Below are 226195 nucleotides of genomic sequence, written 5' to 3'. Positions count from 1 at the left end.
GGTCGCGAGCAACCCGATCGCCCCGATCACGGCGCTGGTCGGCAACCTGCAGACGGCGCTGCCGGTTTCGACCGTGACGGGCGCGGTCTCGACGGTCGCGAACACGGTGACGGGCACGCTGTCGAGCGCGGCGCACACGGGCCTGGCGGCCACCACGGCGCTCGGCACGGTCGGCGCGACGCTCGCCTCGACCACCGGCGCCACGCTCGGCAACGTGGCGAGCACCGGCGCGGCGACGCTCGGCACGGTCGCCAACACCGGCGTGAGCACGGTGGCGGCGGTCGGCAACGTGGCGACGCAGACCATCGGCGCGGTCGGCGCGGCCTTGCCGGGCATCGCGATCACGCCGTCGTCGGGCGGCGCGTCGGGCTCGGGATCGGGTACCGGCACGGGCGGCGCGGCGGGCGTCGGCACGCTGCTCTCGCCGGTGACCTCGCTGGTCACGACGCTGGCCGGCGTGGTGCCGCACAAGTAAGCGGGCGGCCTGCCGCCAGGGCGGGCCGGCGCGTCGAGGCAGGCGCGCATGGCTCGACCGTCGCGGCGGATATCGGCAACAGGGACGGCACGACTTCGGTCGTGCCGTTTTTTTTGCGCCCGCGTGCCATCGCTGCTGCCTGTCATCAGGGGAACTCGCCGCCGGCGCAGCTTACGAACCGGCGTAAGCCGACGTTTGTACGGCACCGCGCCGCGTGCGAACGTCCTATAGTGACGCACGCCCGCGCGAGCGCGGCCCGTGGCGCACCCGAGCCCGGGCGCCGCGCAGCCCGCATGCGCTCCCCGCGCCGACCCTGGAGACGAACGGGAGCGAGACTCCCGGAGGACCTGCCGAATGAAGAAGCTGATCAACGATGTCGAACACGTGGTGCCCGACCTGCTGAACGGGCTGGTCGCGCTCAACCCGCATCTCGCCCTGCTCGCCGGCCGCACCATCGTGGTCCGCGCCGACGCGGCCGAGGCCGCCTCGCGCGGCGAGGTCGCGCTGATATCGGGCGGCGGCGCCGGTCACGAGCCGGCCCATGCCGGCTACGTGGGCGCTGGCATGCTGAGTGCGGCAGTGGCGGGCGAGGTGTTCACCTCGCCCTCGGTCGACGCGGTGCTCGACGCGATCCGCGCGGTGGCCGGGCCGGCCGGGGTGCTGCTGATCGTCAAGAACTACACGGGCGACCGGCTCAATTTCGGGCTCGCGGCGGAGATCGCGCGTGCCGAGGGGATCGACGTCGAGACCGTGATCGTGGCCGACGACGTGGCGCTGGCCGCGCGCGGCGAACATGCCGGGCGGCGTGGCCTGGCCGGCACGGTGCTGGTGCATCGCATCGCCGGCGCGGCCGCGGCGGCCGGGCTGCCGCTGGCCGAGGTGGCGCGGCAGGCGCGCGAGGCCGCCGCCGCGCTCGGCACCATGGGCGTGGCGCTGTCGCCCTGCACGGTGCCGGCCGCCGGCACGCCCGGTTTCACGCTCGGCGAGCGCGAGATCGAATGGGGGCTCGGCATCCATGGCGAGGCCGGCGTGGAGCGCGCCGAACTCGAATCGGCCGAGGCGGTGGCCGCGCGGCTGATCGCGCGCATCGCCGAGGACCTGGCCCTCGAGCGCGGCGCGCGCGTGGCGCTGCTGGTCAACAATCTCGGCGGTACCCCGCCGGGCGAGCTCGATATCGTCGCCGACGCGGCGCTGCGGGCGCTGGCCGCGCGCGGCGCGGTGGTGGAGCGCGCCTGGGCCGGCACCTTCCTGAGCGCGCTCGAGATGGCCGGCATCTCGCTGAGCTTGCTGCGTGTCGACGAGGCGCGTCTTGCCGCGCTCGACTCGCCGACCGAGGCGCCGGCCTGGCCGGCGCGGGCCGGCCGCGTGGCGCCGCAGGAGAGCCGGCCGGTGCCGGCCGCGCCGGAGGCGGCGCGGCGCACGCAGGGTGAGGGCGCGCGGCTCGCGCGCGACGCGGTGCTGCGGCGCGTGATCGACGCGGTCTGCCTGAAGCTGCGCGAATCCGAGGCGCTGCTCACCGAGATGGACCAGCGGGTCGGCGACGGCGATCTCGGCATCAGCCTGTCGCGTGCGGCGCAGGCGATCGAGGCCGAGGCCGGCGGCTGGCCCGACGCGGCGCGCCCGGGCGCGGTGCTGCGCGCCATGTCGGCGACGCTGCGGCGCGTGGTGGGCGGCACCTCGGGCCCGCTTTACGCGGCGATGCTGATGCGCGCGGCGGCCAGCCTCGACGCGGCCGCCCGGCCCGATGCCTCGGCCTGGGCCGATGCCTTCGTGGCGGCGGTCGAGGGCGTCAGCGAGATCGGCGGCGCGCGGCCCGGCGATCGCACCATGGTCGACGCGCTCGACCCGGCCGCGCGCGCGATGCGCGCCGCGCTCGACGCGAATGGCGGCAACCTGCGGCAGGCGCTCGACGCGGCCGCCGCGGCCGCGATCGAGGGCGCGGCCGGCACCGCCACGCTGCTGCCCCGGCGCGGCCGCTCCAGCTATCTCGGCGAACGCGCGCTCGGCCATCCCGATCCCGGTGCGCATGCGGTCGGCCTGTGGCTCGCGGCGATCCGCGACGCGCTGCGCGACTGAGTTCGAACCCGATCCCGGCCCGCCCGTGCATGGTCAGGCCGGCCCTGGCGAGATCGCGCCCGGGCCGGCCCGCCGGCAGCCGCGCGACCGAGCCGCGCAGGGCGCGTCGGGCGCGCATGCGATAATCCGCGGCTGTCTGCTGCCCTTCGCGCCGCGCGCGCCTGTCCGCCGTGAATCCCTTCCTTGTTCCGCTGTCCCGCGTCGACGAGTTCGACGAAATCATCGACGTGCGCACGCCGCTCGAGTACGCGGAGGACCATATTCCCGGCGCGCTGAACGCCCCCGTGCTGAGCAACGACGAGCGCGTGATCATCGGCACCATGTACAAGCAGGTCTCGCCCTACGAGGCGACGCGGGTCGGCGCGGCCTGGGTGGCGCGCAACATCGCCGCGCACCTGGAAACCACCTTCGCCGACCGGCCGATCAACTGGCGCCCGCTGATCTACTGCTGGCGCGGCGGCAAGCGCTCGGGCTCGATGACGTCCTGGTTCAACCTGATCGGCTGGCGCGCGCGGCAGCTCGACGGCGGCTACAAGGCCTATCGCCGCTGGGTGGTGGATGAGCTCGACGAACTGCCGGCGCGGCTGCGCTACATCGTGCTGACGGGGCGCACCGGCAGCGGCAAGACGCATCTGCTCGGTGCGCTGGCCAGGGCCGGCGCGCAGGTGCTCGATCTCGAGGGCCTGGCCGTGCATCGCGGCTCGCTGCTGGGCGCCTTGCCGGGCGCCGAGCAGCCCACCCAGAAGGGTTTCGATACCTCGCTGGTGCTGGCGCTGCGCGGCTTCGATCCGGCCCGGCCGGTGTTCGTCGAGGCCGAGAGCCGCCGCATCGGGCGCATCACCTTGCCGGATCCGGTGCTGGCCGGCATGCACGCGGCGCGCTGCGTCGCCGTCGAGACCGCGCGCGAGGATCGCGTGGCCCTGCTGCTGCGCGACTACGGCCATCTGTTCGACGATCCCCTGGCGTTCCGGCAGCAGCTCGCGCGCCTGACCGAACTGCACGGCCACGCGCGGATCCGCGACTGGCAGGCGCTGGCCGAGGCCGGCGCACGCGGCGAGCTGTTCGAGTCGCTGATCGACCAGCATTACGATCCCGCCTACACGCGCAGCAGCCACGCTGCGTTCCGCCAGATCGCGAGCGCCACCGCCTTTGCGTTCCGGCCGATGGCGGCCGAGGACGAACTCGCCGCGCAGGCGCGCGCGCTGCTCGAACTGCTGGACTGATTCCAGCCATGTGGTGAGCCTGGTCGACGGTTCGCCGACGGCGTGTCACGGGCGATGGACCCGTCCAGTCGCGAGCGAATGACGTTTCGGTTTCCCTACCGATCGAGCATCTCGATCAGGCATGGCGACGTGCTCAGCCCGCGCGACGCGGCAGCGTGCCCGCCAGCTCCATCAGCGCGCGGGCGCCGTGCTCGCCGAGTTGAGCCTTGGCGCGTGCCTGCGCCGCTTGCCAGGCCGAGGCGGCCTCGCGCAGCAGCGCGTTGCCGCGCTCGGTCAGCGACAGCAGGCGGATGCGGCGGTCGCCCGCCTCGCGCGTTTCCTCCACCCAGCCCTGCGCGATCAGCGGCTGCAGGTTGCGGGTCAGCGTCGAGCGGTCGTGCTGGTTGCTGCGACCCAGATCGGAGCGCGTGAGCGGGCCGAGATCGACGATCAGCACCAGCAGCGAGAACTGCGGCGCGTTGATGCCGAACGGCCGGAACGCGTCGTCGTAGATCGCGGTCAGGAAGCGGGAGAGTTGCCGCGTGCGCGTAAACAGGCAGTCGCGGGCGATCTCGCTGCTGATTGGGCCGGCGGGGAAGGCCGGGGAGAGCTTGGGTTCCGTCATGATCGAGTCCGTAGGGCGAGCGACGGCGCATGCCGCGCGATCGATGACGGTATTGGAGCGCGCCGACGTATCCGGCTTGTGCCGGCGAGGCGCGTTTTCTGTATGGCCGTGTGTCTGGCGCCCGCGCCGGATACGTTGTGATACAAAAGCCGGGCGGTTCGCGGCCGGCGGGAGGGCGCGGGGCGCGGCCGGGCTATCCGAAGGTAGGTATTGCCATGGCCGTTCGTATGGGCGCGGGGCACCGAAGGTTCGATGGAGCGGGGACGGGCGGCGCCCTATGCTGTCTACCAGCGCGAATCGGCCTCAATGGGCCCTACGCGCGACGTACCACGCCATTACAACCCACCGCAGGTCCATTCACAGGTGATTGCCATGACCCTCAGCAAACCGATCCTCGCCGGCGCCGTCGCCGTACTGATGATCTCCTCGACCGCCTTCGCCCAGTCCGGCGACGCCACGACGCCGACGCGCCAGCAGATCCGCGCCGAGATGAAGGCCGAGAAGGCCGCCAATCACGCGCTGGCGAAGAAGGTGCGCCAGGCCTTCGACAAGTCGAGCGACCTGAACGACACCGAGATCGTGGTGTTCTCGAAGGCGCGTACCGGCAAGGTGATCCTCGCCGGCATGATCATGGATCCGTCGCAGGACCAGATCGCGCAGGACATCGCCGCCAAGGTGCCGGGCGTGCAGTCGGTGGACAGCAAGCTGAGCGTGTACGAAGCGCACTGAACACGCGGCCGGCCAGTCGGCTCGACTCGAAACCGACGGGCTTCTGGCCGGCCCGCCAACTTCGTTTCCTCGAACGGACGCGATTTCCCTGCCGGCGGGTGCCGGCGATAGCCGTGCCGCGCAGCACCACGCAGCGCCGGAACCGGCGCCCGTCATGCCTCCTCTCAATGGGGCGCGATCGATGCGGGAAAAATATTCTCCACATCGTTAAATGTTTGCATAAAAAAACCTCGCTCCCCCGTTCTTGAATTTGTCAAACCTCGTCCATATAATTAGCACTCGCTGCACGAGAGTGCTAACAATTCGCCGGCGGGCGGCAGCCCGCCGGCATCCTTGTGTACTTCAGTCCCATTCAAGAAAGAGAGGAGTGAACATGAATCTTCGTCCTTTGCACGATCGCGTGATCGTCAAGCGCCTGGATCAGGAAACCAAGACGGCATCGGGCATCGTGATTCCGGACGCCGCCGCTGAAAAGCCGGATCAAGGTGAAGTGCTGGCGATCGGCCCGGGCAAGCGCGACGACAAGGGTGCCCCGATCGCGCTCGACGTGAAGGTCGGCGATCGCGTCCTGTTCGGCAAGTACGCTGGCCAGACCGTCAAGGTCGACGGCCAGGAACTGCTCGTGATGCGCGAAGAAGACATCATGGCCGTGGTCAACGCGGCGTAAGCCCGCGTAACGCTTCCCAGCGAATCCATTCCAGAATCCAAGGAGTTAGAAGATGGCAGCTAAAGACGTCGTGTTCGGCGATTCCGCCCGCTCGAAGATGGTTGAAGGCGTGAACATTCTCGCCAATGCAGTGAAGGTCACGCTGGGTCCGAAGGGCCGCAACGTGGTCCTCGAGCGCTCGTTCGGTGGCCCGACGGTGACCAAGGACGGCGTGTCGGTCGCCAAGGAAATCGAGCTGAAGGACAAGCTCCAGAACATGGGCGCGCAGATGGTCAAGGAAGTCGCTTCCAAGACCAGCGACAACGCCGGCGACGGCACGACGACGGCAACCGTCCTCGCGCAATCGATCGTTCGCGAAGGCATGAAGTACGTCGCATCGGGCATGAACCCGATGGACCTGAAGCGCGGCATCGACAAGGCCGTCGCCGCCGCGGTGGAAGAGCTGAAGAAGATCAGCAAGCCCTGCACCACCAACAAGGAAATCGCGCAAGTCGGCTCGATCTCGGCGAACAGCGATTCGTCGATCGGCGATCGCATCGCTGAAGCGATGGACAAGGTCGGCAAGGAAGGCGTGATCACGGTCGAAGACGGCAAGTCGCTGGCCGACGAGCTCGACGTCGTCGAAGGCATGCAATTCGACCGCGGCTACCTGTCGCCGTACTTCATCAACAACCCGGACAAGCAAGTCGCCGTCCTCGACAACCCGTTCGTGCTGCTGCACGACAAGAAGGTGTCGAACATCCGTGACCTGCTGCCGGTCCTGGAACAAGTCGCGAAGGCCGGCCGTCCGCTGCTGATCATCGCCGAGGACGTCGAAGGCGAAGCGCTGGCCACCCTGGTGGTCAACAACATCCGCGGCATCCTGAAGACCGTCGCCGTCAAGGCTCCGGGCTTCGGCGACCGTCGCAAGGCGATGCTGGAAGACATCGCGATCCTGACCGGCGGTCAAGTGGTTGCGGAAGAAACCGGCCTGACGCTCGAGAAGGCCACGCTGGCCGAGCTGGGCCAGGCCAAGCGCATCGAAGTGGGCAAGGAAAACACCACGATCATCGATGGCGCCGGCGAAGCCGTGAACATCGAGGCACGCGTCAAGCAAGTGCGCGCCCAGATCGAGGAAGCCACCTCGGACTACGATCGCGAGAAGCTTCAAGAGCGCGTTGCCAAGCTGGCAGGCGGCGTGGCCGTGATCAAGGTCGGTGCCGCGACCGAAGTCGAAATGAAGGAAAAGAAGGCACGTGTCGAAGACGCACTGCACGCCACGCGCGCAGCTGTGGAAGAAGGCATCGTGGCCGGTGGCGGCGTCGCGCTGATCCGCGCTCGCACCGCCATCGCCGCTCTGACCGGCGCCAACGCCGACCAGAACGCCGGCATCAAGATCGTGCTGCGCGCCATGGAAGAGCCGCTGCGCCAGATCGTCACGAACGGCGGCGAAGAAGCCAGCGTCGTGGTCGCCGCGGTTGCCGCCGGTTCGGGCAACTATGGCTACAACGCCGCAACGGGCGAGTACGTCGACATGGTCGAGGCTGGCGTGGTCGATCCGACCAAGGTCACGCGCACCGCGCTGCAGAACGCCGCTTCGGTGGCCGGCCTGCTGCTGACGACGGACGCAGCGGTTGCCGAGCTGCCGAAGGAAGATGCTCCGATGCCCGGCGGCATGCCCGGCGGCATGGGCGGCATGGGCATGGACATGTAATCGACTTCGGTCGATCGCATCGACGGGCGCGCAGCGATGCGCGCCCGGTCCTGCAAAACAAAAAACCCGCAGCGATGCGGGTTTTTTGTCGTTGACGGCCGGGGTCGGCGGCTTGCGGTGCCCGGGCGGGGCCGGCCCGCCCTCGGCCTCAGTGCCGCGAGGCGCCGAACGGCGGCGCGGCCGGCGCGGCGGGCTGGGCCTGCGCGGCCTCCTCGTTGCTGCGTGCCCAGAAGAAGCGGTCGGGCACCCAGGCACCCATGCCGGGCCGGAACGCATCGCGCGCGGCCTGGTAGAGATATTCCTGCGCCTCGCGCACCGCCTCGGGCGGCTCCTGCCCGTTCGCGAGCAGCGCCGCGATCGCCGTGCCGAGCGTGTCGGTCACGCCCATCAGCCGGTGCGGCGTGCGTTCCCAGAGATCCTGGCGGATTTGCCCTTCCTCGCCGTACAGCGTATTGACCAGCCGGTGCGTGCCGGTCTCGGTGGCGAGGATGTATTCGCAACCTTGCGAGAGCAGGTGGGCGATCGCCGTGTCGAGATTCGGCGCCTCGGCGTCGCCGTCGGGCTGGGCCAGCGCGATCAGGGTGGCGTGGTCGGCCACCAGCAGCGTGGTCTGCGGCGCGAGCAGGTCGGCGATCGATTCGCGCAGGTCGTCGGCGGCCAGCACGTGCTCGTCGTCGAGCGTGAAGTCGGGGGCCAGCACCAGCGGCACGCCGTCGTAGTCGGCGACCACCTCGGCGATCGCGCTGACCACCTCGGCGCGCGCAGTGGCGCCGATCTTGAAGGCGGCCACCGGCATGTCCTCGAGCAGCATCCGCGCTTGCGCGACCACCGTGTCCGGGTCGAGACCGGTCACTTCATCGCAGGACGCCGAATCGCGAACCGTGTAGCCGGTCAGGACCGTGGCGCCGTGGCAACCCATGCTCGCCAGCGTCAGCAGGTCCGCCTGCAGGCCGGAGCCGCCGGTGGGATCGGACAGGCCGAAGGTGAGAACGATCGGAGGGGCGTTGCTGGACATGAAAAATCGGGGAAAGAGAAGAACGATCGGGCGGCGCACCAGGTGGGGGCGCCTTGCCGGTCATTATGCGGTGGAAACCTGTGCGTGAAGTGGTTTTTTTAACGCAATGCAATGTGTGGCGGGCGTTTGCGGCGGATCGAGACGCTTGCGCGCGCATCCGTGCAAGGATCGCGGCGATCGTGCCGCGCGGCAGTTCAATCGGGTGCGGATCGGGGATCTCCACAGCGGTGGCGGGAAGGGCGCTGTGAGCGGTGATGGCGTGCCTGGCCATGGCGATGCTCCGGCGATCGATCCCGAGCGAGCGCCCGGACAAGAAACCGGACAACCCGCTGGACAGAACGTCGCGGTCCCGGCTAGAGCCGCGGTGCTAGGCAGGGCGGCCGTCCGCACGTTACCATCACGTCTCCCCAAACAATGGTTTTTTCCCCTGCGCGGCAAACGATGGAATACAAAAGCTGGATGTGCCTGATCTGCGGCTGGATCTACGACGAAGAGGCGGGCTTGCCCGACGAGGGCATCGCCCCCGGTACGCGCTGGGAAGATGTGCCGATCAACTGGACTTGTCCGGAATGCGGCGCTCGCAAGGAAGACTTCGAGATGGTGCAGATCTGAGCGGGATCTGAGCGGGATCTGAGCGGTTTCCGCGGCACGTCCCGAGGCCGCCAGCCGGCGCGTCCGACGCGGCGCCGGCGCGCCGGTCCGTCACGCGGTCCGGCCGCGCGGCGTTCGAGCTCTCCGCGTCGACGGTTGCGTGCCCATGACGACGTCCCCGACCGTAATACCGATCCCCGACGCCCTGCCGAATCCGCGTGGCGGTGCCGTGCTGCTGGCGGAGGCGACGCTCGCCGAGGCCAGCACGGCTTCGGGCGAGGCGCTGCCGCGGGCCCTGCGCACCGTCGCGGCGGCCTTGCGCGACGCGGGCTGGCTGGCCGGGCTGCGTTACGCCGAGGCGCTGGCCGCGGTGGCGGGCGAGGGCGCGGCGGGACAGCTTGCGATCACCGCCGAGTTTCGCCAGGCCCTGCGCGACTTCCGCGGGGCGGTCGCCCGTCGCAACCTGCGCGAGCTGGCCTGCTCGCCGGTGCTGCATGCGCATTACGACGCGCTGCGCCGGCTGGCCGGCGCGCCCGCCGCCGAGGCCGCGCCGTTCGAGGTGCTGGCACTGGCCGGGCGGCCGGTGCCGCCGGCCACGCTCGCCGCGCTGCCGGCCGAGCGGCTCGCGCATCTGCGCGCGGCCTACGAGGCGGCCTTGCTGGCCGTGCTGCGCGAGCCCGAGGCGCCGCCCGCGGCGGCGCTCGAGGCGCTCGACAATTGCCTGACCGCGCTGGCCGGCCCCGATCCCTATGACTACTGGCGGCTCGCCCGCGCCTGCCTGCGGGCGTTGCAGGGCGCGCCCGGCACGTCGCCGCGACGCTGGCTCGCGCGCGGCAACCTGGTGCTGCGCGAGCAGATGGGCGGGACGCGAGTCGTCGCCCCGGCGCTGGTGCGCGAGACGCTGGCGCTCGTCTGGCGTGATTTCGCGCTGTACGGCGCGGCCGCCGAGGATGCCGCCGAGGTCGAGCTGCTCAACGATTACGGCTTGACGGTCGACTGGCACGTGGCCGGCTCGCAGGCATCCGAGATGCTCTGGGAAGTCGACGCCGCGCGTGCCGAGGCCGATGCGCTGCGCGACGCGGCGGCCACGCGCCAGCTCGGCGTGGTGACCGTCAACGGCCATGCCTACGAGGACTTCCTGCAGACCGCCGACGCCTCGATGGCCGAGCTCACCGGCGAGCCGGGCGCCGTCGATGCCGGCCAGGCCTGGCGCGCCGCGGCGGCGGCCTATCGCGTCGGCTCGGCCGCCGCCGCGCTCGGGCTCGGCCAGACGGCCCTGATGGCCGACGCGGTGGCGCTGGGCTGGCGCCGCATCACCCACGGCCTGCCGCCCGACGACGGCGGCGCCGCGCTGGCGGCCGGCTCCGATGCGCTGCGCGCGGCGCTCTACAAGATCGCGGCCGGCGTGGCGCCGCCGGACCTGGCGGCCGCGCGCGCGGCCCTGGGCGCCTCGCTCGAGGCGGCGCGGCCCTGAGGTGCCCGCCGAGCCAAACCGGCCCGGCACGCTGTGGCTCGATCGCGTCGGACCCCATCGGCTCGCCCGGTCCGCCGTTCGCATCGGGTTGCGGCCATCTGGCCGGGTTTCACAACCGATTCGAACACATCGCGGACAATGGCCATTTTGTGACTGCGCCCGTGCCCGGCGCGTCGTCCCGGCCTCGCACCCAGCCTGCCGACCGGCCCCGCTCGCGTGATAGAGTGCGACGTGATCCGTCTTATCGACCCTCGCGGGCTGCGTCCCGCCGCGAGGTCTTTGCTAAAATTCACACCATGTCAAAGAGTTCCGATCGCATCAATCTCACCAACCAGTTCCTGATCGCGATGCCGAGCATGTCGGATCCGACCTTCTCGGGAACGGTGGTCTACCTTTGCGATCACAGCGAACGCGGTGCCTTGGGCCTCGTCATCAATCGTCCCACCGACATCGACCTCGAATCGCTGTTCAATCGCATCGACCTCAAGCTCGAGATCGAGCCTCTCCTGCATATCCCCGTCTACTTCGGCGGTCCGGTTCAGACCGAGCGCGGCTTCGTGCTGCACGAGCCGGTGGAGGGCAGCAGCTACAGCTCCTCGATGACGGTGGAGGGCGGCCTGGAGATGACCACCTCCAAGGACGTGCTGGAGGCGGTCGCCTCGGGCAGCGGGCCCAAGCGCTTCCTGCTCACGCTCGGCCACGCCGGCTGGGGCGCGGGCCAGCTCGAGGACGAGATCTCCAAGAACGGCTGGCTGACGGTGGCCGCCGATCCGCGCGTGGTGTTCGACACGCCGGCCGAGGAGCGCTTCGAGGCCGCGCTCGGCCTGCTCGGCGTGTCCTCGACGATGCTCTCGGGCGAGGCGGGCCACGCATGAGCGGTGTCCCCGCGCGCGAGGCCACCCTGCTCGCGTTCGACTATGGCGAGAAGCGCATCGGCGTGGCCGTCGGCAATACGCTGACGCGCACGGCGCGCGCGCTCGTCATCGTATCCAACCTGAATCGCGAATATCGTTTCGAGGCCGTCGGCGCGCTGATCGCCGAATGGCGGCCGGACGCGCTGGTGGTCGGCCTGCCGATGCACCCGGACGGCACGCCGCACGAGATGACGCAGCAGGCCAAGCGCTTCGGCAATCAACTGAACGGCCGCTTCAACCTTCCCGTGAGCTGGATCGACGAGCGCTATTCGTCGGTCGAGGCGCGCGCCGGCTTGCGCGCGCGCGGCGCGAAGGCCGATGCGGCCATCGACGCCGAGGCCGCCCGCGTGATCCTTCAACACTATCTCGACCAGTTGCCTGACCATCATGAGTTCCATTGACGCCGAAGCGCTCTACCGCGAGCTGCTTGACCAGATCCGCGGCGCCTACGGCGACGCCGCCTTCGCGGCCAGCGACGGCCCGGCGATCGCCGGCATCCACAGCGGCGGCGCCTGGCTGGCCGAGCGGCTGGCGCGCGACCTGAAGGCGCCGGGCTTCGGCGTGGTCAACGTGGCCTTGCATCGCGACGACTACGCCAAGAAGGGCCTGCACAGCCAGGCGAGCCCGACCTCGCTGCCGTTCGCGGTGGAAGGCCGCCGCATCCTGCTGGTCGACGACGTGCTGTACACCGGCCGCACCGTGCGCGCGGCCCTCAACGAGCTGTACGACTACGGCCGGCCCGCCGCGGTCGAGCTCGCGGCGCTGGCCGATCGCGGCGGGCGCGAGCTGCCGGTGGCGGCGCGCTTCCTGGGCGGCACGCTCGAGGTGCCGGCCGAGGCGACCCTGGTGCTGGCCCGCGACGCCGACCTCCATTTCACCTTCGAACTCGAGGCGCGCGAGCACTGAGCGCGCCTCGACCGGCGCCCGCCGCGCGTGTTCGCGCGCGGGCGCTGCCCCGGCAACACCTTGGATTCACGTACACCATGACCACCGACACCTCCGGCCGCAGCGGCGCCCAAGCCGCGGCCGCGCCCGCCCAACGCTTCCGCCCCGGCTTCCTGAAGGGCAACCCGCAGCTCACGAAGAACGGCGAGCTCAAGCATCTGCTGTCGATCGAGGGCCTGCCCAAGTCGATCGTCACGCATATCCTCGATACCGCGGAGCAGTTCGTCAGCGTGACGGACCGCGAGGTGAAGAAGGTGCCGCTGCTGCGCGGCAAGTCGGTGTTCAACCTGTTCTTCGAGAATTCGACGCGCACCCGCACCACCTTCGAGATCGCCGCCACGCGCCTGTCGGCCGACGTGCTGAACCTCAACATCAACGCCTCCTCGACCAGCAAGGGCGAGTCGCTGCTCGACACCATCAACAACCTCTCGGCGATGCACGCCGACCTGTTCGTGGTGCGCCATGCCTCGAGCGGCGCGCCCTACCTGATCGCCGAGCACTGCGCGCCGCACGTGCACGTGATCAATGCCGGCGACGGGCGCCATGCGCACCCGACCCAGGGCCTGCTCGACATGTACACGATCCGCCACTACAAGCGCGACTTCACGCAGCTGCGCGTGGCGATCGTCGGCGACATCCTGCACTCGCGCGTGGCGCGCTCCGACATCCACGCGCTGACCACGCTGGGCGTGCCCGAGATCCGCGCGATCGGCCCGCGCACGCTGCTGCCGGGCGGGCTCGAGCAGATGGGCGTGAAGGTCTATCACAACCTGGACGAAGGCCTGAAGGGCGTCGACGTGATCATCATGCTGCGCCTGCAGAACGAACGCATGAGCGGCGCGCTGCTGCCCTCGGCGCAGGAGTACTTCAAGAGCTGGGGCCTGACGCCCGAGCGTCTCGCGCTGGCCGCGCCCGACGCGATCGTGATGCACCCGGGCCCGATGAACCGCGGCGTCGAGATCGACTCGCAGGTGGCCGACGGCCCGCAGTCGGTGATCCTCAACCAGGTCACCTTCGGCATCGCGGTCCGCATGGCCGTGATGGGCATCGTCGCGGGCAACAGCGACTGACCGGCCCGGCCCGGCGCCACGCCGGCCGGCCATCGAATTCAACGCATCCAACGCATTCGCAGGCAGCACATGAAGATTCATATCAAGGGCGGCACGCTGGTCGATCCGGTCGCCGGCACCGAACAACAGTCCGACGTGTTCATCGCCGCCGGCAAGGTGGTCGCGATCGGCGCGGCGCCGGCCGATTTCCAGGCGGCCAGGACCATCGACGCGAGCGGCCTGATCGTCGCGCCTGGCCTGGTCGACCTCTCGGCGCGGCTGCGCGAGCCCGGCTACGAGCACAAGGCCACGCTCGAATCGGAGATGGCCGCGGCGGTGGCCGGCGGCGTCACCAGCCTGGTCTGCCAGCCCGATACCGACCCGGTGCTCGACGAGCCGGGCCTGGTCGAGATGCTGAAGTTCCGCGCCAGCAAGCTGCACCAGGCGCACGTCTATCCGCTCGGCGCGCTGACGGTCGGCCTGAAGGGCGAGGTGATCACCGAGATGGTCGAGCTGACCGAATCGGGCTGCATCGGCTTCACCCAGGCCAACGTGCCGATCCGCGACACCCAGGTGCTGCTGCGCGCGCTGCAGTACGCGAGCACCTACGGCTACACGGTCTGGCTGCGCCCGGTGGACGCCTTCCTCGCCAAGGGCGGGGTCGCCGCCAGCGGGCCGCTCGCCTCGCGGCTGGGCTTGTCGGGCGTGCCGGTCTCGGCCGAGACGATCGCCCTGCACACGCTCTGCGAGCTGGTGCGCGTGACCGGCGCGCGCGTGCACATCGCGCGCCTGTCCTCGGCGGCCGGCATCGAGCTGGTGCGCCAGGCCAAGGCCGAGGGCCTGCCGATCACCTGCGACGTCAGCGCCAACCACCTGCACCTGATCGACCTCGACATCGGCTACTTCGACTCGCAGTTCCGCCTCGATCCGCCGCTGCGCGCCGAGCGCGACCGCGCCGCGATCCGCGCGGCCGTCGAGGACGGCACGATCGACGCGATCTGCTCCGATCACACCCCCGTCGACGACGACGAGAAGCTGCTGCCCTTCGCCGAAGCCACGCCCGGCGCGACCGGCCTGGAGCTGCTGCTGTCGCTGACCGTCAAGTGGGCCCAGGAGGCCGGGCTGCCGCTGGCGCGCGCGCTGAACCGCATCACCGCCGGCGCGGCCGACGTGCTGAAGCTGCCGGCCGGGCGCCTCGAGCCGGGCGGCGTGGCCGACCTGGTGGTGTTCGATCCGGCCGCGCACTGGCAGGTCGAGCCGCGTGCCCTGAAGAGCCAGGGCCATAACACGCCCTTCCTCGGCTACGAGCTGCCGGCCCGGGTGTGCGCGACGCTCGTCGCCGGCCAGGTCGCCTTCGAGCGTCGTTGAGCGGGGCGGGCATCATGAGAGCCTTGCGCAAGCTGCGCCTGATCGTGCATCTGCTGCACGGCATGGCGACCATCGCCCTGCGGTTCGGCGGGGCGAGCCCGGCGCGCCGGCAGGAACTCACGCGTCGCTGGACCCTGAAGATGCTGGCGCTCTGCGGCATGCGCCTGGTCGTGCATCACGACGAGGCGCGGCTCGACGCGGGGGCGCTGGTGATCGGCAACCACGTGTCCTGGCTGGACATCTACGTGATCAATGCCTGGCGGCCGACGCCCTTCGTCTCGAAGGCCGAGGTGCGGCAATGGCCGGTGGTGGGCTGGCTGGCCGAGAAGCTCGGCACCATCTTCCTGCAGCGCGAGAAGCGCAGCGAGGCCAAGCGCATCATGCACGAGCTGGCCGAGCGGCTGCGCGGCGGCGAGCTGATGTGCGTGTTCCCCGAGGGCACCACCTCGAACGGACTCGAGCTGCTGCCTTTCCATGCCAACCTGTTCCAGGCGGCCGTCGAGGCCGGCAGCCCGGTGCAGCCGGTCTGCATCATGTACGAGGACGGGCAGGGCAGGCAGTCGCTGGCGCCGGCCTATACCGGCAAGATGTCGCTGGGCAAGTCGCTCGATCGCGTGCTGCGCGATCGGCCGCTGGTCGCGCATCTCTACGTGGGCGCGCCGATCGAGGCGGGTGAGGATCGTCGCGGGTTGTCGGCGCGGGCTCGCGCGGCGGTGGCCGATGCGCTGGCCGAGATGCAGGCCGGGTGCGCGCGGCCGAGCGCCGAGGCGCTCGCGCAACTGGCGATCGACGAAGTGCCGGCGGGTGGTGAGGCAGTCGCCGCGCCGACCGCCTCGACCGAGACCGCCGAGGCTGCCGTGGCGTCCACGGTGGCGGCGAATGCCGCGGGCGAGACCGAGCCGGTCGCGCGTCGCGACGCCTGAAGCCCGATCGGGCAGCGCGAGGCCGGGGCGGCATCGATGCGCCTCGCCTCGCGCGATCCAATCACGCGCGAGGCGCCGTGCCCGGCGCCCCCCTTCCTCAGTCCTTGCCTGAGCCGCAGCGCTCGCAGGCCACCTGCGTGACGCGTCGCGCGGCCGGATCGTTGCTCAGTTCGACGGCCGACAGGCGATTGCCCCACACGCAGCCCGAATCGAGCGCGACCAGGTTGTCGCGCAGCATCAGCCCGAGCGCGGCCCAGTGGCCGAACACCACGGTCACGTCGGCGCTGCGCCGCCCGGGAACGTCGAACCATGGCAGATGACCTTCCGGCGCCGAATCGGGGCCGCCGTTGCCGCGAAACTCCATGGTGCCGTCCGGCGTGCAGAAGCGGATCCGCGTGAAAGCGTTGAAGGCCACGCGCAGCCGCTCTGGCTTCGACAATCCCGCCTTCCACTGATTCGGCTCGTTGCCGTACAGGCCGCGCAGCGTCTCGCGCCAGTCGGGCGCGCGCAGCGCGCGCTGCAGTTCGTCGGCGAGTTCGAGCGCGAGCGTGACATCCCATTGCGGCAGCAGCCCCGCATGCACCATCAGCTTGCCGTGCTCGAAATGCGCGAAGGGCCGCTGGCGGACCCATTCGAGCAGGGCTTCTGCGTCGGGCGCCTCCAGGATCTCGGCAAGCGTGTCGCCCGCCTTCAACTGGCGGATGCCGGCCGCGGCGGCCAGCAGGTGCAGGTCGTGGTTGCCGAGCACGGCCACGCGCCGCTCGCCCAGCGCGATCACCTCGCGCAGCGTGGCCAGCGAGGCCGGGCCGCGGTTGACGAGATCGCCGGCGAACCAGAGCGGGGTGTCGTCCGAGGGTGCCAGGCGGGACAGCAACTCGACGAGCGGGGCGTGGCAACCCTGGAGGTCGCCGATGGCGATCGGCACGGGGCCGGGGGCAGAGGTCATTGCGGGTTGGATGTGGTGCGATTTAACGATGTTTCGCAAGCTTCCGACGCACGGTACCACAAGTCGCTCAGGGCTTCGGTTCCCGCAGCATGCGAAGGGAATATCCTGCGAATTGGAATTTTCTTAGAATGAAATTCGCATAAAACTCCGATTTATCGACATTTGTCAAGCTGTTGCAAGATGTTAGAGGCATGTTTTTTAGGCCGGCACAGGCCTTATAATTGCGTCCCTATGGGTTGATGGCGGGGCCGCTCGCCAGATGGCCGAACAACAATAGATATACGCGATTCACGGCGCACATTCCGAGGGGGGCGGCGGCAAATTCCGCTCATCGGCTCGATCAGACTCCGTTTTTCGACAAGGGAATCCCATGATATTGGTGACGGGCGGTGCCGGCTTCATTGGCGCCAATTTCGTGCTGGACTGGCTCGCGCAATCCGACGAGCCGGTGCTGAATGTCGACAAGCTCACGTACGCGGGCAACCTCGGCACGCTGAAGTCGCTGCAGGACAATCCGAATCACGTGTTCGCGCGTGTCGACATCTGCGATCGCGCGGCGATCGACGCGCTGCTGGTCGAACATCGTCCGCGCGCGATCCTGCATTTTGCTGCCGAAAGTCATGTGGATCGCTCGATCCACGGTCCAGCCGATTTCGTGCAGACCAACGTGGTCGGCACCTTCACGATGCTCGAGGCGACACGCCAGTATTGGAACACGCTCGATGCCGACGCGAAGACCTCGTTCCGCTTCCTGCACGTCTCCACCGACGAAGTGTTCGGTTCGCTGTCGGCCACCGATCCGCAGTTCTCGGAAACCACGCCGTACGCGCCGAACAGCCCTTATTCGGCAACCAAGGCCGGCTCCGACCATCTGGTGCGTGCCTATTTCCATACCTACGGGCTGCCGGTGCTGACCACCAATTGCTCGAACAACTACGGCCCGTATCAGTTCCCCGAGAAGCTGATCCCGCTGATGATCGCCAATGCGCTGGCCGGCAAGCCGCTGCCGGTCTATGGCGATGGCCAGAACGTGCGCGACTGGCTGTATGTTGGCGATCACTGCTCGGCGATCCGCGAAGTGCTCGCGCGCGGCGTGCCCGGTGAAACCTACAACGTCGGCGGCTGGAACGAGAAGAAGAATCTCGACGTGGTGCACGTGCTGTGTGACCTGCTGGATGAGCTGAAGCCGAAGGCGGGCGCCTCGTATCGCGAGCAGATCGCCTTCGTCACCGACCGCCCGGGGCATGACCGCCGCTACGCGATCGATGCACGCAAGCTCGAGCGCGAGCTGGGCTGGAAGCCGGCCGAAACCTTCGAGACCGGCATGGCGAAGACGGTGCGCTGGTATCTCGACAACCAGGTCTGGGCCGAGGAAGTCGCTTCCGGCGAGTACCGCAAGTGGGTCGAGATGAACTACGCGCAGCGCGCGTGACGAGGAGCAAAACCATGGCACGCAAGGGCATCATCCTCGCCGGCGGCTCCGGCACGCGTCTGTACCCGATCACGCACGCGGTGTCGAAGCAGCTGCTGCCGGTGTACGACAAGCCGATGATCTACTATCCGCTGTCGACGCTGATGATCGCGGGGATTCGCGATGTGCTGATCATCTCCACCCCGCAGGACACGCCGCGCTTCGAGGCGATGCTCGGCGACGGCTCGCAGTGGGGCATGAATATCCGCTACGCGGTGCAGCCGTCGCCGGATGGTCTGGCGCAGGCGTTTCTGATCGGCCGTGAATTCATCGGCAGTGATCCGTCGGCACTGATCCTCGGCGACAACATTTTCTATGGCCACGATCTCGTCAAGCAGCTCCATCGTGCCGATGAGCGCATCGAAGGCGCGACCGTATTCGCCTATCACGTGCATGACCCCGAGCGTTACGGCGTGGTGGAATTCGATGCGGATTTCCGTGCGCTGTCGATCGAGGAAAAGCCGGCCAAGCCCCGTTCAAACTATGCGGTTACCGGGCTCTACTTCTACGATAAGCAGGTGTGCGACATCGCTGCCGAAATCAAGCCTTCGCCGCGCGGTGAGCTCGAGATCACGGATGTGAATTCGCGCTACCTGCAGGCCGGCAGGCTAGATGTCGAGATCATGGGGCGCGGTTATGCCTGGCTCGATACCGGCACGCACGACTCCCTGATCGAGGCGGCGACCTTCATCGCGACACTGCAGAAGCGCCAGGGGTTGGTGGTCGCGTGCCCCGAGGAAATCGCCTACCGGCATCGCTGGATCGATGGTGAGCAGGTTCTCAAGCTTGCCCAGCCGCTCGCGAAGAACGCGTATGGGCAGTATCTGAAGAATCTTTTGACGGAACAGGTGGCATGGCAATCCAGGTAAGCGAAACGGCGCTGTCGGAAGTCAAGATCATCGAGCCGAAGGTGTTCGGCGATGCGCGCGGCTTCTTTTACGAGAGCTTCAACGGCCGCGAGTTTGCAGAAAAGGTCGACCCGCAGGCGGTGTTCGTTCAGGACAATCATTCACGCTCGGCGCGTGGCGTACTGCGTGGGCTGCATTATCAGATCGAGCATGCACAGGGCAAGCTCGTGCGCGTTATTGCAGGTGAGGTGCTGGACGTTGCCGTCGATATCCGCAAGTCCTCCCCGAATTTCGGTAAGTGGGTTGGCGTGCGCCTGAGCGCAGAGAATGCCCGCCAGCTATGGGTTCCGCCAGGCTTCGCGCACGGTTTCGTGACCCTGAGCGAATCAGCCGAATTTCTCTATAAGACGACCGACTACTGGTACCCTGAATTCGAACGCAGCATCGTCTGGAACGATCCGGCGCTCGGGATCGACTGGCAGATCGATTTCGAGCCGCAACTCGCGGCAAAGGATGCGGCCGGCTCGCGGCTGGCCCAGGCCGACGTTTACGCCTGAGTTCGACCATGACAAAACCGCAACGTACGATCCTGCTGACCGGCATCAATGGCCAGGTCGGCTACGAACTGGCCCGCAGCCTGCAAGGGCTGGGGCGCGTGATCGCGCTGGACCGGCAGGCGCTCGATTTATCCGAGCCGGAGTCGATTCGCCGCGTGGTGCGCGAGATCGAGCCGCAACTGATCGTCAACCCGGCGGCCTATACCGCCGTGGATCAGGCGGAGACGGACGTGGCAGCCGCCACGCGCCTGAATGTCGAGGTACCGGCGGTGTTTGCCGAGGAGGCAAAGCGCCTCGATGCCGCGCTGGTGCATTACTCGACCGACTACGTTTATGCCGGCGAAGGCGAGCGGCGCTATGTCGAGACCGATCCCGTCGGGCCACGGAATGTCTATGGGCGGACCAAGCTCGATGGCGAGCGGGCCATCGTGGCATCCGGTTGCCGTCACCTGATCCTGCGTACCAGCTGGGTGTACGGCATGCGTGGGCGCAACTTCCTGAAAACCATGCTGCGCCTGGGTGCCGAGCGCGACGAATTGAACGTTGTGGCCGATCAGATCGGCGCGCCGACTTGGTCGCGGACCATCGCCGACCTGACGGCGGCGATTCTTGCGCAATCGGTCGCGACGGGCTGCACGTCCGACGATTGGTGGACAAACCACTCCGGTATCTATCACCTAGCCGCGGCAGGGGAGACCTCCTGGCATGGTTTCGCCGAGGCGATCTTCGCGGAGTCGGGCGGCGAACGTCGACCGCTTGTTCGACCGATTCCCGCTTCCGCCTATCCGACCCCGGCAACGCGCCCCTCGAACTCGCGGCTGTCGATGGACAAGCTCGAACGCAGTTTCGGCTTGACCGTGCCGGATTGGCGAGAGGCGTTGCGCTTGTGTATGAGGACGGATTGAGCGGCTCGGTGCCGATGCCGCCGCGTGTCGGTGCGGTGGTGGTGTTTTATCGTCCCGATGCCGCCTGTGTTGCACGCGCTAATCGTCTCGCGGCCGACCTTCATTGCGTGGTCGTCGACAATTCGGAAACGGTGGCTGATGCCGTCGCGCTCGGTCTGGACCCCGCCATCGAATATCTGCCGAACGGTGAAAACCTGGGTATCGCGCTCGCCCTGAATCAGGGAGTCGAGAGGTTGATCGAGCAGGGCTTCACGATGGCGATGCTGTTCGATCAGGATAGCGAGCCGACCTCGAAGCTCCTGAGCGAACTGCCCGCCGCAGTGGCCGCGGCCGATACGACGCAGCGTCCGGTTGCGCTCGGCGGCCCTGCCTACGAGGACGCTCGCCTGCGCGGCGTGGCCCCGTTCGTACGCTTCGGCTGGGGACGTTTCCGTCGGATCGCGCCGATGGGCGAGGTGCCGATCGACGTTGATTTCCTGATTACCTCCGGTTCCTGCGTGAACCTGCGTTATTGGCGTGAGATTGGTCCGATGGATGCCGCGCTGTTCATCGATTTTGTCGATCTTGAATGGTGCGTGCGGGCCAAGCGGGCCGGTTATCGCGTGATCGGCGTGCCCTGGCTGCGTCTGAGTCATGAACTCGGCGGCGAGCCGGTGCGCGTGCTTGGACGTAACTATCCCATGCACGGGCCGATCCGCCATTACTACCAGTTTCGCAATATCGTTGCGCTTGCCATGCGCGGATCGATGCCACTGTCCTGGAAGACGGCCGAGCTGGTCAAGTTGCCGGTGCGTATCGCCATCTACTGCCTGTTCCCCGATCGCCGTCGCGAGCATGTGCGAATGGCCTGGCAGGGTTTCGTCGACGGCTTGCGGGGCAGGCTCGGGGCCTATCGGCCGCGCTGAGCGGGCAGCGGCGGTACTCGTGTCGGTGGCTCAGTCGAGCATGCCGATGCGCGGTGGCTCGGCGAACGAGAATGGCGGCATATCGCCCGCGAGCGAGAGATTCGGGTTATAGGCAGGCTCGTGCGGTAGAGCGTCGCCCCAGCGTTGTTTCATCCACCGGGCCTCCTCCGCGAAGCGGGCCTGCTTGTCGGGCGACATGTCCGACCCGCGGCTCGCCGATTCATGATGTCTGAGTTCGGCGAACGGCGTCCATGCATTGCGATAGCCGATCGCGCGCAGCTTCAGGCAAAAATCGACGTCGTTGAATGCGACGCGCAAGGATTCCTCAAAACCTCCCACCTCCTCGTAAAGTGCCTTGCGTACCAGCAGACAGGCCGCCGTGACGGCCGAGACGTTCTGGACCGACACGGCACGATTCACGTAACCGAACTGGCCGCGGTGCAACAAGTGGTGCAGATGGCCGGCAATACCGTTCAGGCCGAGCAGCACGCCGCCATGCTGGAGCCTGTTATCGGGATACCAGAGTGCGGCACCGACCGCGCCTGTCCCGGGCAGGGCAGCGACACCGACCATCTCGTCGAGCCAGTGCTCGTTCATGACCTCGGTGTCGTTATTGAGCAGGCACAGGTAGCTACCGCGTGCGATCGCGGCGGCGCGATTGTTCAGCATGGAGAAGTTGAACGGAGACTCGTCGCGGAGGACGCGAACCGACGCTTGCTGCGTGAGCGACTCGAGATAGGCGAGAGTCGCCGGCTCGGTGCTGCCGTTGTCGACTACGATGATTTCCAGGTTTGGGTAGCGTGTGCGATGCAGCAGGCCGTCGATGCATTTGCGCAGGAAGACGACGCCGTCGCGTGTCGGGACGATGATCGAGACCAGCGGCGCGGGCTTCGGTACCGGATAACGCACGCGGATGATGCCGACCTCGGGATGGACCTCCTCGACCGTCGCATCGGACAGGCCCACGCGTTGCAGGTGCTCGAGCAGGGCACGGCGAGCAGCAATCTCTGCATAGGGCTTGGCGGAACGACCGCCAGCCGTGCTGCCGGGCACGATTCGCCAGTGATAGAGCACGTGCGGGATATGGACCACGCAGTGGTCGCCTGCCAGATCGATGCAGCGCAGCGCCAGGTCATAGTCCTGGCTACCCTCGAAACCCTTGCGAAAACCGCCCGCCTCGCGGACCAAGGTGGTCTCGAACACGCCGAGGTGGGAGAACATGTTCTGCGAGCGAAACAGCAGCGGATTCCAGTCCGACTTGAAGTAGGGTGCGGTACGTTCGCCCCGCTCGTCGAGCTTGTCTTCGTCGCTGTAGAACAGCCGTGCCTGGGGGAAGCGGTTGATGTATCGCGCCACCATGAACAGTGCATGCGGCGGCAGGATGTCGTCGTGGTCGACCAGCACCACGAAATCGCCTGTCGCCAGCGACAAGGCGCTGTTGCTTGCTTCCGAGATATGACCATTGGTCTCGCGATAGAGTACGCGGATGCGCGCGTCGCGCGCCTGGTGAGCGTCGAGCGCCTGGCGTACGGCCGGCGAAGGCGAGGCGTCGTCGGCGATGCACAGCTCCCAGTGTGGATACACCTGCGCCTGGATCGACGCGATCATCGCGTCCAGCAACGCGATATCGCTGTTGTAGGTCGGCACGACGATCGAAAAGCGCGGCAAGGTCGGCATGGTCGAGATGGCGGCGAGCGCCGCTTCCCTCTCGGCATGACCGAAGCTGTCGTAGCGAGCGACCCAGTCGCGATAGCGCGCGCTGACCGGCAGGCGACTCAGGCGGCTGGCGAAGCCGGCGACACCTTCTCGACGCAGGGTGCGTATGCAGTAAGCGAGGGCTCGGCCGTAGCCGCCGTGGGTTCTGGCCTGGCGGCGCGCGGTTCCGAGCGCGAGCGGCAGGATCGCGGCGAGCCGCTGCAGTTTGCCAGGCGCATGCTCGGCGGGAGGATCAAACGGATCGGGCGGTGTGACGTCGGTCATGATGCGATCGGGACAGGCGTGTGTCGGCCTCAGGCTGGCTCGGTCGGCTCGTCGATGCCGAGCGTGATGGCGGTCATCGGCGTGCCGGCGATCCCGGTTGCCAGGTGGGCGGATTCGGATTTGACGATGCAGGCGTCGTGCAGGCAGTCGACCACGCGCGCAGTGCCGTCGACCTTGGCCAGCACGTACGCGCTGATCGCATAGTCGCCCGGCGGCAGCAGCGGCATCGCAAAGCGAAATTCGGCCAGCCAGCGATCGCCCGCGGCAGCCTCGCTTGCCGGTGAGAACGCGGTATCGTCGCTAAAGATCGCCTGGCCTAGCCGGTCCTTCACGATGAATCCGACACAGGGCGGTGTGTCGACCTCGGGAGCGCACAACACGATGCGCAGCGTTACCGCGTCGCCGCCGGTGATCCAGGAGATCGGCTTGCCCGACTCGCCTAGCAATGAGACTTCGTCGATCAACTCGTGCTCGCGGTGGGCCGGCAAGGCTTGGGGATCGAGGTCGCTACCACCAAGCGAGGGGGCGGGTATCGCGGGCCGCGTCGTGACTTTCTCGCGCTGGTCGGTGGCGGGCAGGCGTCGCCGCGCGCCGTGTGTTCGTTTGATGTGTCCTGCCTGCTTGTCCCAGGCAAGCCCTTCGCCCTGCTGCTGCCGGTAGAAGGCCTCGAAATAATGGGTGCAGACGGACTTCGAACTACCGTTTTCCCGCAGTACCCCGCGATCGAGCCAGATCGCGCGATCGCAGAGACTACGCACGGCGCCCGAATCGTGACTCACGAACAGCACGGTGCCGTGTTGCTGGAAGCGGCGCAGGAAGCGCATGCACTTCTGCGTGAAGAAGGCGTCGCCGACCGCGAGTGCCTCGTCGATCACCAGGATGTCGGCATCGACATGCGCGATCACCGCGAATGCCAGGCGCACGAACATCCCGCTCGAATAGGTCTTGACCGGCTGGTCGATGAATTTGCCGATATCGGCGAATGCGATGATGTCGTCGACGCGGGCCCCGATTTCATCACGTGTGAGACCGTGCAACTGACCGTTGATGTAGATGTTCTCGCGCCCGCTGTACTCGGCATCGAATCCCGAGCCGAGTTCTAGCAGTGCAGCGATGCGCCCGTGTGTCTCGACCGTGCCTCGGGTTGGCGCGAGCGTGCCGCAGACGATTTGCAGCAAGGTGCTTTTGCCTGAGCCGTTGCGGCCGATGATTCCGATCGTCTCTCCGCGCGCGATTTCGAAATCGACCTCGCGCAGCGCCCAGAACATCCGCACGCAATTATCCGCCCTGGTTTGCCAGGCACGCCGCAGCGCGGGCAGCGGCGTGACGGCCGCCAGTAGCGAATAAAGGCTGCGTTTGAGGCGGTCGGCAGGCATGCGATACGACTCGAAGCCCTTGGCGACGCCGGAGATGCGAACCGCGATCTCAGATGACATCGGCGAAACCCCGGCGGGTTTTCTGGAACCACGCGAAGCCGATCCAGGCGACGACCACCGCCATCAGACAATACGGTCCCCAGCGGCTCCAGTCGATGGGATTGCCCCACACCAGCACGTCGCGGCTCTGTTCGATCGGATAGGTCATCGGATTCAGGTAGACCAATTCCTGGAATCGAGCCGGTAGTGAAGACACCGGGAAAAACACGGGCGAGAGAAACATCAGCGCCGTGATCGCGATGCCGACAGTCTGGCCGATGTCGCGCAGGTAGACGCCGGTGGCTGCCAGCAGCCAGCTCAGGCCCATGATGAACACGCAAAGAGGAGCGAGTACCAGCGGGAACAGCAGCGCGGTGATCGGCACATGGCCGCGGATCAGCCATTCGGCGACCAGCAGGATCAATGCGCTGACGCAGAGGTGAAACAACCCGGAAAGCAGTGTCACGCAGGGCAGGATTTCGAGCGGGAATACGATCTTCTTCACGAAATTCGTATTCGAAAGAATCTGCGAGGGTGCGCGGTTCGCGCATTCCGAGAAGAGATTGAACATGATCATGCCGGCGAACAGCACCACGGCGAACTCGCCCTTCGAGGCAGACGGCGAGGCGCCACCCCAGCGTGATTTGAAGACTTCGCTGAACACGAAGGTATAGACGCTCAACATCAGGAGCGGGGTCAGCAGAGACCAGAAGATGCCGAGGACCGAACCCTTGTAGCGGCCGACCGCGTCGCGGCGCGCCAGGTCCAGCAGCAGACGGCGATTCCGTATCAGCGACGCGGCAAGGGCGCGCGGCGAGGTGCTGAAGCTTTGCATAGTATCGAGTGAAGAATATGGCCGGAGGCGGCAGGTGCCGCGGCCGCGAACGCAAGTGTCGCCGCGTGGGCGCGATCGGGCTGGCGGGTACCTCGGAAGCGCCGGGCGATCTTGGAATGGAGGCGGCGCGTTCGCAGCGTGCTGAATTATGTCATACGACGCCAGCGGTTCGTTCCTTGCCGTTGTTTTCACAGCGTCGTGCAAGTGTGTCCAAGTGTAAATACTGCAATTGGGTAGATTGACAGGGCGCGATGTCGAAGCGGGGGCGGGCGGCGAGCGGAGCGGATTTTGAGCGAGCGCGCATGGCTGAAAACTGTATCATCTCGCATCGTGAAAAAAGTAAAACGAGGTAGAATCCCGTAACTTTTACAACGAGCTAGTCCGCTTAGCCGCACCTCACTCCGCGCCGTCGGTGTCGTCGTGTAATTCCGAGGTCGAGGGCGGGCACATAACAACCGGTATGTCTGAAGTCAGCGCAATCGAAGCAGTCGGTATCACCAAGGGTTTTGCCGCGTACGAACGGCCGTCGGAGCGGCTCAAGCGCGGCATGCTCAGGGTGGCGTCCCGCTTCGTGGGCGCGGCGCCGGCCACCGCGCCGGCGGCTACTTTCTGGGCGCTGAACGGCGTGTCCCTGTCGGTGCGTCGCGGCGAGACGGTGGGGATCGTCGGCCGCAACGGCTCGGGCAAGAGTACCTTGCTGCAAATCGTCTGCGGCACGCTCGCGCCTACGGCCGGGAGTTTGAACGTCAACGGCAAGGTCGCGGCCCTGCTTGAGTTGGGCTCCGGCTTCGACGTCGAATACAGCGGACGAGAGAACATTTATCTGAACGCACAACTTTACGGCCTTACGCGCGCACAGATCGATGCTCGCTACGAATCGATCGCAGCCTTTGCCGATATTGGTGAATTTATCGACCAGCCGGTCAAGACCTATTCGAGCGGGATGTTCGTGCGCCTGGCATTCGCGGTGATCGCGCATGTCGATGCCGACATCCTGGTGATCGACGAGGCGCTCGCGGTCGGAGACGCCTTCTTCAATCAGAAGTGTTATCGCTTTCTCGAGGGGTTCAAGCAGCACGGCACCATCCTGTTCGTTAGCCACGATACCTCGACAATCCGCAAGCTGTGCACCAGCGCGGTGTGGATCGAGGCGGGACGGGTGATCGCGCAAGGCGCACCTGCCGAGGTCTGTGCCGCTTATCTTGAGGCGCGTTACAACGCTGGCGCGTTGGCGCCGGCGCCAACGCCCGAAGGCAGCCGGTCCATGGGCGCAACTACTCAGCGGCTCGATGTGCGTCGCGACACGATCAATGCGTCCCCGCTGCGCAACGATATCCGCGTGTTGCCTTTCAATCTCGAATCGCAGGCATTCGGTGCCGGCGGCGCCAGGATCGTCGACGCGGCGCTGGTGAACGCCGAGCGTCACCCGCTCTCATGGGTCGTAGGTGGCGAGCCGGTCACGCTGCGGGTGACGATCGAAGTCGACGACGAACTGTTTTCTCCTATCGTGGGTTTTTATATCAAGAACGAGCGGGGTCAGGAACTCGTCGGCGCGAACACCTATGCGGCTTACCTTGGGGATCCCGTCATGTGCGGCGCAGGCGATACGCTGAGTGCGGAATTCTTGTTCGTGATGCCCACCCTGCCTATCGGGCAGTTCTTCATCAACGTCGCGGTGGCCGAAGGCACGCAGTACGATCACGTGCAGCTTCACTGGATTCATGACGCGCTGCCGCTCGAAATCAGCAGTTCGAGGGTGCGCCATGCGCTGGTCGGAGTGCCGCTGACGGATGTCAGGCTATCGCCGCTTTCGCATTGACGATCTCGCCGGCCCGATGACGGCTGCCGACGACAGGGGGCGCAACGCCCTCACGCCATCAGTATCAGCAGGATCTTTAGACATGACAAAAACAGTTCGGACATTTCGTTTCAAGGGTGCGGAAAACGGCCACGAATTCACCGGAGAGCGGTATCTGCCGGGGGTTGGTGGTCCGATCCAGTACGAGCATTATCATCGCTACCTGTTTTCGACGGAGCTCGTCGCCGGTAAGGATGTGCTCGACATCGCGTCCGGGGAAGGCTACGGATCGGCACTGCTGGCACAGGCGGCGCAGTCCGTGGTCGGCGTCGACATCGATGCCGCGGCGGTCGAGAAGGCGCGCGTGCGCTATGCCGAGCATACCAACCTGCGATACGAGCATGGCAGTGCGACCAGCATTCCGCTGCCCGATGCCTCGGTCGACGTGCTGAACTCGTTCGAGACGCTCGAACACTTTCACGAGCACGAGGCCTTCATGCGTGAGGCCAAGCGCGTGCTGCGCCCGAACGGGCTGATGATCATCTCCACGCCGAATCGGCCGATCTATTCGCCGCCCGGTTCGCCGCCGAACGAATACCACGTGCGCGAACTCGATCGCGACGAATTCACGGCCTGGCTGTCCAGCGGCTTCCGCAACTTCGTGCTCTACGAGCAGAAACCGTTGGCGGGCTCGTTGCTGCAGCGCGAGGGTCGCGAGGGCCAGCGCGAGATCAACTGCTGGGCCGAGCGCACGGTGGGGGAATATCAGTCGACTTCGGGTATGGTCGATCCGGTCTATTTCATCGCGATCGCTTCGGACGGGGAATTGCCGACTCCCGACGACGACATGCTCGATGGAGGCGTCTCGTTCGCGCGCTACGACCATGATCGCAATACCAAGCTGGGCGAACAATTGGTGGAGATCGTGCGCCTGACGACCGAGACGATGGGGCGTGGCGAGGAAATCGGTCGATTGACGGCCGAGACGGTGCGGCTCACCGAGGAGACGCTCAAGCGAGATGTCGAGATCAGTCGCCTGGCTGCGGAATCGAAGCGCCTGAGCGGATTCGTCGCCGAGCGCAACGCCGAGGTCGCCCGCCTGCGAAGCGACGTGGCACGCCTGGAGAGCGAGTCGAAGAAGCATTCGCGCGACGGTCGTCAACGTGACGAGCGCTCGGGTTCGGTGGCGGACGTGCTGACACGTCTTGGCGAGCAGAAGCAGATTTCCTCCAATCTGGTACGTCGCATCGACGACCTGGCCGCGCGCGTGCGCGTGGCGTTCAGCGAAGGGCGCGCAACGTCGCGTGCGCCCGTTGCGGGGCCGTCGCAGGCTGCCGTGGACGAACTGCTGCGAGAGAATCATCAACTGCGTGAGCAACTTGACCTGATCAAGCGCTCTTTGTCGTGGCGCGTGACGCGGCCGCTGCGCGCCGCTGCGCGCCGCGTACGCAAGCTTCGCCGCGCCACCGTGGCGCCTGCGCAAGTCTCGGCTGGCTACACGACGAGGCTCGCCAACGCCGGCGATACGCCGATGCCGCTCGCGCAGAGCGATGCGCCGCGCGCCTCCATCATCGTGTTCCCGCGTAGTGCGGCGGCGACCGCACAATCGCTCGCCGGCCTTGCCGCATATACCTCTGACGTGCCGTATCGCGCGGCTCTGCTCGGCGATGCGCATCCCGATCTGGTGGCCAGGACGGGGATCGACGTGATCCCGCGTGTCGAATCTTCGCTGCATTGTCTCGAAATGCCCGATCTCGCGGGTGATTTCGTGGTGCTGATGTCGGCCGACCTGGTGCCGCAACCGGGCTGGATCCAAGCCTTCGACGAAGCGTTTCGCCGCTTCGGCGCGAGTGCCGTCACGGCCCTCGTGCTGGCAAGCGACGGCTCGGTGCAGGCGGCGGGCGCGCGTATCGACGCCACCGCGCAATTGATGCCGGACCAGACGGGGGGGGATCCCGCTGACGAGCGCCTTGGCGCCGTCGAGCGAGTGAAGGCACCGAGCCCGGGAATCGTCGCGATCCGACGGGATCTGTGGAGCCAGGTGCGCAACGAGGTCGGGACCTTGGCGGGCGACGGGCTCGACCTGACAGCCGCCGCGCTGGAACTGACTTCACGCTCGCAAGGGGTGCTGCTTCAGCCGTTTGCCCGCTTCGTCCAGGCACCGGCCGCCGAACAGGCGCCGGTCGAGGACGAATGGGAGATGGCGCATGCGCGCTGGGCGGTGCGCCAGCGCTACGAGCGCCTGTTCCGCAGTGATCGGCCGTTCCTCGATGTGCTGGAGTTGCCCGCGCGTCCGAAGATCGTGGTCGCCGATGCATTCGTGCCGAAGCCCGATCAGGATTCCGGATCGAACGACGTGTACTGGTATCTGCGGATTCTGCGCGAATTCGGTTTCGATGTCAGTTTCCTGGCGGCCTATGAGCCGGCGGTGGCGGTTGACGACCCCTATGCCAACGCGTTGCGCCGATGGGGCATCCGTGTGCGCATCGCCAAGGACCCGAAGTCCTTCCACGATCTGTTGATCGAGGAAGCGAGCGATGCCCGCGTGGTGATCGCGCAGCGCATCATGGTGGCACGACACGCGCTTGAGGCGCTGCATGCCGCGGCCTTGCCGGCCAAGCTGGTGTTCGGCACGGTCGACCTGCATTACCTGCGCGAGGAGCGCGCGGCGCTGCTCGATCGGTCGCCCGAGGCCCTCGATGCCGCGATGATGCTCAAGCGCGCGGAGCTACAGGCGGTCGCCAATGCCGACGCGACGATCGTCGTCAGCCGCATCGAGGCCGATATCCTGCGCGACCTGGTGCCGGCAGCGAATATTCACCGGATTCCGATCCCGCGCATGCCGAACCGTTCCGCGCGTACCTTCGCGGAGCGTTCCGGCGTGCTGTTCGTGGGTGGTTTCGCGCATCGCCCGAACGTCGACGCGGTGCTGTTCCTGGTCAAGGATATCTGGCCGATCGTCCGGCGTTCGCTGCCCGATGTCGAGTTGCGCATCGTGGGCAGCGGTGTGACCCCCGAGGTCTCGGCGCTTGCCGATCCGGCGCAAGGCGTCGTGATCGTCGGCTTCGTCGAGAATCTCGACACCGAAACCTCGTTGGCGCGCCTGTCGGTGGCGCCGTTGCGGTTCGGCGCCGGTATCAAGGGCAAGGTGGTGTCGAGTCTTCTCGCCGGGCTGCCGTCGGTACTCAGCGGGGTGGCCAGCGAGGGTATGGGCCTGGTAGCTGGCGAGCAGATGCTCAGCGGCGATACCGCCGACGAGATTGCCGCGGCGATCGTGTCTCTCTATCAGGACCCGGCGCTGTGGCAGCGCATCGCCGACGCCGGCTTCACGGCTGCTGCGACCGAATACTCGGTCACTTCGGTGGCGGCCCGTCTCGCGACCCTGCTCGATTCGATCGGCGTGAACGAGGGTACGCGCGAGTTGCGCGACGGCGTGTTCGACATCCAGTGACCTATTGCCCCGAATTCCGGATCCATCATGCTGCAATCTCTGTTTTCCCTGTTCCGTAAGGCGCCGCCCGAGCGCCGTCGTCGCACCGACGGCAAGCTCGGAGTGGTGATCGAGTTGGCGTCGTTCGACAAGGGCGGTCTCGAGAAGGTGGTACTCGACTCGGCGATTGCCTTCGACCGTTCCCGTTTCGATGTGACGATTGTCACGCCCGGCAAGGTCGGGCATCTGGGCACCGTAGCGCGCGATGCAGGCCTGCGCGTGGTCGGTTTGCCGGCCGGCAACGCGCGGCCTGCCTACGAGCGTGTGCTGGCCGAGGACGGCATTGACATAGCGATGTCGCATTTCTCGGACACCGGCTATCCGCTGTTCGAGAAGTTCGGGATTCCGAACGTCACCTATATCCATAACGTCTATGCCTTCTTCTCAGAGGCGCAGGCGCGCGCGTTTGCGGACAACGATCGCTACGTGGAACGCTACGTGTCCGTGTCGCGCAATGCGACACGCTTCGCGGTCCACAATCTTGGCGTGCCCGAAGCGAAGGTCGAGACCATCCCCAACGGCCTGATCCTTGCGGAGCACGAGGCACGCGAAAAGCTGACGCAAACGCTGACACGCGCGCAACTCGGGCTTTCCGATACCGACTACGTGTTCGCCAACGTGGCGTCCTACAACCTGCACAAGGGCCATTATCTGATGGCCGACGCGATGCGCCACCTGCTGGCGCGTCGACGCGACGTGAAGATCCTTTGCGTCGGCAATGTCGTTTATCCGCCGCACGTCGATGCACTGCGCGCCTATCTCGACGAGCAAGGCCTGTCCGGTCATATCCTGATGCCCGGCTACGTCGCCGATGTCGCCGCGGTCCACCGGATCGCCGACGCGTTCCTGTTGCCTTCGTTCATCGAAGGCTGGAGCATCGCGATGAACGAGGCAATGTTCTATCGCAAGCCGATGGTGCTCAGCGATACGGGTGCCTCGGCCGAAGTGATCGAGCAGGACGACATCGGCATCCTGGTGCCGAACGAATACGGTGACACTATCGAGCTGAATTCGAAGCGGCTCGACGAGCTCGCCTACGCGCCGCATCAGTACCGGACCGCGCCAGTCCTGGCCGACGCGCTGGAGCGCATGGCGTCGAATCGCGACGAGTGGCGCGAACGAGGCGCGCGAGGCCGCGACAAGATCTGCGCACACTACGACTTCACCGAGATCGTAGCCCGCTACGAGGCTTTGATCGAGGACGTGGTCCGGGCTTCGGCGCGGTGAGGGAACTGTCATGCTATCTAGGCTGAAATCGATATATCGTTTCGTCCGCTGGCGCTTCAAACCGGCGGTATGCTTCTACCTCGGCAATCACCTGTTCATGAACTACATGCCGTACCGGGTGCGGCATGCGTTCCTGCGGCGTTTCTGCCAGGTGCGGATCGGCCATGATTCGAGCATCGCGATGGGTTGCTTCGTCACGGGGTACCATATCTCGATCGGCGACAACACGGTAGTGAATCGTTACACCTATCTTGACGGCCGTGTGCCGCTGACGATTGGCAACAATGTCAACATCTCGCACTACACGCTGATCCAAACGCTCACGCACGATCCGCAGAATCCCGACTTCGTCTGCCTGTGCAAGCCGGTGGTGATCGAGGATCACGTCTGGATCGGTGCGCGCGCCATCATTTGCCCGGGGGTGCGCATCGGCGAAGGTGCCGTGATCGGCGCCGGCTCTGTGGTGACGCGCGACGTGGCGCCCTACACGATCGTCGGCGGCAATCCGGCGCGCTTCATCAAGGAGCGTTCCCGCGATCTGCGTTACCGGTCGCGCTACTTCCCGTTTTTCGACACGGATATCCAGTGACGGGCACTCGAATCCGTCGGTTCGTCTCATGTCTTCACGGTTGACTCATCATGTCCCTATTCCCGTTTCGTCGTCGCTCCTTCCAGGCCGCCGGCTCACATCCCACGGGCGTCGACGCGGCGCCGGCAGGCCTGAGCGTGCCCGACACGGGTGAACTTTCAGGCGCGACCCTGTCGGTCGTGATCCCGCTCTATAACCACGCGCGCTATATCGAGGGCGCCTTGCAGAGCGTGTTGTCGCAAAGCTCGGCCGCCGACGAAATCATCCTGATCGACGATGGTTCGTCGGATGACGGATTCTCCATTGCACAGCGCATGCTCGCTTCGATGCCCAATGTCAAGGTGTTCCGTCAGGAAAACGCCGGTGCGCACAACACCATCAATCGCGCGATCGGTATCAGCCGCGGTGAATATCTCGCAGTGCTGAATTCCGACGACATGTTCGCGCCGGGTAAGCTCGAACGTTGCCGGCGCGTGCTCGCCGCCGCGCCCGAGATCGAACTGATCGCGGGCGAGATCGGCATCATGGACGATCATGGCACGCGTCTTGACAGCGGCGTGACGATCGACTGGTTGGCGCGCGCACGCGCGTACCTCGACGAGACACGCCTGCCGCAGCTCGCGCTACTCAACGAAAATTTCGTCGGTACCACCTCGAACATGGTGTTCAGCCGTCGCCTGTGGGAGGCGGCTGGCGGCTTCCAGCCGCTGCGCTATTGCCACGATCTGGATTTTTTGATGTTTGCCTATGCGCATGCGGTGGTGCATGTCGATCGTGGTCACGAACACATCGTCTACCGCGTCCACGAGCGCAATACGATCAAGGAGGATCTCGGCAAGGTGCGCATCGAGATCGCGGCCGTGATTGCTCAGGCGCTCGAGATGAGCGGCCCAACGCTGTTCTCGGCAGGCCTTGGCACTGAAGATGTCGTCGCGTTTCGTCGTTTCCTCGCCAACAAGAACCTGTCGGAGCTGGTGCTGTTCCTCCAGACCGTGGCACGTGCGTTTCCGACGCGCGCCGCCTTCTATGACTACGCGAATGAGCCGCGCCATGCCGAAGCGTTTCGGGCCGCACTCGGCTGAGGCGGGCATCGACCATGCCATTTCCGGATCGAGCTTCCCAAGAGGTCAGGGCGATGGAGCCGCTTGAGCGTGCAGCGCCTGCAGCGGCGCACCTGAGGGTATCGATCGTGGTTTACCGGCCCGACATACCGGTGTTGGTGCGCACCATCGAGCGGCTAGTCGCAGCGATCGTGCAGGCGCGCGCGAGCCGTGGTGCGCTGTCGGCGACCGTCGTGCTGGTGGACAACGGCGGTCTGGGCGAAGCTGCAGCCGGGTTGCTTCGGCAGATCGACGGGGCTGGCATCGAGACGCGCGTGATTGCCGGACATGGCAATGTTGGTTACGGCTGCGGACACAATCTTGCGATCGTTCCCGACGCAACCGGGTTCCACTTGATCCTCAATCCCGATATCGATCTCGCGCTGGATGCATTGGCGCAGGCCTTCGCGTTCCTCGATGCGCACGCCGACGTCGGATTACTGTCGCCCTATGTGGCAGGGCCGAGCGGAGCCATGGAGTATCTCTGCCGGCGCCCGCCCACGGTGCTCAGCCTGTTTGTACGCGGTTTCCTGCCGGCGCGCCTGCGCGCACTGTTCGCGGCCCGCCTGGCAGACTACGAGATGCGCGATCTGATCGACGGCGAGCATGTGTTGTTCGATCCGCCCATCGTCAGCGGCTGCTTCATGCTGTTCCGAGCCGAGATCCTGGCCGCGTTGGGCGGTTTCGATTCGCGCTACTTCCTCTATTTCGAGGATTACGATCTGAGCCTGCGCGCGCATGCGCTGACACGCATTGCCTACGTGCCGTCGGTGCGCACCGCGCATTACGGTGGACAGGCAGCACGCAAGGGCTGGCTGCACATCCGCCTGTTTGCTGCTTCGTCGTTCCGCTTCTTCAACCGCTTCGGCTGGCGGTGGTGGTGATGCGCATCGTCGTGACCGGGGCGAATGGTTTCGTCGGGCGCTCGCTGGTGGGCACGCTTGCCGCGCAGAGCGTCGAGGTGCTGGCCCTGCTGCGTCGGCCCCAAGGCAACCTCGGCAAGATACAGGAGTGGCTGCATCCCGCTGCGGATTTTGCCGGATTGGGTGAGGCGTCGACGCCCTTCCCCGAGGGCGTCGACGTGGTGATCCACGCGGCCGCGCGGGTGCATGTGATGCGCGAATCGGAACCGGGGCTGGCCGAGCAGGCGTTCGAGGCCAGCAATGTGGACGGAGCGCTGCGTGTGGCGCGTGCCGCGCGAGAGCGAGGGGTACGCCGTCTGGTGTTCGTGAGCAGCATCAAGGCGCTGGCAGAACGGGACGCCGGGCAGCCCCTTGACGAGCAGATGCCGCCCCATCCCGAGGATGCGTACGGACGCTCGAAATTGCTGGCCGAACGGCGCTTGCGTGAGTACGGCGAGAGCAGTGGCCTGGAGATCGTCATCGTGCGGCCGCCGCTGGTATACGGGCCCGGGGTGCGGGCGAATTTCGAGAGCATGCTGCGCGCCGTGGCACGCGGCATACCGTTGCCGCTGGGCGCCATCGAGGCGCGGCGCAGCCTGGTCCATGTCGACAACCTAGCCGACGCGCTGGCGCGCTGCGCGCTCGATGCGCGTGCGGCCGGACGGTGTTTCCACGTCGCGGACGACGATCCGATGACGATTGCCGAATTGTTGCGTGCTATCGGCCGGCACCTGGACCGGCCCGCGCGCCTGCTGCCGGTTCCGGTGCCGGTGTTGCGCATGATCGGGCGCCTGATCGGGCGCGGCGCCCAGATTGACCGTCTGACGCAGAGCCTGCGCGTCAGCACTGCGTCGCTTGCCGGCACGCTCGATTGGCGACCTCGCCTGAGCACTGACGAGGGCCTTGCGACCACTGCCAAATGGTATCGATCCACCACCATGAGTCACGAGTAGAATCCCCATGTTCCCGCTTACCTATCTGGACTGGTGCGGCGCCCTGGCGTTTGCTCTGATCGCGGGTGCCTGCAGCACGCTGATCCTGCGAGTGCTGTTACGCACGGGCCTTGCCTGGCGCCTCGCGACCGACGTCCCCAATGAACGTTCGCTGCATGAGCGGCCGACACCGCGGGTGGGCGGCTGGGGCCTGGTGCCGGTGGCAGTCGCCTTGATCGCGCTGGCCACGCCGCCGCTCGCGCTGGTTGGCTGGCTGGCGCTCGGCCTGGCGGCCATGTCGCAGATCGACGATCGGCGAGGGTTGCCGGCGCGGGTGAGGTTCGGCGGGCACGTCGTGGCGGTGACGGCGCTGCTGGCCGTCTATCCGGCACCGGTGCCGGCGTGGATGTTGCCCGCCATCGCGATCGCTCTGCTGTGGGTGATAAACCTCTACAACTTCATGGATGGAGCCGATGGGCTCGCGGGCGGGATGGCGGTATTCGGCTTCGGTGCGTATACGATCGCGGCACTCGGGACGTCGGCGGCACCGACGCTGGGCGCGGCATCGGCGGTCGTGGCGGGTGCGGCGGCCGGCTTCCTGCTGCTTAATTTTCATCCCGCCAGACTGTTCCTGGGCGATGCCGGTTCGATACCACTCGGTTTCCTGGCCGGTGCGCTCGGTTATTGGGGATGGTGCACCGGGACATGGAGCGCCGCATTTCCGTTTATTGTATTCGGCCCCTTTATTTTCGATGCCTCTGTGACATTGTCGAAACGTTTGTTACGCGGTGAGAAATTCTGGCAGCCACATCGCGAGCATTATTATCAGCGTGTCGTCAGAATGGGAGCAGGACATGTTCGCATGGCTTGCGGCGCCTATCTGATAATGGCGGCCGGCGCCGTTGTCGGGGCGAGTTCGCTGTCGCGCTCCGCGCTCACGTCCTGGCTGATCGCTTTGGTGTGGTACGCGATGCTCGGCGCGCTGGCGCTGACTATCGATGTTCGCTGGCGGCGTCATGTTTTGGCGCAATCCCAATTCCAATAAGGTTCGCTCTCCATGGTTCGACTCAAATCGTCGTGGCTCTCGCTGAGCGCGTTCCTGTTTGATCTGCTGGCTGTTGCGGGCGTCTGGCTGGTTGCCTACGTGATCCGCTTCAACGGCATGATTCCGCACGACTTCCTCGATGGTGGCGTGTTCGCGCTCGCCTGGGTGTTGCCGGTCTACGGCCTGATGTTCTGGACCTTCGGCCTTTATCGCGGCCTCTGGGTATTCGCCAGCCTGCCGGACCTGCTGCGCATCTCGAAGGCCGTGGTCGGCGGCGGCGGCATCGTTATGGCCTGCGCGGTGATGTTCCAGCCGATGCCGATCATCCCGCGTTCCGTCCTGCTGCTCTCCCCCATGCTGCTGTTCCTGATCATGGGCGGCGCGCGCGCGCTCTACCGCGCCACCAAGGAGTTCTACCGCTACGGCGGCCTGGTCGGCCAGGGCAAGCCGGTGCTGGTGCTGGGCGCCGGCGGCGCGGGCGCGAGCCTGGCCCGCGAGCTGTCGCGTTCCGGCGAATGGCGCCTGGTCGGCCTGCTCGACGACGAGCCGGCCAAGCGCGGCCGCGAGGTCTATGGCTACAAGGTGCTCGGTCCGATCACCGAACTCGCCCACTGGGCCGAGCTCACCAAGGCCGAGCACGTGATCATCGCGATGCCGTCCGCCTCGGTCGAGGTGCAGCGCCGCGTGGCCACGCTGTGCGTGCGCGCCGGCGTCAACGCGATGGTGCTGCCTTCGCTGACCACCATGCCGCAAGGCCAGGGCATGCTCTCGCAGGTACGCCAGATCGACCTGGAGGACCTGCTGGGCCGCGACGAGGTGAGCATCGACACGCCGCACGTCGATGCCTTGCTGCATGACCGCGTGGTGATGGTGACCGGCGCCGGCGGCTCGATCGGCTCCGAGCTGTGCCGCCAGATCCTGAAATTCTCCCCGGCGCAACTGATTGCATTCGACCTGTCCGAATATGCGATCTACCGCCTGACCGAGGACCTGCGCGAACGCTTCCCCGACAGCCACGTGGTGCCGATCATCGGCGATGCCAAGGATTCGCTGCTGCTCGATCACGTGATGGCCAGCCACACGCCGCACATCGTGTTCCATGCGGCCGCCTACAAGCACGTGCCGCTGATGGAGGAGCTGAACGCCTGGCAGGCGCTGCGCAACAACGTGCTCGGCACCTATCGCGTGGCGCGCGCGGCGATCCGGCATGGCGTGCGCCACTTCGTGCTCATCTCGACCGACAAGGCCGTCAACCCGACCAACGTGATGGGCGCCAGCAAGCGCCTGGCCGAGATGGCCTGCCAGGCGCTGCAGCAGACCAGCCCGAACACGCAGTTCGAGACCGTGCGCTTCGGCAACGTGCTGGGCAGCGCCGGCAGCGTGATCCCGAAGTTCCAGCAGCAGATCGCCAAGGGCGGCCCGGTGACGGTCACCCATCCCGAGATCACGCGCTTCTTCATGACCATCCCGGAAGCCTCGCAACTGGTGCTGCAGGCCTCGAGCATGGGGCAGGGCGGCGAGATCTTCATCCTCGACATGGGCAAGCCGGTGCGCATCGTCGACCTGGCGCGCGACCTGATCCGTCTCTACGGCTTCGACGAGGATCAGATCCGCATCCAGTTCACCGGCCTGCGTCCGGGCGAGAAGCTCTACGAGGAACTGCTCGCCGACGACGAGACCACCACCCGCACGCCGCATCCGAAGCTGCGCACGGCGAAGGCGCGCGAGGTGCCCGACAACCTGCTCGACGAGTTGCTGCCCTGGCTGATGCAGCACCGCGTGCTCGGCGACGACGAGGTGCGCCGCGACCTGCGCCGCTGGGTGCCGGAGTATCAGCCGGCCGTCAAGCCGACCTTGCAGAGCGTGCCGGGGCGCGCCAAGGCCTGAAGCCCTGAAGCTCCGAAGCCCGTGGCGAACATGCCGGCGATGCGCAAAAGCGAAAGGCGTCCAGTGGACGCCTTTTTCATGGCCGCGCGCGGCGCCTCAATGGCGATGCTGCTGCCGCGCGCGCGTCTTGCGCACCACCATCCAGCGCGGCGCGCGAAAGCGCACGATGCTGACGTAGAGCCACACGTAGGTGAAGGCGAACACCAGCACGAAGGCGAACAGGTGCACCGTGTGCCGCCAGAACAGCGTGGCCGGGATCACCGCGATCAGGCACAGCAGCCACAGATAGGGCGAGGTCAGCGAATTGCGGCGCGTCAGCTCGTGCGCGACCTGGGTGCCGACGGCCCAGCGCATCAGGCGCTTGTAGACCAGCATGTGCAGGTGCACGCCGTCGGGGATGCCGGGCGAGATGCCGCGGATGAACTTCTTCCGGTAGATCGAGAAACAGGTCTCGAAGATCGGGTACATGAACAGCAGCACCGGGTACCAGGCCGATACCTCGCGATGCCGCATCACCAGCAGGATCGCCAGCTCGCCGAGCATGAAGCCGATGAAGTAGGCGCCGCCGTCGCCGAGGAAGATCAGGCCGGCCGGGAAGTTCCAGATGAAGAAGCCCATGATCGCGCCCATCATCAGCAGCGAGGCCGACAGCACCACCGGCTCGCCCACCTGGAAGGCCACGTAGGCCAGCGAGGCCAGCATCATGAAGGCGACCATCGAGGCCAGGCCGTTGAAGCCGTCGATGATGTTGACGGCATTGGCGAGCGCGGCCACCGCCAGCACCGTCACCACCGCCGAGACCGCCGTGTAGCCGAGCAGGAAATCGAGCGGCGGCACGCTGATGCGCGTGATCGCCACGCCCACCACGCCGAACGCGATGGCGGCGGCGGCCATGGTGCACAGCAGGCGCGCGCGCGGCGAGACCTTCTTGGTCAGGTCCTCGATCAGTCCCGAGGCGAAGGCCGGGATGCCGCAGGCGGCCAGCCCGGCGATGCTGCCGGCCACGGTCGGGTAGCGCAGCGCGAGCGGGATGCAGCCGATCAGCAGGCCCGCGACGATGCCGAGGCCGCCGACGCGCGGCACCGGATGGGCGTGGAATTTCTGCACGCCGGCGAGATCGCTGTCGATCGAGAATTTCTCGTGCAGGTGCGCATAACGGATGATGAGCAGCGTGACGAGCAGGGAGGCGACGAACGCAACGGCGAAGCTGAGCATGGACGGGCCGGAAAACGGGACAGCGGATTATACCGGAGCCGGGTTCGTCCCAGAAGGCGGGCGAGGCGGGTATTTCCCTTGCCGGACAAGGACTTGCGAGAGGCCTTGCGGCGCCGCGGCAAGGCTTTCGAAGCGGCTGCGGCGGCGAGCCGCGCCGGGCGGCGGCAGGTGCGTCGCGCGTGCCGCCGAGGCTTGCCGGCCGGGAAAGCGGCAAGGCCCCGCCGGGGCGGGGCCTTGCCGGATCGATCCGCCGCCGGGCCTCAGGCGAAGCCGCGCGGATTGCGCTCCTGCCAGCGCCAGTGGTCGGCGCACATGCGCTCGATGTCGTACTCGGCCTGCCAGCCGATCAGCTCGGCGGCGCGCGCCGGGTTGGCATAGCACTCGGCCACGTCGCCGGGGCGGCGCGCCACCAGCTCGTAGGGCACCGGCCGGCCGCTGGCCGTCTCGAAGGCCTTGACGATGTCGAGCACGCTGTAGCCGCGCCCGGTGCCGAGGTTGACCACGAAGCTGGCGTCGCGCCGGCGCAGCGCGTCGAGCGCCTTCAGGTGGCCGCGCGCCAGGTCGACCACGTGGATGTAGTCGCGCACGCCGGTGCCGTCGTGGGTCGGGTAGTCGTTGCCGAACACGCGCAGCTTCTCGAGCTTGCCGACGGCGACCTGGGCCACGTAGGGCATCAGGTTGTTCGGCAGGCCGGCCGGGTCCTCGCCGATCAGCCCGCTCTCGTGCGCGCCGACCGGATTGAAGTAGCGCAGCGTGGCGATGCGCCACGACGGATCGGAGATCTCGAGGTCGCGCAGGATCTGCTCGGCCATCAGCTTGGTCTGGCCATAGGGATTGGTGGCCGACAGCGGGAACGACTCGTCGATCGGCGAGCGCTCCGGCACGCCGTAGACGGTGGCCGAGGAGCTGAACACGACGTGCTTGACCTGGCGCTCGCGCATCACCTTGAGCAGGGCCAGCAGGCTGTCGAGGTTGTTGCGGTAGTACTCGATGGGCTTGGCGACCGATTCGCCGACCGCCTTGAGCGCGGCGAAGTGGATCGCGGCGGTGATCGGATGCGCGTCGAACACGCGGGCCAGCGCGGCTTCGTCGCAGGCGTCGACCTGGTGGAAGGCCGGCGCGCGGCCCGCGATCCTGGCGATCCGGTCGACGGCCTCGCGCTTGCTGTTGACCAGGTTGTCGACGATCACCACGTCGTAGCCGGCGCCGAGCAGTTCGACGGCCGTATGCGAGCCGATGAAGCCCGCGCCGCCCGTCACCAGAATCGTGCCCTTGTCGCTCATAGCGCTCATTGTCATGCCCTCCTCAGAGTGCCGTGCCTGTCAGCGCACGGATGGTTTGTCGATAGCGCTCGACGACGTTCGCCTCGTCGAATTCGCGCAGTACCTTCTGGCGGCCGCGCTCGCCCATCGCGCGGCGCGCCTCGGCCGGCATGTCGAGCATGGCGGCCATCTTGCCGGCCAGGCTCGCGCTGTCGCGCGCGGTGCAGAGCAGGCCGGTCTCGCCGTCGTCCACCACGTCGCGGCAGCCCGGCACGTCGGTGGCGACGATCGGCCGGCACATCGCCGAGGCTTCCATCAGCGTGCGCGGCACGCCCTCGCGATAGGAGGGCAGCACCACGCAGTCGGCCGCCGCGATATGGGGGCGCACGTCGTGCGCCTCGCCGAGATAGTCGATCACGCCCTCGCGCACCCATTCGTCCAGGTAGGTCTTCGATACCGCGCTGGGGTTGTCGACGCCGACCGGGCCGAGCAGGGCGAAGCGCGCTTGCGGATAACGCGCCTTGAGCGCACGCGCGGCGTCGACGTACTCGCGCACGCCCTTGTCCCACAGCAGCCGGCCGATCAGCAGGAACTGGAAGCTGTCGCGCTCGGGCAGCGGGGCGGGCGCGAACTGCTCGATATCGACGCCCTCGCCGTGCAGCAGCCGCGCGCGATCGGGATGCGCGAGCAGGCGGCCGGCCTCGAAGGTGGCGAGGTCGTCGCGGTTCAGGAACCAGACCTCGCGCGGGAAGCGGAACGCGAAACGGTAGAGCCGCTTGGCGATGCTGGCGGCGCGGCTCTCGCGGATGAACACGTAGCCCAGGCCCGTGGTGACGGCCACCGAGGGCACGCGCGCGAGCCAGGCCGCGATCGAGCCGTAGATGTTCGGCTTGATCGTGTAGTGGAACACCAGGTGCGGGCGCAGCTCGCGATAGTGGCGGCGCATCGCGGCGAGCATGCGCAGGTCCTCGAGCGGATCGGTGCCCTTGGAGGCGACGCGCAGCTCGAGATAGCGGCAGCCCATCGCCTCGAGCGGCTCGACCGTGCGATCGCGCGGGGCCAGCACGATGACCTCGGCGCCGCTGGCGACCAGCATGCGGATCAGGCCTTGACGATAGGTGTAAATCGCCCAGGCGGTGTTGCAGACCAGGACGATGCGCAGCGCGGAAACAGGACTCATGTCGAAGCAGTGGACGGGAAGCGGGACGAAGCGCGTCAGGCCGGCGGGCGCTGCGCGAACGAACGGCGTTTCAGCTTGTGCAGCAGCGAATACGGCGTCACGAGATGAAGCAGGTACTTGGCGAGGCCGCCCCAGTCATACGGGTTGCGCGCATCGAAGTAACGGAGCACCAGCGCGAGCGTCGAGCGGATCTGCCGGCGCCGACGGGTGGCGCTGATGCCGCCTTCGTTCAGCTCGTAATATAGGCCGAGTTCGGGCAGGTTCGCGCAATCGTAGCGTTCCATTAAGCGCAAAAAAATGTCCAGGTCCTCGGCGGCCGGATATTTGATCCGATAGTTGCCGACCTCCAGTACCCGCTGGATATCGAGCATCACCGAGGGGTGGACCAGCGGCGAACGCAGGAAGCGGGTGCGGCGCAGCCGGGCCGGATCGGCCGGCGGCGTCAGCATGAACAGCGGGCGGCCGTCGCGCGACACCACCTGGGTCCAGGTGCCGACACAGGCCACGCGCGGATGGGCGGCCAGGAACGCGCGTTGCTTGGCCAGGCGCCCCGGCACCGCCAGGTCGCCCGCGTCGAGCCGGGCCGCGTAGCGGAAACCGCGCGCGGCCAGCGCCTCGATGCCGGCCGCCAGCGCGCGCTCGATGCCGCCGTTGCGCGGCATGCGCAGCACCTCGATGTCGAGCCCCGCGCGCGGCGCCGGCGCGATCGGCGGCGTGCTGCCGTCGTCGACCACCAGCACGTGCACGGGCGCGGTTTCGGCCAGCGAGGCGAGGCTGCGCGCCAGGTCGTGGTGGCCGTTGTAGGCCGGGATCAGCACCGCGACCTCGTCGAGGGCGCCGGCGGGGGCGAGGGAGGAGCTCATGTGCGCAGCTTCAGGCGGATGTAGGTGAAATTGACCGCGGCGGCGGCCAGGTAGCCGGCGGCCAGGCCGACCAGGGCGCCGTACAGGCCGAGCGCGGGGATCGCGATGGCGTTGGCGATGGCCGCCACGGCCAGCGCCAGCAGCCACTTGGCCAGCAGCACGAACCTGGCCTGGAACTTCAGCACCACCAGGTTGCCGATCGCCTCGACGCCGGCCGGCACCGAGAGCCAGACCGCCCAGCGGAAGATCGAGACCGATTGCTCGTAGCCGGGGCCGAACACGCGGCCGATGATCAGCGGCGCGAGCAGGTCGAGCACGGCGGCGCCGCCGATCATCAGCGCGCTGGTCATGGCGATCAGGCGCCAGACGTTGCGGCGCAGCCGCGGCAGCTCCGAGACGCGGTAGACGAAGGCCGGCGCGATGGTCTGGGCGAGCAGCAGGGCCAGCGTGATCCAGTTCTCGTTCAACTGCTGGGCGGCGGCGTAGCGGCCCAGCTCGGCGAACGAGACGTGCCGCTCCAGCATCAGGCGGTCGAGCTTGAGGAACAGGTACATGCAGACCAGACCGATCCAGAACACCGTGCCGGCCGAGGCGAAATGCCGGAACAGCGGCGCTTCCACGCGCCAGCCGAGCCGGCCGCCGTGGCGGCGCCGGTAATAGAGCATCAGCGCCAGCGCGATCGCGCCGGCCTCGAGTGCCCACAGCCAGCCGTAGCTGGCCGGCGCGGCGGCCGCGCGCACCAGCAGCCACACCAGCAGCGCCTTGCCGAGCGCGGCGAAGATGCTCGCGATCAACTGCGGCTTGCTGTAGGTCATGCTCTGCAGCCAGGCGTTGATCACGCCGACGAAGGGCTCGCGCAGCACCAGGGTCACCGCCAGCCCCGCCAGCATCGCGCCGACCAGCGGATCGACCAGGCCCGCCGCGATGCCGGCCCAGGTCAGCGCGAGCGCGACGATCGACACGGAAAAGCGCAGCGCGAAGGCGCTGCCGAGCACCGCGCCGAGTTCGGCCGGGGCGCGCTGCACGATGGTCGGCACCAGGATCTCGGCGCCGCAGACCCAGGTCAGCGGCGCCAGCACCAGCAGCAGCGTGTTCGCGTACTGCCACTTGCCGAAGGCGTCGGGGCCCAGCGCGCGGGCCAGCAGGCCGCTGATCACGATCGCGACGCCGATCTGCGTGAGGCGCTCCAGGCCGAGCCAGACCAGGTTGGCGGCGGCCCGGGCGACATCGGGGTTGGCGATGCGCGTAAGCTTCAGCATGAAAAAATTCGAAAAAAAAGGGCTCGGCGCCGATCCGGCCGCCGCGCCGATTTTCTAATTTGCGGCGCTGCAACCTGCACGCATTAGAATGGGCGGCTCGTGGGCGATGCCTGCCGCACCGACCGGGCGGGTCGAAACCAGCGATTATAAGTTGTCCGGGTCCGAACCCGACATTCGCGCAGGACGCGCCACCCGGCCGGCGTGCGAGGCCGCGGCACCCTTTTCCATGTACGACAGAGAGTGAATCGATGATTTCCCAATCCATCTTCAAGGCGTACGACATTCGTGGCGTGATCGGCAAGACGCTCGATGCCTCGGTCGCCCGCTCGATCGGGCAGGCCTTCGGCAGCGAGGTGCGCGCCCAGGGCGGCGACGCGGTGGTGGTCGCGCGCGACGGCCGGCTGTCCGGCCCGGATCTGATCGCGGCGCTGGCCGACGGGCTGCGCGCGGCGGGCGTGGACGTGGTCGACGTCGGCATGGTGCCGACCCCGGTCGGCTATTTCGCGGCCAGCGTGCCGCTGCCGCTGGCCAGCGGCGAGCGCCGCGTGGATTCCTGCATCGTGGTGACCGGCAGCCACAATCCGCCCGACTACAACGGCTTCAAGATGGTGCTGCGCGGCGCGGCGATCTACGGCGAGCAGATCCAGGCGCTGTACCGCCGCATCGTCGCCCAGGATTACGCCGAGGGCAGCGGCAGCTACCAGCAGCACGACGTGGCCGATGCCTACCTGCAGCGCATCGTCGGCGACATCAAGCTGGCGCGCCCGCTGAAGATCGTGGTCGACACCGGCAACGGCGTGGCCGGCGAGCTGGCGCCGCGCCTGTTCAAGGCGCTCGGCTGCGAGCTGGTCGAGCTGTTCACCGAGATCGACGGCAACTTCCCGAACCACCACCCGGACCCGGCGCATCCCGAGAACCTGCAGGACGTGATCCGCGCGCTGAAGGAAACCGACGCCGAGATCGGCTTCGCCTTCGACGGCGACGGCGACCGCCTCGGCGTGGTCACCAAGGACGGCCAGATCATCTACCCGGATCGCCAGATGATGCTGTTCGCCGAGGAAGTGCTGTCGCGCAACCCGGGCGCGCAGATCATCTACGACGTCAAGTGCACCCGCAACCTGGCGCCGTGGATCCGCGAGAAGGGCGGCGAGCCGCTGATGTGGAAGACCGGCCATTCGCTGGTGAAGGCCAAGCTGCGCGAGACCGGCGCGCCGCTGGCCGGCGAGATGAGCGGCCACGTGTTCTTCAAGGATCGCTGGTACGGCTTCGACGATGGTCTCTACACCGGCGCGCGCCTGCTCGAGATCCTCGCGCGGGTGGCCGATCCGAGCGCGCTGCTCAACGGCCTGCCGAACGCCGAGTCGACCCCGGAGCTGCAGCTCAAGCTCGAGGAAGGCGAGAACGTCGCGCTGATCGAGAAGCTGCGCCAGGACGCCAAGTTCGAGGGCGCCGACGAGGTCATCACGATCGACGGCCTGCGCGTCGAGTATCCCGACGGCTTCGGCCTGGCGCGTTCCTCGAACACCACGCCGGTGGTGGTGCTGCGTTTCGAGGCGAATTCGGCCGAGGCGCTGGAGCGCATCAAGGGCGAATTCCGCCGCGCGCTGACGGCCGCCAAGCCCGACGCGAAGCTGCCGTTCTGAGGCCGCGAGGCCTGGCGGGCCATGAACGGCCGGCCGGGCCGAGGGCCTGGCCTTGCACGACGACGCGCCGGCAGGTCCGGCGCGTTGTTCCGTCGGGCTTGCCGGCGCCGCGCGCGACCCCGGGCCGCCCGCCCGCCATGTCCGCCGGCGCCGCGCTCGACGGCACCGGCCGCCGCATGTCACCTCCCGCCGCTCCCGTTTACGGGATAAGCCCGCCGACGCGATAAAATCGCGTCTTTTGGTCCGTACCGGCCTTTCGTCGGTTTTTCTCAGCGTGCAAAAAATTCTGATCGTGCGCGTCTCGTCGCTCGGCGACGTCGTGCACAACATGCCGGTGATCGCCGACATCCACCGGCGCCACCCGGATGCCCAGATCGACTGGCTCGTCGAGGAGGGCTTCGTCGAGCTGGTGAAGCTGGTGCACGGCGTGCGCAAGGTGCTGCCGTTCTCGCTGCGGCGCTGGCGCAAGTCGCTCGGCAGCGCGCGGACCTGGCGCGAGATCCGCGCGTTTCGCCGGCAGATCGCCGACGAGCATTACGACCTGGTGATCGACTGCCAGGGGCTGATCAAGAGCGCCTGGGTGGCGAGCTGGGCGCGCGGCCCGCTGACCGGCCTGGCCAACCGCACCGACGGCGCCGGCTACGAGTGGCCGGTGCGCTTCTTCTACCGCCGGCGCGTGCCGATCGCGCCGCGCACCCACGTGGTCGAGCGCACGCGCCAACTGGTGGCCGCGGCGCTGGGCGACCCGGCGCCGTCGCCCGACGACGCGCTCGATTTCGGTCTTGACACGCATCAGGCGGCACGCGCGCTGGCGGCTGCCGACCTGAATCTTCCGGTACCGTACGTGGTCTTCGTCCACGCGACGTCGCGCGCCGACAAGCAATGGCCCGACGCCGCCTGGATCGAGCTCGGCCAGTCGCTGGTGCGGCGTGGCGCGTCGCTGGTGCTGCCCTGGGGCAGCGAGGCCGAACGCGCCACCAGCGAGCGGCTGGCCAGGGAGTTCGGCGCGGCCGCGATCGTGCCGCCCAGGCTGTCGCTGCCGGCCGTGGTGGGGCTGGTCGACGGCGCGGCGGCCACGGTCGGTGTCGACACCGGCCTCGTGCACATCGCGGCGGCGCTCAAGCGCCCGACGGTCGAACTGTACAATTTCGCCACCGCATGGCGCACGGGCGGTTACTGGTCGCCGAACGTCGTCAATCTCGGCACGGCCGGCGCGCCGCCCTCGCTGTCCCAGGTGAAGGGCGCGCTCGCGTCGTTCGGCCTCCTGTAACGGTGCGATCATGAGCGAATCCCAGATCCTCGAAGTCCTCTCGGCCGACTGGCACGGGCAGCAACTGTCGATGCCGCGCGAGCAGTTGCTCGCCGCCGTCGAGACCGGCAAGGTGCTGTATTTCCCGAACCTGCGCTTCGCCATCGAGGGCGGCGAGGAAGCCCTGCTCGATCCGGCGCTGGCCGATCCCAAGCGCAAGAACATCAGCCTCGCGCCGAACGGTGGCGCGGTGGCGGGCGTGCTCGGCGACGCGGTCACGCAGTCGGCCGTGCGCGCGCTGGTGGCGCGCTACCAGCAGCAGGCGGCCTCGCTGGTCGACGGGCTGTTCCCCGAGTATCGCGGCCGCATGCGCGTGGCGCCCACCAGCCTGCGGCTGCGCCAGGTCGAGACGCGCGAGAGCTCCTGGCGCAAGGACGACAGCCGCCTGCACGTCGATGCCTTTCCCTCGCGACCGAACTACGGCGAGCGGATCCTGCGCGTGTTCAGCAACGTCAACCCGGCGGGCGTGCCGCGCGTGTGGCGCGTCGGCGAGCCGTTCGAGGAGGTCGCCCGGCGCTTCCTGCCTGGGATTCGCCCGCAGTTGCCGGGCGCGGCCTGGCTGCTGGAGCTGCTGCACGTCACCAAGTCCAGGCGCAGCGCCTACGATCACCTGATGCTGCACCTGCACGACGCGATGAAGGCCGACCTGGCCTACCAGCGGGACTGCCCGCAGCAGACCATGCCGTTCCCGCCCGGCAGCGTCTGGATCTGCTTCTCGGACCAGACGTCCCATGCCGTCATGTCGGGCCAGTTCATGATGGAACAGACCTTTTTCCTGCCGGTCGAGGCGATGGCGCGGCCGGATCGCGCGCCGCTCGGCATCCTCGAGCGGCTGCAGCAGCGCGCGCTCGTCTGAGCAGGGCGCGCAGGCACGGAGCAAACCACGGTGGTGTCATGTTGAGAGCGGTGTATCGCGCGCTTTGGTGGATTGTCGCGCCCGCCGCGGTAGTGCGGCTGTTCTGGCGTTCGCGCAAGGAGCACGGCTATCGCGAGCATATCGGCGAGCGCTTCGGCCAGCTCGCGCTGGCCATGCGCGCGCGACGCGGGCCCGACGACGCGGCGCCGCTGATCTGGGTGCATGCGGTCTCGGTCGGCGAGACGCGCGCCGCGCAGCCGCTGATCGAGGCGCTGCTGGCCGCGCGGCCCGACGCGAAGCTGCTGCTCACCCACATGACGCCGAGCGGCCGCGCCACCGGCGAGCAGTTGTTCGGCGCGCGCGTGCTGCGCTGCTATCTCCCCTACGACATGCCGCACCTGGTGCGCCGCTTCCTGCGCGCCTGGCGGCCGACGCTCGGGCTGGTGATGGAGACCGAGGTCTGGCCCACGCTGATCGACGAGTGTCGTCGCGCCTCGGTGCCGCTGGTGCTGACCAATGCGCGCATGTCGGCGCGTTCGTTCCGCCGCGCCTCGCGTTTCGGCCCGGCGGTGCGCGAGGTGTTCGGCGGTTTCTCGCGGGTGCTGGCGCAAAGCCCGTCCGATGCCGAGCGGCTCGGCGCGCTCGGCGCGCGCAACCTGGCCGTGCTCGGCAACCTGAAGTTCGACATGAGCACGCCGCCGGAGCTGGCCGCGCGCGGCCGGGCCTGGCGCGAGGCGATCGGCTCGCGGCCGGTGTGGGTGGCGGCCAGCACGCGCGAGGGCGAGGAGGCGCTGGTGCTGCGCGCCTTCGCGGCGCTGAACACGCCGCATGCGCTGCTGATCCTGGTGCCGCGTCATCCGCAGCGTTTCGACGAGGTGGCCGCGCTGGCCGCGCGCGAGGGGCAGGCGGTGGTACGCCGCTCGGCGCTGTGGGCGGCAGGCGCCGCGGCGGCGGGGCAGGCCCATGCGGCGCTGGCGGCCGACAGCACGGTGCTGCTGGGCGATTCGATGGGCGAGCTCGGCGCCTATTACGCGGCGGCCGACGTGGCCTTCATCGGCGGCAGCCTGCTGCCGCTGGGTGGGCAGAACCTGATCGAGGCCTGCGCGGTGGGCGTGCCGGTGCTGATCGGCCCGCACGTGTTCAACTTCACGCAGGCCACGGCCGATGCGGTGGCGGCCGGCGCGGCCGCCCAGGTCCAGGATCCGGAAGAGCTGGCGACGACGCTCGATGCGCTGTTCGCCGATCCGGCGCGGCGCACCGCGATGGGCGCGGCCGGCGCCGCGTTCGCCGCGCGCCATCGCGGCGCGACGGCGCGTACCGTCGACGTGCTGACGGCGCTGTTGCCGCCGCCTGGTGCCGCCGCGCGCGACGAGGCCGAGCCGGCCTGAGCGCGCGCCATCGGAGGGCGCATCGCCCCGAGCGAAGACGGCCGGCATTGCCGGCCGTTCGCACGTCTACGCGCTCAGCAAACCCTTCTTCTCGATGAAGGCGATCACCTCGGCCACGCCTTCCAGCGCCTTCAGGTTGGTCATCACGTAGGGACGCTCGCCGCGCATCTTGCGCGTGTCGGAGGCCATGATCTCGAGGTTCGCGCCCACCAGCGGCGCGAGGTCGGTCTTGTTGATCACCAGCAGGTCCGACTTGGTGATGCCGGGGCCGCCCTTGCGCGGGATCTTCTCGCCGCCGGCCACGTCGATCACGTAGATCGTCAGGTCCGACAGCTCGGGGCTGAAGGTGGCCGCGAGATTGTCGCCGCCCGACTCGATGAACACGATGTCGGCATCGGGGAAGCGGCCCAGCATGCGATCGACGGCCTCGAGGTTGATCGAGGCGTCCTCGCGGATCGCCGTGTGCGGGCAGCCGCCGGTCTCGACGCCCATGATGCGTTCCTCGGGCAGGGCGCCCGCCACGGTCAGCAGGCGCTGGTCTTCCTTGGTGTAGATGTCGTTGGTGATCGCCACCAGGTCATAGCGCTCGCGCATCGCCTTGCAGAGCATCTCGAGCAGGGTGGTCTTGCCGGAGCCGACGGGGCCGCCGATGCCCACGCGCAGCGGCGGCAGTTTCTTGGTACGGCGGGAGGAAGCGGAAGGCGTGTTCATGGTCGTGCGTTCAGGAGCGGAACAGTCGGGAGTACTGGGTTTCGTGCCGCGCCGACAGGATGCCGAGCAGCGGCGCGAAGGTGTTGATCGCCTCGGGCGGCGTGGCCAGCGCGCGGCGCACTGCGGCCGCGATGGTGCCGCGCAGCGAGACCAGGATCTTCTGGCCGGCGAGCTGGCCGAGCGGCACCGCCTTGAGCGCGGCGGCGGCCTGGTTCTCGACCCAGCCGAAGGCATAGGCGGTCAGCGTCGCGTCGGGCGCCGCATCGTGCGCGGCGGCCGCGAAGGCATAGGCGGTGGGCAGCGCGATGGGGCGCATCGCGGCCAGCGTGGCGCGCTGCGCGGCGTCGCCCCATTCGAGCGAGCCGCACAGCTGGGCGAGCGACCAGCCCATCTGCTCGGTCTCGCGGCGCAGTTCGGCCGATTCGCGGCTGGCGATGAATTCCGCATTGGCGTCGAGCAGCGCCTCGGTGTCGTGCCGGCACCAGCGTTCGAGCTGGTGCGCGACCAGCGGCAGCTCGCCGAGCGCGAGCACGTCGGCCAGGCCGCTGGCGATCCAGTCGCGCGCGCTGTCGGCGTCGCGGATCAGCTCGGCGTCGAGCGCGGCCTCGAAACCCTGCGAATAGCTGAAGGCGCCGATCGGCAGGGCCGGCGAGGCCAGGTGCAGCAGCGCGACGAGTTCAGTCGTGTCCATGGTCGTGGCAATGCTTGCAGTCGTCGCCGTGCCGGTGCTCGTGATCGTGCCGATGTTCGTGCGAATGCGCGTGCGAGGCCGCGCCGTGGGCATGTTCGTGATCGTGCGAATGCGAATGGGCGTGGCCATGGCCATGCTGATGCGTGTGCGCGCCGTGCGCATGCGCATGATCGTGCCCGTGCGCATGTCCGTGATGCTCGCCATACACCTGCTGCGCGAGCGCGTAGTCTTCCGCGAAGCTCGCGTCGTGGCCGTGCCGATGACCGCCGCCATACGCGCCCGCCTCGGGCTGGAACGGCGCCTCGACGCGTTCGACGCGCGCGCCGAGCCGCGTCAGCATGTCGGCCAGCACCGGATCGTATTCGAGCTTGAGCGTGTCCAGGCCGATCTCGACCGGCGTGTGGCGATTGCCGAGGTGGTAGGCCGCGCGCGTGAAGGTCAGCGCATCGGGCGCGCGTACCCGCATCACCGCCTCGGCGGCGGCCACCACGCGCACCAGCGCGCCGTCGTCGGCCACCAGCACGTCGCCGTCGGCCAGCACGGTGCCGCGCGGCAGCACCACGGCCAGCTCCTCGCCGCTGTCGAGCGTGGCCGCGAAGCGGCTGCGGCAGCGCGCGTCATAGGCCAGTGTGAGGGTTGGCGCGCGGGCCACCAGCGAGGCGGCCAGCTTCACGTTCGGGGCAATGCGTTTGTCGAGAGTGCGCATGATACGTAATCGGAATCCGGTCAGAACAGGAAGTAGCGCTGCGCCATCGGCAGCACCGTGGCCGGCTCGCAGGTCAGCAACTGGCCGTTGGCCACCACGTCGTAGGTTTCGGGGTCGACCGTGATGCTCGGCCGCCAGGCGTTGTGGATCATGTCGGCCTTGGTCACCGTGCGGCAGCCGCGCACCGCCACCACCTGCTTGGCCAGCCCGTAGCGCGCGGCCACGCCGCGATCGGCCGCCAGTTGCGAGACGAAGGTCAGCGAGGTGCGCCCGAGCGCGCCGCCGCGGGTGGCGAACATCTCGCGGAAATGCACCGGCTGCGGCGTCGGGATCGAGGCGTTCGGGTCGCCCATCTGGGCCACCGCAATCATGCCGCCCTTGAGGATCATGGCCGGCTTCACGCCGAAGAAGGCCGGCTCCCACAGCACCAGGTCGGCCCACTTGCCCGGCTCGATCGAGCCGACCTCGTGCGCGATGCCGTGCGTGAGCGCCGGATTGATGGTGTACTTCGCGACGTAGCGCTTGGCGCGGAAATTGTCGTTGCGCGCGCCGTCCTCGGGCAGCCGGCCGCGCTGCACCTTCATCTTGTGCGCGGTCTGCCAGGCGCGGATGATCACCTCGCCCACCCGGCCCATCGCCTGCGAATCCGAGGACATCATCGACAGCGCGCCGAGGTCGTGCAGGATGTCCTCGGCGGCGATGGTCTCGCGGCGGATCCGCGATTCGGCGAAGGCCAGGTCCTCGGCGATCGACGGATCGAGGTGATGGCAGACCATCAGCATGTCGAGGTGCTCGTCGAGCGTGTTGATCGTGTAGGGCCGCGTCGGGTTGGTCGACGAGGGCAGTACGTTCAGCTCCGAGCAGACCTTCAGGATGTCGGGCGCGTGGCCGCCGCCGGCACCCTCGGTGTGATAGGTGTGGATCGTGCGGCCCTTGAAGGCGGCCACCGTCGATTCGACGAAGCCGCCCTCGTTGAGCGTGTCGGTGTGGATCGCCACCTGCGTGTCGGTTGCGTCCGCAACCGTCAGGCAGTTGTCGATGGCCGCGGGCGTGGAGCCCCAGTCCTCGTGCAGCTTGAGGCCGATCGCGCCGGCGGCGATCTGCTCCTCGGCCGGCTGCGGCAGGCTCACGTTGCCCTTGCCGAGGAAGCCGATGTTGATCGGCCAGCCGTCGGCGGCCTGCAGCATGCGCTCGATATGCCAGGGCCCCGGCGTGCAGGTGGTGGCATTGGTGCCGGCCGCGGGGCCGGTGCCGCCGCCGATCATGGTGGTCACGCCCGAGGCCAGCGCCTCGTCGATCTGCTGCGGGCTGATGAAGTGGATGTGGGTGTCGATGCCGCCGGCCGTGACGATCATGCCCTCGCCGGCGATCACCTCGGTGCCCGCGCCGATCGCGATGGTCACGCCGGGCTGGATGTCGGGGTTGCCGGCCTTGCCGATCGACTGGATGCGGCCGTCCTTGATGGCGATGTCGGCCTTGACGATGCCCCAGTGATCGAGGATCACCGCATTGGTCACCACCGTGTCGGCCACTTCCGCCGCGACGCGCTGCGACTGGCCCATGCCGTCGCGGATCACCTTGCCGCCGCCGAACTTCACTTCCTCGCCGTAGATCGTGCAGTCGCGCTCGACCTCGATCAGCAGTTCGGTGTCGGCGAGGCGGATGCGGTCGCCGGTGGTCGGGCCGAACATTTCCGCGTACGCGCGGCGGCTCAAGCGTAGTGTCATGGTGTCGAATCCTTGGGGCGCCCGGCCGGGGCCGGGCTGCGAACGATGGGAGGGCGCGGGGGCCGGCCTGGCGGGCTCAGAGCTTGCCCATCACCTTGCCCTGGAAGCCGTAGACGATGCGATCCCCCGCCAGCTCGACCAGCTCGACGGTACGCGTCTGGCCGGGCTCGAAGCGCACGGCGGTGCCGGCGGCGATATTGAGCCGATAGCCGCGCGCGGCGGCGCGATCGAAGGACAGCGCGTCGTTGACTTCGTGGAAGTGGTAGTGCGAGCCGACCTGCACCGGCCGGTCGCCGGTATTGGCGACCGCCAGCGTGAGCGTGGCGCGGCCGACGTTGAGCTCGTGCTCGCCGTCGTCGGTGAGGATTTCGCCGGGGATCATGGTGGGCCTCAGGGAATCGGGTGATGGACGGTGACCAGCTTGGTGCCGTCGGGAAACGTCGCCTCGACCTGGATGTCGGGAATCATCTCGGCCACGCCGTCCATCACGTCCTCGCGCGTGAGCAGGGTGGTGCCGTAGTGCATCACCTCGGCCACGGTCTTGCCGTCGCGGGCGGCTTCCATCAGCGCCGCGGTGATGAACGCGACCGTCTCCGGATAGTTGAGCTTCAGCCCGCGGGCGCGGCGGCGCTCGGCCAGCAGCGCGGCGGTGAAGATCAACAGCTTGTCCTTCTCTCGTGGGGTCAGCTTCATGAAAGCCTAATGTTTAGCTAGACGTAATGATTCGAGCGTGTGTTGCAGACATGGCAAGCGATCCTAGCATCGCGACCGGTGGCCCGCATGAGGTTCTGTCTGAATGCAAGCCGTGTGCCATGCGGTAGTGCGTTGCGCGGCCCGTTTGCGTGCGTGCGCTCACCGCGCCGGTGCGCGGGGCCGGTGCGGTGCATCGAGATGGTGCGGGGAAGAGGGGGGAGGGGGAGGAGAGCCTCAGGTCTGCCAGAGCCGCAGCGGTTTCGCCTCGACGCCGTGCACCACCGGGCGCAGCCGCGTCCACTGCTCGACGAACAACTGCTGCAGCGCCTCGACCGAGCCGGCCAGCGCGCGCACCAGCATCACGCGCGGCGCGACGCAGGTGGCGCCGGCGCGCAGCGTGTCGGTGAAAGGCAGCGTCGGCGCCAGCGATTCCGCCAGCGCGTCGGTGCAGGCGTCACCGATCGCCCACAGCGTGCCATACACGGGGAAGCCGGCCAGCCCTTGCGGTGTCTCGCGCAGCGGCTCGGTCGCGCCCAGGTGCGCGCGCTCGACCCAGAGCGGCTGTCCGTCGGCGCCGACGATGCGCGCATACGAGGCGATGCGCCCGACCGACCAGGTTTCGCCGGCGGCCTGCCTGCCCAACTGCGAGACGTCCCAGCCGATCACGCTGGCGCGTTCGCCGAGCGTCAGCGAAAACTCCAGCGAGGCCTGCGCCGCGTCGAAGAACAGGTTGTTCTGCGGCAGCCAGTCCAGGCGTGCGTCGTCGCCCACTTCGATGGCGATGCGCTGCCGCGCGTCCAGGCCGTTGGACTTGTACCACTTGGTGGCGCCCGGCGTGGTGATCACCGCGTGCGAGCCGGCGCCGACGCGCACCGCGATGTCGAGCCGGTCGCCGCCGGCCACGCCGCCGGGCGGATGCACGATCACCGCGTGGCAGATCGCGTCGCCTTCGGGATAGAGCGGGCGCTGGATCCGCAGCGGCCCGTCGTGGCGGCGGTGTACCAGCGCCGTGCGCTGCGCGGATTGCCGCTCGAAGCCGAGCTCGAGCGTGGCGCGCCAGGATTTCTTCGCGGCGGCGCCGGTGGTGGCGCTATCGGGTGAGGCGGGGGCGTGCGGATCGTGAGCGGACATCGAACGAACGGAAAGGCATCGGGCAAGGGACCGGGCGGGTGAGCCGCGCGATCCGGACAATCCGGAACCGGCGGCCTGGCTGCTGCGCTTCGACTGCGTTCCGGCGCGGCTCCTGCCGCGCGCCGACATGCTACCTCAGGCGACCATGCCGGCGCGCGCGGATCAATATTGCGGCCCCGGCTCAGCCGCGTGCCGGCGACGCGCTCCAGCGATCGCCGAGCAGCGCGCGGTAGCTCGCGTACATGCCCAGCACGACCAGCGCGGCCAGCAGCGGCGTGACCACCAGGGCGCGCAGGGCCACCGGCAGCCACGCCGCGGCCAGCGCGTCGGCGCCCAGCGCGAAGGCATAGACCAGCGCGATCGGCAGGTTGCGCAGCACGGCGCGCGCGCTCGCCAGCATCGCCTCGCCGGCCGATGCGCGGCGCAGCACCACCAGGGCCGGCGCGAACCAGAACAGGGCGAGCGCCAGCGCGTAGCAGGGCAGCGCCACCAGCAGCGCCAGCGCTTCGGCCTCGAGCGGGTCGGCGGGCATCAGGTGCGACTGGCGCAGGCCATGCGCTGCCGCATAGCCGGCACCGGCGATCGCGGCCGTCGCGCAGCCGATCGTGAACAGTGTGCTGCGATGCTCGGCCACTGCCAGCCAGGCCTCGCCGAACGACCAGGCTCGCGCATGGGTGGCGCGTTCCTGCATCAGCACCAGCACGGCGGCCGCCAGCGGCGCGGCCATCGGCGCGAGCAGCGCGAGGCGCGGCGCGAGTTCGAACAGGGTGGCCGCGTCGGCGCAGGCGAGCAGCGCGAACAGCCACCAGACGGGCCGCTGGCGCGCGATCGCCAGCCCGTGCGCGAGCCAGCCGGGCAATTGGCGAATCGATACGCCGCGCGGCGTGCCGCGGCGACGCGGATCGTAGGGGCGCGCGACGGCTGCCGCGCTGGAAGCGATGTGCCGGTTCATGACCGTTTCCTCTCGATGAAAAAACACTGCATGAGTCAGGGGGATGGCGCGCCGTGTCAGGCCGCGCCGGTGTCGAGTCGTTCGGTGATGCGTTCGGTCTGGCGGCGCACGTAGCGCACCAGGCCGCGCCAGGTGGCGCGTGTCAGCAGCAGGCAGAGCCAGAGGCCGAGCAGGCCGCTGACCAGCATCGCGAAGCCGTAGAGCAGGGTGCCGATGCGCTCGCCGTGCGAGCCGACGATCACCAGGCGATCCTTTCCGCTGCCGAGCGCGACGTGGTTGCGGTCGATCTCGATCGAGTCCTCGCCGCTCTTCAGGCTCAGGTGCGGGGTGTCGCCCGCGACGAAGGACATGCTGCCGTCGCGGTCCCGGATGTCCCAGGCCATCGACTCGGGCTTGCTGCCCACGCGCGCGGCCGAGACCTTGTCGCCCTGCTTGTTGCGCAGCTCCAGCGCCACCACGTCGACGCGCCGGATCGACCAGCTTTCGCCCTCGACGGTGAACAGCGCGCGCGAGCCGCCGACCGCCTCGACGCGCAGCTTGCCGTCGCGATTGTTCAGCTCGAGGGGCCCCGCCGTGGTGACGATCGATACATGCGTGCCGGCTTGCGGGCGCAGCACGAAGCGCTCGCCGTCCACCCGCAGGTCGGGCACGTTCAGGTGCGCCAGCAGCGCTTCGGTGCTCGCCGCGGCGGTGCCGGCCTGGCTCGCCGTCGGTGCCCCGGGGGCGGGCGGAGCCTGCGGCGCGCTCGCGGCGGCGGATTTCTCGTCGTCATCGTCGTCGTCTTCATCCACGTCGCGACCGGCGGCCGCCTTCGCGCCGGTCTTGCCGTCGTCGGAGCCGGCCTCGATGCTGAACGGGATGAAGTCGGCCGAGGGCCAGCCGAACAGGTGATGGCTGCCGAGCATCAGCACGATCGCCAGGCCCGCGGCGAACAACCCCGCCGACAGCGTATAGGCGGCGGTGAGCAGCAGCAGGTAGAACATGAAGGGCACCAGCAGCAGCAATTGCAGCAGGCCCAGCCCGGCGATCGAGGCGAACACGCGCATCAGGTTGCCGAACGAGCGGCGCGTCTCCCACTGGCGGAAGTTGGCCTGCGCGCGCAGCTCGCGGGCGAGCTTGGCGGGCTCGCCCAGCGCGGCCACCACCTCGGCCTCGCTTCGGCCGGCGGCCAACGCGTCGCCGATGTACTCGCGGTAGTCGGCGACGATCTCGTCGACCACGTGCTTCGGCAAACTCCGCAGTTCATGCCGCAATTGCTCGATGAATGCGTCCTGCGTCATTGCTGCTCCCCTGTCGCGGTTGGCACGTCGGGCAAGCCGAGCACGCCGTTGACTTCATTGACGAAACTGCGCCATTCCTGTTCCATGCCCGCCAGGCTGTTGCGCCCCGCGGCCGTCAGCGAGTAGTACTTGCGCGGCGGCCCCGAGCTCGACTCGACGAAGTAGGTCGACACCCAGGCCTCGGCCTGCAGGCGTCGCATCAGCGGGTAGATGGTGCCCTCGCTGATTTCCATGGTTTCCGACAGCGTCGAGACGAGTTCGTAGGCGTAGCTGTCCCCGCGTGCCAGCACGGCCAGCACGCACATGTCGAGCGTTCCCTTTTTCAACTGGGTCTTCATGCGAATCCGTCTGCTTTAGTGTGCATTGCAGGGTACCTTGCAATGCACGATTGTTGGCGGGACTTGTTCCGTCGAGCCATGGGCTGCAATGTAGCAGCCGGTATTGTTTTATGCAAGGTACTGTTTCATGCACGACAGCGGAGGCGGGAAAAACCGCGCCCGGCAAGCGGGACGGCCTTGCCGGGCGGGCGAGGGAAGAATACGGGGGCGCGATGGCGGGCATCGGGCGCCGCCCGCCATCGGGGTGACCTGCACGGCGCCGGCGGCCGGGAGCCGGCCGGCCCCGTGCCGATCGGAGCCGATCAACTGCCGGACAGGCTGAAGGTCGGCGAGCGGTAGCCGATCCCGGCGCGCCCCAGCTTCGGCAGTTCGCGCTGCTTGAGCACGGTGGCGAAGCCGGCCCAGTCCTGGTTCAGCGCGTCCTTGTCGACCAGGTGCGTGTCGCCGAGCTTGTAGCGCACGCCGGCCGCGTACGGGCGCTCCCAGTCGGCGCGATGCCAGGCGCGTTCGGCCAGTGCCAGCAGGCGCGGATACACCATGTACTCGAACTCGCTGTCGTTGCGCATCACCTCGCCCCAGGCCTGGCCCTGCACGCCTTCCAGGCGCGGCGCGGCGCCGGTGCCGGTCACCTCGAACGGATTGCCGTCGCGGTCGCCGATCACCTCGGCGTTCTGCGGCAGGTTCTCCGGCGCGAACGAGAACACCTTGTACTCGTCGGTCGCGTGCGAGCCCCAGTAGTAGCCGCGCTCACGCGGGTTGGTGGTGTAGGGGAAGTCGAAGTAGAGGTAGTCGGGCAGCGCCAGCACGGTGCGATAGCCCTTCGCGCTCCAGTCCCGCGCGCTGTCGGCGGCGCCCCAGAACAGCGTGTCCCACAGCGTCACCATGGTGTTGCGGGTGCTGAAGTCCTGCGGGCCGTCGGCGTGCTTGAGACCGTCCTGCCAGGCCGCCATGGTGCCGATGCCGTTGGCCGCGACCTGCGCGCTGACCTGCTGCGCGAAGCGCGTCGGCAACTCCTCGGTCGACTTGATCTCGCCGCGCTGCAGCAGGGCGGTGCACATCGGCGAGCGGGCCCAGGGCAGGTCCTGCGCGGCCTGGTCGACGCGGCCCTTGTTCGGGTCGGTGCCGTTGAGCGGCTGGAAGCCGGCGCCGAGCAGGATGTTCTTGGCCTCGTCGCCGCCGAAGTGCCAGATCGGCAGCGGCGCCTGCGCATCGGCGTACATCGCGGCGATCTCGCGGATCACCTTGGTGGCGAACTTCAGCGAGCCGGGCGCGCAGGGGTTGAGGTAGCTGCGGCGGTCGTAGAACTGCACCGACAGCGTGTTCGAGGTGTCCTGCGGATCGATCAGCCGGTATTCGCTGGCCTCGCGCTCGCGGCCGAGCGCGTGGAACAGCCGGTAGCGCACCTCCATCGACTGCACCGCGGCGCGCGCGTGGGCCGGCATGTCGATCTCGGGGATCACGTCGACGAAGCGCTCGGCCGCGTAGCGCAGCAACGAGACGTATTCGTCGCGGCGCAGGTAGCCGCCGCCCGAGCGGTTGTCCGGCCCCGAGCCGAGCTGCGGCAGCAGGCACAGCGTCTCGCTCGGATCGTGGCAGCGCCGCGAGCCCACCGCCGTCAGCTCGGGCAGGCCGGGGATCTCGATGCGCCAGCCCTCGTCGTCGGACAGGTGCAGGTGCAGGCGGTTGAGCTTGTAGGCGCTCATCTGGTCGATCAGCTTGCGCAGCGTGTCGGCGTGTTTGAAGTTGCGCGCCAGGTCGGCGTGCATGCCGCGATGCGGGAAGCGCGGCGCGTCCTCCACCTGCATGGCCGGGATCCGGCCGCCGCCGGCCGGCGTCAGCGAGAACAGCGTCTGCACGCCGTAGTAGAGGCCGGTCTGGTCGTAGGCCTCGATGTTCGCGCCCTGGCGCGTGATCGAGAGCCGGTAGCCGCCGGGGATCGCGATATCGGCGGGCAGTTGTTGCGGCACGATGCTGCCGCGCACCGGCAGGCCCGAGCCGCCCAGGCCCAGCTCGCCGGCGCGCTCGCGCAGGGCCGCCACGTGGTTGGCCGCGAGGCCGGTGAGTGCCAGCTGCACGCCGCGCAGCTCCACCGTGTCGTTGCCGAGGCGCTCGCGCTTGACGCTCGGCAGGGCGCGCGACGCCACCGGCTGGACCGTGGCAGGCGGCGCGTTGCCGGTCGAGCTGCTCTGCGCGTCGGCCGGCAGCGAATCGACGTAGCGCGTCTCGTCGTCGGTGTCGTTGTGGCGCAGCACGGTCGGCAGCGCGCCCGAGACGATCACGTAGGGGCGCGGCAGCAGATCGCTGTAGCGCAGGAACCAGTATTCGGCCACGAAGGGCACGGTCAGGCGCGCGCCGGGCGCGAGCGTGACCGCGCCGGGCTTGGGCGTCAGCTCGTAGAGGTCGCCCGTCAGGTGGCGCAGCGTGAAGCCGGGATGGTCGATGCGCAGCAGGCGCCGGATGCTGTGCAGGTAGAGCTTCCAGCCGTCGCCGCTGATGCGCGCCTGGCCGCGATTCTCGAGGATCAGCCGGCCGGTGGCGCAGCTCGCCGAATCGGCGCCGAGATCGGCGCAGGGCACGCCGGCCGTGTTCGCGTTGTTGTTGTCGATCGCGTAATGCAGCATCAGGTCGCGGCCGAGCTGGGCCGACAGCAGGAACGGGCTGAGGATGCCGCCGGGCGGCCGGGCCTGCGCGCCGGGCGTGGCAGGTGCGCCCGGCATCGGCGCGTTGAAGGTCTGGGCGGATTGCGCGCCGGCGGCGGCCGGTAGCACGGCGGCCGCGATCAGGGCGGCCGTCAGGAGCAGCGTTCGGTTCATCGGATTTCCCCAAGAGGATGCGGCGAATCAAGGCCCGGGAGCCCGGGATCGTGACGGCCGGTGTGTCCAGGAAACGGGCGCGCGACGGCACGCGCGATGGCCGATGGGCATCGCGGATCGGTGGCGCGGCAATCGTCAAACGGGTGCGGCGGATGCAGCAGGTGCTGAGGCGGGCTGGACGCCGGGGCGCGCTCGCGCGCGTGCCGGCGGCAGCGGAACTACGGGAATGGCGTGGGGCAGGGTCGGCCGCCGGCATGTCGGCAAGCCTGGGGCGCAACGCGGCGCGCCGAAGCGGAATTCTTCATGTCTCCCCCTCTCAGTGGGACGCGGCCTGTCGTCAGCCTTGCGCGAAATATTACGAAATCTCCAATTGGTGTTCAAGTGGTATTGATTTGGAATTGAACTGGCATTAACCCGAATGCCTGGGAAGGAATCGGGGCGGGGAGGCGACGGGCAAGGGGGAAGCGGGCGGGGCCGCGGCCGGCGAGGCGCTCGCGATCGGCGGGCTTGTCGTGGAAATCCGGGGCGCGGGGGGGCGCCCCGGGAGCGGGGGAAGGCGGGAAGGCGGGGCAGGCTCAGACGGCAATCAGCTCGCGCACGCCCTTGGCGTCCATCTCGTCGGCGGCGCCGCCGGCGACGATCTCGCCGCGGCTCATCACCCAGTAATGATCGGCGATCGACTTCGCGAAGTCGTAATACTGCTCGACCAGCAGCACGGTCATCCCGGTTTCGTCGACCAGTTGCCGCAGCGTGCGGCCGATGTCCTGGATGATCGAAGGCTGGATGCCCTCGGTCGGCTCGTCGAGGATCAGCAGTTGCGGCTCGCTCATCAGCGCGCGGCCGATCGCGAGCTGCTGCTGCTGGCCGCCGGAGAGATCGCCGCCGCGCCGCGTGCGCATCTCGCGCAGCACCGGGAACAATTCGTAGATGCGATCGGGCACCTTCGAGGGCGCCTTGCGGCTGGCCGCGCCCACCAGCAGATTCTCCTCCACGGTCAGGCGCGGGAAGATATCGCGGCCTTGCGGCACGTAGGCGAGCCCGGCGGCGACGCGCGCATGCGGCGCCAGCGCGTCGAGCGGCTTGCCGCGCCAGGCGATCTGCCCGTTCTTCGCGGCCACCACGCCCATCAGGCAGCGCAGCAGGGTGGTCTTGCCCACGCCGTTGCGGCCGAGCAAAACGGTCAGCTTGCCTTCCTCGGCGCTCAGGTTGACGTTGCGCAGGATATGGCTGCCGCCGTAGAACTGGTTGAGGGAATCGATCTTCAGCATGAACAGGTTGTCCTTCAGATTCGTCAACGGCCGAGGTAGGACTCGATCACGGCCTCGTCGCGCTTGACCTGCTCGAGCGTGCCCTGCGCGAGCACCGCGCCTTCGGCCATCACGGTCACGCAGCCGGTCTCGCCGGCCAGCGCCGCGACGAATTCCATGTCGTGCTCGACCACCATCATCGAGCAACTGCCGCGCAGCGCGTTCAGCAACTGCGCCAGCTCCATGGTCTCGTGATCGGTCATGCCGGCCGCGGGTTCGTCGAGCAGCAGCAGGGCCGGCTGCTGCATCAGCAGCATGCCGATCTCAAGCCGCTGCTTCTGGCCGTGCGAGAGCTCGCCGGCCAGGCGGTAGGCGCTGTCCTCGAGCTTGATCAGCGCGAGCGTCTCCTCGATGCGGCGCTGCGCCGAGCGGTCGAGCCGCGCGCGCAGCGAGGCCAGCCAGCCCTTGTCGGTCTTCATCGCCAGCTCGAGGTTCTCCCAGACCGGGTGCGCCTCGAACACGGTCGGCTTCTGGAACTTGCGGCCGATGCCGGTGCGCGCGATCTCGGGCTCGCTCATGCGCGACAGGTCGAGGGTCTGGCCGAGGAACACCTTGCCCGCGTCGGGCCGCGTCTTGCCGGTGATCACGTCCATCATGGTGGTCTTGCCGGCGCCGTTCGGGCCGATCACGCAGCGCAGCTCGCCCGCGTCGATCGACAGCGACAGCTTCCTCAACGCGCGAAAGCCGTCGAAGCTGACCTCGATGTCCTCCAGGTAGAGGATGGTGCCGTGCGAGGTGTCGATCGCGCCGGGCTCGACCACGCGCGCCATCGAGGCCACGCCGCTGAGGGTGAGCGCCTCGGCGCCGCCGTCGGGCTGGGCCAGGTCGGGCATCATGCCGTTCTCGTTCATCGACGCGCTCCGCGTTTGATCAGGGAATCGACCAGGCCGACGATGCCGCGCGGCATCAGCAGCGGCACCAGCACGAAGATCAGGCCGAGGAAGAACAGCCAGTATTCGGCGAAGTAGGCGGTGAAGAAGCTCTTCGCGCCGTTCACCGCGAAGGCCCCGACGATCGGCCCGATCAGCGTGCCGCGCCCGCCCACCGCCACCCAGATCGCCATCTCGATCGAGTTGCCCGGCGACATCTCGCTGGGATTGATGATGCCGACCTGCGGCACGTACAAGGCGCCGGCGATGCCGCACAGCACGGCCGAGACGGTCCAGATGAACAGCTTGTAGGCGAGCGGGCTGTAGCCGAGGAACATCAGGCGCGTCTCGCCGTCGCGCACGGCGGTGACCACCCGGCCGAGCTTCGAGGTGACGATCGCGCGCGCGGCGAGGAAGGCCAGCACCAGGGTGGCGAAGCTCGCGAGCAGCAGCACCGTGCGCATGCCGGGCGAGGTGATGCCGTAGCCGGCGAGGCGCTTGAAGTCGGTGAAGCCGTTGTTGCCGCCGAAGCCGGTCTCGTTGCGATAGAACAGCAGCATCGCCGCGAAGGTCATGGCCTGGGTGATGATCGACAGGTAGACGCCCTTCACGCGCGAGCGGAAGGTGAAGAAGCCGAACACCCAGGCGACCACGGCCGGCACCAGCACCACCAGCGCGAGCGCCACCGCGAGGTGGTCCGAGCCGCTCCAGTACCAGGGCAGCGACTTCCAGTTCAGGAACACCATGAAGTCGGGCAGGCTGCTGCCGTAGACGCCGTCGTGGCCGATCTCGCGCATCAGGTACATGCCGATCGCATAACCGCCGAGCGCGAAGAACAGGCCGTGGCCGAGGCTCAGGATCCCGCAGTAGCCCCACACCAGGTCGAGCGCGAGCGCGCCGATCGCGTAGCACATGAACTTGCCGGCGATCGTCATCGCATAGGCGGATAGATGGAAGGCGCTCGATTCGGGCACCACCAGCGCGGCCAGCGGCACGCCGATGCCGATCGCGATGCACAGCGCGATCAGCGCGAGCCAGGCGCGGCGCGACAGCAGCGCCGCGCGCGGCGGCAGGCCCAGCGCGAAGCCGGGCGCACCGTCCGCGACGGGCGTGGGCACCGTGGCCGGCGCCAGCGAGGAAGAGGAGGTGATCGAGGTCATGGTTCAGGCCTCCGCGCTGCGGCCCTTCAGGGCGAACATGCCTTGCGGGCGTTTCTGGATGAACAGCACGATCATCACCAGCACCGCGATCTTGGCGAGCACGGCGCCCCAGAACGGCTCGATCGCCTTGCTGACCAGGCCCAGGCCGAAGCCGCCCACCACGGTGCCGGCGATCTGGCCGACGCCGCCCAGCACCACCGCCATGAAGGAGTCGATGATGTAGTTCTGGCCGAGGTCGGGGCCGACGTTGCCGATCTGCGAGAGCGCGCAGCCGCCCAGGCCCGCGATGCCGGCGCCGAAGGCGAAGGCATAGGAATCGACGCGCGCGGTCTTCACGCCCACGCAGGCCGCCATCCGGCGGTTCTGCGTGACGGCGCGCACGAACAGGCCGAGCCGGGTCCTGGTCAGCACGCCCCAGGCGATCGCCACCACCATCAGCGAGAACACCAGGATCGCGATCCGGTTGTACGGCAGGATCAGGTTCTGCATCAGGGTCACGCCGCCGCTCATCCAGGACGGGTTCGAGACCTGCACGTTCTGCGCGCCGAAGATCATGCGGGTGGCCTGGATCAGGATCAGGCTCACGCCAAAGGTGGCCAGGAGCGTTTCCAGCGGGCGGCCGTAGAGATGCTTGAGCACGGTGCGCTCCAGCACGATGCCCACCAGCGCCGCCGCCACGAAGGAGGCCGGCACGGCCACCAGCGGGTACCAGTCGAAGGCGCCCGGCGCGTAGCGCTGGAACAGCGTCTGCACCACGTAGGTGGCGTAGGCGCCGATCATCAGGAATTCGCCGTGCGCCATGTTGATCACGCCGATCAGGCCGTAGGTGATGGCCAGGCCCAGCGCGGCCAGCAACAGCACGCTGCCGAGCGAGAGGCCGGCGAACAGGGTGCTGGCGATCTCGCCGCGCTCCTGCAGCGAGTGCAGCGCGTCGAGCCCTTGCTGGGCGGCGGCGCGCACCCGCGCATCGGGCTCGGCGTAGCTGCCGTCGGCCTGCCTGGCCACCAGCGGGCGCAACTGCTCGATCATGTCGAGGTCGTGGCGCGCGGCCACCAGCTCGACCGCCTCCAGCCGCTTGGCGGGGTCGGCGTCGTGCAGCGCGGCGATCGCCCACAGCGCGTCGAGCCGGCGCTTGAGCGTGGCGTCGCTCTCCCTGGCGCGGGCCTTGTCGATCAGCGGCTTGAGCGAGGCATCGGGATTCTTCAGCAGCGCATCGACGGCGGCCGTGCGCGTGGCGAGATCGGGCGAGGCCAGGTCGAGGCCCGACAGCGCATTGGCGACCTTGCTGCGCAGCAGGTTGTTGAGCGTCACCGGCTGGGCATCGCCGGGCTGCACGGCGGCGCCCGACAGCGCGTCCTTGGTGCTGCCGTCGTCGGCCTGCAGCAGCAGCTTGCCATCGTCGCTGGCGAGCGCGGTGCCGTCGGCCAGCGCGTGCAGCAGGCCGACCGAGGCGGCGTCGCCGGCCGCGGCCAGATGATCGATCGCAGCCAGTTTCGCATCGAAGTCGTCGCCGGCCAGCGCGGCCGTGTCGGCGGCGTCGAGGGCGAAGGCGGCGGGGCTGCCGAGCGCGAATGCCGCGCAAACCAGCAGCATCCGCAGGAAGGGGCGCAGTGTCATGGGAGGGATCCGTCGAGCGAGGACATCGCGGGGCATGAGCGGCACGAGCCGAGCCTCATGCCCCGGTACGGCGAATTACGCCAGCGCGGCGGCGCGGCGGCGGCGCAGGAAGTCGCCGATCGAGCTGACCACGTCGGGCTTGCCCGCGTTGCCCGGGATATACGGGCTCCACGGCTGGGCGCGCACCGTGGTCTTGGTGCGCCAGACCACGTTGAACTGCCCGTCGGCGCGGATCTCGCCGATCATCACCGGCTTGTGCAGGTGGTGGTTGCCGTCCATCTCCAGCACGAAGCCCGAGGGCGCGTTGAACTTCTGGCCGACCATCGCCGTGCGCACCTTGTCGACGTCCGTGCTCTTGGCCTTCTCGACCGCCTGCTTCCACATGTGGATGCCGACATAGGTCGCCTCCATCGGGTCGTTGGTCACGCGCTTGGCGCCGCCGGGCAGGTTGTTCTTCTTGACCCAGTCCGCGAACATCGCCTTGAACTTGGCGTTCTCCGGATTGCGCAGCGACATGAAGTAGTTCCAGGCGGCCAGGTTGCCGACCAGCGGCTTGGTGTCGATGCCGCGCAGTTCCTCCTCGCCCACCGAGAAGGCCACCACCGGCACGTCGGTGGCCTTGAGGCCCTGGTTGCCGAGCTCCTTGTAGAAGGGCACGTTCGAGTCGCCGTTGATGGTCGAGATCACGCAGGTCTTGCCGCCCTGCGAGAAGGTGCGGATGTTCGAGACGATGGTCTGGTAGTCGCTATGGCCGAAGGGCGTGTAGACCTCCTGAATATCCGCGTCCTGCACGCCCTTCGACTTCAGGAAGGCGCGCAGGATCTTGTTGGTGGTGCGCGGGTACACGTAGTCGGTGCCGAGCAGGAAGAAGCGCTTGGCGCCGCCGCCCTCGGCGCTCATCAGGTATTCGGTGGCGGGAATCGCCTGCTGGTTCGGCGCGGCGCCCGTGTAGAACACGTTGCGCGACATCTCCTCGCCTTCGTACTGCACCGGGTAGAACAGCAGGCCGTTGAGTTCCTCGAACACCGGCAGCACCGACTTGCGCGACACCGAGGTCCAGCAGCCGAACACCACCGCCACCTTGTCCTGGGTCAGCAGGCCGCGCGCCTTCTCGGCGAACAGCGGCCAGTTCGAGGCCGGGTCGACCACCACCGGCTGCAGCTGGCGGCCCATCACGCCGCCGGCCTTGTTGATCTCCGCGATGGTCATCAGCGCGGTGTCCTTCAGCGAGGTCTCGGAGATTGCCATCGTGCCGGACAGCGAATGCAGCACGCCAACCTTGATCGGCCCCTTGTCCTCGGCGTTGGCCAGCGGCAGGCGCCCCGCCAGCGTGAGTGCACCGGCCATCGATCCGATCTTCAACAGACTGCGACGCTTCATCGAGTTCCCCTTGACGTGTTGGCATGGTTGCGCCGGGCCGGCGCTTCGAGGAGCGATAACGCAAGGCATGTGCCAGCGTGCCCGGAATCCCCAGGCGACGGGGCTCGGCAGGGCTTTTTGTTCGCCGGGCGAGCCGTCGCGGTGCAGGCGCGCGGCACGCCGATGAGCCGCGGCGGTGCAAGGGTGCGGCCGATCGTGGTGCATCGGCGGGCGATGCACAGCCGACGATCATGCGTGTGCGCGATGCGTGCGGCGTCCGCACGTTCGGGACGCATCGCACGCACCGCGATGTATCGGGAAGGGGGAGAGGCGGGGCGGCGCCCCGCGCGCGGGCATCGGCGGCGCACAAAAACGAACGCCGCTGCCTGGGGCAGCGGCGTTGGGGAGCGAGGCGCTCGGGACGGCTTGCCTGAAGCCCGCGAGGGGGGCCTGCGCTCGCCTGGCGGATCAGTAGCGCGGCACGGCCGGATCGACGTCGCGCGACCAGGCGTCGATGCCGCCCTGGAGGTTGTAGAGCTTCGTGAAGCCGCGCGATTCGAGGAACATCGCGACCTGCGCGCTGCGCATGCCGTGATGGCAGACGCAGACGATCTCGGCTTCGTCGTCGAGCTCCTCGCTGCGCGCGGGGATCTGCTGCATCGGGATCGACACGCTGCCCGCGATGCTCGCGGTGGCGATCTCCCACGGTTCGCGCACGTCGAGCACGAGCGGCGCGGGGCGGGACGAATCGGCCAGCCAGGCGGCCAGGGCGGGGGCGGTCAGGATCTGCATCGGCATGAGGATATCGGGGTGGCGTGGCTCAGAACTTGAAGCGCGACGGCTCCATGGCGTTGACGAGGTGGTCGACGTAGGTTTCGAACACGTCGGCGACGCGGAACTGCTTGTCGTCGATGCGCGTGATGATCTGCGCCTTCATGACCGGGCGCGAGCCGACGAAGGCGGCCAGCCGGCCGCCCACCTTCAGCTGCTCGAGCAGCTCCTGCGGCACCACCGGCAGGCCGCCCGAGACGCAGATCACGTCGTAGGGGCCCTTCTCGGGCAGGCCGCGCGCCGCGTCGGCCAGTACCACCTCGGCATTGCTCACGCCGTTGTCGCGGAGGTTGTCGGTGGCGAACTGCACCAGGGCCGGGTCGATGTCGACCGTCACCACGTGCTGGCCGCGATGGGCCAGCAGGGCGGCCATGTAGCCCGAGCCGGCGCCGATCTCGAGGATGCTCTCGTGCTTCTTGACCGCCAGCTCCTGCAGCATGCGCGCCTCGACGCGCGGGGCCAGCATCTTCTGGCCGCCCGGCAGCGGCAGTTCCAGATCGGCGAAGGCCAGATCACGGTAGACGCTCGGCACGTACAGCTCGCGCTTGACGACCGACAGCAGGCTCAGCACCTCAGGGTCCAGCACTTCCCACGGCCGGATCTGCTGTTCGATCATGTTGAAACGCGCATTGTCGATGTTCATGGTGGTCTTGCCGCAGGGCGGCCGTCAGCGGGGAAATTGAGTGACCGATTGTACCAAACGCCTCGCCATCGCTGCGCCCGGACGCGGCGGTGGGATGCCGTCGCGCAAGGCCGCGCGGCGCCCGGGACGGCGGGGAGCGAGGAAGACGGGCGGCGCTGCCGTGGCCCGCCACGGCGGGCCGGCATCGCGCCGCGCCATGGATCGGCAGGGCGCCGGCGGCGGCCGTCTCAGCCCTTGGCCTTGCGGATCTTGTCCTCGAAGGCCTCGTCGAGCTTGCTGGCCTTGCGCGGCGCAGGCGGCGACAGACTGTTGACGAAGGCCACGAACTCGTCGGGCGGCAGCGGCGCGCAGAGCTTCTCGAGGCGGCCGCTGGCGCGGTCGGTCAGGTAGAACAGGTCGCCCGGCACGCTGACGGCGGCATAACGCGGATTGCCGGTGCGTGTCTTCAGGCGTTCGACCGCGTGGGTCGCTTTGGTCGTGCGCATGGTGGGACGGCGAAAAGCGGGAAACCGCCACTGTAGCGCAGATGGCGGGCGGCCCGCCGGGCCCGGTTCAGAGCGTGCGCGAGCAGCGGCCGGCCATCGCGTCCGACAGGTAGGCATCGAAGCACATCGCGATATTGCGCACGAACGGCCGCCCGGCGGGGCGGATCGTCAGGCAACCGGGTTCGATCGCGACCAGGCCGTCGCGCTCGAATTCGCGCAGCGCGGCCAGTTCGCGGGCGAAGCGATCGGCGAAGCGGATCCCGTAGGTGACCTCGATCTCGGCGAAGGGCAGGGTGGCGTGGCACATCAGGCGCATGATCACGTCGCGGCGCAGCCGGTCCTCGGCGCTCAGCCGCCGGCCGCGCGCGATCGGCAGCCGGCCCGCGTCGATCGCCGCGCCCCAGGCGGCGAGATCCTTGGCGTTCTGCGCGTAGACGTCGCCGACCTTGCCGATCGAGGACATGCCCACGCCGATCAGGTCGGTGTCGGCGCGCGTGCTGTAGCCCTGGAAGTTGCGCTGCAGCGTGCCCTTGCGCTGGGCGGCGACCAGCTCGTCGGACGGCCGCGCGAAATGGTCCATGCCGATGTAGATGTAGCCGGCATGCGTGAGCGTCTCGATCGCCAGGCCCAGCAGGGCCACGCGCGCGGCCGGCGGCGGCAGGCCGGCCGCGTCGATGCGGCGCTGCATCTTGAACAACTGCGGCAGGTGCGCGTAGCCGAACACGGAGATCCGGTCCGGCGCCAGCTCGATCACGGCGGCGAGCGTGCGCGCGAAGGTCTCGACGGTCTGCTTCGGCAGGCCGTAGATCAGGTCGACGCTGACCGAGCGGTAGCCCACCAGGCGCGCGGCCGAGATCAGGCTGGCGGTAAGTTCGATCGGCTGCTCGCGGTTGACGGCGCGCTGCACCTCGGGATCGACGTCCTGCACGCCGAGGCTGAGCCGGTTGAAGCCCTGCATGCGCAGGTGGGCGAGGGTGGCCGGCGTGGCGGTGCGCGGGTCGACCTCGATCGAGATCTCGGCCTCGCTATCCGCGGCGATCGGGAAATGGGCGCGGGTGGCGGCCATCAGCTCGGCCATCTGCGCGTCCGACAGGAAGGTGGGCGTGCCCCCGCCCCAGTGCAGCTGCGTGATCACGCGATCCGGATCGAAGCAGCGCGCCTGCAGCGCGAGCTCGCGCTTGAGGCGGTCCAGGTAGGGGCGCGCGTGGGCGCGGTTGCGGGTGGCGATGCGGTTGCAGCCGCAATAGAAGCAGGCCGTCGCGCAGAACGGGATGTGCACGTACAGCGACAGCTCGCTGGAGGCCGCGCCCGGGTCGGCCGCCGCACGCTCGTAGTCGGCGATCCCGAAGGCCTCGTCGAATTGCAGCGCGCTCGGGTAGGAGGTGTAGCGCGGGCCGTTCGCCGTGTATTTCGTCAGCAAATCGGGACGGAACAGGGGGGAGGATGAGCAGGACGTCATGTAGGAATCGACAGGCGACGAGCGACGCGGTTCAGTCTAGTGGCTTCCCTTCTTAACGAGATAAGCCGATCTGGGCGAAGTTTGCGATGGCACAATGCGGGTTCGCGCGGCGGAGCCAGTCTTGGGGCCGGCCCTCGCCGCCTGGTTGAATCAGTGCGGGTTTTTCGACGTGAACGTAGCAGTCAAGCAAGGGGCGGATGCCGCGCATGCGTGCCGCGAGGGATGCGGCGCCTGTTGCATCGCGCCCTCGATTTCGAGCCCGATCCCGGGCATGCCCGACGGCAAGCCAGCCGGCGTGCCCTGCGTGCAATTGGGCGAGGACCTGCGCTGTGCGATCTTCGGCCGGCCCGAGCGGCCCGCGTGCTGCTCCGGGCTGCAGCCGCAGGCCGAGATGTGCGGCGCCTCGCGCGGCGAGGCGCTGGCCTGGCTGACCCGGCTCGAGACCGCGACGCGCCCCGCCTCATGAGCAGGAGATCTGGCATGACCCCATCCCGTGCGAACGGCCGTCGTCGTTTCGTGACGGCCGCGCTCGCGGCCATGGCCGTATCGGCGTCGCTGGCCGCCTGCGGCGCGACGCCCACCTTTCCGTTCATCCCGAACCACTACACGTTCTCGAAGAACGACGTGCAGCGCGCGGTGGCGCGCAAGTTCCCTTACCAGCGCACCGTCTCGCAGGTGTTCGACGTGGCGCTCGCGAACCCGGCGGTGGGGCTGCTGCCCGAGCAGAACCGCATCGCCGTGCAGCTCGACGCGCGTTTCGCCAGCCCGTTCCTGCGCGAGCCGGTGAACGGGACGTTTACGGTATCCGCGCAACTGGCTTACGATCCGGCCAGCCTGTCGGTGGTGCTGCGCGCGCCGGCCGTGGACAGCGTGAACCTGCAGGGCGACGCGCAGGCCTATGCGCCGCAGGTCGGGCAGGCCGCCGGGCTGCTCGCCACGCAGGTGCTGACCAACTATCCGATCTACACCTTCAAGCCCGAACAATTGCAATTCGCCGGGGTGAACTACGAACCCGGTACAATTACGATCCTTACAAACGGCATACGCGTCGAGATCGTCGAGAAATGACGGCATCGAGCGCGCGGCCGGCCGGGTCGCGTGCTGGATCGACGGGGGGCGACCCGTTTCTGCAACTCTGACGAACGGGCGAAGGATGGACTGGATACTGATCTGCAAGGCGCTGATACTCGGCGTCGTCGAAGGGCTGACGGAGTTTCTCCCGGTGTCGAGCACCGGCCATCTGATCGTCGCCGGCAGCTTCCTCGACTTCAACGCCGAGCAGGAAAAGACCTTCGACGTGGTGATCCAGTTCGGCGCGATCCTCGCCGTGTGCTGGGAATACCGGCGCCGGATCGGCACCGTGGTGGCGGGGCTGCCGACGCGGCCCGAGGCGCGCCGTTTCGCGCTGAACGTGGTGATCGCGACGCTGCCGGCGATCGTGCTGGCCCTGATGTTCGAGAAGGCGATCAAGCGCCTGCTGTTCTCGCCGGTGCCGGTGGCCTTCGCGCTGGTGGCCGGTGGCCTGGTGATCCTGTGGGCGGAGGCGCGCCAGCGCGATCGTAGCGAACCGGCCCGCGTGATGTCGATCGACGCGCTGAGCCCGCTCGACGCGCTGAAGGTCGGCATCGCCCAGTGCTGCGCGCTGATCCCCGGTGTCTCGCGCTCGGGCTCGACCATCATCGGCGGCATGCTGGCCGGCCTCGACCGGCGCGTGGCGACCGAATTCTCGTTCTTCCTCGCGATCCCGATCATCTTCGGCGCGACCTTCTATGAAACCGTGAAGGACTGGCACGCGTTCTCGGTCGATTCGGTCGGGCTGTTCGCGGTGGGGATGGTGGCGGCCTTCGTGAGTGCCTTCGCCTGCGTGCGCTGGCTGCTGCGCTACGTGGCCTCGCATGATTTCACGGCGTTCGCGTGGTACCGGATCGTGTTCGGGCTGCTGGTCCTGCTGGTCGGCTACAGCGGCTGGCTCGACTGGAGTTGAGCCGGCTCTTCGGTTGCCGCGCATGAAAAAGCGGTCATGCATCCTGTCGATGCATGACCGCTTTTTTCGTTCGGGCTCCTCGCGATTCGAGGGGCGGGCGCCGGGATGAAGCTCAGCCGGCGCGCTTGCGGAACACCAGGTCCCAGACGCCGTGGCCGAGCTTCAGGCCGCGTCGTTCGAACTTGGTGACCGGGCGATAGTCAGGGCGCGGCGCGTAGCCCTCGGCGGTGTTCTCGAGCTGGGGCTCGGCGCCGAGCACTTCGAGCATCTGCTCCGCGTAGTTCTGCCAGTCGGTGGCGCAGTGCAGGTAGCCGCCCGGCTTCAGGCGCGCCACCAACTGCGCGACGAAGGGCGGCTGGATCAGGCGGCGCTTGTGATGGCGCGCCTTGTGCCACGGATCGGGGAAGAAGATGTGGACGCCGTCGAGGCTGTCCGGCGCGAGCATGTTCTCGAGCACTTCCACCGCGTCGTGCTGGATGATGCGGATATTGCTCAGATCCTGTTCGCCGATCAGCTTCAGTAGCGCGCCGACGCCGGGCTCGTGTACCTCGACGCCGAGGAAATCGTCGTCGCGACGATGCGCGGCGATCTCGGCCGTCGAGCCGCCCATGCCGAAACCGATCTCGAGAATGCGCGGCGCCTGGCGGCCGAACACGGCGTTCCAGTCGGGCTGCTCGGGCTGGTAGGGCAGGACATAGCGCGGGCCGAACTCGTCGAGCGCGCGGCGCTGGCCCGTCGACACGCGGCCGGCGCGCGTCACGAAGCTGCGGATGCGGCGCAGGTGCAGCGGGTTGACGTCGTCGGACGGCGTGGCGGAAGCGGCATGGCTGCCGTCATCGTCGGGCGTGCCGTCTTGCGGCAGGCCGGTGTCGTTGGGATCGTGGATCATCGTGTTCGGAATGGACGAGTCGCGCGCTGGCTGCCGATGCGAGGCGCAGCGCGGCGGTGTGCCTGGTTCGTCGCGTGGTTCGTATCGCCGATCGCCGGCTTGGGCCGAGGCTCGGGAGCGCCGGCCCGGTACGAAAAAGCCGCCTTCATGAGGCGGCTTCGCGCGCGCTTCGGGCTATTTTATCTGTTGCCTGGTGCCTGACAGAGAGCCGCGAAGCGGTACGTAATCTGGAGCGGGCGATGGGAATCGAACCCACGTCATCAGCTTGGGAAGCTGAGGTAATGGCCATTATACGACGCCCGCAGAGCGGGGGATTGTACAGGGAGGTGGGTGGGGAGGGCAAGGGGGATCAGGCGGGGGCAAGGGCGGGGAGTTTTGCGGTTCGTGAGGTTCTTGTGGCTGGGGGGTGTGGGGAGGGCGGCATGATCGAAGCGCGCGATATTCTTATGGAGATGTCGTAATTGCATGAATGGATTTCTTGGCATTGTCACCTAGCTGATCGAGTTGTTCCTGATCTTCGTTATCGTGAAAATAAGAATCCAGGCTGCCGTAGTTGGGCTGGCCCCATGAAAAACCGATTTCGATACTTGTCAGACGCTCAGCAGGGGCAGTAGATGGATGCCTTGGCCAACCATGACCTCGCAATTCCGACAGGGACGTATGAATGTCATGTTTTGTCAGAATGGATTCTGAATGTTCCCCTGCGCTGCTAACGCGCAATCAAATTCTCTTCGCTTGCAATATGATGGCGGCAGGTATCAGTGGCCGGTTTGCTGCTTTGATCGCTGGCAGTGGATTATTAAAAAAGCCTTTCGATACTCAGAGGGTGGCTGCGACGGCCCTAGCGGCCGCCCTCGCCATTGCAGAGCAAGGGGTGTGGGCATCCCTATGAGAGAAAGAGCCTCGTCGGGCTTGCCGTCAACAAGAACCGGGTAGCACATGAACCTGACCGATTTGATTCAGTCACTGCAGGGTGGGCTGATCCAACAAGATCGTCTCTTGAAGACGGACATTCCGTCGTTGCCGGATAACGCGCTCGTGCCTCGTCGCGCCGTGAGCTATTCCGAGCTCGGCCGTGATTTTCGCGTCACTCTGGATATGGTGTCGACGGCCAGCGACATCGAGCTGAAAACGCTGATCGCGCAGCCGATGACGCTTTGGATATTGCAGGCAGACAAGTCCTATTTGCCAATCAACGGCTACATCCATACGGCTCGCCGACTCGGTGCTGAAGGCAGCCAGGCAAGCTATCAGCTGACGTTCGCTTCCTGGATGCACTTCCTCAAATACCGTCGTGACATGCGGTATTGGCAAGATCGAAGCGTCGACGCGATCATCGCCGATGTGTTCAACGCCCATCCGCAGGCGAGCGGGCAGTTCCAGTTTGCACTGTCGAAGCCGCTGCCATCGCGTTCGTATTGTCGTCAAAGCGAATCCGACTGGAATTTTGTCCATCGGTTGATGGAAGAGGAAGGTCTGTTCGGTTTCTGGCGGCAGAACAAGGATGGTAAATCGCATACCTTGATCGTGACCGACGACGTTCATTCGCTCGATCAGATACAAAGCAATCCTGTCGAGTTTTACAGAGCCGGCGCTGGCAGTGAAGTGGATGCGTTCACGCAGTGGGCGGGTTCGCGGACTTTGCAGAGTTCGGTGCATACAACCCGCACGTTTGACTACAAGGCGCCGTCAGTGGGTGCCAATCCCAAGGGCACGACACTGCCGACCATGGCTGGGCAGGGCAATCTGCCCGAGCAGACCGAGGTCTACGAGTACACGGGGGCCTACACCTACGATCGACAGGATCGAGGCGAGCATCTTTCCAAAGTGCATCTGGAAGAATGGGAATCACGCGCCAAGCGTTTCACCGGAGCGGGTGGCGTGCGCGGCATCGATGCGGGTTTGCGATTCGAATTGAGCGGTCATCCGGAGCATGATCGCGATCCTGCCAGCCAGCGAGAGTTTGCCGTGATCAAGGCATGGCGCTACATCGAGAACAACCTGCCACTGTCGGATCAGGAGGCCGGTTTCCCGCACAGCTTGCAGGATGAGTTGGCTCGGGCAAAAGCGGAATTCTCAGGAGTCGTCGTCAATCACGATGACGGTTCGGCGGGCTTCTATCTGGTCGAAGTCGAGGCGCAACGTACCACGGTTCCATACCGTAGCCCGTTCGAACACAAGAAGCCGGAGATGCACCTGGAGACGGCAATCGTCGTCGGCCCGCAGGGTGAGGAGGTGTACACGGACGAACTCAACCGCGTGAAGGTGATGTTCATCTGGGACCGACAGAATCAGGGTGACGCGGGTGCTTCGTGCTGGGTTCGAGTGGCCCAGTCGGATACGGGCGGTGGCTACGGTGGTGTCCATATTCCCCGCGTCGGTGAAGAGGTACTGGTCGGTTATCTAGGGGGTGATTGCGATAGACCGATCGTCCTGCATCGCGTCTACAACGGAAAAGTTAGCCCGCAGTGGCACAGCAACGGCATTCTGTCCGGGAACCGCTCCAAGGAATACGGCGGCAGCGGCTACAACCAGATGGTGATGGACGATGCGACCGGTCAGAACCGGGTCCAACTGATGAGCAGCAGCGCGAACAGCATGCTGCATTTGGGCTACCTGATCGATCAGAGCGGCAATACACGTGGTGGTTATCTCGGCAGCGGGTTTGACTTGCGGACCGACGATTACGGTGCGGTGCGAGCTAGCCAGGGCCTTTACCTCACGACGCATGCCAAGCAGCCGAGCAGCCAGCCGCTTGATGTGCGCGAGGCTCAGCAGCAACTTGTCAATGCGGAAAGCGTGATCGAGGCGATGTCGCAGGCAAGTCAGACGCATCAGGCGGAAAGCTTGGATGACGGGCATACGGCACTCAAGGCTTTCACTGATGCAACTCAGAATAGCGCGCAAGGCGCCTCGTCGGGGGGGAGGACCGCGGGTGGCGGTACGGGGAGCGCAAATGCGTTCAAGTCGTCGATCATGCTGATCGCAGCCCCTTCCGGTATCGCATTGTCCGCGCAGCAATCAGTGCATCTATCCAGCGACCAGCAGACCAATCTCGTCAGTGGCCAGAGTATGTTCATTGCCAGCGGGAAGTCGTTGGTCGCGACTGTCGCGGAGAAGATCAGCCTGTTCGTGCAAAACTCCGGGATGAAGCTGTTTGCCGCGAAGGGGAAGGTGGAGGTCCAGGCGCATGCGGACAACATCGAAGTCACCGCGCAAAAGACGGTCAAGGTATTGTCGGCGACCGAAAATATCGAGATCGCCGCGAAGCAGGAGATCCTGCTTACCTCGGGTGGGGCCTATATCCGGCTCAAGGATGGCAATATCGAGATTCACGCGCCTGGAAAGATAGACATCAAGGGAGCGCAGCATTCGTTTGCCGGCCCCGCAAGCTTGCCCTACCCGCTTCCTGGCTTGCCGCAATCCATTTGTGTCGAGTGTCTGCTGAAGCGTGCTGCGTCTCGGGCCGCGCTGATTACAAAGGGAGTTTGAGATGCCTTTGGTAACCGCTGCACCGGACGGGGGCTTCGTTTCGAGTGTGCAGGCCCACGCGATTGCGGTTCCGGCGCAGGAGAAAGCGCGGGGGCGGCAACCAGCGCCACAATCGGCATGCGCAGAATGCTTGCGGCGGCGAGCAGCCACCCGAGCAGCGTTTGTGGACAAGAAAGGATCATGACTAGATGGAAGCCATAACCCTATTCGCGGCGGCGCAATCGCAACGCGCGCATGTCTATGCCTTGGTGGACCCGGCGCAAGACAGAGCCTTGCCGGCTGCGCTGCAGTTCGCTTCAGCCCGCGCCGTATGTCTGCTTGACGGTGCGGCAGACGTGCTTGCAGTCGCTCCACATCTGATTTCGATCGACGAGGCAAATTATCAGCGTGCGGGAGAGTGGTTGGAGCAGCGTGCGTCGCGCGTTCCGTGCGCGACGCTGCTGATCTCCACCATGTCGTTGGAAGCCCTGGCGAGACACTTGAGTTCGTTTATCGATGTCGTTCTTCCGGACAGGACGATCATGGCGCTCGCGTTCTGGGATCCCAGCATACTCGCGGTACTGAACGGCGCTGCGGGGGACAGCAGCCAGCACGTTCGGCCCTGTGCTGACGCTCGGGCAGAAGCAAGCTTTTCTGGCTCCGATTCTTGAGTGGTGGTATTGGGATCGGATGGGGTGTCTCCAGGCCATCGACTGGAGTGGAGAGGCTGCCGTGAATGCGGTGGTAGCAATACAGCCGCCCCTGCACCTCGACCAAAGTCAGGTGGATGAACTGGTTGAGGCCAGCGTGCCGGACAGTATCTTGTATTACATCCGGCTCAACATGCCAGGTCTGCTGCTTCGCATACCTGAATCGGAACAGTATGCATTTGTGCGCTCGCAGATGCTAAATGCACGAAAGTATGGGCTGGAAGGTACTGGCGATCTCGTCAATTATTGTTGCCTCGCACTTGCGTATGGAGATTTATTCGATACGGTGCCAGAAGTTGCCGGTCTTCTGAAGCACGTAAAAGTGCGGGCCTTGACCTTCGATGATTTTATGGCGCGGTTTCCACAAGATGTCGCTCCAATTGAAGCGGCACATTACTGATTTCTTGATTTTCTGTGTGAGGCGGGTGAGGTAATTGGCCCGGATGGCTGTGGTTGTCTGAAATGAAGTTATTATATGCGGTCGCGTTTTTTTGAATGGATGAAAAATGAAATCAAAGTCTCGGGTTGAGGTGGGCTCGCTGATATGTTTCATGTGTTTTATTTTGATGTCCACTTTTTCACTCGCTGCCTGCTCGGAGAAATCAATGGATGTTGCGATCTATAATTACTGGCCTCGCCCCATCATGGATGTATCTGTCAATGGACAATATGCGGGGGGCTCGTTTGGTGGGTATCATCCAGGCGGGGCAGGCGGGAAAATCGTGTGTTGCGTAAATATTAAACCCGGAGCTATTTCCGTGGTGTGGACCCTGGATGGGCCGCCAAATGCCCTGGGTAATGGTACTAAAATTCAGGCAACCACCGTGCTCGATCATATTTCGAGCGATGCAAAAGTTTTGACAATTCATATCTACCCTGACAAGACTGTTTTTGCAGAGACGTCGGCAGAGTATGTTGACGAGCGCCCGCAGTCGAACAAAGGCGAAAAATGAGCGCGCTCCCACAAATCATAGCAGCAGCGACACGTGATGTCCCGAAAACACCTCCTAGTGCAAAGCAGGATTGTTCGGATGTACTTCACCTTGCATTCTTTTTTGATGGAACTGGAAATAACCGAGATGCAGATGCCGCAGAGCAGAGATGGAGTAATGTTGCGAGATTATTTGACGCGTCGGTAAACGATCCTTCTCAAGGGATGTACAGCTACTATATCAGCGGGGTTGGCACTCCCTTCAATGGAGAGGTGTCATGGGTGGACAAGCCGGATGTTTGGATCGAAGAGCATATGCTTGGCGGCGCGTTTGGCGGCGGTGGCGATCGTAGGCTGCTTGATGGTGAAGATCGCATGAATCAGGCACTACGCCAAGCAGTTGTCAACAACGCCAAGAAAATGGGTGGGGAAATCAAACAGTATGTCGAGAAGAACAAGAATGCAAGCCTTAACGATCTGAATAAGGCTATTGGGGCGCATCGTCTCATTAAAGTTATCAACATTTCGGTAATGGGTTTTTCTCGTGGCGCCGCTCTTTCTAGGGCATTCGTGAACATGCTTGTGGGGAAATGCAAAAGACAGGAAGGTAACTCCCTTACATTGGATGGCTTCCCGGTTCGCTTCATTTTTTTGGGCATATTTGACACGGTTGCCTCATTCGGAATGCCAGCGCACAATATTACGCTTCCTTTGGAGCAGCGAGATCTGCGTATTCCTGCTTGTGTGGAAAGGTGCGTCCACTTCGTTGCCGCTAACGAACTTCGTTACTCTTTCCCGGTAGATTTGATTCGTGAGGGCGGTGCGTACAAATCTGGTTGGACTGAAAAAGTCTATCCGGGAGTACATTCCGATGTTGGGGGAGGGTACGGGCCGACTGATCAGGGGCTTGATGGAAATTACTCTCGAATTCCGATGGCAGATATGCACGAAGAGGCTTTGAAGGCGGGCATGAAACTTTTGACTTTGGATCACCTGAAGGCCGAGCGTGCTGGTATTGCTGCTCGACTGGTTGTCAAACCAGAAACGCAAAAGAACTATCTGGCCTATATGACTGCTGCTAGGCCTCCAGGGACCTCTGTTGAGGCTGATATGAAATGCCATATGAAGTCATACTATGAAAGCAACGGAACACTTTCGCGTAAGAAACAGCCCCTTGCTGGTCAAGTTTCGTTCAATAGTAGTTCGATCAAGCATGCTATGTGGGGGACAATTGATATTGAGGCGCCTGCTTATGCCGAGGCATTGAAGACGCATCGAGATGTCGTCGTGACCAATCGTGGTACATCTGAAGAGCGTGTTTTCTTCTACACGTTCAAACCTGAACAGTGGAGATTGGATGCCTGGATGACGAATGCGCCTGATAGCATCGTTCATTTTTTTCACACTACGTTCATAATTCGAAGGTTGATTTCATTGCGAACGTGGAGCCGTTTAGTTACTTTCGGCCGCGCGGGGTCTTCGAGCAAAATTCGTCATAACCAGGTAATTACTGTAGGCGCGTGAAAACTTGAACCCGAATGGTTGTGTGGCGAGCGATTATGGGCTTGTTTTGAATGTCCCTGGCGATGGTCTATCTGCGTCAGCTGAATTTACGGTTTTTGAATTGTATTTTCATGGTGAAACTTGTTCTCGGTAATAAGGGGTGGATGTTGGGTGACTCGAGAAGAGAAGGCGTGATCGCACGTCCTCTTAAATGGATCTGTCCGACGAAGCTTCCCTGCCGTGGGACGGAATGAGGTTGTGGAAGGGCGCGATTGCTGAGCGATTGGACAACGAAACAGAAGTAGCCGCCACGCGCTTGCTAATCAGGTGCGATTTTCAGTATTTCGTGAATTTCACGCATCCGTTCAACGCACCCGTGAAGGAGCGGATAGAAAGGCAACTGGCGGACGGCCAGCTCAAAGCGCTCAAAACAAAGTGGCATGACGTGACGCTGCCCGGCGAAGCTACGGCCGAGCGTTGATGCCGGAGGAGCGAGAGCGTTCGGCCAAAATCAGGCAGGAGGGCTACGCCCGTCGTGCAGCTGCCGACGTTGGCAAACAATCGACGGATAGACACGCACCATGATGCTGAATACATTGGCCATGACTGATGCACAAGAGCACGATGCGCGCGACAAGGCGTTCTATCTACTCAAGAAATGGACAAGCCTTACTTTTCTGGAACAGGCGGTTCGCCTGTATCGGGATTTTCTCGGCGCGTACGCCCAGCAGTTGAATTCGCCGAGTCCTAATCAGGAGGAGCTCGAGGAAGCGTATACGCATGATTTCCTCGGCGCATTGGTGCAAATGGATCAGGGCATCGATGTGTTGCGCCAGGGCCTGGATAAACGATCTGCCTACGATGTCCTGATTATTGGAAGTGAACGAGGCGGCGATCTCTTGTTTGGGCGGAGTGCAGCCGAAATCGGCAGAAAATATGATCCGTTTTTCCATGCACTGGGCTTGAAGAACAACAATTTCAGGGATCCGGACTATGCCACTGGGTTTGTAGAGGGTGTATGGATCGAGCGGTTGATGTGCTACGCGCTGAATTGCTCGATTGGATTCGGTTTTGAAGGGCTGTTGGCCTATGGAACGCGCACGGACGGGGGAACCCGAGTGTTCGAGCATTGGACCTATGAATCCTTGTTTCAAGATGCGCCGCTGCCCGCATGGCGATATTGGCCGCCGGGACGAAACTATCCGGTGGATCTTCCCTCCTGCCCGTCCAAGAACAAATCCAGGGACGGCGAGATCGAGAGCGGACAGGAAATTCCTGTGGAGGGCATCTGGGAGCCATGGTTTCCGGCTGGCAAGGTCGGTTGTCCGAATTACTTTCTCAAGGGCAGCATTGCCCATAAGTACATGCTGGAAGGTACGAATGATGAGCATGTCGTTCAGTGGCGACTACTGTGGGAAGACAGGCGCTATCAGGACGGTAGCATTCCGGAGGAAGAGGCGACCTACTTTCCCCAAGCTGTCATGCAGCAGAATCTGCGAGCCTTGCCTGGAGAAACATGTCAGCGTACTGGGCACTGGCAAAAGCCCGGCCATGAAGGATTCGGTGTACGTCGAAGCTGGAGAGCCGATGCCCGGCCCTCGACACACCTCATGGGGTATGGTCATCTGGCATTATGCCGATCCCCAACCGGGAGTCTGAGTCGATTTGCGCAAGATTGGGGTAACAGGCTCGAGGGCGACCATGAAGCGACACCAGCGCTGGTGACGATTTTCATGACAATCCACCATTCGAATTGGTGAAATGAAAGCGAAACGGGCAATCGAAATCGATGCAATGATCTATCGCTCGCTGGTCGGCTTGACGATCCTATTGTCGTTTTCGGCCTGCTCGAAGCGCAGCATGAATCTTGATGTCGCAATCTATAACTATTGGCCACGCGCAATCTATGATGTTGCTGTCGATGGTCAGTATGCCGGCGGAGCATTCATGGCGTATGAACCGGGCAACGTGGGAGGGAAAATTGTCTGCTGCGTGAGAGTCAAGCCGGGGCCCATTTCAATTGAATATTCACTAGGTGGCCCGGAAGGCGCCACGCGGTTGGGAGAGAGAATTCGTGCAACCGCCGTCCTGCAAGAGTTGCCCGGGAATTCCAAGTTTCTCACCATGCATGTGTACCCGAGCGGGACTGCGTATGCTGAAGTATCTAGGCAGTATGTCGACGAGCGGCCGGAGCTTGGGGATAAGAGATGAGTAGTTGATTTTTCGATATGGTTGGGCCGAAACCGGGATGACCTGATTGGCCGCTTGGACGTAGCTATCCCTCAGAACTTCCTTCCTGTCCGCGTCGGAGCGAAACTGCGAGCGGGGAGTTCATAGTGGCCAGTGAGGATATATAGGAGTCGTGGTTTCCAGAAGAGCAAGTTGGTTGTCCAAATCCACGCGCTCACGGAAAACCACAGTGACGACAGGTTCGACAGCAAGCACCATAGGCCTGTAATGACGAATACGATCAAGCAGTACGACATGACTGATGATGCGACGCGTCGCAAGGTTTTCTGGCTGCTTCAGCGCGTGACCAGTTTTTCGCTTTGGAAGCGCAAGCGCGATGCGTTCGAGATCTTCGCGAGTGCATATGAAAGTGCCCTGAAGACGTGGCCCGAGGATGACCCGGAGTATTTGCCCGCTGACAATCTGCCTACTGTCTTTGAAATACTGGCTTCCTACGATCACGGCTTGCCTGAACTGTCACGCGGGAACCGTTTCGTCTGGAAGCGAGGTGGACCGCTGCAATACGCGGTTGATCGATATCGACACGTCAACGCGTACTTCTTCCCTCATCCTGGTTACTGGGATCGTGGTGCGCAGAATGCTGCTTATCCACCGAAGATCGACGCATTTGCTCAGCTGCTGCATGCATCGGAATATCAGATCGAGTACGCTCCGTTTGAGTCATCGGAGTTGACCCATCGTGGGGCGCAACTGCAATCAGTAGGATCGCTGCTGAATCCAGATGCCTACGAACACAACTTCTACACGCTGCCATATCCGGTTTTCCCGAAGGAGTTGCAGCAAGTGCCTGAACCCGTTGGCCCTGTGATCAAGTCCGGCGACAAGGTGCCCTGCGACGGTATTTGGGAGCCCATTGCCGTCGAGCGATCAAAGTTGCTGGGCATCGTACCAGTCGGCAACCGGAGCTTGCGTGGCAGCGGGTGCTTCAATTACCTCATTCGAGATATCAGGGCGCCGGGCCTGAGGAGTCATGAATCGAGAACAGTCGTCCAGACGCACTGGCGGCTTTTGTGGGAGGACAAGCGATACTCGGATGGCATCATTCCTGACGAATCGCAGTACTTTCTAGGGCAGTTGAGTGTGTCGCAGCCGGACGTTGCAGCCGTCACACCGGCCCAAACCGGCGATCGTTAACCTGTCCCCGACGAATGACATTTCGATGGTCGGCGCGGTTTATTGACGATCTACCTACGGAATTTGCGATATGGAAACGAGGCCAAGGATCACAATCAATGCAGTGGCTTGTCGCTTGCTCGCTGTCCTGATGTCTTTCCTGCTGCTCGCCGCCTGTTCCGAAAGATCCATGAACCTCGATGTCGCGATCTATAACTATTGGCCTCGCGCTATCTACGATGTCGCGCTGAATAGCCAGTACGCCGGCGGTGCTTATATGGCCTACCACCCGGGAGGGGCGGGGGGCTCGGTTGTCTGCTGTATCAAAGTCAAGCCGGGGCCGATAAGGATCGAATATTCGCTAGGAGGCTCGGAAGGCATGCCAAGGCTTGGCGAGAGAATTCATGCGACGGCCGTTTTGACGGAGTTACCTGGCAACGCCAAGGTTCTCACCGTGCATGTGTATCCTGATGGAACTGCTTTTGCCGAAGCATCCAGGGAGTACGTCGACGAGCGCCCTGAGTCGAAGGGTAAAAGGCAATGAACTCGCTTCGCCAGCTTTCTTGAGCCATGCGAGCCAAGCGATGATTTGTCAGTGCGGTTTCAAGGTGCATGACAGGCGGCTGTTTGATTGGACTCACCAGTAAAGTGGCCGCCGCGACCTCAATCGAGCAACTTTAAGCGTCGGCTTGTGCGTCGCCCTCTGGGCGGGATTGCCATATCCTGCCGCGAGCGCCTAAATTGGCGAGAGCCGCTGCTTCACCCATGTTCACTGCCACGTCCCAGGAGCCCCCTTGTTCCTCTCCCTCGTCGCGATCTTCATCGGCGCCGGCCTGGGCGCCTTGCTTCGCTGGGCCTTGAGCCTGGGCATGAACCTCATCCTCCCCGAGCTCCCGCTCGGCACCCTCGCTTCGAACCTGATCGGCGGCTACCTGATCGGCGTCGCGATCGTCGTATTCGGCGCGAAAACCGGCCTGGCTCCCGAATGGCGCCTGTTCGTGATCACCGGTTTCATGGGCGGCCTGACCACCTTCTCTACCTATTCCGCCGAGGTCATGACGCACGTCGTGGAGGGCCGCCTGGGCTGGGCCGCCGTGGTCGCTTTCGTGCACCTGCTCGGCTCCTTCCTGCTCACCTTCCTGGGCATCTGGACCGCGCGCACCTTCCTGGTCCCAGCCTGAACCCGCTCGGCGCACACCAAGCACTTGCACCCGCAACAAACAAAAAGCGCCGCATGAAGCGGCGCTTTCCAGATCATCAAAATCTAAACCAGCTCAAGTAGCCATCACATCGTCAGCAAGGTCATCGAAATCGCCACGCGCGTGACCACCATCAGCAGCACCTGCACGATCACGAACAACAGGATCGGCGACAGATCCAGCCCACCGATATTCGGCAGCACGCGGCGCAGCGGATTGAGCAGCGGGGCGGTCAGCGGGAACAGGATCGCCATGGCCGGCGAGCGCGGGTTCAGCCACGACAGCAGCGCCATCAGGATCGTCATCCACAGCACCAGGTTGAGCGCCCATTTGGCGATGGTCAGCAGGGCGACGATCACGATGGTCGGCAGGATCGACAACACGTCCATGCCGGCCAGCGACATCATCAGCACCACGTAGACGAAGGCGGTCAGCAGCGCCGCCACCACGCTGGCCCAATCGATGCCGCGCGTACCGGTGATGACGCGGCGCAGCGGCAGCACGATCCAGTTGGTCGCCTGCAGCACGGCCTGCGTGACGGGGTTGTACGGCGGCACGCGTACCGCCTGCATCCAGGCGCGCAGCAGCAGGGCTGCGCCGAACAGCGTGAATACGGTATTGAGCAGAAAGCGGGCGATCTCGCCGAGCATCGTTGGAATCCTTGTCTGACAGTCGGGTAGCGTGCGGCCGCCGTATCGTGGCGGCATGCATCGGGCGTCACCTTATCACGGCTCGCGGCGCCCGGGGGCAGCCTGCGCGAGCCGCCGATCGAGCAGGGCGTCCACGCCCCGTTCCACCGCGTCGAGCCCGGCCGGGGGCGTCGCGCGGCGCCTGGCCAGCTCGACGGCGCGGCGCGTCATCAGCGCGTAGAGCGTGGCGTGATCGCCGCCCATCTGGTCGAGCAGGTCGAGCTGGCGCTCGACGATGCCGGCGTCACCGCGCGAGACAGGGCCGGCCAGCGCATTGGAGAGGCCTTTCTCGCGCGCGGTCTCGATGGTGCCGGACAGCATCGGCAGCAGGGCGCGCAAGGCCTCCTCCTCATCCATGCCAAGCGTGCGCCACAGCTCGACCGCTTCGGCCAGACCGCACAGCACGAAGCTCGCCGCGTAGTTGGCGGCCGCGTGGTAGCGCATCCGGCCACCGGCCGGAATCGCCAGCGGATGGCAGCCGAGCGCGCCGCTCAGCGCCTCCAGCACCGGGCGCAGGCTGCCGCCGGCCTCGATCGTCACGGAGCAGCCCTCGATCCGGGCCAGGTCGGCGTCGCCGCCGCCAAATAGATAGAGCGGATGGAAACCGCCGGTCTGCACGCCCTGTTCGGCGGCCGGCGCCAGCAGGTCGACGCTCGAGGCACCGCTGCAATGCACGAGCGCCTGGGTCGCCGCGCGCGCGGGATCGAAGCGCAGCGAGGCGGCCACCGGCCCGATGCCGTCGTCGGACACGGCCACGAACACCAGGTCGGCCGCGTCAACCACCGCCTGTGCGTTCTCGACGGCCATGCAGCCGTCGATCTGCGCGGCCAGCGCCCGCGCCGGGGCAGGCGAGCGGCTCGCCACCGCCACCACGGGATAAGCGGCCTGCGCGAAGCGTCGTGCCAGGCAGCGACCGAGGCGGCCGGCACCGATGAAACCGAGACGGGGAACGGGCGGAAGTGACATGGGCGAAGCGGCGAAGATCGGCAAGCCGTCAGTATCCCGTATTTGTGCCGCCTGCCGGGGATTCCGCCCGAACCCTCGGCCACGCCGGCGCCGGCCGTGCGATTGGTGCCGAATCGGGCGGTAATTTGTAATCAATCATTACCCTGGGTGAGGATCGTTCGACTCCGCCTATCGGAAATCCTGACCGATTTGTCAGGTCGATCGAGGGTTCGAAGTCCGGCCGGCGCGCCCCGCGGGCCGAGCCGCATCGCGAAAAGCCCCGCCGGGCGTGGCGCGAGGGCGCGGCGCAATTGCAATTTGCAACAAATGCGCTTGGTCCGCAGGAGGCGATTTCGCTACATTGGAGCCCATACAACAGCGCATTCCTTGCTGTTCATGTGGCCGGCCAACTTGACGTGCCGCCAGGAGAATCGAAGTGAAAAAGCTCATTCCTTTCGTTGCAGCCGCCGCTCTCGGCCTCGGGGTCGCGAGCGCCGCACAGGCTCACGTTTCGATCGGCGTCGGTATCGGCCTGCCGATCGCCCCGGCCTACCCGGTCTATGCCGCGCCGCCCCCGGTCGTCTACGCGCCGCCTCCGCCGCCTGTCGTCTATGCCCCGGCGCCGGCCTATTACGCACCGCCGCCGGTGGTCGTCGGCGGTTACTACGGCCGGCCTTACTGGCACCACTATCACGGCTACTACGGCCACGGCTATTACGGCCGCCGCTGGTAAGCCCTCGCGCGCTCGATGCGCGTGAACACGGCGCGACACGGGAGACCGTGCCGCGCCGTTTGCTTTTGGGGGCGCGGGAATCAGGCGCCGGCGTGCACGATCAGGTCGCGATAACCGCCGACGATCACGCTATAGGAGAAATAGGCGAACAGCAGGGCCGACACCACGTGGCAGGCGCGCATCAGTCCCGCGCCGGCGCGCTTGCGGCCCTGGCTGGCCAGCCCGCAGAGAAACAGCGTCCAGGCCAGGCCGCCGAGGAAGAAGCCGCCCAGGAACACCGAGGCGGTGACGGGCGTGGTGGCGCCGGCCTTGGCGATCAGCGCGCCGCCGACGACGGCGAACCACAGGATCGCCGAGGGGGAGGACATCGCCAGCAACATCCCGCGCAGGAAACTGCGCGGCGAGCTGGCCTGGGGCGCGGCGTCGGCGTCATCGCCGCCTGCCGTGGCCGCGGGCGGCGGGAACAGCGCCTCGCGCGCCATCTTCCAGGTCAGGTAGAGCAGCACGGCGCCGCCGCCGAGCCAGACCACCCAGCGCACCGCCTCGAACTGCAGCAGCACGGCCATCCCCGCCAGCGCGAGCGCGGCATAGACGAGGTCGCCGAAGCAGGAGCCGAGGCCGAGCCAGAAGCCGGGCTTGAAGCCATGCGAGAGCGTGAGCGAGAGGATCGCGACGTTGACCAGGCCGATGTCGAGACACAGGGACAGCGACAGGAAAAAGCCGTCGGACAGCATGGAAGCGGAGGGAGGCACCATCGTCATTCGGGAAACACGTGTGGATGATCGAGGCCGCGAGCGGTACCAGGGCCGCTCGCGGCTCGGCAAGCGCGCTCGAGCCGCGGCTTGCTTGTTATCAGGCACTCGCCGCGAGGATCGGGCGATGAAGCGAGCCGGCGCCAGGCAGAGGACGAGCCGGCCCCGTCGAGGCGAGACAGATCAGGACAGCCCGAGCTCGCTCCAGAGCGTATCGACGCGCGCCTTCACGGCGGCGTCCATCTCGATCGGGCGACCCCATTCGCGCTGCGTCTCGCCGGGCCACTTGTTGGTGGCGTCCAGCCCCATCTTCGAGCCGAGGCCGGCCACCGGCGAGGCGAAATCGAGATAGTCGATCGGCGTGTTGTCGACCAGCACGGTATCGCGCACCGGATCGACGCGCGTGGTGATCGCCCAGATCACTTCCTTCCAGTCGCGGATATCGACGTCCTCGTCCACCACCACGATGAACTTCGTATACATGAACTGGCGCAGGAAGCTCCAGACGCCGAACATCACGCGCTTGGCGTGGCCGGCGTAGCTCTTCTTCATCTGCACGATCGCCATCCGGTAGCTGCATCCTTCCGGCGGCAGGTAGAAGTCGGTGATCTCGGCGAACTGCTTCTGCAGCAGCGGCACGAACACCTCGTTGAGCGCCACGCCGAGCACGGCCGGCTCGTCGGGCGGCTTGCCGGTGTAGGTCGAGTGGAAGAGCGCGTCGCGGCGCATCGTGATGCGCTCGACGGTGAACACCGGAAACCACTCCTGCTCGTTGTAGTAGCCGGTGTGATCGCCGTAGGGGCCTTCCAGCGCATGTTCATAGGCGGCCGCGCCGCGCGTGCCGCTCGGGCGCGGCGGCGCGCCGGCCGGCGCCGGCTCGGGCGTGCCGTCCTGCGGGTGGATGAAGCCCTCGAGCACGATCTCGGCGCGCGCCGGCACCTGCAGGCCGTCGACGCCGGGCGTCAGGCACTTGGCCAGCTCGGTGCGTGCGCCGCGCAGCAGGCCGGCGAACTGGTATTCGGAGAGCGTATCGGGCACCGGCGTCACCGCGCCGAGCGTGGTGGCGGGATCGGCGCCGAGCACCACCGCCACCGGATAGGGCTTGCCGGGATTGGCCAGCGCGAACTCGCGGAAGTCGAGCGCGCCGCCGCGATGGGCGAGCCAGCGCATGATCAGTTTGTTGCGTCCGATCAGCTGCTGGCGATAGATGCCGAGATTCTGCCGCGTCTTGTTCGGGCCGCGCGTGACGGTCAGCCCCCAGGTCAGCAGCGGGCCGGCGTCGCCGGGCCAGCAGGTCTGGATCGGCAGCTTGTTCAGGTCGACGTCCTGGCCTTCCCAGACGATCTCCTGGCACGGCGGCGAGGACACCGTCTTCGGCGCCATGTCCCACACGGCCTTGGCCATCGACAGCAGCTTGCCGGCATCGGCCAGGCGCTTGGGCGGGTCCGGCTCCTTCAGGGCCGACAGCAGATGGCCGACCTCGCGCAGCGAGGTGAGGGCGCTGGCGTCGTCGGCGTGCTCGGCGTCGACACCCATGCCGAGCGCGACGCGGCGCGGCGTGCCGAACAGGTTGCCGAGCACCGGAAACCGGTAGCCGGTGGGCGGGTCGAACAGCAGCGCCGGGCCGCCGGCGCGCAATACCCGGTCGCACAGCTCGGTCATTTCGAGCACGGGTGACACCGGCTGGGTGACGCGGCGCAGTTCGCCGATGCCTTCGAGGCGCTGGGTGAAATCGCGTAAGTCTTTGTATTTCATGGAAATGTTCGCTGGATCCGGCGGCGCCGGCGGTGCGGGAGGCGGCGCCAGGCGCCACGGATCGAGCACCGATTCTACCCGCCGAAGCGTTTGGACGAATGTGTCCCGAAAATTTGTGAAGCGTCCGTGAAAGCCAGACGGCACGCGGCTTTTCGATCCGGTGCGTAATAAATGATTACTTTTTGTTATGATTTCGGGACTTTATAGTGTTGACGATCTATAAAACCGTCCCTAGAATCCGCTCACATTGATCGCCGGGCCCTGGCAGCCAGCCAGTCCGCTCCGGTTCCTCAGACGCTCCGCGTCGCCGTCCGCCGCGACCTGCACGGCACTCGACGGTTGTAGTCGTCCTAGCCAGCGCCTTCGCGACGCTGGTTTTTTGCGTGGGAGCCACCGCGCGTCAGCCTGCCCGCCGGGCGCTGAAGCAATCCGCCGTGGCCCCCGAACGGTACACATACCGTTTCTCCGATGTCGCCGCCCCGTCCGGGCGAGCGGTGTCCTGATTCCGCGGCCACGCGTCCTTCTCGCTTCGAGTCGAGCGAGCCGCACGAGTCATGTTCATGGGAGATCTGAATGAACGCTTGGTTATCGTGGCGTCCCAACGAACGGCATGCGCAGCTGCTGCGCGAAGTGCTGCGTCGCGGGACGCGTGTCAGCCACCATCTATTCAGCGTGGTCGGCGGCCTGGCCGTCGTCACCGCGTTCGCGCTCTGGATGATGCCGAACGCCCGCGGCACGCTCGCCGCGAAGCTGATGCCCGTGCTGTCGGCCGCCGTCAAGGCCGGCCCGGCGCGGCTGCTGTCCGGGCACCCGCTGCCCGCCTTCGGTCCCGGCAATGCCGACGAGGACCTCGACGCCGACGGCCGCACCTCGCCGGTCTCGTACAAGCCCACGGACGAGGCCGGCGGCAACGCGGTTGACGCCGCTGCCGACGCGGCCGCCGCCGATGCGGCCCACAACAGCCAGTCGCCGGTCACCCTGGCCAAGCTGATCCCGCTGCAGCGCGTCGCCCTCGACGCCCGCAGCGACCGCGTCTTCACCAGCCGCGAGCAGTCGCTGGTGGCCAACTACCTGGCGCGCCGTTACCACGTCGCGCAGGAGCCCGTCGGCCGCCTGGTCACGGCCGCCTTCCAGACCGGCCACGATATCGGCCTGGACCCGCTGCTGCTGCTGTCGGTGATGGCGATCGAGTCGGGCTTCAATCCCTACGCGGAAAGCGGCGTCGGCGCGCAAGGGCTGATGCAGGTGATGTCGAAGATCCATTCCGACAAGTTCGAATACGCGGGCGGCACCGATGCGGCGCTGCGCCCGGTGGTGAATATCCAGGTCGGCGCGCTGGTGCTGAAGGACTGCATCGCGCGCGGCGGCTCGCTGGCCGGCGGCCTGCGCCTCTACAACGGCGTGACGGGCACCGACGACGGCGGCTACAGCGCCAAGGTGATGGCCGAGCGCGGTCGGCTGCGCGACGTCTCGCGCGGCCGCAACGTGTCGATCTACGCGCCGCTGCTGCCCACGCCGGTGACCACCACCGCCTCGACCGCCTCCTCGGGCGGCAAGCGCGTGCAGGCGACGCTGGACGGGGCCCACCCGATCACCATCAAGACCAGCGCGCCGGCCGACTCCAAGCCGGCCGCCACGCCGCAGGCCGACGCGAGCAACGAGACGGGCGCGAAGCACGACGGCTCGTCGGAAGTCGGGACCTGATCGAGCCGGGCGGGCCGACTGGTCCGCCTCGCGAAGCGCGGTCGACGAATACGAAAAAACAGGGCGCCCTCGGGCGCCCTGTTTGTTTTCCGGAGCCGGTCGCGCCAGACGCTTCCCGTCCCCGAATTTGCAACTTTCTGTTTCCGGCCGCGGGCCTGCGCTTAGCCGCCGAACAGCTTGCGCAGCCGCGCGACGGCTTCCTCGAGACGCTCGTAGGCGGTCGCATACGACAGCCGGATGTAATCGCGCGGCGCATGCACGCCGAAATCCATCCCCGGCACCAGCACCACGCCGGCATCCCCCAGCATCGCATCGACCAGTTCGGCACTGTCGCCGGCCGCCGGATGGGCGACGCCGCCGCAGCGCGCGTATACATAGAAGGCGCCGTCGGGCCTCACCGGCACCTCGAAGCCGAGCGAAGCCAGCGCCGGCACGATGTAGTCGCGGCGGCGCATGAATTCCAGCCGCCGCGCCTCGTAGATCGCCAGCGTGTCGGGCTCGAAGCAGGCCAGCGCGGCATGCTGGGCGAGTGCCGAGGCGCAGATGAACAGGTTCTGCGCGAGCTTCTCGAAGGTGCCGACCAGCGCCGGCGGCACCACCAGCCAGCCGAGCCGCCAGCCCGTCATGTTGAAGTACTTGGAGAAGCTGTTGACGGTGATCACCTCGTCGCTGAAGGACAGCGCCGAGACGGGCGGGCCGTCGTAGCTGAGGCCCTGGTAGATCTCGTCGATGATCGCGAAGCCGCCGCGCTCGCGCACCGCCTGCAGGATCCGGCCGAGTTCGTCGGGCGCGAGCGAGGTGCCGGTCGGATTCGACGGCGAGGCCAGCAGCACGCCGCGCGTGCGCTCGCCCCAGCGCTCGCGCACGTCCTTCGCGCTCAACTGGAAGCGCGCCTCGGGACCGCTCGGCACCAGCACCGGCCGGCCTTCTGCGGCGGCCACGAAGTGCCGGTTGCAGGGGTAGGACGGATCCGGCATCAGCACTTCGTCGTCGCGGCCGACCAGGGCCAGGCAGGCCAGCAGCAGCGCGGCCGAGGCACCGGCCGTGACGATCACGCGCTCGGGCGCGATCTCGAGCCCGTAGGCGCGCGCGTAATGCGCGGCGATCGCTTCGCGCAGCGGCGCGATGCCGAGCGCGCTGGTGTACTGCGTCACGCCGCGCCGCATCGCCGCCGCGGCGGCCTCGACCACCGGCTCGGGCGCCGTGAAGTCCGGCTCGCCGATGCTCATGTGGATCACGTCGCGCCCGGCCTGTTCGAGCCGCGCGGCCTGCTTGACGACTTCCATCACATAGAACGGCTGGATCGCGTCGACGCGCGAAGCCAGCCGGATCAGCGATTCGGCAGCGGTATTCATGTCGGGCAGCGGGGAGGGGGTAAAGAAAAGCGGGCGCCGGGGCGCCCGCCGCAGATCACATCAGGAGCGGCGCGCGGCGGCTTCTTCCGGGCGCAGCTTGAGGGCCAGCTTGTCGAGCACGCCATTGACGTACTTGTGGCCGTCCGAGCCGCCGAAGGTCTTGGTCAGCTCGATGGCTTCGTTGATCACCACGCGGTAGGGCGTCTCGATCTGGTGCTTGAGCTCGAAGGTGGCCATCAGCAGCACCGCGCGCTCGACCGGCGAGAGCTGCTCGATCGGGCGATCGAGGTTGGGCGCCAGGATCGCGGCCAGGTCCGCATGCTCGCGGACCACGCCGTAAACGATGGTTTCCAGCAGCTCGCGATCCGCCTTCTCGTAACCCTGCGCGCCGCGCAACTGCGCGTCGATCTCGCCGGTGGACGCGTTCGACAGCAGCCACTGATACAGGCCTTGCGTCGCCAGTTCGCGCGATTGTCGGCGTGCGCTCTTCTTCATTCGTTTTCCTCTTCGTCTTCTTCTTCCTCGTCCTCGTCTTCCTCATCGTCGCTCAGTTGGTCGAGCGTCATCGTGAGGTTGGCCATCTCGACGGCCGTGCGGGCCGCGTCGCGACCCTTCTCGGTCATGCGCGCGATGGCCTGCTCGTCGTTCTCGGTGGTCAGCACCGCGTTGGCGATCGGCGTGTTGAAGTCCAGCGCGATGCGCGAGATGCCGGCGCCGCTTTCGTTCGAGACGAGTTCGAAATGGTAGGTCTCGCCGCGGATTACCGCGCCGAGCGCGATCAGCGCGTCGAACTGGTTGCTTTCCGCGAGCTTCTGCAGCGCCAGCGGGATTTCCAGCGCGCCGGGCACCGTGACCAGCAGCACGTCCTCGCCGGTGACGCCCAGGCGTTCGAGTTCCTCGACGCAGGCATCGGCCAGGCCGTTGCAGACGGGCTCGTTGAAGCGCGACTGCACGATGCCGATGCGCAGGCCTTCACCCTCGAGATTCGGTTGGTATTGTCCGATTTCCATGTTCTTTCCGTGGTTGGATTCAGCGTGATTGGGAGCGGCGCTCAGCAGCTTTCGTCGACATCAGAGCTCGGACGCCGCGCCGCCCGGCATCGGCACGAAGCCCGTCACCTCGAGACCCCAGCCCGACATGCTGCCGAGCTTGCGCGGGTTCGCGAGGACCTGCATCTTGCCGACGCCGACGTCGCGCAGGATCTGCGCGCCGATGCCGAACGTCTTGAAATCGACCGGCCGGCGCTTGAGCGCGGCCGCCTTCTCCTCTTCGTCGAACGCGAGAAACACGTCGACCAGATGTTCCTTGGTATCGCCGCAATTGAGCAGCACCACCGCGCCGAGATCGCGCGCGGCGATTTCCTTCATGGCCGCGTCGAGCGTCCAGGAGTGGGTCGAGGCGCCGGTCTCGAGCAGGTCGAGCACCGACAGCGGCTCGTGCACGCGCACCGGCGTGTCGACCTCGGGCGAGGGCGTGCCGCGCACCAGGGCGATGTGCGGCGAGCCGGTCGGCTTGTCGCGATAGAGCACCGCCTGGAACGCGCCGTGGGCGGTCTGCATGGTGCGCTCGGAGACGCGCTCGACGATCGATTCGGTGCGGCTGCGGTAGTGGATCAGGTCGGCGATGGTGCCGATCTTGATGCCGTGTTCCTTGCTGAACTCGATCAGGTCGGGCAGGCGCGCCATCGAGCCGTCGTCCTTGATCACCTCGCAGATCACGGCGGCCGGCGTGAGCCCGGCCAGGGCCGTCAGGTCGCAACCGGCCTCGGTGTGGCCGGCGCGCACCAGCACGCCGCCCGGCTGGGCCATGATCGGGAACACGTGGCCCGGCTGCACGATCTGGTCGGCGCGGGTGTCGCGCGCGACGGCCGTGGCGATGGTATGGGCGCGGTCGGCGGCGGAAATGCCGGTGGTCACGCCCTCGGCCGCCTCGATGCTGACCGTGAACGCCGTGCCGTATTGCGTGCCGTTGCGGTAGGTCATCAGCGGCAGGTTGAGCTGCTTGCAGCGCTCCTGGGTGAGCGTCAGGCAGATCAGGCCGCGACCGTAGCGGGCCATGAAGTTGATCGCTTCCGGCGTGACGAATTCGGCGGCGACGACCAGGTCGCCCTCGTTTTCGCGGTCTTCCTCGTCGACGAGGATCACCATGCGGCCGGCTTTCAGCTCGGCGATGATGTCGGGCGTGGAGGCGAGCGTCATATCAGAAAAAGGGTGTCCGCTGGGGAAAAGCGCTATTTTACGTCAGGCCGGCCCGGCTGCCTTGGAAATCGGGCGGCGTGGCATGATCGGCGCCGGCGCCGTCCGGCGCGCATGCCGTCGCCGGGCCGGCCGCGCCGCGATTGCCGCGTCGCGTCTGCCATTCTCGCCGTCCTGTTTCGAATCGCCTGCCTGGAGCCTCGAATGTCCGTTCACACCTGGTTGCTGTTTGCCTTCGCCTACCTGCTGACCACGCTCACGCCGGGGCCGAACGTGCTGCTGGTGGTGCGCAACACGGTGCGCCACGGCGCGCGCGGCACGGTGGTCTCGATCCTCGGCAACCTGCTGGTGCAACTGGTGGTGGTGACGCTGGTGGCCCTCGGCGTGGGCGCCTTGCTGGCGGCCATGCCGCCGCTGTTCGTGGCCCTGAAGCTGGCCGGCGCCGCCTACCTGATCCTGATCGGCATCCGCCAGTGGCGCGAGGGCGGGCGGCCCGCCGCCGGGGCGAACGCGGCGGCCCCGGGCGAGGCCGTGCCCGCGGTGGTGCCGGTCAGCCGCCTCAGGCTGTTTCGCGAGTCGATCCTGGTGGCCGGCAGCAATCCCAAGACGATGATCTTCCTGTCGGCCTTCATGCCCCAGTTCATCGACCACCAGCGCTCGCTGCCGCTGCAGTTCGCGCAGATGTACCTGACCATCGCGCTGCTGGTGCTGGTGGTGCACACGATCTATTCGAGCGGCGTGCGCCATCTGCATGGGCGCCTGCGCGCGGGCCGGGCGGTGGCGGCGATGCGGCGCATGACGGGGCTGGTGTTCGTCGGTTTTGGCGTCGAGCTGCTGACGGCGAAGCAGCCTTGAGCGCCTGTTCATGCTCATGGCTGTCAAGGCGGGAAAAGGGAAATTTTGAAAGTGGATGCTCACATTTGAAGTGCGAGGCTGGCGGCGGCACGAGCTTGCCGGGCCGCCGCCAAGCGTTGCGTGCCAGCGCTTATTTCCCGCCCAGCTTCTCCAGCACCACCTTCGCCGCCTGCTCCGACGAGGCCGGGTTCTGCCCCGTGATCAGCAGGCCGTCGGTCACCACGTAGGACTGCCAGTCGGCGCCCTTCGAATAGTCGCCGCCCTTGCGCTTCAACTCGTCCTCGACGAGGAAGGGCACGACCTCGGTCAACTGCACCGCTTCCTCCTCCGAATTCGTGAAGCCGGTCACCTTCCGACCATTTACCAGCGGCTTGCCGTCCTCGCCCTGGGCGTGGCGCAGCACGCCGGGCGCGTGGCAAACCAGCGCGAGCGGCTTGCGCGCGGCGAAGGTGGACTCGATCAGCGCGATCGAATCGCGATCCTCGGCCAGGTCCCAGAGCGGACCGTGGCCGCCCGGGTAGAACACCGCGTCGAATGCGTCGTGCGTCACCGAGCCGAGCCGCACCGTGGCGGCCAGCGCGGCCTTCGCCTCGGCGTCGGCCTCGAAGCGGTGCGTCGCCTCGGTCTGGAAATCGGGTTCGTTGCTCTTCGGGTCGAGCGGCGGCTGGCCACCTTGCGGCGAGGCCAGCACGATTTCGGCGCCGGCATCCTTGAACACGTAATAAGGGGCGGCCAGTTCCTCGAGCCAGAAACCCGTCTTGCGACCGGTATCGCCGAGTTGGTCGTGCGAGGTCAGCACCATCAGGATCTTCATGACATTTCTCCAGGGGACATCCAGGGTTGCGGCAACAGGGGCCGCGTACCGCGATGAAGCCACGCAGGCATGGCGGGGCGCGCGAGGTGATTGTCGCGCAGTGCCGTGACGGAGTTGCGGCGTGGCTGGCGCGCCCTATGCGGCCACGCCGGCGCCGGGGAGGCTCGGCGCGGCGGCACGGCCCCAAGCGCCCGATAGTTAGTAATTTGTCAGCAATTTCGACGCCCGCGCCGGCTTCGGCTAATCGACATGGCCGATCGGGCTTCCATCATGCATGTGCTCGCGGTGGACCGCGTTGTAGGGCCCGGACGGGTCGAACGCCTGCTCGGGGAGGCCGGGTTGGCATTTCGATGGGGCGTCCATCGCTACCCGGCAGCAAAGGAGGGGTTGTCGGCCAGCGGCCGTGGCAGGTCTATTTCCAGCAATTCGCGGCCCTGCGGCACGGTACGCCGGGCACCAATGCACGTGATGGCCGGCGTCGAGGCCGCGCTCGCGAATGCATCGCGACGAGCAATCGCCGCGGATCGCGGTATGCAACGCGTGGCGAGCGGCTCGGCCCGCCTGGACACGGCGCCGCGATGTCCATCGCGGCCGCCTTGCGCTGCGTTCAGTGCCGCGTGACCGACGGGTCCGCGCGGGCATCCACCTCCATGCCCTGCGTCGCCGGTGCCGACGACGATGCCACAGCCACCGCGGACGGCACCGCCTCGCTGTCCGCGATCCCCTCCTTGAAGCCCTTGATGGCGCCTCCCAGGTCCGTGCCGAGGCTGCGGATCTTCTTGGTACCGAAGATCAGCGAGACGATCGCCAGCACGATCAGCCAATGCGTGATGCTCAGACTTCCCATGGTCACTCTCCTTGTATCGGGTTCGATCGGTTCCAGGCGCCGATATCTCCGTCAGCGCGTGCGCCGATCCTAAGCGCGATCGGTCCGGCGATGTATCAAAGCTCCTGATGATCTGGCCAAGAAATCCTGATTGGTCATCGGCCTGATGCGTTCCTACTATTGGCGGCACGGAGCGGCTGGCGAGCATCCGATGCCGCGGTGAGCCGTTCATGCCGATGCATCGAACGACGGTTCACCGAGGCACGGCGCCATGCCGCTTCCGATCACAACCCGCGTCACCCGGGAGGTCCCCCGGCACCGGGAAACCATCAAGACGAGATCATCAGGAGAGCAAAACATGACCGATTTGAAACGTCGCAGTGTACTGGTCGGCGCGGCCGCCGGCGCGGTGGCACTCGGTGCGGCGGCAGCCGCCAAGGCGGCCGAATTCGGCAACCCCGACACGCCGGCGCAAGGTGCGATCAACTCCACGCCGATCGCGATCGCCGAGCCGGGTCCGCAGAACCCGCAACTGCGCGACGTGCTGCCCTCGTTCAACAACCCGCCGCCCACCGACGTCGGCGGCATGCCGATCCCGTGGGCCTCGTTCAACATGGCGCACAAGCGCATCCAGGCCGGCGGCTGGGCGCGCGAGGTGACCACCAAGGCCTTCCCGGTGTCGAAGGACATCGCCGGCGTGAACATGCGCCTCGGGCCGGGCGGCGTGCGTGAGCTGCATTGGCACCAGCAGGCCGAGTGGGCGATCATGGTCAGCGGCGAGGTGCGCATCACCACCATCGACACGCGCGGCCGCGCCGAGGTGGCCGACGTGGCGGCCGGCGACATCTGGTACTTCCCGCCCGGCCTGCCGCATTCGCTGCAGGGGCTCGGCGACAACGGCGGCGAGTTCGTGCTGGCCTTCGATAATGGCGCGGCCGGCGAATTCAACACGCTGATGGTGTCCGACTGGCTCGCGCACACGCCGCCCGACATCCTCGCGCAGAACTTCGGCGTGCCGGCCGAGAAGTTCAAGGAAATCCCGCTCGAGCAGCTGTGGATCTACCAGGGCGCGAAGGCGGGCCCGCTGGCCGCCGACCAGGCCTATGCCGCCTCGCCCGAAGGCCGTCCCGACCATCCCTTCATCTTCCGCATGGGCGCGATGGCGCCGACCATCTCGACCGCCGGCGGCGAGGTGCGCATCGTCGACAGCCACAACTTCCCGGTCTCGAAGACGGTGGCGGCGGCCCTGGTGACGGTCAAGCCGGGCGGCCTGCGCGAGCTGCACTGGCACCCGGACAACGACGAGTGGCAGTACTTCATCAAGGGCACCGGCCGCATGACGGTGTTCAACACCGGGCCGGCCGCGCAGACCGTCGACTTCAATCCGGGCGACGTGGGTTATGTCGAGAAGAACCTCGGGCACTACATCAAGAACACCGGCAAGGAGGATCTGGTGTTCCTCGAGATCTTCAAGTCGGATCACTTCTCCGAGGTGACGCTCTCGCAGTGGCTCGCCAGCGTGCCGCGCCAGTTGCTCAGGGAGCACCTGCGCGTCGACGACGAGACGCTCGACGCGATCCACAAGCTCAAGCAGCGTCGCGACGTGATCGCCTGAGCGCGCGTCAAGCCACGCGCGCGCCGCGTGCGCGCAGGTCGCCGACCTGCCGCACGGCGCGCGCCGGTTTTCCTCACCCGTATCGAATCGACACCCGTACCTGCAAGAGGCGTTCATCATGCTGATGGCAATCAAACGTACCGCCAGCTACGCGCTGTCCGGCACGGCAAGCACCGCAACCGTGACGGCCATGCGCGATGCACTCGACAACGAGCGTCGCGGGATCCGCGCGCTGTTGCCGTTCGCGGGGCCGGCCGTGATCGCCTCGGTCGGCTACATGGATCCGGGCAACTTCGCCACCAATATCCAGGCCGGCTCGACCTACGGCTACGAGCTGCTGTGGGTGGTACTGCTGGCCTCGCTGGTGGCGATGCTGTTCCAGGCGATGTCGGCCAAGCTGGGCATCGTCACCGGTCGCAGCCTGGCCGAGCTGTGCCGCGACAGCTTCCCCAGGCCGCTGGTGATCGCGATGTGGATCGGCTCGGAGATCGCCGCGATGGCGACCGATCTCGCCGAATTCATGGGCGCCGCGATGGGCATCTCGCTGCTGTTCCACCTGGCGCTCGGCTGGGGGCTGCTGATCACGGGCGTGGTCACGGTCGGCATCCTGTCGCTGGACAAGAAGGGCTTCCGCCCGCTCGAGATCGTGATCGCCGCCTTCATCACGGTGATCGGCCTGAGCTACCTGGGCGAGCTCATCATCGCGCCGCCCGACTGGCACGCCGCGATCTTCCACACGGTGGTGCCGCACCTGCGCGACGGCGATGCGCTGATGCTGGCGGTCGGCATCGTCGGCGCCACCATCATGCCGCACACCATCTACCTGCATTCCGGCCTCACGCAGAATCGCGCGCCGGCCCGCAACGATTACCAGCGCCGCAAGCTGGTGCGCTTCTCGAATCGCGAGGTGATGGTCGCGCTCGGCTTCGCGGGTTTCGTCAACCTGGCGATGGTGGCGATGTCGGCGTCGGTGTTCGGCAAGAACGCGCCCGGCATCTCCGACATCGCGGCCGCCTATCACACGCTCACGCCGGTGCTCGGTACCGGTGCCGCGGTGCTGTTCCTGGTTTCGCTGCTGGCCTCGGGCATCTCGAGCTCGGTGGTCGGCACCATGGCCGGCCAGAGCATCATGCAGGGCTTCGTCGGCTTCCGCACGCCGGTGATGGTGCGGCGCCTGATCACCATGGTGCCGGCCGTGATCGTCTGCCTGTTCTGCAACCCGATGACGGCGATGATCGACAGCCAGATCGTGCTGAGCATCGTCCTGCCGGTGCCGCTGATCGCGCTGGTGGTGCTGTCCTCGCGCCGTTCAGTGATGGGTGGATTTACCGCCAGCCGGAAGCTGATCGCCACGGCAGCCGTCGCCACCGCCGTGATCCTGGCGCTCAACGTAACGCTGATCTGGCAGGCCCTCGTCGCGTAACAGCGCGCGCGTGCGCAGCGCCACCTCGAGGCTCGCGCCGCCGGCGGCGAGCGCGCGCGTTTCCGGAGCGGCGGGCTCGGCCCGCCGGAGATCCATGCCCGTGTGCACCTTGTCGATACCCGTGAAGTGCTCGAGCCGCGCGCCGCCCTCTGCGAGAAGGAATTCGCGGAAATGGACGGCGGCGGGCGGCAGGTGGCGATCCGCGCGATGGATCACGCACCAGCTTCGCTTGCGCGGGAAACCCTGCACGTCGAGCACCACCAGCAGGCCGGCGCGCAGTTCGGACTGAACCGTCTGCGCCGGCAGGAAGCTGATCCCCATGCCGGCCATCACCGACTGCTTGATCGCCTCGGCGCAGCCGATCTCCATGAAGCGCGGCGCCGAGGGCAGGGTGCCGAAGGTCTCGTCGGCGACGCCGCGCGTATCGGTGCCGCGTTCCCTGACGATCAGGCATTCGTCGGCGATGCGCGCATAGGGAATGTCGCGCGCGCCGGCCAGCGGATGATCGGGCGCGGCCACCAGCACGAAAGGGTTGGGCGCGAAGGCTTCGGCGACGATCGCCGCGTCGTCGGGCGGCTGCACCATGATCGCGAGATCGATCCGGTCGGCGCGCAGCAGGGCGATCAACTGGTCGCGGCTGCGCACCGTCATCTCGGGATCGATGCCGGGCTGCGCGTGCAGGAAGGCACCGATCAGGTGCGGGAAGAAATAGCTGCCCGAGGTGATCAGGCCGACGCGCAGGCATTGCGCGGCGCCGGTCTTCAGGACCGCGAAGGACTGCTCGGCGGCCTTCAGGTCGGCGAGGATCGCCATGCTGTGGCGCAGCATCAGCTTGCCTGCCTCGGTCAGCACGATGCGCTTGCCGACGTGGTTGAACAAGGGCACGCCGGCATGGTCCTCGATCTGCTTGATCTGCATCGAGACGGCCGGCTGCGTCAGATGCAGATCCTCGGCCGCACGAGAAAAGCTCAAATTACGCGCAACACTTTCGAAAGTCTTGAGTTGGCGAATTGTTATGTTTTTCATATGAAGCCATGTCTCCTATTGGGGAACATTTTTAATGCCTCCTGGTCCGACGCTCGGCGGCTTCCTCGAAGTTTAGACCTACTATCGTAATTCGGCTTGCAAGGGATCACCCTTGCTTGCGGGCTGGGAGAAGCCGTGCAGGTCGCGATGTTTTTAAAAATGGAAAGCGAAATGAAATTATCCGTGCTCGTCATGCACGAATGAATATTGCGAGGCGAAGGGAAATCCGGTTTTCAGAAATGCTTACGAAATTCCATTGCTATAAGAAATGAAAATGCCTAAAGCGAGATAATCCGGAGCGTGCCTGGGCGATCCCGGTCCGCCGCATGAGGCGGACCGGGTTTCAACGCGCGATGGGGCGCTTATTTGGTGAGGTAGAACAGCGCGTCGGTGCCGGTGTTGCGCGGCGACGGTGTTTGGGTGGTGGGCTTGTCGGTGGCGGTGGCCACCGGTGCCTGCGCGGCGGGCGGCGGATCGTTGCGCGTGCCCGTGTCGGCGACCGGCAGCGTCTGGCTGGCCGGGGCCTTGTCCTTGTTGTCGCGCGAGGAGGGTGTGGAGAGATACCAGAGCGCGTCGGTCGACGCGGTGGCGGCTTTGCGCGCGGCGGCGGCGCTCGCGACGGCTGCCGTGGCGGGCACGGCGTTGCCGCCCGGTACGGCGGGAGCGCGCGTCGGCGCCGCGCCGGCCTGGGTCGAGGTCGAACCAGCGGATTTCGGCGTGATCGCGGCCGGCGCCCGCTGCGCGATGGCCTCGGCCTGGCCGATCTGGAACACCAGCTTCGGCTCGAGCGTGGCGATCACCGCATAAGGCGGCTGCGGATCCCAGCGCAGGATCACGCGGCCGCGCGGCGTGTCGCCGAAGATCGCCGGCACCCGCTTCATGTCGCTGAACTGCACGTAGATGCGGGCGCCGTCGTCGAACACCTGCACCGGCTTGGCGTCGTCGGCGCCCGTCACGGTCCAGCCGAAGTTGTAGGTGCCGGGTGCCGCGTCGGGTGCCGGGGCGGGCGCCGGGCGGCGCGGGGTGCTGCCGCTCGCGCCGTTGGCGGGCGCCATCTTCACCTGCGAGACGCCGAGGCTGGCAAACGGATTGTAGGTTTGCGGCGGCGTGAACGACGGCGGAATGATAGGCATGGACACATCCTGCGTGCTGATGATCGATTGCGCGGTGTCGTAGACCTTCTGCGCGTAGGCGAGGCGCTTGTCGGGCGAGCTCGCGTTGTAGGCGCCGATGGCGTTCCAGGTCGGACCGAACTGCTGGATGTTCTGCGACAGGATCCAGGCCGCCACGTAGGCATTGGTGCAGGGATCGAGCAGGCTCTGCTGGGTGATGCCCTCGCGCGCGAGCCGCGGCAGCCAGGAGCTGTTGATCTGCATCAGGCCGATGTCGTAGGTCCCGTTGCTGTTGGGGCTGATGACATTGGTGCGCGTGCCCGATTCCACCTGGGCGATCGCGCGCATCAGGCCGACGTTGACGTGCTGGAAGCTGGCCGCGTCGTCGATGCAGTCGGCCCGCGCGAGGCCCGGCATCGCCACCAGCAGGCTGGCGGCGGCCAGCGCGCCTCGGCGCGCGCGCCTGCCGGTCGAGCCCCGTTTTTGGTGCTGCGAGATTCCCATCATGAAACCCGTGCTGATGCCTGTATGTTTTATCGGCCGGGCGCCGCGGCGCCTGCCGGACGGCGGCGCGCGGGCGATTCGGCCGTGCTATGGGCAGCATCGATACCGCGCGATCCGGGGATTGCGGCTCGGCGGGCGTCGGCCCGGACGCCGCCGAGGTCGGTATTTTAGTTTCAGTTGCCGGGCGGATCGAGTGCTTTTCGAAGACGGGGACGGATGATGCCCGGAATCGGGGCGGCCGGGCCGGTGGCGACGGGTTGCTTGGCGGTGGCGGCGATTCAGGGCGCGGGCGGCGGCATCTCGACCACGGCGGGGTGCCTGGGCGTCGCGTCCTCGTGGAACAGGTCGTCGAGGTACTGGAGCAGTTCGTCGGCCTCGACGAAGTCGGGGATCTGGAAATCGGCCGGGCGGCGCTTGCCTTCCGCGCCGAAGTCGTAGGCTTGCCAGCGGCCCTGCTGATGCACGATCGAGACCATGCGGCCGAACAGGTTGAAGTAGCGCGCGTGGGTGTTCATGGGGCTCCGGAGCGGGTTCAGATGCCGGCTTGCCTCGCGAGGCGGGCGCCGAGGTGCTTGCCGTACAGGCCGACGGCCAGCCCCAGCACGATCAGGGCGGTCGCGAGCAGCTTCAGCGTGCCGATCGGTTCGCCGAAGATCAGGGCCGAGCCCAGCATACCGAAGATCGGCACCAGCAGCGACAAGGGCGCGACGGTGGACACCGGGTACTTCCTGAGCAGCAGGTTCCAGACTCCATAACCGAACAGCGTGGTCGGGTAGACCTGGAACAGGATCGAGAACACGGCCTTGCCGTCGACGTGCGCGAAGGTGGCCGCGTAGACGGCCGCGCCGTGCTGCAGCCAGGCGATCGCGAACAACGGAAGCGGCGAGAACAGGCTGGACCAGACCAGGAAGGCCAGCACCTCTCGCGTGCCGGACAGCTTGATCACCAGGTTCGCGCCGCTCCAGGCCAGCGCGCCGACGATCACCAGCGCGATGCCGGCCGGCGTGGCGCTGCCGTCGGTGATGGCGATCACGCAGGCCAGGCCGAGCAGGGCGATCGCGATGCCGGCGAACTGGTAGCGCGAGACGGCCTCGCGGAACATGGCGGCGCCGAGCAGGATCGTCAGGAAGGCGCTGAACTGCAGCACCAGCGAGGCGATCCCGGCCGACAGGCCGGCCTGGATGCCGAGGTTGACGATGCCCCACAGGCCGACGCCGAACAGCAGCCCGTAGGCGGCGAGGTAAGACAGCGGCACCGCCGGGCGACGGATGAACAGCACCGCCGGCAGCGCGCTGAGCGTGAAGCGGATGCCGGCGAGCACGAACGGATCGGTCGATTGCAGCCCGAGCTTGATGACCGAGAAGTTGAGCCCCCAGATGGCCGTGACGAGGATGGCGAGCAGCGTATCGCGAAGCTTCATGACGAGAACGATGAGGAGTGGATGGAGACGCGGCGCTTGCGATGCATGGTCCCCGATCGGGTTGCGAATCACAACCGGAAAGACTTCATATGCTTATCTCGGCGCGTGGCGACGGGCGGGGCCCGAGCTGAAGAACCAGAACGCCAGGGCCAGCAGGCTGACGCACGCGCCGAGCGCACAGACCCCGGTCCATCCCGCCTGTGCATAGGTCGCCGTCGACGCGATCGAACCGAGGCCGCTGCCCGCCGCGTAGAACAGCATGTAGCAGCCGACCAGGCGCGCATGCGCTTCGGGATGGGTGCGGAAGATCAGGCTCTGGTTGACGACGTGCACGGCCTGGCCGCCGATGTCGAGCAGCACGATGCCGAGCACCAGCGCCGCGATCGAATGCGGTGTGAAGGCGATCGGCAGCCACGACAGGCAGAGCAGCAGCAAGGCGATGCCGGTGACGGCCTGGCCCAGGCCGCGATCGGCGAAGCGGCCCGCGCGCGCGGCGGCCAGCGCGCCGAGCGCGCCCACCAGCCCGAAGGCGCCGATCGCCGTGTGCGACATCGAATAGGGCGGGGCGCTGAGCGGCAGCACCAGCGCGCTCCAGAAGATGCTGAAGGCCGCGAACATCAGCAGGCCGATCGTGCCGCGTAGCTGGAGTACACGCTCGCGCAGCAGCAGGTCGAGCATCGATCGCAGCAACTGCGGGTAGCCGAGCCGCGGCCTTGGCGCGGTCGGCCGCGGCAGGCGGGCCGAGAGCACGGCCAGCATCACCAGCGCGATGCCGCCCGAGCCCAGGTAGACCGCGCGCCAGCCCGCGATATCGGTGAGCAGGCCCGCCACCGAGCGGGCCAGCAGCAGGCCGATCACGACGCCGCCTTGCGCCGCGCCCACCACCTGCCCGCGCTCGCCTTCACTGGCGAGGGCCGCCGCGCAGGCGATCAGGCCCTGCGTCATGGCCGTGCCCAGCAGGCCGACGCCGACCATGCCGGCGAGCAGCATGAGCGGGCCGCGCGAGGCGGCAACCAGCACGCAGGCCAGCGCCAGCAACACGAGCTGGACGGCGATCAGGCGCTTGCGATCGAGCAGGTCGCCCAGCGGCACCACGAACATCAGCGCCAGCGCGCAGCCGAGCTGGGTCGCCGTGATCACACCACCTACATCGGAGTGCGAAATATGAAAATCACGCGCAATCGAATCGAGCAAGGGTTGGGCGTAATAGACATTGGCGACGCTGGCCGCGCAGCACACCGACAGCAGCATGACGATCGAGCGGGGCACGGATTGCGGCGGCCGAGGATCGAGCGCGGCTTCCGAAGGCAGGATGGCATTCATGCCGGCAGTTCCTCTCATCTGGTTGCAAAATAAAACTTTTCGGAAGTGTAGGGAAGCTTGTTTTAAAATGCAACTTCTTATCCGGCAGGACCGCCGGACGTGGCTTGTCGTGACGCATCGAGGAGGGCGGGATGGCCAGGCAAAGGAGTTTCGCGGATTCGCCATGCCCGGTGGGCCGGGCGGCCGACATCGTCGGCGATCGCTGGATGCTGCTGATCGTGCGCGACGCGTTCGACGGCATGCGCCGCTTCGGCGAGTTTCTCGCCAGCCTCGGCGTGGCGCGCAACATCCTGTCCGACCGGCTCAAGCAACTGGTGGAGGCGGGCGTGTTCGAGATCGTGCCCGCATCGGACGGTTCCGCCTACCAGGAATACGTGCTGACCCGCAAGGGCGAGGGCCTGTTCCCGGTGATCGTGATGCTGCGCCAGTGGGGCGAGGCCAACCTGTTCGCGCCCGGCGAGCCGCATTCGGTGATGGTCGATCGCAAGAGCGGCCGCAAGATCCGCAAGCAGACCCTGCAGCACGAGGACGGCCGGCCGCTGAACGCCGCCAACAGCGCGATCCGCAAGCTCGACGAGCGCTGAGGCGCGGCGGTTCTTTCGTAATAGAATCGGCGGCGTCGCGCTGGCTGCCACGCGATCCGGCTTGTCGGGACGATGTCACGGGGCATCGTCCAGGCCCATGCGAACCATCGCCATCATTATTCACAGACCGCCATGAACGTAACCACCTCGGACGACTGCACCGGGATCCTGTCCAACCATCCTCTCGCGAAGCACTTCGTCGTGTTCGGGTATCGCGACGGCGCGTATTCGTCGATCCCCAACAACTTCTTTCGCAACTGGCTCGACGAGGAAGCGACCGAAGGCAGTTTCTATATCGGCCGGGGCTCGGGCCTCGGGGTGGGTTCGATCGCCAAGTACGACGGCGGCCTGCAGAAGCTGAGCCTCGGCAAGTTCGTGGCCGGCGGCCTGCGCCTGCGTTTCCTGCTCAATGGCCAGCACGACATGCGGACCATCTCGACTGCCATGTTCAGCGTCTTCGGCGACGGCCTGCGCAATGCGCCGCCGCCGCAGTATGCCGATACCGTGATCCACAACGACGTCTGGATCGGCGACGAGGCCCTGTTCCTGGGCGGCTCGGTGGTGGAGAGCGGCTGCGTGATCGGCGCGCGCGCGGTGATCCCGCCGAATTTCCGCGCCGAGCCTTACGGGATCTACGTGGGCTCGCCGGCCAGGCTGGTGCGATTCCGCTTCCCGGAGCGGGTGCGCGAGAGCCTGCTCGAACTGGCCTGGTGGGACATGCCGCTGTCGTGGATCAAGCAGCACAACGAAGCCTTCCTCGCGGACCTGACGAGCGACGAGGGCAAGGCGCTGGAGATCCTCGCCGAGCTCAAGCGGGCGAAGCTCAGCGCGCTGAGCCAGGGCTGAGCCGCCGGCGGGCGGACGAGGGCATGCCGACCTTCGCGCTGGCCACGTCCGCGCGTTTGCCGGCCGCTGCCCTGGCTGGCGGTGGCCGGATGCGCGCGGCCGCTCCTCAGCCGGCGGCCGACGTGGCGGGCTCCTCGGCGTAGCGCGCCGAGATGAAATCGATGAAGGCCCGCAGCTTCAGCGGCACATGGCGGGAGCGCGGGTAGAGCGCGTAATAGCGGCGCTGCGCGAGGCGGTTGGCGTGGTCCGTGCGCCGGCTACTGCCGCGCCGGCTGTCGGCAGCATGGAGGCGGCCGAGGCGAGGAGCAGGTGGCGAAGGGAAAAGATGGTCATGGCGCTCTCCTGGGATATCGATGGGCGATGGATGGCCCGCACGATAGCGGGAGCGCCCGGCGCGCGGCAGCGCGTGGGACAAACAGGTTGCTGTGCGCGGCTTGCGAGCCGGGCATCGGTCATTTGACCGATACCTGCCCGGGTCGAGCGTCTGCATGATTATGAAAGGCGGGTGACCTATCCTGCCCGATTTCAGGCATCTCAAACCCAGGAGCACAGATGAAACGCATTCATGTCGCCATTCTTGCCGTCATGCTGAGCGGCTCGGCACTTGCCGCCTCGCCGGCTCCCACCCGCATCCGCGGCACGATCGCCGCGGTCAGCGCCAGCGAGATCACGGTCCACACGACGGCCGGCGCCGACGTGCAGGTCGCGCTGGGCGCCAACACCAAGTACCTGCAGGTGGTGAAGGCCGACCTCGCCAATATCGAGCCGGGCAGCTATATCGGCACCGCCACCAAGAGCACGGGCGCGAACCAGATCGCGCTGGAAGTGGTGGTGTTCCCGCCCGCGATGAAGGGCGTGGGCGAGGGCCATTACGCCTGGGACACGATTCCCGACACCACGCTGTCGGGCGCGGGCACCACCTCCAGCTCGATGACCAATGGCAGCGTGACGGCCGTCGCCGCGCCGTCGAGCACCACCGTCAAGAGCGCGATGACCAACGGCAGCGTCAGCGCGGCCACCGACCAGGGCGGCGTGAAGCGGCTGACCGTCAGCTACAAGGGCGGCGAGCAGGTCGTGCTGGTGCCGCCCACCGCGCCGATCGTCACCTTCCATCCCGCCACCACGGCCGACCTGACCAAGGGCGCGGCGGTGTTCATCAATGCCGCGACGGACCAGAACAAGACCACGGCCGGCGTGGTCGCGATCGGCAAGGATGGCCTCAAGCCGCCGATGTAAGGCGGCTGGTCGTCATCCGAGCTTACCCGCGCCACCCGATCAACCGCCAAGGAGCCTGTTCATGCGCCCTAGTTCCCGGTCGCCACGACCCGCGCACCCCGCCCCGATCCGGATCATGCACTGGATTGGTGTGTATGCCATGGGATGCATGATCTTCAGCGGCTGGGCGATCTACAACGCCTCGCCGGACCTGCCCTTCGTGTTTCCGCGATGGACCGGGCTCGGCGGTTGGCTCGGCGGCGCGCTGGCCTGGCATCTGAGCGCCATGTGGCTGCTGGTGATCGACGGGCTGGCCTATCTCGTCTACGGGATCGCGTCGGGGCATTTCCGGCGCGATCTTCGCCTGCCTTCGCCGATGGCGGTGATTCGCGATCTGCGCGCCGCGCTGGCGTTCCGGCTCGCGCATCGGCAGGGGCACTACAACGCGGTGCAGCGCGCGATGTATGTCGGCGTGGTGACGGCCGCGATCGTCCAGATCGTCACGGGGCTGGCGATCTGGAAACCCGTGCAGTTTCAATGGCTGGTGGAGTTGTTCGGGCAGTATGCGATCGCCCGCAACATCCATCTCGCCCTGATGTTCGGCATCGTCGCCTTCGTCGTCGTGCATGTGACGCTGGTGGCGATTCATCCGCGCACGCTGGTGGCGATGATCGCCCCGGTGCCGGCGGAATCCGAGGAGCAGCACTGATGGCCGAGCGTAAAACCGTCGCCGTCCGGCAAGAGGACATCAAGGCGGAACTGAGCCGCGCGAGCCGGCGCGGCTTCCTGAAACGGACCTTGTCGCTCGGCGGCCTGGCCATGCTGAGCGGCTGCGACCTGTCCACGCATTCGGGCGTCGACGCCGCGCTCGAAGCCATGCTGCGCTTCGACGATCGCGTGCAGGCGGCGCTGTTCGGTTCGCAGCGGCTGGCGAGAACCTATAGCGCGGCCGATATCACGCGCCCGTTCCGCTTCAATGCCTTTTATCCCGATTGGCAGGTGCGGGGCGTGCCCGACAACTGGGCGCTCGGCGTCGCCGGGCGGGTGGCGCGCAAGCAGCCGTGGACCCTGCCCGAGCTGATGACGCTGCCGCAGGCGAGCCAGATCACCCGCCATATCTGCATCGAGGGCTGGAGCCAGATCGGGCAGTGGAGCGGCATCCCGTTGCGCGTGTTCCTGGAGCGAGTCGGCGCCGATCTGAACTCGCGCTACGTCGCCTTCAAGTGCTTCGACGGCTACTCGACCAGCATCGACATGGCCAGCGCCCTGCATCCCCAGACGATCCTCGCGCTCGATTTCGATTCGAAGCCGCTCGAGCCGCAATGGGGTGCGCCGCTGAGGTTGCGGATCCCGACCAAGCTGGGGTTCAAGAGCGCGAAGAACCTGGAGGCGATCGAGGTCACCAACGTGTTCCCGGGCGGGTATTGGGAGCAGCAGGGGTATGACTGGTTCGCGGGGGTTTGAGGGGGGCGGCTCGCCATGTCGGATGAGCGGTGGCAGGAGCGAGGCGAACCATGCGCAAATGCTGCGCGCGCTCGATGCCTTCAAGAATGGGGAGCTTGATCGGGGCCGGCAGCCGGCCTGGGTGTTTCGCGTCGTGTCGCGAGGCGGCGGTTGCGCGGGAGTGTCCATTGGTACCGCTCCACCAGCCGCTCGGCGGCGTATCGTGCCCGCTCGCTCCAGGTTGCCTCGGTCGCGCGGATCTGGACGTCCTCGCGTTCCAGGGCTTCAGGTGCCCAGTATTTCCGGACTTCGCCGACGGGCAGGAAACGTGTTTCCGTGTCAATCGCCCGAAACACCTGGAACTCCGGATCGCCGCCGACCTTGGCCCAGTAGGCCAGCCGCAACAGCTCCCGCGCTGTCTCGACGAGGCTCAGGCGATCCGCGAGAAAATCCTCCGCCCGGGCGCGGATCCTTCGACAATGCGTGCGCCACTGATCCACATTCCCGATTCCCGGCGGGACTTCGAATTCCATCGACATGGGCGTTCTCGATTCCATTGAGGGGAAGCGGGGATTGTCGGGGCGCGATCGGCGGGTGTCGAACGCGCCGATGTCGCGGGCTGTTGCCGCCTGCACGACAAGGGGCCGAATCTTCCTCGATGCTTGATCACCGCCGTGCGTAACCGAACGGCACCGGCGAACGAACTACCGTGATCAGCCACCCCGGATCCTCCCATGTTCGCCCGTTTCCTTTCCGTCATCTGCGCGAGCGCCGCCAGCTTGCTGGCATTCCCCGCGTTTGCCGACGCGCCTCGCCCGGTCGTCATCGAACTATTCACCTCGCAGGGCTGCTCGTCCTGCCCGCCGGCCGACAGCTACCTGAACGAGCTGAGCGACGCGCGCAAGGACGTGTTGCCGCTGGCCTTTCACGTGACCTACTGGAATCAGCTCGGGTGGAAGGATCCGTTCTCGCTTTCGATTTCCGACGCGCGCCAGGATCGGTATGTGCAGCGTTTCCACGGCTTCGCCTATACCCCCGAACTGGTGGTGGACGGGAAATCCGCCGTGGTGGGTTCGAATCGCGCGGCGGTGGATGCCGCGATCGATCGTGCGCGGTCGTCGGCGACGACGTCCGCGAACGTCAGCGCAATGGCCAACGGCAAGGGCGTGACCGTGTCGATCGGTTCGGGAAGCGGACAGGCCCAGGTCCTGCTGGTGGGTTACGACACGCGTCATGTGACGCCGGTCGGACGCGGGGAGAACAGCGGCAACACGCTCACCGAATCGAATATCGTGCGAGCGCTGGCGAGCATCGGAAGCTGGTCCGGCACGGCGCTCACGTTGCAGGCGAGTCCCCCGGCCGGGGAGAAGCTGGCGGTCTTGCTCGAGGCGCCCGATGGGACGATCGTCGGCGCTGCCCGCGTGGCGGACGCACGCGTCGAGCCTTCGAGTTGATCGTTATGGAGAGCTGACGGCAGACGAGCCGCGGAACACGGCCGTCTACCTTCGCAAGCAACGGTAGATGATCCGGCAAAACGCCGGCAGGCGATGGCAGGCGATGGCAGGCGGTGCTCGCAAGCGTTCAGAGAGTTGCCAGCATCTGAAGTGTTTCCGGGTGCTTGGCGACCAGTCGGATCAGTGTAGCCGCCTGTGCGTTGGGCTTGGCCTTGCCTTGTTCCCAATTCTGATACGTGCGCACGTTGATGCGCAGGCTTCGAGCCATGACGGCTTGCGACGCGTGAGAAGCTTCGCGCACGGCCTTGATTTCTGCCGGCGAGATTTCGAGCGCATCGGGCACAGCGGCTGTGATCTTGCGCAGCGTGATTTTCCCTTCGTGCTCGGCGGCAAGGGCATCGAGGCCCTCGGTCAATTCAGCAAACAGATTTCGCTTCTTCATTGCTGGCTCCGTATCGTGACTTCTCTTTCCAATAGCTTCGCGAAGGCTTTGCGCTCGTCACTGGAGAGGTCTGTCATTTCATCTTTGTCGTACAGCGTGAACAACCAGAATGGATAAACGCTGACCCAGTAGTAATAGATCACTCGTAGGCCACCGCGCTTGCCTTTCTGGCGGCGTTTGTCGGCGAACCTCAATTTCCGCAGACCGCCGGCTCCCTTGATCAGGTCACCAGCCTCGGGATTAGCCAGCAGCGCTTTCTGCAGGACGGCGTACTCGTCATCTGCCAGGTAGTTTTCGCGTTCACGAGAAAACGGTGGCAGTTCAATGAAGGTCGCTTGCACGGCTGAATTGTACGTCATTTGCGTATATTTCAAGGGAATGCGTCGGTGCGCGGGTGGGGCGAACCCTGCTTGGGCTGGCTGCTCATGGTGAGGAGCGAGCGATTCAGACCAGGCATGCCGCAATCGGCACCTCCCGATACATGCCAGGTGCCTAGTGCTTAGACAGCTCGGACAGCGACATCAGTTGCCAAGGCGCCAAGTTGCGTCCCAATGGCATACGCGACGAAGTGGCCCTCTTGGGGAGTCAGCGTTGGCATGATCGTCAAAGTCGCGACACAGATGCAGTCGCGGGCGCACCGGCCGCCCACTTGTCCTCCTGGAGTAGCTGCTCTCTTTCGGACATGCGGGCAATCTGCTACGCTCCGAGCACGGTTTCTGACTACCTCCCTGCTGCGTGGGAAAAGTCAGCGGGCACATGACGAATCACATCACCCAATGTCGCCAATCGAGCAAGCAGCATGCTTACCTCTGCCAGGGTTCTATTTCTGGCGGCGACGATTTAATTGGAGAGTGTGATGTTCCAATATTTGGACGTTGTGAATGGCCTGAAAACCCTCTGTACCGCACTTGATACGCCGACCGGCCTTTCCCATTGTCAACGTCTGGACTTCCAGGCTCGGTCGCTCGGTTTTCAAAGCTATCATCACTTCCGGCGCACCATGAGCCAGCTTCCGACTGATTCGTTCGCGGCGGTTTCGCTCGGCCTCATGCGACGCATTTGCGAAAAGCGATTGCCGTTGGAACCGAACTGCCGCTATTACGAATTTGTTCCGTTGCCGCACGGAATGGGCTACTACAGCCGCTGGATCGGTTGGGACAAGAATGGCGACGAAGTGCGGGAGCCCCGCCCGCTTAGTGGGCGTGACTCTGTGCAACGGCTACGTGGCGTGGTGGATTTTCCAGTGTATGTGGTCGAGTCGGAGAGGGAGCTGACAGCTTGGCGGCAAGTCTGGCGCTCGACAGCTTATCTTCCTGAGGAGCTTGCCAGACAGCACTTCGCCGCGTATTTCGACAAGCAGCGATTGGTGGCTGAAAAGCCGCCGATGGACCTTGTAGAACGGAAAGCTCGTAGCGGGCGTTACGACAGCAATGTCATGGTCGACAACGCCTAGCGCGGAATCGCGATATTTACGCCTAGCGTGGGGCGCGGCAGCTCAAGGCGGCTGCCGCGTATATGTCTATGAATTGCCGTGAATCATGGCTTCGCCAACGGTATTAAACGAACCGGTTTCAACGCAAGATTAAGGCTGGGGTGCCAAGGCTTCTTTCACAGGCACCTACGAGGCCTATGCAGGCGAAGCCGTCGACAACATCCTTTCCACATACCGCGCAATCATATCGATCTCGAGATTCACCTTCGAGCCCGCCTTCAGGTGCCGCAGCGTGGTGACCTGCACCGTATGCGGGATCAGGTTGATCGAGAACTCGCAGCCGTCAGCCAGATCCTTCACCGCATTGACCGTCAGGCTCACACCGTTGACCGTGATCGAGCCCTTGTAGGCCAGGTACTTGCCCAGCGCCTTCGGCGCCAGCACGCGCAGCTCGTGCGACTCGCCCACCGGCGCGAAATGCGTGACCGTCCCGAGCCCGTCCACATGGCCCGACACGATATGCCCGCCCAGCCGGTCATGCGCGCGCAGCGCCTTCTCGAGATTGACCTCGCCCGGCTCGCTCAGGCCGACCGTCTTGTTCAGGCTCTCGCGCGATACATCGACGGTGAAGGTTTCGGCGGTGGTCTCGATCGCCGTCATGCAGGCGCCCTGGATCGCGATGCTGTCGCCGAGCGCGACATCGCCCAGGTCGAGCCCGCCGGCGCGGACCACCAGCCGAACGCCGGCATCGGCCTCGGTGCCGAGCGGTGCGATCGATTCAATGCGGCCGACCGCCGCGACGATTCCGGTAAACATCGTGAGATTCCCGTAAGCAGATTCAGTTGGCCGACGCGGCGGCGAAGCGCGCGAGGATGCGCAGGTCCTCGCCGATCCGGTCGATGGTATGGAATTGCAGGCGCGTGCGCTGTTCCAGCGTGGCCGGGGCGGCGAGATTGAACATGCCGGCCGCGTTGTCGCCGAGCAGGGTCGGCGCGATGTAGATCAGCAGCTCGTCGACGCAGCCTTCGCGCAGCAGCGAGCCGTTCAGCTTGTGCCCGGCCTCGACATGCAGCTCGTTGATGCCGCGCTTGCCGAGCGCCTGCAGCAGGGCCGGCAGGTCGACCTTGCCGTTCGGGCCGGCCAGCGGCACCACCTCGGCGCCGCGGTCGCGCAGGGCGGCGGCGCGGCCTTCGCCGGCCGCGTCGAGCTCGCCGCAGAAGATCAGGATCGGCGCGCCGCTCAGCAGCTTCGCCTCCAGCGAAACCTCGAGCCGGCTGTCCACCAGCACGCGCAGCGGCTGGCGCGGCGTGTCGATGCCGCGCACCGTCAGTTGCGGATCGTCCTCGCGCACCGTGCCGATGCCGGTCAGGATCGCGCAGGCGCGTGCGCGCCAGGCGTGCCCATCCGCGCGCGCGGCCTCGCCGGTGATCCACTGGCTCTGGCCGTCGGGCAGCGCGGTGCGGCCGTCCAGCGAGATGGCCGACTTCATGCGCACCCAGGGCTGGCCGCGCGTCATGCGCGACACGAAGCCGATGTTCATCTCGCACGCTTCCTGCGCGAGCAGCCCGCAGCGCACGTCGATGCCGGCGTCGCGCAGCATCCCGAGGCCCTTGCCCGAGACCAGCGGGTTCGGGTCCTCCATCGCCGCCACCACCTTGGCCACGCGCGCGTCGATCAGGCCCAGCGCGCAAGGCGGCGTGCGCCCGAAGTGGCTGCAGGGCTCCAGCGTCACGTAGACGGTCGCGCCGCGCAGGTCGTGGCCGCGCGAGCGCGCGTCCTTCATGGCCTGCACCTCGGCGTGGTCCTGGCCGGCCGGCTGGGTGTAGCCCTCGCCGATCACCACCTCGTCCTTGACGATCACGCAACCCACGCGCGGGTTCGGCGAGGTGGTGTACATCCCGCGCGACGACAGGTCGAGCGCGCGCTGCATATGCGCGAAATCCGATTCCGAGAACATGCGCGTCTCCCTATCCGGTGGTCAGGCGGCAGCCAGGGCGCCGAAGGCGCGGCGCGCGGCGGCGAGCGTTGCATCGATCACGGCGTCGTCGTGCACGCTGGAGACGAAGCCGGCCTCGTAGGCCGAGGGCGCGAAATACACGCCCTCGTCGAGCATCAGGTGGAAGAAGCGGTTGAAGCTGGCGATGTCGCTCTTGGTCACCTCGGCGAAGCTGGTCGGCACCGCCTCGGTGAAGTAGAGGCCGAACATCGCGCCGATCGCGTCGGTCGCGAACGGCACGCCGGCGGCACGCGCCTCGGCGACGAGGCCGTCGGCCAGGCGCTGGGTCTGCGCGGTGAGCGCTGCGTAGAAGCCGGGCGCCTGGATCAGTTGCAGGGTCTTGAGGCCGGCGGCCACCGCGATCGGGTTGCCCGACAGCGTGCCGGCCTGGTAGACGCCGCCCAGCGGCGCGAGCTGGGCCATGATGTCGCGACGCCCGCCGAACGCGGCCGCCGGCATGCCGCCGCCGATCACCTTGCCCAGGCAGGTCAGATCGGCCTGGATGCCGTAATGCTGCTGCGCGCCGCCGAGCGCGACGCGGAAGCCGCACATCACCTCGTCGAAGATCAGCACGGCGCCGTGCTTGCTGCACAGCGCGCGCAGCGCCTGCAGGAATTCGGGGGTGCCGCGCACCAGGTTCATGTTGCCGGCCACCGGCTCGACGATCACGGCGGCGATCTCGTCGCCGAACGCGCCGAAGGCTTCCTCCAGCGCCGCCACGTTGTTGTACTCCAGCACCGTGGTGTGCTTGGCGATGTCGGCCGGCACGCCGGCCGAGGTCGGGTTGCCGAAGGTCAGCAGGCCCGAGCCGGCCTTCACCAGCAGGCTGTCGGCGTGGCCGTGGTAGCAGCCCTCGAACTTGACGATGCGGCTGCGGTTGGTGAAGCCGCGCGCCAGGCGCAACGCGCTCATGGTCGCCTCGGTGCCGCTCGACACCATCCGCACCTGCTCGATGCTGGGCACCAGCTTGCAGATCTCCTCGGCGATCTCGATCTCGGCCTCGGTCGGCGCGCCGAACGAGAAGCCGTCGGCCAGCACGCGCTGCACCGCCGCGAGCACCTCGGGATGGACGTGGCCGACGATCATCGGGCCCCACGAGCCGATGTAGTCGATATAGCGTTTGTCGTCGGCGTCCCAGAAGTAGGGCCCCTGGGCCCGGGACACGAAGCGCGGCGTGCCGCCGACCGAGCGGAAGGCGCGCACGGGCGAGTTGACGCCGCCCGGGATGGTGCGCTGGGCGCGTTCGAAGAGCGTTTGATTGTTCGACATGGATAGGTCCTGCTAGACGGAGGCGGCAGCCGGGCAGGCGCGGCGGGGGCCGCATCTTCCGCGCCGGATGCGGACGAAACGATCGTCAGATTGTACCGAAGAGTCGCCGGGGCGGTTCTGGCGCGGCCCGCCCGGCCCTCGCGCGGGGCGGGCCTGCCGGGCCGCGGACGAGGGCGGGGACGGGTGCCTCAGAGCCTGGGCGGCTTGCGCTTGCCGGTCAGTTCGGCCCAGCGTTTCTCCAGCGCGCCCTCGGCGACGGGCTTGATCGAGGTGCCGGAGGTCTGGGCGTCCCAGGTCTGCACCGAGAACGGGTGGACGCGCAGCGCGTCGCGCGCGATCACCACCTCGCCGTGGCCGTCGACCAGCCAGTCGTAGACGAAATCGATGCAGAGCCGGTAGCCGCGCTTCGTGTTCGGGTCCGCCACTTCGTAGGGCGCGCGCGTCACGTAGCCGGAGCCGAACACGCCCTTCGGCTCCTGGGCGACGCGATGCAGGAACACGCGGTCGCCGGGCAGGATGCTGCGCGAGAAACCGCAGCCCCAGACGTCACGCACGGCCTCGCCGGCGCGCACGCGCGCGGCCACCTCGGGCAGCTCGGGCCAGGGCCATTTCTTGGGGCTCCAGATCAGCAGGAAGGCAGTCATGTCGGGGCAACGGGAGAACGGAAAGAAGACCGGAAGCGGGCACGGCGGCGCGCGCGGACGCAAGGCGCGAGCTTACCCGATCGCCCGCGCGCGAGTGGCCGACCGGCACGCCAAGGCCCGGCGCGCGGCGCGGGCTTGGACTCGCGAAGCCGGGCTCGCGCGTACAATCGTGGCTTCGCGGCGGCCGCCCGGCCGTCGTTCAAACCGAGTCGGGCCGCGTGGCGCCTAGCCGTGCGAGGTCCCGGCCGCACGCGAGAATTCCCATGTCGAACGCGATACGGCGCCGGCCCGACGCCCGGTTGATCATGCTGCTCGGTGCGCTGGCCGCGTGCGGGCCGATCGGCACCGACATGTACCTGCCGAGCATGCCCTCGGTGGCCGAGAGCCTGGGCACCAGCGCAGCGGCGGTGCAGTGGACGCTGACCAGCTTCCTGTCGGGCTTCTCGCTGGGCATGCTGCTGTATGGGCCGCTGTCGGATTCGCTGGGGCGCCGCCCGGTGCTGCTGGGCGGGATCGTGCTGTTCACCGTGGCCGGGGCGGGCTGCTTCGTGGCGCCGTCGATCGGCAGCCTGATCGTGCTGCGCTTCCTGCAGGCGCTCGGCGCGGGTGCCGCCTCGGTGCTGTCGCGGGCGATCGCGCGCGACGCGCACGAGCCGGCCGACGCGGCCAAGGTGCTGTCGATGGTGGCGATCGTCACCTCGGTCGGCCCGCTGCTCGCGCCGCTGCTGGGCGGCCAGATCCTGCGCTTCGCCGGCTGGCGCATGGTGTTCGTGGTGCTCACGCTGTTCGGCATCGGCTGCACCATCGCGGCCTTCCTGAAGGTGCCCGAAACCTGGCCCAAGGCGCGCCGCAAGTCCTCGGCGATCCTGCAGTCCTTCATGGCCTACGGGCGCATCCTGCGCGATCCGGTGGCCTGGGGGCACATGCTCTGCGGCGGCATGGCCTTCGCGTCGATGCTTACGTACATCACCGCCACGCCCTTCGTCTACATCGAGTATTTCCACGTCTCGCCGCAGCATTACGGCCTGCTGTTCGGCCTGAACATCGCCGGCATCATGATCGGCAACTTCATCAACACCCGCGCGGTCGGTCGCTTCGGCTCGCTGCGCCTGATCTCGGCGGCCTCGCTGATCAGCTGCATCGCCTCGTTCTGCGTGGCCTTCTTCTCGTTGACGGGCATCGGCGGGCTCTGGTCGATCGTCGCCGGCCTGTTCTTCGTGGTCGGCGTGATCGGCCTGTTGTCGGCGAACTGCTCGACCGACCTGATGCATCGTTATCCGCACAACGCGGGCGCGGCCGCGGCCGTGTTCGGCGCGATGCAGCTCGGCCTGGGCGCGGTCGCCAGCGCCGTGGTGGGGCTGCTCGCCGACGGCACGCCGTTCGGCATGGGCGTGACGATCGCGATCACCGGCGCGCTCTGCTTCCTGGGGCGCCGGCTGGTGATCCGCTGGCACGGCCGGCCGGTGCGTGGCGACTGAGTTCGCGCGGCGCTCGCGTTCGCGGCCGCGCCTCGACAGCAGCCCAAACCAAAGGGCCGGCGCCCGAAAGCGCCGGCCCTTCGTGTTTCCAGCCGTTCATCGCGGCTACCGCCGCCGGCCGCGTTCAGTCGCGCGTGGCCGGGGCCGCGCCGTGGCTGAGCCAGTCGAGCACGTCGGCCGATTCGTCCTCGCCGGCGCGCGCCTTGGCCTGCGCGACCGCCTCGGTGATCTCGGCGTTCGGCGCGGCGCGCCGGATCGCCACGCCCACCGCGAGGATGTCGATCATCACCAGGTGCAGGATCCGCGAGATCATCGACAGCTGCGATTCGCGCATCTCGATGTGATCGGTCTCGAGCGCCACGGTGGCGCGCTTGGCCAGCGGCGTGTTGCTGGAGGTGATCGCGATCACCTTGGCGCCGGCCTGCATCGCCACGTCGAGCACGCGCAGCAGCTCGGGCGCGCGGCCCGACTTCGACACCGCCACGATCACGTCGCCCTTGCCGAGCAGGGCGGCCGAGGCGGCCTGCATGTACAGGTCGCCGTAGGCGATGGTCGGGATGCCGAAGCGGAAGAACTTGTAGTGCGCGTCCTGGGCCACGATGTTCGAGTTGCCCAGGCCGTAGAACTCGATGCGCCGCGCATTGTTGAGGATGTCGATGGCATGCTCGACGTGCTCGAAGTTCAGGTGCTCGCGCAACTGCAGGATCGCCGACACGGTGTTGTCGAGCACCTTCGCGCCGAAGTCGGTGGCGGTGTCGCCCAGGTGCACCTGGCTGTGGCTCATCGGGATCGTGCCGGTCAGGCCGGTGGCCAGCTTCAGCTTGAAGTCCGACAGGCCCTGGCAGCCCAGCGAACGGCAGAAGCGGATCACGGTCGGCTGGCTGACGTCGGCCTTGCGCGCGATGTCGACGATCGGGTCGTTGATGATCGAGCGCGGGTGATTGAGCGCGAGGTCGGCCACGCGTCGCTCGGCCGGCGTCAGTGCATCGCGCATCTGGCGGATCCGCTCGAACACCGCCGAGGAGGCGCCGCCCGAGCGGTTCGACAGTTGCTCGGCGAGGATCGCCGAGACGCCGAGGAAGGCCGGGTAGTCGGCCGTGATCAGGTAGGTCGGCACGTTCGCGCAGTAGTCGGAGAAGCGACCCTTCGACTCGAAGCGCTCGCGAAAGCGCGACTTCAGGAACAGCTCGCCGAGCTTGAGCACCACGCCGCCGCCGATGTACACGCCGCCGAGCGCGCCGAGCGTGACCGCCAGATTGCCGGCGAAGGTGCCGAGGATCGCGCAGAACACGTCGACCGCCTCGAGCGCGAGCGCGTCGCCTTCGTGCGCGCGGTCGACGATCTCGGGCGTGCCGAAGTTGGCGGGCACGCGCTTCTTGTCGCGCCCGGCCAGCGCGCGATAGACGATCTCGATGCCGGGCCCGGCGCACACGCGCTCGAACGAGACATGCGGCCATTTCTTGCGCGCGTACTGCATGACCAGGTCCTCGCGCTCGTCCATCGGCGCGAAGCTGGCATGGCCGCCCTCGCTGCCCAGCGCGATCCAGCGGTCGTCGGCGGGGATCAGCCCCGACACGCCCAGGCCGGTGCCCGGGCCCATCAGGCCGATCACGCTGTTCTGGCGGCGCGTGCCGCCGCCGATCTGCTGGCGCTGCGCGTCGGTCAGGCCCGGCAGGGCCATCGCCAGCGCTGTGAAGTCGTTGACCACCAGCAGCGTGTCGAAGCCCAGCGCGCGGCGCGTGGCCTCGATCGAGAAGCTCCAGTCGTGGTTGGTCATCCGCACCTGGTCGCCGTCGACCGGGTTGGCGATCGCGATCGCCGCGTGGTTGACGCGGCCGATCTTGACGTCCTTCAGATACTTGCGGATCGCGTCGGTCAGCGTCGGGTAGTCGGCGCCGGGATAGACGCGGATCTGCGTGATCTCGCCGGGGCCGGTCTCCAGCGCGAAGCGCGCGTTCGTGCCGCCGACGTCGGCGAGCAGGCGCGGGCCGTCGGCGTGCTGGCCGGCAGCCGGTTTAGTTTGCGCACCAGTAGACATCGAGCTGGGTCCCCTTGTCGTTGGCCAGTTGGGAAATTGCGTTGCGCTGCGGCGCCGCGGCGGCGGCCTCCAGCACTTCGCGCTTGCGGGCGCCCGCGATCAGCAGGAACAGCCGGTCGACGCGGCGCAGCGCGTCGAGCGAGAGGCTCACGCGCGGATGCAGCGCGGCGCCGGGATGCACGGCGACGTAGCGCTCGGTGGTCGAGATCGCCAGCTCCCATTCGGGCGCGTCGGCGAAGATCGAGGCGGTATGGCCGTCCTCGCCCATGCCGAGCACGGCGACGTTCGGCAGCCGGTAGGCCGGGCTCGCGTTGAGCGCGGCGACCTGCGCCTCGAGCGTGGTCGAGGTGTCGACCAGCGGCAGGAAGCGCGCGCCGGCGGCGGCGTTCTGGAGCAGCGTGTCGTGCACCAGTTGCGCGTTGCTGGCGCCGTCGGTGTCGGCCACCCAGCGGTCGTCGACCAGGCTCACGTCCACGCGGGCCCAGTCGAGCTCGGCGGTGGACAGGGTTTGCAGGAACGGACGCGGGCTGGTGCCGCCCGACACGGCGAGCGTCGCGCGCGCGTGCTCGGCGAGCGGCGCGGCCAGCGCCGCGCGCACCGCCTGCGCGAGCGCCTCGCACTGCGCTTGCGGGCTTTCGAATGCGTGAAGCTCGATCACTTCTCCTCCAGGCTGCTTTTATTGAATTCGGTGGTCATGCGGGGGACTCCGGCGAGTCGCGGCCGGTGCGGGCCGCCTCAGGCATGTTGCAAACGCGTGTTTCAGTTTTCTTCCTCGAGCCAGCAGGTGCCGTGCTGCGCGAGCATCGCGCTGGCCGCCGCGGGGCCCCAGGTGCCGGCCGCGTAGGGCTTGGGCGGCTTGAGCGACTTCTGCCACTCGTTCTGGATCGGCTCGACCCAGCGCCAGGCCGCTTCCTGCTCGTCGCGCCGCACGAACAGCGCCAGACGCCCGTTGATCACGTCGAGCAGCAGGCGCTGGTAGGCCTCCATCTGGCCTTCCTTGAAGAACTGGTCGAAGGCCAGGTCGAGATGCACGCTGGCCAGGTTCATGCCCTCGCCGGGCTGCTTGGCCAGGCAATACAGGCGGATCGTCTCGTTGGGCTGCAGGCGGATCACCAGCCGGTTGGTGCCGGCGCGCAACGCATTGGGGCCGAGCGCGGAATGCGGCACCGCGCGGAAATTGACCACGATCTCGGCGACGCGATCGGCCAGCCGCTTGCCGGTGCGCAGGAAGAAGGGCACGCCGGCCCAGCGCCAGTTCTCGATCTCGACCTTCAGCGCCACGTAGGTTTCGGTGTTGCTGTCGGGCTTCACGCCGGGTTCGGTCGCATAGCCGGGCACCGGGTTGCCCTTGATGGTGCCGGCGTGATACTGGCCGCGCACCGCCACCTTGCTGATGTCGCGCGGATCGATCGGCTTGAGCGCGCGCAGCACGCGCAGCTTCTCGTCGCGCACCGAATCCGAATCCATCGAATGCGGCGGCTCCATCGCGATGATCGAGAGCAACTGCAGCAGGTGGTTCTGCACCATGTCGCGCAGCGCGCCGGTGTTGTCGTAGAAGTCGCCGCGCGCCTCCACGCCCAGTTCCTCGGCGATCGTGATCTGGATGCTCTCCACCCATTCGCGGCGCCACAGCGGCTCGAACAGCGCATTGCCGAAGCGCAGCGCGAGCAGGTTCTGCACCGGCTCCTTGCCGAGGTAGTGGTCGATCCGGTAGATCTGGTCTTCCGCGAAGATCTCGCCGACCGCGTCGTTGATCTCGTTGGAGGAGGCGAGGTCGTAGCCGAGCGGCTTCTCCAGCACGATGCGCGCGCCTTCGCTCAGGCCGACGCCGGCCAGTGCCTTGCAGATCGGTTCGAACAGGGAAGGGCCGGTGGCCAGGTAGAACACGCGCGTGCCAGGCAGCTCGCCGATCGCCTCGCGCAGGACCTGGTAATCCTCGGGGCGACCGAGATCGACGTTGAGATAGTCGATGCGTTCCAGGAACCGCTTCCAGGCGGCTTCGTCGAAGGCGCTGCCGGAAGCCTTCCTCGCATGCGGCTTGACGTGCTCCTCGACCCAGCCGTGATAGCCGGCGCGATCCGCATCGTGGCGCGCGACCGCGACGATGCGGCCGGACTCGGCGAGCATGTTGGCGCGATGGGCCTCGAACAGCGCCGGCAGGATCTTGCGCATCGACAGGTCGCCGGTACCGCCGAACAATACGAAGGTGAAACTGCTGGAATCGTTTTGCATTGTCTCCGCCCGGTTATGAAACGCGCGTACCACGGCATGGAGGGAAGCCGCCTGGCCGGGCCGTTCCGACGGGCGCGGACGGTGGCAAGCGGAGCCGTAGTGCGATAAAAATATTTTTGACACTGAATTGTAGTTTAACTACAATCCGCCGCAAGGGGTAGACCCGGAAGAAGAAAAAGAAGCGCACACGATGGATGTCGGGGAAGCGCGCTCTTCGGACGGGACGGCCGGTGCGGCAGCGCGCCGAGACCGCATGTTAAAGGACATTGGCGAAACGCATCACGAGCCGGTCCGCGACGGCCCCGAGGTTCGGCGCCGCGCGGCGGCGGGACCGGAACCAACAGATCAGAGGAGACACTCTTTGAATCTCGATCCACTCAGTCCCTGAGCGCCCGCGGCCGGCCACGGCCCGACCGTTTTCCGGTCGTTCGCGGCGCGATATCCCGGTTGTTTCGTTTCGCAAGTTCCTGAGCAAGCCGGCTCTCGCACGCACGAGAGCCTCACGAGTCGGTTAATCCAAACTGGAGGAGATGAGTAATGAAAGTTCGCGCGATGATGGGCGCGCTGTGCGCCGCAGGCCTGATGATCGGCGCCGCCGCGGCACAGGCTGCCGAGAACGTCACGGTGCTGCACTGGTGGACCTCGGGCGGTGAATCCAAGGCGGTCGGCGTGCTGAAGGACGACCTGCAGAAGCAAGGTTACGTGTGGAAGGACTTCGCGGTGGCGGGCGGCGCGGGCGCGGCAGCCATGACGGCGCTCAAGACCAAGGTGATCAGCGGCGACGCCCCGTCGGCCGCGCAGATCAAGGGCCCGCTGATCCAGGATTGGGCGGATCAGGGCGTGCTCGTCAACATCGACTCGGCCGCCGGCGACTGGGGCAAGAACCTGCCGCCGGAAATCGACAAGATCATCAAGTACAAGGGCCACTACGTGGCGGCGCCGTTCTCGGTGCACCGCGTGAACTGGCTGTACCTGAACAAGGCCGCGCTCGACAAGGTCGGCGCCAAGGTGCCGACCACCTGGCCGGAATTCTTCGCCCTGGCCGACAAGCTCAAGGCCGCCGGCATTCAGCCGATCGCGATGGGCGGCCAGCCTTGGCAGGACCTGACGCTGTGGGAAGACGTGGTGCTGTCCGAAGGCGCCGACTTCTACAAGAAGGCGCTCGTCAACCTCGACCCGGCCACGCTGGGCTCGCCGAAGATGCTCGACGTGTTCAACACGGTGCGCAAGATCCAGGGTTACTTCGATTCCGGCCGTAACGGCCGCGACTGGAACCTGGCCACGGCGATGGTGATCAACGGCAAGGCCGGCATGCAGTTCATGGGCGACTGGGCCAAGGGCGAGTTCGAGAACGCCGGCAAGAAGTCGGGCAAGGACTACATCTGCGCGCCGGTGCCGGGCACCTCGAACGCCTACACGTTCAACGTCGACTCCTTCGTGTTCTTCCAGCAGAAGGGTTCGGAGAACGCCACGCCGGGTCAGCTCGCGCTGGCCAAGACCATCATGACGCCGGACTTCCAGGAGCAGTTCAGCCTGCTGAAGGGCTCGATCCCGGTGCGCCTGGGCGTGAAGATGGACAAGTTCGACGACTGCGCGAAGAAATCCTACGCGGATGAGCAGACCGCGCTGAAGGCCGGTGGCTACGTGCCCTCGCTGGCCCACGGCATGGCGCAGGGCGATGCCACCGCCGGCGCGATCAGCGACGTCGTGACCAAGTTCATGAATTCGCAGCAGGATCCGAAGGAAGCCGTCGCCGCGCTGGTGAAGGCTGCGAAGGTGAAGTAAAGGCAGCACGGGCGAGGCCTGGCCTCGCCCGTACCGTCGCAAACGGGCCGGCCGCATGCGGCCCGCGCCGTACCCGATGCCGCGCGCCTCGCCCCCAAGGCGGCGGCACCCTCGTTCCAGGAGTCGAATCAAGTGGCTGCCCCTCTCAGCGGAAACGAACCCGGCCGCGCTGACGTCGCCCGCCGCACGTCGCCGCTCTCGGCATTGGCCGATCGCTGGATACCGAAGCTGGTGCTCGCACCCAGCATCGCGATCGCCGTGGTGTTCATCTATGGCTTCATCGTCATCACCGGCTACCTGTCGCTGACCAAGTCGCGACTGCTGCCCAACTACACCTTCGACGGTTTCGGCCGCTACACGGACCTGTTCCAGAACGACGTGTGGTGGACCTCGGCCGCCAACCTCGGCTGGTTCGGGATTCCCTTCATCGTGCTGTGCGTGGTGCTCGGCCTGTTCCTGGCGATCCTGCTGGACCAGCAGATCCGCAACGAAGGCGCGCTGCGCGCGGTGTTCCTGTACCCGATGGCGCTGTCCTTCATCGTCACCGGCACGGCCTGGCAGTGGATCCTGAATCCGGGCCTGGGCCTGGAGAAGGTGCTGCACGACTGGGGCTGGACCAGCTTCTCGTTCAACTGGCTGGACGATCCGGACAAGGCGATCTTCTGCGTGGTGATCGCGGCGGTCTGGCAATCCACCGGCTTCGTGATGGCCCTGTTCCTGGCCGGCCTGCGCGGCGTGGACGGCGAGATCTTCAAGGCGGCCCAGGTGGACGGCGCGACCCTGCCGACCATCTACCGCAAGATCGTGATCCCGAGCATGCGCCCGGTGTTCTTCTCAGTGCTGCTGATCCTCTGCCACATCACGATCAAGACCTTCGACCTGGTGGTCGCGCTGACCGCCGGCGGCCCCGGCACCTCGTCCTCGCTGCCCGCCATGTTCATGTATACCTATTCGTTCAATCGCGGACAGCTCGGCGTCGGCGCGGCCTCGTCGGTGATGATGCTCGCGACCGTGGTCGCGGTGCTGGTGCCGCTGATGTATATGGAATCGAGGAGCACCCGCAATGCAGCCTAAGATGACGATCAGCCGCGCCGTCATTTACGCGGTGCTGATCCTGTTCGCGATTTACTTCCTGTTCCCGCTGTACGTGATGCTGTCGACCTCCTTCAAGGATCTCGACCAGTTGCGTACCGGCAACCTGCTGACGCCGCCCACCAGCTGGACCATCGAGCCCTGGCTCAAGGCCTGGGGCTCGGCCTGTACCGGCGTGCGCTGCGACGGCATGAAGCCGTTCTTCTTCAACTCGCTGAAGATGGTGATCCCGGCCGTGCTGATCTCCTCGCTGATCGGCGCGTTCAACGGCTACGTGCTCACGCACTGGCGCTTTCGCGGCGCCGACGCGCTGTTCACGCTGCTGCTGGTGGGCTGCTTCATCCCGTTCCAGGTGATCCTGCTGCCGATGGCGCGCGTCGAGGGCTACTTCGGCCTGGCCAACACCACCGCCGGCCTGGTGCTGGTGCACGTGGTCTACGGCATCGCCTTCACCACCATGTTCTTCCGCAACTTCTACGTGAGCGTGCCGGCGGAACTGGTGAAGGCCGCGCGGATCGACGGCGCCGGCTTCTTCACGATCTTCACGCGGATCCTGATGCCGGTCTCGCTGCCGATCTTCATGGTCTGCCTGATCTGGCAGTTCACCCAGATCTGGAACGACTTCCTGTTCGGCATCGTGTTCTCGGGCGTCGATTCGATGCCGATCACGGTGGCCCTGAACAACCTCGTGAACACGTCGACGGGCGTGAAGGAATACAACGTCGACATGGCGGGCGCGATCATCGCCGCGCTGCCCACGCTGCTGGTCTACGTGGTCGCCGGCCGCTACTTCGTGCGCGGCCTCACGGCGGGCGCGGTGAAGGGCTGATCCGCGGCCAGTATTCCTGAACGAACCGGCCGCGCGGGCACATCGTCCCGCGCGGCGAGCAGAACCGACGCGGCGCGAGACGCCGCACCTGAGACAGAGGATTCACAGCATGGCAAGCCTTTCCATCCGTGACGTGTACAAGACCTATCCGAACGGGGTGCCGGTCCTGAAGGGCGTCGACATCGACATCGAGGACGGCCAGTTCCTGATCCTGGTCGGCGGTTCGGGCTGCGGGAAGTCGACGCTGCTCAACATGATCGCCGGCCTGGAGACCGTCACCAAGGGCGAGATCCGCATCGGCGGCAAGGTCGTCAACGATCTCTCGCCGAAGGATCGCGACATCGCGATGGTGTTCCAGTCGTACGCGCTCTACCCGTCGATGACGGTCAAGGAGAACATCTCCTTCGGCCTGAACATCCGCAAGGTGCCCAAGAACGAGCAGAAGCAGATCGTCGATCGCGTCGCCGCGATGCTGCAGATCGAGCACCTGCTCGACCGCAAGCCGGGCCAGCTCTCGGGCGGCCAGCGCCAGCGCGTGGCGATGGGCCGGGCGCTCGCGCGCGATCCCTCGCTGTTCCTGTTCGACGAGCCGCTCTCGAACCTCGACGCCAAGCTGCGTATCGAGATGCGCGCCGAGATCAAGCTGCTGCACCAGCGCCTGGGCACCACCATCGTCTACGTGACGCACGACCAGATCGAGGCGATGACGCTGGGCGACCGCATCGCGGTGATGAAGGACGGCGTGGTCCAGCAGTTTGGCGCGCCGCAGGACATCTACGATTCGCCCTCGAACCTGTTCGTGGCGGGCTTCATCGGCGCGCCGCCGATGAACTTCATCAATGGCCGGGTCGTGGAGCAGGGCAGCGGCGTGGGCCTGGAGATCGATACCGGCGCTTCGCGCGGCGTGCTGAACCTGCCTTTCGAGCGCTCGAAGATGAACGGCCACGTGGGCCGCGAGGTGATCCTGGGCCTGCGCCCGGAGCGCATCACCGACGCGCGCAATGCCCATGACGGCCAGGCTTCCTCGCTGCAGCCGATCGACGTGGTGGTGGACGTCACCGAGCCCACCGGCCCGGATACGCACGTGTTCGCCCAGGTCAACGGCAAGCGCATCGTGAGCCGCGTGCACCCGGCTGCGAATCCGCAGCCGAAGCAGCAGCTCAAGCTGCTGTTCGACGTCTCGAAGGCGGTGGTGTTCGATCCGTCGACGGAAGCGCGGATCGCCTGAGCCTGACGCGGCGAAGGCCGTAGCGACAAAAAAAACGGGCCGCCCTTGGGCGGCCCGTTTCGCATGGGCGGCGCGGCGCGGTGCTCGACGCCGCCGCCGCGCCATCGATTCTCGACGCGGCGTCAGCGCGCCTCGCGCGGCGTGCCGCGATCGCTCTCGTTGAGCAGGCCCAGCATCGAGGTCGGCTGCAGCAGCACCAGCACCGCGCCGGCGCCGCCGTCGTTGCCGCGCGCCTCGCAGAAGGCGATCACTTCCTCCTTCTGCACCAGCCAGGCCCGCACCTTGCCCTTGAGCACCGGCTCCTTGCCGACCGAGCCGAGCCCCTTGCCGTGGATCACGCGCAGGCAGCGCAACCCCTTCTTGCCGGCCTCGCGGATGAACACGGCGAGCGCCTCGCGCGCCTCGTCGCGGCGCATGCCGTGCAGGTCCAGCTGGGCCTGCACGATCCAGGCGCCGCTGCGCAGCTTGCGCACCACCTCGCGGCTGATGCCGGGGCGGTGGTAATAGAGGCTTTCGTCGGAGTCGAGCAGCGTCTCGGGATCGAATTCGTCGGACAGCGTCTCGCTGAGCACCGCTTCCTCGTCGAGCCGGGTCTGCTTGGGCACCGGCTGCGGCGGCTCGCGGCGGGCAGGCACGCGCGGCGGCGCGGCCAGCGGCGTGATCGCGCCGATCTCGTTGCGGAACAGGTTGGCGTTGAGTTCGGCCTCGCGCGTCTCGCGCGCGACCTGCACCTGCTGCCTGGCGCGCCGCTCGGCCTCGCCCTTGAGCGAATCGCGCAGCGCGCCGAGGCCGGCCAGGCCGCCCTGGAGGGCGCCGGGCTCGGGCTTCGGCACGATCGGCTCGGCCGGTTTGGCCGCGGGGGCGGCGGCGCGGCGCTTGGCCGGGTCGCTCGGATGGGGCTGGTTCTTCGCCATGATGGTCTACGGATCGAAGGTGGGGCGGGAATGAAAAAGGCCGCTGCGCCAGCAGCGGCCTTCGGAAGGCGGGGCAGGCTGCGGCGGCGCGTGGCGACGCTATTGTAACGTCGCCGCGCGCGGCCCGGCCGGCCGACGTCTCACTTCGCGTCGTGCAGGCTTTCCAGGTAGCGCTGCGCGTCGAGCGCGGCCATGCAGCCCGTGCCGGCGCTGGTGATCGCCTGGCGGTAGATGTGGTCCTGCACGTCGCCGGCCGCGAACACGCCCGGGATGTTGGTGGCCGTGGCATTGCCGGCCAGGCCGCTCTTGGTGACGATGTAGCCGTCCTTCATCTCGAGCTGGCCCTGGAACAGGTCCGTGTTCGGCTTGTGGCCGATCGCCACGAACACGCCCTGCAGCGTGAGCTGCTCGGTCTCGCCGGTGCCGGTGTGCTTGATCTTCACGCCGGTGACGCCCGAGTCGTCGCCGGTCACTTCGTCGAGCACGTGGTTCCACTTGATCTCGACCTTGCCTTCCTTTTCCTTCTCCAGCAGGCGGTCGATCAGGATCGGCTCGGCGCGGAACTTGTCGCGGCGGTGGATCACGGTCACTTTCTTGGCGATGCCGGTCAGGTAGAGCGCTTCCTCGACCGCGGTGTTGCCGCCGCCGACCACCGCCACTTCCTGGTTGCGGTAGAAGAAGCCGTCGCAGGTCGCGCAGGCCGACACGCCCTTGCCCATGAAGGCTTCTTCCGAGGCCAGGCCGAGATACTGGGCCGAGGCGCCGGTCGAGATGATCAGCGAGTCGCAGGTGTATTCGCCCGAATCGCCGATCAGGCGGATTGGCTTTTCCTCCAGCTTGGCCGTGTGGATGTGATCGAACACGATTTCCGTGTTGAAGCGCTCGGCGTGCTCCAGGAAGCGCTGCATCAGTTCCGGGCCCTGCACGCCGTTCGGGTCCGCCGGCCAGTTCTCGACGTCGGTCGTGGTCATCAGCTGGCCGCCCTGTGCCAGGCCGGTGATCAGCAGGGGCGACAGGTTGGCGCGGGCGGCATAGACGGCCGCGGTATAACCGGCGGGGCCGGAACCGAGAATCAGGACTTTCGCGTGTTTGGACGTGGACATGTGCAGGATCCGTTAAAAGCGGCCGGGCGCCCGGACGACGTGGCGCTCGGCAAGGCGGCATGCCGGCCCGGCCGCGCCTTGCGCGCCGGGGACGATGCCATAGATGGGTACCAGACGCGCATTATAAAGGGGCGTTTGCTGCACTGCCGAACCGGCGTTTTTATCGCGCCGATAGCATGCCTCGATCGGCGGGTTACCGTCATTTACACTTGCCCGGTCGCGGCTGCGTTTACAATAATCGCGATCGAACGATCGGCGGCCGGCCCGGCGTGGCCGCCTCTTCTACACGGATTCATGGCAAAAGCTCCCTTTACGGCTCAGGCGCAGGCGCTACCGCATCGTATGTCGCGGCTGTTCGTCGAGATTCGCTGGATTGTGCAGGTCGCGGTGTTCGCGTTCCTGCTGATGGCGCTGCTGAGCTACAGCCGTCGCGACCCGAGCTGGACGCATGCGGTCCAGATCGACCACATCTCGAACTGGGCCGGGCGCGTCGGCGCCTGGACGGCCGACATCCTGCTGCTGCTGTTCGGCATTTCCGCCTATTGGCTGGTGGTGCTGCTGGCGCGCCGGGTGGCCGCCAACTACCGCCGCATCACGCGCCACGAGGCGCTCGACGAGGAACCGCCGGCCCGCCCGATCGGCTGGCTGGCCGAGGGCTTTGCCTTCGTGCTGGTGATGCTCGCCAGCGACGGCATCGAGGCGCTGCGCATGTGGTCGCTGAAGGTGCCGCTGCCGCGCGCGCCGGGCGGCGTGGTCGGCGAGATGGTCGCGCGCGGCGTCTCGCACGCGCTCGGCTTCACGGGCGGCACCCTGTTCCTGCTGATCGCGCTCGCGATCGGCCTTTCCCTGTATTTCCGCTTCTCCTGGCTGTCGGTCTGCGAGCGCGTGGGCGACGCGATCATCAACGCCTTCACGCTGGCCAAGCTGCGCCGCGAGGCCGAGCGCGACCGCAAGCTCGGCGAGGCCGCCGCGGTGCGTCGCGAGGGCAAGGTCGAGGAGGAGCGGGTGCGCATCGAGGAGCACGAGCCGGTCACCATCGTGCCGCCGATCGTCACGCCGGCCAAGTCCGAGCGCGTCGAGCGCGAGCGCCAGGTGCCGCTGTTCACCGACCTGCCGGGCGACTCCACCCTGCCGGCGATCTCCCTGCTCGATGCCGCCACCCAGTCCCAGGAGGCGATCCCCGCCGACACGCTGGAATTCACCTCGCGCCTGATCGAGAAGAAGCTCAAGGACTTCGGCGTCGAGGTCGGCGTGGTGGCCGCCTATCCGGGCCCGGTGGTGACGCGCTACGAGATCGAGCCGGCCACCGGCGTGAAGGGCAGCCAGATCGTCGGGCTCGCCAAGGACCTGGCACGCTCGCTGTCGCTGGTGTCGATCCGCGTGGTCGAGACGATTCCCGGCAAGAACTACATGGCGCTGGAGCTGCCGAACCCGCGCCGCCAGACCGTGCGCCTGTCCGAGATCCTCGGCTCCGAGGTCTATGCCGCCGCGTCCTCGGCGCTCACCATGGGCCTGGGCAAGGACATCGGCGGCAAGCCGGTATGCGCCGACCTCGCCAAGATGCCCCACCTGCTGGTGGCCGGCACCACCGGCTCGGGCAAGTCGGTGGGGATCAACGCGATGATCCTCTCGCTGCTCTACAAGGCCACCGCCGATCAGGTCCGGCTGATCCTGATCGACCCGAAGATGCTGGAAATGAGCGTCTACGAAGGCATTCCGCACCTGCTCTGCCCGGTCGTCACCGACATGCGCCAGGCCGGCAACGCGCTGAACTGGACCGTCGCCGAGATGGAGCGCCGCTACAAGCTGATGAGCAAGCTCGGCGTGCGCAACCTGGGCGGCTACAACAACAAGATCGACGAGGCGACCAAGCGCGAGGAGAAGATCCCGAACCCGTTCAGCCTGACGCCCGAGGATCCCGAGCCGCTTGGCCGCCTGCCCAATATCGTGGTGGTGATCGACGAGCTGGCCGACCTGATGATGGTGGTCGGCAAGAAGGTCGAGGAACTGATCGCGCGCATCGCGCAGAAGGCGCGCGCGGCCGGCATCCACCTGATCCTCGCCACCCAGCGCCCCTCGGTGGACGTGATCACCGGCCTGATCAAGGCCAACGTGCCGACCCGCATGGCCTTCCAGGTTTCCTCGAAGATCGATTCGCGCACGATTCTCGACCAGATGGGCGCCGAATCGCTGCTCGGCATGGGCGACATGCTCTACCTGCCGCCCGGCAGCGGCCTGCCGGTGCGCGTGCACGGCGCCTTCGTGTCCGACGACGAGGTGCACCGCGTGGTCGAGAAGCTCAAGGAGCACGGCGAGCCGAACTACATCGAGGGCCTGCTCGAGGGTGGCGTGGCCGACGGCGAGGAAGGTTCGGCCGGCGCGGGAACCGGCGAGGGCGGCGGCGAGTCCGATCCCCTTTACGACCAGGCCGTCGAGGTCGTCGTCAAGAACCGCCGCGCCTCGATCTCGCTGGTGCAGCGCCATCTGCGCATCGGCTACAACCGCGCGGCGCGATTGCTCGAACAGATGGAGCAATCGGGGCTCGTGTCGGCCATGTCGTCCAACGGCAATCGCGAAATCCTGGTGCCGGCCCGCGACGCGGAATGACGCCGCGTCGGCGCCGGCCCGCCAATCAGGGAGAAACCCACCTCATGCAAGCATTCTCGTTCGTGCAGTTCCCCGCGGTTCGCCGCTTCGTCGCGGCGCTGGCCGGCGCCTCGCTGATGGCGGTCGCCTCGCAGGCCTTCGCGGGCGGCACCGACCAGCTCAAGGCCTTCATCGCCCAGGTCAAGACCGCCAAGGGCGGCTTCACCCAGCAGATCGTCAAGGCCCCTTCCAAGGGGGCGAGCGGCGCGATGCCGACCGTCAAGCCGACCGACAATTCCAGCGGCACCTTCGTGTTCTCGCGCCCCGGCCGGTTCGTCTGGTCCTACGAGAAGCCCTACCAGCAACTGCTGCAGGCCGACGGCGACACGCTCTACGTCTACGACAAGGACCTGAACCAGGTCACCGAGCGCAAGCTCTCGGGCGCGCTCGGCGCGAGCCCGGCCGCGATCCTGTTCGGCAGCAACGACATCGAGAAGAACTACACGCTGCACGATGCCGGCGAGAAGGGCGGCATCGACTGGGTCGAGATGCAGCCGAAGTCGCAGGACACGCAGTTCCAGCGCATCGGCATCGGCTTCAAGGGCGGCACGCTGGCGGCGATGGAACTGCACGACGTGTTCGGCAACGTCACCCTGCTGACCTTCACCAATATGCAGACGAATCCCGCGCTGCCGGCCGATACCTTCCGTTTCGCGGTGCCCAAGGGCGCCGACGTGATCAAGGGCTGAGCGCCGCGCGCGGTGCCGGGACGGGCCTGCCAGCGATGGCAGGCCCGTTTCGTTTCGAGGCACCCGGCGGCGCGGCGCGAGGCGCCGGGCGCGCCGATGTCGCGGCGAGTCGCCATCCTGTCCGATCGGCCGGGGGCGGGCGGCGCGCCCGGCTGTCATAATGTCCGGCTCGCGCGGCGATGGACGCCGCGCCGGTCATTGCAGGAGTCGAGGTCCATGTCCGACCTGTTTGAAATCGAACCGCGCCGCCCGCTCGCGGAGGCGCTGCGCCCGAAGACGCTCGACGAGGTGATCGGCCAGACGCACCTGCTCGGCGAGGGCAAGCCGCTGCGGCTCGCGTTCGAGTCGGGCCGGCCGCATTCGATGATCCTCTGGGGTCCGCCGGGCGTCGGCAAGACCACGCTCGCGCGGCTCACCGCGAATGCCTTCGATTGCGAGTTCATCGCGCTGTCGGCCGTGCTCGGCGGCGTGAAGGACATCCGCGAGGCGATGGAGCAGGCCAAGGACACGCTGCATCGCAACGGCCGGCACACGATCCTGTTCGTCGACGAGATCCATCGCTTCAACAAGGGCCAGCAGGATGCGCTGCTGCCCTTCGTCGAATCGGGGCTGGTCACCTTCATCGGCGCGACCACCGAGAACCCGAGTTTCGAGGTCAACTCGGCGCTGCTGTCGCGGGCCCAGGTCTATGTGCTGAAGTCGCTCGACGACGCGGAGATGCGCCAGTTGCTGGCGCGCGCGCAGCAGATCGCGCTCGACGGGCTCACGTTCGAGGACAAGGCCGTCGATACGCTGATCGGCTACGCCGACGGCGACGCGCGGCGCTTCCTGAACCTGCTGGAGCAGGCGCAGACGGCGGCGTTGTCGGCGCGCACCAACCGGATCGACGCCGATTTCGTCTCGAACGCGATGACGCTGAACGCGCGCCGCTTCGACAAGGGCGGCGACAACTTCTACGACCAGATCTCGGCGCTGCACAAGTCGGTGCGCGGCTCGAATCCGGACGCGGCGCTGTACTGGTTCTGCCGCATGCTCGACGGCGGCGCCGATCCCAAGTACCTGTCGCGGCGCATCGTGCGAATGGCCTGGGAGGACATCGGCCTGGCCGATCCGCGCGCGATGCAGATGGCCAACGACGCGGCCGCCACCTTCGAGCGGCTGGGCTCGCCCGAGGGCGAGCTGGCGCTCGGCCAGGCCGTGATCTACCTGGCCTGCGCGGCCAAGAGCAATGCCGGCTACAACGCCTTCAACGCCGCCATGGCCTTCGTGCGGCAGGACAAGTCGCGCGAGGTGCCGGTCCATCTGCGCAACGCGCCGACCAAGCTGATGAAGGAGCTCGGCTACGGCCACGAGTATCGCTACGCGCACGACGAGCCGAACGCCTACGCGGCCGGCGAGAGCTACCTGCCCGATGGCATGCGCGAGCCGCGCTGGTACCAGCCGGTGCCGCGCGGGCTCGAAACCAGGATCGCCGAGAAGCTGAACTGGCTGCGCGAGCTCGATCGCGAGGCCGGCAAGCCCGAATAAGTCGCGTGATGCGCGGCGGGGCCGCCGGGCTGCCACCGCCGTGCGTTAGAATCCGCGTTTCACACAACGATTTTTCCAAGTCCTCCCATGCTCGACATCCAGTTGCTGCGCAAAGACCTCGACGGCGTCGCCAAGCGCCTCGCCGATCGCGGCTACACCCTCGACGTCGCCAGGTTCTCCTCGCTCGAGGCGGATCGCCGCGCGATCCAGACCCGCACCGAAGAACTGCAGGCGCGCCGCAACAGCCTGTCGAAGCAGATCGGCGCGATGAAGGGGCGGGGCGAGGACACCTCGGCCGTGATGGCCGAGGTCGGCGGGATCGGCGACGAGATGAAGAGTTCGGCCGCCAGGCTCGACGAGATCCAGGGCGCGATGCAGGCGCTGCTGCTCGAGATGCCGAACCTGGCGCACGAGAGCGTGCCGGTCGGCAAGGACGAGGCCGGCAATGTCGAGGCGCGTCGCTGGGGCACGCCGCGCAGCTTCGATTTCGAGGTGCGCGACCACGTCGACGTCGGCACGCCGCTCGGCCTCGATTTCGAGACCGGGGCGAAGCTTTCGGGTGCGCGCTTCACCATGCTGCGCGGCCCGATCGCGCGCCTGCACCGGGCGCTGGCGCAATTCATGATCGACACGCACACGCTGCAGCACGGTTATACGGAAACCTATTCGCCGTACATCGTGAACCCGGAAATCCTCTACGGCACCGGGCAGTTGCCGAAGTTCGCCGACGACATGTTCCGCGTCGAGAAGGGCGGCGAGGAAAACACCGTCACGCAATACCTGATCTCGACCTCCGAGATCACGCTGACCAACACGGTGCGCGATTCGATCGTCGACGCCGCGGCGCTGCCGATCAAGCTGACCGCGCATTCGCCGTGCTTCCGTTCCGAAGCGGGCTCGTATGGGCGCGACACGCGCGGCATGATCCGCCAGCACCAGTTCGACAAGGTCGAGATGGTGCAGATCGCGGCGCCGGACGCATCCTACGCGGCGCTCGACGAGATGGTCGGGCACGCCGAGGCGATCCTGCAGAAGCTCGAACTGCCCTACCGCGTGATCACGCTGTGCACCGGCGACATGGGCTTCTCGGCCGCCAAGACCTTCGACCTGGAAGTCTGGCTGCCGGCGCAGAACACCTATCGCGAGATCTCGAGCTGCTCGAACACCGAGTCGTTCCAGGCGCGCCGCATGCAGGCGCGTTTCCGCAACGCGCAAGGCAAGCCCGAACTCGTGCACACGCTGAACGGCTCGGGCCTCGCGGTCGGACGCACGCTGGTGGCCGTGCTCGAGAACTACCAGAACGCCGATGGTTCGGTGACGGTGCCCGTCGTGCTCCGTCCGTACCTGGGTGGCCTGGAGAAGATCGAGCTGCCGGGCTCGGCGGCCTGAGGTCGCGAATCGGATGCCGCTGCGTGAGGAAATCGCGCGCGGCATCCTCGTCAGTCCGGTCGAGAATTTTTTTGCGAAAAGGGCTTGGAAAGACAGAAAGAGTTGTTCTATAATCTTTGCTTCGCCGGGACGAGACCTACAGAACGGCGGGGCAGTAGAAGGAAAGGTGGCAGAGAGGTCGAATGCGCCGGACTCGAAATCCGGTGTACGGTTATACCGTACCGTGGGTTCGAATCCCACCCTTTCCGCCAGAATGCAAACCCCTCGAAGCTGAAAAGCTCGAGGGGTTTTTTATTTGCCGCGCGGGTTTCTCCGGCCGGCGCGCGAGTCGCGATTCGTTCCCTCCGCGGAAATCGAAAAACTAAAGAAGCCCGGGGAGATGACGCCGGATGTTTGAGATCTAGGCCTTGGGCCCCTTGTCGCGTGATTTTGGTTCGACACCGAGCTCGCGCAACTTTTTTCTCAACCGCATGTTTTCCGCGAACAACGCGGCCAACGCAATCAGCGTCAGCACTGGAAACACCCATTCTCCGCCGACGCGAAAAACGGCCCACGCGGCGACCAGCAACGCGAGGGCGGCGACGAGCAGCGCAATGCGATCGAACAACCAGTTCATGCCGTCCTCGCCTTGCGCTGGCGCATACGAAAGCTGTAGGCATGTCGCGCAGGTCCGTCGATCAGTACTTCAGGATTGCTCCGCATGAAAGCAAGGATAGATGCAGGTACTGCAACGCGTGTGTTGCTCGACCAACTCCGGACCACCGCTGGTACCGCCGTACTGTTCCTGCAAGACAATGACGCGTCGGCGGCAATGATCAGGCTTCCGATCACCGCGCCGACATAGCCGGCTGCCAAGATAGAGCCAGCGACCATCAGTGCCTCGAGTCCCGTCGTCGCGCCAACCAGTTCGGCGACAGTTGCGTCGGCACCGATCGTCTTGATGGCGCCCAGCATGGTAGATGCCGTGCCAATCGCCGTCTGGAGTGTCACGAAAAGGCCATTCGGCACAGGCATGTTCAATGCAACCATGTTTTACTCAAACGCCTTTGAGAATGTCGTGCAGGCCAATCAAGTCACCCTGTTGAAGGGGCGTCGCAATGCTAGCAACTTCGATCACGTCGACCTGTTAGGGGCCATGTGATGGGCGATGCCGGTATGTCGTCGGTGTCGTGAGCCTGTTTGTCCCTTTGTGCAACGACGCGCTCAACGTCGGGCGTCCGTCGTCCAACTGGATCGGCTCATCGATTGCAACAGGTCGGATTGAGGTTTTTGTCGAGGCTGCAGTTTGCATTCTCCGCAGCCTCTTTTCAGGTGACCGGTTGACGCGTCATCGACCATTGGCATGACGCCGGAAATCGGATGGAGATGTGCGAAGGCAGACACTGGCCAGTCGACATCCGCCCGATCACGCTGCTGAACTAACGAGGCATGGCTCGTCGACAACAGGTGACTTTCCAGTCTCGATTGTTGCGTTGCGGTATTTCGCGTGGTGAATCCTTTTGAACCCCCATCGTGACTACCGATTCACACTCGGAAATCCCTGATCGAAAAGCCATTCTCCATCCCTGTAACGTGCTGAAATCCAGTGTGCGCCGCAGCATGTTTTTTCATCGCCCGTATCTCGATTTCAGGCTTTTCCGATTCGCTCCAGCGTTTGAAAATAACGATTTGACTCATACCCCGCTTTCGGTTGAAGCTAATAGCTTGCTGTCCGAAGGATGTCCCCGCATGAGTTCGACTTTGACCGTCCGCCGTATCGCCGCCGACCAGGGCAGCGTGTATCGAGAGCTGCGCGCTGCGTCGCTGCGCGAGCCCTATGCGCCCGGCGAAGCGCCCGAGGCGGAGCTGTCCGTCGACGCCGACGCGGCCGATGCGATTGCCGCGCAGCGCGCGAGTTCCGATCAGTCCACCACCTTCCTGCTCTATACCGAAGGCCATCCCGCCGGCATGATCGGCGCCTATCTCGACAACACGCCCGAGCGGCGCGCCTTCGTCAGCGAGCTGTGGGTCGCGCACGCGGTGCGGCACCTGCGCGGCGGCGTGCTGCTGGTCAACACCGCGCGCGACTGGCTGGCCGGGCAGGGCGCCACCGAGATCTACGCATGGATCGCCGAGCAGAACCGCAACGCGATCCGCTTCTACGAGCACATGGGCTTCACCAATCTCGGCGAGCATGCGCCGATCGCCCGCGTGCCGGGCGCGATGAAGTCGCTATTCGTCTGGCGTTTCGGTGCCTGAGCCCGCCGCCGCGCACCGATTCCCGCCTCGCTTTTCCGATTGCCGCCCCGGTCTTTCCCAAAACGCCCATCGCGCCTGCCCGGGCGCCGTGAAAATGATGGCCGCCCGCCCGGACGCCTGTAAAATACGCAAAAATTTTTTGCAGGACGTCCATGTCGCTTAAAAAATCGCCATTCTTCGAGCTTCGCAGCGGCTCGGTCGATTCCTTGCTGTTCGTTGTCAAGACGGCCGATCTCGATGTCCTGCGGGCCGAGCTGGTCAAGCGTTTCGAGGCGACGCCGGAATTCTTCGCCGACGACGTGGTGGCGATCGACGTGCGGCGCCTGGCCGAGGACGAGCGTGTCTCGCTCGACGAACTCCGAGCCATGCTGAACGATGTGCGGATGCGTCCGATCGGTGTGGTCGCGCAGCCGGAGCAGCAGGGCTGGGCCGCCGCGGGCGGGCTGCCGCTGCTGGAGGCGCGCGATCGCCGGGCACCGACCGCCAAGCCGGCGCAGGACGAAGCGCCGGCGGCCGAGGCCTCGGCGGCACCGGCCGCCGGCGTGGCCGAGTTGGCGGCCGTCGCGGCGGAGCAGGCTGGCGCGGCTTCAGGGGCGGTGGGCGCTTCGGCCGCGGCCTCGGGCAGCGCGCCGCAGACGCTGGTGATCGACCGGCCGCTGCGCTCGGGCCAGCAGATCTACGCGAAGGGCGACCTGGTGGTGCTCGCGCCGGTCAGCAACGGCGCCGAGGTGATCGCCGAGGGCAACATCCACGTCTATGCGCCGCTGCGCGGCCGCGCGCTGGCCGGCGTGCTCGGCAATCACGATGCGCGCATCTTCTGTACGTGCCTGGAGCCGGAACTCATTTCGATTGCCGGTATCTATCGAACCACGGAGAACCCGTTGCCGGCCGAGGTGGTCGGCAAATCGGTGCAGATCCGGCTCGAGGACGAAAAACTGATGATCGAGCCGTTGCGGCTGACCTGAGCGCGAGCGCGCGACGCGGCAACGGATCGATCGGACCTCATTGACGAACACAGGGTAGGGTAATGGCAAAAATCATCGTGGTGACTTCGGGCAAGGGCGGTGTCGGCAAGACGACGACGAGCGCGAGCTTCGCCTCCGGGCTCGCGCTGCGCGGCCACAAGACGGCCGTGATCGACTTCGACGTCGGCCTGCGCAATCTCGATCTCATCATGGGCTGCGAGCGCCGCGTGGTGTACGACCTGGTCAACGTGATCCAGGGCGAGGCGAACCTGAACCAAGCGCTGATCAAGGACAAGAAGTGCGAGAACCTGTTCATCCTGCCGGCCTCGCAGACGCGCGACAAGGATGCGCTCACGCGTGAGGGCGTCGAGAAGGTCATCAACGACCTGATCGCGATGGACTTCGCCTACATCGTCTGCGATTCGCCGGCCGGCATCGAGTCGGGCGCGCTGCACGCGATGTACTTCGCCGACGAGGCGGTGGTGGTGACCAACCCGGAAGTGTCCTCGGTGCGCGATTCGGACCGCATCCTCGGCATCCTCGCCTCGAAGACCAAGCGCGCGGCCGACGGCGGCGACCCGATCAAGGAGCACCTGCTGATCACGCGCTACAACCCGAAGCGCGTCAGCGAGGGCGAGATGCTCTCGCTGGAGGACATCGGCGAGATCCTGCGCATCAAGCTGATCGGCGTGATCCCGGAATCGGAGGCGGTGCTGCATGCCTCCAACCAGGGCCTGCCGGCGGTGCATCTCGACGGCACCGACGTCGCCGAGGCCTACAAGGACGTGGTGTCGCGCTTCCTCGGCGAGGAAAAGACGATGCGTTTCGTCGACTACTCGAAGCCGGGCCTGCTGCAACGCCTGTTCGGCAGCAAGTAAGGGGGGCGCATCATGTCGATCCTGTCTTTCCTCCTCGGGGAGAAGAAGAAGTCCGCCGCCGTCGCGAAAGAGCGCCTGCAACTGATCATCGCGCACGAGCGCATCGGCGGCCGCCCGCCGGCGGACTACCTGCCGGCGCTGCAGAAAGAACTGCTCGACGTCATCTCGAAGTACGTCAAGATCTCGAACGACGATATCCGCGTCAGTCTCGAGCGTCAGGACGACCTCGAGGTGCTCGAGGTCAAGATCGAGATCCCGCAGGCCTGAGCGCGATCCGGGCGCGCCGCGCGATGCGGCGCGCCGCCCGCCGCCCGCCGCCGTTCCCGGCTCCTCCCGCCGTTTCCCCAAGTCCTTCCAGCGCTCCATCGGACGCGTCGCGCCGAGGGTGGCTTTCATTCGGATTGCCGCTCTTACCAGCTGTTGCACTTTGACCCCCGCCGTAATACGGCCGCTGTAGGCGGCCGACCAGGCTCGCGCATTGAACCGGTACGCACTGAACGCGTATCCGAATCGATCACAAGGAGGTCACCATGATTCGCACTGCTGCCCGTTATCTGGTTCCGCTCGCGCTGGCCCTGACGGCTTTCGGCACCACCGTCGCGCCGCTCACGGCGAGCGCCGCGGAAGTCGTGATCGTCGCGCCGAGCGCGCCGCCGCCGGTGCGCTACGAAGTGGTGCCGGCGCCGCGCGTTGGTTATGTCTGGGATCGTGGCCACTGGAACTGGGAACATGGCCGCTATGTCTGGATCGGCGGCCACTGGGAGGCCGAGCGGGTCGGTCTGCATTGGGCGCCGGGCCACTGGGCACCGCGCGGCCCGAACTGGGTCTGGGTGCGCGGCCACTGGGCCTGATGCGGGAGCACGAGCATGAAACGAACCCTGTTCGTCGTCGCGCTCGCGGCGATCGTGCTGGCCGGCTGCGTGGTCGTGCCGGCCCGGCCCGTGTACTACCATCCGGCGCGCGTCGTCGTGTATTGACGCGGCCGGCGTGTCAGCGCGGCGGCGGCTCGTCCGCCTCGCGCGGCGCGGCCGGGGGCGAGGCGCGCCGCGCCGCTTCTGCCCCGACTTTGTCGTCTGGTGCCGATGCTTCGTCATCCTCGCTTTGGGGCTGCGCGTCGTGTTCCGCCGACGCCTCGTGCGGTGCGCCGGCGTGGGCATCGCGCAGCCGGCGCAACGGATCGGCCGGCGACGCTTCGGCATCCTCGGCATTGGTCAGGCGGTCGTCGTCGTGCGCGGCGGGCGTCGGCCTTTCCGCGCTCGTGGCGGTTGCCGGCGGCGCGGCCGGATGCAGGTAGCGATGCGCGAGCGCTTCATAGAGCGGCGGCACGAACAGCCGCGAGACGCGGCTCGAGATCAGCGCGGTGGCCATCAGCGAGATCACCAGCGCATGGCCGTTGATCATCTCCATCACGATCACGAAGGAGGTGATCGGCGACTGCGTGACGGCAGCCAGGTAGCCGACCATCGCCAGCGCGATCAGCAGCGCCAGCGGCATGTCGCCGAACACCAGGTGCAGCAGGTTGCCGAAGCCGGCGCCGATCGACAGCGAGGGCGCGAAGATCCCCCCGGGGATGCCGGGCAGGTAGGACGCGACCATCGAGATCATCTTGGTGACCGGGTAGAACAGCGAGAGCTGGCTGTGGCCGTCGAGCAGGCCGCGCGCCTCGGCGTAGCCGCTGCCGAAGGTGGTGCCGCCGGACAGCAGGCCCACCACCGCGATCACCAGCCCGCACAGCGCCGCGAACATCACGGGCCGGCCACGGTACATCGCCAGCAGGCGGGCGGGCAGCCAGCGCCCGGTGTTCAGCAGCAGCCAGACGAACAGGCCGCCGGCGATGCCGGTGAGCACGGCGGTGGCCAGCACGGCGAGCGCGACCAGGCGCGAGAACTGCGTGCCGGCGTCGATGGTGCCGAAATAGGTGTAGTTGCCGTTCATGCCGAGCGCGATCACGCCGGCGATGATGATGGCCGTGATCAGCACGCCGCTGGCGCGCGCGGAGAAGCTGCGCGTGAGCTCCTCGATGGCGAACACGATGCCGGCCAGCGGCGTGTTGAAGGCGGCCGACAGCCCGGCCGCGGCGCCGGCCAGCACCAGTTGGCGTTCGATCAGGGCGTTCGAGCGCGGGTAGAAGCGGCGCAGGTTGAACATCAGCGCGGCGCCGATCTGCACGGTCGGCCCCTCGCGGCCGATGGTGAAGCCGCCCAGGATGCCGAGCAGCGAGATCAGCACCTTGCCGAACAGGATGCGCAGCGTGAGCAGGCGCGAGCCGAAGGCGGCGGGGCTGGCCTGCAGGGTGGCGATCACCTGCGGGATGCCGCTGCCCTCGGCGCCGCGGAAGAAGCGGCGCGTCAACCAGACCGAGGCGGCCGCCACCGCCGGCGTGAGGATCAGCGGCAGCCAGGCGTGCTCGTGCTGCAGCGAGCGGAAGGTGTTGTAGCCCCAGTCGATCAGGCGCGCATAGAGCACGGCCACGATGCCGACCACGATCGCCCCGAGCCAGAACACACCGTACAGGCGCCACAGCCGCAGGGAGCGGCGCGGCAGGGTATGGAGGAAGGCGGTGGTTCGCGACATGGCTGCGGGTGGGGCAAAGGGGGAATTATACGGAGGTCGCCGGCAGGCGCAGCCGGGGGGAATCCACAGGGTACCGGCTCGAAGGGGGCGCCGGCACGCTGTCGGCGAATCGAAAGCCGGGCGGTGGCAGGCAATTCCGCCGGGCCCAGGGCGGGCGGCAAGCGCCGTGGACGTCGCTGGAAGCGCGGCGCGGCGAGGCCCGCCCGAAGGCGGCGCGCCCGTGCCCGGCTTACATCAGTCGCGTATCGCGCGTCTCGCGCATCAGCAGCACGCCGATCACGCTGATCGCCGCGGCCACCGACACGTAGCCGCCGACCCACGACAGGCCGCCGCGCGCGGCCAGAAGTTGCGCGATGTACGGTGCGATCGAGGCACCGAGGATGCCGCCGAGGTTGTAGGCGACACCGGCGCCCGTGTAGCGGACGTTGGTCGGGAACAGCTCGGGCAGCAGCGCGCCCATTGGCGCGAAGGTCACGCCCATCAGGAACAGCTCGATGATCAGGTAGAGCGCCACCAGCGGCATCGAACCGCTGCCGAGCAGCGGGGCCATCGTGAAGCCCGACAGCAGGGCCAGCAGCCCGCCGACGATCAATACCGGCTTGCGGCCGTAGCGGTCTGCCGCCCAGGCCGAGATCGGCGTGGCGATCGCCATGAACACCACGGCGATGCAGAGCAGGCCGAGGAAGTCGGGGCGCGCGATATGCAGGGTGCCGACGCCGTAGGACAGCGAGAACACCGTCGAGATGTAGAACAGCGTGTAGCAGACCACCATCGACAGCGCGCCGAGCAGGGTGGGCGCCCAGTGCTGCGTGAGGAGGGTGACCACCGGCACGCGCACGCGCTCGTTGCGCTCGATCGCGGCCTGGAAGGCGGGCGTCTCTGCGATCTTCAGGCGCACGTAGAGGCCGACCGCCACCAGTGCCGCGCTGACCAGGAACGGTACGCGCCAGCCCCAGTTGCGGAACTGATCGTCGGACAGGCCGATCGCGAGCGCGAAGAACAGGCCGTTCGACATCAGGAAGCCGATCGAGGGGCCCAGTTGCGGGAACATGCCGAACCAGCCGCGCTTGCCGGCCGGCGCGTGCTCGGTGGCGAGCAGCGCCGCGCCGCCCCATTCGCCGCCCAGGCCGATGCCCTGGCCGAAGCGCAGCACGCAGAGCAGCACCGGGGCCAGCGCGCCGATCGAATCGTAGGCAGGCACGAAGCCGATCGCGGTGGTCGAGACGCCCATCACCAGCAGCGAGGCGACCAGGGTCGACTTGCGGCCGAAGCGGTCGCCGAAATGGCCGAACAGGAAGGAGCCGATCGGGCGCGCGATGAAGGCGATGCCGAAGGTGACGAAGGCCGACAGCGCCTGCGCGGTGGCCGAGCCGTGCGGGAAGAACACCGGGCCGATCACGAGCGCGGCGGCGGTGGCGTAGACGTAGAAGTCGTAGAACTCGATCGCGGTGCCGATGAAGCTGGCGAACACGATGCGGCGCTGGCTGACGGGGCTCGCGCCATTCGACGCGTCGCTGACGGCCGGTGAGGTAGAGGACATGTTGGTTCCGTGGTGCGGGTTCGAACGGCGCCAGCGGCGTGCCGGACGGAAAATCGATTCGGGTTGGGGTTCCTACCGCGCCGGGGCATCCGGCGGCGCGGGCGCCGGCTCGTGGCGCCGGCGATGTCTAGGGCGGGTCGCGCGCGTCGCGCGAGCGCAGGCCTGTCTGGCTCGCGCGTCGGACCGGCCGGGTAGGCGGGCCGTGGCGAGGTGTCCTGAAGAAGGACGGGGCGGGTTGGCCGCGATTATAGCAAGCGGCTGGACGGCGTTTCGGCCGCCGGCGCTGCGTCGTGCGTGGATCCGAAGCACGCGCGTCCTGGCCGGGCAGCGCGTTGCCGCAGCGCTGGCCGCGCTTGGCAGACCGAAGCAATCCGCGCTGGCAAGCGCGTGCGGTCGGCACGCGTTTCACTCGATGGTCTGCGCCTGCTGCTGCGCGCGGGTGCGGAGCTGGAACTGGCCGTTGTCGTTGAACAGCCAGCTTTCCATCATCTCCACCTGGCCGCGGCCGTTCAGCAGGCCGGCGGGAGGGCGCGGCAGCGGGGCGGCTCGGCGCAGCGACTGCAGGGCGATGGCCTCGGCGTCGTCGTCGCCGTTGCTGCGGTAGACCGAGGACTGCGCGAGCCGCCCGTCGCGATCGACGGTGAAGGACACGACGACCAGCGAGCGCAGCATCGCCTGCGGCGTGCCGTGCAGCACGCGCGCGGCGTTGGCGTCCAGGATCCGCTGGGCGACCGCGTCGCGGTACTGGGCCTGGGTCGCGGCGCCGGCGGCCGGCCCCGGCGAGAGCACCAGGGCGCGCTGCGGCAGGGTGACGGTGCAGGCGGCCAGCAGCAGGGCGCCAGCGAGCGCGGCGATCCTGCCGCTGAGGCGGGCGATGCTGCCGGGCGAGGCGGGAGGGAGCAGGGTGGACATGGCGGATGGCTCGGCGGGAGGAGCAATCGGATCTTCTTGAGCATAGGCCTTGCCCGCCCGGAAAACATCGGGATAAACGATCCCGTGCCGATGGCGAGCGCCATCGGCAATCCAGCTAGGACGGCCCGTGAGCCGGTTTCTTGGCCAGTTTTTCGGCCATCGCCCTGGTGGCCGCCGTCGCGCAAGTGGCCCGCGCGGCCGGCAGCATCGAGCCGTCGCTCCATTCCTTGCGGGCGGACTTGTCACATGAGGCGTCGCGGGCCTTCTTCCACTTCGCGATTTTCGACTCGAGGGCCGATTTCCGATCGGGATGCTCGCTGATGCGCTGATCGACGACCTGCTGCAGCTCACGTTCCGCGACGATCTGGTCGCGCCAGGCGCAAAAATTCATGCTGGTCTGGTTCGAGTCGCAGTCCTGCAGGAGTGCCTGGACCTGGCTTGCCGGCAACCCGCTGCGTGCCGCGATCTCGTCGGCCGGCGACGGCTCGGCGAACGCATTCGTCGCGACGAACAGGGCGAGGAGAACAACAGGGCTTTTCATCGCGTTCTCTGTTGCGGTTGTGCCGCGGCGGGCTGCTGCGCGAACGGCGCCGATTCGAGGCGCCGGCGATTCACGAGCCCGCGCGATCGGACCGGAGCGAGCCGGCGACCCTGTGCATCGCGTGGATGGATATATACGCGCTGGTTGATGGATGAGACTACGCCCGCGTCGTTGCTCTGATTCGCGGCCCTGAGAGCCGTCTGTGCGCCGGTATTGCCGGCGTTGTATGTGTAACTGACCAGTTCGTCGAACTGTGCCTGGGTCAAGTTTCGATTCGATACCGCGCGCCGCACGGCCGCCTCCGCAGTGCTGACCCGAGCCGTCAGTTGCGCGTTGACCTGTGCGGCCGACACGGGGCGCGCCAGCTCTTGCGGCGTGCATGGTCCTGCGTGAACCAGCGTGCCGACGCCGTAGGTGCAATTGTTAGCCTGATCGTTGTAGTAGGCCATGATCGCGTTCTCGCGCTGGCGTAGCGCTGCCCAGCCTGCCTGGCTTAACCGCATGTTTTCGTTTGCCATCTGTCGTCCTCTCAAACGTAGTGGTCAATCCGCGACTGCCGCTCGGACAACGCACTGTAGCACCGTCGATAGGGATGTCTAGCCCGACAACGGCAACTGCTCCGCGACAAATTATTCGAGGTGTAAAAGTGTCTTTGAGATTGCCGGTCAGCGAACAATTCGAACAGATTGCCGGCAAAAGGCGGGAATAGCGCGGCCGAGGCGGTATGAACCCCGACATTTCGTGCCTCGAGGGGCAGAAATACGATTTTCGTTTCGAGGAAGGGGAATCGCGCTGCACAAAGCGCGTGTTGCCATATGGGCGGGAGCCACAGCAAGAATTTTCATCCTTGCTCCATCAGGCTGAGCGGGCATTCCTGGCGGAAGCGGTGAGATTCGAACTCACGGACGGTTGCCCGTCGCCGGTTTTCAAGACCGGTGCCTTAAACCACTCGGCCACGCTTCCACGGCCGGCATTGTAACCGAAATGCCGCTGCCGTCCCCAGCTTTGGGGCGGCATCGTGCGCATCCTGCGTGGTTGGCCTGCAGGCTCAGTCCGCCGCGTCGTCGGCGTCGCGCAGGAACAGCTCCTGCAGGTCGTTGAGGAAGCGCTGGCCCAGCGGCGTCGGCGCGATGCGTTCGTAGTCGCGTGCGATCAGCCCGCGCCGTTCGGCCTCGGCCAGTGCCGGTTCGATGGTCGACAGCGGCAGCCCCGTGCGCTCGGCATAGCTGGCCACCGGGAACCCCTCGGCCAGCCGCAGCGTGTTCAGCATGAACTCGAAGGGCAGGTCGCGCGGTCCGACCTCGCGCTCCTCCTGCACCGGCGTGCCGGCCATCGCCTGCTCCATGTAGGTGGCGGGATGCTTGTAGCGCGCCTGCCGCAGGATCCGGTTCGGGAACGAAAGCTTGGTATGCGCGCCCGCGCCGATGCCGAGGTAGTCGCCGAAGCGCCAGTAGTTGAGGTTGTGCTTGCACTGCCGGTTCGGCCGCGCATAGGCCGACACCTCGTAACGCCCGTAGCCGGCCTGCGCGGTGCGCTCCTGGATCCATTCCTGCATGTCGGCCGAGGCGTCGTCGTCGGGCACGGCCGGCGGGAACTTCGCGAACAGCGTGTTCGGCTCGAGCGTGAGGTGGTAGAGCGACAGATGCGGCGGCGCATAAGACAGCGCGGTCTCGATGTCGGCCTGGCATTGCGCGAGGGTCTGCTTCGGCAGCGCGAACATCAGGTCGAGATTGAAGTTGTCGAAGGTGCTGGCGGCGATTTCCACCGCCGCGCGCGCCTGCGCGGTGTCGTGGATGCGGCCCAGCGCCTTCAGGTGCGCCTCGTTGAAGCTCTGGATGCCGATCGACAGGCGGTTCACGCCGCTGGCGCGGAACTGCGCGAACTTGGCCGCCTCGAAGGTGCCGGGATTCGCCTCGAGCGTGATCTCGGCGTCGGCATCGAGCGGCAGCAGGGCGCGCACGTCGGACAGCAGGCGGTCGAGCCCGGCCGCCGAAAGCAGGCTGGGCGTGCCGCCGCCGATGAAGATGGTATGCACCTGGCGGCCCCAGACGAAGGGCAGCGCCTGCTCGAGATCGGCGCGCAGCGCGTCGAGATAGGCCTCCTCGGGGAAGCGCTCGCCCTTCCATTCGTGCGAGTTGAAATCGCAATAGGGGCACTTGCGCACGCACCACGGGAAATGCACGTAGAGCGCCAGCGGCGGCAACGCGCTCAGGCGCACCTTGCCCGGCGAGGCGAAGGTGGCGACGATGCGCTGGCCGGTTTCGGCGGCCTGGCTCACGCTGATTCTCCGAGGCGGGCCAGCAGCGCGCGCAGGGCGATCGCGCGATGGCTGATGCCGTTCTTGACGGCCGGCTCGAGCTCGGCGACGGTGGCGCCCAGCGCGGGCAGCAGGAAATGCGGGTCGTAGCCGAAGCCGTGCTCGCCGCGCGGCGTGTCGACCACCTCGCCATGCCAGCGCCCTTCCGCAAACAGCGGCTCGGGATCGTCGGGATGCCGAACCAGTGCCAGCACGCAGTAGTAGTAGGCGCGACGATCGTCGGTCCCGCGCAGTTGCGCCACCAGGTGCGCATTGTTCGCCGCGTCGCTCTTCTCCAGCCCGGCGAGCTGCGCGTAGCGCGCCGAATGCACGCCGGGCGCGCCACGCAGTGCGCGCACGCAGAGCCCCGAATCGTCGGCGATGGCGGGCAGGCCCGTGGCGCGCGAGGCGTGGCGCGCCTTGGTCAGCGCGTTCTCGATGAAGGTCGGATAAGGCTCTTCCGCCTCGGACACGTCCAGCTTGCCCTGCGGAATGATCTCGATGCCGACCGTCTCGAACAAGGCCGCGAATTCGCGCAGCTTGCCGGCGTTGTTCGAGGCCAGCACGATGCGCGAGAGGCCGTGCGACGGATCCTTGGCGATGCTCATGTCAGTCGCCCAGCGCCGCTTTCTGCAGCGCGATCAGTTCGCCGATCCCCTTCTGCGCGAGATCGAGCAGCGCGTTCATCTCGTCGCGCGTGAACGGCACGCCCTCGGCCGTGCCCTGCACCTCGACCAGGCCGCCCTTGCCGGTCATCACCACGTTCATGTCGGTATCGCAGCGCGAATCCTCGGCGTAGTCGAGGTCGAGCACCGGTGTGCCCTGGTAGACGCCCACCGAGATCGCGGCCACCGAATCGGTGATCGGCGAGCTCGCCAGCTTGCCCGCGGCGATCAGCTTGGCGACGGCGTCCTGCACCGCCACGAAGGCGCCGGTGATGCTGGCCGTGCGCGTGCCGCCGTCGGCCTGGATCACGTCGCAGTCGATGTGGATGGTGCGCGCGCCGAGCTGCTCCAGGTCGACCACCGCGCGCAGCGCGCGGCCGATCAGGCGCTGGATCTCCTGGGTGCGGCCGGTCTGCTTGCCGCGCGCGGCCTCGCGGTCGCTGCGGGTGTGGGTGGCGCGCGGCAGCATCCCGTATTCGGCCGTCAGCCAGCCCTGGCCGCGATCGCGCAGGAACTCGGGCACGCGCTCGACCACGCTGGCCGTGCAGATCACCTTGGTGTCGCCGAACTCGACCAGCACCGAGCCTTCGGCGTGCTTGGTGTAATGGCGCGTCAGGCGCACCTCACGCAGTTGATCCGCAGGGCGGCCGCTCGGGCGGGAGGAGGAATTCGTCATGGGGAAGTGGGGCATTCGGAGGGAAACCGCGATTTTACCGCGCATGCCGTCCGCGCACCGGCCGTCGCTCGGCAAGCCGCTGGCCAAGGCCTGGTTTCCGCCGCGCTGCGCGCTTTCATGAACGGCCGGGCAGCACCGGAATCGATCGTCGCAAAGCGCCCCTCGTCGGGCACGCGCGAGCCGATTGCCCAGCCGGGAGAGGGTATCGCCAAAAATGGGATAATGCCGGTTTCGCGCCCCGTGCCTCGTGAGCACCGGGCGCTCCTGGATTTCCGGGCCATACCGGCCCCCTCACCGGCGAGACCAACCATGATCTACAGCATGACGGGCTATGCGAGCGCGACGCGCGAACTCGTGGCCAACTCGGGCAACGGCGCCACCAGCGTGTCGGTCGAAATGCGCACGGTGAATTCGCGTTTTCTCGACCTGAATTTCCGCATGCCCGACGACGTGCGCGTGTGCGAACCGGCCCTGCGCGAGATGCTGATGAACAAGCTCTCGCGCGGCAAGGTCGACGTGCGCATCAACCTGCAGCGCAGCGAGCAGATGAGCCAGGCCGGCGCGCTCAATCGCGCGGCGCTCGACCAGCTCGCCGAGCTCGAGCGCGCGGTGCTGGAGTCGTTCCCGGATTCGGAGCGCCTGCGCACCGGCGAGATCCTGCGCTGGCCCGGCGTGCTGGCCGAGAGCGGCGTGTCGGCCGAGGCGCTGCGCGAGGCGGTGCTGGCCTGCGGCAAGGAAGCGACCGGCGAGCTGGTGGTGGTGCGCCAGCGCGAGGGCGCGCAACTGGCCACCATGCTGCTCGGCAACGTCACCGAGATGGAGGCGATCGTCGCGCGCATCACGCCGCTGGTCCCGGAGCTGATCGCCAGGCATCAGCAGAAGATCGTCGAGCGCCTGCAGGAAGCGCTCGGCCTGGCCGCGCCCGAAGGCGGGCAGACGGTGGTCACGCGCGAGGAAGCGGCCGAACGGATCCGCCAGGAAGTGACCATGTACGGGATCCGCATCGACATCGCCGAGGAGCTGTCGCGCCTCACCGCGCACCTGAACGAAACGCGCCATGTGATCGAGAAGGGCGGCCGCGTCGGCAAGCGCCTCGACTTCATGATGCAGGAACTGAATCGCGAAGCGAACACGCTCGGCTCGAAGGCGGCGGCCAAGGAACTGGCCGACGCCTCGATGGCGCTGAAGCTGCTGATCGAGCAGATGCGCGAGCAAGTGCAAAACCTGGAGTAAGCAAGATGATCGAATCGAACCGAGACGCGCATGCGCTGCATGCCGGCGCGTATCCCGGCAACCTGTTCATGGTGGTGGCGCCCTCGGGCGCGGGCAAGTCGACCCTGGTGAACGCGCTGCTCGCCAAGGACAGCGAGATCTGCCTGTCGATCTCGTACACCACGCGCAAGCCGCGTCCGGGCGAGCAGGACGGCGAGCACTACCACTTCACCAGCGTCGAGGATTTCCGCGCGCGCCACGCGCGTCACGAATTCCTGGAAAGCGCCGAGGTGCACGGCAACTACTACGGGACCTCGCGCGTGTGGATCGAGGAGCAGATGCAAAGCGGTCGCGACGTGCTGCTCGAGATCGACTGGCAGGGCGCGCAGCAGGTCAAGAAGCAGTTCCGCAACGCGGTCGGCATCTTCATCCTGCCGCCCTCGCTGGCGGCGCTCGAGGAGCGATTGAAAAAGCGCGGCCAGGACGAGCCGAACGTGATCACGCGGCGCCTGCTGGCCGCCGGCAGCGAGATCGCGCACGCCTCGGAAGCCGAATACGTGGTGATCAACGAGCACTTCGACACGGCGCTGTCCGAGCTGCAACGCATCGTGGCGGCCACGCGTCTGCGCGTGGCCTCGCAATACGCGCGGCACACCGAGCTTTTCATCGAGCTCGGCATCCATCTCCCGCACGCCGACTGAAGGCGGCGCACGAGGGACATAAGGTAGAATACGCAACATATTCAGAAGGAACACCCAACATGGCTCGCATTACCGTCGAAGACTGCCTGAAGCAAATCCCGAATCGCTTCGAACTGGCGCTCGCCGCCACCTACCGCGCGCGGCAGCTCGCGCAAGGCCATACGCCGAAGATCGAAAGCCGCGACAAGCCCACCGTGGTTGCGCTGCGCGAGATCGCGGCGGGCCAGGTCGGCATCGAGATGCTGAAGAAAGTGCCTGTTTAAGGCACACTCGATCCTTCAGCCATGTAGTCCGCTCAACCGACGTGCCAACCCAAGGAGGCGAACATGAGCAACACACCATCGTCCGCCTCCGCGGAAGCCGGCCCGACCGAAGGGGCGGACGCCACCGAAGCGACGGCGAACTCGCCGGCGCGGCAGTACATCGATGCGGTCCTCGAACAATCGTTTCGCCATCTGTTCGGGCCGACCGCTACCCCGGAGCAACCTCGCAAGCACGGCGTCGTTTCGATCGCGAAGCTGACGGCCGCGCTTGCCGAGTACCTTCCTCCGGAGGAAATCAAGGAGGTGAAGGCGGCGTTCCACTTCAGTGACGAAGCCCACCTCGGTCAATATCGCCAGAGCGGCGAACCCTATATCACCCATCCCGTCGCCGTCGCGGAAATCTGCGCCGGCTGGAAGCTCGACGCCCAGGCCGTGATGGCCGCGCTGCTGCACGACGTGATGGAAGACCAGGGCGTGATGAAGAGCGAGCTGGCCGAGCGCTTCGGCCCGAAGGTCGCCGAGCTGGTCGACGGGCTCTCCAAGCTCGACAAGATGGAGTTCCGCAGCCGCGAGGAAGCGCAGGCGGAGAATTTCCGCAAGATGCTGCTGGCGATGGCGCGCGACGTGCGCGTGATCCTCGTGAAGCTGGCCGACCGGCTCCACAACATGCGCACGCTCGGCGCGGTGCCGATGGAAAAGCGCCGCCGCGTGGCGCGCGAGACGCTCGACATCTATGCGCCGATCGCGCACCGCCTTGGTCTGAACAATACCTATCGCGAGCTGCAGGACATGAGCTTCGCGAACTTCAATCCGCATCGCTACGCGACGCTCGAGAAGGCCGTGAAGGCCGCGCGCGGCAATCGCCGCGAGGTGATCGGCAAGATCCTCGAGTCGGCGCAGCGCGCGGTGGGCGAGGCGAAGCTCGAAGCGGAGATCATGGGTCGCGAGAAGACGATCTACAGCATCTACCGCAAGATGCGCGACAAGCAGTTGTCGTTCTCGCAGGTGCTCGACGTCTATGGCTTTCGCGTGGTGGTCGAGCATGCGCTCGAGTGCTACACCTGCATCGGCGCGCTGCATGCGCTCTACAAGCCGGTGCCGGGCAAGTTCAAGGACTACATCGCGATCCCGAAGATGAACGGCTACCAGTCGCTGCACACGACGGTGGTCGGTCCGTTCGGCGCGCCGATCGAGTTCCAGGTCCGCACCCGCAAGATGCACGAGATCGCCGAGGCCGGCGTGGCCGCGCACTGGCTCTACAAGAACGGCGGCGCCGATCTCAACGACGTGCAGATGCGCGCGCACCAGTGGCTCAAGTCGCTGCTCGACATCCAGAGCGAGGCGGGCGATTCGAGCGAGTTCCTCGAGCACGTCAAGATCGACCTCTTCCCGGACGCGGTCTACGTGTTCACGCCGAAGTCGAAGATCATGGCGCTGCCGCGCGGTGCCACCGCGCTCGACTTCGCCTATTCGGTGCACAGCGACCTCGGCAACCAGTGCGTGGCCGTGAAGATCAACAACGAGCTGCTGCCGCTGCGCACCGAGCTCAAGAGCGGCGATATCGTCGAGGTGATCACGGCGCCGTACTCGAAGCCGAACCCGGTCTGGCTCGGCTTCGTGCGCACCGGCAAGGCACGCTCGGCGATCCGCCATTACCTGAAGACGATGCGCCTGAACGAGTCGGTGCAGCTCGGCGAGCGCCTGGTCGACCAGAGCCTGAAGGGTTATGGCCTGTCGCTGGCCGAGATCGAGCCGGACGTCTGGGACAAGCTGGTGCAGTGGACCGGCAACAAGAGCCGCCAGGAGATCTTCGCGGACATCGGCCTGGGCCGTCGCGTGCCCCAGGTGATGGCCAAGCGCATCGAGGTGCTGATGAGCGGGCGCGATGCCGACGACGAACTCGCGCGCGGCGATCGCCCGGTCCATCACGCGCCGCCGGTGGCGATCACCGGCACCGAGGGCATGTCGGTGCAGTTGTCGGCCTGCTGCCGGCCGATTCCCGGCGACAGCATCATGGGTTATATCGGCATCGGCCTGGGCATGGCGATCCATACCACCGATTGCCGGGTCGCGCAGCGCATCCATCGCCGCGATCCGGGCCGCTGGATCGACGTCGCCTGGGCGCCCCAGCCGGGCCGCCTGTTCGACGTGACGGTCAAGGTGCTGGTCAAGAACACCAAGGGCATCTTCGCGCGCGTCGCGGCCGACATCACCTCGGCCGACGCGAACATCGTCCATATCGCGATGGACGAGGATCTGTCGCACGAATCGACGGTCCTGCGCTTCGTGATCCAGGTCAGCGACCGCGTCCATCTCGCCAACGTGATGCGGCGCGTGCGGACCAATCCCGACGTGATGCGGATCATGCGAGAGCGTTCGAGCGACGACACGGCGCATACGCGCCATGACGGTGGCATGCGGATCGATCGCGAGCGGCAGGATTACTGAGGCAGGCGCGCCGCGCGTGGCGCGCGATCGCGAGGCAAGGGCGGCACCACGTATCGACGTCGTGCCGCTTTTTTATTGCTCGGAGCCGAAGGCGGGGGATACGGAAAGGCGGTCCGGAAAACAAAAGGGCCTTCCCGGAGGAAGGCCCTTCAAAGATGGCGCGGCTGGCAGGATTCGAACCCACGACCCCTTGGTTCGTAGCCAAGTACTCTATCCAACTGAGCTACAGCCGCACGCAAAACGGTACTGCTTTGTTACTGCCGGGCAACCCCATGGGATTGCTCGTTTGAAAAGGTGGCGCGGCTGGCAGGATTCGAACCCACGACCCCTTGGTTCGTAGCCAAGTACTCTATCCAACTGAGCTACAGCCGCACGCAGGAGTGAGAATATAGCAAGGATTTTGGGGAAAGGGAAGGGATTCGTCACAATTTCTTCGCGAGCGGGTTTTATGTCCCTTTCGTGTACTCTTGGATATTCCCTTACGCAGGCCCGGAGCCGAGTCGGAAACAGCATGAACAAGGCGTTTGTTAAGGAGTCGGACGGCGATGACGACGATCTCGACCACGCGCAGCCGGCCATCCCCGCCGGCGCGAAGAACTACATCACGCCGGCCGGCCACAAGCGGTTGCGCGACGAGCTGCTGCACCTGATCGACGAGGAGCGTCCCGAGGTCGTCAAGCTGGTGTCCTGGGCTGCGTCCAACGGTGACCGTTCCGAGAACGGCGACTACATCTACGGCAAGCGGCGGCTGCGCGAGATCGACCGCCGCATCCGCTTCCTGACCAAGCGGCTGGATCTCGCCGAGGTGGTCGACGCGAGCCGGCAGGAGAGCGCCGACCAGGTGTTCTTCGGCGCGACCGTCGACTACGCCACCGAGGACGGCGAGGATCACACCATCACGATCGTCGGCGTCGACGAGGTCGACCTCGATCACGGCCACGTCAGCTGGGTTTCGCCGATCGCGCGGGCGCTGCTGAAGGCGCGTATCGGCGACACCGTCACGCTGATGACGCCGGCCGGCCCGCAGCCGATCGACGTGCTCGACGTGCGCTACCCGGCGCCGGCTGCCTGAACCGCGTTCGGCTTGGCATCGAGCCTCCTGCGGCATGCAAAAACAAAAGCGCCCCGCGGGGCGCTTTTGTAATTGCGGAGCCGCTTCGTATCAGAAGCGGTGGCGCAGGCCGGCCGTGACGGCGATCTGCTTGTTGGTCGACGAAGCGCCGCCCAGGCCGTTGACGTAGGCGCCCAGCGCCAGGCCATCGGTGCTGACGTGCTGGTATTCGCCCTGCAGGTACACGTCGGTGCGCTTGGACAGCGCGTACGAGGTCTGCAGGTTGAACTGGTTCCAGCCCGGATGACGGCCGTCGAGGAAGCCGGCCGTGTAGGTCCACGAACCCGCCACCGACAGCGCCGGCGTCAGCGCGTAACGCGCATTCACTTCGTAGTTGTTGAAGCGGGCGAAGGTGCCGTCCAGCGTGATGCCGGCCGAGGTACCCGAAGCGCCGCCGCCGATGCCGAGCGCGCGATTCACGCGCGTCTGCGTGAACACGAAGCCCGCCGTGGCCGGACCGAAGGTATAGGTCAGGCCGCCACCGAACACGCGCTGACGCTTGCCGACGAAGGTGTTGTCGCCGGCGACGGCGCCGGCCGCGTTCGACACCGCCGGCGCGGTCAGGCCGTTGATGTCGTTGTTCAACTGCATGTAGCCGGCTGCCAGGTTGAAGCCCAGGTAGCTGTACGACACGCCGCCGCTGAACACGCGGTTGTTCGAGAACTGGCTGCTGTTCGAGAACCCGTACAAGCCGCCGAACTTCAGGCCGTTCCAGTTGACGCTGGTGTACTTGACCGAGTTGTTGACGCGGAACGAGTTGTTCAGGTTGTCGTTGTCGAACGGGTGGGCGAACTGCGTGCCGCCGTACTGCGTGCCGGTCAGCGACAGCGGCCCGATGAAGTCCACCACGCTGTCGTACTGGCGGCCGAGCGTGACCGAGCCGAACTGCGTGTGGCCCAGGCCGACGAAGGCCTGGCGGCCGAACTCGCGGCCGTTCTGCTTGAGCGTGCCGTTATTGATGCCGAAGCCGTTTTCCAACACGAAGATAGCCTTCAGGCCGCCGCCGAGATCCTCGTTGCCGCGCAGGCCCCACCGGCTGCCGTTGACCGAGCCGCTGGTTTCCGACCAGGAGCTGTGGCCGCCCTGGTTGTTGGTATAGGTGATGCCGGCGTCGATCAGGCCGTACAGGGTCACGCTGCTTTGCGCATGGGCGGCGGTCGCGAAGACGCCGGTGAGCGCCGCTGCGATCAGAGTCTTTTTCATTGATTCGTCTCCATCAGATAGAGGAGCAGGCTCCCCCTGATTCATCGAGATAGTGACCATCACCGGAGGCGGCGGCGTGGCACATGTCAAGGGTGGCGCCACAGGGCGCCGCAAATCTCCAAACCCGAGCGCAGTGTCGAGCGAGCGGCCGGCTCACGTCGATTGCACTTTAAGCAATAATGAATTTAAGTTTGGGAAATTATCGGGGGTCGTCCGCAAACCGTTGTCAGGCAAGGCTCAGCGGCCGTTGCGGGAAAACGGTGAGGAACGCGAAGCGATTTTTACGTTGCGCGATGGAGACAGAATGAGGGAGGGACGTGGAGGCAATCATCGGCGCTGATGATTGTTGAGGCTTCGACAATAGAGGTTTGTGAAGACCACCGATAATGGCGCGCGATGCAATCGCTATACTGAGGTTTCTGCTTTCCGAAGCAGACTTTTTCGTTGACGGAAAAGATCTCCAAACCTTTGTCAGCGCGACTTTCCGGTCGCGCTTTTTTTCGTCCGGATCCTGGCGAGGCGTGGCTCAGTGGCGGCGCCGCTTCGGCGAACTCGTGTCGCGGATGTCGTCCTGCGGCATCGACAGCGGCTGGGCCCAATCTTCCATCACGTAGTGACGCGCATCGAGCGGCGAGGCGAGCAGGTTCTGCCAATGGTCGCCGTGCCAGGTCGTATCGAATTCGACGCCGAATGCCTGAGCCGAGGCCGCTGCCGGAGTGATTGTTTTATGACGTCGCAGCATGCCGAGTCGATGTACCAGTCGTTTCATTTGGTCGAGCAACATATTCACCCCCTGTACTTCCATGGCATCCTCAGCTTCGCAAAACAGAATGAATGCAACAACCCGGAAAAATACCAAGCCATGGATTTTTTACTGCTTCGGTATTTTTTCTTTTTTGTTAATGGGCCTGTGTTTTCCTAGTAATAATGACAGGTTTTCATCGGCTAATTGGTGCATTTTGCCGGGGGTGTATCGTTTCCATCCGGATCGACGTCAAGCCGAATAAGAAGATGTGAAGAATTTTCTTGACGAGCCTGGATCGTCCCATTTATAAAAGCACCACGAAGTCTGCGGTGCTTACTGCTCATTGTCCACAAGGTTTGGCGGGGCCGGGGCTTTCGGTGACGGCACTCACGGGTTGCTCGTTTTATTTAAAATCGTTTGGGGAATCAGGAATATGGATACCGGTATCGTGAAATGGTTTAACGATGCTAAGGGCTTTGGCTTTATCACGTCCGACAACGGTGGCGAGGATCTGTTCGCGCACTTCTCGGAAATCAAGATGGACGGCTTCAAGACGCTGAAGGAAAACCAACGCGTTTCGTTCGACGTCAAGACCGGCCCGAAGGGCAAGCAGGCTGCCAATATCCAGGCTGTCTGATTCGGGTTATCCCCTGACGGGTTAACCCGGTATTCCCGGCAGTTGATTCTCAGGTCGATCCGATATCGAGCCCCCGCCCTTGGCGGGGGCTTTGTTTTTGGCGGGTAGAATCGACACCGTGCGCGTGCTCGCGCTTCTTCCACCCGGTATCGTTTTCCGCAGACATGCTCGATTCGTCCTCGTCATACCCCGCCATCGACGGCCCGCTCGCCTTCGTCGATCTCGAAACGACCGGCGGATCCGCCGCCGATCATCGGATCACCGAGATCGGCGTGGTCGAGGTCGGGCCGCAAGGGGTGTCCACCTGGACCTCGCTGATCGATCCCCAGCAGCCGATCCCCGCCTTCATCCAGCAGCTCACCGGCATCAGCGACGAGATGGTGCGTGGCGCGCCCACGTTCGCCTCGATCGCGGCCGAGCTGTTCGCGCGGCTCGAGGGCAGGCTCTTCATTGCCCACAACGCCAGCTTCGATCGCGGTTTCCTGCGCGCGGAGTTCGAGCGGGCCGGGTTCGCCTTCAATCCCGACATGCTCTGCACCGTGCGCCTGTCGCGCGCGCTGTTTCCGCGCGAGTCGCGCCACGGGCTAGACGCGCTGATCGAGCGGCATGCGCTGGTGCCGAATGCGCGCCATCGCGCACTGGCCGATGCCGACCTGGTCTGGCAGTTCTGGCAGCGCCTGCCGTTGCTGGTGCCGCCCGAGCGGCTCGGCGAACAGATCGCGCTGACCACGCGGCGCTTCCGCCTGACGGGCGACCTGACCGAGGACGATCTCGAGAGGGCGCCGGCCGGCTTCGGTGCCTACGCGCTGTTCGGCGAGGGGGATGCGCCCTTGTTCGTCGGGCGCAGCGTACGCGTGCGCAACCGCCTGCGCGCGTTGCTGGGCGGCGAGCGGCGCTCGGCCAAGGAGCGGCGGCTCGCCGAGCAGGTGCGGCGCGTCGAATGGCGTGAAGCAGGAGGAGAGCTGGGCGCGATGCTGGCGGAGACGGCCTGGATCGCCGAACTGTCACCGGCCTTCAATCGCAAGGCGGGCAGCAAGGCCGCCGACGCCCGTCGCGGCTTGAGCTCGGCGGGCACGCCCTGGCCGTTCGACGGGCCGGTCGCGATCGTCGAGGGCGGCGAGCGCGCCGTCTATCATGTGATCGACCGCTGGCGTTATCTCGGTACGACCCCGGATCTGTCGAGGGCCGCGGTGCTGGCGGCGGCGTCTTCCGCCGGCGACGATCCCTTCAACACCAGCCTGTGCCGGATCCTGCAGACGCACCTGGCGCGCGGCCTGGCGACGGTGCCCCTGGCGCCGAGCGCGGCGGCCGTCGCATCGCTCGACGATTAGGCCGGCATCGCCCCGCGGCCGCCTCGGCCGGGCGGCCGCGTCCTTCAGCCGACGGCGCTCGCGCCGCCACCCGAGCAGACGTGCGAGAGCGCCGTGTCGAGCGCCGGCGACTGCCGCGAGTCATAGCGCGTCAAGGTTTTCCAGTTGGCGATGCTGCGCGCCACGCGCGCCTGGCAATCGGGCGCCTCGCGCAGCGGCGCGACGCGCGCGAGCGCGGCGATCATCGACTGGGTGAGCTTGTCGAACTGCGGGCGCGTGGTGGTGGCGAGATCGGGCGGCGTGCCCGCGGGCGCCTGACTGGCGCGCCAGCTCGCGAACAGCGCGTTCTGCATGATCTTGCTCGCCTCGATCTGGTCGGCGAAGAAGGCATGTGCGTAATCGCGGTCGATGCCGGCGCCGACCGCCCGCCGCTCGACGTCGGCGAGCAGCTGGGCCTCGCGCGGCTTGTCCTCGATCGGCTTGTGGTTGGCCCACTTCCACTGCGCCACCGGTTCGGCCAGCGCGATGCGCTGCGAGGCGAGGGCGACCAGGTTGGTCAGCGGGGTGTCGTCGCCGTCGGCGGCGGCCGACAGCGGCAGGCAGGCGAGCAGGGCGGCAAGCGAGGCGGAGGCGAGGGCCGTGCGGAACGAAGAGATCATGGAATCGACGAGCGCCGGCGTGGGCCGGGCGAAGCGGAAAAATACGAGGATAAACGAAGACGTCGCGCGCGAGCGGCGCGAGGCGAAGATCAGCGCGCCAGGGCGAGCGCACCCTCACGGCCGTGTCGGCCGAGGCGGCGCGAGGCGTGCCGAAGGGGGAGGCGGTGCAGGCGCAAGGAGGCGGTCGCGAGGCGACGCGTCACGATGCCGAACGGACCCTTACTTCGGGGAGCCGAGCTTGTGCTGCTCGTCGAAGAACGCGCGCACATGATCGGGCAACTCGGCGAGAAACTCGACGGCCACCGGCTCCGGGTCCGGGCTCATCACTTTCTCGGGAGGTGGCATGCGAAGTGGTTTCTCATCCATGATCAATCTCCTTGCGGTGACTCGATTATCGATCGCTTATCTCGATTTTTTCCAGCGGGGAATCGTTTCAATTTGTCGATGTTGCTTAAACCGCACACACGCCGTGATTTTGTCGGACCAGGCCCAGGTCTGCAGGGACGAATTCGATGCGCGCGCATCGAATTCGTCTGGTCACGCCAGGCGGAGCTCCGGGTAAACGCGCTGCCGCAAGGCGCTGCGGCCCGAGGCCGGATCGGGCGAACGCGACGCGCGTGAGGCCGGGCGCAAGCGGCGTGCCCTCGGCTCGCGGAGGTGGGCGAGGCAATCGGGAGTCGGCGGAGGAGGAATCTGGGAGGATGGCCGGGCCGTACGCGGCCGGCGGTGGAAGCGCCGGCCCGGCGCGCCGATCGATCGGGCGCCGGGCGGCGAGGCAGGCAGTTTATGCGCGCCTGAACAGCCGGATGATGAACAGCAGGATGACGGCGCCGATCACCGCGACGATGATCGAGGCGAAGAAGCCGCTGCCGACGCTGATGCCGAGCACGCCGGCCAGCCAGCCGCCGATCACGGCACCGACGATGCCGACGATGATGTCGACGATCAGCCCGAAGCCGCCGCCCTTCACGAGCAGGCCGGCGAGCCAGCCGGCGATCGCGCCGATGATGAGCCACATAATCAAGCCATGAGCCATGGTGGTTCTCTCCTGTTGGATTGTTTGCTGCGAAACGAACCGGCCGCGGGCACCGAGATGCGGGTGACAGCCCTGGGCTGTCGGCTCCGGCCCGTTGCCCACGCAATGTACTGCAATAGACGGGTCAGGAGCGTTAAGTAATGTTAGACAGCGCGCGAGGGAGTTACCAAAGGTTTTTTCGGCCGGAATGGCCGGTCCGGACGATATTTCTCGATCTTTCGGCGGCCTTTCTGGACGGCCGCAAGGCAGGGGGGCGGGAAAGAACGGGGGAAGCCGGAAAGCAAAAAGCCCGATCACAAGGATCGGGCTTTTTGCTTGATTCTGATGGTGCCGGAGATAGGAGTCGAACCTACGACCTTCGCATTACGAATGCGCTGCTCTACCAACTGAGCTACACCGGCAACAGAGAAGTGAAATTATAGGGTGATTTCTGCGAGGCTGACAAGAGGTCTGGCGAGAAAATTTTCAAAATCTGCCTTGGCGTCGACTAAGTGCTTGATCCTGCTGCACTCGCGTCTCCTTGCCTGCCAAACCACCGGCGCCACCTCGGCCGCTGATCGCCCCGGGCCGGCGATGTCCGTCGCCGGTCATCTGGCCCTGCGTCTCACGACGCGGCGAATTCTACGTCGGAGCGCTTCGGGACGGAAGCCCTGGCGGGCCTCCCGGGATGATTTTTTGCGGCACCGCCGCAAGCCTTCCGGCGGTGCCGAAGCGCTTACTTCGCGGTCGCTTCCTGGTGGTAGCGGGTCACGCGCTCGACCTCGTTGCGCGAGCCGAGGATCACCGGCACGCGCTGGTGCAGGCCGGTCGGCTGGACCTCGAGGATGCGCTCGCTGCCGGTGGTCGCGGCGCCGCCCGCCTGCTCGACGATGAAGGACATCGGGTTCGCCTCGTACATCAGGCGCAGCTTGCCCGGGCGGTCCGGCGTGCGGGCGTCGGCCGGGTACATGAAGATGCCGCCGCGGTTCAGGATGCGGTGCACGTCGGCCACCATCGAGGCGATCCAGCGCATGTTGAAGTTCTCGCCGCGCGGGCCTTCGCTGCCGGCGTTCAGCTCGTCCACGTAGCGCTTGACCGGCTCGTACCAGTGGCGCGCGTTCGAGGCGTTGATCGCGTATTCGCGCGTGTCGGCCGGGATCTGCATGTTGCTCTGCGTCAACACCCAGGAGCCGAGTTCGCGGTCGAGCGTGAAGCAGTTCACGCCGTTGCCGGTGGTCAGCACCAGCACCGTCTGCGGGCCATACACCGCGTAGCCGGCCGCGACCTGCTTGGTGCCGGGCTGCAGGAAGGACTGCTCGGTGGCCTGCTGGCCGTCCGGGCAGCGCAGCACCGAGAAGATCGTGCCGATCGAGACGTTGACGTCGATGTTCGAGGAGCCGTCGAGCGGATCGAACACCAGCAGGTATTCGCCGCGCGGGTAGTTCTCGGGGATCGGGAAGAAGGTCTCCATTTCCTCGGAGGCCATCGCGGCGAGGTTGCCGCCCCATTCGTTGGCGTCGAGCAGGATTTCGTTGGAGAGGATGTCGAGCTTCTTCTGCACCTCGCCCTGCACGTTCTCGCTGCCGGCCGTGCCGAGCGCCTCGCCCAGCGCGCCCTTCGAGACGTGGTAGCTGATCGCCTTGCAGGCGCGCGCGACCACTTCGATCAACAGGCGCAGGTCGGCGGGGAGGTTGTGATTCTCACGCTGCTGCTCGATCAGGTATTTCGACAGCGTGGTACGTCGGGAAATGGACATTGCTGAGCTCCGAGAGGCGGGAAAACCGTTGTTTGCCGCAATTTTACCCGCCTCGCCCGGTGTCGCCCCCGGCTTTTTGTGGCGCAGCAGCAATCGCGGCGATCACGCTGACGTCATGTCGATGTCACGGCAGCGCGATCTCGGGATGCGCGGCGGGGCTGGTCGAACGCATGGCATGCGCGAAATCGGCTAGGCAAGGGGGGCCGCGAGAAACCCGTCAGCCTTGCCGCGCAGAGCTCGCCCGGCAGCCTCGCGCCGTCGCGGCGTGCAGCACCGTGCAGGCGCTCAGGCCATGCTTGTCGAGCTGAGTCGCCGCGGCCCATTGCCGGGCGACGGAAGCGGATCACGCAACAGCGGGACCATGCCCGCCGCGCAACCCGATAAAAAACGGCCGGACCGCGTGAGCGGCCCGGCCGTTCTGCATGGCGGGCGAAGAGAGAGACGCCGGATCAGGCGAGCGCCTTCTCGACGATCTCGCGCACGTCGCGCGACTTGACGCCTGCCGCCACGCGCTCGAGCGCCTCGCGCATGCGCTCGCGCAGCGCCGGCGTGAAGCGGCGCCAGTTCTCCAGGGAACGCGCCAGGCGCGCGGCCACCTGCGGGTTCAGCGCATCGAGCGCGAGCACCTGGTCGGCCCAGAACGCATAACCCGAGCCGTCGGCGGCGTGGAATTGCGCCGGGTTGGCCGCGCAGAAACCGAAGATCAGCGAGCGCGCGCGGTTCGGGTTCTTCAGGTTGAAGGCCGGATGCGCGAGCAGCTCGCGTACCGTGTCCAGCGTCGGATGCTCGGCCGTGCCGCGGCGCGTGGCCTGCATCGAGAACCACTTGTCGATCACCAGCGCTTCCTTCTCGAAGCGTTGATAAAAATCGGCCAGCGCCTGCCGGGCCGGCGCCTCGGCGGCGGCCGAGCCGGCCGAGGCCGACAGCAGCGCGCCGAGCGCGGCGGCGCGGTCGGTCATGTTGTTGGCGCCCTCGTACTGCGCGGTGGCAAGGCGCACCGCCTCGGCGGGTTCCGGCAGCTCGGCCAGGTAGACCAGCGCGAGGTTCTTCAGCGCGCGATGGCCGGCGTCCTCGGGCGTCGGCGCGTACTCGCCCGGCGTGCGATGGCGCTCGTGGATCGCCAGCCATTCGGCGCGCAGCGCCTGGGCCAGGCGGCCGCGCACGAACTGGCGCGCGCGGTGCACGGCGGCCGGGTTCGCCTCGCGCATCTGGTCGGCCAGGTAGGCCTCGGAAGGCAGGGTCAGCGCCAGTTCGCGGAAGGCCGGCGAGAGCGTGTCGTCGCTCAGCACGCGGCGGAAGGCTTCGACGAAGGCGTCGCCGAGCGCAAGTTCGGCGCCCGAGGCGGCTTGCTCGGCGAGCGTGAGCAGGGCCCGCGTGGCCAGGCGCTGGCCGGCTTCCCAGCGGTTGAACGGATCGCTGTCGTGGGCCAGCAGGAAGGCGAGCTCCTCCTCGCGATAGTCGTACTCGACGATCACCGGTGCCGAGAAGTTGCGCAGCAGCGAGGGCAGCGGCGCGGCCGGCACGTCGACGAAGGTGTACGTGGCCTCGGTCTCGGTCAGCTCCAGCACGCGCGTGGTGGCGCCGGCGGCGGCCTCGCCGTCCAGGCGCAGCGGCAGGTCCTGGCCGTCGGGGCCGATCAGGCCGATCGCGAACGGGATCAGCAGCGGCCCGGTCTGGGTCTCGCGCGCGGCCGGCGAGGCCTCGCCGTAACCCTGGCGCAGCGTCACCGTGTAGCGCCCGGCGGCGGCGTCGTAGGCGGTCCTGACCGTCACGCGCGGCGTGCCGGCCTGGCTGTACCAGCGCTCGAACTGGGCCAGGTCGCGGCCGTTGGCGTCGGCCATCGCGTGGCGGAAGTCATCGCAGGTGACGGCCTGGCCGTCGTGGCGCTCGAAGTAGAGATCCATGCCGCGCCGGAAGCCGTCGCGGCCGAACAGGGTCTGGTACATCCGCACGACTTCCGAGCCTTTTTCATAGACCGTCATCGTGTAGAAGTTGTTGATCTCGACATAGCTCTCGGGACGCACCGGATGCGCCATCGGGCCCGCGTCCTCGGCGAACTGCAACTGGCGCAGCACGCGCACGTCCTCGATGCGCTTGACCGCGCGCGCGCCGGCGTCGTCGGCCTCGCCGGCCGACATGTCGGCCGAGAACTCCTGGTCGCGGAACACCGTCAGGCCTTCCTTCAGGCTCAGCTGGAACCAGTCGCGGCAGGTCACGCGGTTGCCGGTCCAGTTGTGGAAGTACTCGTGGCCGACCACCGCCTCGATATTGGCGAAGTCGACGTCGGTGGCCGTCTCGGGATTGGCCAGCACGTACTTCGTGTTGAAGATGTTGAGCCCCTTGTTCTCCATCGCGCCCATGTTGAAATCGCCGACCGCCACGATCATGAAGCGGTCGAGATCGAGCTCCAGGCCGAAGCGCCGCTCGTCCCAGTGGATCGAGTGGATCAGCGAATCCATCGCGTGGCGGGTCTTGTCGAGGTCATGCGGCTCGACCCAGACCTGCAGCAGCTTCTTCGCGCCCGAGGCGGCGGTGATGGTCTCCTCGATCGCGACCAGCTTGCCCGCCACCAGCGCGAACAGGTAGCTGGGCTTGCGGAACGGGTCTTCCCACTTGGCGAAGTGACGGCCCTCGGGCAGCTCGCCCGAATCGACCAGGTTGCCGTTGGACAGCAGCACCGGGTAGGCGCGCTTGTCGGCGCGCAGCGTGACCGTGTAGATCGCCATCACGTCGGGGCGGTCGAGGAAATAGGTGATGCGGCGAAAGCCTTCCGCCTCGCACTGCGTGAAGAAGTTGCCGCTCGACACGTAGAGGCCCGACAGCGTGGTGTTGCCGGCCGGCGCGCAGGCGCTGTCGATCGACAGCTCGAAGGCGTCCGGCAGGTTCTCGACCGTCAGGCCGTGCTCGTGGGCGCGCACCGCGTCCACCGGCTGGCCGTTCACGCGCGCGGCGATGAATTCCAGCGATTCGCCGAGCAGTTCGAGATGCGGCGTGGGCGCGGCGTCGGGGTTGCGGCGCACGCGCATGGTGTTGCGCACCACGGTGCGCTCGGGCACCAGGTCGAATTCGAGCTCGACGCTGTCGATGAGGAACGCGGGCGGCGTGTAGTCGGCGCGGCGGATCACGGTGGATTGGGCAGCTGTATCGGACATGTCGTGCGTGGGCGTAGGAGTTCGTAAACCGGGAAATGCGCCGACCCGCTCGTGACGGGGGCGTGCGTGCATTGTACAAAGGGTTCGGATGTTGCGCGGACCGAACTTTCCGCCGGCCGGCGGGTCTGCCTGATGTCCCGGTGGGCGGCGCGCAGCGTATGATCGCGGTGCGCCCGCCGGGCGTCATCGAACACGAGGATCCAGATGAAAGCGAATCGTACGTTCCGCGCCGCCCTGTGGCTCGCGAGCGCCTGTGTCGTGCTGCTGTCGGGCTGCGCGAGCTATGTGAGCACCCAGGTCACGGCCTTCTCCGACTGGAGCGGCAGCGACGCGACCCGTACCTACGCCTTCACGCGCGACCAGGACGAGCAGAACAGTCTGGAGCAGGCGACCTACGAGAACATCGTCGCCAACGAACTGTCGACGCTCGCGTTCCGGCGCGTGCCGGCCGCCCAGGCGCGCTACCTGGTGGCGCTCGCCTACGGCATCAAGGGCGACCTGGTGAACGTGCCGCAGCCGGTCTACTACGATCCCTGGATCGGGCCCGGCCCTTACTGGCGCGGCGCCGGCGCCTGGGGCGGCTTCGGTCCCTGGGGCCCGTTCCCGACCGGCTACGTGAACCAGACCTATCGCGTCTACGAGCGCTCGCTGACGATCCGCATCACCGAGCGCGGCACCGGCCGCGAGGTCTACAACGTCAGCGCGCGCAATTCGGGCGGCGGCGGTTCGCTGGTGACGGCGATGCCCTACCTGGCCCGCTCGGCGCTGGCCGACTTCCCGCTCGGCAACGGCTCGACGCGCACCGTGCGCCTGCCGGTGGACCGCAACGGCGGTGGCCCGGCCGCACCGGCCTCGAACGAGCGCGCGGTGCCGGCCGCCCCGGCTTCCGGCGCCGCGCCGGCGGCCGCCGCGAAGTAAGGCGGCGCGGCGGAAGGCGGCGCGGCGGCGCCCGGCCGGGCGCCGATACGGCCCGATTCTCCAAACCCCGATCGTCGAAATCCGATCTTCAAAAAGCAGGGCCCGACGCGAGATGTCGCGTCGGGCCCTGTCTTCATCCGGATTCCTCAGCGAACGCCGGCTGCGCCGGCGTCCGATCCCGCATCAGGCGAGCGCCGCCTCCGCCTGCCGCGCCGCATCGCGCTCGTGCACGCAACGGCCGGCCGCGTAGGTGCTGTGCACGGCGCGGTCGTCGCCGAGCATGGCAAGCGCGAACAGCAGCTCCTCCAGCGTCTCGGCGCGCGCGGTGCGGCGCGCCAGCAGCGGCGTGGCGCGCGGGTCGAGCACCACGAAGTCGGCTTCCGAGCGCGGCGCCAGGGTGCCGACCTGGTTATCCAGCGCGAGCGCCTGCGCGGCGCCGGCCGTGGCCAGCCAGAACATGCGCGTGGCCGTGAGGTGATAACCCGACAGCCGCGCCACCTTGTGCGCCTCGTTCATGGTCTGCAGCATCGAGAACGAGGTGCCGCCGCCCACGTCGGTGGCCAGCGACAGCGACGCGCGCTGCTCGGTGGCGCGGTCGAAGTCGAACAGGCCGCTGCCGAGGAAGAAGTTCGAGGTCGGGCAGTGAGCGATCACCGTGCCGGTCTCGGCGATGCGGCGCCGGTCCTCGTCGTCGAGGTGGATGCAATGGCCGTACACGGCGCGCGGGCGCAGCAGGCCGTGGCGATCGTAGATGTCGAGGTAGCTGCGATGGCCGGGGAACAGCTCGGCCGCCCACTTCACCTCGTCGACGTTCTCGGCCACGTGGCTCTGCACGAACACGTCGGGATGGCGGCGCGCGAGCTCGGCGCAGGCTTCCAGCTGCTCCACCGTCGAGGTCGGCGCGAAGCGCGGCGTGAGCGCGTACATCTGGCGGCCGCGCCCGTGCCAGCGCGCGATCAGCTCGGCGCTGTCGTCGTGGCCCGATTGCGCGGTGTCGCGCAGGAATGCCGGGCAATTGCGGTCCATCAGCACCTTGCCGGCGATCATCCGCAGGTTCTTCGCCTCGCTGGCCTCGAAGAAGGCATCGGCCGACTGCTTGTGCACCGTGCAGTAGACCAGCGCCGTGGTGGTGCCGCTGGCCAGCAGTTGGTCGACGAAGAAGCCCGCCACCTCGCGCGCATGCTCCGGATCCTCGAAGCGCCGCTCGGTCGGGAAGGTGTAGGTCTCCAGCCAGGGCAGCAGCCCCGGCGCCGGCGATGCGATCATGTCGGTCTGCGGATAGTGGATGTGCGTGTCGATGAAGCCGGGCACGATCAGCTTGTCGCGCAGCGTGGCGAGGTGGGCGTCGGGCGCGAGGCGCCCGGCCAGCGCCGCGTAGGCGCCGGCGGCCACCACCCGGCCGTCCTCGACGATCAGCAGGCCGTCGTCCTCGAGCACGGCGGCGTCGGCGTCGCGGGCCGGGTCTGCGCGAAAGGTCAGCAGCCGGGCGCGGAAGGCGGTTTGGGTCATGAGCGGAACTCCAGCATCGAAAGGGTGAGGCGCGGCATCACAGCTGCGCGAGCAGCACGCCCGACAGCGCGGCGACGATCCACATCGCCGGCTTGATCTCGTGGCGCTTGCCGGTGAACAGCTTGAGCACCACGAAGGCGAGGAAGCCGTAGGCGATGCCGTCGGTGATCGAGTAGGTCAGGGGGATCAGCACCATCGCGATAAAGGCGGGGATCGCCTCGTCGAAGCGATGCCACTCGATCTTGGTGATCGACTCCATCATGAACACGCCCACCAGGATCAGCGCCGGGGCTGTGGCGATCGCCGGCACCAGCGAGAGCAGCGGCGAGAGCACCAGGAAGGGCAGGAAGCAGATCCCGGCCACCACCGCCACCAGCCCGGTGCGCCCGCCCGCCGAGATGCCGGCCGCCGATTCGATGTAGGCGTTGGCGGGGCTGGTGCCCAGCGGCGCCGAGACCACCGCCGAGAACGCGTCGACCATCATCGACTGGCGGATGTTGCGCGGATTGCCGTCGCGATCGATCAGGTTGCCCGCTTCCGAGATCGCCATGAAGGTCGACAGCGCGTCGAAGAAGGCGGTGAACAGCATCACGAAGATGAACGGCCAGTAGGCCACCTTCAGCGCGCCGATCAGGTCGAGCTGGCCGATGCCGGAGAAGTCGGGCGCGGACACCAGGCCGTTCCAGTTGACCAGCGTCCTGGTGGCGATCGCGGCCGGCCAGTAGGCGGTGCCGTCGCCCCAGACACGGCCGATCGGGATCGCCAGCACGGTGGTCACCACGATGCCGATCATCAGCGCGCCGGTCACGCGGCGCACCACCAGCACGGTGGTGACGGCCAGCCCGATCAGGAACGTGACGATCACCGGGTTCAGCGAGGAGGCGTGCACCACGGTGACCGGGTCGCCCACCACGAACTTGGCGTTGACCAGGCCGATCAGGCAGATGAACAGGCCGATCCCGCAGGACACGGCATGGCGCAGGTTGGGCGGGATCGCGTCCACCACCAGCTTGCGCGCGTTGAAGGCGGCCAGCACGGCGAAGATCACGCCGGCCCAGAACACGCAGCCGAGCGCGGTCTGCCAGGGCATGCGCCCGCCGTGCACCATCACGAAGGTGAACAGCGCGTTCATGCCCATGCCCGGGGCGACCAGCACCGGGTTGCGCGCGTACAGGCCCATCGCGCAACTGCCGAGGAAGCTGACGATCACGGTGGCGGTCAGCGCGGACGCGAACGGCACGCCTGCCTGGGACAGGATGCCGGGATTGACGACGATGATGTACATCGCCGTCAGGAACGTCGTGATGCCCGCGACGATCTCCGTGCGCAACCGCGAACCGGATTCGCGGATGCCGAAGAAACGGTCGAGCATCGAGCTCGAAGCCGGGGCCTTGCTGCCGTTGTACGTGTCCATCGGAAAAGCTCTCCTCAGTCTCTGTTATGGGAACCACCGTGCGCATGCGTCGAGCGCATGCGCTCAAGGCACCGGCGCTCCCGACAGGACGTGGGCGTCATGCCGGGTGCCAGTGCGAATCGAGCTTCGCGATCAGCGCGGCGCGCTCGGCCTCGGTGACGAAGGACGCCTCGAATCCATTGCGGATCACGGTGTAGACGTCCTGGTCCTCGAGGGCGAGCGCGGCCACGGTCGCGAAGTAGTTGTCGTTGACGTAGCCGCCGAAATAGGCCGGATCGTCGGAATTGATGGTGACCGCCACGCCGCTGTCGAGCAGCACCTTCAGGGTGTGCTTGGTCATGTCGTCGAATACCTTGAGCTTCAGGTTCGACAGCGGGCAGACCGTCAGGGCGATGCGCGAATCGGCCAGGCGCGCCACCAGGGCCGCATCCTCGATGCTGCGCACGCCGTGGTCGACGCGGTCCACCTTGAGCAGGTCGAGCGCCTCGATCACGTAGGCGGGCGGGCCTTCCTCGCCAGCGTGCGCCACCAGCTTCAGGCCCAGCGCGCGGGCGCGGGCGAACACGCGCTCGAACTTCGAGGGCGGATGGCCCTGCTCGGAGGAGTCGAGGCCGACGCCGATCAGGCGGTGCGAATACTTCTCGAAAAGCGGCAGCGCCGACTCGAAGGTGGCCAGCGCGTCCTCCTCGGACAGGTGGCGCAGGAAGCAGAGGATCAGCTTGCTGGATAGCCCGCGCGCCTCGGCGTCGGCCAGCGCGCGGTCGATGCCGGCCACCACGGTCTCGATCGGCACGCCGCGCTCGGTGTGCGTCTGCGGATCGAAGAAGATCTCGGTGTGCACCACCTTGTCGGCCAGCGCGCGCTCCACGTAGGCGGCCGTCATGTCGTAGAAGTCCTGCTCCTGGAGCAGCACGCTCGCGCCCGCATAGTAGATGTCGAGGAAGGATTGCAGGTCGGTGAACGCGTAGGCCGCGCGCAGCGCCTCGACCGATTCGTAGGCGAGCTTCACGCCGTTGCGCTCGGCGAGCTTGAAGATCAGTTCCGGCTCCAGCGAGCCTTCGATATGGATGTGCAGCTCGGCCTTCGGCGCGAGCGCGATCTTGTTCTGCAGATTCGGGGTCATGGTGTTCTTCTTGGTCGGTCAGGTTTGAGGGGAGGCCGGCACGCCGGCCGCCGGGGCGGCGTGCATGTCGACGACCTGCAGGATCTGCGCGGCCACCGAGATCGCGATGGTCTCGGGAGCCTTGTCGACGATGCCTTCGACGCCGATCGGGCAGCGCATCCGCGCGGTCTGCGCGGGGTCGATGCCGCTCGCGGCGAGGCGCTGTTCGAACTGCACGCGCTTCGACTTCGAGCCGATCATCCCGAAGTATGCATAATCGGCGCGCCGCAGGACGTGCTGGGCCAGCACGAAGTCGAAGGCGTGATCATGCGTCATCACCACGAAGTAGCTGTGCGGCGCGGCCTCGGCCACCGCCTGCTCGGGCGCCTCGCGCGCGTCCACGGCGAGGTTGCCGATGCCGGCCAGCGCCTCGGCGCTCGGGAACGGCGCGTCGCTCGCGTCGATCCAGCGCACCCGGCAGGGCAGGGTGGCCAGCACGCGCACCAGCGCGAGCGCCGCGTGGCTGGTGCCGAACAGCTCCACCGCGAAGGTGTGCGGCGCGATCGTCTCGGTCATCAGCGAGACGTCGCCGGTGCTCCACAGCAGGCAGTCGGCGCGCGTCACGTCGGCTTCCGGCTCGCTGAGCATCACCGGGTCGGGCGAGGGGCCGAAGGCGATGCTGCGCACCGTCGCGTGGCCGGCCGCGACGCGCTTGGCCAGCGAGGTGATCCAGCCCAGGTCGGCGATGTCGAGCCGCTCGAAGGCCAGCGTCACGGCGCCGCCGCAGCACTGGCCCAGGCTCGGGCCGAGCGGCAGCCGCTCGAGGCGGCGCGCGTGCGACAGGTGCGAGCCGTCCTTGAGCAATTGCCGTGCGATCTCGATCGCCTTCCATTCGAGATGGCCGCCGCCGATCGTATGGCGGGCCGTGTCGCGCGTGACCAGCATCTTGGTGCCGGCCTCGCGCGGCACCGAGCCTTCGGCGCGCGCCACCGTGACCAGCACCGCGGCCTCGCCGTGCGCGATCAACTGCTGGACGTCGGTCAACCAGGTTTCCATGGTGTGGGCCTGCGTCGTCAGCGCGCCGCCGCGGCCGCTTGGGGCGCGAGCGTGGGCGGGATGGATGGGACGGCGGGACGGGGCGCCCGGGCAGCGTGCCTGGGCAGGCCCTGGGCGGTGCCGCGAGCCGGCGGCGCGGCGCCGACGCTGGCCCGTCGCGGCGCGCCTCGGACCGGCGCGGGCTGGCGCACGGCGTCGAACGGCCGGTTCGGGGGGATGGCGCGCACGCGGGGCGTGCTGCCTGGGGGACGGATACGGATGGTTTGCGTTGTCATGGTCGATAGCAGACATTGCGGATCAGGCGCGCGTTACGCAGGGTCGACAAGCTTCGAGGACTCCAGCCTCGCGCACGTAGATCGCCATCCGGTTTTGACGATAGCACCGCAAATTCCGGGAAATATTTTCCCTGGCTGATGCGGGCTATTTGGAGGCGATCATGTCGATCCTAGTACGTCGGGCGCGCGGGCGGCGTCGACGGACCCTGCCGACGCGCGGCGAAGGCCGCCGCGCGGGGCAGGCGCGGCCGCCGTGGCGGGCCGCGATGCGACTGGAGGGGCGGGGCCCGGCGGGCCCCGGCGAGACTTAGGTGTTTACGCCGAACGGCGTGCGCGGCGCGCCCGGGGCCGTCGCGCGAGGCGCGTGGAACGGGCTCAGACCCCGCGCGCGATGCGGCGGCGATTGCGCACCAGGCTGCCGGCCACGGCCAGGAAGATCACCACGAAGCCGATCGCGGCCCAGCCCGGCAGCAGGATGCCGAGGATCGGCGGGTAGGCCGTCTCGCAGAGGCCGGCCACCTTGAACACGCTCGGCAGCCAGTGCGCGGGCGGCAGGCTGTCGACGATCGGCTGCAGCGTGTCGAAACCGCAGCTGAAGCCCGGGTGCAGCTGGATCTGCAGGTGGTGCAGGGCGGTGCCGGCGCCGGCCAGCGCGGCGATCACGATCAGCAGTTCGATCACGGCGAGGCTACGCCAGCTGCGCAGGCCGGTGCCGAGGAAGGAGAAGATCGCGATCAGCGCGAAGAAGTAGCGCTGGATGATGCACAGCGGGCAGGGATCCTCGCCCTTGACGAACTGCAGGTACAGCGCGCCCGCCAGCAGGGCGACGCAGACGACGCCGAGCAGCGTCAGGAGGCGGCGCTCGCGGCGCAGCGACAGCGAGAAATCGTTCATCGGTGGTCGGTCCCGAAAATGGAGTGGTCGGATTTTATCGCGAACGGGCCGCTGTTTTCGTGCGCTGGGCGGGATTCCCGGGCGGAAGCTGGCTCGCGGTGGCAGTGCCGGGCGCGCAAGCTGGCGCGGCGGTTGGCCGGGCGCCAGGCTCGTGCGCGGCGCTCGAGGCCGCCGCCGCCAAGGCGGCGGCTCCAGCCGCGGCCTGCATGCCGCCCGCCCCGCGGATTCAGCGAATCGCCGCCAGCACCGCCTCGACCGCCTGGCCGATCGCCAGCAGGGCATCGTCGCGATGCGGGCCGGCGGCCAGCATCAGCCCGACCGGCGCCGTGTCGCGCGGATGGCAGGGCACCGACAGCGCGCAGGCGTCGAGGAAGTTGAAGGCGCTCGGGTTGCGCAGGATCAGCGCGTTGGTGCGCCCGAAGGCCTCGTCGTCGGCTTCCAGCTCGGCGATGCGCGGCGGCACCACCGGCACGGTCGGCGCCAGCACCGCGTCGACGCGCGACCAGAGCGTCTGCTCGGCCTCGTCGAGCATGGCGGCGCGCGCGGCGATCAGGTCCAGGTAGTCGGCCGCGCTGGCCGTCTCGCCCTTGAGGATGCGCGCCAGCACGCGCGGATCGTACTGGTCGCGCCGATCGGCCAGCAGCGGCCGGTGCCAGGCATAGGCCTCGATCGGCGAGAAGCCGAAGCGGTTGATCTCGGGCAGGCGGTCGAGCGGGGCGAAACGCAGGTCGGAGACGATCGCGCCGGCCGCCTCGAGATGGCGCAGCGCGGCGTCGAAGGCGGCGCCGACCTCGGCATCCATGCCGTCCGTCACATAATGATTGAGCACCCCGAGCCGCACGCCTTCGAGCGGCCGCGCGGCCGGCACGCGCGGCGCCAGGCCGGCGAGGATCCGGTCGACCAGCGCGCAGCAGGCCACCGAGACGCCGATCGGCCCGAACGAATCGAGCGTGGTCGACAACGGCACGCCGCCCGAGCGCGGCACGCGGCTGGCGGTCGGCTTGAAGCCGGTCAGGCCGCAGAGCGCGGCGGGGATGCGGATCGAGCCGCCGGTGTCGGTGCCCAGCGCGACCGCGGCCATGCCGTCGGCGACCGAGGCGGCCGCGCCCGAGGAGGAGCCGCCGGTGATGCGCGCCTCGCCTGCCACCTCGCGCCGGTAGGGCGAGCGCGGCGTGCCGTAGTGCGGATTGAGGCCGAGCCCCGAGAAGGCGAACTCGCTCATGTTGGTGCGCCCGACGATCACCGCGCCGGCGCGCCGCAGCCGCGCCACGGCGGGCGCGTCGGCGCTGGCGGGCGCCGCGTCGTCTAGCGCGCGCGAGCCGGCCCGCGTGCGCTGGCCGGCGATGTCGAACAGGTCCTTCACCGATACCGGGATGCCGGCCAGCGGCGAGAGCACGGTGCCGGCCGCGCGCAGGCGGTCGTGCGCGTCGGCGGCGGTGCGCGCGGCCTCGGCGTCGACGCCCGTGAAGGCGATCGAACCCTGCCCGTCGGGCGCGGCGATGCGCGCGAGCGCGGTATCGACCAGCGCGCGGCTGGTGGTGCGGCCGGCGGCGAGATCGGCGGCCAGGGTGGCAAGCGGGGGGAACGGAGCGAAGGTCGTCATGGCGGGTTCGGCTTCGGAGCGGGATTCGGATGGAGCGGCGAGGGCGGCGTACCCTGCGCCGCGCCGGCAAAGCCAGGCGACGCCGGGCCGGCCGGCGGGCGAGGTGCAGGCAGACGATGGTAGGGGTATCGCCGGCGGGCGTCCAGCGCGGGTGGGCCGATTTGCCGCTGATGCGGGTCTGAAGGATAATGGGCCTTCGTCGAACCCACGCGTGACAGACGCGCCAGACCCTCGTCATGAGCGAAAACACGCCTTCCGCACCGCCGTCCGGAGTTCGCCCGGACCTCACCCCGGCTGCCGACGCGGCCGATCCGAATCCCGCCGCAGTACCGTCTCCCGAACCGCCGAAACCTTCGCCGGCGGCGTTTGCCGCGCAGGTGCCGGCCGCCCAGGACGTGGCCGTCGAGCCGGCTATCGCGCCGCCCGATCCGGCCGCGGCCGCTGCTGCCACGGCCGCGGCGGCGGCCGGGATACCGCCCGCGCCCGCAGCCGCGGGTGCGGCGAGCGAGCCGGCCGGTGCCAAGCCCGGCGCGCCGCCGCCCGGTTTCGGCGCCGCGCCCGACTTCGAGACCGCTCGTCCGCCGCCTGCCTCGGCGCAGCCGGCGGCACCACCCGCCTACCTGAAGCAGAGCGATACGCCCTGGTCGGTGTTCGGCCGCATCATCGCGGCGCGCGCGCGACGCCTGTTCGATCGCGCCGGCCAGCGCATCACGCAGCGCACGCTGCGCATCGGCGTGTCGGCCCGCATCTTCCATCCCGAACCCGGCGCCAGCGGCCTGCGCGGCAAGACGCTGCAATACCTGGAGGAGTCGATCGCGCACTGGGTGATGTCGCGCGACGTGCTGGTGTTCATGATCCCGACGGTCGGCCACCAGGGCATGCTGCACCCGAGCAACATCCGCCTGCGCGACTACGCGAAACACCTGGACGGGCTGCTGCTGCAGGGCGGCGCCGACGTCTCGCCGCAAACCTACGCGGCCTCGGACGCGCGTCCCGAATGGCCCGGCGATCGCGTGCGCGACATGTACGAACTCGAGCTGCTGCACGAGTTCGTCGAGTCGGGCAAGCCGGTGCTCGGCGTGTGCCGAGGCTGCCAGTTGATCAACGTCGCGTTCGGCGGCTCGCTCTACCAGGACATCGCCACCGACGTGCCGACCGCGGGCGTGCACGTCAGCGAGCATTACGACCAGCATCGCCACGCAATTCGCTTCCCCGACAACTCGACGCTCGCCAACATGTTCCCGGGCCGTCACGATGCCCTGGTCAACTCGATCCACCACCAGGCGATCCGCGACCTCGGCCGCGATCTCAATATCGAGGCCGTGTCGGCCGAGGACGGCATCATCGAGGCCATTCGCTATCGCCGCGCGCCCTTCGTGGTGGGCGTGCAGTGGCATCCGGAGTTCCATCGCGCAGGCGGCGCCGAGCTGCTCGACTGCACGCCGCTGCTCGATACCTTCCTGCGGGCCGCGCGCGAGACGCGGCTCTAAGCACGGCTCTGAAGCGCAGTCGCGAGGCGCAGCGCCGAAGCGAGTCCCTGACCGAGTCGCATCCGATCGCGCCGTGCATCTTGCGCCAGGCGGCCGTCCTGCGGTTTCTGCCGGCGGCCGCCTGGCGTTTTCAGGCGATAATCGCGCGTCTTCCCATCCATCAGGAGCCTCAGCTTGAACAAGCGGAGCAAGCTCGCCGGCTTCGGTCGCGCGGCATCGTGGCTGGCGCTGGCCATGATCGTGTCGGCGGCCGGCGTGGCCAGCGCGGCCGACGCGGCGGGCGCCGCATCGGCCGATAACACGGCGGCGCAGGCACCTGCCGAGGTGCCCCGGGCCATGCCGGAATCCGCGCCGCCGGTGGCCGGCACGCGTCCCGACGTGACCACCCTGACGCCCGACGACGGCCAGGGCGCGGCCGCCTCATCCTCGCCGGTGGCGGGCGAGGCGCAGGGCAATGTCGCCGAGCTGATGGGCATGCTGCGCGAGCATCGCCTCACGGAGATGCGCACCACCTACAACGGCAGCTACGGCGCGAGCCTGCTGTTCTACCCGCCCGAGATGACCTATTACGTGGCGCTGTTCCAGGACAAGCATTTCTGGCGCGTCGTCAAATCGCAGGAGCGGCCGCGCGCGGAGATGGTCTACCAGAACTTCGCCGACCAGACCGTGCAGCTATCGGATATCGAGCTGCGCCGTACCGAGCTGGCCGCGCAGAAAACCTTCCTGGAGCGCGTGATCGGCCTGTCCGAGGATCATGCCAGGCGCCTGCAGATCGACCTCGACCTGGCGCGCCGGCAGCGCAGCGAGATCGACGCCCGCCAGCAAGCCGCGCAGGACCAGGCGCAGGCGCTCGAAGTGGAGCAGCGTGCCTCGCGGCTGCAGTTGCGCGATCTCGAACGGCAGGTGCAGCAGCTCCAGCAGCAGAACGAACGCGGCCTGTCGCCGGCCGCGAAATGAGGAATGCGGGCGCCCGCCCGCATCTTTCCTGACAACTTCCTTTCTCCCTAAGCCGTCTTCTTGCTCGATATGTAATGTCTTTGCAAGAAACGTCGCGCTTCTCATCACTTCCCCGCATACCTTGGCGCAGCGAATTGCGCGACACTGCGGTACAGTCTGCGGGCGCCGGTCGGCGGCCCGACGGCCGGCCCCGGTGCGGCGACACCACACGCTGCGCGAGCCTCGCGCGAAAGCCAGATGAGATAACACAATGTCTACAGCGACACACACCTCCGTCCAGTCGGAATCGAAGGTCAAGACCGTCTTCCGCGTGGTCAGCGGCAACTTCCTGGAAATGTACGACTTCATGGTCTATGGCTATTACGCCTCGGCCATCGCCAAGACCTATTTTCCGAGCGGCGACGCGTTCGCCTCGCTGATGCTGGCGCTGTCGGTGTTCGGCGCGGGCTTCCTGATCCGGCCGGTCGGCGCGATCGTGCTGGGCGCCTACATCGACCATCACGGCCGCCGCAAGGGCCTGATCCTGACCCTGGGCCTGATGGCGCTCGGCACGCTGGCGGTGGCCACCGTGCCTGGCTACAGCACCATCGGCATGCTCGCGCCGATCCTGGTGCTGCTCGGACGCCTGCTGCAGGGTTTCTCGGCCGGGGTCGAGCTGGGCGGCGTGTCGGTCTACCTGTCCGAGATCGCCACCAAGGGCAACAAGGGCTTCTACACCGCCTGGCAGTCGGGCAGCCAGCAGGTGGCGGTGGTGTTCGCGGCGCTGGTCGGCGTGGTGCTGCACAGCGTGCTGCCGGTCGAGCAGATGACGAGCTGGGGCTGGCGCGTGCCCTTCCTGATCGGCTGCCTGATCGTGCCGTTCCTGTTCCTGATCCGCCGTTCGCTGAAGGAAACCGACGAGTTCCTGGCGCGCCGCCATCGTCCGGGCATGGGCGAGATCATGCAGTCGATGCTGAAGAACTGGGGCGTGGTGCTGGCCGGCATGGGCATGGTGATCATGACCACCGTGTCCTTCTACATGATCACGGCCTATACGCCGACCTTCGGCAAGGAGGAGCTGCACCTGTCCTCGATCGACGCGCTGGTGGTGACGGTCTGCGTCGGCCTGTCGAACCTGTTCTGGCTGCCGGTCTGGGGCAGCATCTCGGATCGCATCGGCCGCCGCCCGGTGCTGATCACCTTCACCGTGCTGACCCTGCTGACGGCCTATCCCGCCGTGCAATGGCTGGTGGCCGAGCCGTCCTTCCTGCGCCTGCTGCTGGTCGAGCTGTGGCTGTCCTTCCTGTACGGCTCCTACAACGGCGCGATGGTGGTGGCGCTCACCGAGGTGATGCCGGCCGAGGTGCGCACCGCCGGCTTCTCGCTGGCCTACAGCCTGGCGACCACCATCGGCGGCTTCACGCCGGCGATCTCGACCCTGCTGATCCACGAGACCCACAACAAGGCGGCGCCGGGGCTGTGGCTCGGCGTGGCGGCGATCTGCGGCCTGATCGCGACCCTGGTGCTGTATCGCACGCCGGAATCGCGCAATCAATACAAGGCGGTCTGAGCACGGCGCTGCCGCGGGCAGCGCCGTGCGGCACAAGGCAAAAGGGAGCGCCGAGGCGCTCCCTTTTGCCTTGCCGGGCGGGCGGCATGAAGCCGGTCCGCATGCGCAGCTTTAACCGGCCCGGATGCGCGCCGCCACCGCGGCGACCACCGGATCCCAGGCGCCCGGCTCGGGCTGGCGGAACAGCTCGGCGCGCGGATACCAGGGGCTGTCTTCGCCGGTGAACCAGCGCCAGTCGGCGGCGAATGCCAGCATCAGCCACAGCGGCTTGCCGAGCGCGCCCGTCAAATGCGCGACGGCCGTGTCGATCGCCACCACGCCGTCGAGCCGGTCGATCAGCGCGGCGGTGGCGGCGAAATCGTCGAGCCCCTCGGCACGATGGATGCGCACGCGCTGCGGGTGCGCCGCGAGCGCGGCACGATCCTCGGCCGACAGCTCCGGCTGCAGCACGATCCAGTCGACGCCGGGGATCTCGAACAGCGGCGCGAGCGCGGAGAACGGCGCGGCGCGATTCTCCTGCACCTGCCGCCGCCCCGACCAGACGATGCCGAGCTTGCGCCTGGACTGGCCGCCGAGCGAGCCGCGAAAGCGGCGTCGCGCGTGCTCGGGTACCGACAGATAGGGCGTGCGCGAGGGGATCTCGTCGAAGTCCAGGCCGAGCGCGAAGGGCAGGCTCAGCAGCGAGCAGCCGAGATCGGCGCCGTGACGGCCTTGCCCGCTCGCCACGATGCCGACGCGCCAGGCCTTGGCCAGCGGCGCGAACAGCGACAGCAGCTCGGGCTGCACCTCGAACACCAGCCGCGCGCAGCGCTCGCGCGCCAGCGGCACGAAGCGCGCGAACTGCAGCGTGTCGCCGAAACCCTGTTCGGCACGAACCAGCAGCGTGCGTGATTCGATCGGCTCGCCATGCCAGCGCGGCTCGCCCGCCGCGGGCGCGCCCGGCAGCGCGTGGCGCGCCTCGTATTCGGGCAGGCCGCGCCGGAAGTCGCGCAACGTCAGCAGGGTGACGGCGCGATGCATGCGTGCCAGCGTGTGGTCGGGCGCCAGGCGCAGCGCCTGGTCGAAGGCGCGCAGCGCCAGCTCGTGCGCGCCGAGCGCATGATGCGCGGTGCCGAGGTTGAGCCAGGCCAGCACCAGGGAGGGATCGAGGCCGACCGCGCGCTCGTAGCGCGCGCGTGCCTGGGCGTGGTGGCCGAGCGCGGCCAGCGCATTGCCGAGCCCGAGCAGCGCGAGCGGGAAGGCCGGGTGCAGGCCCAGCACCGTTTCGAAGGCCGCTACCGCTTCCTGGTGGCGGCCCACCGCGTCGAGCGTATTGCCGAGATTGAAATGCGCGGCCGCGAAGCGCGGCTCGGAGGCGATCGCCGCCTGGAAGTGGGAGACGGCCTCGTCGGCCTGGCCGAGCGCGGCCAGCGCCATGCCGAGGTTGTTGTGCGCGCCGGCATGGCCCGGGCGCAGCGCCAGCGCGCGGCGAAACGCGGCGAAGGCCGCCTCGTGGCGGCCCAGCGCGTTGAGCGCGTTGCCGAGGTTGTTGTGGATCGAGGCATCGCCGGGCGAGAGCCGCAGCGCGCGCTCGAAGGCATCCACGGCATCCTCGTGACGCTCCTGCGCGGCATAGGCATTGCCGAGGTTGTAGTGCGCGAGCGGGAAGTCGGGGGCCAGCGTCAGCGCGTTGCGAAAGCGCACGATCGCGTCGTCGATCCGGCCCAGCGCCTTCAGCGCATTGCCGAGATTGAGGTGCAGCGCGGCATCGTTCGGGCGCAGCTCCACCGCGCGGCCGACCAGATCGGCCGCTTCCTGGTTCTGCCCCTGTTGATGGCGCAGCACGCCGAACAGATGCAGTGCATCGGCATCGGACGGGTTGGCCGCGAGCGCGGCGCGGTAGTCGCGCTCGGCCTCGGCCAGGCGGCCTGCCCGATGCGCCGCGAACGCGCGATCGAAAACGGATTCCATGACGCAAGACTGGCGAGAAAGACGCATTTTCCCACAGCGCGCGTCGGGCCCGTCCATTTGCGCGTGTGCGTCTGGAACGCGTGCGGCGGCGGGCGTAGACTTGGGGACCGTCCTGGATCGCGGAGGTCGAGATGCTTGCCGTCCCGCTGGATATCGCGCCGGTGCTGATCGTCGGCGCCGGGCCCACCGGCCTGGCGGCCGCGCTGTCGCTGGCGAGGGCCAAACTGCCCGTGCGCATCGTCGACCAGGCCCGCCGGCCGGCCCCGCATTCGCGCGCGATCGGGATCCAGGCGCGCACGCTGGAGTTGTTCGAACAGCACCGCATCGTCGAGCCCTTCCTCGAGCTCGGGCATCGCGCGCGCGTCGCGCACCTGGTATCGGCCGGGCGCCGAATCGCCGAGCTCGATTTCGATCCGCTGCAGACGCGCTATCCCTATCTGCTGATGCTGGAGCAGACCGAGACCGAGCGCATCCTCACCGAGCATCTCGCTTCCTTCGACATCCTGATCGAGCGCGGCGTCAAGCTCTCGCGCTGCCGCCAGGATGGCGAGACGCTGCGCGTGCTGCTGGAACACCAGGATGGGCGCGAGGAAACACTGGCGCCGTCCTGGCTGGTCGCCGCCGACGGCGCGCACAGCACGCTGCGGCATCTGCTGGGCGCGAGCTTCGCCGGCCATGCCTTCGAGCAGACCTTCCTGCTGGCCGATGTCGCCGCCGAACCGGGCTGGCCCGACGACGAGATCCACCTGCATGCGACGCACGACGGCCTGGCGGGGATGCTGCCGCTGGGGCATGGGCGCTACCGGATCGTCGCCGATCGGCCGCCGCGGGATGCGCAAGGGGCGGAGCGCGAAGGCGCACCCGCGGCGCAGGCTTCGAGCGAGCTTGGCAAGTGCGGCGCAGACGACGATGCGCCTTCCCTCGAAACCTGTCGTGCCCTGGTGCGCGAGCGCATCGATCCGCATCTGGCGATCGACGAACTGAGCTGGTCGTCCTACTTCCATCTGCACAGCCGCATGATCGAGCATCTGCGCATCGGCCGCGTGCTGTTCGCCGGCGACGCCGCGCACGTGCACAGCCCGGCCGGCGCGCAGGGCATGAACACGGGCATTCAGGAAGCCTTCAACCTCGGCTGGAAACTCGCGCGCGTGCTGACGGCCGGGGCGCCGGAGCGGCTGCTCGACACCTATCACGCCGAGCGCCATCCGATCGAACGCGAGGTGCTGCGGCAAACCAGCTTCATCACCCAGGTGGTGGAGGCCGATCACGGGCCGCTGAAGCTGCTGCGCGAGCACGTCGTGCCGGTGCTGGCCTCGCTGGGCCCGGTGCGCGATGCGCTGCGCCGCTCGGTCAGCGAACTGGCGGTGCAGTACCGGCGCAGCCCGCTGACGCTCGAACGCGTGCTGGACGGCGGCCCGCGCGCGGGCGAACGCGCCCCCGACGCGCTGCTGCGGGTGCTGGACGGCCCCCTGGGCGGCGCGCCCGGCGTGGCGCGCGTGTTCGACCTGCACGACCCCGCGCACTTCACCCTGCTGCTGCTCGAGGCGGGGCCGGCCGGCGAGGCGGGCGATGCCGTGCAGGCCGGCGACCCGGACGGCAGCCGCCTGGCGCAGGCGCTCGACCGGCTGATGCCGGGTGCGATCCGCACCTGGCGCGTGATCGATACCGACGAGGACGGCGCGCCGCCGCTCGACGAGGCCTATGGTCATACGCGGCCCTGTTTCTATTTGATCCGGCCCGATGGTTACCTGGCCGCGCGCGGCCGATCCGCGTCGGACGCGAACGCGCTGCTCAGGCATTGCGAGACGTGGTTCGCGGCGGTCGACCGGCGCGCGTGACAGCGGGAAAGGGCGGATCCAAAGAGAAAGGCGCCGACATGCATCTCGCATGTCGGCGCCTTGTCGTATACAGCCCGTCGAGTCGCGCCGCCTGCCTTCGGCGGCCCGCCTAGACGGCAGGCGAGGCCGCCGGTTCGAGCAGCGCGCGATGCGTGAGCAGCGCCTCCCGCACGATCGGCTCGAGCGAGTGGAACACCTCGCCCTCGGGCTCGTCGAGCACCGCGAGCAGAGTGCGGCGCATGCGCGGCTCCCAGAAGCGCTTGATGTGATCGGCGACGCCGTTCACCGCCTCGCCGCGATCGGGCATCGAGGCGAAAAAGGTGCCGATCTGGTTGGCCATCGTGACCAGGTGTTCGACCTTCATGACGCGCGCCTCCTCACTTGCCCGAACCGGCCGGCACGGCCGTTTCGCGTTGCTGCAGCAGGCCGATCTGCTCGGTGTTGAAGCGCGAATACTTCTGCTGCCATTCGGACGGCTGCGTGACCGGCAGCACCTGCACCGCCGTGACCTTGTACTCGGGGCAGTTGGTGGCCCAGTCCGAGCTGTCGGTGGTGATCACGTTGGCGCCCGATTCCGGGAAGTGGAAGGTGGTGTAGACCACGCCCGGCTGCATGCGGTCCGACACCAGCGCGCGCAGCACCGTCTGCCCCGCGCGCGACTCGATGCCGACCCAGTCGCCGGTATGGATGCCGCGCTCCTCGGCATCGTGCGGATGGATCTCGAGCCGGTCCTCGTCGTGCCACTGGACGTTCTCGGTGCGGCGCGTCTGCGCGCCGACGTTGTACTGCGAGAGGATCCGGCCGGTGGTCAGGATCAGCGGGTAGCGCGCGTTGACCTTCTCCGGCGAGGCCACGAACTGCGTGATCACGAAGCGGCCCTTGCCGCGCACGAAGCCGTCGATGTGCATGGTCGGCGTGCCTTCCGGGGCCGCCTCGTTGCACGGCCACTGGATGCTGCCGAGCTGGTCGAGCTTCTCGTAGGAGACGCCCGAGAAGGTCGGCGTGAGCGCGGCGATCTCGTCCATGATCTCGGACGGATGCGAGTACTGCATCTCGTAGCCGAGCGCCTTCGACAGCAGCAGGGTGACTTCCCAGTCGGCGTAGCCGGCCAGCGGCGGCATCACGCGGCGCACGCGCGAGATGCGGCGCTCGGCGTTGGTGAAGGTGCCGTCCTTCTCGAGGAAGGTCGAGCCCGGCAGCAGCACGTGCGCGTACTTGGCGGTTTCGTTCAGGAAGATGTCCTGCACGACGATGCATTCCATCGAGGACAGCGCGGCCGCCACATGCTGCGTGTTCGGATCCGACTGGACGATGTCCTCACCCTGGCAGTAGAGGCCCTTGAAGCTGCCGTCGAGCGCCGCGTCGAACATGTTCGGGATGCGCAGGCCCGGTTCGGGCTGCAGCGTCGCCTGCCAGGCCGCCTCGAATTGCGCGCGTACCGTGGCGTCGCCGATATGGCGGTAGCCGGGCAGCTCGTGCGGGAACGAGCCCATGTCGCAGGAGCCCTGCACGTTGTTCTGTCCGCGCAGCGGGTTGACGCCCACGCCTTCGCGGCCGACGTTGCCGGTGGCCATCGCCAGGTTGGCGATGCCCATCACCATGGTCGAGCCCTGCGCGTGCTCGGTCACGCCGAGCCCGTAGTAGATCGCCGCGTTGCCGCCGTTCGCGTAGAGCCGCGCGGCCAGCCGCACCTGCTCGGCCGGCACGCCGGTGATCGCCTGGTTGGCCTCGGGCGAGTTCTCCTCGCGCGCGGCGAAGGCGCGCCATTCGTCGAAGGCGCGCGTCTCGCAGCGCTCGGCGATGAAGGCCTCGTCGAGCAGCCCCTCGGTGACGATCACGTGGGCCAGCGAATTGATCATCGCGACATTGGTGCCGGGGCGCAGTTGCAGGTGATGCGCGGCCTTCACGTGCGCGCTGTCGACGATGTCGATGCGGCGCGGGTCGATCACCACCAGTTTGGCGCCTTCGCGCACGCGGCGCTTCAGGCGCGAGCCGAACACCGGGTGGCCGTCGGTCGGGTTCGCGCCGATCACCACGATCACGTCGGCCTTCGCGACCGAGGCGAAGGTCTGGGTGCCGGCCGATTCGCCGAGCGTGGTCTTCAGCCCATAACCGGTCGGCGAGTGGCACACGCGCGCGCAGGTGTCGACGTTGTTGTTGCCGAACGCGGCGCGCACCAGCTTCTGCACCAGGTAGGTTTCCTCGTTGGTGCAGCGCGAGGAGGTGATGCCGCCGATCGAGTCGCGGCCGTACTTGTCCTGCAGCTTGCGGAATTGCGAGGCGGCGTAGTTCAGTGCCTCGTCCCAGCTCACCTCGCGCCACGGGTCGGTGATCTTTTCACGGATCATCGGTTTGGTGATGCGGTCCTTGTGGGTGGCGTAGCCCCAGGCGAAGCGGCCCTTCACGCAGGCATGGCCCTCGTTGGCCAGGCCGTTCTTGTGGGGCGTCATGCGCACCACCTGCGAGCCCTTCATCTCGGCCTTGAACGAGCAGCCCACGCCGCAGTAGGCGCAGGTGGTGACCACCGAGTGCTCGGCCTGGCCCATGAAGCTGACGGTCTTTTCCTGCAGCGTCGCGGTCGGGCAGGCCGCCACGCAGGCGCCGCAGGACACGCATTCCGATTCCATGAAGCTGCCGCCCTCGCCGGCGGCCACGCGCGATTCGAAGCCGCGCCCGGCGATCGTCAGCGCGAAGGTGCCCTGGGTTTCCTCGCAGGCGCGCACGCAGCGGTTGCAGACGATGCACTTGGACGGGTCGTAGCTGAAGTAGGGGTTCGACTCGTCCTTCTTCGCCTTCAGGTGGTTGTCGCCCTCGAAGCCGTAGCGCACCTCGCGCAGGCCGACCACGCCGGCCATGTCCTGCAGCTCGCAGTCGCCGTTGGCGGGGCAGGTCAGGCAGTCGAGCGGGTGATCGGAGATGTAGAGCTCCATCACGTTGCGGCGCAGGCCCTGCAGCCGATCGCTTTGGGTGCGCACCTTCATGCCGGCCTCGACCGGCGTGGTGCAGGAGGCCGGCGTGCCGCGCCGGCCCTCGATCTCGACCAGGCACAGCCGGCACGAGCCGAAGGGTTCGAGCGAATCGGTGGCGCACAGCTTGGGCACGTGCACGCCGGCTTCCACCGCCGCGCGCATCACCGAGGTGCCGGCCGGCACGGTCACCGACTGGCCGTCGATCTCGAGCGTGACGTCGGTGTCGGCGTGGCGGAACGGGGTGCCGTAGTCGGTGTCGTCGAAGGGATCGCGTCGCGCTTGCGCGGCGCTCTTGCAGGCGCAGTTGCCGGAGCCGCAGCCGCCGGCGCGCGAGGAATCGAATGCTTGGGTGGACATCGCTTGTCTCCTGTCAGGCCGCGGCTTTGGCTGCCGCATGGGCGCCGCCGAGTCCGAAATCTTCCGGGAAGTGGTCGAGCGCCGAGAGCACCGGGTACGGCGTCATGCCGCCCATCGCGCACAGCGAGCCGGCCATCATGGTGTCGCAGAGCTCGCGCAGCAGGTGCACCTGCCGCTCGGAGGTGTCGCCGGCGCGGATCCGGGCGATGGTCTCGACGCCGCGCGTCGAGCCGATCCGGCATGGGGTGCACTTGCCGCAGGACTCGTGCACGCAGAACTGCATCGCGTATTCGGCGAGCTCGGCGAGGTTGGAGGTGTCGTCGTGCAGCACGATGCCGCCGTGCCCGACCACCGCGCCGACCGCGGCATAGGCTTCGTAGTCGAGCGGGATGTCCCACTGGCTGTCCGGCAGGTAGGTGCCGAGCGGGCCGCCCACCTGGGCGGCGCGCGCCGGCCGGCCGCTGGCGGTGCCGCCGCCGAACTCGAACAGCAGCTCGCGCAGCGTGACGCCGAACGCGAGCTCGACCAGGCCGCCCTGGCGGATGTTGCCCGCCAGCTGGAACGGCAGGGTGCCGCGCGAGCGGCCCATGCCGTAGTCGCGGTAGAACTGGGCGCCGCGCGCGAAGATGATCGGCGCGGTGGCCAGCGTGATGACGTTGTTGATCACGGTGGGCTGGCCGTGCAGGCCCTGCAGCGCGGGCAGCGGCGGCTTGGCGCGCACCACGCCGCGCTTGCCTTCCAGCGATTCGAGCAGGGCCGTTTCCTCGCCGCAGACATAGGCGCCGGCGCCCTTGGCGACGAACAGCTCGAAGGCTCGGCCCGAGCCGAGCACGTCGGCGCCGAGCCAGCCGGCCGCGCGGGCCCGCTCGATCGCCTGGTTCAGCGCGGCGATCGCGTGCGGGTATTCGCTGCGCACGTAGATATGGCCTTGCGTGGCGCCCGTCACCACGCCGGCGATGATCATGCCTTCGATCAGGCAGTAGGGATCGCTCTCCATGACCAGGCGGTCGGAGAAGGTGCCCGAGTCGCCCTCGTCGGCATTGCAGACCACGTACTTCTGCGTCGCCTGCGCCTGGCGCACGGTGCGCCACTTGATGCCGGCCGGGAACGCGGCGCCGCCGCGTCCGCGCAGGCCCGATTCGATCAGTTCCTCGCAGGCCGCGGCGCCGTCCAGCGTGAGCGCGCGGCGCAGCCCTTCCAGGCCGCCGTGCGCGAGGTAGTCGTCGATCGACAGCGGATCGGTGATGCCGATGCGCGCGAAGGTCAGCCGCTGCTGCTTCTTCAGGTAGGGCAGTTCATCGACCAGGCCGACGCGCGACGGGTGTTCGCCGCCCTCGAGCCAGCCTGCGTCGAACAGCGCGCCGACCTGGGCCGCGTCGAGATTCGCGTAGCCGACGCGGCCGGCCGGCGTGGCCACCTCGACCAGCGGCTCCAGCCAGAGCAGGCCGCGCGAGCCGTTGCGGACCAGCTCGATCGCCAGGCCGCGCGCGGCGGCCTCGGCCGCGACGGCGCGCGCCAGCGCCTCGGCGCCGACGGCCAGCGCGGCCGAATCGCGGGGAACGTAAATGCGGACTGCGGCCTGGCTCATGCGGGCTCCTTGAGATCGGCCGCGGCGAGCAGCGCATCGAAACGCGCCGCTGTCATGCGCGCGTGAGGTTCACCATTGATCATCGCGGATGGGGACTGCGCGCAGAAACCGAGGCAGTAGACCGATTCCAGTTCGACGTCGCCTTGCGCGCCCTGGTCGATGCGGCAGCCGGTGCGCGCCTGCGCGTGCTCGACCAGCGCCTCGCCGCCGAGGCTGCGGCAGGCTTCGGCGCGGCACAGCTGGATCGTCACGCGCGCGGGCGGGGTGGTGCGGAAGTGGTGGTAGTAGGTCAACACGCCATGGACTTCGGCGCGAGACAGGTTCAAGGTCTTGGCCAGCAGCGGCACGCAGCCCTCGGGCACGTAGCCGGCTTCGTCCTGGATCGCGTGCAGGATCGCGACCAGCGATTGATCGGCGCGCGCGTGCCGGGACACCAGCGCGTCCGCTGAAACGGGGGATGGGGACATCCTGAGCTCCTCCAGGTCCATATGCACGGCTACTGCATATAGCCGCGCACTGACACTGCTGTTTGATCGAGTGTTGAAGACGATAAGCCGTTAGAATTCAGGTCGCAATAAGAAATGAGGCTGCATAAATGATTCGAGTCGAATGCGACGCACATCTGATCGTGCGCGACAGTGAAGGGCGCACGGCGAGCCTGTCCGATGTGGTGCCGTTGCTCGAGCTGGTCGCGACCACCGGCAGCATCGCGCAGGCCGCGGAGGCCAAGGGGCTGTCCTACCGGCACGCCTGGGGCCTGCTGCGGGCGCTGGAAGCCTGCGTCGGCGGCGCGCTGATCGAGACCGCGCGCGGCAAGGGCACCTCGCTCTCGGAGCTGGGCGCGGCCGTGATCGGCGCGCAGCGGCTGGTGGGCGAGCGGCTCGGCGGCAATCTGCGGGCGCTGGCGGCCGAGGTGGCCAGCGAGCTGAATCGCCGCCTGACCCAGCATCCCGGCGCGCTGCGGATCCACGCCTCGCACGGCTACGCGGTGGCGGCCCTGGTGTCGGCCCTGGTGGACGGACATGCCCAGGTCGACATCAAGTACCGCGAGAGCGTCGAGGCCGTGAAGGCACTGGCGCGCGGCGAGTGCGACATGGCGGGCTTCCACCTGCCGCGCGGCGCGTTCCGCGCCAATTGCGCGCAGATCTACCGGCCCTGGCTCGACGACACGCGCCACGTGCTGATCCACCTGACGCGGCGCAAACAGGGCCTGTTCATCCCGCGCGGCAATCCCAAGGGCGTGGTGGGGCTGGCCGACCTGGCGCGCGAGGACGTGCGCTTCGTCAACCGCCAGCCCGGTTCCGGCACGCGCATGCTGCTCGACCTGGCGTTGCGCGAGATCGGCGTCGATCCCGAGCGGATCAACGGTTATGCCTCGGCCGAGCTGACCCATTCGGCGATCGCGGCCTTCGTGGCCAGCGGGATGGCCGATCTGGGCTTCGGCGTCGAGCCTGCCGCGCATCACTTCGGGCTGGCCTTCATCCCGGTGGTCGACGAGGACTATTACTTCGCCTGCGAGCAGGGGCGGCTCGGCGATCCGCCGCTGGCGGGCGCGCTGTCGCTGCTGCGCGACGAACCCTATCGAGAGACGGTGGCGGGGCTCGACGGCTACGATCCCGCCGCCTGCGGCACGCTGCTGTCGGTGGCGGACGGCCTGTCGGGCACCACGGCGGTTTGAGCGGGGCGAGAGGGCCGTCAGGGGGCGGGAATTCGCCTGTCCCCCGAAACCGCCGGTAACGCGAGGCAAGCCGTGGCCAATGCAAGCGGCGCGCATTTGCGCTACGCTTTTCGTTTAGCCAACAATTCCAGCCATCGCGCCGCGACACGGCGCCAGACGTCATGAAACTCCTCGCCAATCTTGCCGCCGTGGGCCTCACGGTCGGCGTGCTGTCCGCCGTCGCCTCGGTGTCCTTCGCGCAGAATGCGCCGGGCGTGCCGGGCGGCATCCTGACCGACCAGTTCAAGTTCAACGAGCATCCGCAGATGCAGTTCGCGGCCTCGGCGCCGTCGAAGAAGTACCAGACCGGCAAGCGCACGGAAGCCCGCAAGAAGGGCGACCTGGGCGATCCGGACGGCTGCAACCTGCAGTGTCCGCAGGACAACTGATCCCGCCGTCACTGTCGGATCGAGGCACGGCCCCTTGCGGGCCGCGCGCATCTCGCGCAAGAAGGAAGGCGCCGCCGCTGGCGTCTTGCTCGATCTTCCCGTCTGTTTTTCCGTTCCCCGCGTTAATTCCCATTCCTGCCTGGTTCGCGACGGGGCACGGCTGCGTGCGTCCGGCTCAGGCCAGCTCGTCGGCCGCATCGGCGAACACTTCCCCGAGATGATCGGCGACGGTCCGCGTCGGCAGGTCCTTGCGGGCCTCGCGCCGCGTCAGCAGCCAGATCTCGCGCGCCGGCGGCGCATGGGCCAGCCGGCACGGCACCAGCGCCGGATCGGCGCGGCCGATGAAATTCGGCAGCAGGGCGACGCCCGCGCCCGCGCCGGCCGCGCTGGCCTGGGCCAGGTAGCTGCCGCCGCGCAGCGCCAGCCGGGCCTTCGGGAAATGCCGGGCGAGCCAGGCCGCCTCCGGCAGGTGCGCATTGGCCTCGTCGAAGCCGACGAACACCGGCGCGGCGCCTGCCGCGAGCCCGGCGGCCAGCGACGGCGCGGCGAACAGCCCGTAACCCAGGGTCGCGACGCAGCGGGCCAGCACGTCGCCGTCCTCGGGCCGTCCGAAGCGCAGCGCGATATCGGTTTCGCGCCGCTCCAGGCTGACTGCCCGGAAGTCCGAGGCGAGATCGATATCGAGCGAGGGATGGCGGGCGGTCAGCGTCGCCAGCCGCGCGATCAGGAAGTGCTGGGCCAGGCTGGGCGGCGCGTTGATCCGCACCAGGCCGCGCGGGCTGTCGTCGGGGCCGCCGCGGCCCAGTTGCGCGGCGGCGGCTTCCATCTCGCTGGCCGAGCCGAGCGTGCGGGTGCCGGCCGCCGTCAGCACGTAGCCGTCGGGGCGGCGCTCGACCAGCCGTTCGCCCAGCGCCTGTTCGAGCGACTGGAGGCGCCGCGAGATGGTGGCATGCGACACCGACAGGGCTCGTGCCGCCGCCGACAGGCTGCCGTGACGCGCCAGCGCGACGAATACGCGGATGTCCTCCCAGTCGGGTGTTGGACGAATTTGATCAGCCATTGTCGAGAGTTTGGGAATTTTCGAACATGGAACGGCAGCCTAGCATGGCTTCCTCCACCAACCGAACAGGAAACTCGCGATGAAGGCGCCAGACCTGACCCTGACGCTGATCGGCGGCCCGACGGTGCTGATCGAATGACGGCGTGCGCCTGCTGACCGATCCGACCTTCGATCCGCCCGGGCTCTGCCAGGAGCAGCCGCTTCGCTTCGAGAAGACCACCGGGCCGGCCTTGTCGGTCGAGGAGATCGGCGCGCTCGACGCGGTGCTGCTCGGCCACGACCCCCATTTCGACAATCTCGACCATGCCGGCCGCGCCATGCTGCCGCGCGTGCCGCTGGTCTACACGACGCAGGCCGGGGTGCGGCGGCTGGGCGGCAATGCGCCCGGTCCCGCGCCCTTCGAGACGCGCACGCTGCGCGACGCGCGACGGCCGGCGCCTGCTGGTCACGGCAACCCGGCGCGCCACGGGCCGGCCGGCATCGAGCCGTATTCGGGCGACGTGATCGGCTTCGCGCTGGGCATCGACGAGCCGGGCGACCTGGTCTGCGTGACGGGCGACACCGTCTGGTATCAGGGCACGGCGGAAGTCGCGCGGCGCTGCTCGCCGCGCATGGTGGTGCTGTTCACGGGGGCAGCCGAGCCTCGCGGGCGTTTCCACATGACGATGGGCAGCGAGGATGCGCTCGAGGCGGCGCAGGCGTTTCCCGAGGCACGGCTGGTCGCCGTCCACAACGAAGGCTGGGTGCATCTCAAGGAGACCCAGGCCCAGCTCGAGGACAACTTCGCCACGCTCGGCGCGGGCGGGCGCCTCACCGCGCTGGAGCGGGGCCAGCCCTGGCTGATTGGCGAACGCGGCGAGTGAGGATCCGGCCCCTTGCACGTCGGGAGGTCGCGCGGCGCGAATTTTCATCGCCTGCTTCGGATCGGCGTACATCGTTTCCGCCGGCACGGCCTCGCCGTGCCGCTCGCCTTTAGGCTTGGGGAATCTCACCTTCCCCGGGGTTCGACATGTCCCTTGCGATCGGCAACGTGAATCGCAGCAACGGCATCGACGCGCTCGGCGGCGCCAACGGCGCGCAAAGCCAGTTGATCCAGTTGCTGCAGCAGCTCGACAACGCCATCCACCAGTTGCTGGCGCGGATGAGCTCCGATGACGACAACAAGGTCGGCGGGGCATCGGGCGCGGGCGGTGGCGGTTCGCCTGGTTCGTTCCCGCAGCTCGCCGCCGATCCTTCGGGCGCGGCGGGCGGCGGCGGTGCACCGGCGGCCGCGACGCTTGCCGCGGCGACCCCGTCTGCCGTGGCAGCACCGCCGGCCGGCGCCGATGCGAGCACGTCCGGCGGCGGTCCCGCCCCCGGCGCCGCAGGGCTCGGCAACAATGCCGGCGGCGTGCCGCAAGCGGCCGCCAGCAACGGCGTGAGCCCCGATTCTGTGAAGGTGGTGAACACCGGCACCGGCAACGACAAGACTTTCAACGTCACCGACGACACGAATCGCCCCGAGTCCTTCACCTATTCGGTGCAGGGGCAGAACAAGGGGACCATCACGCTGCAGCCGGGGCAGACGGGAACCTTCGTGGCCGGCTCGGGCGATATCGGCGTGCGGATCTCGCCGTCGGACGCGAGCGGCAACACGCATCCCGACGAAGTGCTGTACGAGGACGGCGGCGCCGACAACGGCCAGCCCGGCGGCGCCGGCAATCCCGATATCAGCAAGGTGGACGGCAACAAGGATTTCGGCGGCAACGCGACCAACATGACGGTCACGCTGTCGGACGGCAAGAGCGCCGGCGACGGCGATGCGATCCACGCCTACGCGTATTCGACCGACGATGCCGCCTCGATGGGCCTGGCGGGCGACCCCAGCAAGACCGCGAACATCGTGCTGTCTGACGCGTCCTGACGGTAGCCGGCGAACCGGCCGGCCGCGTTTCTCGACCCCGCCGGCGTGCCCGGCGGGGTTTTCATTTTCTGGGCAGCGACGCGCGTGTCGGATCGACGGCGGCGCCGTGGTCGACGCTCTGGCCGATGGAGATCCGATCCGCGCGCCGGGATCGAACCCGGCCGCTGCGGGCATGCATCTGGCTAGTGCATGATTAGCGTGTCCGAAACCGTCGCGTCCGCGCTGCTTGCGCAGGCGGCAGCGTCGACGCACGGGACCCGTGAACCGCAAGCGGCAGTACCGCCGGACGGCGGCTCCGGCCCGTGACTGGGCCCGTTCCGACCGATTCGCGCCTGCCGTCCCGCAATCCGACGAAGGAAGTGGCGTGGATTCATCCTCCGACCTGATCGTCGCCCGCCCCGAGGGCCTGTACTGCCCGGCCGGCGATTTTTACATCGACCCCTGGCGCCCGGTCGAGCGCGCCGTGATCACGCATGCGCATGCCGACCACGCGCGCCCCGGGCATGGCCGATATCTCGCTGCCCGGCCCGGTGTCGGCGTGCTGCGCTCGCGGCTGCCGCAGGCTCAGGTGCAGGCCCTGCCGTATGGCGAAGCGATCGCGCTCGGCGATGCGCGCGTGTCGCTGCATCCCGCCGGCCACGTGCTGGGCTCGGCGCAGGTGCGCGTCGAGCATGCCGGCCGGGTCTGGGTCGCTTCGGGCGACTACAAGCTGGAGCCGGATCCGACCTGCGCGCCGTTCGAGCCGGTGCGCTGCGACACCTTCATCACCGAGTCCACCTTCGGCCTGCCGATCTATCGCTGGGAGCCGACCGCGACGATCCTCGCCGGCATCGACGCGTGGTGGCGCCATAACGCGGCCGAAGGCCGGGCCTCGGTGCTGTTCTGCTATGCGTTCGGCAAGGCGCAGCGCGTGCTGGCCGGCATCGATCGCGGCATCGGCCCGATCTTCTGCCACGGCGCGGTCGAGCCGCTCAATCGCGCGTACCGGGAGGCGGGCGTCGATCTGCCCGACACGCGCCTGGTCTCCGAGGTGCCCGCGCGCGACAAGGCCGCGTTTCGCGGCGCGCTGATCATCGCGCCGCCGTCCGCGCAGGGCAGCGTCTGGATGCGCCGTTTCGGCGACTACAGCGATGCCTTCGCCTCCGGCTGGATGCGCTTGCGCGGCACGCGACGCCGGCGCGGCGTCGATCGCGGCTTCGTGCTCTCGGATCACGCGGATTGGCCGGGGCTGCTGCAGGCGATCGATGCGACCGGCGCCGCTCGCGTGATCGTCACGCATGGACAGGTCGAGCCGATGGTGCGCTGGCTCAACGAACACGGCAAGCAGGCGGGCGCGTTCGCGACCGAGTACGGCGAGGAGGCCGATGAAGGCGCACCCGCGCCGGAGGCGGCGTCGGATGCCGCGCCGAGCGCGGCGGTGGGCGCGGCATCCGATACGTCGCCCTCGCTGCGGACACCGCCGTCGGCCCCGGACGCCGGCGAGCACGAGAGCACGGAGCCCCGGCGATGAAACGATTCGCGGCCCTGTATGCGGCGCTCGATGCGACCACCTCGACCCAGGTGAAGCTCGAGGCGCTGGTCGCCTATTTCTCGGCGGCCGAAACCGAGGATGCCGCCTGGGCTTCGTATTTCCTCGCCGGCGGCAAGCCGCGCCAGTCGGTGCCGACCCGCCTGCTCGCGCAATGCGCGCGCGATCGCGCCGGGCTGCCCGACTGGCTGTTCGAGGAGTCGTACCAGGCGGTCGGCGACCTGGCCGAGACCATCGCGCACGTGCTGCCGCCCGCCACGCGCGCCTCGTCATTGGGCCTGGCGCAATGGATCGAGACACGCGTGCTGACCTTGCGCGGCAGCGAGCCCGAGGCCCTGCGCGAGCGCCTGGTCGGCTACTGGGACGAGTTGGACTGGAGCGAGCGTTTCCTGCTGACCAAGCTGATCGGCGGCGGATTTCGCGTCGGCGTGTCGCGTCAACTGGTGGTGCGCGCGCTGGCCGCCGTCGCGGGCGTCGATCACAAGCGCATCGCGCAGCGCATGGTCGGCTGGACCGATTCCCGCCAGGCGCCCGACGCCGCGCGCTATCTGCGGCTGATCGCGGCCGAGCCGCAGGGCGATGCCGTCGCCGCCGCCGCCGCCACGCACGAGAGCGATCTCGGGCTGCCCTATCCGTTCTTCCTGGCGCATCCGTTGCAGGCCGATCCGGCCACGCTCGGCCCGATCGGCGACTGGCTGGTGGAGTGGAAATGGGATGGCATCCGCGCGCAACTGGTGAAGCGCGCCGGGCGCGTGTGGATCTGGTCGCGCGGCGAGGACCTGCTGACCGAGCGCTTTCCGGAGCTGGCGGCGCTCGGCGAGGCCTTGCCCGACGGCACCGTGGTCGACGGCGAAATCCTTGCCTGGGAGCCGGGAGCCGACACGCCGCTGCCGTTCGCGAGGCTGCAGCCGCGCATCACGCGCAAGTCGCTCAGCAAGCGCGTGCTCGCCGATTCGCCGGCCGCGCTGCGCGCCTACGACCTGCTCGAGGAGGGCGGCCGCGACCTGCGCACCGAACCGCTCGCGCGGCGTCGCGCGCGGCTGGAGGCGCTGGCCGAAGCCTTGCCGGCCGGCGAGGCCGGCGTGGCGCTGCGCGTCTCGCCGCTGGTCGAGGCGGCGGACTGGCCGGCGCTGGCGGCGCTGCGCGAGCAGAGCCGCGCGCGCGGCGTCGAAGGACTGATGCTGAAGCAGCGCGCCTCGATGTACGGCGTCGGGCGCACCAAGGCCGCCGGTACCTGGTGGAAGTGGAAGATCGATCCCTACGCGATCGACGCGGTGCTGTTGTACGCGCAGCGCGGCCATGGCCGGCGCGCGAGCCTGTACACCGACTTCACCTTCGCGGTGTGGGACGAGATGGACGGCGTGCGCACCCTGGTGCCGTTCGCCAAGGCGTATTCGGGGCTGACCGACGAGGAGATGCGCCAGGTCGACGCCATCGTGCGGCGTACCACGATCGAGAAGTTCGGCCCGGTGCGCAGCGTGACGCCGAGCCTGGTGTTCGAGATCGGTTTCGAGGGCATCCAGGCCAGCCCGCGGCACAAATCGGGGATCGCGGTGCGTTTCCCGCGCATGCTGCGCTGGCGCACCGACAAATCGATCGAGGACGCGGACACGCTGGCGATGCTGAAGGGCTTCCTGGACGAGGCGCCGGCATGAGCGCGGCGCGACGGCGCGATCGGCGCGAGGCAGGGGCGCTCGGCGATGGTGTCGACGTCGATCCCGCCGGCGGGTCGGCAGGCAGCGTCGACACGGGGCGCGCCGCGCCTGCCGGCGGCGACCCCGGGCGGGCCGAGACGACGCCGCCCGGCCGCCGCGCGCCGCGCGGGCGCCGGATTCCATTGAGCCGGGCGGCACAGGCGCGACACGATGCGGCCGCCGAAGCGTTTGTGCCGGCCACCTTCGAATTCGACGCGGCGCGTGCCGCCGAGCCGATCGCCGGGCGGATTGCCGCCTGGTTCGCGTCGCGGCGCCGCGAGCCGTTCGACTTCCAGCGGCAGGTCTGGCATGAGATCGCACGCGGCGCCAGCGGCCTGCTGCATGCCACGACGGGCGCCGGCAAGACCTTGGCGGTCTGGCTCGGCGCGCTGGCCGCCTACGCCGAGGCGAACGCGGCGCGGCCGGGCGCGGCATCGTCCCGCCGCGGCCCGTTGCCGGCGCCGCTGACCGTGCTCTGGATCACGCCGATGCGCGCGCTGGCCGCCGACAGCGCGCGTGCCCTGCAGGGCGCCGTGCTCGACTTGTCGGTGCCCTGGACGGTCGGCCTGCGCACCGGCGACACGCCGTCGAGCGAGCGGGCGCGGCAGGATCGCCGCATGCCGTCGGCGCTCGTGACGACGCCGGAAAGCCTCTCGCTGATGCTCACACGCATCGACGCGGGCGACACCTTCGCGCAGCTGCGGCTGGTGGTGGTCGACGAGTGGCACGAACTGCTCGGCAGCAAGCGCGGCACGCAGGTCCAGCTCGCCATCGCGAGGCTCGCGGCGTGGCGGCCGGATCTGCAGGTATGGGGCTTGTCGGCGACGCTCGGCAACCTGCCGCTGGCCAGCGACGCGCTGCTGCACGCGGTGCGCACGCCGCGCGCGCTGGTGCGCGGCACGCTGCCGAAGCCGCTCGTCGTCGATACGCTGATCCCGGACACCATCGAGCGCTTCCCCTGGGGCGGCCATCTCGGCACGCGCCAGGTCGGCGCGGTGGCCGACGGGATCGACGCGGCCGCCAGCGCGCTGGTGTTCACCAACACGCGCTCGCAGGCCGAACTCTGGTACCAGGCCTTGCTCGAACGGCGCCCGGACTGGGCCGGCCTGATCGCGCTGCATCATGGCTCGCTCGACAAGAGCGTTCGCGACTGGGTCGAGCAGGGCCTGAAGGCGGGGCGGCTGAAGGCGGTGGTCTGCACCTCGAGCCTGGATCTCGGCGTCGATTTCCTGCCCGTCGAGCGCGTGTTCCAGGTCGGCTCGCCCAAGGGCGTCGCGCGCCTGATGCAGCGCGCCGGCCGCTCGGGTCACGCGCCGGGGCGCACCTCTCGCGTGACCATCGTGCCGACCCATGCGCTGGAACTGGTGGAGGCCGCGGCGGCGCGCTGGGCCATCGAGGGCGGCCGGATCGAGGCGCGCGAGATGCCGCTGAAACCGCTCGACGTGCTGGTCCAGCACCTGGTGACGATCGCGATCGGCGGCGGCTTCCGGCGCGACGCGATGCTCGCCGAGGTGCGGCGCGCCTATGCCTACCGGGCTCTGGGCGAGGCCGAGTTCGATTGGGCGCTCGCCTTCGTGGAGCGCGGCGGCACCTCGCTGAGCGCCTATCCCGACTATCACCGCGTGGTCGTCGGCGACGACGGGGTCTATCGCGTGCCGCGCGAGGAACTGGTGCGCCGGCATCGCAACAATATCGGCACCATCGTCGGCAACGCGACGATCCAGGTCGTGTTCCTGTCCGGCGGCCGGATCGGGGCGATGGAGGAGTCGTTCGTGGCCCGGCTGAAGCCGGGCGACGTGTTCACCTTCGGCGGCCGGGCGCTCGAACTCGTCCGGGTGCGCGACATGACCGCCTACGTGAAGCGCGCGAGCTCGACGCGCGGCGCGATCCCGCAATGGGCCGGCAGCCGGATGCCGCTGTCGTCGGAACTGGCCGAGGCCGCGCTCGCGATGCTCGCGCGGGCCGCCGACGGCGTCTTCGACGAACCGGAAATGCGCGCGGTGCGTCCGCTGCTGGAGTTGCAGGCCGCCTGGTCGGCCTTGCCCGCGCCCGGCGTGCTGGTCGCCGAAGCCGTCCGCAGCCGCGAAGGACATCATTTCTTCTGCTACCCGTTCGCGGGCCGCACCGCGCATGTCGGGCTCGGCTCGCTGATCGCCTGGCGGGTCGCGCGCAAGCGGCCGAGCACCTTCTCGATCTCGATGAACGACTACGGCTTCGAGCTGCTGTCCGCGCAGCCGTTCGACTGGGGCGCGCTGATCGACGGCGGTCTGTTTTCGCCGGATGGGCTGGAGCACGACATCCTCGCGAGCCTGAATGCGTCGGAGCTGTCGGCGCGCCGCTTTCGCGAGATCGCCAGGGTGTCGGGGTTGGTGTTCCACGGACATCCGGCGCAACAGAAAAGCGCGCGGCAACTGCAGGCCTCGAGCGGCCTGTTCTACGAGGTGTTTCGCCGGCACGACAGCGGCAACCTGCTGCTCGCCCAGGCCGACCAGGAGGTGCTGGAGCAGGAACTCGAGCTGGAGCGGATGCGTGCGGCGCTGGAACGCATGAGCACCAGCCGGCTGGCCTTGAGCACGCCGGACAAGCCGACGCCGTTCGCGTTTCCGTTGATCGTGGGGCGGCTGCGCGAGAAGCTGAGCACCGAGACGCTCGCCGATCGTGTCGCGAGGATGCTCGCGGATCTCGAAAAAACCGCGGCGCGCGGCGGGCGCGGATCATGAGCGCCGATGCGCTGACCATCGAGCTGAACGGCCATCCGCTGATGCTGAGCGCGAAGCGCGCGGCCTTCGATCCGGTGCGCGGCTGCCTGCTGGTCGCCGATGCGCACCTGGGCAAGGATGCGGTGTTTCGCGCGCGCGGCATTCCGGTGCCGGCCGGCTCGACCGGCGAAACGCTGGCGCGGCTCGACCGCTTGATCGCGAGCTATCTGCCGGAATCGATCGTGTTTCTCGGGGATCTGCTGCACGCGCGCGAATCGCATGCGGACGATACGCTGGCACCGCTACGGGCATGGCGGCGTGCGCATCGGGGCTTGCGGCTGGTGCTGGTTGAGGGCAACCACGATCGACATGCGGGCGCGCTGGCCGCGGAATTCGGCGTGGAGACGGTGGCCGAGCCGTATCGGCTCGGTCCATGGGCGCTGTGCCATCACCCGGGGGAAATCGACGGCGCCTACGCGCTGGCTGGCCACGAGCATCCGGTACTGGCGTTGAAAGGGCAGGGCGACCGCCTGCGGCTGCCGTGTTTTCGCTTCTGCGCGCGCGCGGGCGTGTTGCCGGCGTTCGGCGCATTCACGGGCGGGCATGATGTGGGGGCGCCGCGTGCGGACGAGCGGCGCTACGTGATCGGCGGCGATCGGGTGTTCCGCGTCGGAGCCTGACGGGCGGCGCGGTGCCAGGCTCGGCGATACGGCAGGCGAGGGCGCAACAAAAAACCCGCGGAGCCAGGGGCTGACGCGGGTTTCTTGCTTGATGCCGGTGATGCTCAGGGTATTCGGTGGTGGAGACGGCGGGAATCGAACCCGCGTCCAGAAGCGGTCCACGACCAGTTCTACATGTTTAGTTCTGTCTTTTGATTTAACCGCCACGTCGCGGACGAACACGCTGCGGGACGGCGATCCGCTAGGTTTTCGACCCTGTCGTCGCGGCGCCGACAGGGCTTAACTGACGTAAATGACCTCTGGCGGTATTGCTACCGGTCTTGCGACACTAGCCCGTCAGTGAACTAGGCAGAGGACGGCGGCCCTTAGGCTGCCAGTGCGAACGTTTCGTCGTTTGCAGTTACGTTTTTCCCATTGATTAACGAGGTGACGGGTCCTCGACATGCCCTAGCCGCTTCGCAACCCCTGTCGAAACCAGGTCGCCCCCACGGACTTGACATTATAGCGCAACATTGCGCAGCAGCTCGCGCAATCCCTTCGTGGTCGCGGCGAAATGCTGCGCCTGCCAGCGCTCGGGCGGCACGCCGTCGCCGCAATAGCCGTAGGCGGCCGCGATGGTCGGCATGCCGGCCGCTGCGCCGGCCTGGATATCGCGCAGGTCGTCGCCGACATAGACGATGCGTTGCGGCGCGATGCCCATCTGCGCGGCCGCATGCAGCAGCGGCGCCGGATGGGGCTTGGCGTGCGGCGTGGTATCGCCGCAGACGACGCTGGCCGCGCGCGCGGCCAGCCCGAGCAGGGCCACCAGCGGCTCGGTCAGCCGCGTTGCCTTGTTGGTGACGATGCCCCAGCGCACACCGCGCGCGTCGAGCTCGTCGAGCAGCTCGGCGATGCCGGGAAACAACACGGTCTTCACGCAGAGCGCGTCCGCGTAGTTGGCCAGGAACTCCTGGCGCATCGCCTCGTAGCCGGGCGCCTCGGGCGTGATGCCGAAGCCGCCGCCGAGCAGGCCGCGCGCGCCGGCCGAGGCGAGCGGGCGCAGTAGATCGAGCGGCGTTTCGGCCAGGCCGCGCTCGCGCTGCATCTTGTGGACCGCGCCGGCCAGGTCGGGCGCCGTATCGGCGAGCGTGCCGTCGAGGTCGAACAGGACCGCCTCGCAGTGGGAGGGGGCGGCGGCGGCAGTGGCCGGGGCAAGCGGGGAGGCGGGCGTGCTCATGCGTTCGGTAGGCGGGGCAGGGTGGATCGATCAGGCGTGGCGGCGGCAGGCGACCAGGTAGTTCACGTCGGTGTCGTTCGACAGCGAGAAGCGCTTGCTCAGCGGCTGGTAGGTGATGCCGCGAATCTCGGCCACGTGCAGGTCGGTCGCGCGGATGAAGCCGGCCAGCTCGGACGGCTTGATGAAGCGCGCGTAATCGTGCGTGCCCTTGGGCAGCAACTGCGCGATGTACTCGGCGCCGATCACGGCCAGCAGGTAGGACTTGAGGTTGCGGTTCAGGGTCGAGAAGAACACCCAGCCGCCCGGCTTGACCAGCGCCGAGCAGGCGGCGATCACGCCGGCCGGCGAGGGAACGTGCTCGAGCATCTCCATGCAGGTGACGACGTCGTAGCTGGCGGGCTCGCGCTCGGCGATCGCCTCGGCGGCGATTGCCTCGTAGTCGACCGTGACGCCGCTTTCCAGGCTGTGCAGGTCGGCCACCCCGAGCGCCTCGGTCGACAGGTCGATGCCCTTGACCTGGGCGCCCAGGCCCGCCATCGATTCGGACAGGATCCCGCCGCCGCAGCCGATGTCGAGCACGCGCTTGCCGGCCAGGTGCGCATGCGCGTCGATCCAGCCGAGACGGACCGGATTGAGCTCGTGCAGCGGCTTGAACTCGGCGTTCGGATCCCACCACTTATGGGCGAGATCGCTGAATTTCTGTAGTTCGTGCGGGTCGGCGTTGGTCATGTCGGCAAGCGAATAGCGCGGAAAGGGAGCGAGCCCCGAGTATATAAGCGGCGGTTGGCGGCTGCCAGCAAGCGGCCGGCGCCGGCCGCCGGAATGAAAAAGCCCCGCCGAGGCGGGGCTTCAAGGCTGCGGTAACCTGAGAGGTTACTGCCTGCCCATTTACTTCTGCACTTGTTGCGTGCCGACCACTTCGACTTCCACGCGGCGGTCCGGAGCCAGGCAGGCGATGAGCTGCTTGCGGTTCTTCTGGTTGCAGCCAGTCGTGACCGGGTTGCGCTTGCCCTTGCCTTCCGTGTAGACCTTGCTCGACTCGACGCCCTTGCTGACCAGGTACGACTTGACGGCTTGCGCACGGCGCAGCGACAGACGGTCGTTGTACTTGTCCGAGCCGATGCGGTCGGTGTAGCCCGTTGCGACCACGACTTCGACGTTCATGCCCTGGATCTTGGCTGCCAGTTCGTCCAGCTTCTGCTTGCCCAGCGGCTTGAGCGTAGCCTTGTCGAAGTCGAACAGTGCGTCAGCCTGATACGTGATCTTCTGGCTCGTGATGGCCGGCGGAGCAACCGGAGCGACCGGCGTCGGAGCCGGTGCCTGCGCGACCAGCGCGCCATCGCACTTCGCGTTCGCCGTGGCCGGCGTCCAGAACGCGTCGCGCCAGCAAAGCTCGTTCGTGCCGTTCATCCACACGTATTCGCCCGTGCCATTCACCCAGTTGTCATTCACGGCTTGTCGCGATGCCGGCACCGATTGTGCCGAAGCGGATGCAGCCACTACTGCGGTAGCTGCAATGAACGCGAGCTTTGAAAATTTATTCATATTTCTCCTCTCGAAATTGAGATTACCGCAGGTTTACTGCGAGCCTGATGACGATGACAAGTCATACATTGCTCGGAGTATAACATTGGTGCGACACAAAAAACGCGCCGCCACTCCCTGGGAGCAGCGTCTGAATTTCAGTGCTTCGGCATTTTGCCATATCGTTCCCGTCCCACGAAAAAAAATCCTCCCCACCCCAAGAAGCCCCTGGCGATTGTGGTTCCAGTGCAACAGGCGCCTGCAGGATGTTTCAAGGATTGTCAAGAACAACCGCGGGAGGCGACACGCTTTCGACACAATCCTCTGTTCCGTTGCGCGTGAGCGATTCTGGCAAAACCGTCGATGATGATCGGCGGCGATGGCAGGGGTGTGTCGATCCGGCGAAATCGCGCCAGGCTGTGCCAGCGAAATGCGTGCCCGGCATCGGCTCGATGTTGGTGCGCGACGGGCATGATTCAGCCGCGCCCAGCGTCCTGCCTCAGCGCGGCGGCCCAGCGGCAAAAAATCGCTATATCTATATAGAGGGGGCAAGGGCGTCGGGGCAGATTTGCCGCATGGTAGAATCGCACGTTGCGTCGTGACTACGGCGTTTACGCGAAAGGCGGTCCCGTCTTCGCTCCGAAACGATACGGATACATGGATCAATTCGCCAAAGAGACCCTGCCCATCTCCCTAGAGGAGGAAATGCGCCGTTCGTATCTCGATTACGCGATGAGCGTGATCGTCGGACGTGCCCTCCCGGATGTCCGCGACGGCCTGAAGCCCGTGCATCGGCGCGTGCTGTTCGCGATGCACGAACTGAACAACGACTGGAACCGGGCCTACAAGAAGTCGGCGCGTATCGTCGGCGATGTGATCGGTAAGTACCACCCGCACGGCGACAGTGCCGTGTACGACACCATCGTCCGGATGGCGCAGGATTTCTCGCTGCGTTACATGTTGGTCGACGGCCAGGGCAACTTCGGTTCGGTCGACGGCGACAACGCCGCCGCGATGCGCTACACCGAAATCCGCATGGCGAAGATCGGCCACGAGCTGCTGGTCGACATCGACAAGGAAACGGTTGACTTCGGGCCCAACTACGACGGTAGCGAAAGCGAGCCGCTGATCCTGCCGGCGCGGATCCCGAACCTGCTGATCAACGGTTCGTCGGGCATCGCGGTCGGCATGGCCACCAACATCCCGCCGCACAACCTGTCGGAAGTGGTCGATGCCTGCCATCACCTGCTCGCCAATCCGCAGGCCTCGATCGACGAGCTGATCGAGATCATTCCCGCCCCCGATTTCCCGACCGCCGGCATCATCTACGGCGTCGCCGGCGTGCGCGACGGCTATCGCACCGGCCGCGGCCGGGTGGTGATGCGCGCCACCACGCACTTCGAGGAAATCGATCGCGGCCAGCGCATGGCGATCATCGTCGACGAGCTGCCCTACCAGGTGAACAAGCGCTCGCTGCTGGAGCGCATCGCCGAACTGGTCAACGAGAAGAAGCTCGAGGGCATCTCCGATATCCGCGACGAGTCCGACAAGAGCGGCATGCGCGTGGTGATCGAGCTCAAGCGCGGCGAAGTGCCCGAGGTGGTGCTGAACAACCTCTACAAGTCGACGCAGCTGCAGGACACCTTCGGCATGAACATGGTCGCGCTGGTCGACGGCCAGCCGAAGCTGCTGAACCTGAAGGAGATGCTCGAATGCTTCCTCGCGCATCGTCGCGAGGTGCTGACGCGGCGCACCATCTATGAACTGCGCAAGGCCCGCGAGCGCGGCCATGTGCTGGAAGGCCTGGCCGTGGCGCTGGCCAACATCGACGACTTCATCGAGCTGATCAAGGCCGCGCCGACGCCGCCGATCGCGCGTCAGGAACTGATGGCGCGCTCCTGGGATTCGTCGCTGGTGCGCGAGATGCTGGCGCGCGCCGAGGCCGAGAACGCCGCGGCGGGCGGGCGCGAGGCCTATCGCCCGGAAGGGCTGAACCCGGCCTTCGGGATGCAGGCCGACGGCAAGTACAACCTGTCCGAGACCCAGGCCCAGGAAATCCTGCAGATGCGTCTGCAGCGCCTGACCGGCCTCGAGCAGGACAAGATCATCGGCGAGTACCGCGAGGTGATGGCCCAGATCGCCGACCTGCTCGACATCCTGGCGCGCCCGGAGCGGATCACCACCATCATCGGCGAGGAGCTGACGGCGGTGAGGAGCGAGTTCGGCGATGCGCGCCGCTCGCGCATCGAGCTGAACGCCACCGAGCTGAACACCGAGGACCTGATCACGCCGCAGGACATGGTGGTGACCATGTCGCATGCCGGCTACGTGAAGTCGCAGCCGCTGTCCGAGTACCGGGCGCAGAAGCGCGGCGGGCGCGGCAAGCAGGCCACGCAGATGAAGGAAGACGACTGGATCGAGACGCTCTTCATCGCCAACACGCACGACTACATCCTGTGCTTCTCGAACCGCGGCCGTGTCTACTGGGTCAAGGTCTACGAGGTGCCGCAGGGTTCGCGCAACTCGCGCGGCCGGCCGATCGTCAACATGTTCCCGCTGCAGGACGGCGAGAAGATCAACGTGGTGCTGCCGGTCAAGGAGTTCTCGGCCGACAAGTACGTGTTCATGGGCACCTCGCTCGGCACCGTGAAGAAGACCCCGCTCGAGGCCTTCAGCCGGCCGCTGAAGAAGGGCATCATCGCGGTCGGCCTCGACGAGGGCGATTTCCTGATCGGCGCGGCGATCACCGACGGCGAGCACGACGTGATGCTGTTCTCCGATTCGGGCAAGGCGGTGCGCTTCGACGAGAACGACGTGCGCCCGATGGGCCGCGAGGCGCGCGGCGTGCGCGGCATGCAGCTCGAGGACGGCCAGCAGGTGATCGCCATGCTGGTGGCCGGCGGCGAGGAGCAGTCGGTGCTGACCGCCACCGAGAACGGCTACGGCAAGCGCACCCCGATCACCGAGTACACGCGCCACGGCCGCGGCACGAAGGGCATGATCGCGATCCAGACCTCCGAGCGCAACGGCAAGGTGGTGGCCGCCACCCTGGTCGAGCCGGAAAGCGAGATCATGCTGATCACCACGGCGGGCGTGCTGATCCGCACGCGCGTTTCGGAGATCCGCGAGATGGGACGGGCTACGCAAGGTGTTACACTCATCAGTCTCGATGAGGGCACCAGGCTTTCGGGCCTGCAGCAGATCGCCGAGGCGGATGCGGATAGCGAAATCGACGCCGACGACGCCTCCGAGTCGGAGGGCGGCGACGCCTGAGGCGGCTGCCCGCCGCCCGTACCCGAGCCGCTGAGCGGCCGGGGCGGGCGGTGCAAGAAATCGTTCATATTTCCATGAGGGAGTGATGATGCAAAAACAATTCAAGCAACTGGTGCTGCTGGCAGCCATCGTGCCGACGTTCGCCATGGCGCAGTCGCTGTCGAACCAGGCGCCGGCTGCTTCGGCCGTGGCAGCAGCGCCGATCGACGCCGACAAGAAGGCGGCGATCAGCGACCTGCTGAACGCCATCGACGCACCGAAGCTGGTTGGCGCGATCGCCAACAGCGCGGAAATGCAGTCGAAGCAGCTCGTGCCGGCGATCCTGTCGGACGCGCTGTCGGAGAACAAGACGCTGACGGACGCGCAGAAGCAAGCTGCCGTGCCGACCCTGCAGAAGAACTCGGTGCAGAAGCTGGTTGACGGCGCTGGCAAGGTGTTCGATTCGCAAGGTTTCAAGAACGACGCGATGCAGGCTCAGTACGACGCTTACGCGAAGTACTACAGCACCTCGGAAATCAAGGACCTGACGACGTTCTACAAGAGCCCGACGGGCCGCAAGTTCATCCAGGTGCAGGACCAGGTCGGCCGCGATGTGGTCAACGGCCTGATGCAGAAGTACATGCCGCAAGCGATCCAGGCAACCCGCGCCCAGGCCGACAAGGAAGTCGCGGCCGTCAAGCCGGGCAAGTAAGCACGCGTTCCTGCCCCCGCCGGCGCGAGCGCGCCGGTTTGGCGGGGTGGCAACGTCGGTGCGATAATGGCCGTTTGCGCGCGAGCGCAAGCGGCCATTTCTTTTCTGGCGCGGCATCCGGCGGGTTCCGGGTGCGCCGCGTCCCTCCCGAGGTTCCAAGATGCGCGTTTTCAATTTCTCCGCCGGTCCCGCGGCCATGCCCGAGGACGTGCTGCGCCAGGCAGCCGACGAGATGCTCGACTGGAACGGCAGCGGCATGAGCGTGATGGAGATGAGCCATCGCGGCCGCGAGTTCACCTCGATCCATGAAACCGCGCTGGCCGACCTGCGCGAGCTGCTGGCCGTGCCGGACAACTACCGCGTGCTGTTCCTGCAAGGCGGCGGCATCGCCGAGAACGCGATCGTGCCGATGAACCTGCTCGGCACGCGCCAGAACGTCGACTTCGTGGTGACCGGCGCCTGGTCGCAGAAGTCGTTCAAGGAAGCGCAGAAGTACGGCACTTCACACCTGGCCGCCACCGGCCGCACCGAGGACGGCTTCACGCGCGTGCCGGCCTTCTCCGAATGGCAGATGTCGGCCGATCCGGCCTATGTGCATCTGTGCACCAACGAGACCATCGACGGCGTCGAGACCTTCGACATCCCCGATACGGGCAGCGTGCCGCTGGTGGCGGACGTCTCCTCACACATCCTGTCGCGTCCGCTCGACATCAGCCGCTACGGCGCGCTGTTCGGCGGCGCGCAGAAGAACATCGGCATGGCGGGCGTCACGCTTGTGATCGTGCGCGAGGACCTGCTCGAACGTGCCCTGCCGATCTGCCCTTCGGCCTTCGAATGGAAGACGGTGGCCGCCAACAATTCGATGTACAACACGCCGCCCACCTATGCGATCTACATCGCCGGGCTGGTGTTCAAGTGGCTGAAGGCGCAGGGCGGCCTGGAGGCGATCGAGGCGCGCAACGTCGAGAAGGCGGCGCTGCTCTACGACGCGATCGACGCCAGCAGCTTCTATCTCAACAAGGTGGAGAAAAACGCGCGTTCGCGCATGAACGTGCCGTTCTTCCTCGCCGACGAAACGCGCAACGAAGACTTCCTTGCCGGCGCGAAAGCGCGCGGGCTGCTGCAGCTGAAGGGCCACAAGTCCGTCGGCGGCATGCGGGCGTCGATCTACAACGCGGTGCCGCTCGCGGGCGTGAAGGCGCTCGTCGAGTACATGAAGGATTTCGAGCGCGGCCAGGCCTGACGGCTTCGGGCGCGCTCATCAAGCACGGCTATTCAGCATGGACGACGAACTCAACTCCCGACTCAAACCCCTGCGCGAGCGTATCGACGCGATCGATACGCAATTGATCGCGCTGCTGAACCAGCGCGCCGCGGTGGCGCTCGAGGTCGGCGAGGTCAAGAAGGAATTCAAGGCACCGGTGTTCCGCCCCGAGCGCGAGCAGCAGGTGATCGCGCGTCTGCAGGAGATGAGCGAGGGGCCGCTGGTCGGCGAGCACATCAATGCGATCTGGCGCGAGATCATGGCCGCCAGCCGCTCGCTGGAAAAGACCATCCGCGTGTCCTTCCTCGGGCCGATCGGCACCTACAGCGAACAGGCGATGTTCGAATACTTCGGGCAATCGATCGAGGGGCTACCCTGCCCGTCGATCGACGAGGTGTTCCGCGGCGTCGAGGCCGGCGCCTCGGAATTCGGCATCGTGCCGGTCGAGAATTCGGCCGAGGGCGCAGTCTCGCGCACGCTCGACCTGCTGCTGCACACGCAGTTGCTGATCGGCGGCGAGCTGTCGCTGCCGATCCACCACAACCTGCTCTCGCAAAGCGGCAGCCTCGACGGCGTGAAGCGCGTCTGCGCGCATGCGCAGTCGCTCGCGCAATGCCAGCGCTGGCTGGCCGCCAACGCGCCGCACCTGGAGCGCCAAGCGGTGGCGAGCAACGCCGAGGCGGCGCGCCTGGCAGCCGACGATCCCAGCGTGGCGGCGATCGCGGGCGACCGCGCGGCGATCCATTACGGCCTGCAGATCGCCTATTCGATGATCCAGGACGATCCGCACAACCGCACACGCTTCGTCACCATCGGCCGCGCGCCGACCGGGCCCAGCGGCTGCGATCAGACCTCGCTGATCGTGTCGGTCAAGAACGAGCCGGGCGCCGTGTTCAAGCTGCTCGAGCCGCTCGCGCGGCACGGCGTGTCGATGACGCGCTTCGAGTCACGGCCGGCGCGAGTCGGCACCTGGGAGTATTACTTCTATATCGACATCGAGGGCCATCGCGACGACGCGTCGGTGGCGGCGGCCCTGACGGAGCTCGGCGGCAAGGCCGCGTTCCTGAAGATCCTCGGTTCGTATCCGCGCGCGCGCTGAAGCCCGGGGCGCCGCGGCCACGGCCCGGCGCCGCATCGCTATGTCCATCCCCCGCACGGGCTCCGGCTCGTGCGTTTAACCTGGCCACTGCCGTGTCTGATTTTTCGTTCAACAAACTGGTGATTTTCGGCGTCGGCCTGATCGGCGGTTCGCTGGCGCGCGCGCTGCGCGAGCGCGGCACCGGGCAGGCCGGCCGCGTGATCGGCGTCGGCCGTTCGCCGGCCTCGGTCGAACGCGCGCGCGAGCTGGGCGTGGTCGACGCGATCGCCTCGCTCGACGACGAGGCGCAACTGCGCGCCGCGCTCGATGGCGCCGACCTGGTGTTGCTGGCCGTGCCGGTCGCGCAGACCGGGCCGCTGCTGGCGCGCATCGCGCCGCTGCTCGATCCCGCCACCATCGTCACCGACGCCGGCAGCACCAAGTCCGACGTGGTGGCGGCCGCGCGCGCCGCGCTCGGCGAGAAGATCGCCCAGTTCGTGCCGGCCCACCCGATCGCCGGGCGCGAATCGAGCGGCGTCGAGGCCGCGCTGCCGGATCTCTACGTCGGCCGCAACGTGGTGATCTGCGCGCTGCCCGAGAACCCGGCCGCCTCGGTCGAACGGGTCGACGCGATGTGGCGCGCCACCGGCGCGGTGACGCGCGCCATGGACCCGGCCCAGCACGACCGCGTGTTCGCCGCCGTCAGCCACCTGCCGCACGTGCTCTCGTTCGCGCTGGTCGAGCAGATTCTCGGCGAGGCCGACGCGGAGCTGAAGTTCTCGTTCGCCGCCGGCGGCTTCCGCGATTTCACGCGGATCGCGGCCTCCAGCCCCGAGATGTGGCGCGATGTCTGCGTCGCCAACCGCGGCGCGCTGCTTGACGAGCTCGACGCCTACACGCGCGTGCTGGCACGCCTGCGCGAGGCGATCGAGGCCGGCGACGGCGCGGCGCTCGAGGCAGTGTTCGTCCGTTCGCGCGCGGCGCGCACGGCATGGCAGGAGCGCGGCGGCAAGCCCGCCTCCGGCCCGGTTCAGTCTTAACAGGATCATTATGGAATTCCTCGATCTCGGTCCGTATTCCCAGGCTTCGGGCACCGTGCGCCTGCCCGGCTCGAAGAGCATCTCGAACCGCGTGCTGCTGCTGGCCGCGTTGTCCGAGGGGGTGACGACGATCACCAACCTGCTCGACTCCGACGACACGCGCGTGATGCTGGCCGCGCTGGCCGCGCTGGGCGTGACGCTGTCGCGCGACGGCGACACCTGCGTGGTGACCGGCGCCGGCGGCGCGTTCCCCGCCAAGACGGCCGACCTGTTCCTCGGCAATGCCGGCACCGCGGTGCGCCCGCTGACGGCCGCGCTGGCCGTGAACGGCGGCGATTACCGCGTGCACGGCGTGCCGCGCATGCACGAGCGGCCGATCGGCGATCTGGTCGACGGGCTACGCCAGATCGGCGCCGCGATCGACTACGAGCAGAACGAAGGTTTCCCGCCGCTGCGGATCCGCCCGGCCGCGATCGCGATCGACGGCCCGATCCGGGTGCGCGGCGATGTCTCCAGCCAGTTCCTGACCGCGCTACTGATGGCGCTGCCGCTGGTCGGCCAGCCGGGCGGCGCGAGCGTGCTGGAGGTGGAGGGCGAGCTGATCTCCAAGCCCTATATCGAGATCACCATCAAGCTGATGGCGCGCTTCGGCGTGCAGGTCGAGCGCGACGGCTGGCAGCGCTTCACGGTGCCGTCCACGCGCTACCGTTCGCCGGGCTCGATCATGGTGGAGGGCGATGCCTCATCGGCTTCCTACTTCCTGGCGGCCGGCGCGCTCGGCGGCGGCCCGCTGCGGGTCGAGGGCGTCGGCCGCGCCAGCATCCAGGGCGACGTCGGTTTCGCCTCGGCGCTGATGCGCATGGGCGCGAACGTCTCGATGGGAGACGACTGGATCGAGGTGCGCGGCATCGGCCACGATCACGGCAAGCTCGAGCCGATCGACATGGACTTCAACCTGATCCCCGACGCGGCGATGACGATCGCGGTCGCCGCGTTGTTCGCCGATGGCACCAGCACGCTGCGCAACATCGCCAGTTGGCGCGTCAAGGAAACCGACCGGATCGCCGCGATGGCGACCGAACTGCGCAAGGTTGGCGCAACCGTGGAGGAGGGCGCCGACTACCTGGTGGTGACGCCGCCCGCGCAACTGCTGCCGAATGCGGCGATCGACACCTACGACGACCACCGCATGGCGATGTGCTTCTCGCTGGTCAGCCTAGGCGGCGTGCCGGTGCGCATCAACGACCCGAAGTGCGTGGCCAAGACCTTCCCCGACTATTTCGACCGTTTCACCGCGCTCGCCGGGCGCTGAGCCGTTTGTCCAGATGAAATCGACCCGACCATTCCATCCGACCCCCGTCATCACGATCGACGGCCCGACCGCTTCCGGCAAGGGCACCGTCGCCACGCTGGTGGCGGCCCACCTCGGTTTCCACCTGCTCGACAGTGGCGCCTTGTACCGGCTCGCTGCGCTCGCGAGCCAACGCTACGGGATCGAGCCTGACGACGAGGCGGGGCTGGCGAAGCTGGTCGACGACCTGCACATCACCTTCCGCGAGGGCTGCGCGCAGCTCGACGGGGTCGATGTTTCCGACCAGATCCGCGCCGAGGCGGTCGGCAACCGCGCTTCGGCGATCGCCGTGCACGGCAGCGTGCGAGCCGCGCTGGTGGCGCGCCAGCGGGCATTCCGCAAGACTCCGGGGCTGGTCGCGGACGGCCGCGACATGGGCACCGTGATCTTCCCCGACGCCGGCCTCAAGGTGTTCTTGACGGCGAGTGTCGAGGCCCGCGCGGCGCGCCGGCATAAGCAATTGATGCAAAAAGGTTTTTCTGCTAATATTGACAACTTGCTCCAGGATTTGCGTGAGCGGGACGCACGAGACAGCAATCGCGCGGCCGCGCCGCTCAAGCCCGCGGAGGATGCGAAGCTGCTCGATACCTCGGGCCTGACGATCGAACAAGCGGTCGAGCAGGTCCTGGCTTGGTACCGGGAAGCCTCGGGCCAGCCGGCCTGAACCTGCCGGCGGCGCAACGAATCAGGCAGTACCCGCAGCATGCAGTGGCAGTAGGTGCTTCAGGCGTCCGGCGCGGGCCGGTTCCCGAAGCGTGTTTCAACCCTTAACCCCGTGTGGCGATCGCACCGCCAGCCAGGCCAGGTGGCCCAGGCAAGAGAGACGGCGCGGCACCATGCACAATCCGATTTTTATGTCCGACCTGCAAACCTCCACCCCGAATACCGAATCCTTTGCGGCCCTGTTCGAAGAGTCGCTGACCCGTCAAGACATGCGCGCCGGCGAAGTGATCTCCGCCGAAGTCGTGCGTGTCGACCACAACTTCGTGGTCGTCAACGCGGGTCTCAAGTCCGAGGCCTACATTCCCATCGAGGAATTCCTGAACGATCAGGGCGAGGTTGAGGTCCAGTCGGGCGATTTCGTTTCCGTCGCGATCGACGCGCTGGAAAACGGCTATGGCGACACGATCCTGTCGCGCGACAAGGCGAAGCGTCTGGCTTCGTGGCTGTCGCTGGAAAAGGCACTCGACAACAACGAACTCGTCACCGGCACCATCACGGGCAAGGTGAAGGGCGGCATGACCGTGATGGTCAACGGCATCCGTGCCTTCCTGCCGGGTTCGCTGGTCGATACGCGTCCGGTCAAGGACACCACGCCGTACGAAGGCAAGACGCTCGAGTTCCGCGTCATCAAGCTCGATCGCAAGCGCAACAACGTGGTGCTGTCGCGCCGCGCCGTCATCGAAGCCACCCAGGGTGAAGAGCGCGCCAAGCTGCTCGAGACGCTGAAGGAAGGCGCGATCGTCAACGGCGTGGTCAAGAACATCACCGACTACGGCGCATTCGTCGACCTCGGCGGCATCGACGGCCTGCTGCACATCACCGACATCGCATGGCGTCGCGTGCGTCATCCGAGCGAAGTCCTCTCGGTTGGCCAGGAAGTCACCGCCAAGATCCTCAAGTTCGACCAGGAAAAGAACCGCGTCTCGCTGGGCATCAAGCAGCTGGGCGACGATCCGTGGGAAGGCATCTCGCGCCGTTACCCGTCGGGCACGCGCCTGTTCGGCAAGGTCACCAACATCACCGACTACGGCGCATTCGTCGAAGTGGAATCGGGTATCGAAGGCCTGGTCCACGTGTCGGAAATGGACTGGACCAACAAGAACGTCGCACCCTCGAAGGTTGTCCAGCTGGGCGACGAAGTCGAAGTCATGGTCCTCGAGATCGACGAAGATCGTCGTCGTATCAGCCTCGGCATGAAGCAGTGCAAGCCGAACCCGTGGGATGACTTCAGCCGCAACTTCAAGAAGGGCGACAAGATCACCGGCGCCATCAAGTCGATCACCGACTTCGGCGTGTTCATCGGTCTGCCGGGCGGCATCGACGGCCTGGTCCACCTGTCGGACCTGTCGTGGAGCGAGTCGGGCGAGGAAGCCGTTCGCAAGTACAAGAAGGGCGACGAAGTCGAAGCCATCGTGCTGGGCATCGATGTCGAGAAGGAACGCATCTCGCTGGGCATCAAGCAGCTCGAAGGCGATCCGTTCAGCAACTACGTCGCGATGAACGACAAGGGCTCGATCGTCGACGGCGTCGTGAAGACGGTCGACGCGAAGGGTGCCGTCGTCACGCTGACGGGCGACGTCGAAGGCTACCTGCGCGCATCGGAAATCTCGCAGGATCGCGTCGAAGACGCACGCAACGTGCTGAAGGAAGGCGACAAGGTCAACGCGATGGTGATCAACATCGATCGCAAGTCGCGCGGTATCAACCTGTCGATCAAGGCCAAGGATTCGGCTGAGCAGCAAGAAGCCATCCGCGGTCTGCAATCCGACAGCAGCTCGGCTGCCACCGGCACGACGAACCTCGGCGCTCTGCTGAAGGCAAAGCTCGACGGCCAGAACCAGTAAGCCTCGCGAGGTCTGCTGAAGTATGACCAAATCCGAGTTGGTCGCCCAGTTGGCAACGCGATTTCCGCAACTTGTCCTCAAGGATGCGGATTTCGCGGTGAAAACGATGCTCGATGCGATGTCGGACGCTTTGTCCAAAGGGCATCGCATCGAAATTCGCGGCTTCGGCAGCTTCGGTCTCAACCGCCGTCCGGCCCGCGTGGGCCGCAACCCGAAGTCGGGCGAGAAGGTGCAGGTACCCGAGAAGTACGTACCGCATTTCAAGCCCGGCAAGGAGTTGCGCGAACGTGTCGATGGCCGCGCCGGCGAACCGTTGAAGCACGACAGCGACGACGAGTGATCGTCTCGTTGCCCGAAGCCCTGCCAGCCGGCATGGCTGTGAAAAGCGCCCCTAGCGGGCGCTTTTTTTATGCCTGTCGCCGCCTGTGCGGATCAGATGCGCGGTTGGCGAAACGCTTCCATTACAATACGGGCACTTCAGGCGCGGCGCAGCGGGAGCACGCACGCGCAACAAGTTGACAGGAGGGCTCCATGAAATTCGTCGTCTGGCTGATCCGTGTGCTGGTGTTCGTGCTGCTGCTGGTGCTGGCGCTGGCCAATACGCAAACCGCGACGCTCAACTTCCTCGCCGGCTACAACTGGCAGGCACCGCTGATCCTGATCGGCCTGGCATTCTTCGGTGTCGGCCTGATCGCCGGCCTGCTTTCGGCGCTGCCGGCCGTGCTGCGCATGCGTCTCGAGAACGGCCGCCTCAAGCGCGACCTGCGTTCGGCCCGCGAGACCCCGGTGGTAGTCGACCAGCCGCCGATGCCGCCCGTCATTTAACGATCGTCGGGCCGCCGCACGCGCGGCCCCGACCTAGCCTCGATACCTCATGGATCTGGATTTCTGGTGGCTGCTGGCCATCCCCGTCGCGTTCGCCTTCGGCTGGGCGGCGTCCCGCTACGACCTCAAGAAGCTGTTGTCGGAGAATGCGAACCTGCCGCGCTCGTATTTTCGCGGCCTCAACTTCCTGCTCAACGAGCAACCCGACCAGGCCATCGATGCCTTCATCGAGGTCGCCAAGCTCGATCCCGAGACGGTCGAGCTGCACTTCGCGCTCGGCAACCTGTTCCGCCGGCGCGGCGAAACCGATCGCGCGATCCGCGTCCACCAGAACCTGCTGAACCGCGACGACCTGCCCGTCAACGAGCGCGATCACGCGTTGTACGAGCTGGGCCAGGATTTCCTCAAGGCCGGGCTGCTCGATCGCGCCGAGGAATCCTTCCACCGCCTCGCCGACGGCGATTACGCGCTCGGCGCGCAGCGCGCGCTGCTGACCATCTACGGCATCGAGAAGGACTGGAACAAGTCGATCCAGACGGCGCGCAAGATCGAGACCATGAGCGGCAGTTCGCTGTCGACCGAAATCGCGCAGTTCCATTGCGAGCTGGCCGGCGAGGCGCTGGCCAGGAAGGACGGCGCGGCCGCGGCCCAGCAGTTGCGCGACGCGCTGGCCGTGAATCCGCACAACGTGCGCGCCACCATCCTGTCGGGCGAGGCGGCCGAGGCCGCCGGCGATCACCAGGCGGCGATCGCCCATTGGCGTCGCGTCGAGCAGCAGAACGCCGCCTACCTGCCCTTGGTGGCCGAGAAGCTGATGAAGGCCTATATCGCGCGCGGGCAGGCGGCCGAAGGCGCCGAACTGCTGACCGACTATGCCGATCGTTATCCCTCGAACGATCTGCTCGACGTCGCCTTCCAGTACGTGGCCGAGCTGCGCGGCGCCGATGCTGCGCACACGCTGGCGCGCACCCAGATGCAGAAGGCGCCGAACCTGTCCGGCATGCTGCACCTGCTCGACGCGCAGATCGCCACGGCCGACGAGCCGCGTCGCGGCGAACTCGAGATGATGCGCGCGCTGGTCAAGCAACGGACCAAGAACCTGCCGCGCTACACCTGCCATGACTGCGGTTTCCGCGCACGCCTGTTCTACTGGCAGTGCCCCGGCTGCAGCGGCTGGGAGACCTACGCACCGCGGCGTGTCGAGGCCGGCGTGGCCAACTAGGCGCGCACCACACTCCGTCAAGAATGCGGCGCAGAATCATGCTTAACCTCCGGAACGAATCACCGGGAAACCTATGAAAATCACCATCATCGGCACCGGCTACGTCGGTCTCGTCACGGGCGCCTGTCTCGCCGAGATCGGCCATGACGTGTTCTGTCTCGACGTCGATCCGCGCAAGATCGAGATCCTGAACCAGGGCGGGATCCCGATCCACGAACCCGGCCTCAAGGAAATCATCGCGCGCACGCGCGCGGCCGGTCGGATCACGTTCTCGACCGACGTCGCGGCCAGCGTCGCGCATGGCGAGATCCAGTTCATCGCGGTGGGCACGCCGCCCGACGAGGACGGCTCGGCCGACCTGCAATACGTGCTCGAGGCGGCCCGCAATATTGGCCGCCACATGACCGAGGCGAAGGTGATCGTCGACAAGTCGACGGTGCCGGTCGGCACCGCCCTGCGCGTGCACGGCGTGGTGGCCGAGGCGCTCGCGGCGCGCGGGCTCGGCAACAGTCCCGCGCATCGTTTCTCGGTGGTCTCGAACCCGGAATTCCTGAAGGAAGGCGCGGCTGTCGAGGACTTCATGCGGCCCGACCGCATCGTGATCGGCGTCGACGACGACGAGGTGGGCAACGTGGCGCGCGAGAAGATGAAGAAGCTCTACGCGCCGTTCAACCGCAACCACGAGCGCACCATCTACATGGACGTGCGCTCGGCCGAATTCACCAAGTACGCCGCCAATGCGATGCTGGCCACGCGCATCTCGTTCATGAACGAGATGTCGAACCTGGCCGAGCGCGTGGGCGCCGACATCGAGGCGGTGCGCCGCGGCATCGGCTCCGATCCGCGCATCGGCTATCACTTCCTCTATGCCGGCGTCGGCTACGGCGGCTCGTGCTTCCCGAAGGACGTGCAGGCGCTGATCCGCACCGCGGCCGAGAACGGCCAGCCGCTGCGCATCCTCGACGCGGTCGAGGCCGTCAACCATGCGCAGAAGAGCGTGCTGCTGGCCAAGATCGAGAAGCGCTTCGGCACCGATCTGTCGGGGCGCACCTTCGCCGTCTGGGGCCTGGCCTTCAAGCCCAATACCGACGACATGCGCGAGGCGCCGAGCCGAACCCTGATCGCCTCGCTACTGGCGCGCGGCGCCTCGGTGCGGGCCTACGACCCGGTCGCGATCGACGAGGCGCGCCGCGTGTTCGCGCTCGACCTGGGCGACGATGCCGCCGCGCAGGCGGGCCTGGCCTTCGTGCCGAGCAAGGAAGAGGCCGTCACGGGCGCCGACGCGCTGGTGGTGGTCACCGAATGGAAGGAATTCAAGAGTCCCGACTTCGCGCATCTGAAGTCGGTGCTCAACGCGCCGGTGATCTTCGACGGGCGCAATCTCTACGAACCCGAGGCGATGGCCGAACTCGGGATCGACTACCACGCTATCGGACGTCCGCATGTCGCAGCCCAATCCTCCGCGCGCGGCTGAGGCCGCCGCCAGCGTCGCGACGGTGCCGCGCGAGCGGCTCGCCGCATCGCGCGTGCTCGTGGTCGGCGACGTGATGCTCGACCGCTATTGGTTCGGCAACGTCAACCGGATCTCGCCCGAGGCGCCGGTGCCGGTGGTGCATGTGCAGCGGCAGGAAGAGCGGCTCGGCGGCGCGGCCAACGTGGCGCGCAACATCGTCACGCTCGGCGCGAACGCGGGCCTGCTCTGCGTGGTCGGCACCGACGAGCCGGGCGAGCGCATCGTCGGCCTGCTTGGCGAGAGCGGCGTGGAAACCCACCTCGAGCGCGACGCGCAACTGCCCACCACCATCAAGCTGCGCGTGCTGGCCCAGCAGCAGCAGTTGCTGCGCGTGGACTTCGAGGCCTCGCCCCAGCACGAGGTGCTGCTGGCGGGGCTGGCGCGCTTCGACACGCTGCTGCCCTCGCACGGCGTGGTGCTGATGTCCGACTACGCCAAGGGCGGCCTCACGCATGTCACCACCATGATCGCCAAGGCGCGCGCGGCGGGTCTGCCGGTGCTGGTCGACCCGAAGGGCGCCGACTGGGCGCGCTACCGCGGCGCCTCGCTGATCACGCCGAACCGGGCCGAGCTGCGCGAAGTAGTGGGTGGCTGGCATTCCGAGGACGACCTGCGCGCGCGGGTGCGCGAGCTGCGCGCCTCGCTGGCGCTCGACGCGCTGCTGCTGACGCGCTCGGAAGAGGGCATGACGCTGTTCTCCGAGGCCGGCGAGCTGAACGTGCCGGCGCTCGCGCGCGAGGTGTTCGACGTGTCCGGCGCGGGCGACACGGTGATCGCCACCGTCGCGGCCATGCTCGGCGCGGGGCTCTCGCTCGACGCGGCCGTGATGCTGGCCAATCGCGCGGCCGGCATCGTGGTCGGCAAGCTCGGCACGGCCACCGTCGAATATGGCGAACTGTTCAACTGAGCGACGCGCGCGATGCGCGCCGCTTCGTACTTACATCTTCTGACAGCAGGACGATCATGACCCTCATCGTCACCGGCGCAGCCGGCTTCATCGGCGCGAATCTCGTCAAGGCGCTCAACGAGCGCGGCGAGACGCGCATCATCGCGGTCGACAACCTGAGCCGCGCCGACAAGTTCAGGAACCTGGTCGATTGCGAGATCGACGACTATCTCGACAAGACCGAATTCGTCGAGCGCTTCCAGCGCGGCGATTTCGGCAAGGTGCGCGCGGTGTTCCACGAAGGCGCCTGTTCGGACACGATGGAGACCGACGGCCGCTACATGATGGACAACAACTTCCGCTACAGCCGAGCGGTGCTCGACACCTGCCTGGCGAACGGCACGCAGTTCCTCTATGCCTCGTCGGCGGCGATCTACGGCGGCTCGACGCGCTTCGTCGAGGAACGCGAGGTGGAGGCGCCGCTCAACGTCTACGGCTATTCGAAATTCCTGTTCGACCAGGTGATCCGCCGCGTGCTGCCGGACGCGAAGAGCCAGATCGCCGGTTTCCGCTACTTCAACGTCTATGGCCCGCGCGAGACGCACAAGGGCCGCATGGCCTCGGTGGCGTTCCACAACTTCAACCAGTTCCGCGCCGAGGGCAAGGTCAAGCTGTTCGGCGAGTACAACGGTTACGCGGCCGGCGAGCAGACGCGCGATTTCGTCTCGGTCGAGGACGTGGTGAAGGTCAACCTGTTCTTCTTCGATCATCCGGAGAAGTCGGGCATCTTCAATCTCGGCACGGGCCGCGCCCAGCCCTTCAACGACATCGCCAGCTCGGTGGTCAACACGCTGCGCGCGCTCGACGGCCAGCCGCCGCTGACGCTGGCCGAGCAGGTCGCGCAGGGGCTGATCGAGTACGTGCCGTTCCCCGATGCGCTGCGCGGCAAGTATCAGTGCTTCACGCAGGCCGACCAGTCGAAGCTGCGCGCGGCCGGCTACGACGCGCCGTTCCTGACCGTCCAGGAAGGTGTCGACCGTTACGTGCGCTGGCTGTTCGGCCAGCTATAAAGCAGCCCGAATCATCCCTAGACTGGGTCTCACGGTCGGCAGCCGCCGGCCGTTTTTCTTGATGGGGAGATCCGGATGCTGAAGAAGATTCTGGTGGTGGCGATGTGGTTTGCGGGGCTCGCGCAGGCGTGGGCGGCAGTCGACGTCAATCAGGCCAACGACGAGGCGCTGCGCGGCATCAAGGGCATCGGCCCGGCCAAGGCCCGCGCGATCGTCGAGGAGCGCGAGGCGCATGGCCCGTACAAGGACACGGCCGATCTCGCGCGGCGCGTGAGCGGCATCGGCGAGAAATCGGTCGAGCGGCTGGTGGCCGAGGGCTTGACGGTCGGCGCGGCCAAGGCACCGGCCGCGACTCCTCCCGCGGCGGCCGCACGCGGCGCGGCGGCGCCCGCCAAGGCAGCGGGCAAGTGAGGCGCAGGCGTGCCGCATGAGGCACGCCCGGCCAGGCGATGCCTGACGACTCCTTCAGCCGTCGGCGGCCCGACGGTTTCCCGCGGCCCTGCCGCGGGTTTTTTGCGTGATGCCGACCGAGGTTCGCGCCTGCCGTGAACCAGCGCGCCGTCGCGTGCCGATCCCGCCCCGCGCGGTCGACTCGGCGCTGGATTACAATCGGCGGATTCACCGGCATCGCAATCACATTACGTCCATGGCTTACAAAACTATCGAAGACACGATCGGCAACACGCCGCTCGTGCAACTCGTCCGGCTGCCGGACGACGAGATTCGCGCTCGCAACAACGTGATCCTGGCCAAGCTCGAAGGGAACAACCCGGCCGGCTCGGTGAAGGACCGGCCCGCGCTGTCGATGATCCGCAAGGCCGAGGAACGCGGGCGCATCAAGCCGGGCGACACGCTGATCGAGGCGACCAGCGGCAATACCGGCATCGCGCTGGCGATGGCCGCGGCGATCCGCGGCTACAAGATGGTGCTGATCATGCCCGAGGATCTCTCGGTCGAGCGCCGCCAGAGCATGGCCGCCTATGGCGCCGAGATCATGCTGACGCCGGTCAAGGGCGGCATGGAGTTCGCGCGCGACCTGGCCGACCAGATGCAGCGCGAAGGCAAGGGCGTGATCCTCGACCAGTTCGCGAATCCCGACAATCCGCTCGCGCACTACGAAACCACCGGCCCCGAGATCTGGCGCGACACCGAAGGCCGCGTCACGCACTTCGTGTCGGCGATGGGCACCACCGGCACCATCATGGGCACCTCGCTGTTCCTCAAGGAAAAGAGCGAGCGTATCGAGATCGTCGGCGCGCAGCCGGAGGAAGGCTCGCGCATCCCCGGCATCCGCAAGTGGCCCGAGGCCTACATGCCGAAGATCTTCGACCGCAGCCGGGTCGACCGCGTCGAGAACGTGAGCCAGGCCGCCTCGGAAGCGATGGCGCGCAAGCTCGCGGCCGTCGAGGGCATCTTCTGCGGCATCTCCTCGGGCGGTGCCTGCGAGGTGGCGATGCGGATCGCGCGCCAGGTCGAGAACGCGACCATCGTCTTCATCGTCTGCGATCGTGGCGATCGTTATTTGTCGACGGGCGTGTTCCCCGCCTGATCGTCGATGTCGCGATGAAACGCGCCGCGCGGGCGCCGCCATGAAAAAAGCGCTGCCCCGAAGAGGCAGCGCTTTTTTTATCGGCAATCGCGGGATCTTGCCTACTGCGTGGCCAGCATCTTCTGCTTGACGCGCTCGCCGAGCTGGTAGACCGCCAGGGCGTAGAAGAAGCTGCGGTTGTAGCGTGTCAGCACGTAGAAGTTCTGCAGACCCAGCTTGTACTCGGTCGCGCGGTTGGGGCTGGGCAGGTCGACTACCGTCACCGGCGTGCTGGCCTCGGCGCGCACGTCGACCGAGGGTTCGTCGAGCGCCAAGCCGGCCTGCGTCAGTTGCGACAAGCTCAGGTGCGGCTCGGGCTTGCCGTCGGCCGCGGCCTGCGCGACACCCTGGCTGCCCGCATCGGGCGCGATCTCCCAGACCACCGGGCGGCCCGGCTGCCAGCCGTGCTGCTTCAGGTAGTTGGCGACGCTGCCGATCGCATCGGCGGTGCTCGCGCGCAGGTCGATATGGCCATTGCCCTCGTAGTCGACCGCATAGGCGCGGATGCTGCTCGGCAGGAACTGAGGAATGCCGATCGCGCCCGTGTACGAACCCACCACGCTGGTCGGGTCGATCTGGCTGTCGCGCGTCCAGACCAGGAAGTCCTCCAGGTTCTTGCGGAAGGTCGCCTGCCGGTCGGCGCGGTTCGGCGTGTCCGGATAGTCGAAGGCGAGCGTGGTCAGCGCGTCGAGCGCGGGGAAGTTGCCCATGTAGCGGCCGTAGATGGTCTCGACGCCGATGATGCCGACGATCACCTCGGGCGGCACGCCGAACTCGGCCGAGGCGCGCTGCAGCGTGGCCTGGTTGGCACGCCAGAACTTCACGCCGGCGTTGATGCGGATCGTGTCGAGAAAGCGCGACTGGTAGACGCGCCAGTTCTTCACCGAGGGCGAGGGCGCCGGGCGCACCAGCTTGACTGCGGTGGCCGAATAGTTCGCAGTGGCGAACAATGCGCGCAGGCGCGCCGGATCCAGGCCGTCGCGCGCGGCGACCTCGTTGATGAAGGCGTCGACCTTGGGATTGTTCGCGTACTGCCGCGGCACGATCTGTTCCTCGGACGGCGACAGGCCGGCGGCCGGCAGGGGCTGCGGGGCCGCCGGCTGGGCCGGCGCGGGCGCCGGGGCCGCGGCGGGCGTGGTCGCGATCGCCGGGCTTGCCTGCGAGGCTTGCGGGCCGGCCGGCGTCTGCGCGCATGCGGCCAGCGTCGCGACCACCGCCGCGAGCGCGAGGCTCGTGAGCGGCAAACGTGAGCGGAAACGAAGCGGGGAGGAGACAGCGGACGATCGGAAAGTCATGGGAACCGGGGGAGAGGACGACGCGGTTGAGTTCGGGCCAGTATAACTGAGGCATCCCGCGCCCCGGCTCGGCATGCCGGCCGCTGTGGTAAGTTAGCGGCGGATTCGCACGCGGCCAAACGCGTCATCATCATCGAAGGAGACTCGCGGCCCGGACGCGCTGGGGCCGCGAAACACGTCATGGCAACCGCCTTTTACACGCATCCAGACTGCCTGCTGCACGAGATGGGCGAATGGCATCCGGAATGTCCGTCGCGGCTGTCGGCGATCCAGGATCAGCTGATCGCGAGCCGCATCGACGAACTGATCGAGCACGAAAGCGCGCCTTTCGCCAGCGAGGCCGCCCTCGCGCGCGTGCACACGCGGGCCCACATCGACTACATCAAGTCGAACGTGCCGTCCGAAGGCTACTGCGAGCTCGATCCCGATACCTCGATGAACCGCCATACCTGGCAGGCAGCCCTGCGCGCCGCGGGTGCCGCGATCGCGGCCACCGACGCGGTGCTCGAGGGCCGCTACGACAACGCCTTCTGCAGCGTGCGCCCGCCCGGCCATCATGCCGAGCCGGCGCGTGCGATGGGCTTCTGCTTCTTCAACAACGTGGCGATCGCCGCGCGTCACGCGCTCGACGTGCACGGGCTCGAACGCGTCGCCGTGATCGACTTCGACGTGCATCACGGCAATGGCACCGAGGCCGCCTTCTCGAACGACCCGCGCGTGCTGATGTGCAGCTTCTTCCAGCACCCGCTGTTCCCCTTCTCGGGCACCGAGCATCCGGCGCCGAACATGCTCAACGTGCCGGTGCCGGCGCGCACCAGCGGCATGGCGATTCGCGAGACGGTGGACATGCTGTGGCTGCCGCGGCTGGAGGCGTTCCGCCCGCAGATGCTGTTCGTGTCGGCCGGCTTCGACGCGCATCGCGAGGACGATCTCGGCCGAATGGGTCTGGTCGAGGCCGACTACGAATGGTTGACCACGCAGATCTGCGAGATCGCCCGCAAGCATGCGCAGGGGCGCGTGGTGAGCTGCCTCGAGGGCGGCTACAACCTGTCGGCGCTGGGCCGCAGCGTGGTCGCGCACCTGCGCGTGCTGGCCGGCGTCTGAGCGCCGGAGGCGCGCCGCCGGCCGGCGTGTGCCTCGGCGACGGCGTCTCCTCGACGCTTGGCTACCGTCTTGTCGGCGCGGCCTTTCCCGATTTCCTTCTACGAGTTCAACTGCGCGCCACGATCCAGTCGATCAGCGCGCCGATCACGCGCTCTCGTTCGAGGTCGTTCATGGTCTCGTGGTAGTTGCCTGCGTAAAGCGTGAGGGTCTTGTCGGCCGGCCCGGCCTGCGCGCCGAACTCGCGGCTGCCTTCCGGTTCGGTCAGCTTGTCGGCGGTGCCGTGGTAGATCAGCGTCGGCAGCGCCAGCGAGGCGCGCCCGCGCGCGATGCGCTCCATCGCGACCAGGATTTCCGCGCCGGTGCGCGCGGGCACGGCGCCGTGCTGGACCAGCGGATCGGCGCGGTTCGCGGCCACCACCTCGGGGTCGCGCGAGAGCAGGGCAGCATCGATCTTCAACGCCGGAAAACGCGGCCAGGCACGGCTCATGAAGCGACTGGCCGCCAGCATCCAGCGCGGCACGTCGCGGCCGGGCGCCAGCGCGGGGCTCGACAGCACCAATCCGGCGAAGGGCTGCCCGCGCGCCGGCGCGCGCTCGATGGCATACAGCGCGGCGATCGCGCCGCCCATGCTGTGGCCCATCAGGAACAGCGGCACGCCCTCGCGCCTGGCGAAACTCACCAGGGCATCGGCGTCGTCGAGGTATTGGTCGAAGCGATCGACCCAGGTGCGACGGCCCGGCGAGCAGCCGTGGCCGCGCAGGTCGATGGCCACCAGCTCGATGCCGGCCGCCGCCAGCCGCGCGGCCAGCGCGTCGTAGCGGCGCGCGTGCTCGGCCAGGCCGTGGAGCAGGGCGACGGTGGCGCGCGGCGCCTGGCGGCCACCATCGGCCGCGGCCCAGCCTTGCCAGCGAAAAGCCACCAGCCCGAGGCCGTCGGCGCTGCGCACCTGGGCGCGCGCCGGGCGGCCGGCCCGGGCCTCGGGCCCGGATGAAGAGGCTGTCGCGTTCATCGGCGGTGTCTCCGTTAATCGTTCTGGGTTGCCGAGGATCATAGTCGCGCCGCGACCGGCCTGCGCGGGAACGCACCTCTAATTTCGCCTGGTTATGAAAGCGGCGAAATCGATTATTAAGGGAAATGAGGCCCTTGCGTTAAAATGCGCGGCTATTCCCGGATATGACGGCGGCCGCCGGCGAGGCCCGACACGATCGGCTTCGCAGCTTCCGCCGTTTTGTTTACATGATCGAAATTCGCAACCTGTCGCAGCGATTCGCCGGGCCGCAAGGCTGGATCGAGGCGCTGCACGACGTCAACCTGACGATTCCCCGCGGCGAGGTGTTCGGCATCATCGGCCGCAGCGGTGCCGGAAAGAGCACGCTGGTGCGCACCATCAACCTGCTCACGCGCCCCAGTGAGGGCAACGTGGTGGTGGACGGCCGCGACCTGACCGCGTTGTCGGCGGCCGATCTGCGCGCCGCGCGCCGCGACATCGGCATGATCTTCCAGCATTTCAACCTGCTGTCCTCGCGCACCGTCTACGAGAACGTGGCCCTGCCGCTCGAGCTGGCCGGCGTGAAGCGAGCGGAAATCGAGGCGACCGTGCTGCCCCTGCTGGAGCTGGTGGGGCTGACGGCGCAGAAGGATCGCTACCCGGCCCAGATCAGCGGCGGCCAGAAGCAGCGCGTGGGCATCGCGCGGGCGCTGGCCAGCAAGCCCAAGGTGCTGCTGTCGGACGAGGCGACCTCGGCGCTCGACCCGGAAACGACGCGCGCGATCCTCGACCTGCTGCGCAGGATCAACCGCGAACTGGGCCTCACCATCGTGCTGATCACGCACCAGATGGAGGTGATCAAGCAGGTCTGCGATCGCGTGGCGGTGCTCGATGCCGGCCGCGTGGTCGAGACCGGGCCGGTGATCGAGGTCTTCATGCAGCCGCACCACGAGGTCACGCGCGCGCTGATCGGCGACGTGATCGCGCAGGAATTGCCGCCGGCGCTGAAGGCACGCGTGGCCGAGCGCCTGAAGAGCGGTCGTGGCCACCTGCTGCGCCTGGCCTTCACCGGCAGCGGCGTGGACCAGCCGATCCTGTCGGAGACGATCCGCCGCTACGAGCTGGACTTCAACATCCTGCATGGCCAGATCGACGAGATCCAGGGCCAGGCCTTCGGTTCGCTGGCGGTGCTGGCGGGCGGCGAGCCCGGCAAGGTCGGCGAGGCGCTCGCGTATCTGCGCGAGCAGGGCGTGGTGGTCGAGGAGTTGTCGCATGTTGAGTGAAATGCTGGATATGTTCGTGCAGTCGTTCTGGGAGACGCTGATCATGGTCGGCATCTCGGGCGTGGTCGGCGCGCTGGTCGGGCTGCCGCTCGGCGTGCTGCTGTACCTGACCGATCGCCAGGGCGTGCTGCAGAACCTCGGCGTCAATCGCGCGCTGGGCGGGCTGGTCAACGCGGTGCGCTCGACTCCCTTCATCATCCTGCTGGTGGCGGTGATTCCGTTCACGCGCCTGATCGTCGGTTCGTCGATCGGCACCGCCGCCGCCGTGGTGCCCCTGACGCTGGCCTCGGCGCCGTTCATCGCGCGGCTGGTCGAGACCGCGCTGCGCGAGGTCGACCGCGGGCTGATCGAGGCCGCGCTGGCGATGGGCGCCACCACCCGCCAGATCGTGTTCAAGGTGCTGCTGCCCGAAGCCTGGCCCGGCATCGTGGCGGGGCTGACCATCACCTTCGTGTCGCTGGTCGGCTACTCGGCGATGGCCGGCGCGATCGGCGGCGGCGGCCTTGGCGATCTCGGCATCCGCTATGGCTACCAGCGCTACGAGCCCGAGGTGATGTGGACCGTGGTGGTGATCCTGATCGTGTTCGTGCAGATCGTGCAGTCGTTCGGCGACTGGCTGGTGCGTCGGCTCAGTCATCGCTGAACCAGCGTTGAAGCCCTGGCCGGCGGTCGACGCCGCTATTGCTGATTCCCCGTCGGGCCCTCGCGCGGCCCGTCGCCCTTGCCGACCCGATCGCCTGGCTTGATGCCGGGCGATCCTCATCACGGAGCCTGTCCCGATGCAAAGACGCAAGCTTGTCGCCGGCGCGCTGCTGGCTGCCGCCGTGCTCGGTTTCGGTGCCGCGCGCGCGGCGGCCGAGACGATCCGCGTCGGCGTGACGGCCGGCCCGCATGCGCAGGTGATGGAGGCGGTGAAGAAGGTGGCCGCCGCGCAGGGGCTCGAGATCCGCATCGTCGAGTTCTCCGACTACGTGCAGCCCAATGCGGCGCTGGCGGCGGGCGACCTCGACGCGAACAGCTACCAGCACGCGCCGTATCTGGCCGCGCAGGTCAAGGATCGCGGCTACCGGATCGTGCGCGTGGCCGATACCGTGACCTTCCCGATGGGCATCTATTCGGAGCGGATTGCGTCGCTGTCGGCGCTGCCCAAGGGCGCGCGGATCGCGATTCCGAACGATCCCACCAATGGCGGGCGGGCCCTGCTGCTGCAGAAGCAGGGCGTGATCAAGCTGCGCGACGGCGCGGGGCTCGCCGCGACGCGTTTCGATATCGTCGGCAATCCGTCCGGCGTGAAGATCGTCGAACTGGACGCGGCGCAGATCCCGCGCTCGCTGGCCGATGTCGACGCGGCCGTGATCAACACCAATTTCGCGATGGAAGCGGGCCTGCAGCCCAGGCGCGACGCGATCGCGATCGAGAGCGCGGACGGCCCTTACGTGAACATCCTGGCGGTGCGCGAGGCGGATCGGGGCAAGCCCTGGGTCGCCAAGCTGGTGGCCGCCTACCGCTCGCCCGAGGTGAAGCGCTATCTGGAAGGCAAATTCGGCGGCGCGGTGATCGCGTCGTGGTGACCAGCGGGCGGTGGAGCATCGTGCGTGCCGGCGATTAGAGGCGGGGGTCCAAAACCCGGGCTTGGCGTCCGGGTTTTTTCTCCCTTAAAATAGAACGATCGTTCGCTATTGCCGGCGTGTCGCCGAATGCCGTTATCCTCGTCGGTCGAGGGGCCGCGAGGCCCGGGTTGCCGCCTCGGAGGTGGGCGACACTATAAAATGGCCGTCGGTCGTATTCGTAACTTTGGAGCGTGTGCATGAAAATCCTGGTGCCGGTAAAGAGAGTGGTCGACTACAACGTGAAGGTTCGCGTGAAGTCGGACGGAACGGGCGTCGATATCGCGAACGTGAAGATGTCGATGAACCCGTTCGATGAGATCGCGGTGGAAGAGGCGGTGCGCCTGAAGGAAGCGGGCACGGCGACGGAAGTGATCGCCGTATCGATCGGCGTGGCGCAGGCGCAGGAGACGCTGCGCACGGCGCTGGCGATCGGCGCGGACCGCGCGATCCTGGTGGAAGCCGGCGAAGGCGTGGA

At 67.4% G+C, this 226195-nt stretch carries 207 protein-coding genes, 6 tRNA genes and 1 other RNA gene (1 of these 214 cut by a window edge); 114 read left to right on the top strand and 100 right to left on the bottom strand.

The annotated features are described in order from the left end of the window. The 3 genes from FB600_RS24020 to mnmH form a co-directional block, all read left to right on the top strand. A protein-coding gene (locus tag FB600_RS24020; protein WP_145757392.1) for a beta strand repeat-containing protein crosses the window boundary here: on the top strand, nt 1-475 show its final stretch. 2084 nt of this gene lie to the left of the window's left edge; 475 of the gene's 2559 nt are visible here — the last part of the coding sequence; its start codon lies beyond the left edge, outside the window; it ends in the stop codon at nt 473-475. Between the two features lie 354 nt (nt 476-829). Beyond that, nucleotides 830-2551, top strand: a complete 1722-nt coding sequence (gene dhaL / locus FB600_RS24015; RefSeq protein ID WP_096749643.1) for a dihydroxyacetone kinase subunit DhaL — start codon at nt 830-832, stop codon at nt 2549-2551. A gap of 170 nt (nt 2552-2721) precedes the next feature. Continuing rightward, on the top strand, nt 2722-3774 hold the full coding sequence (mnmH, locus tag FB600_RS24010; protein WP_145757393.1) for a tRNA 2-selenouridine(34) synthase MnmH: 1053 nt from the start codon (nt 2722-2724) through the stop codon (nt 3772-3774). A gap of 133 nt (nt 3775-3907) precedes the next feature. Here mnmH and FB600_RS24005 read toward each other — a convergent pair whose 3' ends face one another. Next, a complete protein-coding gene (locus tag FB600_RS24005) occupies nt 3908-4378 on the bottom strand; it encodes a MarR family winged helix-turn-helix transcriptional regulator (protein ID WP_096749641.1) in 471 nt (156 codons plus the stop codon). 372 nt (nt 4379-4750) lie between these two features. On the opposite strand from FB600_RS24005, the gene FB600_RS24000 reads away from it, so the two are divergent. The 3 genes from FB600_RS24000 to groL all read left to right on the top strand — a co-directional run bounded on the left by FB600_RS24000 (nt 4751) and on the right by groL (nt 7467). Further along, nucleotides 4751-5107 (top strand): BON domain-containing protein, encoded by a 357-nt coding sequence (locus FB600_RS24000; protein WP_013696816.1) that lies wholly within the window; start codon nt 4751-4753, stop codon nt 5105-5107. Nucleotides 5108-5480: 373 nt separating this feature from the next. Then, a complete protein-coding gene (gene groES, locus FB600_RS23995; RefSeq protein ID WP_013696818.1) occupies nt 5481-5774 on the top strand; it encodes a co-chaperone GroES in 294 nt (97 codons plus the stop codon). Nucleotides 5775-5826: 52 nt separating this feature from the next. Continuing rightward, a complete protein-coding gene (gene groL, locus FB600_RS23990; RefSeq protein WP_013696819.1) occupies nt 5827-7467 on the top strand; it encodes a chaperonin GroEL in 1641 nt (546 codons plus the stop codon). A gap of 148 nt (nt 7468-7615) precedes the next feature. Here groL and FB600_RS23985 read toward each other — a convergent pair whose 3' ends face one another. After that, nucleotides 7616-8482, bottom strand: a complete 867-nt coding sequence (locus FB600_RS23985; protein ID WP_013696820.1) for a hydroxymethylpyrimidine/phosphomethylpyrimidine kinase — start codon at nt 8480-8482, stop codon at nt 7616-7618. Between the two features lie 441 nt (nt 8483-8923). Between FB600_RS23985 and FB600_RS23980 the strand changes: the two genes are divergently transcribed. From FB600_RS23980 to FB600_RS23945, 8 genes are all read left to right on the top strand, one after another. Further along, on the top strand, nt 8924-9094 hold the full coding sequence (locus tag FB600_RS23980) for a rubredoxin (RefSeq protein WP_006400971.1): 171 nt from the start codon (nt 8924-8926) through the stop codon (nt 9092-9094). Nucleotides 9095-9239: 145 nt separating this feature from the next. Further along, on the top strand, nt 9240-10547 hold the full coding sequence (locus FB600_RS23975) for a hypothetical protein (RefSeq protein ID WP_186467875.1): 1308 nt from the start codon (nt 9240-9242) through the stop codon (nt 10545-10547). A 296-nt stretch (nt 10548-10843) separates the two neighbouring features. Continuing rightward, nucleotides 10844-11422 carry a YqgE/AlgH family protein gene (locus FB600_RS23970; protein WP_013696822.1) on the top strand — a complete coding sequence of 193 codons (579 nt, stop codon included), beginning with the start codon at nt 10844-10846 and terminating at the stop codon, nt 11420-11422. Further along, complete coding sequence (ruvX, locus tag FB600_RS23965; protein WP_025098733.1) at nt 11419-11862, top strand: Holliday junction resolvase RuvX; 444 nt, start codon at nt 11419-11421, stop codon at nt 11860-11862. The genes FB600_RS23970 and ruvX overlap by 4 nt, the downstream gene beginning before the upstream one ends. Beyond that, nucleotides 11849-12367: a bifunctional pyr operon transcriptional regulator/uracil phosphoribosyltransferase PyrR gene (pyrR, locus tag FB600_RS23960; protein WP_098154483.1), complete on the top strand. Its 519-nt coding sequence runs from the start codon at nt 11849-11851 to the stop codon at nt 12365-12367. Before ruvX ends, pyrR begins: the two co-directional genes overlap by 14 nt. 77 nt (nt 12368-12444) lie before the next feature. Next, entirely contained in the window at nt 12445-13476 is a 1032-nt protein-coding gene (locus FB600_RS23955) for an aspartate carbamoyltransferase catalytic subunit (RefSeq protein WP_013696825.1), read from the top strand. Between the two features lie 69 nt (nt 13477-13545). Continuing rightward, nucleotides 13546-14823 (top strand): dihydroorotase, encoded by a 1278-nt coding sequence (locus FB600_RS23950; RefSeq protein WP_145757394.1) that lies wholly within the window; start codon nt 13546-13548, stop codon nt 14821-14823. A 14-nt stretch (nt 14824-14837) separates the two neighbouring features. Then, a complete protein-coding gene (locus FB600_RS23945) occupies nt 14838-15746 on the top strand; it encodes a lysophospholipid acyltransferase family protein (RefSeq protein ID WP_098154480.1) in 909 nt (302 codons plus the stop codon). A gap of 97 nt (nt 15747-15843) precedes the next feature. On the opposite strand, the gene FB600_RS23940 is transcribed toward FB600_RS23945, so the two are convergent. Further along, a complete protein-coding gene (locus FB600_RS23940; protein ID WP_096749638.1) occupies nt 15844-16692 on the bottom strand; it encodes a symmetrical bis(5'-nucleosyl)-tetraphosphatase in 849 nt (282 codons plus the stop codon). A gap of 370 nt (nt 16693-17062) precedes the next feature. Here FB600_RS23940 and rfbB point away from each other — a divergent pair, with 370 nt between their 5' ends. From rfbB to FB600_RS23915, 5 genes are read left to right on the top strand one after another with little or no spacing between them, the layout of a single operon-like run. Then, nucleotides 17063-18124 carry a dTDP-glucose 4,6-dehydratase gene (rfbB, locus tag FB600_RS23935; RefSeq protein ID WP_098154479.1) on the top strand — a complete coding sequence of 354 codons (1062 nt, stop codon included), beginning with the start codon at nt 17063-17065 and terminating at the stop codon, nt 18122-18124. 14 nt (nt 18125-18138) lie between these two features. Next, nucleotides 18139-19032, top strand: coding sequence for a glucose-1-phosphate thymidylyltransferase RfbA (rfbA, locus tag FB600_RS23930; protein WP_145757395.1), 894 nt, complete (start codon nt 18139-18141; stop codon nt 19030-19032). After that, the gene (gene rfbC, locus FB600_RS23925; RefSeq protein ID WP_013696831.1) at nt 19017-19568 is read left to right on the top strand and encodes a dTDP-4-dehydrorhamnose 3,5-epimerase; all 552 of its coding nucleotides are present in this window, start codon (nt 19017-19019) and stop codon (nt 19566-19568) included. The genes rfbA and rfbC overlap by 16 nt, the downstream gene beginning before the upstream one ends. 8 nt (nt 19569-19576) lie before the next feature. Beyond that, nucleotides 19577-20473 carry a dTDP-4-dehydrorhamnose reductase gene (gene rfbD, locus FB600_RS23920; protein WP_145757396.1) on the top strand — a complete coding sequence of 299 codons (897 nt, stop codon included), beginning with the start codon at nt 19577-19579 and terminating at the stop codon, nt 20471-20473. Between the two features lie 14 nt (nt 20474-20487). Continuing rightward, a complete protein-coding gene (locus tag FB600_RS23915) occupies nt 20488-21378 on the top strand; it encodes a glycosyltransferase family 2 protein (RefSeq protein ID WP_186024806.1) in 891 nt (296 codons plus the stop codon). Between the two features lie 30 nt (nt 21379-21408). Here the strand turns inward: FB600_RS23915 and FB600_RS23910 are convergent, their stop codons facing one another. From FB600_RS23910 to FB600_RS23900, 3 genes are read right to left on the bottom strand one after another with little or no spacing between them, the layout of a single operon-like run. Beyond that, nucleotides 21409-23358 (bottom strand): glycosyltransferase family 2 protein, encoded by a 1950-nt coding sequence (locus tag FB600_RS23910; protein ID WP_145757398.1) that lies wholly within the window; start codon nt 23356-23358, stop codon nt 21409-21411. A gap of 29 nt (nt 23359-23387) precedes the next feature. Further along, nucleotides 23388-24794, bottom strand: a complete 1407-nt coding sequence (locus FB600_RS23905; RefSeq protein WP_145757399.1) for an ABC transporter ATP-binding protein — start codon at nt 24792-24794, stop codon at nt 23388-23390. Next, nucleotides 24784-25608 (bottom strand): ABC transporter permease, encoded by an 825-nt coding sequence (locus FB600_RS23900; protein ID WP_145757451.1) that lies wholly within the window; start codon nt 25606-25608, stop codon nt 24784-24786. Before FB600_RS23900 ends, FB600_RS23905 begins: the two co-directional genes overlap by 11 nt. A 460-nt stretch (nt 25609-26068) precedes the next feature. Here FB600_RS23900 and FB600_RS23895 point away from each other — a divergent pair, with 460 nt between their 5' ends. The 9 genes from FB600_RS23895 to FB600_RS23855 all read left to right on the top strand — a co-directional run bounded on the left by FB600_RS23895 (nt 26069) and on the right by FB600_RS23855 (nt 38578). Further along, complete coding sequence (locus FB600_RS23895; RefSeq protein ID WP_145757400.1) at nt 26069-27427, top strand: ABC transporter ATP-binding protein; 1359 nt, start codon at nt 26069-26071, stop codon at nt 27425-27427. Nucleotides 27428-27509: 82 nt separating this feature from the next. After that, nucleotides 27510-30857, top strand: a complete 3348-nt coding sequence (locus FB600_RS23890) for a methyltransferase domain-containing protein (protein ID WP_145757401.1) — start codon at nt 27510-27512, stop codon at nt 30855-30857. Nucleotides 30858-30884: 27 nt separating this feature from the next. After that, nucleotides 30885-32123, top strand: coding sequence for a glycosyltransferase family 4 protein (locus FB600_RS23885; protein ID WP_145757402.1), 1239 nt, complete (start codon nt 30885-30887; stop codon nt 32121-32123). Between the two features lie 10 nt (nt 32124-32133). Further along, nucleotides 32134-32712, top strand: coding sequence for an acyltransferase (locus tag FB600_RS23880; RefSeq protein WP_145757403.1), 579 nt, complete (start codon nt 32134-32136; stop codon nt 32710-32712). 50 nt (nt 32713-32762) lie between these two features. Continuing rightward, on the top strand, nt 32763-33794 hold the full coding sequence (locus tag FB600_RS23875; RefSeq protein WP_145757404.1) for a glycosyltransferase family 2 protein: 1032 nt from the start codon (nt 32763-32765) through the stop codon (nt 33792-33794). Nucleotides 33795-33847: 53 nt separating this feature from the next. After that, entirely contained in the window at nt 33848-34696 is an 849-nt protein-coding gene (locus FB600_RS23870) for a glycosyltransferase (protein ID WP_145757405.1), read from the top strand. Beyond that, nucleotides 34693-35667 carry an NAD-dependent epimerase/dehydratase family protein gene (locus tag FB600_RS23865; protein WP_145757406.1) on the top strand — a complete coding sequence of 325 codons (975 nt, stop codon included), beginning with the start codon at nt 34693-34695 and terminating at the stop codon, nt 35665-35667. The genes FB600_RS23870 and FB600_RS23865 overlap by 4 nt, the downstream gene beginning before the upstream one ends. A gap of 7 nt (nt 35668-35674) precedes the next feature. Then, nucleotides 35675-36691 carry an MraY family glycosyltransferase gene (locus tag FB600_RS23860; RefSeq protein WP_145757407.1) on the top strand — a complete coding sequence of 339 codons (1017 nt, stop codon included), beginning with the start codon at nt 35675-35677 and terminating at the stop codon, nt 36689-36691. A gap of 12 nt (nt 36692-36703) precedes the next feature. Beyond that, on the top strand, nt 36704-38578 hold the full coding sequence (locus tag FB600_RS23855; RefSeq protein ID WP_145757408.1) for a polysaccharide biosynthesis protein: 1875 nt from the start codon (nt 36704-36706) through the stop codon (nt 38576-38578). A gap of 96 nt (nt 38579-38674) precedes the next feature. Here FB600_RS23855 and FB600_RS23850 read toward each other — a convergent pair whose 3' ends face one another. From FB600_RS23850 to FB600_RS23830, 5 genes are all read right to left on the bottom strand, one after another. Further along, entirely contained in the window at nt 38675-39793 is a 1119-nt protein-coding gene (locus FB600_RS23850; protein WP_096749624.1) for an MraY family glycosyltransferase, read from the bottom strand. A gap of 260 nt (nt 39794-40053) precedes the next feature. Further along, nucleotides 40054-41076, bottom strand: a complete 1023-nt coding sequence (gene galE / locus FB600_RS23845; protein ID WP_036048032.1) for a UDP-glucose 4-epimerase GalE — start codon at nt 41074-41076, stop codon at nt 40054-40056. A gap of 22 nt (nt 41077-41098) precedes the next feature. Beyond that, nucleotides 41099-42235: a glycosyltransferase family 4 protein gene (locus FB600_RS23840; RefSeq protein WP_096749623.1), complete on the bottom strand. Its 1137-nt coding sequence runs from the start codon at nt 42233-42235 to the stop codon at nt 41099-41101. Nucleotides 42236-42270: 35 nt separating this feature from the next. Further along, on the bottom strand, nt 42271-43098 hold the full coding sequence (locus FB600_RS23835; protein ID WP_098154473.1) for a glycosyltransferase: 828 nt from the start codon (nt 43096-43098) through the stop codon (nt 42271-42273). Continuing rightward, nucleotides 43095-44357, bottom strand: a complete 1263-nt coding sequence (locus FB600_RS23830; protein WP_025098761.1) for an oligosaccharide flippase family protein — start codon at nt 44355-44357, stop codon at nt 43095-43097. The genes FB600_RS23835 and FB600_RS23830 overlap by 4 nt, the downstream gene beginning before the upstream one ends. A gap of 248 nt (nt 44358-44605) precedes the next feature. On the opposite strand from FB600_RS23830, the gene FB600_RS23825 reads away from it, so the two are divergent. From FB600_RS23825 to waaA, 4 genes are all read left to right on the top strand, one after another. Then, the gene (locus tag FB600_RS23825; protein WP_096749621.1) at nt 44606-46000 is read left to right on the top strand and encodes a phosphomannomutase/phosphoglucomutase; all 1395 of its coding nucleotides are present in this window, start codon (nt 44606-44608) and stop codon (nt 45998-46000) included. Between the two features lie 238 nt (nt 46001-46238). After that, on the top strand, nt 46239-47270 hold the full coding sequence (gene waaC / locus FB600_RS23820) for a lipopolysaccharide heptosyltransferase I (RefSeq protein ID WP_164467512.1): 1032 nt from the start codon (nt 46239-46241) through the stop codon (nt 47268-47270). A gap of 10 nt (nt 47271-47280) precedes the next feature. Further along, complete coding sequence (locus FB600_RS23815; RefSeq protein ID WP_096749620.1) at nt 47281-48165, top strand: Kdo hydroxylase family protein; 885 nt, start codon at nt 47281-47283, stop codon at nt 48163-48165. Nucleotides 48166-48203: 38 nt separating this feature from the next. After that, complete coding sequence (waaA, locus tag FB600_RS23810; protein WP_145757409.1) at nt 48204-49553, top strand: lipid IV(A) 3-deoxy-D-manno-octulosonic acid transferase; 1350 nt, start codon at nt 48204-48206, stop codon at nt 49551-49553. Between the two features lie 66 nt (nt 49554-49619). Here the strand turns inward: waaA and ureG are convergent, their stop codons facing one another. The 20 genes from ureG to hemN all read right to left on the bottom strand — a co-directional run bounded on the left by ureG (nt 49620) and on the right by hemN (nt 70325). Then, nucleotides 49620-50264 carry an urease accessory protein UreG gene (gene ureG / locus FB600_RS23805; protein WP_013696855.1) on the bottom strand — a complete coding sequence of 215 codons (645 nt, stop codon included), beginning with the start codon at nt 50262-50264 and terminating at the stop codon, nt 49620-49622. Nucleotides 50265-50274: 10 nt separating this feature from the next. Continuing rightward, nucleotides 50275-50955, bottom strand: coding sequence for an urease accessory protein UreF (locus FB600_RS23800; RefSeq protein WP_096749618.1), 681 nt, complete (start codon nt 50953-50955; stop codon nt 50275-50277). Further along, on the bottom strand, nt 50942-51661 hold the full coding sequence (ureE, locus tag FB600_RS23795) for an urease accessory protein UreE (RefSeq protein WP_145757410.1): 720 nt from the start codon (nt 51659-51661) through the stop codon (nt 50942-50944). The genes FB600_RS23800 and ureE overlap by 14 nt, the downstream gene beginning before the upstream one ends. Nucleotides 51662-51681: 20 nt before the next feature. After that, a complete protein-coding gene (gene ureC, locus FB600_RS23790; protein ID WP_013696858.1) occupies nt 51682-53388 on the bottom strand; it encodes an urease subunit alpha in 1707 nt (568 codons plus the stop codon). Between the two features lie 76 nt (nt 53389-53464). Next, nucleotides 53465-53770, bottom strand: a complete 306-nt coding sequence (locus FB600_RS23785; RefSeq protein ID WP_013696859.1) for an urease subunit beta — start codon at nt 53768-53770, stop codon at nt 53465-53467. 8 nt (nt 53771-53778) lie between these two features. After that, on the bottom strand, nt 53779-54081 hold the full coding sequence (gene ureA, locus FB600_RS23780; RefSeq protein WP_013696860.1) for an urease subunit gamma: 303 nt from the start codon (nt 54079-54081) through the stop codon (nt 53779-53781). Nucleotides 54082-54315: 234 nt separating this feature from the next. Further along, nucleotides 54316-55212, bottom strand: coding sequence for an urease accessory protein UreD (locus FB600_RS23775; protein ID WP_036048009.1), 897 nt, complete (start codon nt 55210-55212; stop codon nt 54316-54318). Between the two features lie 181 nt (nt 55213-55393). Next, nucleotides 55394-56164, bottom strand: coding sequence for a BPSS1780 family membrane protein (locus FB600_RS23770; protein ID WP_096749616.1), 771 nt, complete (start codon nt 56162-56164; stop codon nt 55394-55396). A gap of 56 nt (nt 56165-56220) precedes the next feature. Beyond that, on the bottom strand, nt 56221-57444 hold the full coding sequence (locus tag FB600_RS23765) for a DUF1700 domain-containing protein (RefSeq protein ID WP_145757411.1): 1224 nt from the start codon (nt 57442-57444) through the stop codon (nt 56221-56223). Further along, nucleotides 57441-57782, bottom strand: coding sequence for a PadR family transcriptional regulator (locus FB600_RS23760; RefSeq protein ID WP_047835860.1), 342 nt, complete (start codon nt 57780-57782; stop codon nt 57441-57443). The genes FB600_RS23765 and FB600_RS23760 overlap by 4 nt, the downstream gene beginning before the upstream one ends. A gap of 302 nt (nt 57783-58084) precedes the next feature. Continuing rightward, entirely contained in the window at nt 58085-60595 is a 2511-nt protein-coding gene (locus tag FB600_RS23755; RefSeq protein WP_145757412.1) for a family 20 glycosylhydrolase, read from the bottom strand. Nucleotides 60596-61170: 575 nt separating this feature from the next. Then, nucleotides 61171-61863: an urea ABC transporter ATP-binding subunit UrtE gene (gene urtE / locus FB600_RS23750; protein WP_013696866.1), complete on the bottom strand. Its 693-nt coding sequence runs from the start codon at nt 61861-61863 to the stop codon at nt 61171-61173. 23 nt (nt 61864-61886) lie between these two features. Continuing rightward, nucleotides 61887-62753 (bottom strand): urea ABC transporter ATP-binding protein UrtD, encoded by an 867-nt coding sequence (gene urtD / locus FB600_RS23745; protein WP_096749613.1) that lies wholly within the window; start codon nt 62751-62753, stop codon nt 61887-61889. Further along, the gene (urtC, locus tag FB600_RS23740) at nt 62750-63931 is read right to left on the bottom strand and encodes an urea ABC transporter permease subunit UrtC (protein WP_098154467.1); all 1182 of its coding nucleotides are present in this window, start codon (nt 63929-63931) and stop codon (nt 62750-62752) included. Before urtC ends, urtD begins: the two co-directional genes overlap by 4 nt. A 3-nt stretch (nt 63932-63934) precedes the next feature. After that, nucleotides 63935-65548: an urea ABC transporter permease subunit UrtB gene (gene urtB, locus FB600_RS23735; protein ID WP_013696869.1), complete on the bottom strand. Its 1614-nt coding sequence runs from the start codon at nt 65546-65548 to the stop codon at nt 63935-63937. Between the two features lie 75 nt (nt 65549-65623). Further along, complete coding sequence (gene urtA, locus FB600_RS23730; protein WP_036034266.1) at nt 65624-66928, bottom strand: urea ABC transporter substrate-binding protein; 1305 nt, start codon at nt 66926-66928, stop codon at nt 65624-65626. A 447-nt stretch (nt 66929-67375) separates the two neighbouring features. Further along, nucleotides 67376-67699 (bottom strand): rhodanese-like domain-containing protein, encoded by a 324-nt coding sequence (locus tag FB600_RS23725; RefSeq protein WP_025102060.1) that lies wholly within the window; start codon nt 67697-67699, stop codon nt 67376-67378. Between the two features lie 28 nt (nt 67700-67727). Beyond that, nucleotides 67728-68381, bottom strand: coding sequence for a protein-L-isoaspartate O-methyltransferase family protein (locus FB600_RS23720; RefSeq protein ID WP_013696872.1), 654 nt, complete (start codon nt 68379-68381; stop codon nt 67728-67730). A 227-nt stretch (nt 68382-68608) separates the two neighbouring features. Further along, the gene (locus FB600_RS23715; RefSeq protein WP_017921320.1) at nt 68609-68866 is read right to left on the bottom strand and encodes a hypothetical protein; all 258 of its coding nucleotides are present in this window, start codon (nt 68864-68866) and stop codon (nt 68609-68611) included. Between the two features lie 67 nt (nt 68867-68933). Then, entirely contained in the window at nt 68934-70325 is a 1392-nt protein-coding gene (hemN, locus tag FB600_RS23710; RefSeq protein ID WP_096749610.1) for an oxygen-independent coproporphyrinogen III oxidase, read from the bottom strand. Nucleotides 70326-70494: 169 nt separating this feature from the next. Here hemN and FB600_RS23705 point away from each other — a divergent pair, with 169 nt between their 5' ends. The 3 genes from FB600_RS23705 to FB600_RS23695 all read left to right on the top strand — a co-directional run bounded on the left by FB600_RS23705 (nt 70495) and on the right by FB600_RS23695 (nt 72309). Continuing rightward, nucleotides 70495-70791 (top strand): YkgJ family cysteine cluster protein, encoded by a 297-nt coding sequence (locus tag FB600_RS23705; protein ID WP_096750658.1) that lies wholly within the window; start codon nt 70495-70497, stop codon nt 70789-70791. Nucleotides 70792-70805: 14 nt separating this feature from the next. Next, nucleotides 70806-71393 (top strand): DUF1439 domain-containing protein, encoded by a 588-nt coding sequence (locus FB600_RS23700; RefSeq protein ID WP_013696876.1) that lies wholly within the window; start codon nt 70806-70808, stop codon nt 71391-71393. A gap of 85 nt (nt 71394-71478) precedes the next feature. Beyond that, the gene (locus FB600_RS23695) at nt 71479-72309 is read left to right on the top strand and encodes an undecaprenyl-diphosphate phosphatase (protein ID WP_060006037.1); all 831 of its coding nucleotides are present in this window, start codon (nt 71479-71481) and stop codon (nt 72307-72309) included. 112 nt (nt 72310-72421) lie between these two features. Here the strand turns inward: FB600_RS23695 and trmB are convergent, their stop codons facing one another. Beyond that, nucleotides 72422-73198: a tRNA (guanosine(46)-N7)-methyltransferase TrmB gene (trmB, locus tag FB600_RS23690; RefSeq protein ID WP_047835855.1), complete on the bottom strand. Its 777-nt coding sequence runs from the start codon at nt 73196-73198 to the stop codon at nt 72422-72424. Between the two features lie 228 nt (nt 73199-73426). Beyond that, nucleotides 73427-73501: transfer RNA gene (locus FB600_RS23685), tRNA-Gly, on the bottom strand. A gap of 636 nt (nt 73502-74137) precedes the next feature. Here FB600_RS23685 and FB600_RS23675 point away from each other — a divergent pair. The 11 genes from FB600_RS23675 to crcB all read left to right on the top strand — a co-directional run bounded on the left by FB600_RS23675 (nt 74138) and on the right by crcB (nt 84357). Beyond that, entirely contained in the window at nt 74138-76690 is a 2553-nt protein-coding gene (locus FB600_RS23675) for a type VI secretion system Vgr family protein (RefSeq protein WP_096749607.1), read from the top strand. A gap of 188 nt (nt 76691-76878) precedes the next feature. Beyond that, a complete protein-coding gene (locus tag FB600_RS23670) occupies nt 76879-77340 on the top strand; it encodes a DUF4123 domain-containing protein (RefSeq protein ID WP_145757413.1) in 462 nt (153 codons plus the stop codon). 61 nt (nt 77341-77401) lie between these two features. After that, nucleotides 77402-77779 carry a hypothetical protein gene (locus tag FB600_RS23665; RefSeq protein WP_145757414.1) on the top strand — a complete coding sequence of 126 codons (378 nt, stop codon included), beginning with the start codon at nt 77402-77404 and terminating at the stop codon, nt 77777-77779. Between the two features lie 205 nt (nt 77780-77984). Continuing rightward, complete coding sequence (locus tag FB600_RS23660) at nt 77985-78332, top strand: hypothetical protein (protein WP_160639934.1); 348 nt, start codon at nt 77985-77987, stop codon at nt 78330-78332. Beyond that, a complete protein-coding gene (locus FB600_RS23655; protein WP_145757415.1) occupies nt 78329-79834 on the top strand; it encodes a T6SS phospholipase effector Tle1-like catalytic domain-containing protein in 1506 nt (501 codons plus the stop codon). The genes FB600_RS23660 and FB600_RS23655 overlap by 4 nt, the downstream gene beginning before the upstream one ends. 190 nt (nt 79835-80024) lie before the next feature. Further along, on the top strand, nt 80025-80294 hold the full coding sequence (locus FB600_RS23650; RefSeq protein WP_186050633.1) for a hypothetical protein: 270 nt from the start codon (nt 80025-80027) through the stop codon (nt 80292-80294). A gap of 100 nt (nt 80295-80394) precedes the next feature. Next, a complete protein-coding gene (locus FB600_RS23645) occupies nt 80395-81573 on the top strand; it encodes an Imm72 family immunity protein (protein ID WP_145757416.1) in 1179 nt (392 codons plus the stop codon). A gap of 1 nt (nt 81574) precedes the next feature. Then, nucleotides 81575-82024, top strand: a complete 450-nt coding sequence (locus tag FB600_RS23640) for a DUF3304 domain-containing protein (protein ID WP_145757417.1) — start codon at nt 81575-81577, stop codon at nt 82022-82024. A gap of 246 nt (nt 82025-82270) precedes the next feature. Continuing rightward, nucleotides 82271-83197 carry an Imm72 family immunity protein gene (locus tag FB600_RS23635; protein WP_145757418.1) on the top strand — a complete coding sequence of 309 codons (927 nt, stop codon included), beginning with the start codon at nt 82271-82273 and terminating at the stop codon, nt 83195-83197. Nucleotides 83198-83366: 169 nt separating this feature from the next. Then, nucleotides 83367-83720, top strand: a complete 354-nt coding sequence (locus FB600_RS23630) for a DUF3304 domain-containing protein (protein ID WP_157627700.1) — start codon at nt 83367-83369, stop codon at nt 83718-83720. Nucleotides 83721-83970: 250 nt separating this feature from the next. Continuing rightward, nucleotides 83971-84357: a fluoride efflux transporter CrcB gene (crcB, locus tag FB600_RS23625; RefSeq protein WP_013696879.1), complete on the top strand. Its 387-nt coding sequence runs from the start codon at nt 83971-83973 to the stop codon at nt 84355-84357. Nucleotides 84358-84461: 104 nt separating this feature from the next. Here the strand turns inward: crcB and FB600_RS23620 are convergent, their stop codons facing one another. Both FB600_RS23620 and FB600_RS23615 read right to left on the bottom strand, forming a co-directional pair. After that, complete coding sequence (locus tag FB600_RS23620) at nt 84462-85025, bottom strand: YggT family protein (RefSeq protein ID WP_013696880.1); 564 nt, start codon at nt 85023-85025, stop codon at nt 84462-84464. Between the two features lie 75 nt (nt 85026-85100). Further along, entirely contained in the window at nt 85101-86030 is a 930-nt protein-coding gene (locus tag FB600_RS23615; protein WP_145757419.1) for a Rossmann-like and DUF2520 domain-containing protein, read from the bottom strand. A gap of 415 nt (nt 86031-86445) precedes the next feature. Between FB600_RS23615 and FB600_RS23610 the strand changes: the two genes are divergently transcribed. Next, nucleotides 86446-86742 carry a hypothetical protein gene (locus FB600_RS23610; protein WP_017920475.1) on the top strand — a complete coding sequence of 99 codons (297 nt, stop codon included), beginning with the start codon at nt 86446-86448 and terminating at the stop codon, nt 86740-86742. A gap of 80 nt (nt 86743-86822) precedes the next feature. Here the strand turns inward: FB600_RS23610 and FB600_RS23605 are convergent, their stop codons facing one another. Beyond that, entirely contained in the window at nt 86823-87503 is a 681-nt protein-coding gene (locus FB600_RS23605; RefSeq protein ID WP_409995237.1) for a LysE family translocator, read from the bottom strand. Between the two features lie 174 nt (nt 87504-87677). Next, the gene (locus tag FB600_RS23600; protein ID WP_096749599.1) at nt 87678-89249 is read right to left on the bottom strand and encodes a UbiD family decarboxylase; all 1572 of its coding nucleotides are present in this window, start codon (nt 89247-89249) and stop codon (nt 87678-87680) included. A gap of 573 nt (nt 89250-89822) precedes the next feature. Here FB600_RS23600 and FB600_RS23590 point away from each other — a divergent pair. Beyond that, a complete protein-coding gene (locus FB600_RS23590; RefSeq protein ID WP_145757421.1) occupies nt 89823-90953 on the top strand; it encodes a transglycosylase SLT domain-containing protein in 1131 nt (376 codons plus the stop codon). 161 nt (nt 90954-91114) lie between these two features. Here FB600_RS23590 and FB600_RS23585 read toward each other — a convergent pair whose 3' ends face one another. The 4 genes from FB600_RS23585 to ribBA are packed head-to-tail and all read right to left on the bottom strand — an operon-like array spanning nt 91115 to nt 94506. Beyond that, nucleotides 91115-92308, bottom strand: a complete 1194-nt coding sequence (locus tag FB600_RS23585) for a pyridoxal phosphate-dependent aminotransferase (RefSeq protein ID WP_096749597.1) — start codon at nt 92306-92308, stop codon at nt 91115-91117. A 60-nt stretch (nt 92309-92368) separates the two neighbouring features. Beyond that, the gene (gene nusB, locus FB600_RS23580) at nt 92369-92803 is read right to left on the bottom strand and encodes a transcription antitermination factor NusB (protein ID WP_013696887.1); all 435 of its coding nucleotides are present in this window, start codon (nt 92801-92803) and stop codon (nt 92369-92371) included. Next, on the bottom strand, nt 92800-93318 hold the full coding sequence (gene ribH, locus FB600_RS23575; protein ID WP_017920341.1) for a 6,7-dimethyl-8-ribityllumazine synthase: 519 nt from the start codon (nt 93316-93318) through the stop codon (nt 92800-92802). Before ribH ends, nusB begins: the two co-directional genes overlap by 4 nt. A gap of 60 nt (nt 93319-93378) precedes the next feature. Then, nucleotides 93379-94506, bottom strand: coding sequence for a bifunctional 3,4-dihydroxy-2-butanone-4-phosphate synthase/GTP cyclohydrolase II (gene ribBA / locus FB600_RS23570; protein ID WP_013696889.1), 1128 nt, complete (start codon nt 94504-94506; stop codon nt 93379-93381). A gap of 201 nt (nt 94507-94707) precedes the next feature. On the opposite strand from ribBA, the gene FB600_RS23565 reads away from it, so the two are divergent. Then, a complete protein-coding gene (locus FB600_RS23565; RefSeq protein ID WP_098154453.1) occupies nt 94708-95358 on the top strand; it encodes a LysE family translocator in 651 nt (216 codons plus the stop codon). 130 nt (nt 95359-95488) lie between these two features. On the opposite strand, the gene FB600_RS23560 is transcribed toward FB600_RS23565, so the two are convergent. Further along, nucleotides 95489-96172, bottom strand: coding sequence for a type 1 glutamine amidotransferase domain-containing protein (locus FB600_RS23560; protein ID WP_096749595.1), 684 nt, complete (start codon nt 96170-96172; stop codon nt 95489-95491). Between the two features lie 607 nt (nt 96173-96779). Next, nucleotides 96780-97019, bottom strand: a complete 240-nt coding sequence (tatA, locus tag FB600_RS23555) for a Sec-independent protein translocase subunit TatA (RefSeq protein ID WP_013696892.1) — start codon at nt 97017-97019, stop codon at nt 96780-96782. A gap of 337 nt (nt 97020-97356) precedes the next feature. Between tatA and FB600_RS23550 the strand changes: the two genes are divergently transcribed. Together FB600_RS23550 and FB600_RS23545 are read left to right on the top strand one after the other, a co-directional pair. Beyond that, the gene (locus FB600_RS23550) at nt 97357-98613 is read left to right on the top strand and encodes a cupin domain-containing protein (RefSeq protein WP_013696893.1); all 1257 of its coding nucleotides are present in this window, start codon (nt 97357-97359) and stop codon (nt 98611-98613) included. Between the two features lie 118 nt (nt 98614-98731). Further along, nucleotides 98732-100036 carry an Nramp family divalent metal transporter gene (locus tag FB600_RS23545; protein WP_096749593.1) on the top strand — a complete coding sequence of 435 codons (1305 nt, stop codon included), beginning with the start codon at nt 98732-98734 and terminating at the stop codon, nt 100034-100036. On the opposite strand, the gene FB600_RS23540 is transcribed toward FB600_RS23545, so the two are convergent. The 5 genes from FB600_RS23540 to FB600_RS23520 all read right to left on the bottom strand — a co-directional run bounded on the left by FB600_RS23540 (nt 99923) and on the right by FB600_RS23520 (nt 105421). Then, complete coding sequence (locus tag FB600_RS23540) at nt 99923-101062, bottom strand: LysR family transcriptional regulator (protein WP_096749592.1); 1140 nt, start codon at nt 101060-101062, stop codon at nt 99923-99925. The genes FB600_RS23545 and FB600_RS23540 overlap by 114 nt on opposite strands. A 362-nt stretch (nt 101063-101424) precedes the next feature. After that, nucleotides 101425-102681 carry a transglycosylase SLT domain-containing protein gene (locus FB600_RS23535; RefSeq protein WP_145757422.1) on the bottom strand — a complete coding sequence of 419 codons (1257 nt, stop codon included), beginning with the start codon at nt 102679-102681 and terminating at the stop codon, nt 101425-101427. Between the two features lie 275 nt (nt 102682-102956). Continuing rightward, complete coding sequence (locus FB600_RS23530) at nt 102957-103193, bottom strand: hypothetical protein (RefSeq protein ID WP_036052499.1); 237 nt, start codon at nt 103191-103193, stop codon at nt 102957-102959. A 17-nt stretch (nt 103194-103210) separates the two neighbouring features. Then, the gene (locus tag FB600_RS23525; RefSeq protein WP_145757423.1) at nt 103211-104098 is read right to left on the bottom strand and encodes an EamA family transporter; all 888 of its coding nucleotides are present in this window, start codon (nt 104096-104098) and stop codon (nt 103211-103213) included. Nucleotides 104099-104191: 93 nt separating this feature from the next. Then, complete coding sequence (locus tag FB600_RS23520) at nt 104192-105421, bottom strand: MFS transporter (protein ID WP_098181257.1); 1230 nt, start codon at nt 105419-105421, stop codon at nt 104192-104194. A gap of 131 nt (nt 105422-105552) precedes the next feature. On the opposite strand from FB600_RS23520, the gene FB600_RS23515 reads away from it, so the two are divergent. Together FB600_RS23515 and FB600_RS23510 are read left to right on the top strand one after the other, a co-directional pair. Beyond that, the gene (locus FB600_RS23515; protein ID WP_036034310.1) at nt 105553-106005 is read left to right on the top strand and encodes a winged helix-turn-helix transcriptional regulator; all 453 of its coding nucleotides are present in this window, start codon (nt 105553-105555) and stop codon (nt 106003-106005) included. A 132-nt stretch (nt 106006-106137) separates the two neighbouring features. Beyond that, nucleotides 106138-106851, top strand: a complete 714-nt coding sequence (locus FB600_RS23510; RefSeq protein ID WP_096749588.1) for an acetyltransferase — start codon at nt 106138-106140, stop codon at nt 106849-106851. Between the two features lie 106 nt (nt 106852-106957). On the opposite strand, the gene FB600_RS37310 is transcribed toward FB600_RS23510, so the two are convergent. Next, the gene (locus tag FB600_RS37310) at nt 106958-107266 is read right to left on the bottom strand and encodes a hypothetical protein (protein ID WP_186467876.1); all 309 of its coding nucleotides are present in this window, start codon (nt 107264-107266) and stop codon (nt 106958-106960) included. A gap of 137 nt (nt 107267-107403) precedes the next feature. Here FB600_RS37310 and FB600_RS23500 point away from each other — a divergent pair, with 137 nt between their 5' ends. From FB600_RS23500 to FB600_RS23490, 3 genes are all read left to right on the top strand, one after another. Further along, entirely contained in the window at nt 107404-108087 is a 684-nt protein-coding gene (locus FB600_RS23500; RefSeq protein WP_013696901.1) for a hypothetical protein, read from the top strand. 61 nt (nt 108088-108148) lie between these two features. Further along, complete coding sequence (locus tag FB600_RS23495; protein WP_013696902.1) at nt 108149-108775, top strand: cytochrome b/b6 domain-containing protein; 627 nt, start codon at nt 108149-108151, stop codon at nt 108773-108775. Beyond that, nucleotides 108775-109530: a molybdopterin-dependent oxidoreductase gene (locus FB600_RS23490; RefSeq protein WP_036034318.1), complete on the top strand. Its 756-nt coding sequence runs from the start codon at nt 108775-108777 to the stop codon at nt 109528-109530. Before FB600_RS23495 ends, FB600_RS23490 begins: the two co-directional genes overlap by 1 nt. Before the next feature lie 80 nt (nt 109531-109610). On the opposite strand, the gene FB600_RS23485 is transcribed toward FB600_RS23490, so the two are convergent. Further along, the gene (locus FB600_RS23485; RefSeq protein WP_096749586.1) at nt 109611-110048 is read right to left on the bottom strand and encodes a hypothetical protein; all 438 of its coding nucleotides are present in this window, start codon (nt 110046-110048) and stop codon (nt 109611-109613) included. Nucleotides 110049-110243: 195 nt separating this feature from the next. Here FB600_RS23485 and FB600_RS23480 point away from each other — a divergent pair, with 195 nt between their 5' ends. Beyond that, nucleotides 110244-110963: a DUF1223 domain-containing protein gene (locus FB600_RS23480; protein WP_145757424.1), complete on the top strand. Its 720-nt coding sequence runs from the start codon at nt 110244-110246 to the stop codon at nt 110961-110963. Nucleotides 110964-111090: 127 nt separating this feature from the next. Here the strand turns inward: FB600_RS23480 and FB600_RS23475 are convergent, their stop codons facing one another. Then, nucleotides 111091-111405 (bottom strand): helix-turn-helix domain-containing protein, encoded by a 315-nt coding sequence (locus FB600_RS23475; protein WP_096749585.1) that lies wholly within the window; start codon nt 111403-111405, stop codon nt 111091-111093. Further along, a complete protein-coding gene (locus FB600_RS23470) occupies nt 111402-111746 on the bottom strand; it encodes a toxin (RefSeq protein ID WP_145757452.1) in 345 nt (114 codons plus the stop codon). The genes FB600_RS23475 and FB600_RS23470 overlap by 4 nt, the downstream gene beginning before the upstream one ends. Before the next feature lie 515 nt (nt 111747-112261). Between FB600_RS23470 and FB600_RS23465 the strand changes: the two genes are divergently transcribed. Beyond that, nucleotides 112262-112858, top strand: coding sequence for a hypothetical protein (locus FB600_RS23465; protein WP_145757425.1), 597 nt, complete (start codon nt 112262-112264; stop codon nt 112856-112858). A gap of 174 nt (nt 112859-113032) precedes the next feature. Here FB600_RS23465 and FB600_RS23460 read toward each other — a convergent pair whose 3' ends face one another. The 4 genes from FB600_RS23460 to FB600_RS23445 all read right to left on the bottom strand — a co-directional run bounded on the left by FB600_RS23460 (nt 113033) and on the right by FB600_RS23445 (nt 116746). Further along, a complete protein-coding gene (locus tag FB600_RS23460) occupies nt 113033-113653 on the bottom strand; it encodes a riboflavin synthase (RefSeq protein ID WP_096749583.1) in 621 nt (206 codons plus the stop codon). Between the two features lie 22 nt (nt 113654-113675). Then, nucleotides 113676-114794: a bifunctional diaminohydroxyphosphoribosylaminopyrimidine deaminase/5-amino-6-(5-phosphoribosylamino)uracil reductase RibD gene (gene ribD / locus FB600_RS23455; RefSeq protein WP_096749582.1), complete on the bottom strand. Its 1119-nt coding sequence runs from the start codon at nt 114792-114794 to the stop codon at nt 113676-113678. Between the two features lie 21 nt (nt 114795-114815). Continuing rightward, nucleotides 114816-116102 (bottom strand): glutamate-1-semialdehyde 2,1-aminomutase, encoded by a 1287-nt coding sequence (gene hemL / locus FB600_RS23450; RefSeq protein ID WP_145757426.1) that lies wholly within the window; start codon nt 116100-116102, stop codon nt 114816-114818. A 188-nt stretch (nt 116103-116290) separates the two neighbouring features. Then, nucleotides 116291-116746 carry a hypothetical protein gene (locus FB600_RS23445; protein ID WP_013696909.1) on the bottom strand — a complete coding sequence of 152 codons (456 nt, stop codon included), beginning with the start codon at nt 116744-116746 and terminating at the stop codon, nt 116291-116293. 263 nt (nt 116747-117009) lie between these two features. Between FB600_RS23445 and FB600_RS23440 the strand changes: the two genes are divergently transcribed. Continuing rightward, on the top strand, nt 117010-118224 hold the full coding sequence (locus tag FB600_RS23440; protein ID WP_145757427.1) for a Bcr/CflA family multidrug efflux MFS transporter: 1215 nt from the start codon (nt 117010-117012) through the stop codon (nt 118222-118224). 124 nt (nt 118225-118348) lie between these two features. On the opposite strand, the gene FB600_RS23435 is transcribed toward FB600_RS23440, so the two are convergent. The 3 genes from FB600_RS23435 to zwf all read right to left on the bottom strand — a co-directional run bounded on the left by FB600_RS23435 (nt 118349) and on the right by zwf (nt 122494). Next, on the bottom strand, nt 118349-120262 hold the full coding sequence (locus tag FB600_RS23435) for a bifunctional transcriptional regulator/glucokinase (protein WP_036052472.1): 1914 nt from the start codon (nt 120260-120262) through the stop codon (nt 118349-118351). Then, entirely contained in the window at nt 120240-120920 is a 681-nt protein-coding gene (pgl, locus tag FB600_RS23430) for a 6-phosphogluconolactonase (RefSeq protein ID WP_145757428.1), read from the bottom strand. Before pgl ends, FB600_RS23435 begins: the two co-directional genes overlap by 23 nt. 101 nt (nt 120921-121021) lie before the next feature. After that, entirely contained in the window at nt 121022-122494 is a 1473-nt protein-coding gene (zwf, locus tag FB600_RS23425; RefSeq protein WP_060006054.1) for a glucose-6-phosphate dehydrogenase, read from the bottom strand. Between the two features lie 537 nt (nt 122495-123031). Here zwf and FB600_RS23420 point away from each other — a divergent pair. The 4 genes from FB600_RS23420 to FB600_RS23405 all read left to right on the top strand — a co-directional run bounded on the left by FB600_RS23420 (nt 123032) and on the right by FB600_RS23405 (nt 127428). After that, complete coding sequence (locus FB600_RS23420) at nt 123032-124279, top strand: ABC transporter substrate-binding protein (protein WP_096749578.1); 1248 nt, start codon at nt 123032-123034, stop codon at nt 124277-124279. A 132-nt stretch (nt 124280-124411) separates the two neighbouring features. Further along, complete coding sequence (locus FB600_RS23415) at nt 124412-125353, top strand: carbohydrate ABC transporter permease (protein WP_013696915.1); 942 nt, start codon at nt 124412-124414, stop codon at nt 125351-125353. Further along, complete coding sequence (locus FB600_RS23410) at nt 125343-126200, top strand: carbohydrate ABC transporter permease (protein ID WP_013696916.1); 858 nt, start codon at nt 125343-125345, stop codon at nt 126198-126200. The genes FB600_RS23415 and FB600_RS23410 overlap by 11 nt, the downstream gene beginning before the upstream one ends. Before the next feature lie 109 nt (nt 126201-126309). Next, nucleotides 126310-127428 (top strand): ABC transporter ATP-binding protein, encoded by a 1119-nt coding sequence (locus FB600_RS23405; protein ID WP_013696917.1) that lies wholly within the window; start codon nt 126310-126312, stop codon nt 127426-127428. A 122-nt stretch (nt 127429-127550) separates the two neighbouring features. Here FB600_RS23405 and FB600_RS23400 read toward each other — a convergent pair whose 3' ends face one another. Both FB600_RS23400 and trxB read right to left on the bottom strand, forming a co-directional pair. Further along, the gene (locus FB600_RS23400) at nt 127551-128342 is read right to left on the bottom strand and encodes a Smr/MutS family protein (protein ID WP_098181254.1); all 792 of its coding nucleotides are present in this window, start codon (nt 128340-128342) and stop codon (nt 127551-127553) included. A 140-nt stretch (nt 128343-128482) separates the two neighbouring features. Further along, nucleotides 128483-129445, bottom strand: a complete 963-nt coding sequence (gene trxB, locus FB600_RS23395) for a thioredoxin-disulfide reductase (protein ID WP_096749576.1) — start codon at nt 129443-129445, stop codon at nt 128483-128485. Between the two features lie 294 nt (nt 129446-129739). Between trxB and FB600_RS23390 the strand changes: the two genes are divergently transcribed. The 5 genes from FB600_RS23390 (at nt 129740) to FB600_RS23370 (ending at nt 135947) form a co-directional block, all read left to right on the top strand. Further along, nucleotides 129740-132052 (top strand): DNA translocase FtsK, encoded by a 2313-nt coding sequence (locus FB600_RS23390; RefSeq protein ID WP_181164056.1) that lies wholly within the window; start codon nt 129740-129742, stop codon nt 132050-132052. Between the two features lie 44 nt (nt 132053-132096). Next, complete coding sequence (lolA, locus tag FB600_RS23385; protein WP_096749575.1) at nt 132097-132780, top strand: outer membrane lipoprotein chaperone LolA; 684 nt, start codon at nt 132097-132099, stop codon at nt 132778-132780. Between the two features lie 216 nt (nt 132781-132996). After that, nucleotides 132997-134307 carry a replication-associated recombination protein A gene (locus FB600_RS23380; protein ID WP_145757429.1) on the top strand — a complete coding sequence of 437 codons (1311 nt, stop codon included), beginning with the start codon at nt 132997-132999 and terminating at the stop codon, nt 134305-134307. Between the two features lie 87 nt (nt 134308-134394). Next, complete coding sequence (gene serS / locus FB600_RS23375) at nt 134395-135696, top strand: serine--tRNA ligase (protein ID WP_096749573.1); 1302 nt, start codon at nt 134395-134397, stop codon at nt 135694-135696. Between the two features lie 160 nt (nt 135697-135856). Next, nucleotides 135857-135947, top strand: a tRNA-Ser gene (locus tag FB600_RS23370). 149 nt (nt 135948-136096) lie between these two features. On the opposite strand, the gene FB600_RS23365 is transcribed toward FB600_RS23370, so the two are convergent. Then, nucleotides 136097-136312 carry a hypothetical protein gene (locus FB600_RS23365; RefSeq protein ID WP_096749572.1) on the bottom strand — a complete coding sequence of 72 codons (216 nt, stop codon included), beginning with the start codon at nt 136310-136312 and terminating at the stop codon, nt 136097-136099. Then, on the bottom strand, nt 136309-136725 hold the full coding sequence (locus tag FB600_RS23360; protein ID WP_124076070.1) for a hypothetical protein: 417 nt from the start codon (nt 136723-136725) through the stop codon (nt 136309-136311). The genes FB600_RS23365 and FB600_RS23360 overlap by 4 nt, the downstream gene beginning before the upstream one ends. Before the next feature lie 570 nt (nt 136726-137295). On the opposite strand from FB600_RS23360, the gene FB600_RS23355 reads away from it, so the two are divergent. The 5 genes from FB600_RS23355 to FB600_RS23335 all read left to right on the top strand — a co-directional run bounded on the left by FB600_RS23355 (nt 137296) and on the right by FB600_RS23335 (nt 140628). Continuing rightward, on the top strand, nt 137296-137934 hold the full coding sequence (locus FB600_RS23355) for a GNAT family N-acetyltransferase (RefSeq protein ID WP_227743061.1): 639 nt from the start codon (nt 137296-137298) through the stop codon (nt 137932-137934). Nucleotides 137935-138086: 152 nt separating this feature from the next. Then, a complete protein-coding gene (gene minC / locus FB600_RS23350) occupies nt 138087-138899 on the top strand; it encodes a septum site-determining protein MinC (RefSeq protein WP_096749569.1) in 813 nt (270 codons plus the stop codon). 62 nt (nt 138900-138961) lie between these two features. Continuing rightward, the gene (minD, locus tag FB600_RS23345) at nt 138962-139777 is read left to right on the top strand and encodes a septum site-determining protein MinD (RefSeq protein WP_013696928.1); all 816 of its coding nucleotides are present in this window, start codon (nt 138962-138964) and stop codon (nt 139775-139777) included. Between the two features lie 12 nt (nt 139778-139789). Next, the gene (minE, locus tag FB600_RS23340; RefSeq protein WP_013696929.1) at nt 139790-140044 is read left to right on the top strand and encodes a cell division topological specificity factor MinE; all 255 of its coding nucleotides are present in this window, start codon (nt 139790-139792) and stop codon (nt 140042-140044) included. A gap of 263 nt (nt 140045-140307) precedes the next feature. Continuing rightward, nucleotides 140308-140628 (top strand): YXWGXW repeat-containing protein, encoded by a 321-nt coding sequence (locus FB600_RS23335; protein WP_098154439.1) that lies wholly within the window; start codon nt 140308-140310, stop codon nt 140626-140628. A gap of 139 nt (nt 140629-140767) precedes the next feature. Here FB600_RS23335 and FB600_RS23330 read toward each other — a convergent pair whose 3' ends face one another. The 9 genes from FB600_RS23330 to rph form a co-directional block, all read right to left on the bottom strand. After that, a complete protein-coding gene (locus FB600_RS23330; protein WP_098181252.1) occupies nt 140768-142351 on the bottom strand; it encodes a chloride channel protein in 1584 nt (527 codons plus the stop codon). Nucleotides 142352-142580: 229 nt separating this feature from the next. Then, nucleotides 142581-143891, bottom strand: coding sequence for an MFS transporter (locus FB600_RS23325; RefSeq protein ID WP_145757430.1), 1311 nt, complete (start codon nt 143889-143891; stop codon nt 142581-142583). A gap of 405 nt (nt 143892-144296) precedes the next feature. Then, nucleotides 144297-144803, bottom strand: a complete 507-nt coding sequence (locus FB600_RS23320; RefSeq protein WP_013696934.1) for an energy transducer TonB — start codon at nt 144801-144803, stop codon at nt 144297-144299. A 115-nt stretch (nt 144804-144918) separates the two neighbouring features. Then, nucleotides 144919-145344, bottom strand: coding sequence for a lysozyme inhibitor LprI family protein (locus FB600_RS23315; protein ID WP_096749565.1), 426 nt, complete (start codon nt 145342-145344; stop codon nt 144919-144921). Next, a complete protein-coding gene (locus FB600_RS23310) occupies nt 145341-145862 on the bottom strand; it encodes a glycoside hydrolase family protein (protein WP_164467515.1) in 522 nt (173 codons plus the stop codon). The genes FB600_RS23315 and FB600_RS23310 overlap by 4 nt, the downstream gene beginning before the upstream one ends. A 357-nt stretch (nt 145863-146219) precedes the next feature. Beyond that, nucleotides 146220-146307 (bottom strand) — tRNA-Ser (locus FB600_RS23305). 85 nt (nt 146308-146392) lie between these two features. Then, complete coding sequence (gene hemW / locus FB600_RS23300) at nt 146393-147622, bottom strand: radical SAM family heme chaperone HemW (RefSeq protein WP_096749563.1); 1230 nt, start codon at nt 147620-147622, stop codon at nt 146393-146395. Then, nucleotides 147619-148248, bottom strand: a complete 630-nt coding sequence (gene rdgB / locus FB600_RS23295) for an RdgB/HAM1 family non-canonical purine NTP pyrophosphatase (protein WP_098181250.1) — start codon at nt 148246-148248, stop codon at nt 147619-147621. Before rdgB ends, hemW begins: the two co-directional genes overlap by 4 nt. Nucleotide 148249: 1 nt before the next feature. Then, nucleotides 148250-148981 carry a ribonuclease PH gene (gene rph / locus FB600_RS23290; protein ID WP_013696950.1) on the bottom strand — a complete coding sequence of 244 codons (732 nt, stop codon included), beginning with the start codon at nt 148979-148981 and terminating at the stop codon, nt 148250-148252. Nucleotides 148982-149290: 309 nt separating this feature from the next. Between rph and FB600_RS23285 the strand changes: the two genes are divergently transcribed. From FB600_RS23285 to FB600_RS23270, 4 genes are all read left to right on the top strand, one after another. After that, nucleotides 149291-150214 carry a YicC/YloC family endoribonuclease gene (locus tag FB600_RS23285; protein WP_145757431.1) on the top strand — a complete coding sequence of 308 codons (924 nt, stop codon included), beginning with the start codon at nt 149291-149293 and terminating at the stop codon, nt 150212-150214. Between the two features lie 5 nt (nt 150215-150219). Beyond that, nucleotides 150220-150894, top strand: a complete 675-nt coding sequence (gmk, locus tag FB600_RS23280) for a guanylate kinase (protein ID WP_013696952.1) — start codon at nt 150220-150222, stop codon at nt 150892-150894. A 59-nt stretch (nt 150895-150953) separates the two neighbouring features. Continuing rightward, nucleotides 150954-151157: a DNA-directed RNA polymerase subunit omega gene (rpoZ, locus tag FB600_RS23275; RefSeq protein WP_006999799.1), complete on the top strand. Its 204-nt coding sequence runs from the start codon at nt 150954-150956 to the stop codon at nt 151155-151157. 63 nt (nt 151158-151220) lie between these two features. Then, the gene (locus FB600_RS23270; RefSeq protein ID WP_098181249.1) at nt 151221-153605 is read left to right on the top strand and encodes a RelA/SpoT family protein; all 2385 of its coding nucleotides are present in this window, start codon (nt 151221-151223) and stop codon (nt 153603-153605) included. Between the two features lie 156 nt (nt 153606-153761). On the opposite strand, the gene FB600_RS23265 is transcribed toward FB600_RS23270, so the two are convergent. Both FB600_RS23265 and FB600_RS23260 read right to left on the bottom strand, forming a co-directional pair. Continuing rightward, nucleotides 153762-153838, bottom strand: a tRNA-Arg gene (locus FB600_RS23265). 62 nt (nt 153839-153900) lie between these two features. After that, nucleotides 153901-153977 (bottom strand) — tRNA-Arg (locus FB600_RS23260). Between the two features lie 139 nt (nt 153978-154116). On the opposite strand from FB600_RS23260, the gene greB reads away from it, so the two are divergent. Further along, the gene (gene greB / locus FB600_RS23255; RefSeq protein WP_013696954.1) at nt 154117-154677 is read left to right on the top strand and encodes a transcription elongation factor GreB; all 561 of its coding nucleotides are present in this window, start codon (nt 154117-154119) and stop codon (nt 154675-154677) included. 90 nt (nt 154678-154767) lie between these two features. On the opposite strand, the gene FB600_RS23250 is transcribed toward greB, so the two are convergent. After that, a complete protein-coding gene (locus FB600_RS23250) occupies nt 154768-155919 on the bottom strand; it encodes a porin (protein WP_013696955.1) in 1152 nt (383 codons plus the stop codon). Between the two features lie 526 nt (nt 155920-156445). Then, nucleotides 156446-156700 carry a hypothetical protein gene (locus FB600_RS23245; protein ID WP_175427784.1) on the bottom strand — a complete coding sequence of 85 codons (255 nt, stop codon included), beginning with the start codon at nt 156698-156700 and terminating at the stop codon, nt 156446-156448. A gap of 397 nt (nt 156701-157097) precedes the next feature. On the opposite strand from FB600_RS23245, the gene FB600_RS23240 reads away from it, so the two are divergent. Both FB600_RS23240 and FB600_RS23235 read left to right on the top strand, forming a co-directional pair. Beyond that, nucleotides 157098-157301 (top strand): cold-shock protein, encoded by a 204-nt coding sequence (locus FB600_RS23240; protein WP_013696958.1) that lies wholly within the window; start codon nt 157098-157100, stop codon nt 157299-157301. Between the two features lie 164 nt (nt 157302-157465). Then, nucleotides 157466-158632 (top strand): exonuclease domain-containing protein, encoded by a 1167-nt coding sequence (locus FB600_RS23235; RefSeq protein WP_145757432.1) that lies wholly within the window; start codon nt 157466-157468, stop codon nt 158630-158632. A gap of 44 nt (nt 158633-158676) precedes the next feature. Here FB600_RS23235 and FB600_RS23230 read toward each other — a convergent pair whose 3' ends face one another. From FB600_RS23230 to pepN, 6 genes are all read right to left on the bottom strand, one after another. Next, entirely contained in the window at nt 158677-159270 is a 594-nt protein-coding gene (locus FB600_RS23230) for a chorismate mutase (protein ID WP_145757433.1), read from the bottom strand. Between the two features lie 219 nt (nt 159271-159489). Next, nucleotides 159490-159636 carry a hypothetical protein gene (locus FB600_RS37300; protein ID WP_013696961.1) on the bottom strand — a complete coding sequence of 49 codons (147 nt, stop codon included), beginning with the start codon at nt 159634-159636 and terminating at the stop codon, nt 159490-159492. A gap of 418 nt (nt 159637-160054) precedes the next feature. Then, on the bottom strand, nt 160055-160306 hold the full coding sequence (locus FB600_RS23225) for a GlsB/YeaQ/YmgE family stress response membrane protein (RefSeq protein ID WP_013696962.1): 252 nt from the start codon (nt 160304-160306) through the stop codon (nt 160055-160057). A 325-nt stretch (nt 160307-160631) separates the two neighbouring features. Next, nucleotides 160632-160707, bottom strand: a tRNA-Thr gene (locus FB600_RS23220). Between the two features lie 314 nt (nt 160708-161021). Beyond that, nucleotides 161022-162041: a class 1 fructose-bisphosphatase gene (locus FB600_RS23215; protein ID WP_096749557.1), complete on the bottom strand. Its 1020-nt coding sequence runs from the start codon at nt 162039-162041 to the stop codon at nt 161022-161024. Nucleotides 162042-162490: 449 nt separating this feature from the next. Beyond that, nucleotides 162491-165193 (bottom strand): aminopeptidase N, encoded by a 2703-nt coding sequence (gene pepN, locus FB600_RS23210; RefSeq protein WP_145757434.1) that lies wholly within the window; start codon nt 165191-165193, stop codon nt 162491-162493. Between the two features lie 204 nt (nt 165194-165397). Here pepN and FB600_RS23205 point away from each other — a divergent pair, with 204 nt between their 5' ends. Then, a complete protein-coding gene (locus FB600_RS23205) occupies nt 165398-166111 on the top strand; it encodes a DUF4136 domain-containing protein (RefSeq protein ID WP_098181246.1) in 714 nt (237 codons plus the stop codon). Between the two features lie 183 nt (nt 166112-166294). Here FB600_RS23205 and guaD read toward each other — a convergent pair whose 3' ends face one another. The 6 genes from guaD to FB600_RS23175 form a co-directional block, all read right to left on the bottom strand. Beyond that, nucleotides 166295-167620 (bottom strand): guanine deaminase, encoded by a 1326-nt coding sequence (gene guaD, locus FB600_RS23200; RefSeq protein WP_145757435.1) that lies wholly within the window; start codon nt 167618-167620, stop codon nt 166295-166297. 37 nt (nt 167621-167657) lie between these two features. After that, nucleotides 167658-169034 carry an NCS2 family permease gene (locus FB600_RS23195; RefSeq protein ID WP_036052432.1) on the bottom strand — a complete coding sequence of 459 codons (1377 nt, stop codon included), beginning with the start codon at nt 169032-169034 and terminating at the stop codon, nt 167658-167660. A gap of 97 nt (nt 169035-169131) precedes the next feature. After that, complete coding sequence (locus FB600_RS23190) at nt 169132-170157, bottom strand: adenosine deaminase (protein ID WP_105819161.1); 1026 nt, start codon at nt 170155-170157, stop codon at nt 169132-169134. An 18-nt stretch (nt 170158-170175) separates the two neighbouring features. Continuing rightward, nucleotides 170176-171192, bottom strand: a complete 1017-nt coding sequence (gene xdhC / locus FB600_RS23185) for a xanthine dehydrogenase accessory protein XdhC (RefSeq protein WP_036052430.1) — start codon at nt 171190-171192, stop codon at nt 170176-170178. 650 nt (nt 171193-171842) lie between these two features. Beyond that, nucleotides 171843-172361: a disulfide bond formation protein B gene (locus FB600_RS23180; protein ID WP_013696970.1), complete on the bottom strand. Its 519-nt coding sequence runs from the start codon at nt 172359-172361 to the stop codon at nt 171843-171845. Nucleotides 172362-172587: 226 nt separating this feature from the next. Then, nucleotides 172588-173964, bottom strand: coding sequence for an amidase (locus FB600_RS23175; protein WP_096749552.1), 1377 nt, complete (start codon nt 173962-173964; stop codon nt 172588-172590). A gap of 236 nt (nt 173965-174200) precedes the next feature. On the opposite strand from FB600_RS23175, the gene FB600_RS23170 reads away from it, so the two are divergent. From FB600_RS23170 to FB600_RS23160, 3 genes are all read left to right on the top strand, one after another. Beyond that, nucleotides 174201-175454, top strand: a complete 1254-nt coding sequence (locus tag FB600_RS23170; protein ID WP_096749551.1) for a gamma-glutamyl-gamma-aminobutyrate hydrolase family protein — start codon at nt 174201-174203, stop codon at nt 175452-175454. Nucleotides 175455-175628: 174 nt separating this feature from the next. Then, a complete protein-coding gene (locus FB600_RS23165; RefSeq protein WP_145757436.1) occupies nt 175629-176411 on the top strand; it encodes a DUF2968 domain-containing protein in 783 nt (260 codons plus the stop codon). A gap of 250 nt (nt 176412-176661) precedes the next feature. Further along, the gene (locus tag FB600_RS23160) at nt 176662-177960 is read left to right on the top strand and encodes an MFS transporter (RefSeq protein WP_013696974.1); all 1299 of its coding nucleotides are present in this window, start codon (nt 176662-176664) and stop codon (nt 177958-177960) included. 111 nt (nt 177961-178071) lie between these two features. Here the strand turns inward: FB600_RS23160 and FB600_RS23155 are convergent, their stop codons facing one another. After that, nucleotides 178072-179910, bottom strand: a complete 1839-nt coding sequence (locus FB600_RS23155; RefSeq protein WP_164467516.1) for a tetratricopeptide repeat protein — start codon at nt 179908-179910, stop codon at nt 178072-178074. Nucleotides 179911-180041: 131 nt separating this feature from the next. Between FB600_RS23155 and FB600_RS23150 the strand changes: the two genes are divergently transcribed. Beyond that, nucleotides 180042-181748: an FAD-dependent monooxygenase gene (locus FB600_RS23150; RefSeq protein WP_145757437.1), complete on the top strand. Its 1707-nt coding sequence runs from the start codon at nt 180042-180044 to the stop codon at nt 181746-181748. A gap of 109 nt (nt 181749-181857) precedes the next feature. Here the strand turns inward: FB600_RS23150 and FB600_RS23145 are convergent, their stop codons facing one another. Genes FB600_RS23145 through FB600_RS23130 form a run of 4 tightly spaced genes read right to left on the bottom strand, consistent with a single transcriptional unit; the run spans nt 181858 to nt 187129 of the window. Beyond that, nucleotides 181858-182112: a formate dehydrogenase subunit delta gene (locus FB600_RS23145; protein WP_017921496.1), complete on the bottom strand. Its 255-nt coding sequence runs from the start codon at nt 182110-182112 to the stop codon at nt 181858-181860. A 13-nt stretch (nt 182113-182125) separates the two neighbouring features. Then, entirely contained in the window at nt 182126-185074 is a 2949-nt protein-coding gene (gene fdhF, locus FB600_RS23140; RefSeq protein WP_145757438.1) for a formate dehydrogenase subunit alpha, read from the bottom strand. Between the two features lie 13 nt (nt 185075-185087). Continuing rightward, nucleotides 185088-186662 (bottom strand): formate dehydrogenase beta subunit, encoded by a 1575-nt coding sequence (locus FB600_RS23135; protein WP_096749548.1) that lies wholly within the window; start codon nt 186660-186662, stop codon nt 185088-185090. Next, entirely contained in the window at nt 186659-187129 is a 471-nt protein-coding gene (locus FB600_RS23130) for an NAD(P)H-dependent oxidoreductase subunit E (RefSeq protein WP_017921565.1), read from the bottom strand. The genes FB600_RS23135 and FB600_RS23130 overlap by 4 nt, the downstream gene beginning before the upstream one ends. Before the next feature lie 128 nt (nt 187130-187257). On the opposite strand from FB600_RS23130, the gene FB600_RS23125 reads away from it, so the two are divergent. Beyond that, the gene (locus FB600_RS23125; protein ID WP_036037611.1) at nt 187258-188340 is read left to right on the top strand and encodes a substrate-binding domain-containing protein; all 1083 of its coding nucleotides are present in this window, start codon (nt 187258-187260) and stop codon (nt 188338-188340) included. 161 nt (nt 188341-188501) lie between these two features. Beyond that, nucleotides 188502-188768: a hypothetical protein gene (locus FB600_RS23120; protein WP_013696982.1), complete on the top strand. Its 267-nt coding sequence runs from the start codon at nt 188502-188504 to the stop codon at nt 188766-188768. 175 nt (nt 188769-188943) lie between these two features. Here the strand turns inward: FB600_RS23120 and FB600_RS23115 are convergent, their stop codons facing one another. Next, nucleotides 188944-189828 (bottom strand): LysR family transcriptional regulator, encoded by an 885-nt coding sequence (locus FB600_RS23115; RefSeq protein ID WP_017921567.1) that lies wholly within the window; start codon nt 189826-189828, stop codon nt 188944-188946. A gap of 143 nt (nt 189829-189971) precedes the next feature. Between FB600_RS23115 and FB600_RS23110 the strand changes: the two genes are divergently transcribed. The 6 genes from FB600_RS23110 (at nt 189972) to pdeM (ending at nt 198332) form a co-directional block, all read left to right on the top strand. Beyond that, nucleotides 189972-190691: an MBL fold metallo-hydrolase gene (locus FB600_RS23110; protein WP_261383440.1), complete on the top strand. Its 720-nt coding sequence runs from the start codon at nt 189972-189974 to the stop codon at nt 190689-190691. Nucleotides 190692-190837: 146 nt separating this feature from the next. After that, nucleotides 190838-191731 (top strand): hypothetical protein, encoded by an 894-nt coding sequence (locus FB600_RS23105; RefSeq protein WP_145757439.1) that lies wholly within the window; start codon nt 190838-190840, stop codon nt 191729-191731. A 364-nt stretch (nt 191732-192095) separates the two neighbouring features. Beyond that, nucleotides 192096-193241, top strand: coding sequence for a ligase-associated DNA damage response exonuclease (locus FB600_RS23100; RefSeq protein WP_145757440.1), 1146 nt, complete (start codon nt 192096-192098; stop codon nt 193239-193241). Beyond that, nucleotides 193238-194914, top strand: a complete 1677-nt coding sequence (locus FB600_RS23095; RefSeq protein WP_145757441.1) for an ATP-dependent DNA ligase — start codon at nt 193238-193240, stop codon at nt 194912-194914. The genes FB600_RS23100 and FB600_RS23095 overlap by 4 nt, the downstream gene beginning before the upstream one ends. Beyond that, complete coding sequence (locus FB600_RS23090) at nt 194911-197673, top strand: ligase-associated DNA damage response DEXH box helicase (protein ID WP_145757442.1); 2763 nt, start codon at nt 194911-194913, stop codon at nt 197671-197673. Before FB600_RS23095 ends, FB600_RS23090 begins: the two co-directional genes overlap by 4 nt. After that, the gene (pdeM, locus tag FB600_RS23085; protein WP_145757443.1) at nt 197670-198332 is read left to right on the top strand and encodes a ligase-associated DNA damage response endonuclease PdeM; all 663 of its coding nucleotides are present in this window, start codon (nt 197670-197672) and stop codon (nt 198330-198332) included. Before FB600_RS23090 ends, pdeM begins: the two co-directional genes overlap by 4 nt. Nucleotides 198333-198449: 117 nt before the next feature. On the opposite strand, the gene ssrA is transcribed toward pdeM, so the two are convergent. From ssrA to ompA, 4 genes are all read right to left on the bottom strand, one after another. Further along, nucleotides 198450-198819: a transfer-messenger RNA gene (gene ssrA / locus FB600_RS23080) on the bottom strand. A gap of 12 nt (nt 198820-198831) precedes the next feature. After that, nucleotides 198832-199548, bottom strand: coding sequence for a phosphoglycolate phosphatase (gene gph / locus FB600_RS23075; RefSeq protein ID WP_098154425.1), 717 nt, complete (start codon nt 199546-199548; stop codon nt 198832-198834). Between the two features lie 30 nt (nt 199549-199578). Continuing rightward, nucleotides 199579-200277 carry a bifunctional 2-polyprenyl-6-hydroxyphenol methylase/3-demethylubiquinol 3-O-methyltransferase UbiG gene (ubiG, locus tag FB600_RS23070; RefSeq protein WP_145757444.1) on the bottom strand — a complete coding sequence of 233 codons (699 nt, stop codon included), beginning with the start codon at nt 200275-200277 and terminating at the stop codon, nt 199579-199581. A 159-nt stretch (nt 200278-200436) separates the two neighbouring features. After that, nucleotides 200437-201093, bottom strand: a complete 657-nt coding sequence (gene ompA, locus FB600_RS23065) for an outer membrane protein OmpA (RefSeq protein ID WP_013696991.1) — start codon at nt 201091-201093, stop codon at nt 200437-200439. Nucleotides 201094-201729: 636 nt separating this feature from the next. Between ompA and gyrA the strand changes: the two genes are divergently transcribed. From gyrA to cysM, 16 genes are all read left to right on the top strand, one after another. Continuing rightward, nucleotides 201730-204345, top strand: a complete 2616-nt coding sequence (gene gyrA, locus FB600_RS23055) for a DNA gyrase subunit A (RefSeq protein ID WP_096749538.1) — start codon at nt 201730-201732, stop codon at nt 204343-204345. A gap of 88 nt (nt 204346-204433) precedes the next feature. Then, complete coding sequence (locus tag FB600_RS23050; RefSeq protein ID WP_043216520.1) at nt 204434-205036, top strand: DUF2059 domain-containing protein; 603 nt, start codon at nt 204434-204436, stop codon at nt 205034-205036. 160 nt (nt 205037-205196) lie between these two features. After that, nucleotides 205197-206279 carry a 3-phosphoserine/phosphohydroxythreonine transaminase gene (gene serC / locus FB600_RS23045; protein ID WP_096749537.1) on the top strand — a complete coding sequence of 361 codons (1083 nt, stop codon included), beginning with the start codon at nt 205197-205199 and terminating at the stop codon, nt 206277-206279. 37 nt (nt 206280-206316) lie between these two features. Further along, a complete protein-coding gene (pheA, locus tag FB600_RS23040; RefSeq protein ID WP_025100612.1) occupies nt 206317-207399 on the top strand; it encodes a prephenate dehydratase in 1083 nt (360 codons plus the stop codon). A 92-nt stretch (nt 207400-207491) separates the two neighbouring features. Continuing rightward, nucleotides 207492-208418 (top strand): prephenate dehydrogenase, encoded by a 927-nt coding sequence (locus FB600_RS23035; protein WP_096749536.1) that lies wholly within the window; start codon nt 207492-207494, stop codon nt 208416-208418. A 10-nt stretch (nt 208419-208428) separates the two neighbouring features. After that, on the top strand, nt 208429-209730 hold the full coding sequence (gene aroA / locus FB600_RS23030) for a 3-phosphoshikimate 1-carboxyvinyltransferase (protein WP_145757446.1): 1302 nt from the start codon (nt 208429-208431) through the stop codon (nt 209728-209730). A gap of 13 nt (nt 209731-209743) precedes the next feature. Beyond that, the gene (gene cmk / locus FB600_RS23025; RefSeq protein ID WP_096749534.1) at nt 209744-210433 is read left to right on the top strand and encodes a (d)CMP kinase; all 690 of its coding nucleotides are present in this window, start codon (nt 209744-209746) and stop codon (nt 210431-210433) included. Nucleotides 210434-210605: 172 nt separating this feature from the next. Further along, nucleotides 210606-212336, top strand: a complete 1731-nt coding sequence (gene rpsA / locus FB600_RS23020; protein WP_013696999.1) for a 30S ribosomal protein S1 — start codon at nt 210606-210608, stop codon at nt 212334-212336. Between the two features lie 22 nt (nt 212337-212358). Continuing rightward, entirely contained in the window at nt 212359-212676 is a 318-nt protein-coding gene (locus FB600_RS23015) for an integration host factor subunit beta (protein ID WP_145757447.1), read from the top strand. A gap of 191 nt (nt 212677-212867) precedes the next feature. Continuing rightward, a complete protein-coding gene (locus FB600_RS23010) occupies nt 212868-213161 on the top strand; it encodes a lipopolysaccharide assembly LapA domain-containing protein (protein WP_013697001.1) in 294 nt (97 codons plus the stop codon). A 49-nt stretch (nt 213162-213210) separates the two neighbouring features. Continuing rightward, nucleotides 213211-214383 (top strand): lipopolysaccharide assembly protein LapB, encoded by a 1173-nt coding sequence (lapB, locus tag FB600_RS23005; RefSeq protein WP_025099019.1) that lies wholly within the window; start codon nt 213211-213213, stop codon nt 214381-214383. A 73-nt stretch (nt 214384-214456) separates the two neighbouring features. Then, nucleotides 214457-215857 carry a UDP-glucose dehydrogenase family protein gene (locus FB600_RS23000; protein ID WP_096749532.1) on the top strand — a complete coding sequence of 467 codons (1401 nt, stop codon included), beginning with the start codon at nt 214457-214459 and terminating at the stop codon, nt 215855-215857. Then, nucleotides 215826-216803 carry a D-glycero-beta-D-manno-heptose-7-phosphate kinase gene (rfaE1, locus tag FB600_RS22995; RefSeq protein ID WP_013697004.1) on the top strand — a complete coding sequence of 326 codons (978 nt, stop codon included), beginning with the start codon at nt 215826-215828 and terminating at the stop codon, nt 216801-216803. The genes FB600_RS23000 and rfaE1 overlap by 32 nt, the downstream gene beginning before the upstream one ends. A gap of 56 nt (nt 216804-216859) precedes the next feature. Then, nucleotides 216860-217852 carry an ADP-glyceromanno-heptose 6-epimerase gene (gene rfaD, locus FB600_RS22990; RefSeq protein WP_013697005.1) on the top strand — a complete coding sequence of 331 codons (993 nt, stop codon included), beginning with the start codon at nt 216860-216862 and terminating at the stop codon, nt 217850-217852. Between the two features lie 75 nt (nt 217853-217927). Beyond that, nucleotides 217928-218263, top strand: a complete 336-nt coding sequence (locus FB600_RS22985; RefSeq protein ID WP_017918748.1) for a ComEA family DNA-binding protein — start codon at nt 217928-217930, stop codon at nt 218261-218263. Between the two features lie 235 nt (nt 218264-218498). Further along, entirely contained in the window at nt 218499-219401 is a 903-nt protein-coding gene (gene cysM / locus FB600_RS22980; RefSeq protein ID WP_036053687.1) for a cysteine synthase CysM, read from the top strand. A 101-nt stretch (nt 219402-219502) separates the two neighbouring features. Here cysM and mltB read toward each other — a convergent pair whose 3' ends face one another. Beyond that, the gene (gene mltB, locus FB600_RS22975) at nt 219503-220735 is read right to left on the bottom strand and encodes a lytic murein transglycosylase B (protein ID WP_096749530.1); all 1233 of its coding nucleotides are present in this window, start codon (nt 220733-220735) and stop codon (nt 219503-219505) included. Between the two features lie 180 nt (nt 220736-220915). Between mltB and FB600_RS22970 the strand changes: the two genes are divergently transcribed. Next, complete coding sequence (locus tag FB600_RS22970; protein WP_036037647.1) at nt 220916-221839, top strand: histone deacetylase family protein; 924 nt, start codon at nt 220916-220918, stop codon at nt 221837-221839. 106 nt (nt 221840-221945) lie between these two features. On the opposite strand, the gene FB600_RS22965 is transcribed toward FB600_RS22970, so the two are convergent. Then, on the bottom strand, nt 221946-222785 hold the full coding sequence (locus tag FB600_RS22965) for an alpha/beta hydrolase (RefSeq protein WP_096750650.1): 840 nt from the start codon (nt 222783-222785) through the stop codon (nt 221946-221948). Between the two features lie 290 nt (nt 222786-223075). Between FB600_RS22965 and FB600_RS22960 the strand changes: the two genes are divergently transcribed. The 4 genes from FB600_RS22960 to FB600_RS22945 all read left to right on the top strand — a co-directional run. After that, entirely contained in the window at nt 223076-224110 is a 1035-nt protein-coding gene (locus tag FB600_RS22960) for a methionine ABC transporter ATP-binding protein (RefSeq protein ID WP_013697011.1), read from the top strand. Continuing rightward, nucleotides 224100-224753 carry a methionine ABC transporter permease gene (locus FB600_RS22955; RefSeq protein WP_013697012.1) on the top strand — a complete coding sequence of 218 codons (654 nt, stop codon included), beginning with the start codon at nt 224100-224102 and terminating at the stop codon, nt 224751-224753. Before FB600_RS22960 ends, FB600_RS22955 begins: the two co-directional genes overlap by 11 nt. Nucleotides 224754-224889: 136 nt before the next feature. Further along, nucleotides 224890-225681, top strand: a complete 792-nt coding sequence (locus FB600_RS22950; protein WP_145757448.1) for a MetQ/NlpA family ABC transporter substrate-binding protein — start codon at nt 224890-224892, stop codon at nt 225679-225681. A 236-nt stretch (nt 225682-225917) separates the two neighbouring features. After that, a partial coding sequence (locus FB600_RS22945; RefSeq protein ID WP_409995238.1) for an electron transfer flavoprotein subunit beta/FixA family protein occupies nt 225918-226195 on the top strand: 278 nt, incomplete at its 3' end.

The sequence above is a fragment of the Burkholderia sp. SJZ089 genome (assembly GCF_007828315.1).
Classification (GTDB): Bacteria; Pseudomonadota; Gammaproteobacteria; order Burkholderiales; family Burkholderiaceae; genus Burkholderia; species Burkholderia gladioli.
This window is presented reverse-complemented; position numbering and strand designations above follow the sequence as displayed.

Bases quoted from the DNA above. Each gene is read 5' to 3' on its own strand.
- trxB (WP_096749576.1), bottom strand. From the start codon at position 129,445: ATGTCCACGTCCAAACACGCGAAAGTCCTGATTCTCGGTTCCGGCCCC.
- ribD (WP_096749582.1), bottom strand. From the start codon at position 114,794: ATGTTCTCGGAATCGGATTTCGCGCATATGCAGCGCGCGCTCGACCTG.
- FB600_RS23785 (WP_013696859.1), bottom strand. From the start codon at position 53,770: ATGATCCCCGGCGAAATCCTCACCGACGACGGCGAGCACGAGCTCAAC.
- urtA (WP_036034266.1), bottom strand. From the start codon at position 66,928: ATGAAGCGTCGCAGTCTGTTGAAGATCGGATCGATGGCCGGTGCACTC.
- FB600_RS23115 (WP_017921567.1), bottom strand. From the start codon at position 189,828: ATGGCTGATCAAATTCGTCCAACACCCGACTGGGAGGACATCCGCGTA.
- FB600_RS23915 (WP_186024806.1), top strand. From the start codon at position 20,488: ATGCCGCCGCGTGTCGGTGCGGTGGTGGTGTTTTATCGTCCCGATGCC.
- FB600_RS23980 (WP_006400971.1), top strand. From the start codon at position 8,924: ATGGAATACAAAAGCTGGATGTGCCTGATCTGCGGCTGGATCTACGAC.
- FB600_RS23650 (WP_186050633.1), top strand. From the start codon at position 80,025: ATGGATCTGTCCGACGAAGCTTCCCTGCCGTGGGACGGAATGAGGTTG.
- serS (WP_096749573.1), top strand. From the start codon at position 134,395: ATGCTCGACATCCAGTTGCTGCGCAAAGACCTCGACGGCGTCGCCAAG.
- FB600_RS23620 (WP_013696880.1), bottom strand. From the start codon at position 85,025: ATGCTCGGCGAGATCGCCCGCTTTCTGCTCAATACCGTATTCACGCTG.
- FB600_RS22950 (WP_145757448.1), top strand. From the start codon at position 224,890: ATGCAAAGACGCAAGCTTGTCGCCGGCGCGCTGCTGGCTGCCGCCGTG.
- FB600_RS23955 (WP_013696825.1), top strand. From the start codon at position 12,445: ATGACCACCGACACCTCCGGCCGCAGCGGCGCCCAAGCCGCGGCCGCG.
- rfbC (WP_013696831.1), top strand. From the start codon at position 19,017: ATGGCAATCCAGGTAAGCGAAACGGCGCTGTCGGAAGTCAAGATCATC.
- FB600_RS23160 (WP_013696974.1), top strand. From the start codon at position 176,662: ATGTCTACAGCGACACACACCTCCGTCCAGTCGGAATCGAAGGTCAAG.
- gyrA (WP_096749538.1), top strand. From the start codon at position 201,730: ATGGATCAATTCGCCAAAGAGACCCTGCCCATCTCCCTAGAGGAGGAA.
- FB600_RS23355 (WP_227743061.1), top strand. From the start codon at position 137,296: ATGTTTTTTCATCGCCCGTATCTCGATTTCAGGCTTTTCCGATTCGCT.
- FB600_RS23225 (WP_013696962.1), bottom strand. From the start codon at position 160,306: ATGGCTCATGGCTTGATTATGTGGCTCATCATCGGCGCGATCGCCGGC.
- dhaL (WP_096749643.1), top strand. From the start codon at position 830: ATGAAGAAGCTGATCAACGATGTCGAACACGTGGTGCCCGACCTGCTG.
- FB600_RS23560 (WP_096749595.1), bottom strand. From the start codon at position 96,172: ATGAAGATCCTGATGGTGCTGACCTCGCACGACCAACTCGGCGATACC.
- gmk (WP_013696952.1), top strand. From the start codon at position 150,220: ATGATCGAATCGAACCGAGACGCGCATGCGCTGCATGCCGGCGCGTAT.
- FB600_RS23655 (WP_145757415.1), top strand. From the start codon at position 78,329: ATGAGCGCGCTCCCACAAATCATAGCAGCAGCGACACGTGATGTCCCG.
- FB600_RS23015 (WP_145757447.1), top strand. From the start codon at position 212,359: ATGACCAAATCCGAGTTGGTCGCCCAGTTGGCAACGCGATTTCCGCAA.
- ubiG (WP_145757444.1), bottom strand. From the start codon at position 200,277: ATGACCAACGCCGACCCGCACGAACTACAGAAATTCAGCGATCTCGCC.
- FB600_RS23675 (WP_096749607.1), top strand. From the start codon at position 74,138: ATGAACCTGACCGATTTGATTCAGTCACTGCAGGGTGGGCTGATCCAA.
- ribBA (WP_013696889.1), bottom strand. From the start codon at position 94,506: ATGACGCTCGCCTCCACGCCCGACATCATCGCCGAGCTGAAAGCCGGC.
- pyrR (WP_098154483.1), top strand. From the start codon at position 11,849: ATGAGTTCCATTGACGCCGAAGCGCTCTACCGCGAGCTGCTTGACCAG.
- FB600_RS23605 (WP_409995237.1), bottom strand. From the start codon at position 87,503: ATGACGATGGTGCCTCCCTCCGCTTCCATGCTGTCCGACGGCTTTTTC.
- FB600_RS23050 (WP_043216520.1), top strand. From the start codon at position 204,434: ATGCAAAAACAATTCAAGCAACTGGTGCTGCTGGCAGCCATCGTGCCG.
- FB600_RS23630 (WP_157627700.1), top strand. From the start codon at position 83,367: ATGAACCTCGATGTCGCGATCTATAACTATTGGCCTCGCGCTATCTAC.
- cmk (WP_096749534.1), top strand. From the start codon at position 209,744: ATGAAATCGACCCGACCATTCCATCCGACCCCCGTCATCACGATCGAC.
- FB600_RS23145 (WP_017921496.1), bottom strand. From the start codon at position 182,112: ATGAAGGTCGAACACCTGGTCACGATGGCCAACCAGATCGGCACCTTT.
- FB600_RS22970 (WP_036037647.1), top strand. From the start codon at position 220,916: ATGGCAACCGCCTTTTACACGCATCCAGACTGCCTGCTGCACGAGATG.
- ureC (WP_013696858.1), bottom strand. From the start codon at position 53,388: ATGACACTACGCTTGAGCCGCCGCGCGTACGCGGAAATGTTCGGCCCG.
- FB600_RS23895 (WP_145757400.1), top strand. From the start codon at position 26,069: ATGTCTGAAGTCAGCGCAATCGAAGCAGTCGGTATCACCAAGGGTTTT.
- FB600_RS23250 (WP_013696955.1), bottom strand. From the start codon at position 155,919: ATGAAAAAGACTCTGATCGCAGCGGCGCTCACCGGCGTCTTCGCGACC.
- FB600_RS23400 (WP_098181254.1), bottom strand. From the start codon at position 128,342: ATGGCGAAGAACCAGCCCCATCCGAGCGACCCGGCCAAGCGCCGCGCC.
- ompA (WP_013696991.1), bottom strand. From the start codon at position 201,093: ATGAATAAATTTTCAAAGCTCGCGTTCATTGCAGCTACCGCAGTAGTG.
- cysM (WP_036053687.1), top strand. From the start codon at position 218,499: ATGGCTTACAAAACTATCGAAGACACGATCGGCAACACGCCGCTCGTG.
- FB600_RS23490 (WP_036034318.1), top strand. From the start codon at position 108,775: ATGGCCGAGCGTAAAACCGTCGCCGTCCGGCAAGAGGACATCAAGGCG.
- tatA (WP_013696892.1), bottom strand. From the start codon at position 97,019: ATGGGAAGTCTGAGCATCACGCATTGGCTGATCGTGCTGGCGATCGTC.
- rfbA (WP_145757395.1), top strand. From the start codon at position 18,139: ATGGCACGCAAGGGCATCATCCTCGCCGGCGGCTCCGGCACGCGTCTG.
- FB600_RS22955 (WP_013697012.1), top strand. From the start codon at position 224,100: ATGTTGAGTGAAATGCTGGATATGTTCGTGCAGTCGTTCTGGGAGACG.
- FB600_RS23550 (WP_013696893.1), top strand. From the start codon at position 97,357: ATGACCGATTTGAAACGTCGCAGTGTACTGGTCGGCGCGGCCGCCGGC.
- FB600_RS23285 (WP_145757431.1), top strand. From the start codon at position 149,291: ATGATCTACAGCATGACGGGCTATGCGAGCGCGACGCGCGAACTCGTG.
- FB600_RS23365 (WP_096749572.1), bottom strand. From the start codon at position 136,312: ATGAACTGGTTGTTCGATCGCATTGCGCTGCTCGTCGCCGCCCTCGCG.
- FB600_RS23480 (WP_145757424.1), top strand. From the start codon at position 110,244: ATGTTCGCCCGTTTCCTTTCCGTCATCTGCGCGAGCGCCGCCAGCTTG.
- FB600_RS23970 (WP_013696822.1), top strand. From the start codon at position 10,844: ATGTCAAAGAGTTCCGATCGCATCAATCTCACCAACCAGTTCCTGATC.
- FB600_RS23880 (WP_145757403.1), top strand. From the start codon at position 32,134: ATGCTATCTAGGCTGAAATCGATATATCGTTTCGTCCGCTGGCGCTTC.
- FB600_RS23910 (WP_145757398.1), bottom strand. From the start codon at position 23,358: ATGACCGACGTCACACCGCCCGATCCGTTTGATCCTCCCGCCGAGCAT.
- FB600_RS23850 (WP_096749624.1), bottom strand. From the start codon at position 39,793: ATGCTCAGCTTCGCCGTTGCGTTCGTCGCCTCCCTGCTCGTCACGCTG.
- urtC (WP_098154467.1), bottom strand. From the start codon at position 63,931: ATGACCTCGATCACCTCCTCTTCCTCGCTGGCGCCGGCCACGGTGCCC.
- FB600_RS24005 (WP_096749641.1), bottom strand. From the start codon at position 4,378: ATGACGGAACCCAAGCTCTCCCCGGCCTTCCCCGCCGGCCCAATCAGC.
- hemN (WP_096749610.1), bottom strand. From the start codon at position 70,325: ATGACGTCCTGCTCATCCTCCCCCCTGTTCCGTCCCGATTTGCTGACG.
- minC (WP_096749569.1), top strand. From the start codon at position 138,087: ATGTCGCTTAAAAAATCGCCATTCTTCGAGCTTCGCAGCGGCTCGGTC.
- FB600_RS23985 (WP_013696820.1), bottom strand. From the start codon at position 8,482: ATGTCCAGCAACGCCCCTCCGATCGTTCTCACCTTCGGCCTGTCCGAT.
- groES (WP_013696818.1), top strand. From the start codon at position 5,481: ATGAATCTTCGTCCTTTGCACGATCGCGTGATCGTCAAGCGCCTGGAT.
- FB600_RS23120 (WP_013696982.1), top strand. From the start codon at position 188,502: ATGAAACTCCTCGCCAATCTTGCCGCCGTGGGCCTCACGGTCGGCGTG.
- FB600_RS23095 (WP_145757441.1), top strand. From the start codon at position 193,238: ATGAAACGATTCGCGGCCCTGTATGCGGCGCTCGATGCGACCACCTCG.
- FB600_RS23105 (WP_145757439.1), top strand. From the start codon at position 190,838: ATGTCCCTTGCGATCGGCAACGTGAATCGCAGCAACGGCATCGACGCG.
- FB600_RS23420 (WP_096749578.1), top strand. From the start codon at position 123,032: ATGAAAGTTCGCGCGATGATGGGCGCGCTGTGCGCCGCAGGCCTGATG.
- FB600_RS23635 (WP_145757418.1), top strand. From the start codon at position 82,271: ATGACGAATACGATCAAGCAGTACGACATGACTGATGATGCGACGCGT.
- FB600_RS23135 (WP_096749548.1), bottom strand. From the start codon at position 186,662: ATGAGCCAGGCCGCAGTCCGCATTTACGTTCCCCGCGATTCGGCCGCG.
- FB600_RS37300 (WP_013696961.1), bottom strand. From the start codon at position 159,636: ATGGATGAGAAACCACTTCGCATGCCACCTCCCGAGAAAGTGATGAGC.
- rpsA (WP_013696999.1), top strand. From the start codon at position 210,606: ATGCACAATCCGATTTTTATGTCCGACCTGCAAACCTCCACCCCGAAT.
- FB600_RS23520 (WP_098181257.1), bottom strand. From the start codon at position 105,421: ATGAATGCCATCCTGCCTTCGGAAGCCGCGCTCGATCCTCGGCCGCCG.
- ureG (WP_013696855.1), bottom strand. From the start codon at position 50,264: ATGAACACGCCTTCCGCTTCCTCCCGCCGTACCAAGAAACTGCCGCCG.
- FB600_RS23125 (WP_036037611.1), top strand. From the start codon at position 187,258: ATGATTCGAGTCGAATGCGACGCACATCTGATCGTGCGCGACAGTGAA.
- FB600_RS23090 (WP_145757442.1), top strand. From the start codon at position 194,911: ATGAGCGCGGCGCGACGGCGCGATCGGCGCGAGGCAGGGGCGCTCGGC.
- FB600_RS23320 (WP_013696934.1), bottom strand. From the start codon at position 144,803: ATGTCCACCCTGCTCCCTCCCGCCTCGCCCGGCAGCATCGCCCGCCTC.
- FB600_RS23170 (WP_096749551.1), top strand. From the start codon at position 174,201: ATGAGCGAAAACACGCCTTCCGCACCGCCGTCCGGAGTTCGCCCGGAC.
- rph (WP_013696950.1), bottom strand. From the start codon at position 148,981: ATGACGAATTCCTCCTCCCGCCCGAGCGGCCGCCCTGCGGATCAACTG.
- serC (WP_096749537.1), top strand. From the start codon at position 205,197: ATGCGCGTTTTCAATTTCTCCGCCGGTCCCGCGGCCATGCCCGAGGAC.
- FB600_RS23500 (WP_013696901.1), top strand. From the start codon at position 107,404: ATGAAACGCATTCATGTCGCCATTCTTGCCGTCATGCTGAGCGGCTCG.
- FB600_RS23270 (WP_098181249.1), top strand. From the start codon at position 151,221: ATGAGCAACACACCATCGTCCGCCTCCGCGGAAGCCGGCCCGACCGAA.
- pheA (WP_025100612.1), top strand. From the start codon at position 206,317: ATGGACGACGAACTCAACTCCCGACTCAAACCCCTGCGCGAGCGTATC.
- FB600_RS23565 (WP_098154453.1), top strand. From the start codon at position 94,708: ATGTCCGTTCACACCTGGTTGCTGTTTGCCTTCGCCTACCTGCTGACC.
- FB600_RS23755 (WP_145757412.1), bottom strand. From the start codon at position 60,595: ATGAACCGAACGCTGCTCCTGACGGCCGCCCTGATCGCGGCCGCCGTG.
- guaD (WP_145757435.1), bottom strand. From the start codon at position 167,620: ATGACCCAAACCGCCTTCCGCGCCCGGCTGCTGACCTTTCGCGCAGAC.
- FB600_RS23435 (WP_036052472.1), bottom strand. From the start codon at position 120,262: ATGTCTACTGGTGCGCAAACTAAACCGGCTGCCGGCCAGCACGCCGAC.
- FB600_RS23180 (WP_013696970.1), bottom strand. From the start codon at position 172,361: ATGAACGATTTCTCGCTGTCGCTGCGCCGCGAGCGCCGCCTCCTGACG.
- FB600_RS23360 (WP_124076070.1), bottom strand. From the start codon at position 136,725: ATGGTTGCATTGAACATGCCTGTGCCGAATGGCCTTTTCGTGACACTC.
- FB600_RS23645 (WP_145757416.1), top strand. From the start codon at position 80,395: ATGATGCTGAATACATTGGCCATGACTGATGCACAAGAGCACGATGCG.
- FB600_RS23325 (WP_145757430.1), bottom strand. From the start codon at position 143,891: ATGTCCTCTACCTCACCGGCCGTCAGCGACGCGTCGAATGGCGCGAGC.
- rpoZ (WP_006999799.1), top strand. From the start codon at position 150,954: ATGGCTCGCATTACCGTCGAAGACTGCCTGAAGCAAATCCCGAATCGC.
- FB600_RS23460 (WP_096749583.1), bottom strand. From the start codon at position 113,653: ATGTTTACCGGAATCGTCGCGGCGGTCGGCCGCATTGAATCGATCGCA.
- lapB (WP_025099019.1), top strand. From the start codon at position 213,211: ATGGATCTGGATTTCTGGTGGCTGCTGGCCATCCCCGTCGCGTTCGCC.
- FB600_RS23000 (WP_096749532.1), top strand. From the start codon at position 214,457: ATGAAAATCACCATCATCGGCACCGGCTACGTCGGTCTCGTCACGGGC.
- FB600_RS23855 (WP_145757408.1), top strand. From the start codon at position 36,704: ATGGTTCGACTCAAATCGTCGTGGCTCTCGCTGAGCGCGTTCCTGTTT.
- aroA (WP_145757446.1), top strand. From the start codon at position 208,429: ATGGAATTCCTCGATCTCGGTCCGTATTCCCAGGCTTCGGGCACCGTG.
- FB600_RS22985 (WP_017918748.1), top strand. From the start codon at position 217,928: ATGCTGAAGAAGATTCTGGTGGTGGCGATGTGGTTTGCGGGGCTCGCG.
- FB600_RS23525 (WP_145757423.1), bottom strand. From the start codon at position 104,098: ATGAAGCTTCGCGATACGCTGCTCGCCATCCTCGTCACGGCCATCTGG.
- fdhF (WP_145757438.1), bottom strand. From the start codon at position 185,074: ATGTCCACCCAAGCATTCGATTCCTCGCGCGCCGGCGGCTGCGGCTCC.
- FB600_RS23230 (WP_145757433.1), bottom strand. From the start codon at position 159,270: ATGATCTCTTCGTTCCGCACGGCCCTCGCCTCCGCCTCGCTTGCCGCC.
- ureA (WP_013696860.1), bottom strand. From the start codon at position 54,081: ATGAAGCTGACCCCACGAGAGAAGGACAAGCTGTTGATCTTCACCGCC.
- FB600_RS23940 (WP_096749638.1), bottom strand. From the start codon at position 16,692: ATGACCTCTGCCCCCGGCCCCGTGCCGATCGCCATCGGCGACCTCCAG.
- FB600_RS23900 (WP_145757451.1), bottom strand. From the start codon at position 25,608: ATGCAAAGCTTCAGCACCTCGCCGCGCGCCCTTGCCGCGTCGCTGATA.
- FB600_RS23585 (WP_096749597.1), bottom strand. From the start codon at position 92,308: ATGAATACCGCTGCCGAATCGCTGATCCGGCTGGCTTCGCGCGTCGAC.
- FB600_RS23800 (WP_096749618.1), bottom strand. From the start codon at position 50,955: ATGGACACGACTGAACTCGTCGCGCTGCTGCACCTGGCCTCGCCGGCC.
- FB600_RS23155 (WP_164467516.1), bottom strand. From the start codon at position 179,910: ATGGAATCCGTTTTCGATCGCGCGTTCGCGGCGCATCGGGCAGGCCGC.
- FB600_RS23130 (WP_017921565.1), bottom strand. From the start codon at position 187,129: ATGTCCCCATCCCCCGTTTCAGCGGACGCGCTGGTGTCCCGGCACGCG.
- FB600_RS23215 (WP_096749557.1), bottom strand. From the start codon at position 162,041: ATGTCCATTTCCCGACGTACCACGCTGTCGAAATACCTGATCGAGCAG.
- zwf (WP_060006054.1), bottom strand. From the start codon at position 122,494: ATGCAAAACGATTCCAGCAGTTTCACCTTCGTATTGTTCGGCGGTACC.
- lolA (WP_096749575.1), top strand. From the start codon at position 132,097: ATGCAAGCATTCTCGTTCGTGCAGTTCCCCGCGGTTCGCCGCTTCGTC.
- FB600_RS23975 (WP_186467875.1), top strand. From the start codon at position 9,240: ATGACGACGTCCCCGACCGTAATACCGATCCCCGACGCCCTGCCGAAT.
- nusB (WP_013696887.1), bottom strand. From the start codon at position 92,803: ATGAAGAAGAGCGCACGCCGACAATCGCGCGAACTGGCGACGCAAGGC.
- FB600_RS23670 (WP_145757413.1), top strand. From the start codon at position 76,879: ATGGAAGCCATAACCCTATTCGCGGCGGCGCAATCGCAACGCGCGCAT.
- FB600_RS23535 (WP_145757422.1), bottom strand. From the start codon at position 102,681: ATGATGGGAATCTCGCAGCACCAAAAACGGGGCTCGACCGGCAGGCGC.
- groL (WP_013696819.1), top strand. From the start codon at position 5,827: ATGGCAGCTAAAGACGTCGTGTTCGGCGATTCCGCCCGCTCGAAGATG.
- FB600_RS23725 (WP_025102060.1), bottom strand. From the start codon at position 67,699: ATGCAGATCCTGACCGCCCCCGCCCTGGCCGCCTGGCTGGCCGATTCG.
- FB600_RS23830 (WP_025098761.1), bottom strand. From the start codon at position 44,357: ATGCTGAAGCTTACGCGCATCGCCAACCCCGATGTCGCCCGGGCCGCC.
- FB600_RS23240 (WP_013696958.1), top strand. From the start codon at position 157,098: ATGGATACCGGTATCGTGAAATGGTTTAACGATGCTAAGGGCTTTGGC.
- FB600_RS23875 (WP_145757404.1), top strand. From the start codon at position 32,763: ATGTCCCTATTCCCGTTTCGTCGTCGCTCCTTCCAGGCCGCCGGCTCA.
- FB600_RS23010 (WP_013697001.1), top strand. From the start codon at position 212,868: ATGAAATTCGTCGTCTGGCTGATCCGTGTGCTGGTGTTCGTGCTGCTG.
- FB600_RS23530 (WP_036052499.1), bottom strand. From the start codon at position 103,193: ATGAACACCCACGCGCGCTACTTCAACCTGTTCGGCCGCATGGTCTCG.
- FB600_RS23885 (WP_145757402.1), top strand. From the start codon at position 30,885: ATGCTGCAATCTCTGTTTTCCCTGTTCCGTAAGGCGCCGCCCGAGCGC.
- urtB (WP_013696869.1), bottom strand. From the start codon at position 65,548: ATGACACTGCGCCCCTTCCTGCGGATGCTGCTGGTTTGCGCGGCATTC.
- FB600_RS23190 (WP_105819161.1), bottom strand. From the start codon at position 170,157: ATGACCCCGAATCTGCAGAACAAGATCGCGCTCGCGCCGAAGGCCGAG.
- FB600_RS23700 (WP_013696876.1), top strand. From the start codon at position 70,806: ATGACCCCATCCCGTGCGAACGGCCGTCGTCGTTTCGTGACGGCCGCG.
- FB600_RS23205 (WP_098181246.1), top strand. From the start codon at position 165,398: ATGAAAGCGAATCGTACGTTCCGCGCCGCCCTGTGGCTCGCGAGCGCC.
- FB600_RS23390 (WP_181164056.1), top strand. From the start codon at position 129,740: ATGGCAAAAGCTCCCTTTACGGCTCAGGCGCAGGCGCTACCGCATCGT.
- FB600_RS23615 (WP_145757419.1), bottom strand. From the start codon at position 86,030: ATGTCACTTCCGCCCGTTCCCCGTCTCGGTTTCATCGGTGCCGGCCGC.
- FB600_RS23840 (WP_096749623.1), bottom strand. From the start codon at position 42,235: ATGAGTCCTGTTTCCGCGCTGCGCATCGTCCTGGTCTGCAACACCGCC.
- FB600_RS23695 (WP_060006037.1), top strand. From the start codon at position 71,479: ATGGACTGGATACTGATCTGCAAGGCGCTGATACTCGGCGTCGTCGAA.
- urtD (WP_096749613.1), bottom strand. From the start codon at position 62,753: ATGAACGAGAACGGCATGATGCCCGACCTGGCCCAGCCCGACGGCGGC.
- FB600_RS23175 (WP_096749552.1), bottom strand. From the start codon at position 173,964: ATGACGACCTTCGCTCCGTTCCCCCCGCTTGCCACCCTGGCCGCCGAT.
- FB600_RS23600 (WP_096749599.1), bottom strand. From the start codon at position 89,249: ATGAAATACAAAGACTTACGCGATTTCACCCAGCGCCTCGAAGGCATC.
- FB600_RS23640 (WP_145757417.1), top strand. From the start codon at position 81,575: ATGAAAGCGAAACGGGCAATCGAAATCGATGCAATGATCTATCGCTCG.
- FB600_RS23465 (WP_145757425.1), top strand. From the start codon at position 112,262: ATGTTCCAATATTTGGACGTTGTGAATGGCCTGAAAACCCTCTGTACC.
- FB600_RS23860 (WP_145757407.1), top strand. From the start codon at position 35,675: ATGTTCCCGCTTACCTATCTGGACTGGTGCGGCGCCCTGGCGTTTGCT.
- FB600_RS23890 (WP_145757401.1), top strand. From the start codon at position 27,510: ATGACAAAAACAGTTCGGACATTTCGTTTCAAGGGTGCGGAAAACGGC.
- FB600_RS23235 (WP_145757432.1), top strand. From the start codon at position 157,466: ATGCTCGATTCGTCCTCGTCATACCCCGCCATCGACGGCCCGCTCGCC.
- gph (WP_098154425.1), bottom strand. From the start codon at position 199,548: ATGAGCACGCCCGCCTCCCCGCTTGCCCCGGCCACTGCCGCCGCCGCC.
- FB600_RS23475 (WP_096749585.1), bottom strand. From the start codon at position 111,405: ATGAAGAAGCGAAATCTGTTTGCTGAATTGACCGAGGGCCTCGATGCC.
- FB600_RS23485 (WP_096749586.1), bottom strand. From the start codon at position 110,048: ATGTCGATGGAATTCGAAGTCCCGCCGGGAATCGGGAATGTGGATCAG.
- waaA (WP_145757409.1), top strand. From the start codon at position 48,204: ATGTTGAGAGCGGTGTATCGCGCGCTTTGGTGGATTGTCGCGCCCGCC.
- FB600_RS23720 (WP_013696872.1), bottom strand. From the start codon at position 68,381: ATGAACATCGACAATGCGCGTTTCAACATGATCGAACAGCAGATCCGG.
- FB600_RS23335 (WP_098154439.1), top strand. From the start codon at position 140,308: ATGATTCGCACTGCTGCCCGTTATCTGGTTCCGCTCGCGCTGGCCCTG.
- FB600_RS23495 (WP_013696902.1), top strand. From the start codon at position 108,149: ATGCGCCCTAGTTCCCGGTCGCCACGACCCGCGCACCCCGCCCCGATC.
- greB (WP_013696954.1), top strand. From the start codon at position 154,117: ATGAACAAGGCGTTTGTTAAGGAGTCGGACGGCGATGACGACGATCTC.
- xdhC (WP_036052430.1), bottom strand. From the start codon at position 171,192: ATGGAAACCTGGTTGACCGACGTCCAGCAGTTGATCGCGCACGGCGAG.
- hemL (WP_145757426.1), bottom strand. From the start codon at position 116,102: ATGTCGAACAATCAAACGCTCTTCGAACGCGCCCAGCGCACCATCCCG.
- pdeM (WP_145757443.1), top strand. From the start codon at position 197,670: ATGAGCGCCGATGCGCTGACCATCGAGCTGAACGGCCATCCGCTGATG.
- mltB (WP_096749530.1), bottom strand. From the start codon at position 220,735: ATGACTTTCCGATCGTCCGCTGTCTCCTCCCCGCTTCGTTTCCGCTCA.
- galE (WP_036048032.1), bottom strand. From the start codon at position 41,076: ATGAGCGACAAGGGCACGATTCTGGTGACGGGCGGCGCGGGCTTCATC.
- FB600_RS22960 (WP_013697011.1), top strand. From the start codon at position 223,076: ATGATCGAAATTCGCAACCTGTCGCAGCGATTCGCCGGGCCGCAAGGC.
- trmB (WP_047835855.1), bottom strand. From the start codon at position 73,198: ATGATCCACGATCCCAACGACACCGGCCTGCCGCAAGACGGCACGCCC.
- FB600_RS23905 (WP_145757399.1), bottom strand. From the start codon at position 24,794: ATGTCATCTGAGATCGCGGTTCGCATCTCCGGCGTCGCCAAGGGCTTC.
- rfaE1 (WP_013697004.1), top strand. From the start codon at position 215,826: ATGTCGCAGCCCAATCCTCCGCGCGCGGCTGAGGCCGCCGCCAGCGTC.
- FB600_RS23545 (WP_096749593.1), top strand. From the start codon at position 98,732: ATGCTGATGGCAATCAAACGTACCGCCAGCTACGCGCTGTCCGGCACG.
- ureE (WP_145757410.1), bottom strand. From the start codon at position 51,661: ATGCGCACTCTCGACAAACGCATTGCCCCGAACGTGAAGCTGGCCGCC.
- FB600_RS23380 (WP_145757429.1), top strand. From the start codon at position 132,997: ATGTCCGACCTGTTTGAAATCGAACCGCGCCGCCCGCTCGCGGAGGCG.
- minE (WP_013696929.1), top strand. From the start codon at position 139,790: ATGTCGATCCTGTCTTTCCTCCTCGGGGAGAAGAAGAAGTCCGCCGCC.
- FB600_RS23765 (WP_145757411.1), bottom strand. From the start codon at position 57,444: ATGACGCAGGACGCATTCATCGAGCAATTGCGGCATGAACTGCGGAGT.
- FB600_RS23770 (WP_096749616.1), bottom strand. From the start codon at position 56,164: ATGAACCGGCACATCGCTTCCAGCGCGGCAGCCGTCGCGCGCCCCTAC.
- FB600_RS23310 (WP_164467515.1), bottom strand. From the start codon at position 145,862: ATGGCAAACGAAAACATGCGGTTAAGCCAGGCAGGCTGGGCAGCGCTA.
- FB600_RS23945 (WP_098154480.1), top strand. From the start codon at position 14,838: ATGAGAGCCTTGCGCAAGCTGCGCCTGATCGTGCATCTGCTGCACGGC.
- ruvX (WP_025098733.1), top strand. From the start codon at position 11,419: ATGAGCGGTGTCCCCGCGCGCGAGGCCACCCTGCTCGCGTTCGACTAT.
- FB600_RS23315 (WP_096749565.1), bottom strand. From the start codon at position 145,344: ATGAAAAGCCCTGTTGTTCTCCTCGCCCTGTTCGTCGCGACGAATGCG.
- FB600_RS23815 (WP_096749620.1), top strand. From the start codon at position 47,281: ATGAGCGAATCCCAGATCCTCGAAGTCCTCTCGGCCGACTGGCACGGG.
- FB600_RS23835 (WP_098154473.1), bottom strand. From the start codon at position 43,098: ATGAGCTCCTCCCTCGCCCCCGCCGGCGCCCTCGACGAGGTCGCGGTG.
- FB600_RS24000 (WP_013696816.1), top strand. From the start codon at position 4,751: ATGACCCTCAGCAAACCGATCCTCGCCGGCGCCGTCGCCGTACTGATG.
- FB600_RS23870 (WP_145757405.1), top strand. From the start codon at position 33,848: ATGGAGCCGCTTGAGCGTGCAGCGCCTGCAGCGGCGCACCTGAGGGTA.
- FB600_RS23590 (WP_145757421.1), top strand. From the start codon at position 89,823: ATGAACGCTTGGTTATCGTGGCGTCCCAACGAACGGCATGCGCAGCTG.
- FB600_RS23440 (WP_145757427.1), top strand. From the start codon at position 117,010: ATGTCGAACGCGATACGGCGCCGGCCCGACGCCCGGTTGATCATGCTG.
- FB600_RS23825 (WP_096749621.1), top strand. From the start codon at position 44,606: ATGATTTCCCAATCCATCTTCAAGGCGTACGACATTCGTGGCGTGATC.
- FB600_RS23540 (WP_096749592.1), bottom strand. From the start codon at position 101,062: ATGAAAAACATAACAATTCGCCAACTCAAGACTTTCGAAAGTGTTGCG.
- FB600_RS23405 (WP_013696917.1), top strand. From the start codon at position 126,310: ATGGCAAGCCTTTCCATCCGTGACGTGTACAAGACCTATCCGAACGGG.
- FB600_RS23515 (WP_036034310.1), top strand. From the start codon at position 105,553: ATGGCCAGGCAAAGGAGTTTCGCGGATTCGCCATGCCCGGTGGGCCGG.
- FB600_RS23760 (WP_047835860.1), bottom strand. From the start codon at position 57,782: ATGAAGACCCAGTTGAAAAAGGGAACGCTCGACATGTGCGTGCTGGCC.
- rfbB (WP_098154479.1), top strand. From the start codon at position 17,063: ATGATATTGGTGACGGGCGGTGCCGGCTTCATTGGCGCCAATTTCGTG.
- FB600_RS23195 (WP_036052432.1), bottom strand. From the start codon at position 169,034: ATGGACACGTACAACGGCAGCAAGGCCCCGGCTTCGAGCTCGATGCTC.
- FB600_RS23950 (WP_145757394.1), top strand. From the start codon at position 13,546: ATGAAGATTCATATCAAGGGCGGCACGCTGGTCGATCCGGTCGCCGGC.
- rdgB (WP_098181250.1), bottom strand. From the start codon at position 148,248: ATGAGCATCGCCAAGGATCCGTCGCACGGCCTCTCGCGCATCGTGCTG.
- pepN (WP_145757434.1), bottom strand. From the start codon at position 165,193: ATGTCCGATACAGCTGCCCAATCCACCGTGATCCGCCGCGCCGACTAC.
- rfbD (WP_145757396.1), top strand. From the start codon at position 19,577: ATGACAAAACCGCAACGTACGATCCTGCTGACCGGCATCAATGGCCAG.
- FB600_RS23510 (WP_096749588.1), top strand. From the start codon at position 106,138: ATGAACGTAACCACCTCGGACGACTGCACCGGGATCCTGTCCAACCAT.
- FB600_RS23775 (WP_036048009.1), bottom strand. From the start codon at position 55,212: ATGTCCGCTCACGATCCGCACGCCCCCGCCTCACCCGATAGCGCCACC.
- ribH (WP_017920341.1), bottom strand. From the start codon at position 93,318: ATGGAAATCGGACAATACCAACCGAATCTCGAGGGTGAAGGCCTGCGC.
- rfaD (WP_013697005.1), top strand. From the start codon at position 216,860: ATGACCCTCATCGTCACCGGCGCAGCCGGCTTCATCGGCGCGAATCTC.
- FB600_RS23445 (WP_013696909.1), bottom strand. From the start codon at position 116,746: ATGACTGCCTTCCTGCTGATCTGGAGCCCCAAGAAATGGCCCTGGCCC.
- FB600_RS23715 (WP_017921320.1), bottom strand. From the start codon at position 68,866: ATGCGCACGACCAAAGCGACCCACGCGGTCGAACGCCTGAAGACACGC.
- urtE (WP_013696866.1), bottom strand. From the start codon at position 61,863: ATGCTGAAGATCGATTCCCTCAACCAGTTCTACGGCGGCAGCCATATC.
- FB600_RS23330 (WP_098181252.1), bottom strand. From the start codon at position 142,351: ATGTCGCGAACCACCGCCTTCCTCCATACCCTGCCGCGCCGCTCCCTG.
- FB600_RS23150 (WP_145757437.1), top strand. From the start codon at position 180,042: ATGCTTGCCGTCCCGCTGGATATCGCGCCGGTGCTGATCGTCGGCGCC.
- FB600_RS23660 (WP_160639934.1), top strand. From the start codon at position 77,985: ATGGATGTTGCGATCTATAATTACTGGCCTCGCCCCATCATGGATGTA.
- minD (WP_013696928.1), top strand. From the start codon at position 138,962: ATGGCAAAAATCATCGTGGTGACTTCGGGCAAGGGCGGTGTCGGCAAG.
- FB600_RS23410 (WP_013696916.1), top strand. From the start codon at position 125,343: ATGCAGCCTAAGATGACGATCAGCCGCGCCGTCATTTACGCGGTGCTG.